Source organism: Crystallibacter permensis (assembly GCF_025960875.1).
In the GTDB taxonomy this organism is placed as follows: Bacteria; Actinomycetota; Actinomycetes; order Actinomycetales; family Micrococcaceae; genus Crystallibacter; species Crystallibacter permensis.
The window spans coordinates 282,129-511,995 of the sequence record NZ_JAODLR010000001.1 but is presented as its reverse complement, the minus strand read 5'-3'; the positions used below and the strand labels follow the sequence as shown (position 1 = coordinate 511,995).

The 229,867-nt window shown below is 63.3% G+C and carries 218 protein-coding genes, 3 tRNA genes and 5 pseudogenes (2 of these 226 only partly in view); 116 read left to right on the top strand and 110 right to left on the bottom strand.

All coding sequences use genetic code 11. The features are described 5' to 3' along the window. Together ggt and B0G38_RS02470 are read left to right on the top strand one after the other, a co-directional pair. On the top strand, positions 1-614 hold the 3' end of the coding sequence (gene ggt, locus B0G38_RS02475; protein ID WP_264667962.1) for a gamma-glutamyltransferase. 1,213 nt of this gene lie to the left of the window's left edge; 614 of the gene's 1,827 nt are visible here — the last part of the coding sequence; the start codon falls outside the window, past its left edge; it ends in the stop codon at positions 612-614. 215 nt (positions 615-829) lie between these two features. After that, complete coding sequence (locus tag B0G38_RS02470; protein ID WP_264667961.1) at positions 830-1,132, top strand: DUF4193 domain-containing protein; 303 nt, start codon at positions 830-832, stop codon at positions 1,130-1,132. Positions 1,133-1,193: 61 nt separating this feature from the next. On the opposite strand, the gene B0G38_RS02465 is transcribed toward B0G38_RS02470, so the two are convergent. Beyond that, positions 1,194-2,318, bottom strand: coding sequence for a YkvI family membrane protein (locus tag B0G38_RS02465; RefSeq protein ID WP_264667960.1), 1,125 nt, complete (start codon positions 2,316-2,318; stop codon positions 1,194-1,196). A gap of 305 nt (positions 2,319-2,623) precedes the next feature. Between B0G38_RS02465 and B0G38_RS02460 the strand changes: the two genes are divergently transcribed. The 3 genes from B0G38_RS02460 to B0G38_RS02450 all read left to right on the top strand — a co-directional run bounded on the left by B0G38_RS02460 (position 2,624) and on the right by B0G38_RS02450 (position 4,254). Then, complete coding sequence (locus B0G38_RS02460; RefSeq protein WP_264667959.1) at positions 2,624-2,926, top strand: DUF4193 domain-containing protein; 303 nt, start codon at positions 2,624-2,626, stop codon at positions 2,924-2,926. Next, a complete protein-coding gene (locus tag B0G38_RS23200) occupies positions 2,848-3,777 on the top strand; it encodes a CGNR zinc finger domain-containing protein (RefSeq protein ID WP_319801217.1) in 930 nt (309 codons plus the stop codon). The genes B0G38_RS02460 and B0G38_RS23200 overlap by 79 nt, the downstream gene beginning before the upstream one ends. Positions 3,778-3,882: 105 nt before the next feature. After that, positions 3,883-4,254, top strand: a complete 372-nt coding sequence (locus tag B0G38_RS02450) for a VOC family protein (protein ID WP_264667957.1) — start codon at positions 3,883-3,885, stop codon at positions 4,252-4,254. Positions 4,255-4,324: 70 nt separating this feature from the next. On the opposite strand, the gene ppsA is transcribed toward B0G38_RS02450, so the two are convergent. From ppsA to B0G38_RS02415, 7 genes are all read right to left on the bottom strand, one after another. Then, on the bottom strand, positions 4,325-6,745 hold the full coding sequence (gene ppsA, locus B0G38_RS02445; RefSeq protein ID WP_264667956.1) for a phosphoenolpyruvate synthase: 2,421 nt from the start codon (positions 6,743-6,745) through the stop codon (positions 4,325-4,327). A gap of 148 nt (positions 6,746-6,893) precedes the next feature. Beyond that, positions 6,894-7,712 carry a pyruvate, water dikinase regulatory protein gene (locus tag B0G38_RS02440; protein ID WP_264667955.1) on the bottom strand — a complete coding sequence of 273 codons (819 nt, stop codon included), beginning with the start codon at positions 7,710-7,712 and terminating at the stop codon, positions 6,894-6,896. Then, positions 7,709-8,047, bottom strand: coding sequence for a hypothetical protein (locus tag B0G38_RS02435; protein WP_264667954.1), 339 nt, complete (start codon positions 8,045-8,047; stop codon positions 7,709-7,711). Before B0G38_RS02435 ends, B0G38_RS02440 begins: the two co-directional genes overlap by 4 nt. Before the next feature lie 75 nt (positions 8,048-8,122). Next, positions 8,123-8,758: a LutC/YkgG family protein gene (locus tag B0G38_RS02430; protein ID WP_264667953.1), complete on the bottom strand. Its 636-nt coding sequence runs from the start codon at positions 8,756-8,758 to the stop codon at positions 8,123-8,125. Then, entirely contained in the window at positions 8,755-10,284 is a 1,530-nt protein-coding gene (locus tag B0G38_RS02425; RefSeq protein WP_264667952.1) for a LutB/LldF family L-lactate oxidation iron-sulfur protein, read from the bottom strand. Before B0G38_RS02425 ends, B0G38_RS02430 begins: the two co-directional genes overlap by 4 nt. Further along, entirely contained in the window at positions 10,281-11,084 is an 804-nt protein-coding gene (locus tag B0G38_RS02420; protein WP_264667951.1) for a (Fe-S)-binding protein, read from the bottom strand. The genes B0G38_RS02425 and B0G38_RS02420 overlap by 4 nt, the downstream gene beginning before the upstream one ends. A gap of 341 nt (positions 11,085-11,425) precedes the next feature. Then, positions 11,426-12,151, bottom strand: a complete 726-nt coding sequence (locus tag B0G38_RS02415; RefSeq protein WP_264667950.1) for a FadR/GntR family transcriptional regulator — start codon at positions 12,149-12,151, stop codon at positions 11,426-11,428. Between the two features lie 176 nt (positions 12,152-12,327). Between B0G38_RS02415 and B0G38_RS02410 the strand changes: the two genes are divergently transcribed. Next, positions 12,328-14,118 (top strand): L-lactate permease, encoded by a 1,791-nt coding sequence (locus B0G38_RS02410; protein WP_264667949.1) that lies wholly within the window; start codon positions 12,328-12,330, stop codon positions 14,116-14,118. A gap of 145 nt (positions 14,119-14,263) precedes the next feature. Here the strand turns inward: B0G38_RS02410 and B0G38_RS02405 are convergent, their stop codons facing one another. Next, positions 14,264-14,920 carry a GntR family transcriptional regulator gene (locus B0G38_RS02405; protein WP_264667948.1) on the bottom strand — a complete coding sequence of 219 codons (657 nt, stop codon included), beginning with the start codon at positions 14,918-14,920 and terminating at the stop codon, positions 14,264-14,266. A 127-nt stretch (positions 14,921-15,047) separates the two neighbouring features. Here B0G38_RS02405 and B0G38_RS02400 point away from each other — a divergent pair, with 127 nt between their 5' ends. From B0G38_RS02400 to B0G38_RS02390, 3 genes are all read left to right on the top strand, one after another. Continuing rightward, entirely contained in the window at positions 15,048-15,701 is a 654-nt protein-coding gene (locus B0G38_RS02400) for a flavin reductase family protein (protein WP_264667947.1), read from the top strand. Between the two features lie 48 nt (positions 15,702-15,749). Next, positions 15,750-17,135 (top strand): MFS transporter, encoded by a 1,386-nt coding sequence (locus tag B0G38_RS02395; protein WP_264667946.1) that lies wholly within the window; start codon positions 15,750-15,752, stop codon positions 17,133-17,135. Between the two features lie 372 nt (positions 17,136-17,507). Next, positions 17,508-17,981 (top strand): hypothetical protein, encoded by a 474-nt coding sequence (locus tag B0G38_RS02390; RefSeq protein ID WP_264667945.1) that lies wholly within the window; start codon positions 17,508-17,510, stop codon positions 17,979-17,981. Positions 17,982-18,027: 46 nt separating this feature from the next. On the opposite strand, the gene B0G38_RS02385 is transcribed toward B0G38_RS02390, so the two are convergent. From B0G38_RS02385 to uraD, 6 genes are all read right to left on the bottom strand, one after another. After that, on the bottom strand, positions 18,028-18,471 hold the full coding sequence (locus B0G38_RS02385) for a QcrA and Rieske domain-containing protein (protein WP_264667944.1): 444 nt from the start codon (positions 18,469-18,471) through the stop codon (positions 18,028-18,030). A 49-nt stretch (positions 18,472-18,520) separates the two neighbouring features. Next, complete coding sequence (locus tag B0G38_RS02380) at positions 18,521-19,873, bottom strand: 8-oxoguanine deaminase (protein ID WP_264667943.1); 1,353 nt, start codon at positions 19,871-19,873, stop codon at positions 18,521-18,523. Between the two features lie 158 nt (positions 19,874-20,031). Further along, positions 20,032-21,603 carry a nucleobase:cation symporter-2 family protein gene (locus tag B0G38_RS02375; RefSeq protein ID WP_264667942.1) on the bottom strand — a complete coding sequence of 524 codons (1,572 nt, stop codon included), beginning with the start codon at positions 21,601-21,603 and terminating at the stop codon, positions 20,032-20,034. 66 nt (positions 21,604-21,669) lie between these two features. Then, the gene (pucL, locus tag B0G38_RS02370; RefSeq protein WP_264667941.1) at positions 21,670-22,578 is read right to left on the bottom strand and encodes a factor-independent urate hydroxylase; all 909 of its coding nucleotides are present in this window, start codon (positions 22,576-22,578) and stop codon (positions 21,670-21,672) included. A 2-nt stretch (positions 22,579-22,580) separates the two neighbouring features. Continuing rightward, positions 22,581-22,922, bottom strand: a complete 342-nt coding sequence (gene uraH, locus B0G38_RS02365; protein WP_074700515.1) for a hydroxyisourate hydrolase — start codon at positions 22,920-22,922, stop codon at positions 22,581-22,583. Beyond that, positions 22,919-23,413 carry a 2-oxo-4-hydroxy-4-carboxy-5-ureidoimidazoline decarboxylase gene (uraD, locus tag B0G38_RS02360; protein ID WP_264667940.1) on the bottom strand — a complete coding sequence of 165 codons (495 nt, stop codon included), beginning with the start codon at positions 23,411-23,413 and terminating at the stop codon, positions 22,919-22,921. The genes uraH and uraD overlap by 4 nt, the downstream gene beginning before the upstream one ends. A 497-nt stretch (positions 23,414-23,910) precedes the next feature. Between uraD and B0G38_RS02355 the strand changes: the two genes are divergently transcribed. After that, positions 23,911-24,090 carry a hypothetical protein gene (locus B0G38_RS02355; protein WP_264667939.1) on the top strand — a complete coding sequence of 60 codons (180 nt, stop codon included), beginning with the start codon at positions 23,911-23,913 and terminating at the stop codon, positions 24,088-24,090. A gap of 90 nt (positions 24,091-24,180) precedes the next feature. On the opposite strand, the gene aceE is transcribed toward B0G38_RS02355, so the two are convergent. Beyond that, a complete protein-coding gene (gene aceE, locus B0G38_RS02350; protein WP_264667938.1) occupies positions 24,181-26,922 on the bottom strand; it encodes a pyruvate dehydrogenase (acetyl-transferring), homodimeric type in 2,742 nt (913 codons plus the stop codon). 152 nt (positions 26,923-27,074) lie between these two features. Between aceE and B0G38_RS02345 the strand changes: the two genes are divergently transcribed. Then, on the top strand, positions 27,075-27,842 hold the full coding sequence (locus B0G38_RS02345; protein WP_264667937.1) for an SDR family oxidoreductase: 768 nt from the start codon (positions 27,075-27,077) through the stop codon (positions 27,840-27,842). 10 nt (positions 27,843-27,852) lie between these two features. Further along, positions 27,853-29,304 (top strand): pyruvate kinase, encoded by a 1,452-nt coding sequence (gene pyk, locus B0G38_RS02340; protein ID WP_264667936.1) that lies wholly within the window; start codon positions 27,853-27,855, stop codon positions 29,302-29,304. Positions 29,305-29,311: 7 nt separating this feature from the next. Here pyk and B0G38_RS02335 read toward each other — a convergent pair whose 3' ends face one another. Further along, on the bottom strand, positions 29,312-30,523 hold the full coding sequence (locus B0G38_RS02335; protein WP_264667935.1) for an MFS transporter: 1,212 nt from the start codon (positions 30,521-30,523) through the stop codon (positions 29,312-29,314). Positions 30,524-30,617: 94 nt separating this feature from the next. Between B0G38_RS02335 and B0G38_RS02330 the strand changes: the two genes are divergently transcribed. The 4 genes from B0G38_RS02330 (at position 30,618) to B0G38_RS02315 (ending at position 33,129) form a co-directional block, all read left to right on the top strand. After that, complete coding sequence (locus B0G38_RS02330; protein ID WP_264667982.1) at positions 30,618-31,733, top strand: WD40/YVTN/BNR-like repeat-containing protein; 1,116 nt, start codon at positions 30,618-30,620, stop codon at positions 31,731-31,733. A 3-nt stretch (positions 31,734-31,736) separates the two neighbouring features. Next, positions 31,737-32,036, top strand: coding sequence for a MoaD/ThiS family protein (locus tag B0G38_RS02325; RefSeq protein WP_264667934.1), 300 nt, complete (start codon positions 31,737-31,739; stop codon positions 32,034-32,036). 66 nt (positions 32,037-32,102) lie between these two features. Further along, a complete protein-coding gene (locus tag B0G38_RS02320) occupies positions 32,103-32,318 on the top strand; it encodes a hypothetical protein (protein WP_169995487.1) in 216 nt (71 codons plus the stop codon). Positions 32,319-32,385: 67 nt separating this feature from the next. Beyond that, positions 32,386-33,129, top strand: coding sequence for a maleylpyruvate isomerase family mycothiol-dependent enzyme (locus B0G38_RS02315; protein WP_264667933.1), 744 nt, complete (start codon positions 32,386-32,388; stop codon positions 33,127-33,129). 27 nt (positions 33,130-33,156) lie between these two features. Here B0G38_RS02315 and B0G38_RS02310 read toward each other — a convergent pair whose 3' ends face one another. The 4 genes from B0G38_RS02310 to B0G38_RS02295 all read right to left on the bottom strand — a co-directional run bounded on the left by B0G38_RS02310 (position 33,157) and on the right by B0G38_RS02295 (position 37,973). Continuing rightward, positions 33,157-34,662, bottom strand: a complete 1,506-nt coding sequence (locus B0G38_RS02310; RefSeq protein WP_264667932.1) for an acyl-CoA synthetase — start codon at positions 34,660-34,662, stop codon at positions 33,157-33,159. Positions 34,663-34,752: 90 nt separating this feature from the next. After that, positions 34,753-36,459 (bottom strand): long-chain-fatty-acid--CoA ligase, encoded by a 1,707-nt coding sequence (locus tag B0G38_RS02305; protein WP_264667931.1) that lies wholly within the window; start codon positions 36,457-36,459, stop codon positions 34,753-34,755. Between the two features lie 10 nt (positions 36,460-36,469). After that, complete coding sequence (locus B0G38_RS02300) at positions 36,470-37,129, bottom strand: pentapeptide repeat-containing protein (protein WP_264667930.1); 660 nt, start codon at positions 37,127-37,129, stop codon at positions 36,470-36,472. A gap of 130 nt (positions 37,130-37,259) precedes the next feature. Then, complete coding sequence (locus tag B0G38_RS02295; RefSeq protein WP_413542013.1) at positions 37,260-37,973, bottom strand: transglycosylase family protein; 714 nt, start codon at positions 37,971-37,973, stop codon at positions 37,260-37,262. A gap of 370 nt (positions 37,974-38,343) precedes the next feature. Between B0G38_RS02295 and B0G38_RS02290 the strand changes: the two genes are divergently transcribed. Together B0G38_RS02290 and epsC are read left to right on the top strand one after the other, a co-directional pair. Continuing rightward, positions 38,344-41,073 (top strand): cation-translocating P-type ATPase, encoded by a 2,730-nt coding sequence (locus B0G38_RS02290; protein ID WP_264667929.1) that lies wholly within the window; start codon positions 38,344-38,346, stop codon positions 41,071-41,073. A gap of 56 nt (positions 41,074-41,129) precedes the next feature. Next, on the top strand, positions 41,130-41,717 hold the full coding sequence (gene epsC, locus B0G38_RS02285) for a serine O-acetyltransferase EpsC (protein WP_264667928.1): 588 nt from the start codon (positions 41,130-41,132) through the stop codon (positions 41,715-41,717). 97 nt (positions 41,718-41,814) lie between these two features. Here epsC and B0G38_RS02280 read toward each other — a convergent pair whose 3' ends face one another. Beyond that, positions 41,815-42,360, bottom strand: a complete 546-nt coding sequence (locus B0G38_RS02280; RefSeq protein WP_264667927.1) for a hypothetical protein — start codon at positions 42,358-42,360, stop codon at positions 41,815-41,817. 269 nt (positions 42,361-42,629) lie between these two features. Between B0G38_RS02280 and B0G38_RS02275 the strand changes: the two genes are divergently transcribed. Then, positions 42,630-43,136 (top strand): GNAT family N-acetyltransferase, encoded by a 507-nt coding sequence (locus B0G38_RS02275; protein WP_264667926.1) that lies wholly within the window; start codon positions 42,630-42,632, stop codon positions 43,134-43,136. Between the two features lie 9 nt (positions 43,137-43,145). Here the strand turns inward: B0G38_RS02275 and B0G38_RS02270 are convergent, their stop codons facing one another. Further along, positions 43,146-44,459 carry a hemolysin family protein gene (locus B0G38_RS02270; protein WP_264667925.1) on the bottom strand — a complete coding sequence of 438 codons (1,314 nt, stop codon included), beginning with the start codon at positions 44,457-44,459 and terminating at the stop codon, positions 43,146-43,148. Positions 44,460-44,643: 184 nt separating this feature from the next. Here B0G38_RS02270 and B0G38_RS02265 point away from each other — a divergent pair, with 184 nt between their 5' ends. After that, on the top strand, positions 44,644-46,137 hold the full coding sequence (locus tag B0G38_RS02265; RefSeq protein ID WP_264667924.1) for a DUF4389 domain-containing protein: 1,494 nt from the start codon (positions 44,644-44,646) through the stop codon (positions 46,135-46,137). Positions 46,138-46,229: 92 nt separating this feature from the next. Next, positions 46,230-46,904: an endonuclease/exonuclease/phosphatase family protein gene (locus B0G38_RS02260; RefSeq protein ID WP_264667923.1), complete on the top strand. Its 675-nt coding sequence runs from the start codon at positions 46,230-46,232 to the stop codon at positions 46,902-46,904. A 64-nt stretch (positions 46,905-46,968) separates the two neighbouring features. On the opposite strand, the gene B0G38_RS02255 is transcribed toward B0G38_RS02260, so the two are convergent. Then, positions 46,969-47,952, bottom strand: a complete 984-nt coding sequence (locus B0G38_RS02255; RefSeq protein ID WP_264667922.1) for a hypothetical protein — start codon at positions 47,950-47,952, stop codon at positions 46,969-46,971. Positions 47,953-48,045: 93 nt separating this feature from the next. Between B0G38_RS02255 and B0G38_RS02250 the strand changes: the two genes are divergently transcribed. From B0G38_RS02250 to B0G38_RS02240, 3 genes are all read left to right on the top strand, one after another. Then, a complete protein-coding gene (locus B0G38_RS02250) occupies positions 48,046-48,531 on the top strand; it encodes a hypothetical protein (RefSeq protein WP_264667921.1) in 486 nt (161 codons plus the stop codon). A 110-nt stretch (positions 48,532-48,641) separates the two neighbouring features. After that, entirely contained in the window at positions 48,642-49,106 is a 465-nt protein-coding gene (locus tag B0G38_RS02245; protein WP_264667980.1) for a transglycosylase SLT domain-containing protein, read from the top strand. Beyond that, on the top strand, positions 49,103-50,113 hold the full coding sequence (locus B0G38_RS02240) for a cation diffusion facilitator family transporter (protein ID WP_264667920.1): 1,011 nt from the start codon (positions 49,103-49,105) through the stop codon (positions 50,111-50,113). The genes B0G38_RS02245 and B0G38_RS02240 overlap by 4 nt, the downstream gene beginning before the upstream one ends. A gap of 33 nt (positions 50,114-50,146) precedes the next feature. Here the strand turns inward: B0G38_RS02240 and B0G38_RS02235 are convergent, their stop codons facing one another. Then, positions 50,147-50,770 carry a GNAT family N-acetyltransferase gene (locus B0G38_RS02235; protein WP_264667919.1) on the bottom strand — a complete coding sequence of 208 codons (624 nt, stop codon included), beginning with the start codon at positions 50,768-50,770 and terminating at the stop codon, positions 50,147-50,149. Between the two features lie 52 nt (positions 50,771-50,822). Continuing rightward, positions 50,823-51,446 carry a LysE/ArgO family amino acid transporter gene (locus B0G38_RS02230; protein WP_264667918.1) on the bottom strand — a complete coding sequence of 208 codons (624 nt, stop codon included), beginning with the start codon at positions 51,444-51,446 and terminating at the stop codon, positions 50,823-50,825. A gap of 123 nt (positions 51,447-51,569) precedes the next feature. On the opposite strand from B0G38_RS02230, the gene B0G38_RS02225 reads away from it, so the two are divergent. Beyond that, positions 51,570-51,764, top strand: coding sequence for a DUF2795 domain-containing protein (locus tag B0G38_RS02225; protein WP_264667917.1), 195 nt, complete (start codon positions 51,570-51,572; stop codon positions 51,762-51,764). Positions 51,765-51,885: 121 nt separating this feature from the next. Then, positions 51,886-52,347, top strand: a complete 462-nt coding sequence (locus B0G38_RS02220) for a DUF3817 domain-containing protein (RefSeq protein ID WP_264667916.1) — start codon at positions 51,886-51,888, stop codon at positions 52,345-52,347. A 925-nt stretch (positions 52,348-53,272) separates the two neighbouring features. On the opposite strand, the gene B0G38_RS02215 is transcribed toward B0G38_RS02220, so the two are convergent. The 4 genes from B0G38_RS02215 to dnaB form a co-directional block, all read right to left on the bottom strand. Continuing rightward, positions 53,273-54,148 (bottom strand): 2-hydroxy-3-oxopropionate reductase, encoded by an 876-nt coding sequence (locus B0G38_RS02215; protein ID WP_264667915.1) that lies wholly within the window; start codon positions 54,146-54,148, stop codon positions 53,273-53,275. 60 nt (positions 54,149-54,208) lie between these two features. After that, positions 54,209-54,730: a metallophosphoesterase family protein gene (locus B0G38_RS02210; protein ID WP_264667914.1), complete on the bottom strand. Its 522-nt coding sequence runs from the start codon at positions 54,728-54,730 to the stop codon at positions 54,209-54,211. Beyond that, entirely contained in the window at positions 54,730-55,206 is a 477-nt protein-coding gene (locus tag B0G38_RS02205) for a TetR family transcriptional regulator (protein ID WP_264667913.1), read from the bottom strand. Before B0G38_RS02205 ends, B0G38_RS02210 begins: the two co-directional genes overlap by 1 nt. Before the next feature lie 111 nt (positions 55,207-55,317). Next, the gene (gene dnaB, locus B0G38_RS02200) at positions 55,318-58,152 is read right to left on the bottom strand and encodes a replicative DNA helicase (protein WP_264667912.1); all 2,835 of its coding nucleotides are present in this window, start codon (positions 58,150-58,152) and stop codon (positions 55,318-55,320) included. 599 nt (positions 58,153-58,751) lie between these two features. Between dnaB and B0G38_RS02195 the strand changes: the two genes are divergently transcribed. Both B0G38_RS02195 and B0G38_RS02190 read left to right on the top strand, forming a co-directional pair. After that, positions 58,752-59,513 carry an RAD23 family protein gene (locus B0G38_RS02195; RefSeq protein WP_264667911.1) on the top strand — a complete coding sequence of 254 codons (762 nt, stop codon included), beginning with the start codon at positions 58,752-58,754 and terminating at the stop codon, positions 59,511-59,513. Between the two features lie 40 nt (positions 59,514-59,553). Beyond that, on the top strand, positions 59,554-59,991 hold the full coding sequence (locus B0G38_RS02190; protein WP_264667910.1) for a DUF1801 domain-containing protein: 438 nt from the start codon (positions 59,554-59,556) through the stop codon (positions 59,989-59,991). Between the two features lie 55 nt (positions 59,992-60,046). On the opposite strand, the gene B0G38_RS02185 is transcribed toward B0G38_RS02190, so the two are convergent. The 14 genes from B0G38_RS02185 to B0G38_RS02120 form a co-directional block, all read right to left on the bottom strand. Continuing rightward, the gene (locus B0G38_RS02185) at positions 60,047-60,355 is read right to left on the bottom strand and encodes a hypothetical protein (RefSeq protein ID WP_264667909.1); all 309 of its coding nucleotides are present in this window, start codon (positions 60,353-60,355) and stop codon (positions 60,047-60,049) included. Positions 60,356-60,418: 63 nt separating this feature from the next. Next, entirely contained in the window at positions 60,419-61,258 is an 840-nt protein-coding gene (locus B0G38_RS02180; RefSeq protein WP_264667908.1) for a PhzF family phenazine biosynthesis protein, read from the bottom strand. A 34-nt stretch (positions 61,259-61,292) separates the two neighbouring features. Continuing rightward, complete coding sequence (locus tag B0G38_RS02175; protein WP_264667907.1) at positions 61,293-62,933, bottom strand: alkaline phosphatase D family protein; 1,641 nt, start codon at positions 62,931-62,933, stop codon at positions 61,293-61,295. A gap of 184 nt (positions 62,934-63,117) precedes the next feature. Beyond that, the gene (gene rplI, locus B0G38_RS02170) at positions 63,118-63,567 is read right to left on the bottom strand and encodes a 50S ribosomal protein L9 (protein ID WP_169995438.1); all 450 of its coding nucleotides are present in this window, start codon (positions 63,565-63,567) and stop codon (positions 63,118-63,120) included. Between the two features lie 25 nt (positions 63,568-63,592). Then, the gene (rpsR, locus tag B0G38_RS02165; RefSeq protein ID WP_026543915.1) at positions 63,593-63,832 is read right to left on the bottom strand and encodes a 30S ribosomal protein S18; all 240 of its coding nucleotides are present in this window, start codon (positions 63,830-63,832) and stop codon (positions 63,593-63,595) included. Between the two features lie 60 nt (positions 63,833-63,892). After that, entirely contained in the window at positions 63,893-64,450 is a 558-nt protein-coding gene (locus B0G38_RS02160; protein ID WP_169995436.1) for a single-stranded DNA-binding protein, read from the bottom strand. Between the two features lie 96 nt (positions 64,451-64,546). After that, entirely contained in the window at positions 64,547-64,852 is a 306-nt protein-coding gene (gene rpsF, locus B0G38_RS02155; protein WP_074700461.1) for a 30S ribosomal protein S6, read from the bottom strand. A 263-nt stretch (positions 64,853-65,115) separates the two neighbouring features. After that, on the bottom strand, positions 65,116-65,532 hold the full coding sequence (locus B0G38_RS02150) for a hypothetical protein (RefSeq protein ID WP_264667906.1): 417 nt from the start codon (positions 65,530-65,532) through the stop codon (positions 65,116-65,118). Between the two features lie 99 nt (positions 65,533-65,631). Beyond that, positions 65,632-66,384: a response regulator gene (locus tag B0G38_RS02145; protein WP_264667905.1), complete on the bottom strand. Its 753-nt coding sequence runs from the start codon at positions 66,382-66,384 to the stop codon at positions 65,632-65,634. Continuing rightward, positions 66,377-67,636, bottom strand: coding sequence for a sensor histidine kinase (locus B0G38_RS02140; protein WP_264667904.1), 1,260 nt, complete (start codon positions 67,634-67,636; stop codon positions 66,377-66,379). The genes B0G38_RS02145 and B0G38_RS02140 overlap by 8 nt, the downstream gene beginning before the upstream one ends. Positions 67,637-67,658: 22 nt before the next feature. Beyond that, a complete protein-coding gene (locus B0G38_RS02135; protein ID WP_264667903.1) occupies positions 67,659-68,504 on the bottom strand; it encodes an ABC transporter permease in 846 nt (281 codons plus the stop codon). A 4-nt stretch (positions 68,505-68,508) separates the two neighbouring features. Continuing rightward, positions 68,509-69,507 carry an ABC transporter ATP-binding protein gene (locus B0G38_RS02130; RefSeq protein WP_264667902.1) on the bottom strand — a complete coding sequence of 333 codons (999 nt, stop codon included), beginning with the start codon at positions 69,505-69,507 and terminating at the stop codon, positions 68,509-68,511. Between the two features lie 179 nt (positions 69,508-69,686). Further along, on the bottom strand, positions 69,687-70,871 hold the full coding sequence (locus B0G38_RS02125; RefSeq protein WP_264667901.1) for an MFS transporter: 1,185 nt from the start codon (positions 70,869-70,871) through the stop codon (positions 69,687-69,689). Further along, a complete protein-coding gene (locus B0G38_RS02120; protein ID WP_264667900.1) occupies positions 70,868-72,550 on the bottom strand; it encodes an ABC-F family ATP-binding cassette domain-containing protein in 1,683 nt (560 codons plus the stop codon). The genes B0G38_RS02125 and B0G38_RS02120 overlap by 4 nt, the downstream gene beginning before the upstream one ends. A 497-nt stretch (positions 72,551-73,047) precedes the next feature. Between B0G38_RS02120 and B0G38_RS02115 the strand changes: the two genes are divergently transcribed. After that, on the top strand, positions 73,048-73,449 hold the full coding sequence (locus B0G38_RS02115; protein ID WP_264667899.1) for a DUF7793 family protein: 402 nt from the start codon (positions 73,048-73,050) through the stop codon (positions 73,447-73,449). Between the two features lie 19 nt (positions 73,450-73,468). Here the strand turns inward: B0G38_RS02115 and B0G38_RS02110 are convergent, their stop codons facing one another. Together B0G38_RS02110 and B0G38_RS02105 are read right to left on the bottom strand one after the other, a co-directional pair. Then, positions 73,469-76,315 (bottom strand): helix-turn-helix transcriptional regulator, encoded by a 2,847-nt coding sequence (locus B0G38_RS02110; protein ID WP_264667898.1) that lies wholly within the window; start codon positions 76,313-76,315, stop codon positions 73,469-73,471. A gap of 66 nt (positions 76,316-76,381) precedes the next feature. After that, positions 76,382-77,209 carry a fumarylacetoacetate hydrolase family protein gene (locus B0G38_RS02105; protein ID WP_264667897.1) on the bottom strand — a complete coding sequence of 276 codons (828 nt, stop codon included), beginning with the start codon at positions 77,207-77,209 and terminating at the stop codon, positions 76,382-76,384. Between the two features lie 212 nt (positions 77,210-77,421). Here B0G38_RS02105 and B0G38_RS02100 point away from each other — a divergent pair, with 212 nt between their 5' ends. Then, entirely contained in the window at positions 77,422-77,673 is a 252-nt protein-coding gene (locus tag B0G38_RS02100) for a hypothetical protein (protein ID WP_264667896.1), read from the top strand. Here B0G38_RS02100 and B0G38_RS02095 read toward each other — a convergent pair. From B0G38_RS02095 to B0G38_RS02085, 3 genes and pseudogenes are all read right to left on the bottom strand, one after another. Next, on the bottom strand, positions 77,670-79,916 hold the full coding sequence (locus B0G38_RS02095; protein WP_264667895.1) for a hypothetical protein: 2,247 nt from the start codon (positions 79,914-79,916) through the stop codon (positions 77,670-77,672). The genes B0G38_RS02100 and B0G38_RS02095 overlap by 4 nt on opposite strands. Before the next feature lie 525 nt (positions 79,917-80,441). Continuing rightward, positions 80,442-80,618 (bottom strand): annotated as a pseudogene (locus B0G38_RS02090) (response regulator); the annotation flags it as partial. Positions 80,619-80,664: 46 nt separating this feature from the next. Beyond that, positions 80,665-80,760 (bottom strand): annotated as a pseudogene (locus B0G38_RS02085) (IS5-like element ISAs34 family transposase); the annotation flags it as partial. Positions 80,761-80,933: 173 nt separating this feature from the next. Here B0G38_RS02085 and B0G38_RS02080 point away from each other — a divergent pair. After that, complete coding sequence (locus tag B0G38_RS02080; RefSeq protein ID WP_264667894.1) at positions 80,934-81,113, top strand: hypothetical protein; 180 nt, start codon at positions 80,934-80,936, stop codon at positions 81,111-81,113. Positions 81,114-81,161: 48 nt separating this feature from the next. Here the strand turns inward: B0G38_RS02080 and B0G38_RS02075 are convergent, their stop codons facing one another. Continuing rightward, positions 81,162-81,821 carry a response regulator gene (locus B0G38_RS02075; protein WP_264667893.1) on the bottom strand — a complete coding sequence of 220 codons (660 nt, stop codon included), beginning with the start codon at positions 81,819-81,821 and terminating at the stop codon, positions 81,162-81,164. Then, on the bottom strand, positions 81,818-83,242 hold the full coding sequence (locus tag B0G38_RS02070) for a sensor histidine kinase (protein ID WP_264667892.1): 1,425 nt from the start codon (positions 83,240-83,242) through the stop codon (positions 81,818-81,820). Before B0G38_RS02070 ends, B0G38_RS02075 begins: the two co-directional genes overlap by 4 nt. Before the next feature lie 187 nt (positions 83,243-83,429). On the opposite strand from B0G38_RS02070, the gene B0G38_RS02065 reads away from it, so the two are divergent. The 3 genes from B0G38_RS02065 (at position 83,430) to nagA (ending at position 86,536) form a co-directional block, all read left to right on the top strand. Then, positions 83,430-84,530 carry an ABC transporter permease gene (locus B0G38_RS02065; protein ID WP_264667891.1) on the top strand — a complete coding sequence of 367 codons (1,101 nt, stop codon included), beginning with the start codon at positions 83,430-83,432 and terminating at the stop codon, positions 84,528-84,530. Between the two features lie 63 nt (positions 84,531-84,593). Then, positions 84,594-85,286: an ABC transporter ATP-binding protein gene (locus tag B0G38_RS02060; RefSeq protein ID WP_264667890.1), complete on the top strand. Its 693-nt coding sequence runs from the start codon at positions 84,594-84,596 to the stop codon at positions 85,284-85,286. A 71-nt stretch (positions 85,287-85,357) separates the two neighbouring features. Further along, entirely contained in the window at positions 85,358-86,536 is a 1,179-nt protein-coding gene (nagA, locus tag B0G38_RS02055) for an N-acetylglucosamine-6-phosphate deacetylase (protein ID WP_264667889.1), read from the top strand. A gap of 65 nt (positions 86,537-86,601) precedes the next feature. Here the strand turns inward: nagA and B0G38_RS02050 are convergent, their stop codons facing one another. Together B0G38_RS02050 and B0G38_RS02045 are read right to left on the bottom strand one after the other, a co-directional pair. After that, positions 86,602-88,047 carry a phytoene desaturase family protein gene (locus B0G38_RS02050; RefSeq protein ID WP_264667888.1) on the bottom strand — a complete coding sequence of 482 codons (1,446 nt, stop codon included), beginning with the start codon at positions 88,045-88,047 and terminating at the stop codon, positions 86,602-86,604. A gap of 23 nt (positions 88,048-88,070) precedes the next feature. Further along, complete coding sequence (locus B0G38_RS02045) at positions 88,071-89,528, bottom strand: glycosyltransferase family 87 protein (RefSeq protein WP_264667887.1); 1,458 nt, start codon at positions 89,526-89,528, stop codon at positions 88,071-88,073. Positions 89,529-89,637: 109 nt separating this feature from the next. Between B0G38_RS02045 and B0G38_RS02040 the strand changes: the two genes are divergently transcribed. Genes B0G38_RS02040 through B0G38_RS02015 form a run of 6 tightly spaced genes read left to right on the top strand, consistent with a single transcriptional unit; the run spans position 89,638 to position 96,545 of the window. Continuing rightward, a complete protein-coding gene (locus tag B0G38_RS02040) occupies positions 89,638-90,861 on the top strand; it encodes an acylneuraminate cytidylyltransferase (RefSeq protein ID WP_264667886.1) in 1,224 nt (407 codons plus the stop codon). After that, positions 90,861-91,775 carry an N-acetylneuraminate synthase family protein gene (locus tag B0G38_RS02035; RefSeq protein ID WP_264667885.1) on the top strand — a complete coding sequence of 305 codons (915 nt, stop codon included), beginning with the start codon at positions 90,861-90,863 and terminating at the stop codon, positions 91,773-91,775. Before B0G38_RS02040 ends, B0G38_RS02035 begins: the two co-directional genes overlap by 1 nt. 6 nt (positions 91,776-91,781) lie before the next feature. Next, a complete protein-coding gene (locus tag B0G38_RS02030; RefSeq protein WP_264667884.1) occupies positions 91,782-92,753 on the top strand; it encodes a glycosyltransferase family 2 protein in 972 nt (323 codons plus the stop codon). Beyond that, positions 92,750-94,201 (top strand): alpha-2,8-polysialyltransferase family protein, encoded by a 1,452-nt coding sequence (locus tag B0G38_RS02025; protein ID WP_264667883.1) that lies wholly within the window; start codon positions 92,750-92,752, stop codon positions 94,199-94,201. Before B0G38_RS02030 ends, B0G38_RS02025 begins: the two co-directional genes overlap by 4 nt. Positions 94,202-94,209: 8 nt before the next feature. Beyond that, entirely contained in the window at positions 94,210-95,229 is a 1,020-nt protein-coding gene (locus B0G38_RS02020) for a hypothetical protein (protein ID WP_264667882.1), read from the top strand. Beyond that, positions 95,226-96,545, top strand: a complete 1,320-nt coding sequence (locus B0G38_RS02015) for a DUF6716 putative glycosyltransferase (RefSeq protein ID WP_264667881.1) — start codon at positions 95,226-95,228, stop codon at positions 96,543-96,545. Before B0G38_RS02020 ends, B0G38_RS02015 begins: the two co-directional genes overlap by 4 nt. A gap of 76 nt (positions 96,546-96,621) precedes the next feature. Here B0G38_RS02015 and B0G38_RS02010 read toward each other — a convergent pair whose 3' ends face one another. Next, a complete protein-coding gene (locus B0G38_RS02010; protein ID WP_264667880.1) occupies positions 96,622-98,856 on the bottom strand; it encodes a catalase in 2,235 nt (744 codons plus the stop codon). 143 nt (positions 98,857-98,999) lie between these two features. On the opposite strand from B0G38_RS02010, the gene B0G38_RS02005 reads away from it, so the two are divergent. From B0G38_RS02005 to B0G38_RS01985, 5 genes are all read left to right on the top strand, one after another. Continuing rightward, positions 99,000-100,004 carry a DNA topoisomerase IB gene (locus B0G38_RS02005; protein WP_264667879.1) on the top strand — a complete coding sequence of 335 codons (1,005 nt, stop codon included), beginning with the start codon at positions 99,000-99,002 and terminating at the stop codon, positions 100,002-100,004. Positions 100,005-100,019: 15 nt separating this feature from the next. After that, on the top strand, positions 100,020-100,412 hold the full coding sequence (locus tag B0G38_RS02000; protein WP_264667878.1) for a DUF1622 domain-containing protein: 393 nt from the start codon (positions 100,020-100,022) through the stop codon (positions 100,410-100,412). Between the two features lie 43 nt (positions 100,413-100,455). Beyond that, positions 100,456-100,881, top strand: coding sequence for a hypothetical protein (locus B0G38_RS01995; protein WP_264667877.1), 426 nt, complete (start codon positions 100,456-100,458; stop codon positions 100,879-100,881). A gap of 81 nt (positions 100,882-100,962) precedes the next feature. Beyond that, a complete protein-coding gene (locus tag B0G38_RS01990) occupies positions 100,963-101,640 on the top strand; it encodes a DUF6766 family protein (protein WP_264667876.1) in 678 nt (225 codons plus the stop codon). A gap of 168 nt (positions 101,641-101,808) precedes the next feature. Then, positions 101,809-102,894 carry an inositol-3-phosphate synthase gene (locus tag B0G38_RS01985; protein WP_074701332.1) on the top strand — a complete coding sequence of 362 codons (1,086 nt, stop codon included), beginning with the start codon at positions 101,809-101,811 and terminating at the stop codon, positions 102,892-102,894. 198 nt (positions 102,895-103,092) lie between these two features. Here B0G38_RS01985 and B0G38_RS01980 read toward each other — a convergent pair whose 3' ends face one another. Next, positions 103,093-103,845, bottom strand: coding sequence for a DUF427 domain-containing protein (locus B0G38_RS01980; protein ID WP_264667875.1), 753 nt, complete (start codon positions 103,843-103,845; stop codon positions 103,093-103,095). A 167-nt stretch (positions 103,846-104,012) separates the two neighbouring features. Continuing rightward, positions 104,013-104,165 (bottom strand): DUF4913 domain-containing protein, encoded by a 153-nt coding sequence (locus B0G38_RS01975; RefSeq protein WP_264667874.1) that lies wholly within the window; start codon positions 104,163-104,165, stop codon positions 104,013-104,015. Between the two features lie 445 nt (positions 104,166-104,610). Here B0G38_RS01975 and B0G38_RS01970 point away from each other — a divergent pair, with 445 nt between their 5' ends. The 3 genes from B0G38_RS01970 to B0G38_RS01960 all read left to right on the top strand — a co-directional run bounded on the left by B0G38_RS01970 (position 104,611) and on the right by B0G38_RS01960 (position 106,902). After that, entirely contained in the window at positions 104,611-104,781 is a 171-nt protein-coding gene (locus tag B0G38_RS01970) for a hypothetical protein (RefSeq protein WP_264667873.1), read from the top strand. Between the two features lie 785 nt (positions 104,782-105,566). Then, positions 105,567-106,028 (top strand): PCC domain-containing protein, encoded by a 462-nt coding sequence (locus B0G38_RS01965; protein WP_264667872.1) that lies wholly within the window; start codon positions 105,567-105,569, stop codon positions 106,026-106,028. Between the two features lie 166 nt (positions 106,029-106,194). After that, positions 106,195-106,902: a FadR/GntR family transcriptional regulator gene (locus tag B0G38_RS01960; RefSeq protein WP_264667871.1), complete on the top strand. Its 708-nt coding sequence runs from the start codon at positions 106,195-106,197 to the stop codon at positions 106,900-106,902. Positions 106,903-107,370: 468 nt separating this feature from the next. On the opposite strand, the gene B0G38_RS01955 is transcribed toward B0G38_RS01960, so the two are convergent. The 5 genes and pseudogenes from B0G38_RS01955 to B0G38_RS01935 all read right to left on the bottom strand — a co-directional run bounded on the left by B0G38_RS01955 (position 107,371) and on the right by B0G38_RS01935 (position 110,940). After that, the gene (locus tag B0G38_RS01955; RefSeq protein ID WP_264667870.1) at positions 107,371-107,574 is read right to left on the bottom strand and encodes a hypothetical protein; all 204 of its coding nucleotides are present in this window, start codon (positions 107,572-107,574) and stop codon (positions 107,371-107,373) included. 329 nt (positions 107,575-107,903) lie between these two features. Beyond that, positions 107,904-108,397 (bottom strand): annotated as a pseudogene (locus B0G38_RS23280) (2-oxo acid dehydrogenase subunit E2). Positions 108,398-108,707: 310 nt separating this feature from the next. Beyond that, a complete protein-coding gene (locus B0G38_RS01945) occupies positions 108,708-109,718 on the bottom strand; it encodes an alpha-ketoacid dehydrogenase subunit beta (RefSeq protein WP_264667868.1) in 1,011 nt (336 codons plus the stop codon). After that, complete coding sequence (locus tag B0G38_RS01940; RefSeq protein WP_264667867.1) at positions 109,715-110,710, bottom strand: thiamine pyrophosphate-dependent dehydrogenase E1 component subunit alpha; 996 nt, start codon at positions 110,708-110,710, stop codon at positions 109,715-109,717. Before B0G38_RS01940 ends, B0G38_RS01945 begins: the two co-directional genes overlap by 4 nt. 2 nt (positions 110,711-110,712) lie before the next feature. Next, entirely contained in the window at positions 110,713-110,940 is a 228-nt protein-coding gene (locus B0G38_RS01935) for a lipoyl domain-containing protein (protein ID WP_264667866.1), read from the bottom strand. A 418-nt stretch (positions 110,941-111,358) separates the two neighbouring features. Here B0G38_RS01935 and B0G38_RS01930 point away from each other — a divergent pair, with 418 nt between their 5' ends. The 6 genes from B0G38_RS01930 (at position 111,359) to B0G38_RS01905 (ending at position 117,412) form a co-directional block, all read left to right on the top strand. Further along, positions 111,359-112,420, top strand: a complete 1,062-nt coding sequence (locus B0G38_RS01930; protein WP_264667865.1) for a DctP family TRAP transporter solute-binding subunit — start codon at positions 111,359-111,361, stop codon at positions 112,418-112,420. Between the two features lie 25 nt (positions 112,421-112,445). Continuing rightward, positions 112,446-112,952 carry a TRAP transporter small permease gene (locus tag B0G38_RS01925; RefSeq protein ID WP_264667864.1) on the top strand — a complete coding sequence of 169 codons (507 nt, stop codon included), beginning with the start codon at positions 112,446-112,448 and terminating at the stop codon, positions 112,950-112,952. Positions 112,953-112,956: 4 nt separating this feature from the next. Further along, a complete protein-coding gene (locus tag B0G38_RS01920; protein ID WP_264667863.1) occupies positions 112,957-114,495 on the top strand; it encodes a TRAP transporter large permease in 1,539 nt (512 codons plus the stop codon). A gap of 135 nt (positions 114,496-114,630) precedes the next feature. Further along, complete coding sequence (locus tag B0G38_RS01915) at positions 114,631-115,452, top strand: SDR family NAD(P)-dependent oxidoreductase (protein WP_264667862.1); 822 nt, start codon at positions 114,631-114,633, stop codon at positions 115,450-115,452. Positions 115,453-115,493: 41 nt separating this feature from the next. After that, the gene (locus tag B0G38_RS01910) at positions 115,494-116,561 is read left to right on the top strand and encodes an NADPH:quinone reductase (protein WP_264667861.1); all 1,068 of its coding nucleotides are present in this window, start codon (positions 115,494-115,496) and stop codon (positions 116,559-116,561) included. Positions 116,562-116,740: 179 nt separating this feature from the next. Beyond that, the gene (locus tag B0G38_RS01905; RefSeq protein WP_264667860.1) at positions 116,741-117,412 is read left to right on the top strand and encodes a FadR/GntR family transcriptional regulator; all 672 of its coding nucleotides are present in this window, start codon (positions 116,741-116,743) and stop codon (positions 117,410-117,412) included. Positions 117,413-117,634: 222 nt separating this feature from the next. On the opposite strand, the gene B0G38_RS01900 is transcribed toward B0G38_RS01905, so the two are convergent. The 9 genes and pseudogenes from B0G38_RS01900 to mmsB (B0G38_RS01860) form a co-directional block, all read right to left on the bottom strand. After that, entirely contained in the window at positions 117,635-118,465 is an 831-nt protein-coding gene (locus B0G38_RS01900) for an alpha/beta fold hydrolase (RefSeq protein ID WP_264667859.1), read from the bottom strand. 28 nt (positions 118,466-118,493) lie between these two features. Then, positions 118,494-118,823: a hypothetical protein gene (locus tag B0G38_RS01895; RefSeq protein ID WP_264667858.1), complete on the bottom strand. Its 330-nt coding sequence runs from the start codon at positions 118,821-118,823 to the stop codon at positions 118,494-118,496. Between the two features lie 287 nt (positions 118,824-119,110). Next, a pseudogene (locus B0G38_RS01890) lies at positions 119,111-119,225 on the bottom strand (ADP-forming succinate--CoA ligase subunit beta); the annotation flags it as partial. A 505-nt stretch (positions 119,226-119,730) separates the two neighbouring features. Beyond that, positions 119,731-120,621: a 3-hydroxyisobutyrate dehydrogenase gene (mmsB, locus tag B0G38_RS01885; protein WP_264667857.1), complete on the bottom strand. Its 891-nt coding sequence runs from the start codon at positions 120,619-120,621 to the stop codon at positions 119,731-119,733. A gap of 366 nt (positions 120,622-120,987) precedes the next feature. Next, entirely contained in the window at positions 120,988-122,337 is a 1,350-nt protein-coding gene (locus B0G38_RS01880) for an MFS transporter (RefSeq protein WP_264667856.1), read from the bottom strand. 217 nt (positions 122,338-122,554) lie between these two features. Next, positions 122,555-123,751: a CaiB/BaiF CoA transferase family protein gene (locus B0G38_RS01875; protein ID WP_264667855.1), complete on the bottom strand. Its 1,197-nt coding sequence runs from the start codon at positions 123,749-123,751 to the stop codon at positions 122,555-122,557. 1 nt (position 123,752) lies between these two features. After that, positions 123,753-124,634, bottom strand: coding sequence for an enoyl-CoA hydratase/isomerase family protein (locus tag B0G38_RS01870; protein ID WP_264667854.1), 882 nt, complete (start codon positions 124,632-124,634; stop codon positions 123,753-123,755). Between the two features lie 279 nt (positions 124,635-124,913). After that, positions 124,914-126,389 carry an aldehyde dehydrogenase family protein gene (locus tag B0G38_RS01865; protein WP_264667853.1) on the bottom strand — a complete coding sequence of 492 codons (1,476 nt, stop codon included), beginning with the start codon at positions 126,387-126,389 and terminating at the stop codon, positions 124,914-124,916. Positions 126,390-126,458: 69 nt separating this feature from the next. Then, the gene (gene mmsB, locus B0G38_RS01860) at positions 126,459-127,370 is read right to left on the bottom strand and encodes a 3-hydroxyisobutyrate dehydrogenase (protein ID WP_264667852.1); all 912 of its coding nucleotides are present in this window, start codon (positions 127,368-127,370) and stop codon (positions 126,459-126,461) included. A gap of 97 nt (positions 127,371-127,467) precedes the next feature. Between mmsB (B0G38_RS01860) and B0G38_RS01855 the strand changes: the two genes are divergently transcribed. Beyond that, positions 127,468-128,379, top strand: coding sequence for a LysR family transcriptional regulator (locus B0G38_RS01855; RefSeq protein ID WP_264667851.1), 912 nt, complete (start codon positions 127,468-127,470; stop codon positions 128,377-128,379). 47 nt (positions 128,380-128,426) lie between these two features. Here B0G38_RS01855 and ilvC read toward each other — a convergent pair whose 3' ends face one another. Together ilvC and B0G38_RS01845 are read right to left on the bottom strand one after the other, a co-directional pair. Next, complete coding sequence (gene ilvC / locus B0G38_RS01850) at positions 128,427-129,440, bottom strand: ketol-acid reductoisomerase (protein WP_264667850.1); 1,014 nt, start codon at positions 129,438-129,440, stop codon at positions 128,427-128,429. A gap of 648 nt (positions 129,441-130,088) precedes the next feature. After that, entirely contained in the window at positions 130,089-130,493 is a 405-nt protein-coding gene (locus tag B0G38_RS01845) for a hypothetical protein (protein WP_264667849.1), read from the bottom strand. A gap of 192 nt (positions 130,494-130,685) precedes the next feature. Between B0G38_RS01845 and B0G38_RS01840 the strand changes: the two genes are divergently transcribed. The 15 genes from B0G38_RS01840 to B0G38_RS23190 all read left to right on the top strand — a co-directional run bounded on the left by B0G38_RS01840 (position 130,686) and on the right by B0G38_RS23190 (position 142,691). Further along, entirely contained in the window at positions 130,686-130,859 is a 174-nt protein-coding gene (locus tag B0G38_RS01840) for a hypothetical protein (protein WP_264667848.1), read from the top strand. A 130-nt stretch (positions 130,860-130,989) separates the two neighbouring features. Beyond that, positions 130,990-131,160 carry a hypothetical protein gene (locus B0G38_RS01835; protein WP_264667847.1) on the top strand — a complete coding sequence of 57 codons (171 nt, stop codon included), beginning with the start codon at positions 130,990-130,992 and terminating at the stop codon, positions 131,158-131,160. A 635-nt stretch (positions 131,161-131,795) separates the two neighbouring features. Continuing rightward, on the top strand, positions 131,796-132,890 hold the full coding sequence (locus B0G38_RS01830) for an amidohydrolase family protein (protein ID WP_264667846.1): 1,095 nt from the start codon (positions 131,796-131,798) through the stop codon (positions 132,888-132,890). Between the two features lie 2 nt (positions 132,891-132,892). After that, positions 132,893-134,029: an amidohydrolase family protein gene (locus tag B0G38_RS01825; RefSeq protein ID WP_264667845.1), complete on the top strand. Its 1,137-nt coding sequence runs from the start codon at positions 132,893-132,895 to the stop codon at positions 134,027-134,029. Then, entirely contained in the window at positions 134,026-134,547 is a 522-nt protein-coding gene (locus B0G38_RS01820) for a Rieske (2Fe-2S) protein (protein WP_264667844.1), read from the top strand. The genes B0G38_RS01825 and B0G38_RS01820 overlap by 4 nt, the downstream gene beginning before the upstream one ends. A gap of 172 nt (positions 134,548-134,719) precedes the next feature. After that, positions 134,720-135,706 (top strand): PDR/VanB family oxidoreductase, encoded by a 987-nt coding sequence (locus B0G38_RS01815; RefSeq protein ID WP_264667843.1) that lies wholly within the window; start codon positions 134,720-134,722, stop codon positions 135,704-135,706. Between the two features lie 143 nt (positions 135,707-135,849). Then, complete coding sequence (locus tag B0G38_RS01810) at positions 135,850-136,272, top strand: LbetaH domain-containing protein (protein WP_264667842.1); 423 nt, start codon at positions 135,850-135,852, stop codon at positions 136,270-136,272. A gap of 15 nt (positions 136,273-136,287) precedes the next feature. Beyond that, a complete protein-coding gene (locus B0G38_RS01805) occupies positions 136,288-137,091 on the top strand; it encodes a (Fe-S)-binding protein (protein WP_264667841.1) in 804 nt (267 codons plus the stop codon). Next, the gene (locus B0G38_RS01800) at positions 137,088-138,614 is read left to right on the top strand and encodes a LutB/LldF family L-lactate oxidation iron-sulfur protein (protein ID WP_264667840.1); all 1,527 of its coding nucleotides are present in this window, start codon (positions 137,088-137,090) and stop codon (positions 138,612-138,614) included. Before B0G38_RS01805 ends, B0G38_RS01800 begins: the two co-directional genes overlap by 4 nt. Continuing rightward, entirely contained in the window at positions 138,611-139,246 is a 636-nt protein-coding gene (locus B0G38_RS01795) for a LutC/YkgG family protein (protein WP_264667839.1), read from the top strand. Before B0G38_RS01800 ends, B0G38_RS01795 begins: the two co-directional genes overlap by 4 nt. 239 nt (positions 139,247-139,485) lie before the next feature. After that, entirely contained in the window at positions 139,486-140,337 is an 852-nt protein-coding gene (locus B0G38_RS01790; protein WP_264667837.1) for an ABC transporter ATP-binding protein, read from the top strand. Positions 140,338-140,588: 251 nt separating this feature from the next. Next, positions 140,589-141,338, top strand: a complete 750-nt coding sequence (locus B0G38_RS01785) for a GntR family transcriptional regulator (RefSeq protein ID WP_264667836.1) — start codon at positions 140,589-140,591, stop codon at positions 141,336-141,338. A 63-nt stretch (positions 141,339-141,401) separates the two neighbouring features. After that, a complete protein-coding gene (locus tag B0G38_RS01780) occupies positions 141,402-141,815 on the top strand; it encodes a hypothetical protein (RefSeq protein WP_264667835.1) in 414 nt (137 codons plus the stop codon). An 83-nt stretch (positions 141,816-141,898) separates the two neighbouring features. Continuing rightward, positions 141,899-142,327: a FadR/GntR family transcriptional regulator gene (locus tag B0G38_RS23195; protein ID WP_319801216.1), complete on the top strand. Its 429-nt coding sequence runs from the start codon at positions 141,899-141,901 to the stop codon at positions 142,325-142,327. Further along, positions 142,251-142,691 carry a FadR/GntR family transcriptional regulator gene (locus tag B0G38_RS23190; RefSeq protein WP_319801215.1) on the top strand — a complete coding sequence of 147 codons (441 nt, stop codon included), beginning with the start codon at positions 142,251-142,253 and terminating at the stop codon, positions 142,689-142,691. Before B0G38_RS23195 ends, B0G38_RS23190 begins: the two co-directional genes overlap by 77 nt. A 235-nt stretch (positions 142,692-142,926) precedes the next feature. On the opposite strand, the gene B0G38_RS01770 is transcribed toward B0G38_RS23190, so the two are convergent. From B0G38_RS01770 to B0G38_RS01765, 3 genes are read right to left on the bottom strand one after another with little or no spacing between them, the layout of a single operon-like run. Beyond that, positions 142,927-143,274, bottom strand: a complete 348-nt coding sequence (locus B0G38_RS01770) for a DUF4913 domain-containing protein (protein WP_319801214.1) — start codon at positions 143,272-143,274, stop codon at positions 142,927-142,929. A 38-nt stretch (positions 143,275-143,312) separates the two neighbouring features. Continuing rightward, a complete protein-coding gene (locus B0G38_RS23275; protein WP_413542015.1) occupies positions 143,313-143,549 on the bottom strand; it encodes a hypothetical protein in 237 nt (78 codons plus the stop codon). After that, on the bottom strand, positions 143,549-143,776 hold the full coding sequence (locus B0G38_RS01765; protein WP_264667834.1) for a type IV secretory system conjugative DNA transfer family protein: 228 nt from the start codon (positions 143,774-143,776) through the stop codon (positions 143,549-143,551). The genes B0G38_RS23275 and B0G38_RS01765 overlap by 1 nt, the downstream gene beginning before the upstream one ends. A 595-nt stretch (positions 143,777-144,371) precedes the next feature. Here B0G38_RS01765 and B0G38_RS01760 point away from each other — a divergent pair. Continuing rightward, the gene (locus B0G38_RS01760; RefSeq protein ID WP_264667833.1) at positions 144,372-145,511 is read left to right on the top strand and encodes an acyltransferase; all 1,140 of its coding nucleotides are present in this window, start codon (positions 144,372-144,374) and stop codon (positions 145,509-145,511) included. A 25-nt stretch (positions 145,512-145,536) separates the two neighbouring features. Here the strand turns inward: B0G38_RS01760 and B0G38_RS01755 are convergent, their stop codons facing one another. Genes B0G38_RS01755 through B0G38_RS01740 form a run of 4 tightly spaced genes read right to left on the bottom strand, consistent with a single transcriptional unit; the run spans position 145,537 to position 150,538 of the window. Continuing rightward, a complete protein-coding gene (locus B0G38_RS01755) occupies positions 145,537-146,211 on the bottom strand; it encodes a GntR family transcriptional regulator (protein ID WP_264667832.1) in 675 nt (224 codons plus the stop codon). Between the two features lie 57 nt (positions 146,212-146,268). Beyond that, the gene (locus B0G38_RS01750; RefSeq protein ID WP_264667831.1) at positions 146,269-148,005 is read right to left on the bottom strand and encodes an acetyl/propionyl/methylcrotonyl-CoA carboxylase subunit alpha; all 1,737 of its coding nucleotides are present in this window, start codon (positions 148,003-148,005) and stop codon (positions 146,269-146,271) included. After that, the gene (locus B0G38_RS01745; protein WP_264667830.1) at positions 148,002-149,783 is read right to left on the bottom strand and encodes a 5-oxoprolinase subunit B/C family protein; all 1,782 of its coding nucleotides are present in this window, start codon (positions 149,781-149,783) and stop codon (positions 148,002-148,004) included. The genes B0G38_RS01750 and B0G38_RS01745 overlap by 4 nt, the downstream gene beginning before the upstream one ends. Continuing rightward, positions 149,780-150,538 carry a LamB/YcsF family protein gene (locus tag B0G38_RS01740; protein WP_264667829.1) on the bottom strand — a complete coding sequence of 253 codons (759 nt, stop codon included), beginning with the start codon at positions 150,536-150,538 and terminating at the stop codon, positions 149,780-149,782. Before B0G38_RS01740 ends, B0G38_RS01745 begins: the two co-directional genes overlap by 4 nt. 171 nt (positions 150,539-150,709) lie before the next feature. Here B0G38_RS01740 and B0G38_RS01735 point away from each other — a divergent pair, with 171 nt between their 5' ends. Both B0G38_RS01735 and B0G38_RS01730 read left to right on the top strand, forming a co-directional pair. Next, positions 150,710-151,924 (top strand): NRAMP family divalent metal transporter, encoded by a 1,215-nt coding sequence (locus tag B0G38_RS01735; protein WP_264667828.1) that lies wholly within the window; start codon positions 150,710-150,712, stop codon positions 151,922-151,924. Between the two features lie 24 nt (positions 151,925-151,948). Further along, positions 151,949-152,770, top strand: a complete 822-nt coding sequence (locus B0G38_RS01730) for a putative hydro-lyase (RefSeq protein WP_264667979.1) — start codon at positions 151,949-151,951, stop codon at positions 152,768-152,770. Here B0G38_RS01730 and B0G38_RS01725 read toward each other — a convergent pair. Continuing rightward, positions 152,767-153,459 carry a MerR family transcriptional regulator gene (locus tag B0G38_RS01725; protein ID WP_264667827.1) on the bottom strand — a complete coding sequence of 231 codons (693 nt, stop codon included), beginning with the start codon at positions 153,457-153,459 and terminating at the stop codon, positions 152,767-152,769. The genes B0G38_RS01730 and B0G38_RS01725 overlap by 4 nt on opposite strands. A gap of 78 nt (positions 153,460-153,537) precedes the next feature. Here B0G38_RS01725 and B0G38_RS01720 point away from each other — a divergent pair, with 78 nt between their 5' ends. Then, positions 153,538-154,023 carry a DUF2306 domain-containing protein gene (locus B0G38_RS01720; RefSeq protein ID WP_264667826.1) on the top strand — a complete coding sequence of 162 codons (486 nt, stop codon included), beginning with the start codon at positions 153,538-153,540 and terminating at the stop codon, positions 154,021-154,023. A 97-nt stretch (positions 154,024-154,120) separates the two neighbouring features. Here the strand turns inward: B0G38_RS01720 and B0G38_RS01715 are convergent, their stop codons facing one another. After that, on the bottom strand, positions 154,121-155,491 hold the full coding sequence (locus B0G38_RS01715; protein WP_264667825.1) for an aspartate aminotransferase family protein: 1,371 nt from the start codon (positions 155,489-155,491) through the stop codon (positions 154,121-154,123). A 27-nt stretch (positions 155,492-155,518) separates the two neighbouring features. After that, positions 155,519-157,012, bottom strand: coding sequence for a CoA-acylating methylmalonate-semialdehyde dehydrogenase (locus B0G38_RS01710; RefSeq protein WP_264667824.1), 1,494 nt, complete (start codon positions 157,010-157,012; stop codon positions 155,519-155,521). 132 nt (positions 157,013-157,144) lie between these two features. Between B0G38_RS01710 and B0G38_RS01705 the strand changes: the two genes are divergently transcribed. The 3 genes from B0G38_RS01705 to B0G38_RS01695 are packed head-to-tail and all read left to right on the top strand — an operon-like array spanning position 157,145 to position 160,519. Further along, positions 157,145-158,752 carry a PucR family transcriptional regulator gene (locus B0G38_RS01705; RefSeq protein ID WP_264667823.1) on the top strand — a complete coding sequence of 536 codons (1,608 nt, stop codon included), beginning with the start codon at positions 157,145-157,147 and terminating at the stop codon, positions 158,750-158,752. Positions 158,753-158,807: 55 nt separating this feature from the next. Then, positions 158,808-159,170 carry a PadR family transcriptional regulator gene (locus B0G38_RS01700; RefSeq protein ID WP_264667822.1) on the top strand — a complete coding sequence of 121 codons (363 nt, stop codon included), beginning with the start codon at positions 158,808-158,810 and terminating at the stop codon, positions 159,168-159,170. Then, positions 159,167-160,519 (top strand): permease prefix domain 1-containing protein, encoded by a 1,353-nt coding sequence (locus B0G38_RS01695; RefSeq protein WP_319801213.1) that lies wholly within the window; start codon positions 159,167-159,169, stop codon positions 160,517-160,519. Before B0G38_RS01700 ends, B0G38_RS01695 begins: the two co-directional genes overlap by 4 nt. 81 nt (positions 160,520-160,600) lie before the next feature. Here the strand turns inward: B0G38_RS01695 and B0G38_RS01690 are convergent, their stop codons facing one another. Further along, positions 160,601-162,289 (bottom strand): formate--tetrahydrofolate ligase, encoded by a 1,689-nt coding sequence (locus B0G38_RS01690; protein ID WP_264667821.1) that lies wholly within the window; start codon positions 162,287-162,289, stop codon positions 160,601-160,603. 63 nt (positions 162,290-162,352) lie between these two features. Here B0G38_RS01690 and B0G38_RS01685 point away from each other — a divergent pair, with 63 nt between their 5' ends. After that, the gene (locus tag B0G38_RS01685; protein WP_264667820.1) at positions 162,353-162,733 is read left to right on the top strand and encodes an MFS transporter; all 381 of its coding nucleotides are present in this window, start codon (positions 162,353-162,355) and stop codon (positions 162,731-162,733) included. A 393-nt stretch (positions 162,734-163,126) separates the two neighbouring features. Here B0G38_RS01685 and B0G38_RS01680 read toward each other — a convergent pair whose 3' ends face one another. Together B0G38_RS01680 and B0G38_RS01675 are read right to left on the bottom strand one after the other, a co-directional pair. Further along, positions 163,127-163,258: a hypothetical protein gene (locus tag B0G38_RS01680; protein WP_264667819.1), complete on the bottom strand. Its 132-nt coding sequence runs from the start codon at positions 163,256-163,258 to the stop codon at positions 163,127-163,129. A gap of 272 nt (positions 163,259-163,530) precedes the next feature. Then, positions 163,531-163,668 carry a hypothetical protein gene (locus B0G38_RS01675; protein ID WP_264667818.1) on the bottom strand — a complete coding sequence of 46 codons (138 nt, stop codon included), beginning with the start codon at positions 163,666-163,668 and terminating at the stop codon, positions 163,531-163,533. Positions 163,669-163,783: 115 nt separating this feature from the next. Between B0G38_RS01675 and B0G38_RS01670 the strand changes: the two genes are divergently transcribed. Continuing rightward, the gene (locus tag B0G38_RS01670) at positions 163,784-163,912 is read left to right on the top strand and encodes a hypothetical protein (RefSeq protein ID WP_264667817.1); all 129 of its coding nucleotides are present in this window, start codon (positions 163,784-163,786) and stop codon (positions 163,910-163,912) included. Positions 163,913-163,952: 40 nt separating this feature from the next. Next, positions 163,953-165,269, top strand: coding sequence for an MFS transporter (locus tag B0G38_RS01665; protein WP_264667816.1), 1,317 nt, complete (start codon positions 163,953-163,955; stop codon positions 165,267-165,269). A gap of 53 nt (positions 165,270-165,322) precedes the next feature. Here B0G38_RS01665 and B0G38_RS01660 read toward each other — a convergent pair whose 3' ends face one another. Both B0G38_RS01660 and B0G38_RS01655 read right to left on the bottom strand, forming a co-directional pair. Continuing rightward, complete coding sequence (locus B0G38_RS01660) at positions 165,323-165,556, bottom strand: hypothetical protein (protein WP_264667815.1); 234 nt, start codon at positions 165,554-165,556, stop codon at positions 165,323-165,325. Positions 165,557-165,599: 43 nt separating this feature from the next. Then, complete coding sequence (locus tag B0G38_RS01655) at positions 165,600-166,028, bottom strand: hypothetical protein (RefSeq protein ID WP_264667814.1); 429 nt, start codon at positions 166,026-166,028, stop codon at positions 165,600-165,602. 665 nt (positions 166,029-166,693) lie between these two features. On the opposite strand from B0G38_RS01655, the gene B0G38_RS01650 reads away from it, so the two are divergent. Beyond that, on the top strand, positions 166,694-167,917 hold the full coding sequence (locus B0G38_RS01650) for a DUF418 domain-containing protein (protein ID WP_264667813.1): 1,224 nt from the start codon (positions 166,694-166,696) through the stop codon (positions 167,915-167,917). Here the strand turns inward: B0G38_RS01650 and B0G38_RS01645 are convergent. Together B0G38_RS01645 and B0G38_RS01640 are read right to left on the bottom strand one after the other, a co-directional pair. After that, entirely contained in the window at positions 167,898-168,536 is a 639-nt protein-coding gene (locus B0G38_RS01645; protein WP_264667812.1) for a histidine phosphatase family protein, read from the bottom strand. The two genes, B0G38_RS01650 and B0G38_RS01645, sit on opposite strands and share 20 nt — an antisense overlap. Continuing rightward, a complete protein-coding gene (locus tag B0G38_RS01640) occupies positions 168,533-170,035 on the bottom strand; it encodes a CCA tRNA nucleotidyltransferase (RefSeq protein ID WP_264667811.1) in 1,503 nt (500 codons plus the stop codon). The genes B0G38_RS01645 and B0G38_RS01640 overlap by 4 nt, the downstream gene beginning before the upstream one ends. A gap of 101 nt (positions 170,036-170,136) precedes the next feature. On the opposite strand from B0G38_RS01640, the gene B0G38_RS01635 reads away from it, so the two are divergent. The 7 genes and pseudogenes from B0G38_RS01635 to B0G38_RS23270 form a co-directional block, all read left to right on the top strand. Then, a complete protein-coding gene (locus B0G38_RS01635) occupies positions 170,137-170,661 on the top strand; it encodes an NUDIX hydrolase (protein WP_264667810.1) in 525 nt (174 codons plus the stop codon). Positions 170,662-170,789: 128 nt separating this feature from the next. Continuing rightward, positions 170,790-172,457 carry a murein biosynthesis integral membrane protein MurJ gene (murJ, locus tag B0G38_RS01630; protein ID WP_264667809.1) on the top strand — a complete coding sequence of 556 codons (1,668 nt, stop codon included), beginning with the start codon at positions 170,790-170,792 and terminating at the stop codon, positions 172,455-172,457. 90 nt (positions 172,458-172,547) lie between these two features. After that, positions 172,548-174,224 carry an ABC transporter substrate-binding protein gene (locus B0G38_RS01625; RefSeq protein ID WP_264667808.1) on the top strand — a complete coding sequence of 559 codons (1,677 nt, stop codon included), beginning with the start codon at positions 172,548-172,550 and terminating at the stop codon, positions 174,222-174,224. 145 nt (positions 174,225-174,369) lie between these two features. After that, the gene (trxB, locus tag B0G38_RS01620; RefSeq protein WP_264667807.1) at positions 174,370-175,353 is read left to right on the top strand and encodes a thioredoxin-disulfide reductase; all 984 of its coding nucleotides are present in this window, start codon (positions 174,370-174,372) and stop codon (positions 175,351-175,353) included. Positions 175,354-175,379: 26 nt separating this feature from the next. Beyond that, positions 175,380-175,706 carry a thioredoxin gene (trxA, locus tag B0G38_RS01615; protein ID WP_264667806.1) on the top strand — a complete coding sequence of 109 codons (327 nt, stop codon included), beginning with the start codon at positions 175,380-175,382 and terminating at the stop codon, positions 175,704-175,706. Between the two features lie 5 nt (positions 175,707-175,711). Then, a complete protein-coding gene (locus tag B0G38_RS01610) occupies positions 175,712-176,899 on the top strand; it encodes an N-acetylmuramoyl-L-alanine amidase (RefSeq protein WP_264667805.1) in 1,188 nt (395 codons plus the stop codon). Between the two features lie 4,589 nt (positions 176,900-181,488). Further along, positions 181,489-181,701: pseudogene (locus B0G38_RS23270) on the top strand (hypothetical protein); the annotation flags it as partial. Between the two features lie 679 nt (positions 181,702-182,380). Here the strand turns inward: B0G38_RS23270 and B0G38_RS01600 are convergent. The 8 genes from B0G38_RS01600 to rpmH all read right to left on the bottom strand — a co-directional run bounded on the left by B0G38_RS01600 (position 182,381) and on the right by rpmH (position 188,219). Then, positions 182,381-183,742, bottom strand: a complete 1,362-nt coding sequence (locus B0G38_RS01600; protein WP_264667803.1) for a ParB/RepB/Spo0J family partition protein — start codon at positions 183,740-183,742, stop codon at positions 182,381-182,383. A 77-nt stretch (positions 183,743-183,819) separates the two neighbouring features. Further along, entirely contained in the window at positions 183,820-184,800 is a 981-nt protein-coding gene (locus B0G38_RS01595) for a ParA family protein (RefSeq protein ID WP_264667802.1), read from the bottom strand. Between the two features lie 218 nt (positions 184,801-185,018). Further along, positions 185,019-185,654, bottom strand: a complete 636-nt coding sequence (rsmG, locus tag B0G38_RS01590) for a 16S rRNA (guanine(527)-N(7))-methyltransferase RsmG (RefSeq protein WP_264667801.1) — start codon at positions 185,652-185,654, stop codon at positions 185,019-185,021. A gap of 42 nt (positions 185,655-185,696) precedes the next feature. Further along, positions 185,697-186,257 carry a Jag family protein gene (locus B0G38_RS01585; protein ID WP_264667800.1) on the bottom strand — a complete coding sequence of 187 codons (561 nt, stop codon included), beginning with the start codon at positions 186,255-186,257 and terminating at the stop codon, positions 185,697-185,699. Continuing rightward, positions 186,254-187,219 (bottom strand): membrane protein insertase YidC, encoded by a 966-nt coding sequence (gene yidC, locus B0G38_RS01580; RefSeq protein ID WP_264667799.1) that lies wholly within the window; start codon positions 187,217-187,219, stop codon positions 186,254-186,256. The genes B0G38_RS01585 and yidC overlap by 4 nt, the downstream gene beginning before the upstream one ends. Positions 187,220-187,225: 6 nt before the next feature. Further along, positions 187,226-187,627, bottom strand: coding sequence for a membrane protein insertion efficiency factor YidD (yidD, locus tag B0G38_RS01575; protein ID WP_264667798.1), 402 nt, complete (start codon positions 187,625-187,627; stop codon positions 187,226-187,228). Beyond that, entirely contained in the window at positions 187,624-188,007 is a 384-nt protein-coding gene (gene rnpA, locus B0G38_RS01570; protein ID WP_264667797.1) for a ribonuclease P protein component, read from the bottom strand. The genes yidD and rnpA overlap by 4 nt, the downstream gene beginning before the upstream one ends. A gap of 74 nt (positions 188,008-188,081) precedes the next feature. Next, positions 188,082-188,219 carry a 50S ribosomal protein L34 gene (rpmH, locus tag B0G38_RS01565; RefSeq protein WP_003800212.1) on the bottom strand — a complete coding sequence of 46 codons (138 nt, stop codon included), beginning with the start codon at positions 188,217-188,219 and terminating at the stop codon, positions 188,082-188,084. A gap of 428 nt (positions 188,220-188,647) precedes the next feature. On the opposite strand from rpmH, the gene dnaA reads away from it, so the two are divergent. The 12 genes from dnaA (at position 188,648) to B0G38_RS01505 (ending at position 201,699) form a co-directional block, all read left to right on the top strand. After that, positions 188,648-190,066, top strand: coding sequence for a chromosomal replication initiator protein DnaA (gene dnaA, locus B0G38_RS01560; RefSeq protein WP_169993009.1), 1,419 nt, complete (start codon positions 188,648-188,650; stop codon positions 190,064-190,066). Between the two features lie 557 nt (positions 190,067-190,623). Continuing rightward, positions 190,624-191,748 (top strand): DNA polymerase III subunit beta, encoded by a 1,125-nt coding sequence (dnaN, locus tag B0G38_RS01555; protein WP_264667796.1) that lies wholly within the window; start codon positions 190,624-190,626, stop codon positions 191,746-191,748. Between the two features lie 64 nt (positions 191,749-191,812). Beyond that, positions 191,813-192,745: a phosphogluconate dehydrogenase (NAD(+)-dependent, decarboxylating) gene (gene gnd / locus B0G38_RS01550; protein WP_413542012.1), complete on the top strand. Its 933-nt coding sequence runs from the start codon at positions 191,813-191,815 to the stop codon at positions 192,743-192,745. Positions 192,746-192,755: 10 nt separating this feature from the next. Continuing rightward, positions 192,756-193,937, top strand: coding sequence for a DNA replication/repair protein RecF (recF, locus tag B0G38_RS01545; protein WP_264667795.1), 1,182 nt, complete (start codon positions 192,756-192,758; stop codon positions 193,935-193,937). Between the two features lie 59 nt (positions 193,938-193,996). Further along, a complete protein-coding gene (locus B0G38_RS01540) occupies positions 193,997-194,542 on the top strand; it encodes a DciA family protein (RefSeq protein WP_413542014.1) in 546 nt (181 codons plus the stop codon). Positions 194,543-194,805: 263 nt separating this feature from the next. Further along, the gene (gene gyrB / locus B0G38_RS01535; RefSeq protein WP_264667977.1) at positions 194,806-196,854 is read left to right on the top strand and encodes a DNA topoisomerase (ATP-hydrolyzing) subunit B; all 2,049 of its coding nucleotides are present in this window, start codon (positions 194,806-194,808) and stop codon (positions 196,852-196,854) included. A 62-nt stretch (positions 196,855-196,916) separates the two neighbouring features. Continuing rightward, positions 196,917-199,598: a DNA gyrase subunit A gene (gene gyrA, locus B0G38_RS01530; RefSeq protein ID WP_264667794.1), complete on the top strand. Its 2,682-nt coding sequence runs from the start codon at positions 196,917-196,919 to the stop codon at positions 199,596-199,598. Further along, positions 199,595-200,188, top strand: a complete 594-nt coding sequence (locus B0G38_RS01525; protein WP_264667793.1) for a DUF3566 domain-containing protein — start codon at positions 199,595-199,597, stop codon at positions 200,186-200,188. Before gyrA ends, B0G38_RS01525 begins: the two co-directional genes overlap by 4 nt. 154 nt (positions 200,189-200,342) lie before the next feature. After that, a tRNA-Ile gene (locus B0G38_RS01520) sits at positions 200,343-200,416 on the top strand. A gap of 31 nt (positions 200,417-200,447) precedes the next feature. Next, complete coding sequence (locus B0G38_RS01515) at positions 200,448-200,564, top strand: DLW-39 family protein (protein WP_211482295.1); 117 nt, start codon at positions 200,448-200,450, stop codon at positions 200,562-200,564. Between the two features lie 39 nt (positions 200,565-200,603). Continuing rightward, positions 200,604-200,676: transfer RNA gene (locus B0G38_RS01510), tRNA-Ala, on the top strand. 105 nt (positions 200,677-200,781) lie between these two features. Continuing rightward, complete coding sequence (locus B0G38_RS01505) at positions 200,782-201,699, top strand: DMT family transporter (protein ID WP_264667792.1); 918 nt, start codon at positions 200,782-200,784, stop codon at positions 201,697-201,699. Here the strand turns inward: B0G38_RS01505 and B0G38_RS01500 are convergent, their stop codons facing one another. Both B0G38_RS01500 and B0G38_RS01495 read right to left on the bottom strand, forming a co-directional pair. After that, complete coding sequence (locus tag B0G38_RS01500) at positions 201,700-202,539, bottom strand: glycosyltransferase family 2 protein (RefSeq protein ID WP_264667791.1); 840 nt, start codon at positions 202,537-202,539, stop codon at positions 201,700-201,702. 97 nt (positions 202,540-202,636) lie between these two features. Next, complete coding sequence (locus B0G38_RS01495; RefSeq protein ID WP_264667790.1) at positions 202,637-203,446, bottom strand: hypothetical protein; 810 nt, start codon at positions 203,444-203,446, stop codon at positions 202,637-202,639. Between the two features lie 360 nt (positions 203,447-203,806). On the opposite strand from B0G38_RS01495, the gene B0G38_RS01490 reads away from it, so the two are divergent. The 3 genes from B0G38_RS01490 to B0G38_RS01480 all read left to right on the top strand — a co-directional run bounded on the left by B0G38_RS01490 (position 203,807) and on the right by B0G38_RS01480 (position 208,536). Then, entirely contained in the window at positions 203,807-204,349 is a 543-nt protein-coding gene (locus tag B0G38_RS01490; protein WP_264667789.1) for a peptidylprolyl isomerase, read from the top strand. Positions 204,350-204,428: 79 nt separating this feature from the next. After that, a complete protein-coding gene (locus tag B0G38_RS01485; protein ID WP_264667788.1) occupies positions 204,429-205,301 on the top strand; it encodes a rhomboid family intramembrane serine protease in 873 nt (290 codons plus the stop codon). Between the two features lie 2,053 nt (positions 205,302-207,354). Beyond that, positions 207,355-208,536 (top strand): NAD(P)-dependent malic enzyme, encoded by a 1,182-nt coding sequence (locus tag B0G38_RS01480; protein WP_264667787.1) that lies wholly within the window; start codon positions 207,355-207,357, stop codon positions 208,534-208,536. 74 nt (positions 208,537-208,610) lie between these two features. On the opposite strand, the gene B0G38_RS01475 is transcribed toward B0G38_RS01480, so the two are convergent. Next, positions 208,611-208,862 (bottom strand): cell division protein CrgA, encoded by a 252-nt coding sequence (locus B0G38_RS01475; protein WP_074703149.1) that lies wholly within the window; start codon positions 208,860-208,862, stop codon positions 208,611-208,613. 207 nt (positions 208,863-209,069) lie between these two features. Here B0G38_RS01475 and B0G38_RS01470 point away from each other — a divergent pair, with 207 nt between their 5' ends. Genes B0G38_RS01470 through B0G38_RS01460 form a run of 3 tightly spaced genes read left to right on the top strand, consistent with a single transcriptional unit; the run spans position 209,070 to position 210,708 of the window. Then, positions 209,070-209,894: a class E sortase gene (locus B0G38_RS01470; RefSeq protein WP_264667786.1), complete on the top strand. Its 825-nt coding sequence runs from the start codon at positions 209,070-209,072 to the stop codon at positions 209,892-209,894. Between the two features lie 2 nt (positions 209,895-209,896). Then, positions 209,897-210,061 carry a hypothetical protein gene (locus B0G38_RS01465; RefSeq protein ID WP_169992143.1) on the top strand — a complete coding sequence of 55 codons (165 nt, stop codon included), beginning with the start codon at positions 209,897-209,899 and terminating at the stop codon, positions 210,059-210,061. A gap of 2 nt (positions 210,062-210,063) precedes the next feature. Then, entirely contained in the window at positions 210,064-210,708 is a 645-nt protein-coding gene (locus B0G38_RS01460) for an aminodeoxychorismate/anthranilate synthase component II (protein ID WP_264667785.1), read from the top strand. Between the two features lie 40 nt (positions 210,709-210,748). On the opposite strand, the gene pknB is transcribed toward B0G38_RS01460, so the two are convergent. From pknB to B0G38_RS01425, 7 genes are read right to left on the bottom strand one after another with little or no spacing between them, the layout of a single operon-like run. After that, complete coding sequence (gene pknB, locus B0G38_RS01455) at positions 210,749-212,797, bottom strand: Stk1 family PASTA domain-containing Ser/Thr kinase (RefSeq protein ID WP_413542011.1); 2,049 nt, start codon at positions 212,795-212,797, stop codon at positions 210,749-210,751. 27 nt (positions 212,798-212,824) lie between these two features. Continuing rightward, entirely contained in the window at positions 212,825-214,618 is a 1,794-nt protein-coding gene (locus B0G38_RS01450) for a protein kinase domain-containing protein (RefSeq protein ID WP_264667784.1), read from the bottom strand. Continuing rightward, a complete protein-coding gene (locus B0G38_RS01445) occupies positions 214,615-216,063 on the bottom strand; it encodes a peptidoglycan D,D-transpeptidase FtsI family protein (RefSeq protein WP_264667783.1) in 1,449 nt (482 codons plus the stop codon). The genes B0G38_RS01450 and B0G38_RS01445 overlap by 4 nt, the downstream gene beginning before the upstream one ends. Continuing rightward, positions 216,060-217,496 carry an FtsW/RodA/SpoVE family cell cycle protein gene (locus B0G38_RS01440; protein ID WP_264667782.1) on the bottom strand — a complete coding sequence of 479 codons (1,437 nt, stop codon included), beginning with the start codon at positions 217,494-217,496 and terminating at the stop codon, positions 216,060-216,062. The genes B0G38_RS01445 and B0G38_RS01440 overlap by 4 nt, the downstream gene beginning before the upstream one ends. Then, positions 217,489-219,123 carry a PP2C family protein-serine/threonine phosphatase gene (locus B0G38_RS01435; RefSeq protein WP_264667781.1) on the bottom strand — a complete coding sequence of 545 codons (1,635 nt, stop codon included), beginning with the start codon at positions 219,121-219,123 and terminating at the stop codon, positions 217,489-217,491. The genes B0G38_RS01440 and B0G38_RS01435 overlap by 8 nt, the downstream gene beginning before the upstream one ends. 2 nt (positions 219,124-219,125) lie before the next feature. Then, a complete protein-coding gene (locus tag B0G38_RS01430) occupies positions 219,126-219,608 on the bottom strand; it encodes an FHA domain-containing protein FhaB/FipA (protein WP_169992157.1) in 483 nt (160 codons plus the stop codon). Further along, entirely contained in the window at positions 219,608-220,348 is a 741-nt protein-coding gene (locus B0G38_RS01425; protein ID WP_264667780.1) for an FhaA domain-containing protein, read from the bottom strand. Before B0G38_RS01425 ends, B0G38_RS01430 begins: the two co-directional genes overlap by 1 nt. 426 nt (positions 220,349-220,774) lie before the next feature. Between B0G38_RS01425 and B0G38_RS01420 the strand changes: the two genes are divergently transcribed. Further along, a tRNA-Leu gene (locus B0G38_RS01420) sits at positions 220,775-220,857 on the top strand. Positions 220,858-220,966: 109 nt separating this feature from the next. After that, complete coding sequence (locus B0G38_RS01415; RefSeq protein WP_264667779.1) at positions 220,967-221,347, top strand: VOC family protein; 381 nt, start codon at positions 220,967-220,969, stop codon at positions 221,345-221,347. A 79-nt stretch (positions 221,348-221,426) separates the two neighbouring features. Here B0G38_RS01415 and B0G38_RS01410 read toward each other — a convergent pair whose 3' ends face one another. Continuing rightward, on the bottom strand, positions 221,427-221,822 hold the full coding sequence (locus tag B0G38_RS01410) for a DUF5997 family protein (RefSeq protein WP_264667778.1): 396 nt from the start codon (positions 221,820-221,822) through the stop codon (positions 221,427-221,429). Between the two features lie 124 nt (positions 221,823-221,946). Here B0G38_RS01410 and B0G38_RS01405 point away from each other — a divergent pair, with 124 nt between their 5' ends. The 6 genes from B0G38_RS01405 to B0G38_RS01380 all read left to right on the top strand — a co-directional run bounded on the left by B0G38_RS01405 (position 221,947) and on the right by B0G38_RS01380 (position 226,336). Further along, complete coding sequence (locus B0G38_RS01405; RefSeq protein ID WP_264667777.1) at positions 221,947-222,747, top strand: LysR family substrate-binding domain-containing protein; 801 nt, start codon at positions 221,947-221,949, stop codon at positions 222,745-222,747. 53 nt (positions 222,748-222,800) lie between these two features. After that, positions 222,801-223,589 carry an inositol monophosphatase family protein gene (locus B0G38_RS01400; protein ID WP_264667776.1) on the top strand — a complete coding sequence of 263 codons (789 nt, stop codon included), beginning with the start codon at positions 222,801-222,803 and terminating at the stop codon, positions 223,587-223,589. A gap of 27 nt (positions 223,590-223,616) precedes the next feature. Next, positions 223,617-224,414 (top strand): enoyl-CoA hydratase/isomerase family protein, encoded by a 798-nt coding sequence (locus tag B0G38_RS01395; protein WP_264667775.1) that lies wholly within the window; start codon positions 223,617-223,619, stop codon positions 224,412-224,414. Between the two features lie 134 nt (positions 224,415-224,548). Next, complete coding sequence (locus B0G38_RS01390; protein WP_264667774.1) at positions 224,549-225,091, top strand: YceI family protein; 543 nt, start codon at positions 224,549-224,551, stop codon at positions 225,089-225,091. Between the two features lie 214 nt (positions 225,092-225,305). Then, positions 225,306-225,671: a hypothetical protein gene (locus tag B0G38_RS01385; protein WP_264667773.1), complete on the top strand. Its 366-nt coding sequence runs from the start codon at positions 225,306-225,308 to the stop codon at positions 225,669-225,671. Between the two features lie 50 nt (positions 225,672-225,721). Then, positions 225,722-226,336, top strand: coding sequence for an SRPBCC family protein (locus B0G38_RS01380; RefSeq protein ID WP_264667772.1), 615 nt, complete (start codon positions 225,722-225,724; stop codon positions 226,334-226,336). On the opposite strand, the gene B0G38_RS01375 is transcribed toward B0G38_RS01380, so the two are convergent. Both B0G38_RS01375 and B0G38_RS01370 read right to left on the bottom strand, forming a co-directional pair. Beyond that, positions 226,323-227,429, bottom strand: a complete 1,107-nt coding sequence (locus B0G38_RS01375; RefSeq protein WP_264667771.1) for a phosphate ABC transporter substrate-binding protein PstS — start codon at positions 227,427-227,429, stop codon at positions 226,323-226,325. The genes B0G38_RS01380 and B0G38_RS01375 overlap by 14 nt on opposite strands. A 79-nt stretch (positions 227,430-227,508) precedes the next feature. Next, positions 227,509-229,032: an FAD-dependent oxidoreductase gene (locus tag B0G38_RS01370; RefSeq protein ID WP_264667770.1), complete on the bottom strand. Its 1,524-nt coding sequence runs from the start codon at positions 229,030-229,032 to the stop codon at positions 227,509-227,511. 117 nt (positions 229,033-229,149) lie between these two features. Between B0G38_RS01370 and B0G38_RS01365 the strand changes: the two genes are divergently transcribed. Together B0G38_RS01365 and B0G38_RS01360 are read left to right on the top strand one after the other, a co-directional pair. Continuing rightward, positions 229,150-229,713 (top strand): cysteine hydrolase family protein, encoded by a 564-nt coding sequence (locus B0G38_RS01365; protein WP_264667769.1) that lies wholly within the window; start codon positions 229,150-229,152, stop codon positions 229,711-229,713. An 80-nt stretch (positions 229,714-229,793) separates the two neighbouring features. After that, positions 229,794-229,867: the start of a DUF2630 family protein gene (locus B0G38_RS01360; protein ID WP_413542010.1), read on the top strand. 169 nt of this gene lie beyond the right edge of the window; only the first 74 of its 243 coding nucleotides appear in the window; the start codon lies at positions 229,794-229,796; its stop codon lies beyond the right edge, outside the window.

Sequence of the window (229,867 nt, the reverse complement as noted above, 5' to 3'; positions counted from 1 at the left end):
TGGCTGACGAGAAGGACACCGAGAACATCTCGACAACCAACCTGACGGTCGCAGACAGGTGGGGAAACGTGGTCGAATACACGCTCACGATCGAGCAGACCGGCGGATCCGGCATCGTGGTGCCCGGCCGCGGGTTCCTGCTCAACAACGAACTGACTGACTTCTCCACCGTGTATGACCCCGCCGACCCAAACCGCATCGAGCCCGGGAAACGGCCCCGCTCCTCAATGTCGCCGACCATCATCCTCGAGGATAGTGAGCCTTTCCTCGCACTCGGATCACCGGGCGGCTCCACCATTATCACGACCGTCCTGCAGACGATCATGAACCGCGTGGATTTGGGCATGGACATACCGGAAGCGATCGCGGCACCTCGGGCGTCGCAACGAAACACCGCCAGCGTCACCGCCGAACCGGAGTTCGTCGACGCCTATGGAAACCAACTGAAACCCTACGGCCATAAGCTCACGCCGGCCGGGGACGCGTTTACCTCCGCGGCAGAGATCGGCGCGGCCACCGCAATCGAGTTCATGCCCGACGGAAGCATGGTCGCCGCCGCTGAGCCAGTAAGGCGCGGGGGCGGCTCTGCATTGGTACTCAAACCGTCACGATAAGCTCTGCCGTTTGTGTGCCCCTCCCGCATGCAAGTCCCGTCGCTGGCCGATTGCGCCCACCACGTCGGTGCGCGCCGAAACCGGCGTCGGATACCTAGGTGAGTTCGGCGTGGTCGGCCCGCCTAAAAATCACGGCCTTTGACTGTGGAATAGAAGCGGGGTGCTGTACGTTGTACGGCCGTCATCCAACTCTGAAAGAAAAGAGAACCAGTTAAGTGGCAACCGATTACGACGAGGTCCGCCCTGACGTCAAGGAGTCCCAGGAGAAGTCACTGGGGGCAGTGCAGTCCGCAAATGCACCTGGCGCCCGGAGCGTCACCATGGAACTCGATGAGGCCGACGGCCTGGACGGTGCCGGTGTTCCCGGCGGCGAGTTCATCACTGAGGAACTCAACGTTCAGGTAATCCCGCAGGCCGACGACGAATTCACCTGCTACTCATGTTTCCTCGTCCGCCACCGCTCCCAAATCGCCCGGCAGCAGGGCACCCATGCCTACTGTGCTGACTGCGAAGGCTGAACCTGCCCACGCCTCGATCGGGCAGACCATCACCCAGCCATAACTCTCACGGTAGCGACGGTTAGATCGACCGGCGACTGATCAACCTCGTACCGGTCTTGACCAGCATCAGGACCAGCAGCAGGATCCCGACGTAGCCGTTGATCACGTACACGATATTGACCATCTGGGAGAACGGCAGGATCAGGCCGATCACTGTCCCGACTGCTGCGAGAGCGATAGTCAGGTACTTGAAGCGGAGCGTCTTGTCGGCGAAGAAGCGCGACGAGACCGTCCACAACAACGGGACCGCCGTCGTATAGATGCCGGCAAGAATCATGGCCGAAATCCCGGAGGCGAGCAGCGGGCCAACATCGCTGGCCAGAACGAGCATCGGAATCTCGGTGCCGCCGACCCGGGTGATGTTCGCGAGCAACCCCAGCCCGACGATGATGCAGGCAACCGAGAAGGCGACCGCCCCGACCAGGCCGCCCGCGGCGGCTTCCCTGCGGCTGCGCGCCGTCTTGCCGAGCGCGGTGAGGAAGGCAGCCAGCCACAGCATGCAGAAGCCGACATAGGACAAGCCGGACATAAACCAGTTCGTCGAGGCTTGGGTCAGCTCCAGTTCGGGCAACAGTGCATTGCCCTCAGCGATCCCGCCCGGATTCTGGACGATTCCCACGATGCCGAGCGCGATCGCGATGACGACAATCAGGGGGCCGATCTTGCCGATGACGTCGACCAGGCTCTTCAGGCCGAACCACACGCTGATGCCAACCGCTAGGGCCAGCCCGATGCCTCCGATGTACTTGGACAGGCCGTAGTGCTCTTCGAAGACGGCGCCGGCGCCGGCGACCATCACCGTGAAGCTCAGGAAAACGAAGAGGATCGAGAAGAAGTCAAAGAACGTTCCAACGTGCTTGCCGCAGTAGTAGTGGAAGATCAACGAGGGCCGCTCGAACTTCTTCGCCTGGCCAACGGAGAAGAACTCGACGGCCACATAGGTCATGAGGACGAGGACTAGCGTTCCGGTGCCGAAGACGCCCCAGTAACCGTATGACGTGAAGTACTGGAGGATCTCCTGTCCGGTAGCGAATCCGGAGCCGATGAGGAACGCGACGATGGCGCCGGCGTACGTGAGGACGCGAAAAACGCTTGTCTTCTCGACGGTGGCCAAGTGGGCTTGGGTGGGGGATGTTTGTGGCATATCTACTTCCTGCGGCGCGGTGATATATCAGTGCAACACCCGAACGCTATTGCACCAGTGTGACATGGTCAACATTCGGCATGTAACGTTTTGCGTTTCACGTCCACTCCCCGTTTTTCAGGCGTTCCAGCGCTGAACGACAGCAGCCGCAACGATGGAAGCGGCACTGGAGCCAAACAGTCGGCTTCCGCGCTTCACCGTGCTGCGGATAGCCCATGCTTTGACTGGCCATCGACTATGGAATACTCGCGGGGTGCTGTACGTTGTACCGCATTCATCCCGGTCGAGAAAAGAGAACTAGCTAAGTGGCAACCGATTACGACGAGGTCCGTGCCGACGTCAAAGAGTCCCAAGAGAAGTCCTTAGAGGCACTGCAGTCCGCAAATGCACCGGGCGCCCGCAGTGTCACCATGGAACTGGACGAGGCCGATGGCCTCGACGGAGCCGGTGTTCCCGGCGGCGAGTTCATCGCCGAAGAGCTCAACGTTCAGGTCATCCCGCAGGCCGACGACGAATTCACGTGCTACTCATGCTTCCTGGTCAGGCACCGCTCCCAGGTCGCCCGGCAGCAGGGCGGCCACGCTTACTGCACCGACTGCGAAGGCTAGGCACCCTCGTTCCCAGCCCTCCTGCAGCGCGGTTCCGATATCGGAGCAGTGACCAGCAAGGCCTGAGAAGAGCTTCACACACTGAAGTCTGGTGGGAACGCACGAAACGGCACGTCAGGGCATCCCGCATCTGGGCTAAGGCGGCGACGCGATTGGCGTGCCGCTGGCCCAGATACGGTTTGCACAACACCGGCGTGGGCATCGTCCAGCACCGAAAAACGACAGAAGCGTCACGGAAAATAACAGCTGATAGCATGAGACTCATGTCGAAGATCCCGCTTCCACCCGCCCCCGGAGCCGGCCACACGAGTCTTGCCTTGGCCAACAGCACAGTCATACTTCCTGGCGGGCACATTGTGGATGAACTAGACAGCCCGGAGAACGCCACCCAATGGCTCGTCAGCCACCATCTCGTTCCAGAGGAAACCGCTTTACTGGCGTACTGCCAGAACCAGCTCGCCACCTTGCGGGGTAACTTGCGTTCAATCTTGGCAGCCCGCGCAGACAGCAGCGTGCCTGAACTGCGGGCTCTGGAGGGGGTCAATCAAGCCCTCACGAAAGTGCCGAGCGCACCGCTGCTACGGTATGAACCGCAGGTGGGACTGCACCGGGCTCCACAGCACCCAGTGACGCAACTCGTCGAACACGCGATGGCCCAAATCGCCGAGGATGCCGCCTCATTGCTGACTGGAGATCAAGCGGGGCTGATCGCCCGCTGCGAAGCAACGCCCTGCAATCGATTCCTCTTGCGCACCCACGCACGCCGGTACTGGTGCTCCACCCGATGCGGCGACCGCGTGCGGGCAGCCCGGGCCTATGCCCGGAAACAGGGCCCGGATCGGGCCGGCTGAATCACGATCATGCAGTGCCGCGCCTCCCAGTCGTGTTGACACTGCACCTGCGCTGGCCGTGACTATCATCGGAAGAATTCCTCATTCCCCAGATCGGAGCAACACATGCAACTTGGCGCCTTCTCGATCAGCCTCACGGTCAAGGACATCGAGGCCTCCGCTGCGTTCTACGAAAAGCTCGGGTTCAGCAAACACGGGGGCGACATCACGCAGAACTGGCTGATTCTGAAGAATGGCGAGGCCGTCGTCGGGCTCTTTCAGGGAATGTTCGAGAAAAATGCACTGACCTTCAACCCGGGCTGGAATCAGGACGCGCAGGCACTCGACTCATACACCGATGTGCGCGTTCTCCAACGGCAGTTGAAAGCCCAGGGCACGCAATTCGTTTCGGAGGCCGATGAGGAGACGACCGGACCGGCGAGCTTCATTGTGCTGGATCCGGACGGCAACCCCATCATCGTGGATCAGCACATCTGATTCTTGTTCGTCTCATTTAGCCGAGACGACCCGGACTCTCGCGACACCCCTGACCTTTCTGCCTTTGCCCTCAGCGCGGCGCGGTCAGTTCGCCGGCGGCGGCACTGATCTCGGCGTCGGCGGCGTCGGCAAGCCGGAGCCAGGTGTCCACTACGGTGTCGGGGTTCAGTGAGACAGAATCGATACCTTGCCTGACCAGCCACTCGGCGAAGTCCGGGTGGTCGCTGGGACCTTGGCCGCAAATGCCAACATATTTGCCGCGCTCCTTGCACGCTTTGATGGCCATGCTTAGGAGCTTCTTCACGGCGGCGTCGCGCTCGTCGAAGCTTCCTGCGACGATGGCCGAATCCCGGTCCAGCCCGAGGGTCAGCTGGGTCATGTCATTGGAGCCGATGGAGAATCCGTCGAAGTAGTCGAGGAATTCGTTGGCGAGCAGCGCGTTTGAGGGTAGCTCGCACATCATGATGATCTCGAGGCCGTTTTCGCCGCGGGTGAGGCCGTTCTCCGCCAGCAGGTCGGTGACGCCGCGGGCCTCGTCGAGGGTCCTCACGAACGGGATCATGAGCTTGACGTTGGCCAGTCCCATCTCGTTGCGGACGAAGGACAGTGCCTCGCACTCGAGGTCGAAGCAATCCCGGAAGGTCGGTTCGAGGTAGCGTGAAGCGCCGCGGAAGCCGATCATGGGGTTCTCTTCGTGCGGCTCGTAGGCTGGTCCGCCAAGCAGGTTGGCGTACTCGTTGGACTTGAAGTCGGACATTCGCACAATCACCGGCTCCGGTGCGAAGGCCGCGGCGATGGTGGACACGCCTTCGGCTAGGCGTTTGATGTAGTAGTCGCGCGGGCTGTCGTACGCGGCGATCCGCTTCCGTATTTCCGCGGCCACGTCCTCCGGCTGGTCATCCAGGTTCAGCAGGGCCTTGGGGTGGATGCCGATCTGGCGGTTGATGATGAACTCCAACCGGGCAAGGCCCACACCGTGGTTCGGCAACTGCGCGAAGGTGAACGCCTGCTCCGGGGTGCCGACATTCATCATGACCTTTACCGGGGCTTCGGGCAGCTTGGTGATCCCGGTTTCTTCGACAATAAAGTCCAGCAGGCCGTCGTATATCACGCCGGTCTCGCCATCGGCGCAGGACACGGTGACTTCGATTCCGTCGGACAAAGCTTCTGTAGCGGTCCCTGTTCCGACGACGGCGGGAATACCCAGTTCGCGGGCGATGATGGCCGCGTGGCAGGTGCGTCCACCACGGTTGGTGACGATGGCGGAGGCGCGCTTCATGATCGGCTCCCAGTCCGGGTCGGTCATGTCGGCAACGAGGACGTCACCGCTCTGGAACGATGCCATCTGGTCGATCGCGGTGAGGATGCGGACACTGCCGGAACCGATCCGCTGGCCGATGGCGCGGCCTTCGACCAGAATCGGGCCGGTCCCATTGAGTCGGAAGCGGCTCTGGCTGCCGGGGGCCCGACGGGACTGCACGGTCTCCGGACGGGCCTGCAGGATGTACAGGCCTCCGTCGATCCCGTCCTTGCCCCATTCGATGTCCATGGGGCGGCCGTAGTGGTTCTCGATGGCGACGGCATGCCGGGCGAGCTGCTCGACGTCGTCGTCACTGAGGCTGAACCGGCTCCGCTGCGACGCCTCCACCGGAACAAAGTCGATGGTGCGGCCGACTTCACGGCTGGTGGTGTAGGTCATCTGCAGGGCCTTCTCGCCCAGTCCGCGTTTGAGGATGGCTGGACGGCCGACCTGCAGTGCGGGCTTGTAGACATAGAACTCGTCCGGGTTCACGGCGCCCTGGACGACGGCTTCGCCCAGTCCGTAGGAGGAGGTGACGAAGACGGCATCGTGGAAGCCCGATTCGGTGTCCATGGTAAACATGACGCCGGAGGCCCCGACGTCGGAGCGCACCATGCGCTGGATACCCGCCGACAGTGCCACCTCGGCGTGCTCAAACTTGTGGTGCACGCGGTAGGCGATGGCTCGGTCGTTGTAGAGGGATGCGAAGACATCCTTGATGGCCTGCAGGATGTTCTCGATGCCGCGGACGTTCAGGAAGGTCTCCTGCTGCCCGGCGAACGAGGCATCGGGAAGATCTTCCGCGGTCGCGCTGGAACGCACGGCCCAGGACAGGTCCTCGGAGCCTCCTTGCTTCTCGACCAGCTGCTGGTAGGAGTTGCGGATCTGCTCTTCGAAGCCCGGCAGGAACGGCGTCTCGCGCATCAGGCGCCGGATCTCCTGGCCGGCGGCGGCCAGGGCCGTGACGTCATCGGTATCCAAGCCGGCCAGCCGGGCGGTGATCTGCTGGTCCAGGCCCGAATCGGCCAGGAAGCGGCGGTAAGCGTCCGCCGTCGTGGCGAAGCCGTCGGGCACCTGGACACCGGCCGAGGTCAGGTTCTGCACCATCTCCCCGAGGGAGGCGTTCTTGCCGCCCACCCGGTCCAGGTCCTTGAGTCCGAGTTCCGAGAACCAGAGGATGTCTGTCGTCATAATTGCTATTCCTTTGCGAGGGTGGCGGGCAGGGGCGCGGCCCGCCCACGGCTGTGGCCGGCGGGTGGACAAGTTCTGTCCAAGGTGACAGGTCTTCGAAGCGCTTTCCACATGATGTACATCACATAGCTTTTGTGAAGCTTTTTTTCTAGTGTTTGAGGTTCATCTTTTGCAGGATGGTGGCTGCCATTTCTTCGATCGAGACGCTGGCCGAATTAAGGTATGGAATCCCATGCGACTCGTACAGCCGCTCCGCGCTGCGCAGCTCGAAGCCGCATTGGCGCAGCGACGCGTAGGGGGAGCCGCGGCGCCGTTCGGTGCGGACCTGGCTGAGGCGCAGGGGATTGGTGGTCAGGCCGAAACACTTCGACACGAAAGGCAGCAGCGGTTTGGGGAAGCCTTCCCGTTCAAAGTCTTCGTCCACCAGCGGGAAGTTCGCGGCGAAGATGCCGTGTTGGAGTGCCAGATACATGGTGGTAGGCGTTTTGCCGCAGCGGGACGGGGACACCAAGATAACTTGGGCCTTTTCGAGGGCGCGCAGGCTCTGGCCGTCGTCGTGTTCCATGGCGTATTCGACTGCGGCCATGCGCGATTGGTAGCGCGCGGCGTTTCCGAGGCCGTGCGCCCGGCCGGGTTCCCCGCTGACGCGGGTGCCGAGGGCGTGCTCCAGTTGTCCGACATGGGCCCCGATGAGGTCCACGATGATTCCCTTGCACGTCGCCAGGATCTGCCGGATATCGTTACTGACTGCGGTGGAAAAGACGATCGGCTGCAGGCCCGTGGCAGCGTGGCGGTCGATGATCCTGACAGCGGACCGCGCCTGTTCGTCCGTGGTGATGAAGGGGATTGTGATGCGGTCAAAATTGTTCGCAGGGAACTGCGTCAGCAAGGTATTGCCAAGCGTTTCCGCGGTGATGCCGGTGCTGTCAGAGAGGAAGTACACAGGCCGAAGATTGTCATTGGTCATGACGCATTCTCCACCGGAACGGTCCCGGTCCGGTATCGGTGCGGCGGTCGGTTATCGTCCTGGCTCCACGGGCGTCCATCCCCGGGGTGCAGAGCGGACGATGTCAGGCGGTAAGCATGCTTGCCCTCCAGCTGCCTGGGTTCCACCCACACCTCGTATTCTCCTGAAGCTTCGATAAGTATCCGGCTCGAGAACCCGTCGGCGGCGATCCTGAGTGCCGACGAATCAGGCATGACGTCGTCGACGAGCCCTTCGCGGACGGTCCTGCCGTTATTCCGGACCTGCACGGGGGCGCCGACGAGGTTCTGCCAGGCGTTATGGCGGTAGGCGGTCATGAGCGTTCCTTTCGTTCAGCGGCGGTGAGGAGTGGGAGACGGGATGAGCGCAGGCGTTCCGGTGGCCGCCCGGGTCTAACGTGCGATGATGACGTCGAGCTTCCGAGGGCCGTGTACTCCCTCGACGCGTTCGAGTTCGATGTCGCTGGTCGCGCTCGGGCCACTGATCATGGTCAGCGGCCGGGTGCCGTCGATCCGACGCAGCGCCTCCGGCAGGATTCCGGCGATGTCGGTGGCTTTCACAACACAGATGTGATGGTCAGGGACGAGGCTGATGGCGCGGCGGCCCTGGCTGGGGCTGCCGTCCAGGATGATGGTCCCGGTTTCGGCGACGGCGACCGCGCTGCCGGTCACGACGGCGTCAATTCCGTCGAGTTCCGCAACGGTCAGCGGCGTGTCGGCAGAATCCAGGTGGCGCCGGCCGTCGGCGGGCTCGTATTCAACTCCGGCGAGCCAGCCTGTGTCGAGCCCGGCGGGCACCACGTAGCTCTGCGCGCCGGCAAGGAGTGCTGCAATCCGTGTCGGCACCTCGGCCGTGTCCACCACGGTCACCTGTGCCTTGTAGTCGACCAGGCGGTCCACCAGCAGTTCGATCAGTGCCTCTTCGTCCAGCGCGGAAGTTGCACGGTATCCGCGGGGAACCTGCGGCACCTGCGGGCTGTCTTTCAGGGCGGCCCGGACCCGGCCGAGGATTTCGTCACGTGCACTCACTGCTGGTCTCCCTTATTGTGTGATGGCATGGGGCCGCCCTCGGGGTCCGGTCCCCGGTGTTCGTTCGCCCACCAGGTGCGGAAAGACTGCGGCGGGGGCGCCGGGATGTCCCGGCTTTGGGTCCAGCCGGCAGCGATGCCAGGCAGCTTGGTGATTTTCTTATCGGGGCCGGCGGCCAGGCGTCCCAGAGGCAGACCCTTTTCGAGCAGGCCCAGCCGTTTACCCGAGGACAGCGCCCAGGAGGCGGCCTTCATGCCCGCGTCCATTTGAGTGGGTATTTTCTTCTTCCCGCGCTTGCTGTCCACGTCCACGCCGCGCAGGTGCACCAGGATGTCCGGGATGTTGATCTTCACTGGGCACGCGTCATAGCAGGCCCCGCACAACGACGACGCGTAGGGCAGTGAGCTGTTCTCTTCGGCCTGGATGCCGGTCATCAGCGGTGAGAGGATCGCACCGATCGGCCCGGGATAGGTGGAGCCGTATGCATGTCCACCGGTTCGCTCGTAGACGGGGCAGACGTTCATGCAGGCGCTGCAGCGGATGCAGTGCAGCGCCGACCGTCCCATTTCGTCGGCCAGGGCTGCGCTGCGGCCGTTGTCCAGCAGCACCAGGTGCATGTTCTGCGGCCCGTCGCCTTCGGTGACGCCGGTCCAGAGCGAGGTATAGGGGTTCATCCGTTCCCCGGTGGAAGAGCGCGGCAACAGCTGCATGAACACCTCCAGGTCCTGCCAGGTGGGTAGGAGTTTTTCGATACCCATGACGGTGATCAAGGTTTCGGGCAAGGTCAGACACATACGCCCGTTGCCTTCGGATTCGACGACGGCGAGGGTGCCGGAGTCGGCCAGCGCGAAGTTGGCGCCTGAGACGGCGACCTTGGCGGTGAGGAATTTGCGCCGCAGATGTGTGCGGGCCGCCGCGGCCAGCTTGGCCGGGTCATCGGTCAGGGCGGGGTCGGCCCCGGGCATTTCACGCAGGAAGATGTCGCGGACCTGGCTGCGGTTCTTGTGGATCGCCGGGACAAGGATGTGGCTCGGCTTGTCGTGGTCCAGTTGGACGATGAGCTCGGCGAGGTCGGTTTCGAGGGCCGTTATTCCCTGTTCTTCAAGGTACTCGTTGAGTCCGATTTCCTGCGTCGCCATGGACTTGACCTTGACGGCTTCGGTTTCGCCGGTCTCCCGGATCAGCCCGGCGACGATTTCATTTGCCTCGTCTGCATCGCGGGCCCAGTGGATGACACCACCGCGAGCAGTGAAGTTTTTCTCGAACTGTTCGAGGAGTTCGGGCAGCCGTGCCATCACGGATTCCTTGATGGCGGATCCTGCGTCGCGCAGCTGCTCCCAGTCCGGCAGTTCGGAGACCACCTGGAGCCGCTTGTCGCGGATGGTGTGTGTGGCATGGCCAAGGTTGGCACGTAGCTGGGCGTTGCCGAGCTCGCGGTGCGCCGCCTTCGGGAAGGACTCGGAGGCATGCAGGTTGCCCGTGCCGAAGACGGGCAGGGAGGGCATGCCGAGGAAGGTTTGGCTCATTGTGCGGCCTTTCCGCTTAGCAGCTGCACCTCGCCGGCAATCTGTGCCGGGTGCTGTTCGGTGCTGGCGAGGATCTCGGCAAAATGCAGGGTTCGGATGCTGCTGCCCTGCCGGGACAGGCCTCCGCCGATGTGCATCAGGCAGGAAGCGTCCCCGCCTGAGCACAGTGATGCGCCGGTGGCGGTAATGTTCGCCGCCTTGTCCTCAAGCATCGCCGAGGAGACGTCGGCATTCTTCATCGAGAAGGTGCCACCGAAGCCGCAGCACTGGTCAGGCTCCGGCAACGGGGTCAGATCGATACCACGCACGGTGTCGAGCAGCCGCTGCTGCCGGTCCCCCAGACGAAGTAGGCGCATGCCATGGCAGCTGGGGTGGTAGGTGACCCGGTGCGGGAACCAGGAGCCGAGCTGAGAGCCGGCGTCGGTGACCCCGAGGACGTCCACAAGCAGTTCAGACAGTTCATAGGTCTTCGCCCCGACCGCGGCCGCACGCTCTTCCAGCGCCCGGTCTCCGCAGGAGCGGGCAATCATCGGATGCTGGTGCTTGACCGAGGCGACACAGGAACCTGACGGAGCGACGGCGACGTCGTAATCGTCGGATTCAAATGCGGCCACGTGATTGGCGATCACGGGGACCGCTTCCTTGAAGTACCCGCTGTTGACGTGCATCTGCCCGCAGCAGGCCTGCCCGCCGGGGAAAACAACCTCGTGGCCCAGCCGTTCCAGGATCGCAACGGTGGCCTTGGCCGTGGCCGGGTACATCGCATCGACGATGCAGGTGGCGAATAACGCAATTTTCATAGCAGCCTCTCGTCGGGGACACCCCGGCAATCGTGTGGTCTAACCACAGTAAACCATGTGATCGGCCCCACCTCAACTCTCTGCGCCCACCCGCTGCGCCGTCGCCGGTTGTTAGGCATAAGCCGTCCACCATTGTTGGGCAACTCCCGCTCGCACAGGCCGGGGCCCCCATGGGCGCACGAAAATACCGCGATCCCACCGCCAGGAAGGCCACCGGAGCGACCGTCATGCCGTGCTTCGCTTCCACGCAGCAGGGCCGGCCCTGCGCGCACTTTTGTCCGACCCTGGGCGACGGAGGCAGCCAGCGATCACATGGCTGCAAGCCTTGGGTGCCCGTTTGATTACGACCGAGGACGGGCCAACTCCGCAGCATTCTTCTCATGGGAGGGGAACCCCGCCTCCCGGTAGTAGCCCTCGATGTGTGCGGCAACCAGTGCGGACGCCTGCACGGGGTCGCCCGCCAGGACAGCGTCGTAGATTTGACGGTGCTCGGCACGGAGCCGCATAGCCATCGCGGACCAGTCTGGCAGATTGCCGATCATGTCCAGGGTGTAGTGCTCGATGGAATCGCGCAGTGCGCCCATCATGGTGCTAATCAGCACATTACCCGCCGCCTGCGACAGCGCGACGTGAAATTCCGCATCGAGCTGAAGAAAGCGTTCGGTTTCGAGGCCAGGTTCGTCCATAGCGTCCAGCAGCAGAGCGGCCGATCTCAGGAACGGCGACGACGAGTCGGCGTGTTCGACAGCCCAGGATTCCAGCAGCATCCGGGTTTGGGCAATATCGCCCGCAGGCAAATGCGAGGTTGCGAAGTGCAGCCGCATCGCCGCAGTGAACGGGGCCGATGGATCCGCGATGAGCAGCGTTCCGGCCTCGGGCCCTGACCCGACTCCGGAGCGGACCATCCCCATGGCCTCCAGCACCCGGATGGCCTCCCGAACGGACGTGCGGGACACCTTCAGCTGGTCCGCAATGGTCCGCTCCGCCGGCAGGCGCTGCCCAATTCGGATCCGCCCCTCCGCGATTTCCTGTTCCACCCAGCCGAGGACCATCTCATGTGCTCTCACATTCCAACACTACTTGATGTGGTCCGACCAATACCGTATTGTGTCATGCATCACGCTTGTGGTCGAACCACACATCCCCCAGAAGAGGATCCTCATGATCAGCCATACTCCAGCCGGGCGGCAACCCCGCTTCCTTCAGACCCGCACCGCGAGAATCGGCCAGAAAGGATCGAATTGTGGATAATCTCGCAGTTCTCAGTCTCCTGGCACTGGCACCCATCCTTGTAGTGGGCGTCCTGCTGGCTGGATTTCGATGGCCCGCCAAGTTCGCCATGCCGGTGGGTTATGTCGCCGCTGTGCTGGTGGCAATGCTGGCGTGGAAAATGGACTTCACCGGAATCCTGGCAGCCTCGCTGGAAGGCCTGATCATAGCGGCAACCCTGCTGTACGTCGTGTTCGGCGCATTGCTGCTGCTCGCCACGCTGACCGTGGGTGGGGCGATGGCCACCATCCGCGCCGGCTTCAACAACATCTCCGCGGACAGGCGTGTTCAGGCGATCATTATCGGCTGGCTCTTCGGCAGTTTCATTGAAGGCGCCTCCGGCTTCGGGACCCCTGCCGCCGTCGTCGCACCCCTGCTCCTCGCTCTTGGCTTTCCCGCTATGGCCGCTGTGATGGTGGGCCTGATCATCCAGAGTACGCCGGTAAGTTTTGGCGCCGTCGGAACGCCGATCATCATCGGCGTCGGCGGAGGACTCGGAGGCGATCCCGCCGTCGAGAGCCGTATGGCTGTACTCGGCGTCACCTTTCCTGATTTCGTCGCTTCCATCGGATTCGAAGTTGCCCTACTCCACGCCATCATTGGCCTGCTCATACCCTTGTTCCTCGTGTGCATGCTCACCGGCTTCTTCGGTCCGGAACGACGGTTCCGCGATGGTCTGGCGATCTGGCCGTTTGCCCTGTACGCGTCGCTGGCCATGACCGTCCCCTACGTGCTGGTGGCCCGCTTCCTCGGCCCCGAGTTTCCGTCACTTATCGGTGGAGTAATCGGACTGACGCTGGTCATGTTTACCTCCAGCCGCGGATTTCTCATGCCGAAGGAAACATTCGACTTCGGTCCGCGATCCGGCTGGTCTGAGCGGTGGATGGGCACCATTGAGCCGGCCGAGGCGACAGATACTTCCGCTCGGATGAGCGTAGTCCGCGCATGGTCTCCCTATGTTCTGATGGCCGCCCTGCTGGTATGCAGCCGGACTATTGAACCATTGAAGAACTTCCTGACCAACATGGCCATTCCATTCGAGAACATCCTGGGAACGGAGATTTCGACTTCCGTGCAGCCTTTTTACCTGCCGGGGTTCATCTTGATCCTTGCCTCGATCGCCGGTTATGCGCTGCATCGATTCAAGGGACGACAGATCATCGAAACCTGGAAGGTATCCGGCGGACAGTTGGCAGGAACAGCGGTAGCCCTGTTGTTCGCCGTGCCGCTGGTACGCATTCTGATCCAGTCCGGCCCCGGCCTCAACGACTCGGGCCTGCCCAGCATGCCGGTAACCCTTGCAGAAGGTGCAGCGGCACTGACCGGCAACTCATGGCCGGTAATAGCACCTTGGATCGGTGCGCTGGGAGCCTTCATCGCCGGCTCCAACACCATTTCCAATCTGACCTTCTCGCAGTTCCAGTTCTCCAGCGGCAGCACCATCGGTGTACCCCCGGAGACTGTGGTGGCAGCCCAAGCCGTCGGAGGTGCCGGCGGCAATCCGATCGCTATTCACAATATCGTCGCCGCCTCCGCCACAGTGGGCCTCCTCGGTCGGGAGGGAGATCTACTACGCAAGACAATCATCATCACTACGTACTACTGTTTGGCGGCCGGCGCCCTGGCGTATGTCTTTATCCATGGGTTGGGCCTGAACCTCGGCACGATCATGCTCGTACTGCTGCTTGCAGGATTGGCCGTACTCATCGGGTGGATGAAACGGCAGCCCGCCGCCACCAGATCGTTGAAGACCAGCCGAACATAAACTGCGGGTCGCCACCCCCTGCCGGCTCCGTTCGTGTTCGCCCTGATCCGAGCCACCCAAACAGCAAACACCTGCTGCGGCAGAGGCCTCATCGAGGCCTCTGCCGCAGCAGTTCTGCCCTCGAGGACTTCCTCAGGAAGTGGCTTTAGATAGTGCGCGCGGCTTGGCGAGGTGCACGGCTGTTGATCACGGACAAGGCGAACTCAACAAGGTAGTCATTAAGGGCAATCGAGGACTCTCTCGCCTTTGATATGTCCCGCGCAGAGATTGCCTCAAGTATGTGCCGATGATGGACGCTGCCCACAGCAATTTCATGCTGCTCATCGAGGACGTGGGTGAGCCAGAACCGACGGGACAACCCCTGCAGGGGAGCCATGGCTTCGGCCAGATAGTCGTTGCGGGCACTGGCAGTAATCAGTTCGTGCGTCCGGCGCACCGTTTCCGAGTATTCGTCCAGAGCATGGTGTCCGTCCAAGGTAGCAGCCAGTGCGGACATCACCTCCGCTTCCTTGCTGGTGCTCCGTTCACAGGCCAGCGTGACAGCCAGAACTTCCATTACTCGCCGGACCTCCAAGCGCTTCAACTGGTCCTCCACCGAAATGGCCGGAATCTCAATTCCTTTGCTCGGATGGATACGGACCATGTGGTCCCGTGCGAGCCGCTGTACCGCTTCCCGGACAGGGGTTCTTCCAAATCCTGTCCGTTCCATCAGCCCGGACTCGGAAACGAGGCCGCCCGCTTCGAGTTCGCCCTTCTCGATCATGCGCACCAAAGACGCATAAACCTCTTCTGACTTACCCATTGTTCTCCGCGCACCTTCCTGTCTACTGCTTGATCATAAGACGAAAGCGACGACCTATTGATATTCCACCGATATATTGGTTGAATATAGCGATACGTGATCCAGTTCACACAAGGAGCGACCCGCAATGAAATACTCGCCACAAACAGACCCGAACCCCTTGCCCTACTCGCCATTCAAGAGCTGCACGGTTCCCCGGCCCATTGGCTGGCTCTCCAGCGTCAGCAAGGACGGTGTGGAAAACATCGCCCCCTACAGCCAGTGGCAGAACCTCACGTTCGATCCGCCGATGGTCATGTTCTCGGCCAACCAGTACCCGGACGGCCGGCGCAAGGACACCGTGCTCAACGCCGAGCAGACCGGGTGGTTCGTCTGGAACATGGCCACATACGACCTCCGCGAAGCCGTCAACATCAGCGCGATGGCGCTGCCGCCCGAGGAGAACGAATTCGACCTGATGGGCGTCACACGCGAATACGCCGACAACTACAAGATCCCGATGGTGGCCGAAAGCCCGGTCAAATTCGAGTGCCGGTACATGAGCACCCACCGCCTGACCGGGAACTCCGATGTCGGAACAATCGACATCGTCTTCGCGCAGGTCGAGAAAATCCATATCCAGGACTCCGTGATCACCCCGGAAGGCAAACTCGACATCCCTTCCATCCGGCCGATCGCCCGCATGGGCTACTTCGATTACACCGTAGTCACCGACACGTTCGAGATGCGGGTCCCCGGTTCCGATGAGTACGCCCAGTCCGGGCTTGAAGGCCGGGCATAGCGGCAGGACCGGCCGAGCCCAACAAGAAGCTCCCAGAAAGGCCCCACAATGAACAGCTCCCGTTCAGAAATCCCGGCGGTGAATCCTCCCGCCACAGACGTGGCAAAGCGGTTCCGCGACCTGGTCGCCGTCAACTTCGGCAACACCTTGGAATGGTACGACTGGACGATCTACACGATCTTTGCCTCGTACTTCTCCACCCAGTTCTTCCAGTCGCAGGATCGGGTCTCCGCGCTCCTGGCCACTCTCGCGGTCTTCGCCGTCGGCTTCATCACCCGGCCCCTGGGCGGGTTCCTCTTCGGCGCCTACGCGGACCGGGTCGGCCGGAAGAAAAGCCTGACCCTGGCCATGATGATCACCGCCGCGGGCAGCCTCGTCATCGCCGTCGCGCCCACCTTTGACACCGTCGGCATCGCCGCCTCTTTGATCCTGCTGGCAGCACGACTGATCCAGGGCCTGGCGCACGGCGGAGAGATGGGCACATCGGTCACGTACCTGGTCGAACGCGCCCCGAAGAACCGGCGCGCCCTGTACGGCAGTTCGTCCTGGGTCAGTGTTGTCCTGGGCACGATCCTTGCCACCTTCACCGGACTCATCATCAACTCCGTCCTCGATGAATCCCAGATCGCAGCATGGGGATGGCGCGTAGCCTTCGGCATCGGCGGCATCCTGGGCCTCTACGCCCTGTACCTGCGGCGCAAAATCTCGGAGTCCGACGTGTTCGTCGCCGCAACCGGCACAGACACAGATACCAGCCTGAGCACACCGCGTTCCGAAAAGACGGCCGGCGGCAAGAAGCGGACGGAGCCGACGCTCCGTGCCCTGGTCCGGAACTGGAGAGGAGTGGCCGTTGTCTTCGGCCTGTCCGCAGGCGGATCGATCATGTTTTACACCTGGCTGATCTTCACACCGACCTTCGCCCAGCTCAACCGCGGCCAGGACCCCACGAGCGCGTTGACGGCAAGCCTGATCGCCCAGGTCATCTTCCTCATCGCCATTCCCTTCGTCGGATGGCTGTCGGACCGGTTCGGCAGGCGCCTATTCGTTGTGCTGTTCGGCGTCGGGTTCATCCTCCTGACGTTTCCGTTGGACGGCCTCATCGACGGAAGCTTCAGCCGGCTGCTGGCAGCCATGATCATCGCGCTGGCCGTACTTGCCTGCCTCTTCGGCGTCAACGGTGCGATCTGGGCTGAGGTGTTTCCCACTAATGTCCGTGCAGCAGGTGTCGCCGGCCCGCTGTCCCTAGCGACGGCTATTTTTGGCGGTACCGCACCATATATCAATACGTTCCTGGCTCAGAGCGGACAACATAACCTGTTCCTGGTCTACCTCATGGTCGTTTCCGGAATAACTCTCCTGACAGCATTCCTCATGCCCGAAACCAAGGATGTGGACCTGACCCGTCGCGACGATGTAGCAGTCTCAAAGCACTGACTCCCTAAAGAGTGTCTGTATGGTGGGCCGGCCGCAATCCCTGCGGCCGGCCCGACGCATCCTGTCGTGTTGCCACTCCATCCAAAGCTGAAGCCTGACATTTATCGGTCAAGGACCTCGAGGCTTCTGCTGCTGCATTCTAAGAAAAGCTCGGATCGATGAATCGATCTGCCGCACTACCGGCACCAGTGAAGTGTGCCCGGGCGTCCTCCCTGATCTTTCAATCTCCGCATGTGTGCCGGAAGATCACCCTCTGGAAGCATCCGGCTACGGACGGTCTTCGCTAGGCTCGTAATCGGCCCTGAGCGCCCGCGACGAGGGCGACGTAGATGCGTCCCTCCCCCGTTCGCACCACCATAAGAGGAATCATTCATGATCGACGCACTGCAAGACTTCACGGCCTCGCTTCCCACCGTGCTTCAGTGGGTGGGCGTGATATTCGCGGCTGCGATTCCGTTTATTGAGTCCTACTTCGGGTCGGTAATCGGCGTACTCGCCGGCATTAACCCGGTGGTCGCGATCGCAGCCGCTATCGTCGGCAACGTGATCTCCATGCTGCTCTTCGTGCTCAGCGCCCACAGCGTGCGCTCGAGGGTAGTCAGCGGTAAGGCACGCAAGGAGCTCTCTGCCCGCCGACAGAAGCTTCGCGCACAATTCGACAAGTACGGCGTCGCAGGCGTGAGCCTGCTGGGCCAGACCATTCTGCCAAGCCAGATCACCTCGGCCGCGATGGTCTCGTTCGGAGCGTCGAAGAATGCCGTTATTTTGTGGCAAATCGTCTCGATCATCCTCTGGGGCGTCGCATTCGGCGTCTTAGCCAGCCTCGGCGTCTCGCTTATCGGCTAAGCGACGGGGGCACCCCCCCGCTTCAGCTTGCGACCAAGGGTTCTCTCTAGACGACGACGGTGATCCACTCGCCGTCGATCGCTGCAGCAAAACGAGGCAGCGGTGCGGGAGCGGGCCCTCCCGTCACTGCCCCGTCCGTCAGGGCGAACGTCGAGTTGTGGCATGGGCACGCGATCTCGCTTTCCGTCGCGGCCACCTTGCAGCCCTGGTGGGTGCACTCGGCGCTGTAGGCAAGGACGGTCTCCTCGTCCGGGCGGTGAATCAGGATCGGCTTTCCTTCAACCTCCAGGTTGGCGGACCCGCCGACCTGGACCTCGCTGAGCTTGCCCACCCGCACGGGCGTGCCTTCTACGCTGACGGCCGCCGGTTCGCCGCTGGTATCTCCAACGAGATTCTGGAAGGGCGAGCAGCCGGCAAGGACGCCCGCCGTTCCTGCGGCGGCGCTAACGGTCAGGAGCGAACGGCGTGAAGGCATACGGGAAGATTCCATAAGTGCCATTCTTGCCGTACGAACTTGGAAATTTCCAGCGGCGCGAGCTTCAGCCGGCGACCAGCTGTCGGGCGGCTGCGGAATGCTCCGCGATCAGTTCCTGGAGATCCAGCCCCTCGATCTGCCCGTCCACCACGCGCCATTGGCCGCCGACCATAACCCGATCGGCCCGGTCTGCGCCGCACAGCAGCAGCGCGGACAGCGGGTCATGGCTGCCCGAAAAGCGCAGCTCATCCAGTTTAAAGAACGCCAGATCGGCCTGCTTCCCCACGGCGAGCTCGCCGATATCCGTCCGGCCCAGCGCCTGCGCCGAGCCTTTGGTGGCCCAGCCGAGTGCGCGCTCCGGTGTCGCGAGCTCGGCGCCGTAGCGCAGCCGCTGCAGATACAGGGCCTGCTTCGCCTCGAGAATCATGTTGGAGCCATCGTTCGACGCCGATCCGTCCACGCCCAGCCCGACGTTCACGCCGGCGTCCTCCAGTTCGATGGCACGGCAGATGCCGGAGGCCAGCCGCATGTTGGAGCTGGGGCAGTGCGCCACGCCGACCCCGGCGGCGCCGAGCTGCGCCACTTCCGCATCGCTGAAGTGGATGCCGTGGCCCAGCCACGTTCGGGGTGCCAGCCAGTCCACGCTTTCCAGGTAGTCCAGCGGCCGCAGGCCGAACCGTTCGAGGCAAAAGTCCTCTTCGTCGATGGTTTCCGCCAGATGCGTGTGCAGCCGGACGTCATGCTGTGCGGCGAGGGCGGCACTGTCTTTCATGATCTCCGGAGTGACGGAGAACGGTGAACAAGGTGCCAGCGCGATCTGGATCTGCGCACCGGGCCCGCGCTCGTGGTAGCGCCCGATCAGCCGCTCGCTGTCGGCGAGGATCACCTCGGGAGCCTGGACTGTGCTCTGGGGCGGCAGGCCGCCGTCGTCCTCCCCGAGGGTCATGGAACCGCGGGTGAGCATGGCGCGCATCCCCAGTTCGCGCACCACCTGCACCTGGACATCGATGGAGTCCTCCATGCCCGCCGGAAAGAGGTAGTGGTGGTCCGCCGCCGTGGTGCAGCCGGAGAGCAGCAGTTCGGCCAGCGCCGCCTTGGTGGCGAGCTCCAGGTAGCGGGGAGTCAGTCGCGCCCAGACCGGATACAGGTTGATCAGCCACGGGAACAGCGGCACGTTGACCACCGGTGCCCAGGCCCGGGTGAGCGTTTGGTAGAAGTGGTGGTGGGTGTTGATCAGGCCCGGCAGCACCACGTGCTCCCTGGCGTCGAACACGGTTGTCCAGGGTTCGCGCGGTGTCTGGCCGGCGGCCACGAGTTCGACGATTTCGCCGCCTTCGACCACCAGCCCGCCCGCGGCGTCGTCGTTATTGGCGGTGAAAATGGCCAGCGGGTTCTTCACCCAGGTACGTGCAGTCATGATGCTCCTTGTCAGGTACAGGTCTTGGCGCCGAGCGTTGACAAATAACGACGGCGATGCCGCCAGCTCAGTGTTGTCCTGTCTGCTGATCCAGGAGATCGCTTCGGGCCGGTCCCGATCCGCTGGATGCGGAGCGGGACCGGCCCCAAGGCACGTTGCTAGTGTTCGTTGGCGGACTCGCCGTCGCAAATCCTGCGGATGTCCTCGTGGCAGTTGATCTCGCCCTTGTCCAGCTTTTCCTTGACAATCTGGTACTGCTGGGCAGTGACCACCGGGATCTCGGTGCCGTCCTCGGCCATCAGTTTGCCGCCCTGGTAGTAGTCGCCGTCCTGCAGCGCCTGCAGCTCGTCCTCGCGTACCATGCGCGGCGGGCTGGCCACCAGCGAGGACTGCTGATCAGAGTTTCCGGCCTTCAGGTGGTTGAAGAGCAGGTTCAGCAGCACGGCCATGATGGCGGCGGAGCTGATGCCGGAGTGGAAGATGATGCCGAACCAGGTGGGGAACTCATCGTAGAAGGTCGGGGACACCACGGGGATCATGCCGAAGGCCAGCGACACGGCCACGATGATCATGTTCATGTTGTCTTTGTAATCGACCTTGGACAGCGTGCGGATGCCGCTGGCGGCCACTGTGCCGAAGAGAACGATGCCGGCACCGCCGAGGACGGGCGTCGGCACGGCTGCGACAACGCGGCCCAGGATCGGCAGCAGCCCCAGGACCAGCATGATGACGCCACCTGCGGTCACCACGAAACGGCTCTTCACTCCCGTGATCGCTACCAGCCCGACATTCTGGGCGAAAGCAGTCTGCGTGAAGGAGTTGAACACCGGCGCCAGGGCGCTGGAGAGCATGTCTGCCCGCAGCCCGTCCGCAATGCGCCGCGAGTTGACCTTGGTCTTGGCAATTTCGCCGACCGCCAGGATGTCCGCCGTTGTTTCCGTCATCGTGACGAGGATGACGATGGTCATCGAGATGATGGCTGCGAGGTCGAACACCGGCCAGCCGAAGGCGAAGGGCTGCGGGAAGGCGAAGATGGCGCCGCTGCCCACGTTGGAGAAGTCGGCGATGCCCAGGAGTGCCGCGACGACGGTGCCGGCGACAATCGCCAGCAGGATGGACAGGCGGGAGATGGCCGCGTTGCCGAGCTTGCTCAGCAGCAGCACCGCAGCAAGCGTTCCGGCGGCGAGCCCGATGTTGGCCAGGCTGCCATAGTCCTCCGCCTTGGAGTTGCCGCCCATGGCCCAGTTGGCTGCGACCGGCATGAGCGTGAGGCCGATAGTGGTGATGATGACGCCGGTGACTACCGGCGGGAAGAACTTGATGACCTTGGCGAAGAACGGAGCGATCGCCAGACCAATCACTGACGCGACCAGCACGGATCCGAACACCATCTCGATGCCGCCGCCGCCGCTGAGAATGGCCGTCATGGTCGCAACCCCGGCGAAGGAAACACCCTGCACCAGCGGTAACTGCGATCCGAAGAACTTGACGCCGTAGCTTTGCAGGATGGTTGCCGCACCGCCAACAAAGAGGCAGGAGGCGATGAGCAGGGCGATTTCGTCCTGGCTCATGCCGGCCGCAGTGCCGACAATCAGAGGCACCGCGATGATACCGCCGTACATGGTCAAAACGTGCTGGAGACCGTAGGCAAAGGACTTGCCGATGGGCAGCCTTTCGTCCTCGGGCCGCTGTCCGGTTATAGTCTTACGTGTAGTTTTTGCTGCATTCACAGCTGACCTCCTTGTCGGCTGCAGAGGCCGGGACGCGCGCGTGCGTCCCGGCCTCTGGCATGTGGACTAACAGAATCCGGGGATATTGGCCCAGACTTCATGCGTGGCGGGGGAACCCTCACGCTGGATGGTGGCTTCGATCAATCCGTACGGCCGGTCCGCGGCGAAGAACACTTCGTTGGGGTTGTCCTGGCCAAACGGGCTCAGGTCCACCAGGAAGTGGTGCTTGTTCGGCAGGGACATCTTGATCTCGTCGATCTCCGGGTGCGCCTCGAGGACAAGGCGGCCCATTTCGTACATGCTCTGCTGCAGTGCCAGCGAGTGCGTCTCCGCAAATCCTTTGAGCAGGAGAGCGCGGACGCTGGCGTAGACGGCGTCGAAATCGACGTCGAGGGTGTTGTAGCGCCAGCGCGCGGTCACATCGGTGGCGAGGATCCGGTCATTGGTTTCCTGCAGCGTGGTGTACTGATCCCGCGGGAAACCGTGGAATTCCGACCCCGTGGACTTCAGGACGGTCAGCTCCTCGATGCCTGCCACGACGGTCTTCTTGTTGCCGGAAATCTCGAGCACGGCGGTGCGGACTTCGCTCTTGTTACGGGAGAAGGCGTGGTCGTGGTCGTTGATGCGGTCCCAGAAGTACTGCTCTGCGGACCAGCGCCCGCCGGTGACCCAGTCGAAGCTCTCCGTGAAGTGCGTGCCAAGGCGGAGCAGGAACTCCTCTGTGGTGGCGACGCCGTCGCGGGCCAGTGCGTACACGGTGTTCTTCTGGGTATCGGTGGCGACTACGTGGGCGTTGTCGCCGGCGGTGTGCGCCGCTTCGAAGTCGCCGCGCAGCTGCGAGGTGACGTTGAGGTCCTGGATCTGGTGGCGGTCGGTGTCCCGGGTGATTTTGACCAGTCGGACTTCGGCCTTGCCGTACTGGTTCTGGCCCAGGACGATGCGGGTGCCGGTGGCGGATTCCACGGTGGCGGTCATGATTAGCTCCCTCGGTATGTTGAGTATGCAAACGGGCTGATGAGAAGTGGTACGTGGTAGTGCTCTGCTGTGTCCTTCACTTCGAAGGTCAGCTCCACGAACGGGAAGAAGGTTTCCGTACCCTTCTGCCCAAAGTAGGGGCCGGTTTCAAACGTGATCCGGTAGATCCCTGCTTCGATCGCCTCGGGGCCAAGATTCTTGATACGGCCGTCATTGTCCGTATGCTCCGTGGCGATTTCTTGCCAGCCGGTTGCCGTTTTGGCTTCCAGTGTGGCCTTGACACCGGAGGCAGGCCTCCCGGTCCCGGTGTCGAGAATGTGGGTGGTGACATGGCTGACGCTCATGCTTCGATGACTCCTTCAAGTCGGAGGATGGCGATTTCGCGCAGCTGGCCGGCGACGACGGCGATTTCCTCGTCGGGCGAATTGCGCAGCCGCTTTTCAAGCTGGCTAAGAATTTCCTCGGCACTCCGGCCGGCGGCACGGATCAGGAAGACCCTGTCGAACTTTTCCTCGTACGCCTGGTTGCCCGAGCGGAGCTTGTCCTGGACTTCGGCGGACTGTGCGACGCCGGATTGTTCCTTTCGGGACATATCGGCCTCGGTGCTGCTGCCGGCGGCCTTTTCGCCAATGCGTGGATGATGCGCCAGGGCGCCGTCGATCTCTTCTTCCCTCCAGGGCTGGGCGGCCTGCTTGGCGAACGACAGAAGTTCTTCGCGGCTGTTGAAAGGACGGGCACGGATTATTTCGGCGGCCCACCGCGTTATGTCGACGCAGGGGCGCAGCACGTCGAGGGCTGCGCTATCCGAGGCAGAATTAAAAGAGGCGAGATTCATTGCGGGTGTCAGCTTTCTAGAGATCTAATCCACCTCAGACGCTGAACACCCTTGACCATCGATAGAAATCGACTTGATTCGATGTTTCTGTATGGTGGAATCTTTATTTCATAAATAGTGTAAGCCCTGTCACACGGTACGTGTCAAGGGTACCGGAAACTTATTTTTCCCGGCCAGCAAGAATTACGACGGCGCCAGGCAGCCCAGCATCGCCTGATTTACTCAAGAAGCCGCAGTGAAAACCGTTGACCATAGGATTCCGACGGCCGATCTGGCATCCTTGTCAGAATCAGGAACGGCCGGAGTGACCCCGAAGCCTTCCTGGACGCAGCGGCTAAGACGGGCGCCAAAGCGCCCGCATGCGGACTCTTGCCTCAAACTTCTGCGCCTAACCTCTTGACCACCTCCCATGCTCCCCTTAGCATTTTCATATAGCAATATTATTTTTCCGCTATTCGGAATAGACGCTAGGAAAGCTAAGGAATTGGAGAACCAGCATGAATACACCCAGCCCCGAAACTCAGACCGGACAGTCGGCCACGGCCCATATCTACGAAGCCGGCGGCTCGGACCCGGATTTCTACATCCCGCCGACGCGGATCCGGCAGGGACAAGGCGGTCTGCTCAATACGCTCCGAAGCCTGCCGGGCCGGTTGGCTCGCGCCACGCGCGGCTAGCAACGCGTACAGCAAAGGCTCGCGCAGCCAAAAGAGTGAGGGCGGATCCCGTGGGATCCGCCCTCACTCTTTTAACCGCCCTTCACAGGCTTAGGCGTCGCCTCCGGCGCTGCCCGAGGTCCCCGCGTTGACGTCGTCCAGACGGTACCGGCGGAAGGCTGCAGCCGGAGCGTCGGCGGGCACCTTGCCCTGCGCAGCGAGCAGCTGCAAAGCGCGGACCACCACGGAGTGGGCGTCGATGCTGAAGAAGCGGCGTGCCGCGGCCCGCGTATCCGAGAACCCGAAGCCGTCAGCACCAAGGGTGGCGAAGTCATTCGGCACGTACTGGCGGATCTGGTCAGGCACCTGCGACATGTAGTCGGAAACCGCAACGACCGGCCCTTCGGCGCCTTCGAGCTGTTGCGCGACAAACGGCTTGCGCGCTTCCGAGCCCGGGTTCAGGAACATCTCCCTCTCCGCAGCCAGTCCGTCCCGGCGCAGTTCGTTCCAGCTGGTCACGGACCAAACATCGGCACTGACACCCCAGTCCTCGGCCAGGATGGTCTGGGCCTCCAGAGCCCACGGAACCGCGACGCCGGATGCCAGCAGCTGGGCCTTCGGCCCCTGGGCCTCCGCGGCCTTCAGCTTGTAGATGCCGCCGAGGACGCCACCAATGTCCAGACCTTCCGGCTCGGCCGGCTGGACGATCGGCTCGTTGTACACGGTGAGGTAGTACATGACGTTCGGATCGGGGTGGTTGCCGCCGTACATGCGCTCCAGCCCGGCCCTCATGATGTGGCCGATCTCGTAGCCGAAGGCCGGGTCGTAGGTAACGACGGCGGGATTGGTCGCCGCGAGCACCGGCGAATGGCCGTCCGCGTGCTGCAGCCCCTCCCCCGTCAGCGTGGTCCGTCCTGCCGTGGCACCGATAATGAAGCCGCGGGTCATCTGGTCGGCGGCGGCCCAGAAGGCATCGCCCGTCCGCTGGAAACCGAACATCGAGTAGAAGACGTAGATCGGCACCAGCGGTTCGCCGTGGGTGGCATAGGCGGTACCGGCGGCGGTGAAGGCCGCGACCGCGCCGGCCTCATTGATACCCGGGTGGATCAGCTGCCCGGCCGGGGATTCCTTGTAGGCCAGGACAAGATCGCGGTCCACGGAGAGGTAGTTCTGGCCGCCGGGGTTGTAGATCTTCGCCGTCGGGAAGAACGCGTCCATACCGAAGGTCCGTGACTCATCCGGGACAACCGGAACCACGCGGTTGCCGAATTCCTTGTCCCGCATCAGGTCCTTGAGCAGCCGGACAAACGCCATGGTGGTGGCCGCCTGCTGCTTGCCGGAGCCGCGCTTGGCGACCTCGTAGGCCTTCGCCTCGGGGAGCTTGATCTCCGCGTGCTTGCTGCGCCGCTCCGGCACGGAACCGCCCAGGACAGCCCGCCGGTCCATCAGGTACTGGATCTCGGGTGCGTCCGCGCCCGGGTGGTAGTACGGCGGGCGGTAGGGATCCGCCTCGAGCTGCTCGTCGCTGATCGGGATCCGCAGGTAATCGCGGAAGTCCTTCAGGTTCTGCAGGGTCAGCTTCTTCATCTGGTGGGTCGCATTGCGGCCCTCGAAGTGCGAGCCGAGTCCGTAGCCCTTGACCGTCTTGACCAAGACCACCGTGGGTTTGCCCTTGAACTCGGTGGCAGCCTTATAGGCGGCGTAAACCTTGTGGTAATCGTGGCCGCCGCGCTTGAGGTTCCAGATCTCCTCATCGGAAAGGTGGGAGACCATTTCCTTGGTTTGCGGGGTCTTGCCGAAGAAATGCTCGCGGACGAAGCCGCCCGATTCCGCCTTGTAGGTCTGGTAGTCGCCATCGGGGGTCTCGTTCATGATGTCCACGAGCGCGCCGTCGGTGTCCTTGGCCAGCAGGTCGTCCCATTCGCGGCCCCAAACCACCTTGACCACATTCCAGCCCGCACCGCGGAAGAAGGCCTCTAGTTCCTGCATGATCTTGCCGTTGCCGCGCACCGGCCCGTCCAGGCGCTGCAGGTTGCAGTTGACCACGAACGTGAGGTTGTCCAGCTTTTCGTTGGCGGCGAGCTGGAGCAGGCCGCGGCTTTCCGGCTCGTCCATTTCGCCGTCGCCTAGGAAGGCCCAGACGTGCTGGTCCGAGGTGTCCTTGATGCCGCGGTTCTGCAGGTAGCGGTTCGACTGCGCCTGATAGATGGCGTTCATCGGCCCGATGCCCATCGACACGGTAGGGAATTCCCAGAAGTGCGGCATCAGCCGCGGATGCGGATAAGAGGAGAGCGCGTGGCCGGCCCTGGACTTTTCCTGCCGGAAACCGTCCAGATCCTCCTCGGTGAGCCGGCCTTCCATGAAGCCACGCGCATACATGCCTGGCGAGGCATGCCCTTGGTAGAAGACCTGGTCGCCGCCGCCGGGGTGGTCCTTGCCGCGGAAGAAGTGGTTGAAGCCAACCTCGTAGAGCGTGGCCGCGCCGGCATAGGTGGAGATATGCCCGCCGACGCCTATTTGTGGACGCTGTGCTCGGTGGACCATGACGGCGGCATTCCAGCGCATCCACGCCCGGTACTTCCGCTCGATTTCCTCATTGCCCGGGTAGTGCGGCTCCTGGTCTGCGGGGATGGTGTTGACGTAGTCCGTGGTGGTCACCATAGGAACGCCGACACTCTGGGCTCCGGCCCGCTGCAGGAGCGAGCGCATGATGAACTGTGCGCGCTCGGTTCCCTGCGTGCTGATCAACTGGTCCAGCGACTCGGACCATTCCGCGGTCTCTTCCGGATCGCGGTCCGGGAACTGGTCGGCGAGCGCGCTCAGGATAGCCGGCGTCTCATCAATAACAGTCATGTGCTACCTCTCCATTGAGGACAGAGTTCTCCTGCCGTCTCATTTTTTATTTCCACAAGACGGAATGTTTATTCCGTTATGTAAGATACAGTGAACGATGTTGGTGCGTTCCCTGTCAACGTTATGACGAACACGCCCTGTAAGGAGAGCAGATGACATCCCAAGCTTCGGCGCCCCAGGTGAGCACCGCCGTCGTTACCGGCGCCGGATCCGGCATTGGCCGCGCTGTGGCGCGCCAACTGCTCGCGGCCGGCTTTTCCGTTGCACTGGCCGGCCGGCGTCCGGAACTGCTCGCGGAGACCGCCGAGGACAACCCGGCGGCACTGGTGGTTCCGACGGACATCGCGGATCCGGAAGCGGTTGACCGGCTCTTCAATACGGTGCGTGAGCGCTGGGGCCGCCTCGACCTGCTCTTCAACAATGCCGGCACCTTTGGCCCATCGGCCGCTATAGACGAGATCAGCCTGGCGGACTGGAACGACACGGTGGCGGTAAACCTTACCGGCGCCATGCTGTGTGCCGCGGCCGCGTTCCGGCAGATGAAGGCCCAGCGGCCGCAGGGTGGCAGAATCATCAACAATGGTTCCATTTCCGCACACACGCCGCGGCCACGTTCGGTGGCGTACGCGGCGACCAAGCACGCCTTGACCGGGTTGACGAAGTCCATTGAACTAGACGGCAGGCCGTACGGCATCAGCTGCGGGCAGATCGATATCGGAAACACCTCCACCGGCCTCCTGCATGGAGCCGGCATCAGCGACGGGGCCCTGCAGCCGGACGGGAGCCGACGCATCGAGCCGACATTCGACGTCGAAGAAGCCGCACGCGCGGTGGTCCTCATGGCCACGCTGCCGGCCCAGGCGAACATCAACCAGCTCACCATTACCGCTTCCGGAATGCCGTACATCGGCCGGGGCTAGAGGAGACATCATGAGACAGGCAAAAATCATTGCCACGTTCGGCCCTGCCGTTGCCACCTACGAAAGTACTGTGCAGCTCCTGAGGGCGGGAGTCGACGTCGCACGTTTGAACATGAGCCACGGCGAACACGCGGTGCACGAGGAGACGTACAACAACATCCGCAAGGCCGCGGCGGAGCTGGATCAACCGATCGCGATCTTCGCCGACCTGCAGGGGCCGAAGATCCGGCTGGGCAGGTTCGCCGCCGGTCCGCACGAACTCCGCGTCGGAGGCACGTTCACGATCACCACCGAGGACGTGGCCGGCACCGCGGAGATCTGCTCGACGACGCACAAGGGCCTGCCGCAGGATGTCACCGTGGGCGATACGCTGCTGATCGACGACGGCAAGGTTGCCCTGCGCGCCGTCGCGGTGGAAGACACCCGCGTGGTCACGGAGGTCACGGTGCCCGGCGCCGTCTCCAACAACAAGGGCATCAACCTCCCGGGCGTCGCCGTGAACGTCCCGGCCCTCAGCGACAAGGACGAGGCCGACCTGCGCTGGGCGCTGCGCACCGGCGTCGACATGGTAGCCCTATCCTTTGTGCGCAATGCCGCGGACATCCGGCGCGTGCACGAGATCATGGCCGAAGAGGGACGCCGCACCCCCGTGATCGCCAAGATCGAGAAGCCGCAGGCCGTGGCGGCGCTGGCCGAAATCGTCGCCGCCTTCGACGCGATCATGGTGGCCCGCGGGGACCTGGGCGTCGAGCTGCCGCTCGAAGATGTGCCCGTGGTGCAGAAGAACGCCATCGAGATGGCCCGCCGTTCGGCGAAACCGGTGATTGTGGCGACGCAAGTGCTGGAATCCATGATCGACAATCCCCGGCCTACCCGCGCGGAGGCGTCCGACTGCGCGAATGCCGTGCTCGACGGCGCGGACGCGGTAATGCTCTCCGGCGAGACCAGCGTGGGAAAGTACCCGGTGGAGACCGTGGAGACGATGGCGCGCATCATCGAATCCACGGAACAGCACGGGCTGGAGCGCGTTCCGCCGCTGGGCAGCAAACCGAAAACCCGCGGCGGCGCCATTACCCGTGCGGCCGTGGAGATCGCGGACCAGCTCGACGCCAGGTGCATCTGCGTTTTCACCCAGTCCGGCGATTCGGCCCGCCGCCTCTCCCGGCTCCGTCCGAATAAACCCCTGTTTGCCTTCACCCCGGTGCAGTCGACCTTGAACGTGATGGCCCTGATGTGGGGCATCCAGCCGCGGCTGGTTGACTTCGCCGAACATACCGACCACATGACGGCGCAGGTGGACCGGGTGCTCTACGAGCAGAACCTGGCTGACATCGATGACCTGGTAGTGATTGCCGCCGGCTCGCCCCCGGGCCAGGCCGGATCCACCAACTCCCTGCGAGTCCACCGGGTAGGCGACATTGCCGACGCCGGAGAACAGCTGGCGGCACGGCGCCAGGCGTAGAGCCGGTTCAGCCCTTGCTCGTCGATTTGGCGACGGCCGCCAGCCCCAGCAGCCCGCAGACCAGCCAGATGGCAGCTGCGGGTCCCAGCGGGGCGGCGACCAGGCCGCCGGCCAGCGGGATGACCACTTGGCCGATACGGTTCCCGAGCAGCCTGATGGCGAGCGCAGCGCCGCGGGACTGCGAGGAAACCGCCTGGGTAATCAGGCTCATGGTCAGCGGCTGGCCGAGCCCCAGCAGGAAACCGCCGACAAACAGGGCCGTTCCCGCTACCCAGAGGGCGTCGAGGAAGAACGGCGCGACGGCGATGGCCGCGCCGGAGCCCAGCAGGCTGGCGATCAGCAACTGGTAGCGGGTCCACTTCTGGATGAGCTGGGCCAGGATGACGCGGGAAATGATCGAGGCGCCGGCCCGTACGGCCAGCAGGATGCCCACCCAGACCGGGGCTACGCCGTGCTCCTCCGCCACCAGCGGCAGGAAGGCCACCAGAATGTCGATGGCGGAGAGCAGTGCCAGCGAAGCGGCCATGTTCCAGGCGACGCCGGGGGTGCGCAGGATGACCAGCGCGCCTTCCTTCGGGAGCGCCTTTGGCCGCGCTGGTTGTCCCGCCCGGCCACTGCTGCGCGATCTGACCAGCATCGCCGGCGCACCTGCCAACGCGCTCCCGGCCGCCAGCAGCAGTGCCGTGTTTACCGACGCCATCCGGGCTTCCCCGGTAGTTTCCAGGCCGCTGCCCAGCAGCAGGCCCGCCAGCAGCGGCCCGATCAGCTGGCCCAGGGAAAAGGCCGCGGTGAACCAGCCGAACCCGCTGTCAAGCTGGCTCAGCGGGGCATACCGCGCAATGGCCGATTGGCCCGCGATGGTGAAGACCAGGTGGCCCATGCCCAGCAGCGCGCTGGCCACGCCGATCCAGAGGAAGTCTCCTGCCGCCGCCAGCAGCAACGCCGCCACGGAAAGCAGGACGGCTCCGAGCACCACCATGCCGCGCAGCGACTGCACCCGGTCGCTCACCCGGCCCAGCCAGAGCGCGGCGACCACGGGCAGGATGGCGTAGACGGCGGTAATCACACCGATCACCGCGGCATCCCCGCCGAGCGCCAGCAGCTTATAGGAGATCACCGGCCGGGCCAGGTTCAGCGCCGTCTGCGTCAGCACCGCCGCGCCGATCAGGACCCACAACCACAGCCGCGAGCTGTGCTGTTCTGCTGCTGGTTCGCTCATTTCTCCTGGTTCCCTCGAGTGCCCGCCCCTATTCTGCCCTGCCGGCCAACCGTTCACCGCAAAACCATTGCGGCGTTACGCCTGCGGTGGTCGAATAGTGTCCATGGCTACAGCCGGTACAACAGTTCTCGCGATCGGTACGAAAAAGGGCCTGTGGCTGGCTACCAGCACAGACCGGGTCAACTGGTCGCTGTCCGAACCGCACTTCTTGATGAATGAGATCCCGAGCATCGGGATCGACCAGCGCGGCGGCCGCACCCGGCTGCTCGTGGGAGCCCGTTCCGAGCACTGGGGACCCACCGTCTTCCACTCGGACGATCTGGGTGGGACCTGGACTGAACCTGAGAACGGCGCCATCCGCTTCGCCGAAGAGGACGGTGCCGCACTGGAGCGGATCTGGCAGCTTTATCCGGACGCCGAGGACCGCCCCGGCGTGGTCTGGGCCGGCTGCGAGCCGATCTCGGTCTGGAAATCCACCGACGGCGGCGAGCACTTCGAGCTCAACCGCAGCCTTTGGGCTCATCCGGACAAGGACCAGTGGGGCGCCGGCTACGGCGGGGCCGCCGCGCACTCCGTCCTGCCCAGCCCGGCGGATGAAAACACGGTCCATGTCGCCATGAGCACCGGCGGCGTTTACCGGAGCACGGACGGAGGGACCAACTGGACCGCGCGCAACCACGGCATCAGCGCCTACTTCATGCCCGATCCCAATCCCGAAGTCGGCCAGTGCGTGCACAAAATCGCACGGGATCCCGAGGTCCCCACCACGCTGTTCGCGCAGAACCACCACGGCGTCTACCGCTCGGACGACAACGCGGACACCTGGGTTTCCATCGCGGACGGCCTGCCCACGGACTTCGGCTTCGCCATGCTCACGCACCCGCGGAAGTCCGGCACCGCCTGGGTCATTCCCATCAAGGCCGACGGCGAACGCATTCCGCCGGACGGCCAGCTCGCCGTCCATCGGACCAGCGACGGCGGTAACTCCTGGACCCGGCTGCACACCGGCTTGCCGGACAACGAGTTCAACGTGGTGCTGCGCGATGCCGCGGCGGTGGACGCCTCTGATCCGGCCGGCGTCTACTTCGGTACCCGCGGCGGCTCCGTCTACGCGAGCGCCGATGAGGGCGAGGTCTTCGTCGAAGTGGCCTCGCACCTGCCGGACGTGCTCTGCGTCCGCGCCGCCACAACCAACGACGGCGGCCGGTAGCCAATGAAGGAGACCACCCTGGCGGTCACCGTCGTCGTTCCCAGTCTCCTGGCCAAGGTGACCGGCGACCAGCGCGAACTGCGCGTGCCGGTGGAGGACGTGGCCACCGTGGCCCAGGTGCTGGACCGGCTCGCCGCAGAGTACCCGGTGTTCGACCGGCGGGTGCGGAACGAGCTGGGCGCCGTCCGCCGGTATGTAAACCTCTACGTGGACGGAGAAGACATCCGCGGGCTGAACGGACCCGCTACCCGCATCGAGCCAGGGCAGGAGCTGCTGATCATCCAGTCAGTCGCTGGCGGATAGCATGGAAGCAGCCCGTCCCCGATCAGCTGAAGCCGAGCCGTACGCAACTCAACCAGGAGGTTCAAGATGACTACCGACAATGGCGGTTTGCACGACCCGAAGGAAGCCGACGCAGCCGACGTGCAGTGGCAGAACGAGCCCCTGCAGGACGACTCGGATACCGATGACACCCCTCTGGAACGCCCGGCGTCCTGGGAAGCCAATGAAGCCGACGTGCAGGAACAGGCCCTGTCCATCAACCCGGACGAAGACGACGACTACCCCCACGGCGAGGCGCCCTAGCAACGTGCCAATGGCTTCGCCGTCAACTTCGAAGGAACCGAGGAACGCCTGTCGGCAAGGAGCATCAATGGCAGCGAGTCGTGACTTGGCCACGGACCCCACCCTGCAGGAGGCACTGCTGACCGCCCGCCGCGGGACGGAGTTCTTCGACCGCAAACTCAACGAGCTCCCCGACGATGCATTCCAGGCGCCCTCGCTGCTTCCGGACTGGACCCGTGCCCATGTCATCGCACACGTAGGCTACAACGCCCGCGCGATCGCCCGCCTGATGAAGTGGGCCAACACCGGCATCGAAACTCCCATGTATTCCTCCTGGGACGCGCGCAATGCGGAAATCGAGCACGGCGCCACCCTGGCTCCCGAGGAACTGCGGGACCTTTATACGGACTCCGCCGCGCAGCTCGACGCCGCATGGCGAGACACTCCCCCGGACGCCTGGAAACACCAGGTCAAAACCGCACAGGGCCGATTAGTCCCCGCTTCGGAAACCGTGTGGATGCGCACTCGCGAAACCTGGATCCACGCCGTCGACCTGAACAATGGTGCTACCTTCGACCAGATCCCCACCGACGTCCTCAAACGTTTGCTCCAAGAGATCACCGGAGCCTGGAAAAGCCGCGACGAAGACAAAGACCTGCTCCTCAAAGCCTCGGATGCCTCAACCGTGACCGAACTCGGCGATCTCGACTCCGACAATCCCGAAATCATCACCGGCACCCTTGCCGACATCGCAGCCTTCGCCGCCGGCCGCTCCACAAACGGCATCACCTCCAGCAAGCAACAAAGCCCGACGGCGCCCCGCTGGCTCTAATGTCCAGCAGGCATCAGGCGTCAGACATCAGGCATTGGCGCGAAGCGCGTGCTTCTGGATCTTCCCGGTGGCGTTGCGGGGCAGTTCGTCGACGAGCACGATGTCCCGGGGCACCTTGTAGGTGGCCAGGCGCTGCTTGAGCTCTTCGCGCATCGCTTCGCTGGTCAAGTGGGTAGCGGGCGTAAGGACAACAAAAGCCCGCCCCGTTTCGCCCCACTTATCGTCCGGCACTCCAATGACGGCCGCCTCCTGCACGCCGGGGACGCTGAGCAGGGCGTTCTCCACCTCGGCGGGATAGACATTCTCGCCGCCGGAGATGTACATGTCCTTGATCCGGTCCTTGATGTACATGTAGCCGTCCTCGTCGACCACGGCGATGTCGCCGGAGTGGTACCAGCCGCCGTCGAGAGCCCTGGCGGCCTCCTCCGGCTTGTTCCAGTAGCCGGCCATGACGTTGGGACCCTGAACGATGACCTCGCCGGGAACCCCGGGAGGGACCGGCTTGCCGTCGAGGTCCACCACCTGGTTTTCCGTAAAGAAGTGGGCCCGGCCCGCCGAGCCGGCCTTGGCCAGTCCGTCGCGGGGTTCGAGCATACAGACGCCGGGGCCGGTCTCCGTCATCCCGAAGCCCTGCATAATGGCGACCTTCTTGTCCTGCCAAGTCCGGATGGTCCGCTCCGGCAGCGGGGAACCGCCCACCATGAACCCGCGCACCGTGGACAGGTCCGCCGCCGGGAAGGCCGGATCGCTGCTCAGGGCGTCGAGCATGGCCGGCACCAGGAACGCCGAGGTGACCCGGGACTGTTCCATCTCAGCGAGCACGGCCGGGGCTTTGAAGGTCCGGTGGATGATGATGCGCCCGCCCAGGGTGAACGTGGGCAGGGTCATCATGTTCAGCCCGGCGATGTGGAACAGCGGGGCGGCGGCAAGATGGACCTCGTCCTGCCGGAGGTCCTGGCCGATCAGCGCGTTCACGTACTGGTAGAACAGATTGCTGTGGGTCAGCATCGCCCCCTTGGGACGGCCGGTGGTGCCGGAGGTGTACATGATCAGGGCGAGGGCCTCAAGATCGACGTCGTCCTGGACCGTTTCCCCGCTCCCAGCGGCAAGGAAGTCCTCAAACAAGGCTCCCGGACCGCCGCCGTCGACGCTGAGCCACTGCTGCATATCGAGCTCTGCGGCGAGTTCCTCGGCATTACCCCGCTGGTCCTCGCCGAAGACCACAACAGTAGCGCCGCAGTCACGCAGGATGTAGTCGACCTCGGGCTTCCGGAGCCGGGGGTTGATCAGTACACACACAGCGCCGATAAGACCGGCGGCGAAGAACGTTTCCAGCAAAGCAGGATGGTTGAACCCCAGGTAGGCCACTCGGTCACCCTTGGATACGCCGGCGCTGGCGAGGGCATTGGCCAACCGGGTAACGCGCTGGTCGACCTCACGATAGGTCCACTCCCGCCCTTCGAAGACAATGGCGACATCGTCCGGGCGGACCTTGGCGCGGCGGGCAGGCCATGAACCAATGCCGAGATTCACTGCAACTCCTTCGTAGCGGGATCACGTCTCAAATCATTGAAACAGCCTTTTATTGACATTGTCAACGATTAACGCGCTGGAGGCGCTTGGCTAGGCGCCGGTCACGGGCCGCGCTAGCTGCTCCTTGACCTGTTTGCGCAGCACCTTGCCCAGCATGGACTTGGGCAGTTCCGCCACGGCCACAATCCGTCGGGGAACCTTGTACGCGGCCAGCCTGCCGCGGCAGTAATCCCGCATGTCCTTTTCGGCGGCCTCGTCGAGCGTGGCCCCGCGCCGCAGCACGACGGCGGCGGTGACGTCCTCGCCGCCCTCGGCCCGCGGAAGACCAACGACGGCGGCGTCCGCCACCTCCGGATGCGAGCGCAGCGCGTCTTCAACCTCTGTCGGAGAAACGTTGAAGCCGCCGGTGATGATCAGGTCCTTTACCCGGTCCACGATCCGGGCGTTGTGCTGCTCGTCCACGGTGACGATGTCGCCGGTGCGCAGCCAGCCGCCGTCCAGCAGGGTTGCGGCAGTTTCCTCCGGCTTGCCCCAGTAACCCTGGAAGACCTGCGGGCCTCGGATCAGCAGCTCCCCCGGCTGGCCGGGGTCGACGTCGTGCGTTGGATTTTCCGGATCCACGACCCGCATCTCGGTGTTGGGGAACGGGACGCCGATGGTCCCGTTCCGGCGGTTGGGGCCGAAGGGATTGCCCATCGCCACCGGGGAGGACTCGGTCATCCCGTAGCCCTCCACCAGCAGGCCGCCGGCGGTGCCTTCCCAGAGATCCACGGTGGACTGCGGCAGGTTCATCGCCCCGGAAATGGCGAACCGCACGCGGCCCAGGTCCACGCCGCGCTTCTTCGCCTCGGTGGCGGTCCGCTCGTAGATGGGCGGCACGGCGCAGAAGATGGTGGGCGGATGCTTCTTCGCGGCAGCAAGCACCAGGTCGACGTCGAACTTTGGAAAGATCACCACGCGCGATCCGGTGAGGACGCCGAACGTCAGGTGCAGGGTCATGCCGAACGCATGGAACATCGGCAGCACCGCATACATGACCTCCTTGCCCTCGTCCACGCCGTGCATCCAGGCGCGGCCCTGCTCAGCGTTGGCGCGCAGGTTAAGGTGCGTGAGCATGGCGCCTTTGGGATGGCCGGTGGTGCCGGAGGTGTACTGGATGGCGGCCAGGTCCGTGACCCGCGGCATGGGACGGGACTTGCGCAGCGGCCTGGCCTTCAGCAGCTTCTCCCAGGGAACCGTGTTCCGGACCTTGGTGGTCAGCGCCTTGTGTGCCGTGCGGGCCGCGGGCACCGGAAGTTTCAGCGCCAGCCGCTTGGAGCGCGGCATGGCACGGGTGAGGTCCACCGACACAATGGTCCTGACGGCAATGTCCGCGGGGAAGTCCTGGACCTTGGCCACCACGTTGTTCCAGACGATGGCCACCGTGGCCCCGTGGTCCTCGAACTGATGGCGGAGCTCGCGCTCCGTATATAAGGGATTGTGTTCAACAACGACGGCGCCAAGCCGCAGCACCGCATAGAACACCACCACATGCTGGGGGCAGTTGGGCAGGATCAGGGCAACCCGGTGGCCCGGCCCCACTCCCAGCCGGCGCAGCCCCTCCGCCGCGCGGTCAATCTGCTCGCCCAGCTCGCGGTAGCTGGTAGTCGCGCCGAAGAAGTCCAGGGCGGTTTTCTTCCGGAACCTGCGGACCGAGTCCGCCGCCATGTGGCTCAGGGACTCGGTGGGAAGCTCAATCTCGGCGGGCACCCCGGGCTGGTAGTTCTGCAGCCAGGGCCGGTTCTCTACGGTTGACAATGCGGTTCCCCTAACCTTCCACGCGGATGCCGAGTTGCTCGGCAAGAATCGGAGCCAGCAAATTCAGCTGGTAGTCATCCACTGTTGCTCCCTTAAGACCGCCCACGCCGCGGATCATGCTGAATTCGCTGCTGCGCAGGTCGAAGTCTTTCAGGACCGCATGTGTCACATCCAGCGTCCCGATGCGGCAGTTCTGCAAAGCCACGCGCAGACCGCAGGCGCCGGAGAGGTCCAGCTCGTCGATGATGCAGTCGGAGATCAGCACGTCCGTGAGCTTGGAACTGCGCAGATTCATGTAGCCGAGCTTGCCGCCGTCGAAATGGACGGACTGCAGGGCCGAGTCGAAGAGTTCCGCGGAACCGAGCCTGGTCCGGGTGAGTTCAATGTCCCGCCAGCTCGAGCGGGCGGCGCGGAAGACGGGTGCGTACAACTCCTCGAACCGGCAGTCGGTAAACCGGGCGCCGCGAAGCTGGGTTTCGTTCAGGGCCACGGAGAGCAGCTCGCACTCCAGGAACGTGATGCCGGTCAGATCCAGCCCGTCCAGCTGCACGGTAGTGTAGCGCTGGCCCTCGCAGTTGTCCCCGCTGAGCAGGTCCGCAGAATCGAGGTCTTCGAGATTCGCCAGCCGGACCGGATCCAGTCTGGGGGCCGCCGTCGCACTTTTCGCCATGCTGCCATCCCATCACATCCGGAAAGGACCATTGGCCGGGCAGCAGAAAGCCCCGCGCAGTTGGGGGGAAACGCGGGGCTTTCTTGGGTAACTGCGTGGCAAAACGCAGTTGGTTTAGGTCAGCTGGGCCTTAGTTGGCCGGCAGCTGCAGAACCTGGTCAACGAAGATCAGGTTCGGGTTGCCGACGGTGTCGGCGTTGGCTGCGTGCAGAGCCTGCCAGCCACCCTCGATGCCAAGCTCGGTGGCAATGGTGTTGAGGGTATCGCCAGCCTGGACGGAGTAGGTCTCGCCGCTGACGGCAACCTGGGCCTGGGCCGGAGCGGCCGGTGCCTGGGCAACGGGCGCCTCGGCAACCGGAGCCTGCTGGACAGGTGCCTGCTCGACGGGGGCTTCCTGGACCGGAGCCTCCTGCACGGGTGCCTGTGCCACGTTGTACTCGGCAGGCGCCGGGGCCGGTGCCTCGGCAGGTGCCGGAGCAGGTGCTCCGCCGCCGCCATTCAGGCCCAGCTTGGCCGAGCATGCGGGCCAGGCGCCCCAGCCCTGGGTGGCCTGGACGTTCTCGGCTACGGCAATCTGCTCAGCCTTGCTGGCATTCTGCGGGCTACCGCTGCCGCCGAATGCTGCCCAAGTGCTGGGGGTGAACTGCAGTCCGCCCGAGAAGCCGTTGCCGGTGTTGGTGCTCCAGTTGCCGCCGCTTTCGCATTCGGCCAGGGCGTCCCAGGTGGCGGTGTCGGCAGCGTTGGCCGGCGTTCCGACCATGGCTACACCGGCACCGGTGAGGGCTACTGCCGCAAGGCCTCCGCGCAGGGCACGGCTGAAGTTCTTGTTCTTATTTGAGTTCACGATGCTCCGCAGGGCCACCTTCGCTCCATCCGTCCCCGGACTTCATTGCGCCGCCGTCAACCACTCGTAGTATCGAGGTCATTTCCGACGTCTGCCATGTTGACGGCATTTGGTGTTGGGCAGCGCCGAGCAATTCGATTTTCAGTAAGTCTGCCGGTTAGGATCCGGCTCCCCTGAGCGGGGTTTCATCCCCGCACAAGCCGCCACGTTACCGGACCGTTACCAACGATGCAAAATCGTGATGAATCGTTCGGCGTGTCGCACCATGCGTCCTAGGGTGTTTTGCGCTGTGTATCGCGTCGCGGTTTGCCCGCTACGCTGGGGCCAGCAGGACGGCCGTTCCGGCGGGCCCGCGGAGAGGGGATTTGCCATGGTTTCCGGTGGCGCTGAAAACGCCTGGCACACCGTCTCACCTGCGGAAACGGCTGCTGCATTCGACGTCGAGCCCGCCGCCGGATTATCGACGGCGGCGGTGCGCGCGGGGCAGCAAAAACACGGCAGGAATCTGCTCGCCGAGGGTGCCAGGATTCCCGTCTGGAAAAAAGTCCTGCGACTGCTGGCGGACAAGATGATCCTGGTCCTGGTGGCGGCCGCCGCCGTCAGTGCCGTCGTGTCCCGCGAGTGGGAAACGCCTGTGGTCATTTTCGCTGTCATTGTGCTCAATACGGTGCTGAACTACGTCCAGGAAAGCCGGGCCGAGAGCTCGCTGGCCGCGCTGCGGACGATGTCAGTGGATACCTCGCGGGTGCGCCGCGATGGCCGCGAGGAGGAAGTTCCCAACGAAGAACTGGTGCCCGGGGACATCGTCCTGCTCGACGCCGGCGAAACCGTCCCCGCGGACGGCCGCGTGCTGGACGCCACGCGCCTGCAGGTAGCCGAGGCGGCGCTGACTGGTGAATCCCAGCCGGTGGAGAAGTCTTCCCGCACGCTGGAGAGTTCTGACCTGCCGCTCGGCGACCGCGCGAACATGCTGTTCATGAACACGGACATCAGCCGCGGCCGCGCGGTCATGGTAGTCACCGGTACCGGCATGAACACTCAGATCGGGGCGGTCGCCACCCTGCTGGAAAGCGCCGGCCCGGCCAAAACCCCGCTGCAGCGCCGGATCGACCAGCTGGCACGGCTGCTGACCATCGTGGCCCTGGTGGTGGTGGCCTTCGTCTTCCTCCTGGGCCTGCTCCGCGGCCAGTCCTGGTCCGAACTCCTCATCACCGCGGTCTCGCTGGCCGTAGCCACCATTCCGGAGGGCCTTACCGCCGTCGTCGCCTTCACGCTGGCCATGGGCGCCTCCCGGCTGGCCAAACGCGGAGCCATCATCAAGCAGCTTTCCGCGGTGGAAACCCTGGGCAGCACCACCCATATCGCCACGGACAAGACCGGCACGCTGACGCTGAATGAGATGACGGCGCGCCGCCTGAACACCGCAGGCCGGTCCTTCCGCATCACGGGCGAGGGCTACGCCACGGACGGCAAAATCCTCAGCGGCGACGGCGAACCGCTCCCGGCCATGCCGGATGCCCTGCTGGCTATGGCCTTGTGCAACGATGCCTGGATCCGGGACGGCAAGCTCGTAGGCGATCCCACTGAAGGCGCGCTTGCGGTGCTGGCGGAGAAGGGCGGAATGGACGTCGAAGAAGTCCGGCGGCGCCACCCGCGCGTGGCCGAGGTGCCGTTCGATTCGGATTACAAGTTCATGATGACGTTCCATGAACACGACTTCACCCGCGGCGACTCTGTTCCGGCCAGGTTCCGCTGCTTCGCCAAGGGCGCTCCGGGCCCGTTGCTCGAGCGCACGGATTCGATTCTGACCGACCGCGGGATCGAACTGCTGACCGACGATGACCGTGAGCGCATCCGGAGCGATACCGAGGCGATGGCGGCCGAGGGCCTGCGCACGATGATGATCGCCGGCCGCAGGCTGGATGCGGACCTGCCCGAGGATCCGGACGAGCTGCGCGGACTGGCAGGGTCGCTGACGCTGTACGCCGTCGTCGGTATTGTCGATCCGCCCCGCACCGAAGCCGCCGAAGCTATCTCCACAGCCCGCGAGGCCGGGATTGTTGTCCACATGATCACCGGCGACCACCTGGCCACGGCCTCCGCCATCGCCGGCCAACTGGGTATCGAAGGCGAGGCTGCCACCGGAGCGCAGCTGGACGGGATTGACGACGGCGAACTGACCGGCCGTGCCGCCGGCTTCGGCGTCCTCGCGCGCGTGGCTCCGGAGCACAAGATCCGCGTGGTCAAGGCGCTGCAGAGCGAAGGCAACATCGTGGCGATGACCGGCGACGGCGTCAACGATGCCCCCGCCCTGAAGCAGGCGGACATCGGCATCGCCATGGGCATCACCGGCACGGATGTCTCCAAGGGCGCAGCGAACATGATCCTCACGGACGACAATTTCGCCACGATTGTCGCGGCCGTGCAGGAGGGCCGCGGCATCTACGCGAACATCATCAAGTTCGTGAAATTCCAACTCACGACGGCGTGGGGTTTCGTCCTGATCTTCCTCACCGCCGGGGTCCTCGGCCTCGCCGGCGGGGCGCCGTTCACGGCGCTGCAGATCCTCTGGGTGAACATCATTATGGACGGTCCGCCCGCGCTGGCGCTCGGGGTGGATCCGGCGGAACCCGGGATCATGCGGCAGAAACCGCGGCCCGCCACCGAACCGCTGCTGACGCGGAACCGGCTGCTGCGGATCCTCGGACTCGGGGTGGTGATGGCTGCCGGCACCATCGCCGTCCTGGTGCTGGCGCCCGTGCTGTTCCCGGACAGCGCCGGGGATCCCCTGCTGGCCAGCACCCTGGCCTTCACCACGTTCGTGTTCTTCCAGGTCTTCAACCTGCTCAACGTGCGCTCCGACGCCGGTTCGGTCTTCTCGCTGCAGACCTTCACCAACCGCAGCATCTGGGTGGCGCTGTTCGCCGTCGTCGTGCTGCAGGTCCTCGTGGTGCATCTGGAACTGCTGCAGGGCTTCTTCGACACCACGGCACTGACGTCGGCCCAGTGGGGTCTGGCCCTGCTGGCCGGCTCCTTGGTGCTGTGGGTGGAAGAAATCCGCAAGGCCGTCGTCCGGAGAAGACTGCGGGGAATACACTGATCCGGCCCCGGGTTGCCTCGAAGGGAACCAGAACCGCTACAAGGAGTTGATTGACCGTGGCCAGGAACAGCCTGCCGGCACTGCTGCGCGAGGACCTCAAGGCCGCGCGTGCCCAGGATCCGGCCGCGAACTCGGATCTGGAAGTGGGCTTCGCCTACTCCGGCGTGCACGCGGTCTGGGCGCACCGGATTGCCCATGCCATGTGGAACCGGCCGCACCTGCGCACCGGCGCACGGCTGCTCTCCCAGTTCGCACGCTTCCTCACCGGGATTGAAATCCATCCCGCCGCGACGCTGGGCCGCCGGGTGTTCATCGACCACGGCACGAAGATTGTCATTGGCGAAACCGCGATCATCGGCGACGACGTGATGATGTACCAGGGCGTCACGCTCGGTGGCCGGGCGTTGGATAAGACCAAGCGGCATCCCACCATCGGCAACCGCGTGATGCTCGGATCTGGTTGCCGCATCCTGGGCCCCGTGACCGTTGGCGACGATTCAGCGATCGGTGCCAACGCCGTCGTCGTGACGGATATCCCCGCCAACTCCGTAGCCATCGGCGTGCCTGCGCAGTGGCGGCATAAGGACGGCAACTACCCGCTGGATCCGCGCCTGGACCTGATCGACCCCGCGTTCCTGCTCTGATAAAAGACCGGCAGCGAAATACCGGCAGCCGGGCAGTAGCGTCACTTGGGACGCTGCCACCCGGCTGCGGTAAGGCCTTTGCGGTTAGCTCAGAGGGTTAGCTCTGGCGGCGCTTGACCATGAAGGCACCTGCTGCGCCAGCCGTGACCAGCAGGCCAAGACCTGCTGCGCCCCATGCCGCCGGGGATACCGACGTGGTGGCGGCGGAACGGTCTGCCTTCAGTTCCTTGGGTTCCTTCTCGTCCTTGGGTCCGGTGTGCCCCTCGGCCGGCGGGCCTGTTACGACAACGGAAGCGGTGCCGATTTCTTCGCTTTCGTAGCCCTCCACGGAGATCCAGTGACGGCCCGGCTTTTCGATCGAAATCTCTTCCGAGAACTCGCCCGAGGCGTTGGCCGAGGTGGTCTTCGTGAAGCCGCGGAAGTTCTTGGTGGACTGGTTCTGTGCCACGGTGATGGTGGCGTCTTCATTGGCCTCGAGGCCGGCGCCCGAAACGGTGAACTCTTCGCCGGCCTGGACGCTGCCGGCTGAGACGACTACGGAAAGTTCCGGGGCGGGGTACTGGGCCTCGGCGGCGTAGGCCGCGGTACCCGCTGACAGGGTGAGCGCAGCGGTCAGGGCCACTGCAGAGACTATCTTCTTCATACTTGATGCTCGATTCGTGATGGGGAGAGTGCGAATCACTGACAGAACTGCGGACAGGCCAAAGGGCGCTGCTAACTGCGGCGCCCCCGATGTGACTTTAGCGTTTCACCCACCTAAAGCAACCCTGTGTGGCCTCAAAAGAGGACATATCATCAAAAGTTAACCTCGGCCTGCTGCTCCAAAAGAGGCGCCGTTTCGGCGTCGGCCGCCGGAACTTGCCCGACTACGCTAAGGGAGACGTTCGCTGATCGACTGCTGCTGAAAGGGCGGTGAGCAAAGCAATGCTGCTGAGAGCAGCTACTCCGGATGATCTGAGCGCCTTCCTGCGCGGCGGCCCTGACTCCCTGGCTGCTGCGTTAGGCGTCAGCATTCCGGCAGGTTGGCCCGAGTACCCATGGGTAATCGAGGTCACGCTCGAAGTATTCCAGTCACAGCCCGGCCAGGCCGAGTGGTGGATGTACTACTTTCTGAGTCCGGAGCTGGGCGTCCTGGTTGGATCCGGCGGCTACAAGGGTCCGCCCAAGGACGGGACAGTCGAGATCGGCTACGAGATCGCGCCAGGCTTCCGCGGGCAGGGATATGCCACCGCTGCTGTCGGCCAGCTCGTCGGCCGCGCCTTCGCCACTGCGGAGGTGGCGGTGGTCGAAGCCCGAACGCTTCCGCGCACCAACGCTTCCGGGACTGTCCTCAAGAAAGCCGGCTTCGAATGCCAAGGCGTTGTTCCGGACGATCAGATAGGGCAGGCATGGCTCTGGCGGAAAACCCGCGCGGATTGAGCATGATGCCTAGCCGCTGCCGCCGTCGTTGTTTTCCTGCGGCGCTTCAGTGACGCGGACGCGCCCGATCCGCAGCCCCTCCATGGACAGTACGGTCAGCAGATGTCCGGCCACCTCGACCTGGTCACCGGTGCGGGGCATGCGGCCCAGCCGGTCGATGATGAAGCCGGCCACCGTTTCATACCGCCCGTCCGGGAGCTCGATGCCGGCCAGCGACTTGAACTCCTGCAGGATCAGGCCGCCATCCACATCAACGGCGCCGCCAGCCTGCCGCACGCGGTCCTCCGGATCCACCCCGGCGTCGTACTCGTCGTAGATCTCGCCGACCAGTTCTTCCACCAGGTCCTCCAGAGTCACGATCCCGTCCGTGCCGCCGTATTCGTCCACCACGAGGGCGATGTGGTGGCCCTCCTTGCGCATCCGCGAGAGTGTGGGCAGCACCCGGTTGGTGCCCGGCAGCGGCAGGATCTCCCGCACAATATCGGCCACCGTGGTGCCGGCCGCTTCGCCCGGTTCCGGGATGAGGTCGCGGATGTGGATGAAGCCAAGAACATCGTCCGAGGTCCTGCCGATCACGGGGTAGCGCGAGTACGGCAGGTTCCGGGTGTACCGGCGCGCCTCGTCCAGGCTCAGCCGGCCCTCGATGAAGCGGACCTCCGGACGCGGGCGCATGACCTCCTGCAGCAGCCGCTCCCCCGCGCCGAAAACGTCATTCAGGATGCTGCGGCTGTCCTCGCCCAGCGCCTCGTTCTGCGCCACCATGTCCCAGAGTTCCTCGGCGGTAATGGTGTCCGACTTCGCGGACGGATTCCCGCCCAGCAGCCGCACCAGCGCATTGGTAGACACGGACAGCAGCCAGATCACCGGGCGCATGACCTTGCTGAACAGATTCAGCGGCGGCGCCAGGACCTTGGTGAACCCCACCGGGCGCTGCATCGCAAGGCGTTTGGGCACCAGCTCGCCGAGCACCAGGGACAGGTAGGCCACCACCAGGGTCATGCCGATAAACGCAACCGGCTGGGCGGCACCGACCGCCAGGCCCAGCCCTTCGAGCAGCGGCGCGATGTCGGGCGCGATAGTGGACGCACCGTAGGCCGCCGAGAAGAAGCCCGAGAGCGTCACGCCGATCTGAACGGCGGCGAGGAACCGGTTGGGGTTGCGGGCGAGCTCGGCCGTTTTGGCACCGGACTTGCCGGAGCGCTCGATCTGCCGCACCTGGCTCTCCCGGAGTGACACGAGCGCCATCTCCGTGCCGGCGAACACCCCTCCGAGCAGCACAAAGAAGAGGACCAATGCGAAATTCATCAGTGTGCCGCCATCCATAACCAGACCCTATCGAAGGGTCGGCGGTGAGTCAGGCGTCGTCGACCTGCCGCGCTCAGGGAGAACAGGTACTGACAGCCCTTGTGTCCGCGGCGGTACAGGGCCACACTGCTCGCAAAGAGTTTTCCGGACGGAGCGACGGAAACGACGCATCGGCCACAGAATTCAGAAGGAGGTGGCCGCCATGAAGCCCGGTCACGTGGTTTTACTGGTCCTCGGCATCCTGCTGTCCCTGGCCGGCCTGGCGCTGGTCTCTACTGCGGCCTTCACCGGCCTGATCCAGGCTGCACAGGACGACGACGGCTACCTCACCTCCCAGCCGGTCCGGCTGAATACGGACTCCTATGCCCTGACCAGCCAGCCGCTGGACGTGGTCATAGAAGAGGAACTGCCGCCCGGCGTGCAGCTGGGCGACGCGTTCGGTTTCCGGATCGAGGCGCGGGCCGCCCAACCCGGACAGGACGTTTTCATCGGGATCGCCCCGGTGGACGCCGTCGATAATTATCTGGCCGGCGTGCCGCACTCGCAGCTGGTGGACGTCGATTTCCGCCCCTTCGATCCGGACTACCGGGAACTGCCGGGGACCTCCGCGCCGCAGCCTCCCGCCGAGCAGGACTTCTGGGCGGTCTCGGCATCCGGCCCGGGCGAGCAGCGGATCAGCTGGGACCTGCAGTCCGGCAGCTGGAGCGTAGTGGTCATGAACGCGGATGCCAGCCTGCCTGTCTCGGTGGACTTGCAGGCGGGAATCAGGCCGGGCTTCCTGGGCCCGCTCACCATGGGCCTGCTCATCACCGGACTGGTCCTGCTGATCATCGGCTTGCCCCTGCTGGTCCTTGGCGCGGCGGGAATCGGGCGGACCCTGGCGTCGCGGCCCTCTGCATTGTCCGGTGACAACCCGGCGGACCGGCGCACGGCAGGCGACCACACGCCGTCGTACTCAGGTTCTCCCGCGGCTGGACGCCCGGTTTATCCCGCCGCGCTGAACGGCGCGCTGGATCCGGGGCTCTCGCGCTGGCTGTGGCTGGTGAAGTGGCTGCTGGCCATTCCGCACTATTTCCTGCTCTTTTTCCTATGGTTCGCGTTTGTGGTCACCACCATCGCCGCCGGTTTCGCCATCCTTTTCACCGGCCGTTATCCGCGGTCCCTGTTCCACTTCAATGTGGGCGTGGCGCGCTGGAACTGGCGGGTGGCCTTCTACGCGTACTCCGCGCTGGGCACCGACCGCTACCCACCGTTCACCCTGGCCCCGGCCAGCTACCCGGCGGATTTCGACGTCGCCTATCCGGAACACCTGACCAACGGCCTGGTGCTGGTCAAATGGTGGCTGCTGGCCATTCCGCACCTGCTGATCGTGTCCGCGTTCTCGAATGCGGTGATCTGGTGGGGCGCTGGCGGTGACTGGGACGGCAATTACGCCGGCGCCGCAGGCCCTTCCCTGCTGGGCCTGCTGGTCCTGATTGCCGCCGTCATCCTGCTCTTCACCGGCAGGTACCGCCGCACCCTTTTTGACCTGATCATGGGGATCAACCGGTGGATTTACCGTGTCCTCGCCTACACCGCGTTGATGCGCGACGAGTATCCGCCGTTCCGGCTTGACCAAGGCCCGGCCGAGCCGCCGCTGGAGAGCGGTGACGTGACCCCGCCGGCAGGTCCCGACAAGCGCAAGTCTCTTAGCTGAGGGCAAAATCCTTCAATTGCGCCGTTCCGCCTCGATGCTGTGGGTACTATTAGGGCAGCTTTCCTCGAACGGCCAATGGAAGAGGTGATCCCGTGCTCAAAGTCATCAGCTACAACCTCCGAAAGCACCGTGCGAGCAGTGAACTCTTGAACCTTGCCCAGGATTTCGATATCAATGTCCTCTGCCTGCAGGAGTGCGACACCACCGACCTGCCGGCCACGCTGGGGCCGCTGCATCTGGCCGACTCCACCAAGGGCAACCGGCTGGGACTGGCGATGTACTACCACAAGGACCGCTTCACGGCCCTGGACACGAATACCTTCGCACTGAAGAAGTCCCTGCATGACTACGTCCTCTCCCCTGCCCACGAGCGGCTGCTCGGCGTGAAGCTGGTCGACAACGAGACGCAGCATGAGTTGGTGGTCGGCTCCTTCCATGCCGCGCCGCTGACCGCGACGAATTCGCTGCGGCGTCACCAGATTAAGGCCGGCCACGCAGAACTGCTCACCATGGGCGGCGAAGGCATGACGCTGATGGTGGGCGACTTCAACTACCCCTTCTTCACCAAGAACCTCATCTCCCACCTCAAGGAAACCGGCTACGAGCTCTCGCTCAGCAACCGCCGGACCTACACCCGCTACAAGGTCTTCCAAGGCCACTTCGACTTCGCCACTTCGCTCGGCCTGAACATCGAGAGCGTGGAAACGCTCCCCCGAGGCGAATCGGACCACCTGCCCATCCTCGTCTCGGCCGAATACCTGAACTAAGCTAAGCGTCCGGCACTGTCCGTCTCTCGCAGCAAACCACTAACAACGACGACGGCGGGGCCGGCTAGTCGCTTAGGGCGTACGGCGGAACATGGCGCGCATTGTTGAACGGCTCGAACCAGTTCTCGAACTTCATCGAAGCCACGCCGGTCCCGAGGCTCTCGAGATAGTCTTCGAAACCATCTAGGGCCTCGTTGTAGAGCAGTTCCGCATCCGTGTCCTCGAGCAGGAATTCTTCCACGGTTGCCCGCCAGTCTTCGTCCAGCTCCAGGCCGGCTTCCTCGGCCAGCAGCTGCGCCTCGTTGAGCAGGCAGCGCAGCGCAAGCTCCTGGGCAACGCACGACGGCGGCTGCCAGCGGCCGGCGATCCTGGTAGTCAGGTCGACGGCAACCGTGAGGAACCGCTGGGCGAACAGGGCCGTGTAGCGGTGCGCGAAGCGCGGCGGCAGGCCCGAAATGACGAACGTTTCGTCCACGTCTGCCGCAGTCGGCGTTCCCCGGCTGCGCAGCAACTCGATGTCCGAGAACAGTTCGTCCATCAGGACAACGGAGGCGTGCCACAGCAGTCCGGCCACCAGTTTCGCCTGCCGGAGCGAGCGCCGTCGCTCCCCCTGATCCTCAAGTTCGTCGTCGTAGCCGAGCATGTCCGGGCTCAGCCCCTCCACCTGGGCGGAGAGGTCGATGAAATCCTGTTCGGTGACCGGAGCATCGGGAACGTCGGCAGGCCGGCGGTCTTCGAACGCTCCGTCGATCACGATCGCGGTGTCGGCGGCGTGGATATCGTCGTCGTCGGCGGGATTGCCCGTTTCCGCGGAGACCCGGAATGCACGCGGCTCCACGCCCTCCACTCCCGCCAGAACATCCGCCGCCTGGATCGGATCCGAGGCGATGATGAGCGCGTTCATCGCGTCGCTGATCGCATACTCGACTTCCTGGGTGTCGGAGGCACGCGAGATCGCGCTGTCCCGGAGGGCGTCGGCGTCGATAATGTTCACCTCGATCGTCACCCGCAGGGACACCGTCTGGCCCTGCCTGCTCTCCTCATTCATGGAGAAAGCATATAACTGCTGGTCCCGCACCGCGTCCTATGCTGAGGGACCTGACCGGGTAGGTGCCTGGCGGCTAGCCATATAGTGAATAAGGTGAGTTCAGAAGCATTGTCCCGCCCCGCCGTCGTACGCCGTCCCAATCCTTTCCAGACACTGATGGCGCTGATCTGCATCCCGATGGCCATCCTGGTTCCCCTGTGGGTTGTCGCAGGGCGGGTGCTGTTCGGGATCTCCGGGCCGATGGTGTCGATCCTGGCGTTCACGCTCGGGCCGGTGCTGCTGCTTCTGCTGCTGTTCGCGGGGATCAAGACCGTGGCGAACGCCGTCACGGTGCGGCCCTTCGGCGCGCCGCTGAAGACGTCCGCGCTGCTGCTGGCCACGTATCTGGTGGCCTTTGGGTTCGGCTTCACCGTGCCCGACTTCGGCGGAAACGGCGGCTCGGTCCTGACGGCTCTGGCCGGCGAATCCGCCCTGGGCATGTCGATCGCGCTGTGCAATCCGCTGGGCATCATCACCATTGCCCTGTCCATCACCGTGACCGTGGTCTGTTACCGGGACGCCAAATACGCCCGGCATTAGCTGTTTGCCCCCCTGCGCGTGCTTTGGCTTGCTAGAGTCCGAAGCAGAAGCACAACGCCACGAGCCTGGAGGTGACTGCCTTGCCAACGCCAAGGATCCGATGGGTGGTGATGCTCGCCGTCGCCCCCCTGCTGGCTGGCTGCGGGGCGTCCATGCCGGCCGATCCGAACGGTACCCTGCAGGAAATTACCGGCGGGACGCTCCAGGTGGGAGTCACCGCCGCTGCCGGGGAGGAAGGCGACTGGGTTCAGCTGCAGCCGGGCGCGGAGCCGGCCGGGATCGAGCCGGATCTGGTGCGCGGTTTCGCCGCCAGCCGTGAGGCCACCGTCGAATGGACCGGGGGCACTGAGCACGAGCTCGTGGATGACCTTGAACACGGCGAGCTGGACCTGGTGATCGGCGGTTTCGGCGCCGATACGCCCTGGACCAAGCACGCGGGCATGACACTTCCGTACATGGAGACCAAAGACGAACGCGGCAAAACCGTCAAACACGTGATGCTGACGCCGCTGGGCGAGAATGCTTTCCTGCTCGCCTTGGATAAGTATCTGCAGGCCCAGGAGCTGCAATCATGAGCCCCGGGAGCAGCACGCAGGCCGTACACTTCGGCAACACGCGGCTGCCGGAGGAACAGCGCGAGACTCTGCGCAAGGCCAAGAAACTCGAGTGGATCACTATCGCGTTCCTGGCTGTCACTGTGGCGCTGGTGTACCTGGTGCTCGGCAATTCGCAGGCCATGAAGGCGGCCTGGATCGAGGACATGCTCTCCTTCCTGCCGCCCATCGCGTTCCTCGTGGCCGCCCGCGTCATCCGCAAACCGCCCACGGAGCAGCATCCCTACGGCTACCACCGCGCCATCGGAATAGCACACTTAGTGGCTGCCGTGGCCCTGTTGGTCATGGGTACATATCTGCTGGTGGACTCGGCGCTGGGACTGATCACCGCGGAGCACCCGACCATCGGTGGCGTGGAACTGTTCGGCCGGACCATCTGGCTGGGCTGGCTCATGATCGGCGTCATGCTCCTGATCGCGGCGCCGCCGGTCTTTATCGGCCGCGCCAAGATGAAGCTGGCCGAAAAGCTGCACGACAAGGTGCTCTACGCGGACGCGGACATGAACAAGGCCGACTGGATGACCGCCGTCGCTGCCGCCGTAGGCGTGGCGGGGATCGGCATCGGCTGGTGGTGGGCCGACTCCGTGGCCGCGCTGGTCATTTCAGCCAGCATTGCCAACGACGGCGTCAAGAACCTGCGCGGTGCAGTCAGCGACCTCATGGACGCCCGGGCCCGCACCTACGACAACGCCCGCCCGCATCCGCTGCTCGGCCGGATCGACGACTTCCTGAACGCCACCGGGTGGGTGGGCGAGGCCAAAAGCCGGATCCGCGACGAAGGCCACGTGTTCCATGTGGAGTCCTTTGTGGTCCCCCGCGAAGGCAGCACGCCGACGGCGGAAGACCTGGAGCACCTGCGCGAGGACTGTGTGGATCTGGACTGGAAGATCCAGGACCTGGTGATCGTCCTGGTCCCGGAGCTGCCCGAGGAATTCCTGCCGGGCGTCGAGACCGGCGGCGAGGACTAGCTTCCGCCGGGGTTTAGTCCGCGGCGGCCATGCTCAGTCCGCGAGCGCTTTGCGGACCCGCGCACGCCGTTGGCCGCGGCGCTCCACCAGCTCGAACCCCGCTGCCAGAAACACCTCCAGCGTGCCGTAGTACAGGTCCTGCGGCGGTACCTTTCCGCCGGCGGTATCCACCGGGTACCCCTCGACTGCTCTGGCTCCGCGGCTTGCCGCATGCTCGACGGCGGCGTCCAGCAGCCGGTGGGACAGGCCGATTCCACGCGCATCCCGTTTGATATAGAAGCAGGCCACCGTCCACAAGCTTGCCGGATCCTCGTCCTCGGCCAGCCGGGCGACCGAGGAACGTTCCAGCCTGGTGTGGCACTGCCGCGGCGCCACGGACACCCAGCCCAGCGGTTCGCCGTCGAGCCTTGCTACCAGGCCGAACGGCTCGCCGGCCTCCACACGCGCATGCACAAAGTCCCGCCGCTCCGCGCTGCTGGACGAGGCATAGTCGCGCGAGGACAGCCGGAACCAGGAACACCAGCACCCTCCTTGCACCCCGCCGGGGCCGAAGAGTTCCTCGAAAACGGGCCAGGTCGCCGTCGTTATTTCCACCAGTTCGAGCCCGGAAAGGTCCCTCTGGGCCGTGCCGTGCTGTGTCCCGTCCAGCTGCGCCATGCCTCCAGCTTGCCAGCGCCACGGCAGCTTGCGAAGACCTGCCGGCGGTTTTCTATGCGCCGATTGCCATCCGGATTCCGAGCGCGAACATGACCACGGCGATCGCCCCGTCCAGGATCCGCCAGGAGGACGGCTTGGCGAAGAACCGCCGCAGCAGCCGGGCCCCGAAACCCAGAGCGCTGAACCAAATGATGCTGCCCAGCATCGCGCCGCTGCCGAACCACCAACGCGCATCCGGCGCCTGGCTGTTGGCCACCGAGCCCAGCAGCAGCACGGTGTCCAGGTACACGTGCGGGTTCAGCCAGGTCAGGGCCAGCACCGTGGCCACGGCGGCCTTGGTGCTGAGCGGGCCCTGCTGCTCGTTCGCGGTGAGCGAGCCGGGCCGGATGGCGCGCTTCGCCGCGATCAGTCCATAGCCAATCAGGAACGCGGCACCGGCATACCGGATGACATCGACCACCATCGGCGCGGCCTCGATGAGCGCGCCGATGCCCAGGATGCCGGCCGCGATGAGCACCGCGTCGGACAGAGCGCAGATGACAACGACGACGGCGACATGCTCGCCGCGGATGCCCTGCCGCAGCACAAACGCGTTCTGCGCCCCGATGGCGATAATCAGTGCCAGCCCGGTCCCCAGCCCGAGGACCGCCGCCTGGAGCAAATCAAGTGCATTCACAAGATTCGAAGGTACTACGCTTCGGAACTGCAGCACGGATGTCCGCCGGGCTATTCCCCTGCACCGGCGGTGAACGTAGGTTGGATTGGTAACCCGTCCGCATTCCCTTCAGGAGGAAACAGCATGGCAGACAACCCCAGCCCCATCGACATCCAGAAGGCCCTGGGCGGCGTCGACTATCCCGCCTCGGCCGCCGACCTGGTCAAGCACGCCGAGAACTCCGGCGCTGACAACAACGTCCTCGAGGCAATACGCCGCCTCCCGGAGAAGGACTACGAGACCCCGGCCGAGGTCAACAAGGCCATCTCCAACAGTTAGCAACAGCTAACGACGGCGCCCGCCCGCTCTGGGTGCCCGGGTTCCGGCTGAGGGAACGTGCGCCGGGACCCGCCGGGGCGGTATTTTGGAAGGGATCCGTTTTCCCCAGTAGAGGACCCTTATGTCACCGCGCGCCCTGTTCCGCTCTGTCGCCTTCGCCGAGGCGGTGACGTGGACGCTGCTGCTGATCGGCCTGTTCCTCAAGTACGTCACCGAAACCACCGAGGTGGGCGTCCGCATCGGCGGCGGCATCCACGGGTTCGTGTTCCTCTGCTACGCGGCGGTCACGTGCTTCATGTGGGTCAACCAGAAGTGGCCGGCCAAGACCGGTCTCCTGGCGCTGGTTTCCGCCGTCATCCCTTATGCCACCATCCCGGTGGAAAAGTCGCTGGACAAGAGGGGTCTGCTCAACGGCGGCTGGCGCCTGGCCGCCGGCGGCGAGGAACCGCGCGGCCTGCTTGAGAAGCTACAGGCGTGGGTGCTGCGCAAACCCATCACGGCCATCGTCGTCGCACTCATTGCTGTGGCCGTCGTCTTCAGTTTCCTACTGTTCCTCGGCCCGCCCGACACCTGGTTCGCGTAATACTCGTTCGTCCGACGTCCGTCCCGCGAAATCTCTACTCTTCCAAATCGCGGACAAAGGCAGCGAACCCCGAAATCGTGAACTCAAGCTTGCCCCTCGATTCCGCTTGAATGAACCCTTTGTCGATGCTCGCCCAGCGCGCGCGAAAAAGGGCCTTCGAGATAGGCCCGCATCGATTCGCGCCCGGTCATTATGTGCTCAAGGACGATCCTGCCGCCGTGGTCCGGGCCACCGGCAGCAGCCCATGCTGCGTCGCCGATCAGCTGTACGGAGTATGGATAGCCGGCAGCGAGTTCGAGTGCTTCGTTCAGCGCGTCGTCCTCCCACCGCGCGCCGAGTTCTCGGGCAGGTGCAGACAGCGCTATCTCCTCTGCCTCGCGGGCCAGCGGCGGGAGCGGCCGGTAGGCAAACCGCTCGCTGAATGTGACCGCGGAGGATATCAGCGGCCCTTTCCGGTTTGAGGGTCGCGTCGACGCTGATCACGTCGGGAACGCCACCCGGACGGTGAGGGATTCGAGATGCGCACCCAGCGCTGCGGGCGTCGGTGCGCCAGGTGGCGCTCTCACGTTCGACCTCTGCAGCTATTTGAGAAATCAGCCCGGCACTCTCACCGGCGGTCACCCAGATCGTCAGCGCCCCACGCTCCTTGGCGCGCCGCTGGTACTGCCGCAGCAACGAGGTCTTTCCCAGACCACGCGGAGCATGATCGATGCGGATGCGTCCCACCAGCCGGCCAAGGTCGATCAAGCAGGATAGGCGCTCATCGAACTCGGCAAGCTGAACGGAGCGGCCCGGGACGGTACGGGCCACTTCTCCGGGGGTATAGGGGCTTGGCTGCATTAGCTGGCCTCTCGTTGTCGTCTGTTATGGATCGCTGCTTCTATAACAGACGATAACAACGGTCCGTCCCAGGACTCCCGAGGGTTTACCGGCCGGAGAGTTCTTCGACCAGCTTCAGCAGCGCGGTGTTGTCCAGTTTTCCATCGCCTTGTGCCACCAGCGCCGACATGAGCTGAGCGGCCGCGGTGCCCAGGGGAATGGTGACTCCAGCGTCCCGTGCAGCCGCGGTGAGAATGCCCAGGTCCTTATGGTGCAGCTCGGCGCGGAAGCCTGGCTCGAAGTTGCGTTCCACCATGCTGGGCGCGCGCCGCTCCAGCACGGCGCTGCCGGCAAGACCGCCGGAAAGCGCGTTGATGGCGGTAGTCGGGTCCACCGAGTTGGCCTCAAGGAAAACGATGGCCTCGGCCACGGCCTGGATGTTGACCGCGCAGATCAGCTGGTTGGCGGCCTTGACCGTCTGCCCGGCCCCGGCCGGACCGACATGCACGATCGTCTTGCCCATGGCCTCGAACACCGGCTGTGCGGTCTCCACGTCAGCTGCTTCCCCGCCCACCATGATAGACAGCGTGGCTTCAATAGCGCCGCGTTCGCCGCCGCTGATCGGCGCGTCCAGCACGCCGAAGCCCCGTGCTCGACCGGCCTCAGCGATCTTGCGTGCCGTGGCCGGCTGGATAGTGCTCATGTCGATAAAGAGGGCGCCTTCGCGGGCGTGCGCAAAAACGCCGTCGTCGCCCAGGGCCATCTCCTCGACGTCGGGTGAATCCGGCAGGCAGGTAATGATGACGTCGCGGTCCCGGACGGCTTCGGCCACGGTGGCGGCACCCGTACCGCCGGCTTCGACGAAACGCTCCACCTTGGCCTGCGAGCGGTTATACCCGGCCACATCGAACCCTGCCTTGACCAGGTTCGCTGCCATGGGGCCGCCCATGATGCCCAGTCCGATGAAACCTATCTTCGTCATGAAAAACCTGCCTTCGTCGCCGAGATCGAGAGTGTCACCTGCCGGCCACTGTAGTGGCCATCATCCGGGTCCCGGTAATCGATTGCGGACGGTGACCAGCTCGACGTCGAGCATTTGGCCCGCGTCCACCAGGGCCGTCATGTAGGTGCAGACCGGCTGGCGCCGCCGGTCTGTGGGCGAGCCAGGGTTGAGCAGCCGCAGGCCGCCGGGCGCGGTGGTGTCCCACGGGATATGGCTGTGCCCGAAGACCAGCACATCCGTGTCCGGGAAGTTGGCATCGGCCCGCTTTTCGCGCCCGGTGGCGGCCCCGGTCTCGTGGATCATGGCGAAGCGGACGCCCTCGATCGTCACTCTGGCGACTTCCGGCAGCCGCGCCCGCAGCTCTTCGCCGTCGTTGTTTCCGTAGACTGCCACCAGCTGCCGGCTGCGCTGTTCAAATTCGTCCAGCAGCTCCGGAACAACCCAATCGCCGGCGTGGAAGACCACGTCGACCAGCTCGACGGCGTCCCAGACCTGGGCGGGCAGCTGCCGCGCGCGCTTGGGGACATGGGTGTCCGCGACGAGCAGCAGCCGACTGGCCACTAGGCGCCCTGCGCCTTCCGCTCCGGTGCCGTTTCGGCAAGAAGGGTTTCCAGACGGTTGTCCGTCAGGTAGGTCATGCCTTCCAGGATGCCCGTCAGCTTGCGGCGCTCCGCGGCGGTGAAGCGGGTTTCATCCAGGATGTCGCTGACCCACAGCCCGTCCATGGCGAGGCGGACGATGATACCGATGACGCCTGCGGGGTCCCGCGGGTCGAGGTCGCGGCTGTCCAGTCTCCGGTTCAGGTAGATCAGCGCCTCGGCCAGATTCGGCCTGGCTACTGCGGTGGCGAGCAATGCCGCCTGATTCCGGTCTGCATTCGCCCGGGCGTCGGCGAAAGCACGGATGTAGGCACGTTCTTCTGCGCCTGTGGGAACCGGGTCCCGTTCGGCCAGCCGACCCAGCTGATGGACCAGCTCGGTAATGATTTCTTCGACGTCCTGTTCGATTTCCTCGATGGGCGCCCCGGGCCTGAACATATCTCCTCCAGCTACTTGTCTGCGGGTTCTCCGCTTCCTTCAAGTCTAGCCACGACCTGCTACATACCACCCATCGGTGCGTGCTGGGCTGTGCGGGAACGCGCTTTGCGCTTAGCCGTGCTCGACCGCCATGTTGGAGAATCGTGAATAGTGGCCCTGGAAGCCGACCACGATGGTCTTCGTCGGGCCGTTACGGTGCTTGGCCACAATGACGTCTGCTTCACCCGCGCGCGGTGATTCTTTGTCATAGATGTCCTCGCGGTGCAGCAGGATGACCATATCCGCATCCTGCTCGATCGAGTTATGGACAGCGATTCCGTTCGCGATGAAGTTATGGTTGCCCAGGACCGTGGCATCAAAGACCTCTTCTTCGCCGTCGGGAATGATGCTTACGACTGAGTCCCAAAACAGGTCGTTGACGGCTTCAACATCCAGATCGGCCTTTTCAAGGACCGCTGTCATCCGACCGAGAGCTGGTTCGGAAGAATCCTCCATAATGTTCCGAACCTCTGACCAAACAGCGTCCGGCACGGGCTTCGGCGCGGGCTCTGCAGCGGCATCTCTCACCAGTTCAAGGAGGCGCTCGGCTGCCGGAGTCGCATCGCCGTAAACATTGATTTCCTGCAGGAATCTGCGCTGGTCATCCATACCTGAGATCGCCAACCGGAACCCCTCGGACACCATGGCAATCTCGACGCTGATGCCAAACCGCAGGAGCAGCGTGGCGAGACCGTCCAGAACCGCGCGGGAGCCAGAGGCAAAACTGATATCGCTGTGAGTACCCGACACGGTTACGCCGACTGTGCCGCCGGCAGTCCAGAGCTGGCCCAAGAACAAACCGATCTGCCTCTTCGGCAAGGCAAACACTGCACTGGGAACAAAGGCCATCGCGTCGCTAACGTGACCGTCTTCGACGTCGTAAATCTCAGGGGAAGTACGCGTTGCGTTGGCTCCCAGTACCTTGGCCGCCGCCACTACTTGCTCATCGCTCCACACAACGCGCTCGGATGGGCCGTTTACGTGTCGCGGGACTCCAAGCCGGTCGCCAACCGCAAGCTCGCCGAGTGGCTTCCAGCCCTCATAGGTGAAGAATGGGTGGTTTGCCGTTGCGCGGACAGTCTTTCCCGAAGAGAGAGTCAGCCGGTAGACCGGCTTCACACCGGTGGAGAAAACATGCGTCAGGTGTCGCTCGACATAGCGCAGGCTGTCGTCGAGCGACCAAACTGGCACATCCTTGGCGCCGGAAGCGAACAATTCGCCCATGGTTGTCTCTACACCAGTATCGGAACGCAGTACGCGGGTATCGGCGGTAAGGCAACCTGATTCACGAAGGTCGGAAACCATCGGCTTCTTGTCTGTACGCTGCTCGGAACCACGGTTCAGCTGCGACAGCGCAATCACGGGAACGTCGAGCTCCTTGGCCAGCAGCTTGAGCGCGCGCGAGAACTCGGAAACTTCCTGCTGACGCGATTCCACGCGCTTGCCGGACGACATCAGCTGGAGGTAGTCCAGGACCACCAGCTTGAGGTCATGGCGCTGCTTAAGACGGCGGCACTTCGCGCGGATTTCCATCAGCGACATGTTGGGGCTGTCGTCGATGAACAGCGGCGCATCGTTCATCCGGCCCATGGTGGTGGCGATCTTGCCCCACTGCTCGTCCTTGATGGTTCCCTTGCGCAGGTCCTGCAGTCCGATGGTTGCCTCTGCGGAGAGCAGACGCATGGCGATCTCGTTCCGGCCCATTTCGAGGGAGAAGAAGACCGTGGTCATGTTGTTCTTGATTGCCGCCGACCGGGCAAAATCCAAAGCGAACGTCGAGTTATGGGTAGGCACAAACGCGTGGCCAGCCAAGTACAGGTGCGACTCGTGGGCGACCTGAATGCACCGGACGGGGACGGATGGAACAGGACGGATGCCGACGATCTTCCAGCCCTCGCGGCCGGCAAGCTGCTCGTTCAGCGAACCTGCCTGGTTCCGGATGAATGCGCGTCCTCCATCGTCGAGCGAGGCAACGATCTCCGCCGTCGTTGCCACTGCGGCGTCGTCTTCGTTGATCTCGGCCAGCCACTGGTGCTCGGCGTCAGCAACCAGGACGCTGCCGTCGTCAAAGGTCACTTCGTAGCAGGGACGGTCCACCATCACGTCGGTCACTGCGACCACTTCAGTGGGAGTTCCGTCGGCCGCAAGAACCTGGTCCCCCGCTTCGATTTCACCCATGGTGGTCCAGCCCGTTGGAGTGGGCAGCGCAGTGTCGAGCGCCAGCGCTTTGCCGACGGCCGGCCTGGCCGCGATCACGATCATCTGCCCACCGTGCAAACCCTGGGTCAGTTCGTCGAGTTCGTAGAAGCCGGTGGGAACACCCGTCATGCCTTCGCCACGGTGGCCGGCCGACTCGATCTCGTCGACCGTACCTTCAATGATGTCCTTCAGCGCGACATAGTCTTCAGCCGTGCGGCGCTCTGCCACGGTGTAAATTTCAGCCTGCGCCTGGTTGACGATGTCGTCGACTTCGCCGTCCTGCGAGTATCCGAGCTGGACGATCTTGGTTCCAGCATCCACCAACCGGCGGAGCACAGCACGTTCACGCACGATCTCCGCGTAGAAGCCGGCATTGGCAGCAGTGGGGACGGACTGAATGAGGGTGTGCAGGTATGCGGGTCCGCCGATGCGCGAGATTTCGCCGCGCTTGGTCAGCAGGTCGGAAACGGTGACGGCGTCGGCAGGTTCGCCGCGGCCGTAGAGGTCGATGATGGCCTCATAGATCGCTTCATGCGAGGGCCGGTAGAAGTCGACGCCGCGCAGCACCTCGACGCAGTCAGCGATGGCATCCTTGGACAGCATCATGCCGCCGAGTACCGACTGTTCGGCTACCAAATCCTGAGGCGGGGTACGTGCGAAGTCCGGTTCCCGGCCAGCCTGGGCGGAGTCGGCATGTACTAATGTCACCGCTGCCTGCTTTCTCTACTAAAACGACAAACCGGGCAATCGCATCCCGCCTCGCCCGTTGAAACGGGTATATCAGCCGCCTCCGACGCTTTCCGCTGCTCCCGGTTGAGGGCACGAAAAACTAGAGACCGGATCGCGGTCTGTTGAGGGATACTCCGCAACGTTAGCCCTCTATCCATACAGAACCAAGCGAGTTATCCACCGGCCCTGTGGATTAATTGTGGATTAGGCGGCGTGTCTTGTGCACAGCCTGTGTGCATAGCTGTGGATAACAAAGTTAACTAGCCAGTAACAAGGCCCTGACCTGCGGAAACTTTTATTCCTCACTGTGGATTAAAGAAAATTCTGTGGAACATTCATCCCCACCTCCCGTGTTGACAGATGCCTCACATAGCCCTATACGCTGCTAATCCACGCGGTTATCCACAGCTTTTTCCACGCGAAAGCCCCGCCGATAACCCAACCTGTGCCACTGACCTGCGTCGTTGCCCGTTCGGGGTGAAAACGGAAAATCCCGCGCTTCAGGTGCCACTTTCAGTTGAGGGCAGTCTCGACCGGAGGGCTGCTGCCCATCTGGTTGTGCCCGTAGGATTGATCACATGGAGCTTTTCCTGATCCCCCTGCTGATTCTGGTTGTCGTCGTTGCGCTCGGCCTGCTCCTGTTGAAAACGGCCAAACGCAGATCCACACCCACTGACGACAGCGGCGGAACCGGCCGCCGACCTGGCCTGGCTGCGGCCCCCGCTACCTCCAAGGAGCATTCCGAAGTGGCCAGCAGCCGGCTGGACCAGCAACAGCACACGGCTGTCTACTCCGCTATCGCGAGAGGTGATGCACTGCGGGCGATCAAGGACTACCGGGCTGCAACCGGAGCCGGCCTGCGCGAAGCCGCTGCCGCCGTCGCAAATATGTCCGCACATCCCCAGCCGTACACTCCCCCTGCCGTGCCCAAGCCGGAGGATGGTCCCGCCGCCGCCCAGCCGGACACCGCCGCGTCTCCGGACTCCGCCGGCACTCCGGAAAGGAGCACCGCTTCGAAACCGGATACCCCTCCTGACCGCCTCGCCACTCCGGAATCAAGCACCACTTCCGACGCCTCTGCTGCCCGCGCGAGCGTCACTCCGGCCACGGGCTACCGGTACCGGGCCATCGTCTCCAAGGGAGAAGAGATCAGGGAGATCGCGAGTACCCGGCTCAATGACGAGGTCTTTGCCAGGATCAGGGCAACGGCGCTCGACGGCGACAAGGAAGCCGCGGTACAGCTGCTCATGGAACACTCGGACGCGTCCAAGCAGGAAGCATCCGGTTTTGTGGAGCTCATCCACGACGAGCCTCCCGCCGGAGCCCCGGAAGCCCCCTGAACCCTTCTCGCGGAAGCCATGCATCTGCAAGACTGCCCTCATGGCTGAAAACAAAACCGCCCCCACCGACGAGTCCGCCCAGGCCTTTATTGACGCTGTGGAGCATCCCGTCCGGCGGGCGGACGGACAGGTACTGCTGGAACTCTTCGAGGACCTGACGGGCCAGCCGCCGGTTATGTGGGGGCCGTCCATCATCGGCTTCGGCAGTTACCACTACAAATACGCCAGCGGTCGCGAAGGCGATGCTGCCGCCGTCGGTTTCTCTCCGCGCAAAGGCAACCTCGCGCTTTATGGACTGACCTACGCGCCAGAGTCAGCGCCGCTGCTGGAGAGACTGGGCAAGCACAAGACCGGGGCGGCCTGCCTCTATGTCAACAAACTGGCTGACGTGGACCTCGCGGTCCTCAGGGAGCTGATCACGCTCGGCTACAAACACATGACGACGGCGGCACACGAGTCGCTGCAGAGCCAGTCCTAACCGGGCCGCAGGGCGATCAAGGGCAAGGGACTAGGGGCAAAGGGCGGCACAGGGGCTAACCGGCCAGCAGCCAGACCCACAGCCACACCGGCGGCACGGCGCAGACAATCCCGAGGATCAGGCCTGTTGTGGCCAGTCGTCGCGCATGGGTGCGCCGGGCCAGCGCGGAAATCCCCAGGGCCACGCCGCCCAGCGCGAACATGAGCACGGGCAGTGCCACGAGCGGAGCCAGGATCAGTCCGGCCCCTCCGGACGCCGCGGCGTAGATCAGGATCAGGGCGAGCAGGATCGCGGCGAGCCCCGACGAGACGAGCGCCCAGAGTGCGGTGCGGGAACGGTTCCGGGAAGTTTGCGCAGTAGCCACCAGCCTATTGTCCTGTGCCGGACCGCAGCAGGGCCAATCGCCCCCGGCGCCGCAAGTCTTGCCCTACAGATCCACGGTGCCGCGGATGACGGTGCGCACGTCGCCACCGACCCACACGTCTCCGCCTTCGGCCCGGACGTGCAGCCGCGCATCCCGGCCCAGCCTCGACCCTTGCCTGACGGCATAACTCGCCGGAGCGGCGCCCTCGCCGATCAGCCACTGCGCCAGCGCAGCATTCAGGCTCCCCGTTGCCGGGTCTTCGGCAGGAACCGCCTCGAAGCCCATCAGGCCGCGGACCTCGAAATCGACCTCGCTGCCCTCCGGATAGGCACCAATAAGCCCGACGCCGAAGGGAGCAAGAGCGGCGTAGTCCGGCTCCACCGCGAGCACCGCCTGGGCATCCGTGAGCTGGAGCGCCTGCCAGCGGGGGCCGTTGTCCGCCCACTGATGCCGGACGACGGCGGAGCGCTCCAGCCCCAGCGCGGCACAGATCCGCTCAACATTTTCCTCCGGCAGCTCACCCGTACGGACCCGTGGCGGGGCAGCGAAGGCCAGCCGGCCGCCGTCGTTCTTGAGGTTGATCAGGCCGGCTTCGCATTCCTGGACGAGGCTGGCAGCACTCTGCGGACTGCCGCCGTCCTGCAGCCAGACGGCAGCGCTGCCCAGGGTCGGATGTCCGGCGAAGGGCAGCTCCTCGCTCGGCGTGAAGATCCGCACCCGGTAATCGGCCCCGGGCTGCGTCGGCACCAGCAGGAAGGTGGTCTCGGAAAGGTTGGTCCAGTTCGCGAAGCGCTGCATCTGCTCGGTGGAGAGATCTTCGGCCCCGCCGACCACCGCCAGCGGGTTGCCGGTTCCTGGACCGGTGGTGAAGACATCAACCTGGGAAAACGCGTGGGTACTCACGTCGGTAGCCTACTAGGGTCGGCGTTCGGGCCGCTCAGCGTTCCGGGTGGAGGGTTTTGCTCCACAGGGCAGTGCCCCGGGCATTGCGCAGGCTCACCGTGAAGGCGTCCTCGCCGTCGAGCTCCACGTGGCCGAAAAACTGGGACTCTCCCGTCCGCGGCGACTGGTTGGTGTAGCCCGCCTGTGAAAACACGACCTCGGGGCCGAAGGTCAGGTCCATCTCGTTGGGCCCGAAGCCGCCGGCGTTGATGGGTCCTGCGACGAATTCCCAGAACGGGTCGAAGTCCTTGAACGCTGCCCGCTCCGGCGCGTAGTGGTGCGCGGCGCAGTAGTGGACATCCGCGGTCACCCAGACGACGTTCTTGATGCGGTTGTCCTTGAAGGCCTTGAGCAGCCTGGCCAGTTCCAGTTCGCGGCCCAGCGGAGCGTCGTCGTTGTTGTTGGCAATGCTCTCCTGTGCCTTGCCGTCCGGAACGATGATGCCCAGCGGCAGGTCGGCCGAGATGACTTTCCACGTGGCCTTGGACTTCTTCACCTCGTGGATCAGCCACTGGAGCTGCTCTTCGCCGAGGATGCTGGTGGCTTTTTGTTCCAGCCCGGCGGTGTTTTCGCCTTTGTAGGTGCGCATGTCCAGCGCGAAAATGTCCAGCTGCGGCCCGCGCTCGATCTTGCGGTAGATCCGCGCTGGTTCGAAGCCTGTGGTGCCCTTCCTCGTGGCGCGGCTGTCTGTGATCGGCATGTACTCCTGCCAGGCCTGCCGGCCGCGGGCGGCAAGCGTATCGATGTCGCGGACGGTGTAGCGCGGGTCGTCGATGACCTCGCCGTGCCACCAGTTGTTGTGCGTCTCGTGGTCATCCCACTGCGCGATCACCGGCACCTCCGCGTACATGGCACGCAGGTTCGCATCCATCATGTTGTAGCGGTGGCGCCCGCGGTATTCGTTCAGGGTTTCGGCGACCTTGGAGACTTCCTCGGTCACGAGGTTCTTCCAGATCCGGCCGTCCGGCTCCGTGACTTCGGCCGAGATAGGGCCGTCGGCGTAAATGGTATCGCCGCAGTGGATAAAGAAGTCGGGGCGGGTCTCGTGCATGGCCCGGTAGCCGAGCATGCCGCCGATCTCTTCGTTGATGCCCCAGCCCTGGCCGGCCGTGTCACCCGTCCAGACGAAGCTCTGGCCGCGTTGGTGCCGGGGGCCCCGGCTCTGCCCGCGGCCGAACGCACCCGGTCCGTCCGCCGTCGTAAAGGAACCGTGAACGGCTTCGCCGGGCACACCGCGTTCATCCTCGAACCGCAGGGACAACCGGAACCGGCTGCCGGAGGGCAGGTTGCGCGCGTCGATCTTCGCCGTGAAGTCCGATTCCTCGGTGGCCCAGCCGCCGTGCAGCACCCGCTCGAAGGCACCCTTGCCGCGCAAGACGCGGCCGTCGTCGTCGGTTGTCCGCAGGGTGGCGACCAGGCGGCCGGGGCCGGAGGCACGGGACCAGAGGACTGCGGACCTGCTGGTGACATCGCCGGTAGAGATGCCGCTGGGCAGCGTCAGCCGTTTGCGCACCAGCGGAACGCCTCCGGCCGAAGGACGGGAAACGGCCGACGCCGGCGCGGCACCTGAGGCGGCGACGGTTCCGGCTGCGGCGAAGGCACCAAGGACAAGGGAACGACGGGAAATCTCGGGCATGGCCCTACTGTGGCCGAACGGTCTGACGCGTCGGTAGCCGGGGCGTGAACGCAGGGTAAGCGCCAGGCGACGGGAGCGTGAGCTAGTGCGCCCGGGCAAGGCAAAGGACCCCTACCCGTGAGGGCAGAGGTCCTTCAGCAAATGTCCGGCATCACCGCAAGCGGATCAACCAATCATCGGGCTATTAGCCTGCAACGACCTGAAGGTCGATGACAGCGGCTACGTCCTCGTGCAGACGGACGTTGGCCTGGTATTTGCCAACCGACTTGATGTGCTCAGGCAGTTCAACCTTGCGCTTGTCGATGGCGCCCAGACCTGCAGCCTCAACAGCTGCTGCAACGTCGGCGGGCTTGACGGTACCGAACAGGCGTCCGGACTCGCCGGCCTTGACGGTCAGCTTGACCGGCTTGGCGGACAGAGACTGGGCCTGAGCCTGAGCATCTTCCAGGGAAGCGTGCTCGCGGGCTGCACGGGCAGCCTTGATGGACTCAACCTGCTTCTCGCCGCCCTTGGACCAGGCCAGAGCGAAGCCGCGGGGCAGAAGGTAGTTACGGGCGTAACCGTTCTTTACCTCGACGACGTCACCTGCGGCACCAAGACCGGTTACTTCGTGGGTCAAAATGAGCTTTGCCATGTTTGTACTCTCCTCTTCGCTTCGCTTAGCCGCGGCCAGCGCCGGAGTAAGGCAGCAGAGCAACTTCGCGGGCGTTCTTGATTGCCAGTGCGATCTTGCGCTGCTCCTGCACGGTTACACCAGTAACGCGGCGGGCGCGGATCTTTCCGCGGTCGGAGATGAACTTGCGCAGCAATGCTACGTCCTTGTAGTCGATGACGGTGACGTCAGCGGCCTTCAAGGGGTTGGACTTTGGTTTGGGCTTACGGAGTTCAGCCTTAGCCATCGTGGAGCTCCTTTATCTAGTGGAGCCCGCAGAACGTTTCTGCGGGATGGGGTGTTTTATTTAGAAGGGCGGTTCGTTTGAGTCAGGACCGTTGCCCCAGCTGCCGGCGTTACCGCCGCCTGCCGGTGCGCCCCAGGGATCTTCCTGGGGTGCGGACTGCGGAGCGGATTGCGGTGCTCCCCAGCCCTGGTTCTGGTTTCCGCCGAAGCCACCGCTGTTGCCGCCGCCGAAGCCGCCCTGGCCACCGCCGGAGCGCTGGGTGCGGGTGACCTTTGCGGATGCATAACGCAGCGAGGGGCCGATTTCGTCGACCTCAAGCTCCATCACGGTGCGCTTTTCGCCCTCTTTGGTCTCATAGGAACGCGACTTCAGTCGACCCTGAACGAGCACTCGGGTGCCCTTGGTCAGGGTCTCGGCGACGTTCTCTGCAGCCTCACGCCATACCGACGCGCGGAGGAACAGGGTTTCCCCGTCCTTCCATTCGTTGGACTGGCGGTCAAAGGTCCGCGGCGTGGAAGCAACGGTGAAGTTTGCTACTGCCGAGCCTGACGGAGTGAACCGGAGTTCCGGATCGTTGGTGAGGTTACCAACGACGGTGATTACGGTTTCGCCTGCCATACTGCCTCCTGATGTCCTGATCCGCGGAATGTTAATGTCCGCGGTTCTGCGTTCTGAAGAGTGGAGCCGGTAAGGCTCCGAAGATCAATACTGAAATTACTCAGCGGAGATCTTCTGCTCCTCCGGGCGGATGATCTTGGTGCGCAGGATGGTCTCGTTCAGACCAAGCTGACGGTCAAGCTCAGCTGCGGTTGCGGGGGTAGCGGTGAAGTTAACCACTGCGTAGATGCCTTCGGACTTCTTCTTGATGTCGTAGGCAAGACGGCGGCGTCCCCAGATATCGACCTTGTCGACGGTGCCACCGTCGGTGCGGATGACGTTGAGGAACTTGTCGAGCTGAGGCTCTACGGTACGCTCTTCGACCTCGGGGTCGATGATTACCATCAGTTCATAAGCACGCATTGTGAACCCACCTCCTTTGGGCTAGACGGTCACGGTATTTCCGTAACAGGAGGTTCTATTGCGTTGTCCGGCCGCAGAACCACCGCAGACTCTTTCGGGTGTTTTGGTTATTCTCACAGAAAAAAGCCGGTGGCAGTGCCAGCACGGACTCATCAAGCTTACCGGACAGGTGGTCCCGGGAGTTAATCCGCGGATTGGCGCGGTTCCAAGGCCGGCGCAGGCACGGTCGACTTGTCCTCCACAGCCGGGCGGTCAGCGGCCGATCAGCGGCCGGGCAAGCCGGAAACGTCGACCACTTCGCAACGCTGGACCCACCACTTCTCGCAGCCAACCGTGACGACGGCGGTGCCGGCGTCGCCATAGCCCGTATCGAAGTCCGTGGTGACCTCCACGACAGACAACTGGTCCAGCTTCTCGATCCGGGCGGCCTGCGTGATCTCGTAACTGCTCAGCAGCTGGCTGTCCAGATAGGCAGTGGCACTGATTTTGGACTGTTCGGTGGCCGAGTTCAGGTAGGCAAGGTGGTTCATCACCACCACGGCGAGCACCGCGACGACGGCGAGGGCCACGAAAGTGAAACCCAGGGCGGCCGCGAGGTTCCGTCCAACCGAGCGGGTCTTACCCGCGGCGGATTCACCGTCTTCCTCGTGGACCCGCTCATCCAGCTCTTCCAGATTCATGTCCCCCAACACCTCTTTTAGTAGAAGGCCACCTTATCCCGGGACCGGCGCGAAACGGATGGGAAAAGGTTGGGGCAGCAGCGCAAGGCCCGTTCAGGATCAGTAATCCAGCCCCTGGCTCGGGACCACCAGGCCTGTCTCATACGCGTAGACCACGGCCTGCACCCGGTCACGCAGGTGCAGCTTGCTCAGGATCCGCCGGACATGCGTCTTGACCGTGGCCTCGGAGAGGAAGAACTTGTGCGCGATCTCCGCGTTGGACAGCCCCTCGGCGATCGCGGACAGCACTTCGAGCTCCCGCGGCGTGAGGTCATCGAGCAGCGGGTCCCGCTGCGGCGCCACGGCGGGGCCGGCATCCGGCGGCAGTGCCCGGACGTACGTTTCCAGCAACCGCTGCGTTACCCGCGGTGCCACCACAGCGTCCCCGCTGGCCACCAGCCGAACGGCATGGACCAGTTCGTCCGGCGCCACGTCCTTGAGCAGGAAGGCGCTGGCCCCGGCCCGCAGCCCGGCGAAGGCATATTCGTCCAGGTCGAACGTGGTCAGGATGATGATCCGGGCACACAGTCCGGCCTCGGTGATCTGCCGGGTTGCCTCGATCCCGTCCAGCACTGGCATGCGCACGTCCATCAGCACCACGTCCGGCTCCAGTGTCCGGACCAGCTCCAACGCTTCCGCGCCGTTGGACGCCTCGCCGGCAATCTCGACGTCGTCCTCGCCTTCGAGGATCAGGCGGAATCCCATGCGCAGCAGAGGCTGGTCATCGACCAGCAGCACCCGGATGGGACCGTTCGGTGCCGCCGGCTCCGTTGCTTCAGTTGGTGCAGTTGATTCAGTGCTTTCCTCAGCCATGTGCAGGCTCCTCCCCCGGCCAGTCCAACGTTGCTTCAACCATCCAACCACCATTGGGTCGCGGACCGCAGTCAACCGTGCCGTGGTAAATCGCCGCGCGTTCTCGCATGCCGGTAATGCCCTGCCCGGCCCCCAGGGACTTCACGGACGCCGGGGCGTGCCCGTCGTCCGTCACGCGGATATTTACCACCGAGCCGGCGCGGGTGATGTCCACCTTCACCTCACTCAGGCCGCGGGCATAGCGCAGCACGTTGGTCAGCGATTCCTGCACAATCCGGTACACGGTCAGCTTGAAGTTCCGGTCTTCGGGCAGCACCGGCCCGCTGGTGACCACGCGCAGCGGCAGGCCGGCGGCGCGGAAGCCTTCGATCAGCTCCATCAGCTCGCTCCCGGCCGGCTCCAGCGGTGCGGCCGGCTGGGCGTCGTCGCGCAGGACGCCCAGCACCCGGCGCATGTCGGCGAGCGCGGTGCGGCCGGTGACGGAGAGCTGGTCGAGCACGTCCGCGGCCCGGCCCGGATCCTTTTTAACGACGACGGCGGCGCCGTCCGAGAGCGCGATCATCACCGACAAGGAATGGGCCACCACGTCGTGCATTTCCCGCGCGATCCGGGTGCGTTCATTGGCCGAGGCCAGCAGGGCATTGTCGGCGGCCCAGCGGCGCAGCTCCTCCTCGTGGTGCCGGTCGCGCCGGACGGTGATTCCGATGCCGGCGGCAATAACGTTGAACAACAGAATGACGACGCCGGAGATCAGCCCGATGTAGGGCGGCAGCTCTCCGGAGGCGATGCTTTCGGCGATTTCCGCCGGCATTTTGAAGGCCATGGCGACCAGCAGCGGGGCCCCGGCGAGGACGGCCGCCACCAGCGCGTGCAGCGCCCGCACGGTGGTGGCAACGGTATAAATGGCCAGCCACATGCCGATCGAACTGCTGCCGGTACTGGTGAACAGCACGGTCAGCACGTCCCCGACGACAATGGCCGCCAGTACCAGCCAGGGGAAATGCCGGCGGAAGACCAGCGCGGTAGAGGCTCCCACAAGCAGGACCAGCGGCAGCCATTCGCCGATGCCGATGCTGTAGATCGCGTTGCCCAGGCCGAACAGGAAGTTGGCCACGACCAGCAGCCAGTCCATCGCCACCGGGTGGGCATGGAAATAGCGGCGGAAAGGTCCCCGCCGCTTGGAAGATATCTCAGCGAAGGAGACGGCGGCCGTTCGCTCCGCCGCCTCCCTCGCTGAAGTCTGTGTGCTCATGCTGGTGAGCTTATCCCCGGGCCTAGACGTCCCGGGACTTGGTGGTCACCGCGGCGGCGGCGAGCAGCACTGCGGTCCAGGCTGCCATCACCAGGCCGCCCTGCAGTTGGGTCAGGTCGCCGTCGGCAATCTCCAGCGCCAGCATTTGGCGGCCGGCGTTGGAGGGCAGGTACGGAACCACGCCGTCCTGGATCCAGTCGAACTGGAGGATACTCGCCACAATCGGCAGCACCAGCAGCAGGGCCACCAGCGTGACGATCCCGCCGGCGCTGTTGCGCAGCAGCGACCCCACGGCCAGGCCCATCAGGGCCACCAGGGCCAGGTAGACACCGGAGAGCAGCAGCGACTGCACGAAGTTCTCCACGTCCAGCCCGTAGTCCAGTCCGTAGCTGGCCAGGATGGGCTGGCTGAGGAAGTACGTGGCGAAGCTGGAGACAATACCGACGACGGCGGCTACCGCGGCAACGACGACGGCCTTGGCTGCCAGCGGGGACAGGCGGCCCGGTACGGCGGTCATGGTGGAGCGGATCATGCCGGTGGAGTATTCGGAGGCGATCAGCAGCACGCCCAGGGCGCCGATGATCAGCTGACCGAAGTCGATGCCGCCGGTGGCCATCATGTACAGCATGGACTCGTCCATCCCCATGGCGGCCGGGTCCTGCCCGCTCTCGCGGATGGACTCCATGCCGGAGCCCATGCCCCAGGCACCGAGCAGTCCGATGCCGATCATCACCACGATCGTGGTGGCCAGCAGGATCCAGGTGGAGCGCAGGGTGGTGAACTTGATCCACTCGGAGTGCAGGGACCGGGCGAAGTTTACGCCGCTGCCAGTAGCGTGGGCCGGCTTGTTCATGGTTGCAGTGCTCATGGCCTTACTTTCCTTCCCGGCCGGTGGTGCCCGCGGGAGCCAGTTCGGCCGGCAGCGCCGGCTGTCCTGACTGTTCTAGAAGCGCGGGCTGGGTGTCGATGTTCTGCGAGTGGTATTCCACTTCGTCCTTGGTCAGGTCCATGTAGACCTCTTCCAGCGAAGCCTGCAGCGGGGTCAGTTCGTAAACCAGGACCTGCTGTTCCAAGGCGGCCCGGGCGATGTCGCGGGGGTCGACGCCGGTGATCTCCAGCAGCGCCGCGTCGCGGGTGTCCACACTGACGCCGTGAGCGGCGAGCGCGCGGATCAGGGCCTCCGGGTTGTCCGTCCGGACGCGCGAGCGCACCAGGTTCTGGCCGTTCAGGAAGTCCTGCATACTGGCATCGGCAATGATCTTGCCGCGGCCGATCACCAGCAGATGGTCCGCGGTCTGCGCCATTTCGCTCATCAAGTGCGAGGAGAGGAACACGGTGCGGCCTTCGGCGGCGAGCGAGCGGACCAGGTTGCGGACCCAGAGCACGCCTTCGGGATCGAGTCCGTTGACGGGCTCGTCCAGGATGATGGTCTGCGGATCTCCCAGCAGCGCGGCGGCGATGCCGAGCCGCTGGCCCATGCCGAGCGAGAAGCCGCCCACGCGCTTCTTCGCGACGGCGCCGAGGCCGGTCAGGTCGATGACCTCCTGCACGCGCTTCGTGGGGATCCCGTGCGTGGCGGCCATCGCGCGCAGATGGTTGTAGGCACTGCGGGAGCTGTGGACCGCCTTGGCGTCCAGCAGCGCGCCGACTTCGCGCAGCGGCGCCTTGTGCGCGGCGTAGTGCTTGCCGTTCACCTTGACGTCGCCGCTGGTGGGCCGGTCCAGCCCCATGATCATCCGCATGGTGGTGGACTTGCCCGCGCCGTTCGGGCCCAGGAAGCCGGTGACTTTGCCCGGCTGCACGGTGAAGGAGATGCCCTGTACGGCGGGTTTCTTGCCGTACACCTTGACCAGGCCGTGTGCCTCGATCATGTCTGCCGTCCTTAAAGTTCGGGGTTGCGGGCCGAGAAGATTCCCGCACCAACTACGCTACGGGCCGGCGGCCGCGGCGTAACCGCACTGCAGGATGATCTTGGCTGGCGCCGGCGTAGTCCTTGAGGACTACAGGGGCGTCCGTGGGAGGCCGGCCAACGGACAGGACCGTACCCGCCTTACCGCCGGACGGGCTCCTGTTCGCGGGCGGCGGGGGCGGTCAGCAGCGAGGCGACCATGAGCACGGCCACCGCAAGCAGGGCGTTGCGGATGCCCACATGCTCGCCCAGGAAGCCGAGGAACGGCGGCCCGGCCAGGAACGCGACATAGCCCAGGGTGGAGACCACCGAAACGCGCTCGGCAGCGAAGGCCCGGTCATCGGCCGCCGCGGACATACCCATCGGGAAGCCCAGTGCGGCGCCCGCGCCCCAGAGGACCGCGCCGAAGACGGCAAGCGGCACGTCGGGAGCGAGGACGAACACCAGCAGGCCCACCAGCGCCGTCGTCATGCTCACCCGCAGCACCAGGACCCGGCCCCAGCGGTCGATGAACCGTCCCCCGACCAGCCGCAGGAGTGTCATCGAGGCCACGAAAATGCCGAACAGCACGGCGCCGATGGCCTCTGATGCGCCGAGCCCCACCACGGTGGCCTGGGCGATCCAGTCGTTGGCCGCGCCCTCGGTCAGTGCCGCACCGAGGACCAGCACACCGATCAGGACGGTGCGCGGTTCGCGCCAAGCGGCGAACTTGCCGCGGCGGGAAGCGCCGTCGTCGTCGTTAGGTTGTTCCGGCGCATGCGGCAGGAAGTATTTGGGCACGGTGAGGACGGCGACGGCCACCAGCACGGCCATGAACAGCAGGTGCACCGCGAGCTGGATCTGGAGGACCGAGAGCGCCGCCCCGATCATCGCGCCGATGAAGGCGCCCAGGCTGAAGGCGGCATGGAACTGCGGCATGATGGTGCGCAGCAGTCGGCGCTCGACGTCGGCGCCCTCGATATTCTGCGCCACATCCCACCAGGCCACGCCAACACCGTAGACAAACAAGGCCGCCGCGGCACCGGGGACGGAGCCGGCGAAAAGCGCCATGGCCAGGCCGACGGCGGCGACAGCGGCCACGCTGCCGCCCGCGCGCACGGTGTTGGCCGTGCCGATGCGCGCCGAAATCGGGCCGGCCAGAGGCAGCGAGAGCACCGAGCCCAGCCCGAGCGCCAGCAGCAGGGCTCCGATCTGCCCGGCGGAAATCTGCAGCGCGGAGGCGGCTGCGGGAATCCTGGCCGCCCAGCTGGCGAAAACCAGTCCGTTGAGCCCAAAGATGATGAAGGTGGCGTACTTGGCGCCGGCAACGGAACCGGGCTGCCTCATCGCTGGCGGACCACGCGCTCTTCGTCCCAGACCGGCGCATCGCTCTCGTAGACCTTGCCGTCGGAACCGAAGACCAGGAAGCGGTCGAAACTGCGGGCGAACCAGCGGTCGTGGGTGACCGCGAGGACCGTGCCCTCGAAGGCGTCGATGGCGCGCTCCAGCGCCTCGGCCGAGTGCAGGTCCAGGTTGTCCGTGGGCTCGTCGAGCAGGAGCAGGGTGGCGCCCGAGAGTTCCAGCAGCAGGATCTGCAGCCGGGCCTGCTGGCCGCCGGAGAGCGAGTCATACTTTTGCTCGGCCTGCTGCGCCAGCCCGTAACGGTCCAGCACCGCGGCCGCGGCTTCCCGGCCCAGGCCGGAGCGGTGTTCGTCGCCGCGGTGCAGGATGTCCACCAGGGTGCGGCCGAGCAGGTCGGGGCGGACGTGGGTCTGCGCGAAGAACCCCGGCCGGATGCGCGCGCCGAGCTTCACCGTCCCGTTGTGCGGAACCTCGGCGATCTCGACCTCGGAGACCGGCACGTGCTCCTTCTCCGGATCCGTGCCGCCCCCGGCCAGCAGCCGCAGGAAGTGTGACTTGCCCGAGCCGTTAGCGCCGAGCACGCCGACGCGGTCGCCGAACCAGATCTCGGTGCTGAACGGTTTCATCAGGCCGGTGAGCTCCAGCTTGCTGGCGACGACGGCGCGCTTCGCGGTGCGGCCGCCCTTGAGCCGCATGTGCACGTTCTGCTCGATCGGCACGGCCTCTGGCGGGCCGGCCTCGAGGAACTTCGCCAGCCGGGTCTGCGCCGCGTGGTAGCGGTTGGCCATGTCGGAGCGGAAGGCCGCCTTGTTTTTGTACATGTTGACGAGTTCCTTGAGCTTCACGTGCTCCTCGTCCCAGCGCTTGCGCAGCTCCTCGAAGCGGGCATTGCGGTCGGCCCGCGCCTGCAGGTAGCTTTCGAACCCGCCGCCGTGCACCCAGGCGGTGGCGCCGATGGCACCCGGTTCCAGCGTGACAATCCGGTTGGCGGCGTTGGCCAGCAGCTCCCGGTCGTGGCTGACGAAGAGCACGGACTTTTTGGATTCGTTCAGTTTCCCTTCCAGCCAGCGCTTGCCGGGGACATCCAAGTAGTTGTCCGGCTCGTCGAGCAGCAGCAGTTCGTCCGGGCCGGAGAACAGTGCCTCGAGGACCAGGCGCTTCTGTTCGCCGCCGGAGAGGGTCGACGCCGCGCGGTGCTGGGCGCGGTCAAAGGGAATCCCGAGCGCGGCCATGGTGACTTCGTCCCAGACGGTTTCCAGCTCGTAGCCGCCGGCGTCGCCCCAGTCCGCGATCGCTTGGGCGTAGCGCATCTGGGTCGGCTCGTCGTCGTGCTCCATCATGGCCAGTTCGGCCGAATCCACCGCGTTGGCGGCGGCCGCGAGGGCGGGAGGCGCGGCACTGACCAGCAGGTCCCGCACGGTGGTGTCGTCCCGGACCTGGCCGACGAACTGGCGCATGATGCCCATGTTGCCGGAGCGGCTGACGGTGCCCTCGTCCGAGGTCAGGTCGCCGGCGATGATGCGCAGCAGGGTGGTTTTGCCGGTGCCGTTCGGCCCGATGAGAGCGGTTTTGGCGCCGTCGCCGACCTTGAAGCCGACGCCGTTGAGCAGCTGGCGTCCGTCGGAGAGGAAGAAGTCAATATTGGTCACGTCAAGATGGGCCACCGTTACAGTGTGTCACTTCCGGCGGGCGACTCAGGCATTGCCAGGGATCGGACGAAGAGACCCGCGCCCCGCGGCGGATACGGCCCCGGACAGACGAAATGGCTCAAAGTCAGGCCTCCCCAAGAGCCAACTCACTTCGAGCCATTTCGTATCTGCAGCCGCGAATATCCGGTGCTATGCACCACAACCGGGTCTCCCCAGCCGCCCCCAACGGACTAAGCTGCTGCCGGATCCGGTCCGGTTTCCCGTTCCGCTTCCAACACAATCAATTCTGCTAGGCCATAGAGCGTTTGACCAGCGTTAACCACCCCAGTTAGGAAAAGCTAGGGTGGCTGTGGTCCGGCACGGTCCTGCGATCTGCCGGAAACGCCGTGGCCGGAAACGCCACGGCTGCCGGTAACAGCGGGTGTGCCGTACCTTGCCCGGCAGTTTATCGTTACATTTAGGACAGCCGCTTCGCTCCAGCCCAGCGAGCGTCACCCATCCCAGGAGGAGCCATGGAACCGATCGCCATCGAAGGAGACAAAGCCACCCTGGAGCTCACCGGGGACGGGATCCTGAACCTGCGGTGGACGGAAGGGGTGCGGATCGAAGCCGAGGACGCCCATGCCGCGATGCGGGAGGTCAACAACCTCTCCGGCACCGATGAGCATCCGATGCTGGTTGACATGGCGACGACGCAGTCCGTGAGCCGAGGCGCCCGTGCGGTCTTCTCGATTCCCTGCGCCGCGAACCGGATAGCGCTGCTGGGCAAATCCGCCGTGGACCGGGTCATCGCGAACTTTTTCCTCGGCGTGCACACCCCGCCGTGCCCCACGCGGTTCTTCAATTCGCGGTCCGAAGCCATGGCGTGGCTCAAGCAGGGACAGGACACGAATTACGACGGCGCCGCCAGCTGAATGCGTGCCCCGTCTGCGCTTAATCGCGGGCGTCGACGAGGCCGGCGAGCCCCTTGCGCGAGGAGATGCCCAGCTTCGAGAAGGACCGGGACAGATGCCACTCCACGGCCTTGATGGTGATGAACAGTTCTGCGGCGATCTGCCGGTTGGTCATGCCCTTGGCAGCCAGCGAGCAGACCCGGGTCTCCGCGGCCGTCAGCCGGTCCGCCTTATTCTCCGCGATCAGCGGCAGCCGTGCATCATGGGCGGCCAGCAGCTCGGTCATGCGCCGCGCCACGGCGGCCGCGCCGATGCGGTTGCCCAGCACCAAGGCCTTGCGGCCTGCCGCCAGCGCCTCCTGCCGGTGCGTTGACAGCTTGTCCGTGTCCTCCCCCGCGAGGCAGATTTCGGCCAGATCCGCCAAGGCGAGGGCCTGGTCGTAGCGCCCCTCGTTCGCCTCCAGCAGGCCGATGGCCTCGCGGAGCATCAGCACCGCGGTTTCCGGTGGCTGGGCGAGCGCCGCCACCCGCAGGGTCATGCCCGTCAGCCGGGATGCGCCGAAGGCACGGACCTTGTCCAGCGCTTCTTCTGCCACCGCCGCTGCGTACTCCTTCTGGCCCAGGCGCACCGCGCTTTCCACCGCGCTCCGGGTCCAAGCGCTCAAGGTCGGTCCCAGCCCCACGGCCAGATCCATCGCGGCCGTAAAGTGTTCCAGCGCGGACTTGTGGTCGCCGTGCGCGGCCAGCACCGTTCCGTGCAGCTGCAGCGCCATCGCCTGGACCAGCGGAACACGTTTTTCCTCCAGCGGGACCTTGGCCAGCAGGGCATCCGCCGCCTCCAGGTCGTCGCGGGCGACGTAGACACTGGCGAGCACGAACGCGGCCACTTCAATGTAGGTTCGCCAGCCGGCATCCGCGGCGCGCATGCTGGCCTCCAGGTCCACCTGTGCCAACCGCAGCCGGCCCCGGTTCAGGTGGATGGCCCCGCGGCAGTAGGCCAGGGTGGCGTGCGCCATCAGCGAGGACTTGGCCCGTGCTTCGGCAATGGCCGCGTCCAGCAGCTCCAGTGCGTCCGCGTCCCGCTCCGCACCGTTGAGGGCGCCGGTCAGAAAATTGATGATGCTGGACTCGGCCCCGTTTTCGGCCAGGATGAGACCGCCCGCGTAGGCGCGGACCGCCAGCTCCCCGCTCAGCGCCGCGTCCGTGCCGCTAATGGTCAGGCGCAGCGCCTCCTGCACCAGCAGCAGCCGGTCCCCCGGCCCGTCCTCGGACGGGTCCCGGTTCAGGATCCCGGCGAGCTCGGACGAATACTGCGCGGCGATCTGCAGTTGCTGGAAGCCCGCGCCGGCCGCCAACGCAATCACCCGCCGTCGTAAATCGCCATGGTCGCCCGGGTCGTTTTCCAGTTCCTTCAGCGCCTTGCCGAAGCACTCCGAGGCACGTTCCACCTCGTTCATGCCGTAGAGCACCTCAGCGTGGCCGACCAGCAGCTCCACCCGGCAGACCGTTCCTTCGGTCAGTTCCAACGCGTCCTCGGCGAGCCTCGCAGCGGTCTGTGAATCGCCCGCGCCCTGATGCGCGTAGGTGGCCTCGACCAGCAGCTCCTGCCGCAGGCGGTCCGGCAGGGCGGACTCCTGCAGCGCCCGGTCTGCCAGCTGGACGGCGAGCGCGTAGGCGCCCTGGCGGCGTGCCTGCGCGGCAGCGGCGAGCAGGATCCGCGCACCGTCCTCGTCGCCGTCCGGCAACGTCTCCAGCAGGTAGCCGGCGATCAGGGCCGGCTGCGCGCCTTCGGCCATCAGGACGCCTGCCGCGCTCCGGTGCAGGGCCGAAACCTCTTCATCGCCCAGGTCCGCCAGCAACGCCTCCGCCACGAGCGCGTGCTGGATGGCCGGCCGCGGCTTCACCGAGGCCAGGAACCGTTCTTCCTCCAGCCTGGCCAGCGACTCGTTCAGTTCCGCGGTGCGCAGCTCCAGCATGGCCTTCAGCCGTGCCGCGCTGGCGTCTTCGCCGAGAACGACGACGCCGCCGAGCACGTTTCGGTCCAGCGCGTCCAGCCGGTGCAGCCGGCCGCGCAGCACGGCTGCCTCATTGGGCGAGGCTTCGGCTGGCCTGGCCAGCGGCTGGTCCCGCTCCAGCAACTCGTGGATGAAGAACGGCACTCCGCCGCTGGCGGCCTGGACCCGGGCCGCGTTGACCTGAACGTTGCTTTCCTGCCGCTCCAGAATCCAGTTCTCAATGGCGTTCTGGCTCAGCGGCTCCAGCTGCCAGTGCAGGGGAACACTGGAGGGAACGTGAGGTTCGCGGTCCGAAATCCGGTCCCCTTCCAGCAGCGCGCTTGTGTCGATGCCTTCGGGATGTTCGGCGCCGGGTCCGGTCCGGACGCCGCGCAGCAGGAGCACGGGGACGTCGATCAGCAGGCTGCCGATATCCAGAAGGGCGCCGAGGGAGAGTTCGTCGAGCCACTGGGCGTCATCCACCACGGCGACCACTGGCCGGTCCTGGCTCCGCGAGCGCAACACCCACGAGGCCGAATAGCTCAGGGCGTCGCTCTGGGCCGGAATGCCAGTGGTGGTCAGGAACTTGTGCAGCAGTGCGCCCTGGCCGTCAAAGGGCGGCGCATCCGCGGGCAGCCGCTGGGCCAACGGAGCGAACCACTGCCACAGCATGGCACCGGGCAGCTGCCGCCGGGCATCCCCGCGGGCACGCAGGATCTTCCAGTCACGGGCCTGCGCATCGCGGCAGATTTCGTCCAGCAGCGAGGTCTTGCCTATACCCGCAGGTCCGCTGACCGTCAGCTCCGTGTTGCGTCCGGACGCGACGGTATCCGCGAGCGTTCGCCAATGAGCAAGCTCGCGGTCCCGACCGAATAACCGTGTCTGCCCCATCATTCGATCCTACGGCCGCACTAGGACATTTACGACGGAGTGACCCGAAAGTGACATGCGGACGCGGGATTACCCCGCCGCCGGCTCCGCAACGCACTTGTTGCGCAACTCGCCGATTCCCTCGATCCGGGTCACCAATTCGGCGCCCACCGGAATCCACTCACGGGGCTTGCGGGCCAGGCCGACTCCCGCCGGAGTGCCGGTGGCGATGATGTCGCCCGGTTCCAAGGTCATGAACTCGCTGATGTAGGAGACCAACTTGGCGCAGGAGAAGATCAGATCCGACGTGGTGCCGGACTGCTTGACGACGCCGTCCAGCTCGCACTCCACGGCCAGGCCGTCCTCCGGGTCGATTTCGTCCGCCGTGACGACGACGGGGCCCACCGGCGTCATCCGGTCCCAGTTCTTGCCCTGGAACCACTCGGACGTCCGGCCCTGCCAGTCGCGCACGGAGACATCGTTCATCACCGTGTAGCCAAGGATGGCATCCTTGGCTGCGGCCTCGTCCACTTTGCGGATGGTCTTGCCGATCACGATGGTCAGCTCGGCCTCCCAGTCGATCTTGCGGCTGGCTTCGGGCATCTGCACGTCATCGCTGGGACCGGCCAGCGCGTTGTGCATCTTGGTGAAGATCGTGGGGTGCTTCGGAACGTCCTGGCCGACTTCTTCGGCGTGGGCGTAGTAGTTCAGTCCGGCGCAAAGGATCTTGCCGGGGCGCAGGATGGGCGTGTCCAGGTCGGCGGCAGCCGGTTCCTGCCCTTCTTCGCCGGCAAGGGTGCGCCAGTCCTCGTGCAGCAGAAGCTCGCCGACATCCTTGGCCGGAAGGAAGGTGGTGGCACCGTTCTCCTGCCGGAACGCCTGCGTTGTCCCGTTCCGCCGTACTGTACCCAGTCGCATCCAAACCTCCTGCGGGCAGCTGCACACCGCCGTCGTTCATTATTTGTGCGGTGATGCCCGCTCCACCGCACAATATATCGCTTTCGCACGGAAGCCCTGCAGCGAAGCGGCCGGGCCCGAACGATAACGGGTCGGCACAATTTTGCGCCGGCCGGGTCCAAACAGGGCCGGGAGGGTTCATAATGGTCCAACTCGGTGACAGGAGGGCCGTTATGTTATTCCTTTCGACCTCGGAAGCCCTGCTCTGGCCGCAACTGCGCAAACTGGAACCGGGCCAACGGATGCGTCTTCGCCGTGGCGTCGTGATCGGGCGGGCCAGGGACGGCAGGGCCTACCTCGACGGCGCCTTCCGGATGCTGGTTACCGGCCCGTCTGCCGAACCTTGCGGTCCCTGGTGCCGGCTCGGCGCGGTGGCCGAAGCCGGCACACAGGAAGATGATGCGCAGGACGCGCGGGCGTCCTAATCGAAGGTCACGGTCAGCTTGTCGCCGTCGATGGACACCGCGCCCGTAAATAGGAGTCCCCGGGTTGTCTCCTGCTGCTTCCATTCCTCCCGGTCATCGGTGAAGGAGACGTTCTCCTCGTAATTGAGCGAGACTTCGCCGTTCCGGGCGGTCAGCATGAATCCGTCGTCCAGCCAACTCCGCGAGACGTCGTACTCCGGCTCGGTCTCCAGTTTCCAGCTAATCGCGCGGTAGTTTTCCTCATCCCGCCAGGCGAAGGCAGCATTGGGGCAACTCTGGGGCTGCAGTTCCTTTGCCTCGATGCATTTGGCGAGATAGGCGTTCGCCTGTGCCGCAGCATCTGCTGCCACCGCATCCGTCATCGCCTGTTCGAAGACCGCTGTCTCGGGCTGCGCACTGCTGTCGACCGGCACCCGGACGGTCTGCTCGGAACCGTAGCTGATGTACTTGGTTCCTTCCGGCGCCGAGACCACATAGTCGCCCGGCAGGACCGGAACGAGGGCACGGACGCCACCCTGGAAGTCCTCCTGGCCGCCGGCGATTTCCACCGCGACGCCGTTGACCTTGATGTCCTGCCGGCCTGCCGGCAGCTCCAGCGGCAAGCTCCAGCTCCCGCCGGACGCGATGCGCCAGTCCTTGAAGACGACGGCCGTTCGGCCCTCCTGCTCTAGCTCGAAAGTCAGCGGTGTTGTCTTCGCGTCCTGGACGACGTCGGCGACGACCATGGCTGTATCTTCTGTTGTCACCACGTCCCGGATGCTGAAGCCCGTAATCCGGTTCTCCGCCGCCGCGAAGATCTCATCGTTAAAGAGGACGCGCTCCGCCGTGGCAACGTTCGGGTCCAGCAGGGCGGTTGCGGTAGAGGCTTCGCCGTTCTGCAACGCCGTGAGGTACTGCTCCACCTTTGCCTGAGGTCCATAAGCGCCGGTTGCCAAGATGTTGTAGGCAATACCGGCCCCGATTCCGACCACGGCAACGGCTCCAACAGACCAAGCGGCGATCTTGAGGCGCTTCTTTGCCGAGGCCGACAGCGGCGTCGGCTGGTTTTCAGCCTGGCCTGGCCTTCCCGCAGCGGCAGAGTCCGCGGCCGGATATAGCGCGGCCGAGGTGCCGGGATCAACGCTCATGGCTGCGCCGGAAGGAGCTCCCGCGGTCAGAAAACCGCGCATCTTTGCAGGGGCATAGGGGGCGAGCGCGGGCGCAAGATACCTGGCGGATACCTCGATGATTCCACCCCAAATACCCATAACCAGAAAGGTCCAGCCTGCCAATCCCATGGTGCCGGAGAAGGAGATGAAACTGCCGGCAGCCGTGGCCACGATCGTGGTAACCAAGGCCACCGCTGCTCCGCCACAGGCGAAAACAATCGGCAGGGTCAGCCACGAATGCCATCCAGCAAGCGCATCACGGCCGGTTCCCCGGCGCTGCGACCACAGCAAGGACGCTGCAAGCGCGGCGAGCACCGTCAGCAGCAGCAACAATGCCGCTTGCCACCACCCGGCTTCGAAAACATACATGGTTCCAGGCTGGCCGAACACGTTCAAGCCGGAGAGGTGTCCTGTTCCATACGCCCATGCGGCAGCGGTAGGGAGCCACAAGGGGGCGGTGAAGGCGGCTGCCGCGCCGCCTTCCACTGCTGCTGCCACAAATAGCACGAGGCCCGCCACCGTCAGGTACGCCAGAACGTGCCACCCGAATACCCGCACCGCTTGGGCCGTACGAACAACAGCCTGCCCAGCAGCGGAGGCTGCCGGTAGCGTCTTGGCTCTGCCCGCATGGCGTCCGGCCACACTACAAACTGTGCCGATAGCAAACGCCCCCAGGAACAACCAGGCCGAGGCACTGTCAACGTTGAGCGTGACAGCTTCCATTTCGCTGCGCACCGCTGTCAGCATTGCGAGCCCCACGGCAATCACGGCAAGCGCCAGTCCTGTGGAAGCGGCGAGAACCCAGCGCTGGCTTGTCCGGACCACGCCGGCCTTCCGTTCAAAATGCCTGCCGAGCCACCACAGGCTGAGGGCTGCAAGGACCGTCAGCAGCACTGGCACGGCCCAAACCTCGCCGCGCATGCTCAGGAACATTCCCAGGACGCCAGCCTCCCCGGAAGCACTTACCGGGCCAAGGAAAGCCATCCCGACCAACAGGAACGGCAGGGTGAAGATCATTCCGACACCGCTCTCCATCGGGTCCACGCCGATGGCTTCCTGCGCGGACTGGCCCAGATCGCTCCCCGCTCCAGACATCAGAGAACCCGCCACTGCCAGCAGGAGCACGAAGACAGATCCGCCCAGAACAATTCCATAAGTGATTGCTGCCGAGGCCGCTGCCTTGAGCCAATGCTGTTTACCGAGACCGTCAAACGGACCGCGTTCTGCAGCGGAGCTCGGCACTGAAGGTCCAGCCGGTTCGGAGACGGTTGCTGGAGCCTGCTCTGGCCGCGGTGGAGGTGAGTCATGCAGTTCCGCGCCGTGCGCGGGCATACCGGAAGGGCCGGTGTTCATAAAGGTTCCCCTGAAAGAGACGAAGTGAAGAGACTGGACTAAGTGGAGCGATTTGGTGAATCGTTTCTACCGTAACCAGCAGGTATGACGTTTATGCACTGCGTTACCCCCACTGTGGATAAACGTTGCCGGGACGATCGGGAACGGTTGTGCACATTCGCGGAGCTGTCGCCGGCACCTACAGCTTTTTCAGCCTGCAGTCAGGCCGGGCGGATGATCCGGCGCTTGCTGGCCTCGGCGGTCAGGACGGCCTCGCGGATCTGCTCCGGCGGCGAGGATGTCCGCGTCCGTGTCGTACGTGGTCAGGATGAGCACCGGCGGGGCGGGCCTCCCGGCATCGCCGTTGGCCCTGATCCGCGCCGTCGCGGTCACCCCGTCCATGCCCGCGCCCATCTGCAGGTCCATCAGCACCATGTCCGCGGGGTACTTAGATCCTTGAGCCAGATGGTGATGGCTCTGAGAACGGCTGCGGCGCGGTGTTTGCGGTTTACTCCTGGTCGCTGCGTTCGGGGATCACTGCGTGAATAAAGGGTCGGCGCAGCAGCTCCCGGATCGCCATGGACGAGTAGACTTTGTCGGCCAACGCGCGGTCCGGGCCTGGTCTTTGCCCGGCCAGGTACGCGATCTGCTAGGAATAGCAGCGGCTGATGGCGGTTCATAAACGCGAAATCTAGTCGAGGGAAGATCATCATTCCGGCTAGAGTTGTTGCCGCTGCCTCAGCGACGAGGTGGGAATTCAATCAAAGAAAGCAACGACGCATGAACTTTGAATCGCACTCCGTGACGCTCAAGATCTGGGACCGCTCGACCACGAACGAATCGCTGGATGCCGCAGTCGCCGACGTTGCCCTGAGGGCAAACGTCTCGAAGGATCTGGTCAGAGTCACACGGAGCGGGCCCAAAATCTTCACCATCGGTGTCGCCAGCGACCTGTCATAGGACGCCTTAACCGACATTCCTGGGCGCACCCGACTGACCCTGCGAGAATCAGGCCGGGCGGATGATGCGGCGCTTGGTGGCCTCGGCTATGGCAGCCGTGCGGTTGTCCACACCAAGCTTGGCGTAAATGTGCACCAAGTGGGTCTTGACAGTGGCCTCGGAAATGAAGAGCTTGCGGGCAATTTCCTTGTTCGGCATGCCGGTGGCCAGCAGTTCCACCAACTGGACCTCGCGGGCGCTGAGCGCGGGCTCGGGATTGCGGATCCGGCCCATCAGGCGGGCCGCGACTTCCGGCGCAAGTGCGGTGCGGCCGGCTGCGGCGGCCAGGACTGCTTCGCGGATCTGCTCCGGCGGAGCGTCCTTAAGCATGTAGCCGGCGGCACCGGCCTCCACTGCGGCGAGGATGTCCGCGTCCGTGTCGTATGTGGTCAGGATGAGCACCGGCGGCGCGGCCTTCCCGGCATCGCCGTTGGCCTTGATCCGCGCCGTGGCCGTTACCCCGTCCATGCCGGCGCCCATTTGCAGGTCCATCAGCACCACATCCGCGGGCTCGCCCAGGGCGGCCAGACGGTCCAGCTCCTTTAGCGCGGCAGCCCCGTCCGCGGCTTCGGCCGCCACGGTCATGCCTTCGAAGTCGGAGAGCATGGCCCGGAGTCCGGCGCGCACCACGGGATGGTCATCGACCAGCAGAATCCTGATCCCGCTCACTCCCGCTCCTCCCCCACGCCAGTCAGGAGCGGCAGCCGGATGGCCACCACGGTTCCCTCACCCGGCGCGGATTCCAGGTCGAGCCGGCCGTTCAGCGCGGCAACCCGTTCCTGCAGCGACAGCAGGCCGAAGCCGCCGCCCTCTCGGTCTCCGTCTCCGTCCCCGTCCCCGCGCCCAGCCGCCGCCGAAGAACCAAGGCCCGTGCCGCCGTCGTACTTTGAAGGATCAAACCCTACGCCGTCGTCGTAAATATCCAGTGTCACGTCCTCGTCCAAAAACCCTAGAGTAACGACGGCGGTGCGTGCCTTCGCATGCGCCAGCACGTTCGCCAGGCTCGCCTGCGCCGCCCGGAGCAGCGTGACCTCGTACGGGGCGGGCAGCCGGACGCTGTCGCCGTCGAGGTTGAAACGGCAGCGTAGCTGGTCCCCGCGCGCCGCGGCCTGCCGCTCGGTGGCCGAACACAGCCGGGCCAGGCTGTCGGCCAGGACGCTGGCGCCGTCCTCGCGCGGTTCCAGCTGCGGGGAGGACAAGCCACGGATGAACCGACGCGCCTCGGCCAGGTTCTCCGAGGCCGTGGACTGGGCCAGCCGGATGCGCTCGGCCGCCGTCGCGGTGTCGCCGGCGTCCAGCGCCGTGGCGGCACCGCGCGAGACCAGCACGATGCTGGACAGGCCCTGGGCGAGTGTGTCGTGGATTTCCCGTGCGAGCCGGCCGCGTTCGGCGAGCACCCCGGCGTCGTGCTGGGATTGGGCCAGCTCGGCGCGGGTCCGGCGGAGCTCGGCGAGCGCACGCCGCTGGTTCTCGCCGTCGAGATACAGTGCCCGGTACGCCATCGCCATGAACACGGCGAACACCGCCCCCACCATCGGACCGATCAGCATCGGCGGTTCCAGCCGCCCGTTGTGCCACCACTGGGACAGAATCACCACGCCGGTCAGCATGGCGACGGCGAACACGGCATGGGCGGTTTGGAGCACGTGCAGGTGGAGGAAGAACAGGGGGAAGGCCAGCCAGACGAAGTTGCCGCTGACCGCCACGAGCGCCACCCAGAGCACGGTCACCAGCGCCAGCCAGGCCGCCCCGTAGCGGCGTGGATCCGGGCCGGTCCCGGTGGTGCTGTGCCGCTTCTCGACGATCGTGCCGGCTAGGTAGACGCCGGCCAGCAGAAGCCCCAGCAGCAAGGCGAGCCAACTCAGCTGCGCATGCGGGGCGTTGATGAGTGTCAGGACGACGGCGAAGGCAAGCAAGCCAGCGAAGCCGGTGTGCAGCCCGATCCGCAGCACGCGGAGCACCAAGGCACCCGCCGACGGCTGAACGGGCCCGGATTCTGCAGGTGCCCGGCCGGATCGGCTCGCTTCGGCGAAGCCCGGCCCGGACTCGGGCCAGGCCTCGGTCTCGGTGGGCTCGGTCGGGACAGACATGCTCCCAGCGTAGCCACCACACGGGCAACGGGCATCAACCATTCGGTTGACGGTGGAATCAACCCTCTGTCCGCGGCGGATCAACCGGTTCCGCGATGTGCCCGCGAGGCTTCCGCGAAAGGCTGGATACAGCGGCCGAACGGCGGCCGAACGGCGGCCGAGCACTCCACCGAAAGAAGGAAAAATCGTGTTTTTGGCACTGCGGGACATCCGGTTCGCGAAGGGCCGTTTCGCCCTGATGGGAACCGTGGTGGCCCTGATTACCCTGCTGCTGGTCATGCTCTCCGGCCTCACGGCGGGGCTGGGCAACCAGTCCATTTCCGCCATCGCCGGGCTGGCCCCGGCGGCCAACACCGTGGCATTCGGCGCGCCGGAAGGAAACGAGGCGAAGGCTTCCTACACAGAGTCGCAGATTACCCGGGACCAGCTGGACACCTGGCAGCAGGCGGACGGGGTGGAGCATGCCGAGGCCTTCGGCGTCGCGCAGACCCGTTTCTCCGCCGGCGGCACCACTAACGTGGCAGTCTTCGGAGTCGAGCCCGGCGGCAGGCTCGCCCCCGCCCCCGTTGCGGACGGGACGGTGATCCTCAGCCAGACCATTGCGGACGAGCTGGGCGTTGCCGCCGGTGATCCCGCAGAAGTTGCCGGTCGGCAGCTGCTGGTCTCCGCCGTCGTCGACGACCAGTGGTATTCCCACACGCCGGTGGTCTGGACCTCGCTGGAGCAGTGGCAGAAGATAGCCCATATTAACGACGGCGGGGCCGCCAACGGTCCGATCGCCACCGCCGTTGCGGTGCAACTGGCCGACGGGGATGCTGCCGGAGCCGCCGCTGCCGCGGCCAATCAAGCCGCCGGTACCGTGACCACATCCGTGACCGGTTCGTTCCAGGCACTGGGTTCGTACAAGAGCGAGAACGGCTCGCTGCTGATGATGCAGGCCTTCCTCTACGGGATCTCGGCGCTGGTGATTGTCGCCTTCCTGACCGTCTGGACCATCCAGCGCACGCGGGACATCGCGGTGCTCAAGGCCATGGGCGGCTCGGACGGCTACCTGCTCCGCGATGCCCTGACCCAAGCCGCGATCGTCCTGGTTGCCGGGGCCGCCGTCGGTGGTGGCGTGGGGGTTCTGGGCGGCTACTTCGCTGCCCAGGCCGCGCCGTTCCTGCTCACCGCGGCCAGCACCGTGCTGCCGATCGTCGGGATCGTGCTCCTGGGCATGGCCGGGGCCGTCGTCGCGGTCCGCCGCGTGACCAAGGTGGATCCCCTGACCGCCCTCGGCGGCAACTGAGCCTCCGGCGCAACCGAGCCCCAGCTTCCCGAAATCCGCACTCTCCAGCTAAGGACAACACCCATGACTGCAGTACTGAACCTCGTCAACACCACGCTCGAGTACCCGGACGGCGATTCCACGGTCACCGCCCTGGACAGCGTTAACCTGTCCGCCCGGGCCGGCACCATCACCTCGCTGGCAGGCCCTTCGGGCTCCGGCAAGTCCTCGTTGCTCGCCGTTGCCGCCACGCTGATCCGGCCGACGTCGGGACTCGTCCTCCTCGACGGCGTCGACGCCACGGCCCTCTCAGCGCGGGAAACGGCCGTCCTGAGGCGTGAATCCATCGGCATCATCTTCCAGCAGCCCAACCTGCTCGCCTCGCTCACCGCCGTCGAGCAGCTGCAGATCGCAGAGCACCTGCGCGGCGGGTCGCCGAAGAAGTCGAAGGACCGGGCCCTGGAACTGCTGGACGTAGTGGGCCTCGCCGATTCCGCGCGACGCCGCCCGCACCAGCTCTCCGGCGGGCAGCGCCAGCGGGTCAACATTGCCCGCGCCCTGATGGGTGAGCCGAAGCTGCTGCTGGTGGACGAGCCGACAGCGGCGCTGGACCACGAACGCTCCGAAGCGATTGTCCGGCTGCTGGTCCGCGTGACCCGCGAGTTCAAGGTAGCCACGGTGATGGTCACCCACGACACGGAGTACATCCCGTTGACCGACGCCGTCGCCACCATGCGCGACGGCAGGCTGACGGCCCTGGAACAGGTCGCCGTTTAGGACCTAACGCTCTACTGTCGAGGTGAGTCAGTCCATTTCCGATGTGCCGATCCCGGGGAACAGTGAGGCCCATGCGCACCGTCATCCATTCCGCCCGTCGCATCGTCGGCGGGGAGATCGACGCCGACGCTTGGGTGCTCCTTGAGGACGGCCGAATTACCGACGCGGGCAACGGCAGCTGGTCCGGAACAGTTGACGGTCAGGAGGCTGCGGCCATTCGGGAGGTCGATGCCAGCGGCGCCTATCTGGTGCCGGGTTTCGTGGATATGCATTGTCATGGCGGCGGCGGTGGTTCGTTTGACGACGGCGACACCTCCCGCGGCCCGCTCACTCACCTGGCCCACGGAACCACCAGCCTCCTCGGCTCGCTCGTCGCCAATCCGCTCGAAGTCCTGGAGGCCACGCTGCGGCGGCTGGCCCTGGACGCTCCGGCCAGCGCGACGGCGAAGGGTTTCCACCTCGAGGGACCGTTCCTCGCGGCCAGCCACTGCGGCGCCCACAACCCTGACTTTCTCACGGCGCCCACGGTTGAAGCCGTGGACCGGCTCGTCGAAGCCGGCGGGGGCCTTTTGCGCCAGGTGACCATCGCCCCGGAACTGGACCCCGGTTTTGCGGCCATCCGCCGACTGGTCGACCACAAGGTAGCGATCGCCGTCGGACATACGGACGCGGACTATGACACTGCCCGCGCTGCTTTCGACGCCGGCGCCAGCATCCTCACCCATGCCTTCAACGCCATGAACGGCCTGCACCACCGCGCGCCCGGCCCGGTCGCCGCGGCGTTCGACTCACCCCACGTCACCCTGGAACTGATCGCAGACGGGCACCACGTCCATGACGCGATGCTCCGGTTGGCGTTTCAAGCCGCCCCGGGCCGGGTTGCCCTGATTACCGACGCCATGGCCGCGGCAGGCTGCAGGGACGGCAGCTACCACCTTGGTTCGCTCCCGGTTGAAGTGAACGACGGCGTTGGCCGGCTGCCCCCCGGAGGTCCAATCGCCGGCAGCACGCTCACCATGGATGCAGCGGTGCGCCGTGCCCTTGCTGCCGGGATCCCGCTGCCGGAGGCAGTCGCCGCAGCCACCTCGGTACCGGCCGGTGCCGCCGGTCTGGACAGCGGTGGTGCAGGAAACCTAGCCGTAGGGTCGCCGGCAGATCTGATTCTGCTGGACCAGAACCTGCGGCCGCACCGGATCTGGCAGGCCGGACAAGAGCTACCAGCAACAAAGGGGCAGGTCCAGCAGGACTAACCATCCGGGCTCTGATGGACCCCGCCAAACCAACCGGCCGGGATCCCGGTCTACGCAGCCGGCACTTACGGCCCCAGCGCGGGCATCGGCAGCCCGAAGTCCTCCTTCAACGCCAGCCGCGCGGCGTGGTAGCCGGCCATTCCGTGTACTCCAGGTCCAGGCGGCGTGGCCGCCGAACACAGGTACACCCCGTCCAGCGGCGTCTTCCACGGCTTGGTGCCGAGTACGGGCCGGGCCAGCAGCTGCGCGACATCCACCGCGCCGGTGCCGAAGTCCCCGCCGACGTAGTTCGGGTTGTACTGCTCGTATTCCGCGGCGGACATACTGTGCGAGGCAACAACGACGTCGGAAAAGCCCGGCGCGGCCGCCTCCAGCTGCGCGGTGATCACGTCCGTCATGTCGCGGGTGGAGCCCTGCGGCACGTGGCAGTAAGTCCACAGGATATGGCGACCCGCCGGGGCCCTCGTGGCATCAAAAACGCTCGGCTGGGAGACCAGGACAAAGGGCTTATCGGAGTGCCGTCCGCGGGCAATCTCCTTCTCCGATGCCGCAACCTGTTCGCGGGTTCCGCCCAGGTGGACGGTTCCTGCCCGGGCTAGTTCTGCGTTGGCCCATGGAACGGGTTCGGACAGAATGAAGTCCACCTTGCCAGCGCCCGGGCCGTACCGGTAGGAGATCAAGGACTTGGCATAGCCGCGCGGCAGCCGTCCGCCGGCCAGCCGGACCAGCTCCTGCGGCGAGGTATCCAGCAGCACCGTCCGGGCATCGGTCAGTTCGGCCAGGGAATTCACCTTGTGGCCGGTGACCAGCTTGCCGCCGTGGTTCTTCAGGTCGCGGACCAGTTCGTCGATGATGGCCTGCGAACCGCCCACGGGCAGCGGGTACCCCACGGCGTGCGCCAACGAGCCGAGCATCAGTCCAGCTCCGGCAGCCACCGGCCGCTGCAGGCCGCCAGGCGTATGGGCCATCACGCCGGACAGCAGTGCCGGAGCAAGGTATTCCTTAAAGCGCATATTCCAGGCCGGGCTCCCCTGCTCCAGCGAACGCAGTCCGTACTGCAGCGCCGAGACCGGATGGCGGGGCAGCCGCAGCAACTGGTTCATGGTCAGGTCCAGCACGTCGCGGAAATGCGTGACCAGGGGTTCCATCAGCGACCGGAAAGCCTGTCCGTCGGTGCCCAGCGAAGCGGCGGTGCGGTCCAGGTCCCGGTAGGCAAGGGCGGCTTTCGCGCCGTCGATAACGTGCGAATAGGAGATGTCCGGCGTGATGAGTTCGATCCGCTCTGCCAAGCCGAAGTCCCGGAAGAACGGCGCTGCCACCGCCATCGGATGGACTGCCGAGCAAACATCATGCCAGTGCCCCGGTTCCATCAGTTCGGTCGTGCGGGCGCCGCCGCCGGGCGTTGCACCGCCCTCGAAGACCGTGACCTTAAGACCGGCCCGCGCGAGGATGACCGCCGCCGCCAGGCCGTTCGGCCCGGATCCCACCACGGCCGCATCGGGAAGTGACATGTACGTTCCGCCTTCCTGCCGGTTTACCGGCTGCCGATCCGTGAACGCCATTTGTGAACAGCGTAGCTGTCCAGCACCAGCACGTCGCCGGAACGGTCGAAGGGACCGCCCTGCGGATCGTCGGTCTCCAGCCGGCGGACCGGATCCTGCTCGGGGTGCAGGATGGAGCGGACAACCTTGTAGGCGATGTATGCCGTCGCTGCTATATGCGCGAGCACGGCCAGCACATAGTAGGCGCCGTCGATGTTGTGCTCCGGCGCGCCGCCGCTGGTGAACTGCCCCAGGTACATCCAGACGGCCCACCAGTGCAGCAGCTCGACGAACTGCCAGATCAGAAAGTCCCGCCAGCGCGGGTAGGCCAGCGCCGCCAGCGGAACCAGCCACACCACGAACTGCGGGGAGTACACCTTGTTGGTCAGCACCAGGGCCGCCACAATCAGGAACACGATGGACGCCAGCCGCGGGCGCCGCGGGGCTGACAGCACCAGCAGCGCGATCGCGATACAGGCCAGCAGGAACAGCACCAGCGACGCCCGGTTGATGAACTCCGGGCCCAGCTGCGGCAGCCCTTGCCCCTGCACAGTGGTGTTGTAGGCGTACCAGATCGAGGAGTAGCCGGCCTCGCGGTCGCGGCTGAACCCCAGGAAGAAGGCCCAGCCGGCAAAGTCGGCCAGCATGAAGGGCAGGTTAACGGCCAGCCAGGTTCCCGCCGCGGTGGTCGCCGTGACCATCAGCGGCCGGTACTTCCCGGTCCGGATGGCCAGCAGCAGCACGGCGCCCAGGATCAGCAGCGGATAGATTTTCATGGCGGTGCCCAGCCCGATGAACACCCCGGCCAGCACCAGCCGTCCGCGCGCGAAGGACAGCATGGCCAGCGCCGCCAGCATGGCCGCCCAGAGATCCCAGTTAATGGTCCCGGCCACCACGATCCCGGGCGCCAGCGCCACCATCGCGGCATCCCATGGCCTGCGGTGGCTCATTCTCGCCGTCGTAATCACGGTGATGATCCAGACCACGGCGACCAGCGTCGCATTCACGTCGAAGTAGGCCAGCGAGCGTTCCGCCGACACCCCGGAGCCGGGAACTAGCAGCGCCGTGAATCCGGCCAGCAGTCCCATCAGCACCGGGTACTCGAAAACACCGCCTGGCGTGAGGAAGGGGAACATGCCCTCGGCAAGCCCGCGGGTTTCGAACAGGACGGGCCAGTCCGAGTAGCAGCCCATGTAGAAGTAGTCCGGCAGGACCCAGCCGGCCACGCGGCAAGGCGTCTTGACCAGCACGGAGAGCAGCGCCGCCAGCGTGGTGAGCACAATCAGCACGCGTTCCACCGTGAAGAAGCCCGGCTCCACAATCCCGGGGGCGGTCCGGTGCCCCAGCGGCCCGCCGATCAGCTCGGTAAACCGGCGCAGCAGCGGATCGTTGCGGCTGGGCACCACAATGCGCAGCGGCAATCTGCGGCGCGATGGGCGGAACCGGGGCATGGCACCAACAGTACTGGCCGGTCCTGGTTAACAAAACGTTGGCTATCGATAACCTCCCCTTAACCTTAGGCACCCCGTCCGGCCACTCGGGCTCCCTACGGTGGCTTCAATGAGCACCACCGATCCCCAAGAAGTTCTGGTTGTGATCCCTGCCCGCGGCGGTTCAAAAGGGATTCCGTTCAAGAACCTTAAGCCAGTTTCCGGCCGTTCCCTCGTGGCCCGCGCCGTGGAAGCCGCCCGCAACACACCCCTGGTGACCGACGTCGTCGTCAGCACGGATTCCGCCGACATCCGGTTCGAGGCCGAGCGTTTCGGCGCCCGCGTTGTTGAACGTCCGGCCGATCTCTCCGGCGACACAGCCACCAGCGAATCCGCCGTCCTGCACGCTCTGGACGCCCTCGACCAGGAGTTCGGCACCCAACCGGTCGTCACCGTACTGCTGCAGTGCACCTCCCCCTTCATCGATCCCGCCGACCTCAACGAGGCGGTCCGCAAGGTTCTCGACGGCGAGGCGGACGTGGCGTTTTCGGTCGCCGAAAACCACAACTTCCTCTGGACCAAGAACGACGACGGCGCCGTCACCGCCGTGGGGCACAGCGCGGACTTCCGTCCCCGCCGCCAGGACCGCGAACCGCAGTACCGCGAGACCGGCGCGTTCTACGCCATGCTCACCGAGGGCTTCACCGAGCGCAAGCACCGCTTCTTCGGCCGGCTGGACCTGCAGGTGGTCCCCGCCGAGCACGCCATCGAGATCGACTCGCTCGAAGATCTGGCCCTGGTCCAGGCGATGGCTGTCCCCACCGAGGCCACCGCCGTCGACGTCGATGCCCTGGTGATGGATTTCGACGGCGTCCACACCGACGACCATGCCTTCGTCAACTCCGAAGGCGAAGAGTTCGTCCGCGTCAGCCGCGGCGACGGCATGGGCATTGCCCGCCTGCGCAGGGCCGGAGTGCCCCAACTGATCCTCTCCACCGAGACAAACCAGGTGGTGACCGCCCGGGCCAACAAGCTCGGCGTCGACGTCGTCCAGGACGTCAGGGACAAGGCCGAAGCAGTCTCCGAATGGATGGCTGTGCGCGGACTTGATCCCGAACGCGTTGCCTTTGTCGGCAACGACGTCAACGACCTGCCCGCCATGGGCAAGGTCGGTTGGCCCGTGGCCGTGGCGGACGCCCGGTCAGAGGTCAAGGCGGCAGCGCGCATCGTGCTGTCGCACAACGGGGGTGAAGGGGCGGTCCGCGAAATCTGCGAACTCGTCCTCGCCGCCCACACGGCCGCCGCCACCGGCAGCCGGAACGCAATTGCAGAAATGACAGAAAGAGCCTCCTGATGACTACCGAAGCAACCCAGAACTACCTTCCCACCGGCGCTCCGGCACCCGTCGCTATCGGTGACGTTCAGGTCGGCGCAGGCCAGCCCGTTTACGTGATCGGCGAAATCGGCATCAACCACAACGGCGACATCGAGATCGCCAAGCAGCTGATCGACGTCGCTGCCGCCGCCGGTGCCAACGCCGTGAAGTTCCAGAAGCGCACCCCGGAAATCTCCACCCCCGCCGACATGCGCGACAAGATGCGTTCCACCCCGTGGGGCGAAATGACCTATCTGGACTACCGCTACCGCGTCGAGTTCGACATGCCCATCTACGAGAAGCTGATCCAGCACGCTGCTGACAAGGGCCTGCACTGCTTCGCTTCGCCGTGGGATGTTCCCTCCGTGGCGTTCATGGAAGAGGCCGGCGCGCTGACGCACAAGGTTGCCTCCGCTTCGGTCACCGACATCGAATTGCTCACCGCCCTGCGCGAAACCGGCAAGCCGATCATCCTCTCCACCGGCATGTCCACCATCGAGCAGATCGACAAGGCCGTGGAAACCCTCGGTACCGATAACCTGATCCTGATGCACGCCACCTCCACCTACCCGCTGCCCCCCGAAGAGGCCAACCTGCGCATGATCACCACGCTGCAGGAGCGCTACCAGGTGCCGGTGGGCTACTCGGGCCACGAGCGCGGCCTGCAGATCTCCCTGGCCGCCGTTGCCCTCGGCGCGGTGACCGTGGAACGCCACATCACCCTGGACCGCACCATGTGGGGCTCGGACCAGGCGTCCTCGCTCGAGCCGAAGGGCCTCGAAGCGCTGGTCCGCGACATCCGCATCCTCGAAGATGCCATGGGCGACGGCGTCAAGCAGGTCTTCCCGGGCGAGCTGGCCCCGCTGTCCCGCCTGCGCCGAGTGGATGCATAAGTACCTATGAACAAGCCATTACTGAGTGTCATCGTTCCTGCGAAAGATCAGGCCCCTTTCATCCGCGATTCGATGACCAGCCTGATGCGCCAGTTCGATGACCCCTCGGTAATGGAGATCATCGTCATCGATGATGGTTCCACCGACGGGACCGGGGAGCTGGCAGCGGCCTTCACCAGCCAGCTCTCCGGCCTGAAGATCCTCCGGAACGAGACCGCCCACGGGGTGGCCACCGCCCGGAACCACGGTCTGGACGAGGCCACCGGCCGCTACATCACCTTCCTGGATCCGGATGACTGGTACGCTCCCGGCCACCTGCCCAAGATCACCGCGGAGATCGAACAGCTGGGCGTGGACTTCCTCCGCGTGGACCATATCCGCCACACCAACGGGATCCGCACCATCCACAAGGCTCCGCAGGCCCGCCGCGGGGTCCGGCTGAACCCGCGCGACGATATTGCGCCGTACAACCTCTCCACGATGGTGGACTACCCCTTCCCGCCCTTCGGGATTTTCGACGGCGGACTCAAGGACGCGGGGATGCTCCACTTCCTCGACGGCCGGCAAACCGCTGAAGACCGGCCCTGGGTCTGGCGCCTGCACCTGAAGGCCGAGTCCTATGCCGTGAGCACCCAGCTGGGCGCCTTCTACCGCCGCGGCGTTTCCAGTTCGCTGACCCAGGTCTTCGACCGCCGCCAACTGGACTTCCTGCCGTGCTTCCAGGAGGTCTTCCGACTGGTCGCCGAAGACCCGGAGCCGGAGCGCTTCTGGCCCAAGGCGGCCCGCCAGTTCCTGGCCATCGCCTGCCACCAGCTCAAACGCGCCGAACAGATGGACAAGCACTATCTGGGCGAGCTGAACACCGGCATCCGGGCTACGCTGGACACCCTGCCGGAACATGTGTCCGCGGAGAGCCTGGCGCTGCTCGACCACAAGCGCCGCCAGCTGATCAAACCTGCACTTCGGAGCGCCGCATGAAAGAGCTTTTTGTCGTCTCAACGCTGTACCAGTGCATTTCGCTGGCAGCGGCCGTCGATAGCGGCCGCATCCCGGAGCGCGGCGCCGAACGTATCCTCGTCCTGACCAACAGTGCCCTGATACCGGAAGTTTCCGTTCCGTTCCACGAGTCCGCCGGCTTTACTGAAGCGGCCTCCCGCTTCGACCGGACGGTGGATCTGAGCGAGCTGCTCTGGCCCCGCCGGCCCGGCCAGTTCAACCCGCGCGGCGAGGAACTCGATATCTGGGAGCGGCTGCTCCGCGGGAAGTGGGAGCTCGGCGACGGCCCGCTGCACCTCTATGTGGAGTCGATCCAGGTCAATCCCGCCGTCGCGCTTTGCCGTGTTTTTGCCAGTGCCACGATCTCCGTCCACTCCGACGGCCTGATGAGCTACGGCCCCACCCGGAACCGGCTGCCGCGCGATCTGGCCCAGCGCCTGGACTCGCTGCTGTACGTGGACTTGGTGCCCGGCCTGGTCCCCCAGCTGCTGCGCGAGCACAACCCGCAGCTGGTTCCGATCGACGCCGCCGCCCTGCGCCGCCGCATGGAAGAACTCGCCGCCGCCCTGCCCGAGGAAACCGAGGGGCCGGCCGCACTGGCAGGAACGCCGGCGGCGAGCACGAACGACGGCGAACCGGCTGCCGGCGGCACGGCGCTGATCCTGGGCCAGTATCTCTCCGAGCTGGGCATCCTCTCCACCGAGGAGGAAATCGAGCTGCACCGGGACATGCTGCAGAAGGCAACCGACCGCGGCATCCGGCACTGCATTTTCAAACCCCACCCGAGCGCCGGCCCGGGCGCGGTGACCTCCATCCAGGCCGCCGCCGTCGAACTCGGTTTGGACCTGAAGGTCATGACCTCCACCAGCCCGGCAGAAGTGGTCATGCAGCGGCTGCGGCCCGAGCTCGTGGTCAGCTGCTTCTCCACCGCGCTGATGACTGCCAAATACCTGTTCAAGATCGACGCCGCAGCCGTGGGAACCGAGATCCTGCTGGAACGGCTCACCCCGTACCAGAACAGCAACCGCATCCCGGTGACCATCATCGACGCACTCCTCGAGCGGGACTACACCGCCCCGGCCGAACAGGTTGAGACCGCACAGGCGGCGGACGAGACCACCACGCCCACCGCCGTTGAGGCTGCGCAGAATACGACGGCGGCGGTTCCGGCCGCGCCGCTGCAGCAGCTGGTGGAAGCCGTGTCCTACTGCATGCAGGCCGAGACCCTGGAAGTCGCCCGCGACAGCGCCGTTGCCTTCCTGCACCAGGCCCAGCACACGTCCGACATGCGTTACTTTAAGCGCCGCCGGCTGACCAAGCTGGACCTGCCCGGTGCCCTGCCGGGGCGCCAGGTCCTCCTGCCGCTGGGCCGGGTCCGCCGTGTGGGACGGCGGGCCGCCAAGCGTGTCCTGACCGTACTGGGCAAATGACGCAGGCAGTGCTTCCCTCGCAACAAGTAGCCCGGCCGCGCTTCGGCCGGGCAGCGGTCTGGGCGGAGTCCCCGCTGCAACTGCTCAGTGCCGTCGAAGCCCACGGTGCCGGGCTGCTGGGCCGCGAAACGACCATCCATCCGCGCGGCGACGCCATCGGCATGAACGCCACCCTGGCCTCACTGATGGAACAGGTTCCGGCCGGCGTGCATTTCGCCGCGCCGACCTCGACCATCCCGCCGCTGCGGGAGCCGGGGCTGGACCGCTGGGTGATCGGCGACGCCTACTCGGGTAAGGTCCAGACCGAATTGCTGCGCGGCGCCGGCGGCAAAGAAGTGGTCATTCTCGACGACGGCCTCGCCACCCTGAAGCTGTTGGCCACCCTGGCCCGGGACCGGCCGGCTCCGTTGATCCGGCCGCGTGCCGCAGCCCGTGCCTCACGGAAGGCCCTGGGCCTGGCCAGTTGGTGGGCGCTGCGGCGGCTCGCCGGTCAGGGCAGGCTCCTGGTATTCACGGCGCTGCCCGTCCCCGCGGCACTGGAAACCAAGTTCCGGGCACTAGGTGGCCACTTGGAGCGGCACAAATTTGAGTGGCTCGGCACCCAGCCGGTCACCGAGACGATCTACGAACCCACGGTGGTGGTCGGCTCCGCAATGCCGGCGGACGGACTGATCCGGGCCGAGCCCTACATGGATTGGGTCCGGTCCCTGACCGAAGACGGCCCCGTGGGCTACTTCCCGCACCGCCGGGAAACTCCCGAGGTGCTGGACGCCCTCGCCGAACACCCGCTGATCACCGTGAACGAGCACACGATCCCGGTGGAAATGCGGCTGCGCGGACTGCGCTCCAACCAGACCGTGCGTGCCCTGCCATCCACGGTGCTCGCTTCGCTGCGGCTCATCCTGGCTCCCAACTCGGTCCCGCTCAAGGGTCAACCGGTGCCGGCCGACTGGTGGACGCCGGGCACCACGCAGGAACTGCGCCGACACCTCAGCAGCTCCCTCGACGACGGTTTGGGGGCGGCATGAGCAGCAACCAGCCCGGTGGCACGAACGGCTTCCAGTCCGCGGGCATCGCCTACACCGCGGCCGCCGCGGTGCCCGGGCAGCCGCGCCGAGCCCGGCACAAGATCGTGGCCGTGGCCGACAGCGATTCCTACCTCAAGTTCGCCTGCGCCACCCTCGATGCCCTCGGCCCGGAATGGGACCGCGAGGTCCTGCTGGTCCGCTCCCCCATCGCCCCGACGCGGGAGCAGACCACCGCGGCGGTGGCCGGCACCTTCTGCGCCGGAATGACGACGCCGGTGATTCCCGTTTCAGGCTTGCGCACCGCCTTGGCGGGTGCCGACGTCATACTTGCTGCTGCCACCGGCCCCGTGGCCGAAGAGGTCTACCTGCACGCCAGCCGGCTCACCCCGCGACCGGCACTGGTGTCGGGCCTGCCCGGCGTGGCCTTCCCCGCCACCGAGAAGGCGCTGCAGTTCCGCTCGCTGGGCGACGCGTTCATCACGCACAGCCATGCCGAATGCCGCGCGTTCAGTGACCTGGCCGATCAGCTGGGTCTCCAACAGCGCGTCCTGGTGTCCCGGCTCCCCTTCCTGAAATCGCCCGCACGGCCGGAGCCTGTGGAGGAACCGCTGACCCAGGTGGTCTTCGCCCCGCAGGCAAAAGTCCCCGTCCTGAAGGACGAGCGCGTCGCCATCCTGCAGGCGCTGGCGGCGCTCTCGCGGCGCAGCGGCTACCGCGTCCGCGTGAAACTGCGCGCCTGGGCCGGCGAACCGCAAACGCATCTGGAGCAGCACCCGTTCGATACGTTGTGGGGAGAACTGGTCGCCTCCCGTGCCGTGGCCGGCCACGAACTGGAATTCTGCACCGGGTCCATGGCCGAGCAGCTGGTGCCCGGCACCGCCATGGTCACGGTCAGCTCCACGGCCGCCCTGGAAGCGATCGACGCCGGCCTGCCGGTTCTGATCCTGTCCGATTTCGGCGTCAACGAAGAGATGCTGAACCGGGTGTTCGTCGGTTCCGGGCTGCTGGGCACGCTGGCCGATCTGAAGGCCGGGCACTTCTTCCACCCGGAGGCCACCTGGCTGCGGGACAACTACTTCCATTCCCAGACCGTTCCGCTGGCGGATCTGCTGGCTACTTACGCGGGCCGGGCTCGCGCGGGGAAACTGACCGTGGACGCGGACCGGCTCGCCGCCGCCAAAAAACGCCGCTGGCGGCTGCGGATCCGCACGGCGCTCCCGATGCCGGCGCTCAAGCTGATCCGCAAACTGCGCAACGTCCAGGCGGAACAGGCCGCGGGAAACTCCACCCAGACCTCGGGCCAACAGCCCGCCTGACGCCTGACTTCCTATCCGCGGCCCGCAGCCTCCCGCCGGCCAGCCGAAGCCGCCCCGGCGGGAGTTGCCTGCGGAGTTAAGCGGAGACCGGGAAGCGCTCCCAGACCCGGTGCTTCGCGAGCAGTTCGGCAATGCCTTCCAGCACCGCCGGACCGTCCCCAATAACGACGCCGGGTGCCTCCTCGGGGATGCCGGCTGCGGCAAGCGCGTGGGCAACGTGGTCCCAGCCGCCGATCGCCTTCGCATGGCGGTAGGCCTCGGCCAGCATCAGGCTGACCCGTGGGTCCACTGCGGGATGGCCGGTCGGGTCGCCCGCCTTCGCATCCCGTCCGGCGGTTGCGTCCGCTCCGGGTGCCGCAGAACCGGCCACCAGGATGGCGTCGAACTCCACCGACCGTGCCGTCAGGTAGGTCCGCTGCACGGTCAGTCCCCCGGGCAGCTTGCCGCCCTTGGGCGCGATGATCAGCGGGACCATGCCGCCGGCGTGGATGGCTTCGCGCGCCGTTGCCAGGGCGTCCTGGTCGCTGCTGTCGTCGGCAATGATGCCCACCACCCGTCCGGCCAGCGGCCAGGACTTGCCCAGCTGGGACAGCGCGGGGCTCGGCTGCACGTCGTCCTCCAGCGTGCGGGTAGGCGCGGGCGCCGGCAGTCCCAGGCCCTCGGCCACCTTGGCGCAGAGTTCGCCGTCGATATTTGCCAATGCCTGCAGCTGGCGGACCCGGATGTTCTCCTCATAGCACTTGCCGAGCTCAAAGGTGTACGCCTGGGCCACGTGCTCCTGCTCCACGGGAGTGAGCGACTTGAAGAACAGCCGCGCCTGGCTGAAGTGGTCATCGAACGACGCCGGTGCTTCGCGGACTTTCGCCGCGGCCGGCAGCTCCTGCGGCACCTCGATGTAGGCGCTCATGTCCTCGCCGGCCAGGAACGGGCAGCCGCCGTCGAGCGAATTCGGCCGGTACGGGGCCACGCCACCATGCACCGCAGTCTGATGCATGCCGTCGCGGAACATGTCATTGACCGGAGCATGCGGACGGTTGATCGGGATCTGCGCGAAGTTCGGCCCGCCGAGCCGGCTGAGCTGGGTGTCCAGGTAGGAGAACAGCCTCGCCTGCAGCAGCGGGTCGTTGGTGACGTCGATGCCGGGAACCAAATGTCCCGGGTGGAAGGCGACCTGCTCGGTTTCGGCGAAGAAGTTCGTGGGATTGGCGTTCAGCGTCAGCGTGCCGATGATCTGCACCGGGGCCAGCTCTTCGGGCACAATCTTGGTGGGATCCAGCAGGTCGATACCCTCGAACATCTCGTCCGGGGTGTCGGGGAAGGTCTGGATGCCCAGCTCCCACTCCGGGAAGGCGCCGGCTTCGATCGCATCGGCGAGGTCGCGGCGGTGGAAGTCCGGATCCGCACCGTTGATCATCAGGGCTTCTTCCCAGACCAGCGAATGGATACCCTGCTTCGGCTTCCAGTGGAACTTGACCAGCGTCGTCTCGCCTGCAGCGTTCTGCAGCCGGAACGTGTGCACGCCGAAACCCTCCATGGTGCGGAAGGAGCGTGGAATTCCCCGGTCGGCCATGAACCAGATGGTGTGTGCCTGTGCTTCGGTGTGCAGCGAGACGAAGTCCCAGAACGTGTCATGCGCGCTCTGGGCCTGCGGGATTTCCCGGTCCGGATGGGGCTTTGCCGCGTGGACCACGTCCGGGAACTTGAGGCCGTCCTGAATAAAGAAGACCGGAATGTTGTTGCCCACCAAGTCGAATGTGCCCTCGTCCGTATAGAACTTGGTGGCAAAACCGCGGGTATCGCGCACGGTGTCCGCCGATCCGCGCGAGCCGACAACGGTGGAGAACCGGGTGAAAACCGGGGTTTCCACGCCGGCGGCCAGGAAGCCGGCCTTGGTCACGCCGGCGGCCGCGCCGTTGGCCACGAAGACACCATGCGCGCCGGCACCCCGGGCGTGGACCACGCGCTCCGGGATCCGCTCATGGTCAAAGTGCATGATCTTTTCGCGCAGGTGGTGGTCCTGCAGCAGGCTGGGACCGCGCGGCCCGGCCTTCAGCGAGTGGTCCGTGTCGTACAGCCGGGCACCCTGCGCGGTGGTCAGATAGGCACCGCTCTGGCTGTTGGCGCTCTTCTGCGCTCCCGTGGGCGTCCCGGTCGGGGAGACCATTTCCGGCGCGTCCTGGTCCGGCTTCGGCGGCAACGGGCTTTGCGGTTCGGTCCGTTCTTCCACTGCCGGCGGCTCCACTGAGGGAGCTCCGGGGATGGGTACGTCGTTGGCGGGCGTGCTGCTCTCGGGCGTGCTCTTCTCAGCCATGCTGATACTCCAATTCGTTGAAGTTGCAGCCCTGCCGTTTCAGGGCTCTTTGGCCCACCCTACTAAAATTAGTAAGCAAGCTGAATACTATGGTGGAGAAGCGGTTTCAGGCCGCCAGCAGTGCCGACCAGAAAGGAGCCGCAGTGACGCTTCAGCAGCAGAAACCTGCCCGCAAGCCCCGGCTGAGGCGCATCAACTGCAACGGCCCGGGGATCGGCCGCCGCCGGTATGGCAAAGGCTTCAGTTACCGGACGGCGGACGGCACCAAGATCACGGATGTGGAAACAGTGGAGCGAATCAACCAGCTCGCCATCCCGCCCGCTTGGCGCGACGTCTGGATCAGCCCTGTCGCCAACGGCCACATCCAGGCAACGGGTATTGACGACGCCGGCCGGCGCCAATACATCTACCATCCCCGCTGGCGGGAGCTGAAGGACCGCGAGAAGTTCGACCGCGCACTGGACTTCGGCGAAGCGCTGCCCAAGACGCGCCCCGGCATCACCCGAATCCTGCGCTCGGAAGGTCCCACGGAACAGCGTGCCTACGCTGCCGCCTTCCGCCTGATCGAGGCTGCGGGGCTGCGGATCGGCAACGAGGAGTATGCGCAGACCAACGGCTCCTTCGGCGTGACAACCATCCAGATCCGGCATCTGCGGGTCCGCGGATCCGTTGTCGAACTGGACTTTCCCGCGAAGAGCGGCCAGCAGTGGACCGGCAGCATCGAGGATCCGGACCTGGCCGAGGCTCTGAAACCCCTGCTCAAAAACCGCGGACCGGACGAGCAGGTCCTGGGCTACCTCAACGACGACGGCGAATTCACGCCCATCAGCAGCGCGGGCCTGAACGATTTCATCCGCGAACAATGCGGGGAGGACTTCACCGCCAAGGACTTCCGGACCTGGCAGGGCACCGTGGCAGCCGCCATCGCGCTGGCCGCCCACCCTCCGGAGCGCAGCAGCCCCACCGCCCGGAAGAAAGCCGTGGCCGCAGCCATGCGCGAGGTCGCCGAGCACCTGGGCAACACCGCCACCATTGCCCGCAAGTCCTACGTGGACCCGCGCGTCATTGACAGGTTTATGAACGGCGAAACGATCGACGCCAACACCTACCGCGCCGCCGAACGCTCTCTGCGCGACCTGGTGAGCTGACGCGAAGGAGCGAGCATGGAATTCCAGCAGGTTATGGAGACCGCCGGAAAGGCGGTGGACGCCGCGGGTGTGGTCGCCATCGTTCTGGGAGCGGCGGTTTCCACGGGGCTGGCAGCGGCGGACTGGTTCCGTGGCGCGCGGCACACAGTTTATGAAACCTACCGGCGCCGACTGGGACGCTCCATTCTGCTGGGTCTCGAACTGCTGGTAGCTGCAGACATCATCCGCACCGTAGCCGTCAGCCCTACCTTTCAATCCGTAGGAGTGCTCGCCATCATTGTCCTGATCCGGACTTTCCTCAGTTTCTCGCTGGAACTGGAAATCACGGGGCGTTGGCCATGGCAGAAACGGTCCTCCGAAGACATTAACCGTCCGGAGGGGTGGACCGCTTTGCCTCATCAGTCCTAAGTCTTGGTACGGTGAGCTCAGAAACCGTAAGGAGGCTTAGGAGATGGTCCCCCGCAGATCCTGCACTCGCGCACCCGTGGTGGGTGCCGCCGTCGTTCTTGGAGTTTTGGCCCTGACCGGCTGCACGAGCCTGAACCCGGGCACTGAAGAGGCAACGACGACGGCGCAGGAGTTCCACTCGGCCGTTGCCGCCGGTGATGGCGCAACGGCCTGCAACCTCCTCGCCCCGTCGGCCGTGGAGGAGCTGGAAGACGGCGCCCCGGGCGCCTGCGCGGATGAACTGCTGCAGCTGGTCATTCCCGGCGCGTCCGAGGTCACCGAGAGCAAGGCCTACGGCACCAATGCCCAGGTACTGATGGACCAGGACACGGTTTTCCTGACCCGCTCCGGCGACACCTGGAAAGTCACCGCGGCCGGCTGCACGCGGCAAGGCGAACGGCCGTACGACTGCGAAGTGGAGGGGAACTGATATGCGCTGGGCATTCTGGCTCTGCCTCGGCGTCATCGCCGCGGGCCTGCTGTACATGTTTGTGATCGGCGTGATGGCTCGATGAAGCACAATCCCTTCATCACCAACGGACTGAGCATCGGCTTCGGCCTGCTGTTCCTGTTTTCGCTGGTCGGGCAGGCGTTCTCGGGGCTGGCCTACTACAACGAGCAGCAGGTGTCCTCGAAGCTGGACGAGATCGGGCTCCTGCAGTACGTCACGTCCTCCAGTTTTGTGGTGGATGTGGCGGAGAACTGGCAGTCCGAGTACCTGCAGTTCACGCTGCTCATTGTGCTGGCAGTCTGGCTGGTACAGAAGGGCTCGCCGGAATCCAAGGAGATTGAAAAGCGCGGGCAGCAGTCGGATAAGGAGCAGCTGGTGGGCCAGTTCGCCAAGCCCGACTCGCCAAAGTGGGCCAAGACCGGCGGCTGGCGGACCGCGGTGTTCTCCAATTCGCTGGGTTTGGTGATGGGCTCGATCTTTGTGGCTTCCTGGCTGGTCCAATCGGTTGCCGGCTTCAGCGCCTTCGCGGAGAGCCAACTGGCCAATCTCCAGGATCCCGGCACCTGGACCGAATATTTGGGCTCGCCCGAGTTCTGGAACCGCACCCTGCAGAACTGGCAATCCGAGTTCCTGGCAGTATGGTCCATGGTGATCCTCGCGGTCTACCTGCGCCAGCGCGCTTCGCCGGAGTCCAAGGCCGTGGGCATGCCGCATGATAAAACCGGAGCGAGCAACTGACCCAGCGTTGGCTGATCCCGAATCGGGCCGATCAGCGACCGGCCTAAAACTCGCGGCCCATCACAGGAATGTTACGTCGCGGCTAATGGTTGAGTAACAAAGTAGAATAGGCAAGTTGCCCGCCCTCGGCGTGGCGGCTAACAGATTTGTATTTTTTGAAGGAGAACCGTGGCAGAGAACCCCATCAGGGTCGCGATCGTTGGCGTTGGTAACTGTGCGGCCTCGCTGGTGCAGGGCGTCCAGTACTACCGGGACGCGGATCCGGATTCGACCATTCCCGGCCTGATGCATGTGCAGTTCGGCAAGTACCACGTGAACGACGTCGAGTTCGTTGCCGCGTTTGATGTGGACAGCAAGAAGGTCGGGCTGGATCTGGCGGACGCCATCGGTGCCAGCGAGAACAACACGATCAAGATCGCCGATGTCCCGGCCACTGGCGTGACGGTGCAGCGCGGCCACACCCTGGACGGTCTGGGCAAGTACTACCGCGAGACCATCGTCGAGGCGCCGGACGAGCCCGTGGACATCGTGGCGGAGCTGCGCGCGGCCAAGGTCGATGTCATGGTCTGCTACCTGCCGGTCGGTTCCGAGGCCGCGGCGAAGTTCTACGCTCAGTGCGCGATCGACGCCGGCGTGGGCTTCGTCAACGCCCTGCCCGTGTTCATCGCAGGCACCAAGGAGTGGGCGGATAAGTTCACCGCCGCCGGTGTCCCGATTGTCGGCGATGACATCAAGAGCCAGATCGGCGCGACCATCACGCACCGGGTGATGGCGAAGCTGTTCGAAGACCGCGGCGTGACCCTGGATAGGACGTACCAGCTGAACGTCGGCGGGAACATGGACTTCAAGAACATGCTCGAGCGGGACCGGCTGGAGTCGAAGAAGATCTCCAAGACCCAGGCCGTGACGTCCAACGTCGAGGCCGAACTCCACGCGGACGATGTGCACATCGGCCCGTCCGACTACGTGGCCTGGCTTGATGACCGCAAGTGGGCGTTCGTCCGGCTCGAGGGCCGCAACTTCGGCGACGCCCCGGTGTCGCTGGAATACAAGCTCGAGGTCTGGGATTCCCCGAACTCCGCCGGCGTGATCATCGACGCCGTGCGCGCGGCGAAGATCGCCCTGGACCGCGGCGTGGGCGGTCCGATCCTGTCGGCGTCGAGCTACTTCATGAAGTCCCCGCCCGAGCAGTACAACGACGATATCGCCCGCGACAAGGTCGAAGCCTTCATCCGCGGCGACATCGAACGCTAAACCCTCTGGTATCAGAGGGCTTCCAGTCCCTCGCTGCCAGCCCTTAGCCATTTCGAAGGTCCGGACCGTTACGGCGGTCCGGACCTTCGCCGTTTCCTGCCTGCGCCAACCGGATTACCCGCTTGCCTGCCTGTCCGCGCCCACCTGCTTGCAGCCTCCCTGCCTACCTCCGCGCCTACTTGCCTGCCTACCTCGAGGTCACGAAAACGGCGTGATTGGGCGCTCGAGCCGTTCGCCGTCGACCACCAGATCCACGCGCTCGTTATAGAAACAGAGCAACCCGCGGATCTTCGGATTCTCGCGGATCGGCTCGGCGTAGCTCCACACAATGTCCTGCTCAAGCTGGCCGCCCGCACGGACCGACCAGTACCTGGCGCGGCCTTTGTAGGGGCAGGTGGTGGTTTTGGCGCTCGGCTCAAGCAATTCGGTGCGCACATCCTCGAACGGCAGGTAGTAGCGGATCGGCAGATGCGTCTCGAAGAGCAGGAGCGGCCGGATACTGGTGGCAATCTCTTCGCCACCGATGAGCACCTGCACGCGCCGTGAACTGTGCAAGGTATCAACGCGCTTGTAGGGATCGCGGGCGTGCACGAACACTTGTTCGTCTTCCTCGTACCATTCCAACTGCCGCCAGGAAAAGGTGACATGGCCAGCGAGTGCAACGAAGTCCCCGGTCGGTTCCTCGTATGACCAGGCGGCTCCCTCGGCCCGCTTCCTCCCGGCCTGAACGGTCCACCGGCTCCCTGCGCCGCTACCAGCCCCGGCCGCCGGCACTTCGTCGGTCAGCGCATCGAGAACAACGTCTTCCCGCGGTAAGTAGTAGGTAGGCAGGCTGCCCGGACCGTACTGCACCAGCAACTGCGCGCGGCTGCTGTCGGCCACCAATTCATCGCCCAGCCGGACCCGGATCCGGCGCTGCGTCGGTTCAACAAAAGGCTCTGGAATCTCCATGCTGCATCTTACTGCTAACCGCACCCAACCGGTCTCGAAACCCCTGCGCCTCGACGGCGCCACAGCGCCAATGCTTGGCGCTAAATCAGCGCCCTCGAACTTAGCTGTAACGTCTGTGTCAGGCCCAGACTCTCATGTGGTGGTCTGCATGGTCCCGCCATAGACGCTCATGAGACGCTCATGCCGGTGGCGGCATCGAGGCGCAGGTGCTCCCAGGAACGCCACATGGCCGCAACACGTGAGACTGCCTCGGGGTGGAAATACCACTCGATGCACCACTTGGCCGTTTTCCCGGTGACGCTGCGGATGTTGTTCGGCAACGTCTGCTCGTGTGGGAATTCTTCGGCCGAGCCGTAGAAGAGCTCCGGTGCCTTCCCGGGTTTCGTGCCCGCTCTCGCTCGGACTGGACGCGGGAGCGTCGGTATCGAAAGATTCGAAGTCAGCTTCCATGAGTGGCTGCTTGTTTACTTCCTGATCCAGGGATTAGCGGTCCGCTCGGCCGAGACCGGGACTGGCTCTTCGTCCGGCTGTGGGCTGTGCTTCTTGATGACGTTTTCAGGCCCGCCCGAAGGCCAGGCAGCTGCTCGCAGCCGCTGGTGCCGAAGAACTCCGCGCCCAGGCAGAGAAACTGGCCCCAGAAATGGAACGTCACCAGATACCTGTTGAGTACCTAGCCAACCCCGAACTGGCCCAGGCCCTGCAACGGGCCCACAACGCCAAAACCCCACAGCCGTTCCATCTGCCGACACCGAGATAAAGGAACGCATGTTCCCCATCGGCAAGGACGGCATCCATGGCCCCGACATTGGCCAGCTGCGCAAAGTCGCCAACGTCAACGGTGGCGACGACGCACACTTCAAGGAACCCGCGTTCGTGAAAGTGGCGAAGGAGATGCACGAAGCCAAGCTCCTGGCAGAGGATGGATTCAAAGATTGAAACCGGGTCACCGGCTACGACAGCAGCCGGCTCGAAGACCAGGGCCTGAAAACTGAAAGCGCATCGGCCGCCGACCATGGCTCAGCAGTGCGCCAGGAAGCTTTTCGCCGCATCCTTGGCAACTACTAGTGCCAAACGAAACCCAGGTCCGTGGACGCGCCGCTGCGGAACGCAGCGAGGGAACGTATCCAGCGCCGACGTCACCTTGGGAAAAGGTGCAGCCAAGGCCAAAAGGACCCGTGTGGGGGCCGCAGTGGGCGCTGAGCGGGTTAAGAGCGGTCCCGCCCCACAGCCTGCGCGCATACGAAAGGGAAGCAGTTCAGTGGCGGTCTCCCTTTGAACCGCAGCGGTGTTTGGAATTGCCGACCACCAGCACACACTCTCGCGGTCGATTGGCTGTCGCCTTCGCGATCCCCTCCGTGCGACACTAGTCAAGCCAAATACTTATGCCACTGCAGGTGTATTTCCTATCAGCATCTCATCGACAGGATCCTGCGAAGACGAGTGACGTGAAGCGTCTTCAGTCAACGCTCATCCGCCTGCTGGACTGCTGTTGTCCAGTGGTTGCACGAAATGCCACAACTGCGCAAATGACAAAAGATTCCGGCAATCACGCACATGCGGACATTGTGATCAAGAGCATAAACGCAACTACCGGACCTTGACGAACATCCCAAGCAGCCGCCATTATTCATATTGGTACTACCTCTTGTACTAATGCGCATACCGTTGCTCGGTTGGTTCACTTATCAGGAGCCGGCGACAACATGAACTGGAGACACGCAATGATCGTCAGCAAAGATGCGACCATGGTGAGTCTTCGCTTGGGACCCGGCGAAGACCTCCTCAAAACGCTTTCCAGCGTGCTGGACGCCAATAATTCCGACGGCGGCGCGCTGGTGTCCGCTGTCGGCAGCCTTGAGTTCCTTCGCTATTCCGTAGTTAAGCCGGACGCCGACGGTGTGCCGAGGTACACCGAGATCGTCGAGGAAACCGGTGCCATTGAGATCACCAGCCTTCAAGGGCACCTAGGCAGGGAACCCCACGGCGAGGCCGTGTGTCATTTCCATGGGACATTCGCGCAGGATGATGGGAGTCTGCGTGCCGGTCATGTCTTTGACGCGCGGGTACTGGTGACGGTTGAAATGACCGTCCTGCTGTCCAGCGAAGTGGCATGGAACCGCTCCAGTATGAAATACGGCAACGGCCACGAAATGCCGGTTCTTCTCCCAGTGCAGCGCGTTTAGGCAAAGGGCGCAGGCAGCATCCGCCGCTGAGCTAGCGCATACTTCACGGGCCGGGCGCATTCTCACGCAACTGAATCATTCCAGAGCATGCGGCCCGGAACACTACGCAGAATGGGCACCGATCAGATTGTCGCCAATCTGCATACTTGGTAGTACCGTTGACATCATGAGTGACGACACCATAGGCTTGGATTTCTTTGAGGACCAGCTAATGAGCGTCCTTGCGCGACAGGTTCTCGCCATGAATCCTGGCGAGAAGCTCCCCAGCGAGCGTGAGCAGGCCCAGGAGCTGGGAGTGAGTCGTACTGCGTTGCGCGATCGGCTCGGACGTTTGGAATCCATGGGAGTACTCGAGCGGCGAACCGGCGCGGGAACATTTGTGCGCGGCCTTCGCCCGGAAACCGTAAGTGAATCGATCCTGCTGGGCCTTGTGGCGTCCAAGATGAGCTTGGCGTCCCTTCGATCCGTACGCTGTGCCTTGGAACGTCAGGCCGCTTACGAGGCCGCTCAAAAGGTTGACCATATTGCGGTGGCCCATATGGCTGTTGCTCTGGACCGCATGGACGCGAGCGACGACTCCGACGAGCTGCATGAAGCTGACGTTGCATTCCACCGGGCACTCTTTGCCGCGTCAGGTTCACGTGCCTTGATCTTCTTCGCCGACGTGCTCCACGGCGTTCTTGCTCCACATCAAAAGCTCTCCTTGGCCGACGACAGGGAACGCCTGCGTGTAGTCCACAGGGACATCGCCGAGGCTGTTTCAGCCCATGACCCGGCGATGGCCATGAAGGCTATTGATGAGCACTTCCTGTGGCTCGACCAGTTGATCCTGAGAAGTGAAGCACCAGAACGTACGGTCGAAGTCCCGGCCTAGCCGCACTCGCGTTCACGATGGAGCGGGCGACCCCTCTGCCAGGAAGCAATCCAAGTGCGGACTGCCGACAGGCCTCAGACGCGCACGCCGTATTCTTCTTCCCCGTTGGGTCCGCCGGCCGCCAGGAAGGCCGCGACTCCGGTGGTACTTCTCGAGCGCTACCTCCAAACTTCCCAACACCGCCCGCTTAGCGGTCGACGGTCAAGCCACGCGCACTTATCCCGGGGGCGGCATGCCCGATGGCCGTGCTTTACCGCAAGTTGTAGCTGCAGGAATCTGCACTGAAGACTTGGGCTACGAGCGGCAAGGTGAGAATGGCTGAGGCGTTGATCAAGACGAGGATGCTGCGGCCCTCTTGCCGTCGCTATTATCCGCTTGCGCCAGGGCGAAGGCCGGTCGCTGACGTCGGCATACGCGCCATCAGGACTATGAAAAGAGCCGTTGTGGCGGGCAACAAGGCGAGGTTCGTTATGGCCGCGATCCCATGGGGGCACCTATATGCAGGTTCCGCTGACGCAGGCGATGGACAGCATTTTGCAGGCTCAGAACAATCGCGAACAGGGCGCCCGAGGCTGCTGCGGCGGGAATGTCGTGGTAGACCTTGGCATGGTCCAGTTTGCGGCGCTGACTGACGACCAGGACCAGAGCGACTCCGTAGATGACCGGATTCATGAATAGTACCCTGCAAATGCTCCTGTTCATCTCGGAGCAGCGGCCAGCGTTTGGTGTATCGCTGGGGAGTCGAGGCCGATAACGATGGGGGCAGCCGGCCATAAAGATCAGGTTGTGGAAAAGTTGCCCATGCATTTCGTTGCTTCAGCCACGCTTCGCCGCCTTGGCCTGGTCACCACGGACAAGGGCCGGAGTTGATTTTTCCGTACAGCGGGGACCAACTGATAACGGGTAATTGTGAGTTTAGGCGGCGGAAAGTGAAAGTACGCCTTCAATCGCCGAAGCAATCACGGAGAACTGCTGCTGCTGCCCTGTCGAGGGCCTGATGGTCAAAGGTCAGCGACATGGGAGTCTGCGGAAGGCTGCCGGGGAAGGCAGTATGATGGTGCCGACGCTGAGATTTCGACCTCGGGGGCGTTCAGCACTGGGTAAACCAATGGATGCAGACCTCCGAGGTATGAGACGGTGAAGGTTCCGCCAACCATATGTTTAGCAGTGATTTTACCGGTCTTCGCCAAGTCGATGAGCTGCTTGCTCCGTTGGGCAAGTTCCTCCAGGTCAAAGCGGTTGGCATCATGGATGACAGGGACAAGGAGAAATTTACCTGAATCGACTGCGAATCCGAGGTTACAGCGGCGTGTCTTTCTATGCCCTCCGGTGTGAACAGAGCGTTGATCTCCGGATGGTCCTCTCGAACGCGCGCGGTACAAAACATGATGATGTCATTGACGGAGGGGCAAACATGATCAGCGCTGCCCCGGACCCGGCCTTTCAGTTCTCTCCGAAGGGCGACCAGGTTGGTAGCGTCGGCGTATCGGGTCAGGGCGACCTGAGCTGTTTCCTGAAGTGAAGCGCGTATGCGCTATGCAGTAATCTTGCGGGCGCCCCGGACTCTGACGATCTACGTAGCTGTGTTCTTTGTGCTCTGCATTTTCCAGCTCTCCTGATGCTGCCTGTCCATGGTCCGGCGTCTGTTGATGCGACTGTCATGTTGGAAGCCGCGGGAGGGTTCCCGCAGCGCGAGGAAGCACGAGGGGCGCCGGGTGCTCTCGCGGGACATGCAGGGTCGAGACTGTGCGTCGGCGGATGGTCAACGGCGCACAGTCTCGGCCCTGGTCGCACTGATTAGTCCGTCATACCAGCAGCCGTTTGCGGTGTCCAACGGCGGCCAGTGACTCTGCAATGATCTCTTGGGCCGAGGGCACTACGGCACTTTCCAACTCTTCGGAGTAAGGGATGGGGGCTCGTGCTGCCCCGAGCCGCCTCGGGGCAGCGTCGAGTTCCCCCCAGCATTCCTGCACGGTGTTGCTGATGAACTCCGCGCCCCATCCGAAGTCTCGGACTGCTTCATGAACGACCAACATGTGCCGAGTTTTGCGGACAGATGCAAAGACTGTTTCCATGTCAAAGGGATAAAGAGTCCGCGGATCAATAATTTCTACGTCCACGCCCTGTTCTGCCAGCATGTCCGCCGCTTCGAGGGCCCTCTTCGTCATCAACTGGGTAGCCACGATGGTGAGGTCTTTCCCCTCCCGCGCCACTCGCGCCTGGCCCAACGGAATCAGTTCCTTGGTCACGGCACCTTTGTCGTAGTAAAGGGCCTTGTGCTCTAGGAAAATTGTAGGGTTGTTGCTCTTGATGGCACTGCGCAGCAGGCCATACGCGTCATTGGCGGTGCCCGGGACGACGACCTCAAGTCCCGGGATATGGGCGTAGAGAGTTTCCAACGACTGCGAGTGCTGTGCTGCTTTGCCAATGCCGGAGCCGCCGTTGCTACGCACCACCAACGGTGTGGCAAATTGCCCGCCGAACATGTAGCGGGATTTGGCTGCCTGATTGATCAGTCCATCCGCTCCCAGAAGCATGAAATCGGAGTACATGATTTCCACGACGGTCCTGGTGCCGGCCATAGCCGCACCCGCTCCGGCAGAGATCAACACTTCTTCGCTGATCGGGGTGTCACGGACGCGTTCTTTGCCAAAGGTATCCGCCATTTTACGCGTCACCCCGTATATGCCTCCGCCCGTACCCCAAGTGGTGAGATCCTCACCCATGATGATCGTCGATGGGTCCTCGGTGAATTCATCATGCAGTGCAGCGTTCAGTGCCCGCCAGATTGTCAACTGCTGAGCTGGCTTGTTCATCGGATGTCCTCGCTGACTTGAGTGAAAGCTGACGATACGTCGGGGTAAGGTGAGGATTTGGCAAATGACTCGGCCCCGTCCACTGCTGAAACCGCGGTCGCAGCAATCGCGTCGAGTTGAGCCTGGTCCAGAACGTTTGATGTGAGAAGTTTTTCGGCCAGCCGGTTGATCGGGTCACGGCCCTTCCACTGCTCCACCTGGTCGACTGTCCTGTAGATTTCTGTGTCGCCGGCCATGTGGCCCAGATACCGGTAGGTGTCCGCGACGATAAACGTCGGCCCCAACCCCGACCTGGCCCTATGGACAGCTTCGGCAGCAGCGTTGCTGACAGCTTCCACGTCCATTCCGTCCACATCGACAGAGGGCAGCCCGTACGCTTCGCCACGTCGATGGAGATCAGGCTGTGCCACCATTTCCTCCAACGTGGCGGACTGCGCGAAATGGTTGTTTTCGCACACGAACACCACCGGAAGATTCCAGATTGCCGCAAGATTGAAGGCCTCGCTCAACACGCCCTGATTGGTGGCGCCGTCCCCGAAGTACGCGACGGCCACGTTGTCTGCGCCTTGTGCTTGGGCTGCCAGCGCAGCACCGGTCGCGAGGCCGATCCCGGCGCCGACGATGCCGTTGGTTCCCAGTATTCCGAGCTCTTTGACACCAATATGCATGGAGCCGCCCTTGCCGCCGCAGTATCCGTCGCGACGTCCGAGGATCTCGGCCAGCGTTCTTCCCGGATCAGCGCCCTTAGCCAGGCAGTGCGCATGGCCCCGGTGGTTGCTGGCAACACTATCGGAGTCTCGTAGGGCTCTGGATACACCCACGGCGACGGCTTCCATGCCGACCGATGGATGAGTGGAACCGCGTATCAGCCCCGCCTCCGAATACCCCGGAAGGCGGGATTCGAACTCGCGGATGGTACTCATCAGCTCCAGAGCTGAAGGTCCGTCGGTGCCCAGATCGAATTTGTTGAATACATCCGTTTCAATAGTCACGATCAGTTCACCCTCGCGATAATCGTTTCTGGTTCCACGACGTCACCCTCAGCTGCAATATATGTAAGGGTTCCGCTGGCGGGTGACACTACTTCAACCTGGACCTTGGATGTTTCAAGTTCGGCGATGGCCTGGCCTTCAGCAACCTCGCTGCCTTCTTCGACGAGCCATTCGCTGAGATCAGCTTCACTTTCAGCTCCCAGAAGTTCCTGGCCCACAATGATATCCACAATATGATCCTTTCTTGGTACGTCCTATATCAAGGATGGTAGTACCAAATGGAAAATGTCAATGGCTCCGCCGCCTTGAAGTTACCCAGAACTTGCCATGTGCTCCTAGCCAAACCACCACGCCCGCTCTATCGCAACGACTTTTCCGGTTGCGGGACGTCACGCCATCCGGGCAGATGGAGCTTCATCGGTGGCCACCGAAGTCGGGAAGACGGCTAGGGCAGGAGCCATCCCCTCATCCCGCCATTTGGGCGGAGCGGCGGCGTCTACTGGACGAGCCTGGCAGGAGGCCGAAAGCCGCCGGCCCTTGGCGCATATCAGATATGGATGAGCAAAGCCAAATATAAAAAATGTGACTCGTAACACTGAAAATTGCTTTACATTCCTTTGGTAATACCACATCCTGTTTTGGTGATACTTGACACGTTTGATGGCGGATCCCGTCGAACATCGCCTCGCACCTCAAGGAGAAGACATGAAGTTCCTTAAGACCTCTACTGCTGCCGTAGTACTGACTTTGGGATTGGCCGGGTGTTCTGCGAACGCCAGCGATAGCGGCGGTGCCGAATCCTATAACTGGGACTTCACCGTCACGGTTGGCGACGGCACGACTTGGTACCTGGGCGCCGAGAAGTTCGCGGAAGTCCTCGACGAAGAATCGGACGGGCGCATTCAAGTTAATATTTTCGCTAATGAACAGCTTTCCGGCGGAGACGCCGCTGCCGGCATCGAACAGCTGATGAACGGCGACAAGGCCTTCTCTTACAACTCCACGATCACGTGGTCCGGCATCGACCCGAGGTACGGAGCCATCAACGCCCCGTTCCTTTACAAGGACTACGCCGAGGCAGAAGCGGCGATCAACGGCGGGGCACTCGACGCTTACAAAGAATTGGCTCATGAGTCGAACGTCGAGTTGCTGGGCTTTGGAGAGTCGGGCTTCCGGCAGGTAACTAATAATGTCCACCCGATCACCAAGCCGTCCGATCTGGCGAACATGAAGCTTCGAGTCCCCGGGTCCAGCCTATTCCTCGACCTCTACACTGCCCTCGGCGCCGATCCGATCACCATGGATTTCAGTGAGGTCTTTACTTCATTGCAGAACGGAACGATTGATGGCCAGGAGAACCCTTACGACGTCATCTACTCGAACGGTCTCGCTGAGGTTCAAGAACACCTGACGGTCTGGAACTACGTCTACGACCCTCTGATGCTCGGAATGAACAAGGACCTCTATGACTCCCTGAGTGACGAGGACAAAGCCCTTGTGGAGAAGGCGGCCGCTGAAGCCAACAAGGTGCAGATCGCAGAGAACCGCAAGCGTGAAACCGAGCAGTTGGAGGCGATGAAGGGTTCCATGAACGTCGCCGAACTCGACGAATCGCAAATAAAGGCGTTCCGCGAAGCCGTAAGTCCCGTGCATGACAAATTCGAACCGATTCGGACGGAAGCGCTCGTTTCCGCGGTCCAGCCCAAGTAACCCGAAGCCTAGCGGGAGCAGAACAATGGTTTTTGACAAGGCACTTTCGATCGTTGAGGACGTGAGCATCGCCTCAGCATTCTTCCTTTTGACGATGCTTGCGTTCATCAACGTGGTAAGCAGGTATGCCCTTCATGCCTCGTTGTCATGGAGTACGGAGATCGTCATCGGTCTAGCCGTTTACCTCATCATGATCGGCACTTCTGCAGCCATTAGAGCTAACGCGCATCCCAATTTCTCGCTCCTGAGCGATGCAGCCAGTGGTCACCTCCGAATCGTAGTGACTGTCGTGATCGGCATCGCCCTGACCGGGTTCATGGTCCTTCTGCTCTGGTTGGGCATGGACATGGTCACCAGTCAGTTGGAAAGCGGCCGCGCAACAGCTGGGCTCCGCATTCCCCAATGGGTCCTGTCCGCGGCCTTGCCACTTGGTGCAGCCTTCGGGATTCTTCGTTCAGTTCAGCTGACCGTCAACCGTATCCGACACCCGAAGCCGTTGGCCGAGGCCACCGAGCTCCTCCCGGGAGGTTAGTACCATGCTTGAACTCGTATTGTTCGGCTCTTTCCTGCTCCTGTTGTTCATCGGAGTGCCAGTCGCCTTCTCCATGGGGATCTCCGCCGCAGCAACCATCATCTACATGCAGGGCGCCACTGCCTTATTCCCGACCACTGGCATCATGTATGCATCCATGTCGTCCGAGACGCTGCTGGCCATCCCGTTCTTCATCCTGGCTGGCGTAATCATGGAACTAACAGGAATCTCAGCACGACTGATAGAACTAGCCGATGCGTGCGTGGGCCACCGTAAGAGCGGCATCGCACTTACGACGATCCTTGCCGCCCTGGTTTTCTCGTCCATCTCCGGATCGGGTCCAGCTACCGTCGCCGCCCTTGGCGGAATCCTCATTCCCGCCCTTGCAAAGCACGGCTACAGGAAACGACACGCTGCCGCACTCGTTGCCAGTGCCGGCGAGATGGGCATCGTCCTTCCGCCCAGCATCGCATTTATCGTTTTCGCGGTAGTGGCAAGCGACTACGAACGCATCTCCATCGGCCGCCTTTTCATGGCCGGCATCATTCCCGGCATCCTGCTTGCCATCGCATTTTATCTCGTCGCCCGGTTCCTACCCCGTGAAATGGCGCAGGCCAAGAAGAGTGCCAAGGCGCACGTCGATAAGGCCATGGGCCGGGTTCCGCACGTGGGCGGCCGAGGGTTTGTTGCTCCGGCAACCTCCGGAGGGTCGGCAGACGCCATGCCCGGTTCCGGTCCATCCATCCATGGAAGTTACGGCAACCGCGGCAAGGGAAACGATGCCGCCAGAGAGGAAACCCGGGGTTCTTCCACCGTCCTGACACTGGAGGACCTTCCTCACGAGGCAATGATTGAAATCCGTACTACGAGAGCTCCATGGCCGGTCATCCGCACCGCCCTGTTCCGTGCGATTCCCGGCCTCTTGATGCCGATCATCATCCTGGGCGGCATCTACGGAGGCATATTCACACCTACCGAATCGGCCGCCGTCGCGGCTGTCTACGCACTCTTTGTCGGGCTGTTCGTGTCGCGGGAGCTGAAGCTCAAGGACATGTACAAGATATTCACGACGGCCGGTATCCAGTCCTCCCGCATAATGTTCATCATCGCCACCGCCACACTCTTCGCCTACGTAATCACCAAGTTCCGGATCGCCCAAAACGTCGCGGATGGGCTGCTCTCGATCACCGACAACGCCATCATCCTCATTCTGCTCATCAACGTCGTCCTGCTGATCGCCGGCATGTTCCTAGACGCGATAAGCGCGTTCTACTTGTTCGTCCCGCTATTCGTCCCAGTGCTCGTGGAACTGGGCATGGACATGACGACAATCGGCGTCTTCATGACCGTCAACCTCGCTCTCGGCCTGGTCACGCCGCCGGTTGGCATCGACCTGTTTGTCGCCGCTGGCATCGCGAAGATTCCATTCGGAGAGGCTGTCAAAGGCATCTGGCCGTTCTTCGGCGCCGGTATTGCTGTCCTCATGCTCATCACCTTTGTGCCCGCCCTGAGCAACTTCTTGCCCGACCTGATGGGGATGTAGGCCGGCGGCGGAAAGCACCCAACAATGTCCGTATAGAGGGCGCTGATCCCTGCACGCCGACACAATTATTGACCAGCAACGTGGACGGGCGGAAAGACCGCTTGCCACATATTCACTTCGAGAAAGGAACTTGCCATGACCAGGATCCAGGACAAATCGACCATCGTTTTCGGCGGCGGATCAATCGACGGGAGCATCAACAACGGGCTCGCTGCCAGCATCGTTTATGCTCGCGCCGGGGCACGACTAGCCATCGTGGATCTCCATCCGGACGCTGTCTCGGCAGCTGTCGAACGTGTGGAGAAAGAATGCGCAGAACTTGGCATCCCCGCACGTGTCCTCGGAATCGTCGGCGACGTTTCCGACGAAGCTTCGGTGGCCGCCGCGGTGAAGGAAACGGTTGCCGCCTACGGTGGGATCGATGTGCTCCACAACAACGTCGGTGTGGCCCGCATGGGCGGGCCCGTCGAGATGTCCTTGGAGGAATGGGACAAGGTCATCCGGATCAACCTCACCAGCGCGTTCCTCACCTGCAAGCATGTGCTTCCCCACATGCTGGCCCAAGGACAGGGTTCAATTGTAAATATCGCCTCAGTGGGCGGCATGCGCTACATCGGCTACAACTTCCCCAGCTACTCCGCCACTAAGGGCGGACTCGTGCAATTCACAACCAACCTCGCCCTGGAGTATGCCGCGCGGGGTATCCGGGCCAACTCCGTGGCTCCCGGATTCATTAAAACTCCCATGATGTACAAGCAGATCAGCGGCGCATACGACTCAGTCGAAGAGATGGTCGCGGCTCGAAATGCGCTGTCTCCGACCGGCAAGATGGGCGACTCATTCGATGTCGCCCACGCCGCGCTGTTCCTGGCCTCAGACGAAGCGAAGTACGTCAACGCCGTGTGTCTACCTGTCGACGGTGGATTGGTTCAGCAATCGTCTAGCCCCGCAACCTAAAAGGACTTGGACGTGCATTGCCTGATGATGGGTCTGGACATATGAAATCTATCGCTTACTCAAGAACGGGGCCGGCGTCGGTTCTTCGGCTGATGGAGAAGGAGATGCCGGCCCCTGGCCCGGGTGAAGTATGCGTACGGTTAGTCGTTTCCGGTGTCAATCCCACGGACTGGAAGACAAGAAACGGAGCAAAACGTGCCAGTAGCCGTGCAAGCGTACAAGTCCCGGGGCACGACGGCGCCGGATACGTTGCTTGCTTGGGCGATGGCGTCGAGGGGGTGGAAATCGGAACGAGAGTGTGGGTTTGGGAAGCCGCCTGGCAACGCGCCGAGGGAACTGCACAGGAGTATGTGGTTCTTCCCGCCGCCAACATTGTTACTCTTCCGGGCACAGCTTCTTTCGACGAAGGCGCGTCCCTGGGTATTCCTGCGCTCACTGCGCACCGAGCGCTTACCGCACATGAGCGCGCTCCTGCCAGTCTCGCACCAGGAACGTTGGAAGGCATGACCGTTCTCGTTGCAGGTGGGGCGGGCGCTGTCGGCCACGCGGCAATTCAACTCGCCTCATGGGCAGGTGCCAAAGTCATCACGACAGTCAGTACCGAGCGTAAGGCGGTGATGGCCCGCCGGGCGGGTGCCCACGCGGTCATTAACTACCGCAGCGAGGATGTTGTGGCTTTGGTTCGACAGATTAGCCCATCTGGAGCCGACATCATCGTCGAGGTTAACGCCCGGGCGAACATGGATGTTGATCTAGCGGTGGTCACGGGAGGCGGAACCATTGCCGTCTTCACATCAGATGACATCGATAGCCTCATATTTCCCGCCCGAGAATGTATGTCCAAGAACGTGCGGGTCCAGTTCGTCATGACTTACACAACGACGACAGAGCAGAAACGACACGCGGTGAGGGCTGTTCAGCACGCCCTGCGGGAGGGACGAATGGGGGTAGGTGAGAAGCATGGCATGCCGTTGCATCGTTTTCGGCTCGAGCAGGCAGCCCAAGCTCACGACACGTCAGAACAAGGCGTCATGGGCAAGGTCCTGATCGACATCACCGAGGATTCTCCGAATTCTGATAAGGAGAAGCGCTATCAAAGTCTCAGGTAAAGGCAGGAACCGACCACATTCGCATGCCCCATCAGAGATCGATCAACAGTGGGGCTCAAGCAGTGAAGAGACCCGATTACAGCTGCAAACGGCCCAGTGTCACGTAACGAAGTAGCCAGATCTCCTTCGGTCGGCCAACGGGGCACCATTCCTCACGACAACTCCGAGAGGGGAGCATTGTGGAAGATGATCTTCTGGCCAAGCTGCTGGACTTGATGGAGAAGGTTGGTCCTGACCAGCGCATTCCCTCTGAACGGGAACTCGTTGCCCAATGGGGCAGCTCGCGTACGGCGCTGCGACACCGACTCAGAAAACTGGAAGCCACGGGAGCCCTGGAAAGGAGAGGTTCTGCCGGGACCTACACGCGCACCGTAAGGCCGCAGGATCTGGCAGCTGCCTTGAAAATAGGGTTGCATTCCTCCGTGCTGTCTTCCGCGTCTGCTTTCCAACCGGTTCGGGTCGCTCTAGAACGACAAGCAGTCAAAATGGCGGCAGAGGTTTTTAGGCCGATCCCCGTCGCTCACGCGGAAGAGGCCGTGATGAGAATGGAAAAGCTGACTCAGGCGGACGACCTTTACGCAGCTGATCTCGATTTCCACCACGCCATCTTTCAAGCTTCAGGTGATCCTGCCTTGATGTTCTTTTCGGCCGCGGTCGGTGATCTGATCGCCGATTCCGTCAGCGTCCGCCGTTCCAGAATGTTGCGGCTGACAAGCGACGTCGATGAGATGCGTCTGCTCCATCGCTCCATTCTTGAAGCAATCAAAGCCAGGGATCCATCGAGCGCGGTCGAGGCCATGGACCAGCATTTCGACAGAATCGATTCGCTCGCCGTGGATTTTGAAGACTAGGACGTTACAGCCGGATCTCCATCTCGCGCCACAGATCCGAGGTGCACGTTCAAGGGTATTCGGAATCCACCGGCCGGTTAAGACACAAGCGCCGCGCCGAAGCCGTGGGTCCCTTGCCGACCAGCATCGATGTCTGGCCCGGCGAAGGCACTACGTCCAGGGAAGCCTCTGGCCAAGACCGGACTGTCGTGGCTACACGCCGGCTCTCCCACATCCCCAGGTTCAGCTTTGGAGGTACTGCAAGAGTTTCTCGCTAAGCACCTCTGATTGCTCTTCGGGAATGAAATGCCCGCAGTTGTCCACTCGCTCCCCAAAGGCATCCGGAGCGAAAGGTTTCCACGTCTGGAGCACGTCCAGGCCGGCGAGCAGTCCATGTTCGCCCCACAAAATCTGCACCGGAATACTTATTGTTTTGCCCTCATCGAAGTCGTCTGCATCGTGCGCGAGGTCGATATCTGTGGCGCGGTAGTCATCGAACCCAGCCCGCAAGGCACCTGGCCGGGAGAAGGCGGCCACGTAGTCGGGAATTGCGGGTTCGAGGGCGGCTCGCTGCACAGCCCATCGCTCGAAGAAAAACCTCAAGTATCCGTCGATTTGTGGCGCTACCAGCAACTCGGGCAGATCCTCCTTCATATGGAACAGCCAATGCCAGTAGCCCCGCGCCGTGGCAGTTCTGCCTTCTCGGAAAGTGTGAAGGGTAGGGGCGATGTCCAGCAAGGTCAGGTGACTGAGCCTCTTGGCATAGTCCAGAGCGAACCGATGAGCTACCCGCGCACCGCGATCGTGACCGACGATTCGGGCGGTGTCATAGCCAAGGTGGTCGATGAGATCGCGAATGTCCCGAGCCATGGTCCTCTTGTCGTAACCGCCCAGTGGCTTATCGCTCAGGCCATACCCCCGCAGGTCAGGCGCGACGACCCGAAAGTTCGTTGCCAGTGCCGGAGTGACTTTCTGCCAGCACTGTGATGTTTGGGGCCAGCCATGAAGCAGCACCAGCAAGGGCCGGTTGCCTCCTGTATCGCTGTAGTTCATTTTCAGGTTTGGTAGTTGCACGCAGAGTTCCATACGCATAGCTAACCACTCAGCTGTCGGCGAGGCTGATGGTGAATGCGTCCGAAGTATGTACAAGGGTCCTTTTGAGCTCATTCGGGATGAAGAGCCACGCAGCGGACCCGTCCGGCCTAACTTCGTCTACGATGCCCCAAGCAACGAAGCTCTTTTGCCGCCACAGGGAAACCTTCTGATCGATTTCAAGTGTGCACCAGTCCTCAACCTTCGCGTCAGGCACAGCCTTGCGTCGTCCATGGGGCGGTTCGGTGGATAATATCTGCACATTGGCGATCTCCGCTGCGGGGACCCTCAGTACGTTTCCCATGAAATCGATGTAAGTCTGGGTCGAAGTGGTTGTCACGGAAATCTTCTCCTTGTTTGCTCATCGCAACGCTTGCCATCTCGGGAGCATGACACTCAATTGTTGCAGAAGTCCTAGAACGGCCCCTAGCACTACAGGATCTCCCTGGGGAAGCGTTGCATTTGGGCATCCCATCGCTACATTCCCCAAGTAGCTGACGTATCCGAGGGAGTTTGGTCAGGCGATGCCGAATTGCATGGGCACCTGGCTCTTGTCGTGGAGGCGCGTCGGGTAAATCGAACAGAGGAGATGGGCGGTCTCGGACGGCGTCTTGCCGACCTTGACGCGCCAATCTTTTCGGCTGCTGCTTTGGCTTCTTCTGGAGTGTAGGCAACGATTCCTGCAAGCACGGGTTCAGCATGTGCCTCAAAGAGATCGCGCCTGGTATTCAAACAGATCCATGGTTCAGGTCCTCTACGTTGAGGGAAATCGAAGTGTGGGCGCAATGGCCGACTCCGACAAGGATTGCATCTTGGACTCTGGATCCACGATGTGGTGACACTAACAATGCTTGGGACGGAAGTCAACGGAATCGATCGAAGCGGGCATCTTGACATGATTCCCCGGGCGGAACCGTAAACACGGTGGCAGTGCTGGATGACTTCCACATCGTCAACTCGGCATTGGTCGTCGAGGAGGTCCTTTCCCCCATCCAACAACAGCCCCTAGGACGGCGTGAAGGCGAGAAAATCCTGACGGCTTTCCACAAATTGCCCAATGGGCAAAGTAGCGCCCCTTGGTCGGACTCTACGTCGCTCGCGGATCGCAACTACCCGCCTCCGTATGCTCCTGGCTGCCGGCAGACCTCACCCTCTGATCCACACCGGATGTCGAAGAGTAAGTTTTCCATGACCGCTAACGGCCCATGGTGGCGCTGGTCTTATTGGTACGGGCTGAAGTTATTTTATTACCTAGAAGTCGTGGGGACGACTTTGATGATTGCCGAGCAGTCGAGCGCATCGAATTGTGCGACCAGGTCGCAATAGGCGTCGGCGGCAGATTCTGCCAGGGGCAGTTTCTGGCCGGTTGCTGCTGCGGCCATCAGTGAGAGGTTTAGGTCCTTCAGCATGAGCGATGCCGAAAAGCCTGGTTTGTAGTCATTGTCGGCTGCCGAACCGGGAACAACGTCCGGTGCAGGACAAAAATGTCTGAGGGCCCGGCAGTCACCTGTCGAATTTGTGACTATGTTCCAAAGGGCTTTGTGGTCGAGCCCCAGCGATGTTGCGAGGACGAACATTTCGCTGACCGCCGTAAGCGTCGTACCGAACAGCATCTGGTTGCAGGTCTTAGCCGCCTGCCCTGTGCCGCCCTCTCCCACATGGACGATTGTGGTTCCCATACTGTCCAGTACGGGGCGAGCCATCTCCAAGACTTCGACACTGCCGCCAACCATGAAGGTCAGTGTGCCCGCGACTGCTCCAGCGATTCCTCCGGAGACCGGAGCGTCGAGGCAGTGCACGCCTGCCGTCTCCGCACTCGCGTGCACAGCCTTCGACGTCGAGACATCGATCGATGATGAATCAATCAGCAATGTCCCTGGCTTGACGAGTGCAATGAGTCCCGCGTCACCCAGCAAGACCTTATGCACCGATGATCCGCTGGGCAGCATTGTAATGACTAAATCAGCATTCCAGACTGTTTCTTCTGCGCGGTCAAAGATTCGGACGCCGTTGACGGCTGCTGTCGAGCAAGCTTCCTCTGACGGGTCAAAACCGTTCACCGTATGACCGCCCCGGACGAGATTGGTTGCCATGGGCCCTCCCATGGCGCCGAGCCCTACGAACGCAATTACGCTCATATCATTTGCTCCTTAAGTTTTTGTTACCACCTCGATGTCATGCCAGTGGCGAACATCCTGCCGTGCACTTGGACGGGCGAAAAGTGCCTACTTCGAGCTAGTGCTGTTCAAAAAGTTGCATGCCGGGGGCTCGGCTGACACGTCGATGACGTTGATTTGATCTCAACTGGTCGCTTTCGCCATCACCCATTTAATCTGCTGCCCCTGCGCGCAGGCTGGCCAGTTTTCCGGCGTTCGCAATACATAAAGGGGGGCTGGCTCTGCTTTGGGGGACATGGCCGGCGCATCGCCCAATCTTATGGGCCTCGCGCCGACCCTCAAAAGCACAAAGCTTTCACTGTCGTCCTCTTGCGCTCATTGATGCGGCTAGCCAACTGTATGCGAGTGTGGCTGCTCGGCGGCTTTCACCGGAGTTGTCCAGCGCTTGGTTCGCAAGGCCACAACGGCGGCAAGGACGAAGAATCCAGCGATGACGTACATCCCGGCGCTGGTAGTACCTGTCAGGTCACGGAGCCATCCAAAGATGAACGGACCACCGAAGCCGCCGGCATTGCCGATCATGTTGATGAGGGCCAAGCCTGCCGCGGCACCGACTCCGCTGAGGAACTTTGTAGGAAGCCCGAAGTAGAGCGGGATTCCGGAGCACAGTCCCATGGCAGCAATGCTGATCCCAATCAGCGTGACCAGCGGCGACGAAGCCCAGACAGCAACGAGAACGCCGGTTGCACCCAGCATGGCTGATATGGCGGCGTGTCCGGCGATCTCGTTCGTGCGGCGGGAATGCATCGACCAAAGAATGGTGAAGACAGCGCCGAAGCCGTAGGGAATGGCCGTAAGCATCCCGATTTCAAAGACAGAATATGTGGTGCCGAACGTCTGCTCGAAGCCCTTAATGATGGTGGGAAGAAAGAACGAGATGGAATACATGCCAAAAAGCAGGCCGAGGTAGCCGAGACCAAGCAACCACACCTTTCTGTTGAGCAGAACCGCACGCAGCTTGTGGTGGACGTATGTGCCTTCCTCCGCGGCGAGGTCGTGAATAAGAAGATTGCGCTCCTCGTCCGTCAGCCACTTTGCCTGGGAGGGCCTGTCAGTGAGATAGAAGAAACACATAATGCCCAGTACGACAGCCGGAAGGCCAGTCATGAGGATCATGAACCTCCAGCCCTCAAGGTCAAAGAACACATTGTGACCCCATTGAATCAGCGCTGTGGCCAACGGGGCGCCGATGACCGAGGAGAGCGGAATGCCGATGAGAAATAGTGCAAAGGCCTGTGCCCTGTCCTTCTGAACGAACCAGTAGGTCAGGTACAAAAGTATTCCAGGGGTGAAGCCGGCCTCTGCCACGCCGAGCAGAAAACGAAGTACATAGAGCTGGGTGGGATCCTGCACGAACGCGGTGAGCGAGGCGATGAGGCCCCAGGAGATGAGGATGCGAGCTATCCACTTGCGCGCGCCGAACCGGTGAAGAGCCAGGTTGCTCGGAATTTCCAAGAGAATGTACCCGATGAAGAAAATGCCCGAGGCTAATCCGAAAGTCGTCGCAGTCAGCCCAAGTGATTGGTTCATGCCGTTAGGTCCGGCGAAGCTGATGTTGCTTCGGTCTACGTAGCTGATGAAGTAGCACACCATGAGAAAAGGCAGGACACGCCACAGTACTTTACGGCGCGTTCGGGCGCGCAAGACGCCTTGGTCGGACAAGTGTTGTGTTGCCATTGAATCGCTCCTCGTCGAGCTTCGGATGAACTATGGGTGAAGTGCGTTGGGGTAACAGGGACTCGTGGTCATGCGGCATGGGCTTATGCTGAACATGACTACCCGATACTGGGCTAAAGCCGTTCGACTCCATCATCTATGGGATTACGTCCCTAATTTGGAAATGCTTTTTTGTGTAGTCTGGTCCCCGGACCGTGCTGAGCGGCCGTCATTGTGCCTAATTCCACTGCAGAGCTTGCCTTTCGGCGATCATCTCATCGATGCGCTGGTCGTTGAAACCGGCCTCGGAGAGGACCTCGCGGGTGTGTTCGCCCAGGAGCGGCGGTGGGCGGCGTAACCAGTTCTTATCGCTCCCGATGATGTTAACCGCCTGCCCGAGGACCTTCATCGTGCCGAGGGTCGTATGTTCGATCTCCTGAACCATGTCCAGGCCTGCGGTGACCGGGTGGTCGAGGGCCTGATCGACGGTCAAGACGGGCCCGCACGGTACGCCAGAAGCCGCCAGGACATCGAGCCATTCATCGGTCGTTTTCGCCGCCAGGACATCCTCGATGATCCGGCGCAACTGGGCACGGTTCTTCATCCTGGCGGCGTTGTTGGCGTATCGCTGGTCGCTCTCGTAGGACTGAAGGTCGAGCCCCTCGCATAGCCGGTGCCACATCTTCTCATTGCCACAGGCCAAGGTCATCGCGCCGTCGGCGGTAGCGAAGGTGCCTTGCGGGAACATGATGGGATGGTCGTTGCCGTCCTGACCGGGCACGACTCCGAGACTGAGGTACTTTTGCGCCTGATACGAGAGCATCGTGAGCATTGACTGCATTAATGAGCCCTCGACGACGGACCCGACACCGGTGCGTTCGCGCTCGTAGAGTGCGGCTAGCACACCGACCGCCCCGAATACTCCGGTGACCGAGTCAGCGACCGCGATACCCGCACGCAGGGGGCCGGTCTCGGTGGTGCCGGTGATGCTCATCAGCCCGGACATCGCCTGGGCCGTCTGGTCGAATCCGGGCAGTTCCGAGCCCGGGGCGCGTTGTCCGAATCCGCTGAGCGAGACGTAGACGAGCCGGTGGTTGAGTTCGTGGAGTTCTTCGACACTCAGTCCCATGCTGTCGGTGGTGCCCGGTTTGAAGTTCTGGACGAACACGTCGGCGGTCCGGATCAGTTCTTTGCACGCCTCCATGCCCTCCGGGGTGCGCAGGTCAAGGGCAATCGACCGCTTGTTCCGGTTGGAGGCCATGTAATAGACGCTCTCATCATCCTGGAACGGGCCGGACTGGCGCGAGGGGTCACCGACGGGCAGGGTTTCGATCTTGATGACGTCGGCTCCGAGGTCAGCGAGTTGCATGGTCAGCGTGGGCCCGGACAAATAGCGGGTGAGGTCAATAACGCGGATTCCGTCGAGTGCAGCCATGTTAATTCTCTTCCTGCTGGTTGAATACGGGGCGGCGGCCCTCTGAGAAGGCAGCCACTCCTTCCTTGAGGTCCTCGCCTTCGTAGGCTTCGACACTGAGGCGCGACAGCAGTTCGGTGTCCGCCGCGGTGAGGGCGCGTCCGTGCATGTCTGCGACAAGTTTCGACGCGCGCATGGTGACGGCTGACTGGCTGCAGATCTGTGCAACGAGGTTCGCAGTGACAGTGGCGAGTTCACGGGGTGGGACGATTTTCTGCACTAGTCCCAGCCGTTGGGCATCCTCGGCATTGATCAGCTCACCACTGAAGAGGAGGTACTTCAGGCCTGCCGGGCCGATCAGCCGGGCGGCGGCGTCGGCCTCGGTGTAGCCGAGGATGACACCGAGTTTGCCGATCGGGATACCGAATCGGGCCTCCGCGGTGGCAATGCGTACATCGCATGCGGTAGACAACTCGCAGCCGCCTCCCACAACCAAACCATGCACTGCGGCAATGACGGGCACGGGGACAGCGGCCACGGCGCGGAGGGTCTGGGCGACAAATTCGTTATAGCGGGTGGCGTCAGCGGCCGTCATCCGGGTCCGGGGGAACTCCTTGATATCGGCGCCGGCGGCGAATGCTTTGGAACCGGCGCCGCGGATCACGACGGCACGCAGTGTCGGATCGTGTGCCAGGCCGTCGAATACCGACTTGAGCTGTTGCCAGCTCGCCATGGCCAGCGCGTTGTGGGCCTGCGGATGGCTCAAGGTGACCACTGCGACACTCCCTTGCCGTTGAAGGGCCACGCGGTCGGTTACGGCATCTGCTGGCGGATCGCTCTCGAGCAACTGCCGCAGGGTGAGTTTCGGATCGGTCGCCCTGGTCGGCTCCTGGGTAATGGTCATGTTCCTGTTCTTCCTTGCGGTTGCAGTGATCCACCCCGTTCGTTGATCTCAAACGGGCGGGGCGAGAAGGGTTCGCCCGTGTGCCTCGGCCTATGCGGTCAGCGGTACGGGCCGGGAGTCTGTGACGGTCAAGCGGTGAGGGGACAGACGGAGGCAGGGAGGTTAAGCCCGCACGCCCATCGGCAGCCGGGCGTGCGGGCTTGGTGGGCTAAGTCGGTTCAGTGCTGCCGCAGACTCCAAATCGTCGCTGCGGCAGCACCCACCCATCGCCGGTGCGGGTCAGCGGGTGGTCTCGATGGAGACGTGCTTACGCTGAGTGAAGCCTTCGATCATGCCCTCGAGGGAGAATTCCCGCCCGATGCCGCTACGTTTGTATCCACCGTAGGACTGGCCGAGTACCTGCCCGCCACCCTGGTTGACCTGGACCCAGCCGGCCTCGATCGAATGGGCGGCACGCAGAGCACGTCCGATGTCGTGGGTCCAGATGAACGCGGACAGGCCGTAATGTGTGTCGTTGGCCATGCGGATGACGTCGTCCTCGTCCTCCCAGGGAATCACGCACATCACCGGGCCGAAGATCTCTTCCTGCGCGATACGCCACTCGTTTTCCACCCCGACGATGACGGTGGGCTCCACATAGTAGCCCTCCGAGAGCGATCCGGCGGTCGGCGGTAGCCCGCCGATCGCGGCGGTAGTGGTGGTGCGGTTCAGGCCGTCTTCGATGTAACCGCACACCTGGTCGAACTGCTTCTTATTGACGATCGCGCCGATATCGGAGTCCTCGTCGAGCGGGTCGCCGACCTTCAGCTGTGCCAGATTCGTCGTGACCTTCCCGACGAAGGAGTCGAGGATGCTCTTGTGCACGAACAGGCGTGACCCGGCGGTGCAGGACTGGCCCTGGCGGGCGAAGCGCATGCCGGTGATGGTGCCCTGTGCTACCCACTCCTCGTTGGCGTCCGGGTATACGATCTGCGGGTTCTTCCCGCCTAATTCGAGGGAGACCGGTATAATCCTGTCGGATGCGGCGGTCATCACCCGGGAACCGACTGCAGTGGATCCAGTGAACGACAGCTTCCGTACGTCCGGGTGCGAGATCAGGGCCTCGCCCGCTTCGGTTCCGTATCCGACGATCACGTTCAACACGCCCCGCGGCAGGAATTCGTCGGCGATCTTGGCTATCTCGAGGACGGCGAGCGGTGCGTCTTGGGCGGCCTTGAGCACCAACGTGTTTCCAGCGGCAAGCGCAGAAGCGATCTTCATTACAGCCAGCTGCACCGGTGCGTTCCACGGAGTGATCGCGCCGACTACACCGAGCGGCTCCCGTCGTGAGTAGTCGAGCACCGAGGGGTTGAGCGGGATCGTCTCGCCCTTGATCTCGCCGGCGACCGATCCGAAGTAACGGAAGACGTCGATGGCAAAGTTCACTTCCCCACGCGACTGGGTGCGCAGCGCGTTGCCGTTCTCCAGCGAGATGATCCGCGCGATCCGTTCGGCATGCGGCTCGAGGGCGTCAGCGATCTGCTGCAGCAGGCGTCCTCGAGCGCGTGGCGCGGTGTCCCGCCAGCCCGGGAAAGCGCGACTGGCGGCGTTGACCGCGTCGGCGATGTCTTTCTCCCCGCCGCGGGGCACGCGGGCGATCGTCTGCCGGTCTCGGGGACTTTCGACAGGGATCCATTCGTCGTTACGGGCGCCGACCCACTGGCCATCGACCAGGTTCAGATACTCGTCAGCGAGCTGGGCAGTTACTGTAGCCATTCTTGATCTCTTCCGTTTGTACTGGATAAGTCGTGTGAGGGCCCGTTAGGCGCCTGGTGCGACAAGCCCTCAGATAGGGCCGCTTGCGGCGGCCGCCAACTTGAGGCCAACCTTCGTGATTACCGCGGACGCGTCCAGGTGACCGTCGTTGATGGACAATTCGTCGAGTTTGTCCTTCGCGCCGCGTCCGACGACCAGCTCGACGCCGGCGCTGTCGGCCGCAGTGGCGGCGAGGCCAAGGTCCTTTGATAGCAGGGCTGCGGCGAACTTCGGGGCGTAATTGTTGTCGGCGGCCGAGCCCTCGACCAGTCCCGGCAGCGGGCAGAAGTTGTGCAGCGCCCAGCAATCTCCAGAGGAGGTGCTCAGGACGTCGAACAGGTTCTGCGGGGACACCCCGAGCCGTTCGGCGATGACGAATGCTTCGGAGAGAGCGACGAGGCTGCTGCCGAACACCATCTGGTTCACTGCCTTTGCGACCTGTCCGGAGCCGGGTCCGCCGGTGAGGACAGTGCGCGATCCCATGGCTTGGAACAACGGTCGGACCTTTTCCACGATCTCGGACGCACCTCCAATCATGAAGGTCAATGTTCCGGCCTGGGCGCCGGCGAGGCCACCGGAGACCGGGGCATCGAGGACGTCGATCCCCAGTTCCACGCCGCGCTCGTGCAGATCACGTGAAGTCGGCACGTCTATCGATGACGAGTCAATAACTACCGCCCCCGGAGCCAGAACCGAGAGTGGGCCGTTATCGACCAATAGGGCCTGACGGACGTGGTCGCCCTTGGGTAGCATCGTGATCAGGACATCGACGCCGTCTGCGGCCTCGACCGCTGATGAGGTGACTTTGATCCCGTCCTCAACTGCGCGGTAACAGGCGGCCGGGACGAGGTCGAATCCCTTCACTTCGTATCCTGCCTTGACGAGGTTTGCGGCCATGGGCCCGCCCATCGTGCCTAGTCCGATGAATCCGATTACGGTCATCTCATCCTGCTTTCGTTTGTAGTGATGTGTCTCAATTCACTATCAAGGAGGCATGCGTGCACGGCAAGAGGGACCTGTGCATGTCAAGTGTGCAAAAATGAACAGCATGGACCTTGAAGATCTGCGGTACTTCCTCGCTCTGATGCGCTATGGGAAGCTCGCCGTCGCTGCCCAACGGCTCGGCGTAGAGCACACAACAATCCGGCGGCGGGTCAGTGCTCTTGAAAAGGATCTTGGCGTCCGGCTGTTCGACAAGACGCCGGGGGGCTGGATCCTCACCAGCGCCGGGCAGCGTCTGCTGCCCTACGCCCAGCGAATCGAATCAGAGTCCGATTCCGCTCGCGCAGCCATCAGTGACCGCAAACATAGCCCTCAGGGCACGGTGCGTATCGTCGCCACTGATGGCTTCGGCGGCACGGTAATCGCACCGGGGCTGGCCCGGCTCCGAACCGAACATCCGGCGATCGAGATCGAACTGGTCACTACCAGTGACCTCCTCAGCTACGGAGTCGGGGAGTTCGACATCGCGGTCACCCTTCATCGGCCGGAGAGACCGGGATTCAAGATGATGCATCTGTGCGACTATGACTTGCGGCTCTACGCAAGCCCGCGCTATCTCGCCGACCATCCCCCGATCACCGAACCAGAGGATCTGGCCTCGCATGACATCGTATGGTTCGTCGAATCGCTGCTTGAGCTACCTGAACTGCAGAGCGCCCAAGACATCGCGACCAAGGCGAACATCGTCTTTCGAACCACAAACCTCTTCGCTCAACTCGAAGCGGCGGCCAGCGGTGTCGGGATGGCTCTTATTCCCTGCTTCCTCGCTCACAACGACCCGCGATTGCGCCCGGTCTTACACGCCCATGTCCGCGCCCAACGCAGCTTCTGGATGATCGTTCCGACCCGCCTGCTGAATACCGAGCGCGTGACGACGGTATGCGATCACCTTGTCGAGACCGCGCGCGGAGAAGTCGCCCGCTTGGTCCCGAACATCCCGCCCGGCTGATGAGCAGGATACGAACGCGCGAGAGCGGATCCGTATCCCGCTTGACCTCAAACGGTCTCGGTGATTGGACGGTCAACCCACGACATCAGACCACGCAACTTGTGGCCGACCTCCTCGATGCCGTGCGCCTTCCCGTCGGCCCGCAGGCGCAGGAAGTTGGGGCGCCCGTTGTCGTCTTCGGCGATCCAATCCGTCGCAAAGGTGCCGTCCTGAATCTCGGCAAGAATTTTCTTCATCTCCGCCCGCGTGGCGTCGTTGACGATGCGGGGACCGCGAGTCAGGTCTCCGTACTCACAGGTATCGCTGCAGGAATAACGCTGCCGCGCGATACCCCCCTCGTACATCAAGTCCACGATTAGCTTGAGCTCGTGCAGCACCTCGAAATAGGCGATCTCCGGCTGGTATCCGGCATCGACCAGCGTGTCGTAGCCGGCTTGGATCAGGGCTGAGGCGCCGCCGCACAGCACGGCCTGCTCACCGAACAGGTCGGTCTCGGTTTCCTCCGCGAAGGTCGTCTCGATCACCCCGGCCCGGGTCCCGCCGATTGCTTTGGCGTAGGACAGGCCTAGTTCGAGGGCCTTGCCCGAGGCATTACTTTCGACCGCCACCAGACACGGCACGCCGTGGCCGTCCGCGAACTGGCGGCGGACCAAGTGGCCGGGCCCCTTCGGAGCGACCAGTGCCACGTCGATTCCCTCCAACGGGGTAATGTAACCGAATCGCACGTTGAAACCGTGACTAAAGAGCAGCGCGTCACCGGGCTGGAGATTAGGGGCGATATCCTGCGTATACAGCGACCGCTGGACTGTGTCAGGTGCCTGGATCGAGATGACATTCGCCTCGGCAGCCGCTGCAGCTGGGGTGAGCACCCGCAACCCTTCTTTCTCCGCCTTGGCCCGGGACTCCGACCCTTCCAGGAGACCGACACGTACGTCGACGCCCGAATCGCGGAGGCTCAACGCGTGCGCATGCCCCTGACTGCCATATCCGATGACGGCAACTTTCCGTCCCTGGATAACGCCCAGATCGGCGTCATCGTCGTAAAAGATCTTCGCTGCCAAAGTACTTCCTTCTTCCTGATAAATGCGGCGCGAACGGAGCCCCGCAATCGGCTTGCCGCCGCCTCTGCCACCAGCGCTGATCGCGCCATAATCTCTTCACACCGGGCGTGTCCGGGAGCGTTCTGAGCAGGACTTGTGGTCCGCCGCGGGCGTTCTAAGAGGTTCGTGGTCCGCCGAGCAGCGCCTAAACGTGGATCCAGGATACATTACGCGGTGAACGGTGCCAATGGCGCGACGAGACTCTCTAAAGTGCTCGCGAAATGGGGTGTGTGCCTCATTTGGGAAATGCTCGCGTAAATCCATGGCGCAGTGTCGGGCTGCGGGGACCATGGCGGATGGGTCAACGATTGTCGATGGAGACGAAAAAAGAGATCACGAAGAAGGACGCGCGTGAGTACCGGCGCGCGTCCAAGACAGACAAAGGCCGGATCCTGGACGAGCTGACGATCAGCGCAAGGGCCGGGCCGGCGCAACCAAACGCGCTCCACGGCCGCGTACGTACGGCTATGACACGCTCAAGGTGCTGCAGCTGATCTGGACGAAGATGGGAGAGCCCTGCGGTACGTAGCTGGCGCCGATTAAGTCCGATTCGCTGGCCAGCCTGGAACGCTTCGGAGAGCTGGAACCGGTCGCATCCCGGCTCACCGATCACGTGCGCGGACAGCTGGTGGCGATGAGCCCGGCGACCATCGACCGGCGGCTCAAACCCGCCAAGGACGCCCGGTATCCGCAGGCCGTGTCCGCAACCGCACCCGGATCGACGCTGCGCTCGTCGCTGCAGGTACGCCAGGCCATGGATGAGATGGAGCAGGAGTCCAGCTTCTTCGAGATCGATCTGGTCGCCCATTGCGGCCACAGGCTCAAAGGAGAGCACGCCTGGACACTGACGGCCACTGACATTTTCACCGGCTGGACAGAGAACATCGCCATCAGGAACCGTGCGCATAAATGGGTCGTCGCAGCGCTGAGCACAACTGCTCCAAGGCCAAACGCGGCCGACAGCCTCCCGTCACCGATCAGGTCCTGGAGATCCTGGCTGCTAACGATCAACACTGGAACGAGCCTTGGGCGACAAACGCACCACGTTCTTCGCCTCCCCGCGGGGAACCCGGTAACGGCATCCATAGTTGGGATCATGTTCAGTAGGATTTGGGCCCAGGTCGGGCTTCCCCGGCCCTTGAAGGCAAGCAACCGACGCCCTATGCATTTCGCCATCACTTCGCCTATGCGAACATCGAACGGTGGATGGCCGAAGGCACTGACGTCAACGCCATGCTGCCCTACCTGACCCGTTACATGGGCCACGCATCGCTGAACAGCACCTACTACTACATCCATACGTCTCCGGATTTCATGGACGGCTACGCCGAGCTGACCCGTGAAGGCCAGGGAATACTGCCCAAGGTCGGATTCGAATGAAACACGACGCCCGCAGCGATACCCCGAATTTCTTGGGATACGCGCGCAACTACCTACACGAATACATGCCCAAGGTCAGAGCGTTGTCCCCAAGAACGATCGAAAGTTACCGCATCTCCTTGGATGCTTCGTGGACTACCCTGTCGGCGAGCAGCACATCGAACGCAGGGACATCTACTTCGATCACTTCGAACGACGGTTCATCAAGGAATGGCGGGTCTGGATGCAGAACTACCAGCCAAAGACCGTGATCCTGCGCCTGACCGCGGTCAAAGCCTTCCTGCAATACGCGTCCAGCTAAGACCTCCGACTGGTGGCGCTGCACGAGACGGCCAAGGCGCTCAAGGCCCCCGCCCTGTCGAGAAAACGCATCGAATACCTGCAAGAGCACGAAACCACCGGTACTAACGCGCGTCCTTCTTCGTGATCTTCGTCGCCACAATCGTTGACCCATCCGCCATGGTCCCAGCAGCCAGTGCACCACGGATTTAAACGAGCATTTCCCAAATGAGGTACACACCCCATTTCGCGAGCACTTTAGATGAATCTCGTCGCCCCCTTGGCGAAAGCTGACAATTTTTGTATCCTGGACTCTGGATCCACGTTGTGATGAGTCTAACAATTTTACGAGAACGTCAATGACGCTGAACCACCGGTGGGGAGGAACTGAAGGTTGGAGAGGAACCATAGTCGCTCGATTGAACCTGAAGAATTTCCCCGTATCCGAAAGCGCCGAACGCAATTAACGCTTTCGAAGCCGACCCAACCCGGTCGTGGATGGAATTTCGCTTCCACGGCCTATGCTCTGCAGCTCCCGGCACAAAGTCAGCCTTGTAGCCGGCCATGTTCAACCTCGCGTGCTTTCGCGAGCCATCGGAAAGGTTAGGTGCGTTAAAAACCATGGCTACAAACGTTTTAGCCGAGAATGCCCCCGCCGTGACACAGTCCGTTCGCCCAGCAGTAGTGGACTGCGACGTGCACCCCATTCTTGCCTCGTCGACTGCGCTCCTCCCGTACTTGGATGAGTACTGGGCCGACCAGCTCACCGCGGCACTGTCGCCGACATACGAACCGAACTATCATCCACGTGGTTCGGCCATTGCGCAGCGCCTCGACGCTACCCTGGACGAGGAAGGTCGGGCTGCTACAACCGTCGAGGCCCTGGTCAAAGATGTATTCGCCGATGGGTTCACGGACTTCGCGATCCTGAATTGCCTGTATGCCGTCCAGCAGATCCATCAGCCACGCCGCGAAGCGGCCCATGCGCGGGCATTGAACACCTGGATAGCGAGGGAATGGCTCGACCACGATCCTCGTTTGCGGGCCTCGATCGTCGTTCCGATGGGCACGCCCCGAGCCGCCGCTGAGGAGATCGCGTACTGGGCGGCCCAGGACGACCGGTTCGTCCAAGTCCTGGTCCTCGGGCAGTCGGAGCTCCTTCTCGGCCGCGAGATCAACTGGCCGATCTGGGAAGCCGCCGAGAAGGCCGGCCTGCCCGTCGCTATCCATATCGGTGGGGTCTTCCGCCAAGCGCCGACGTCAGTCGGTTGGCCGACGACGTACCTCGAGTGGTACGTGGGCCAGCAGGCGAACCTCGAAGCCCAGCTTTGCTCGATCGTCTCCGAGGGCATCCTGCAGAAATTCCCGGCCACCAAGATCGTCGTGACCGAGGTGGGCTTCAACTGGCTCCCGCCGTTCCTGTGGAAATTCGACAAGTTGTGGAAAAGCTACCGTCCCGACCTGCCTTGGGTTGACCGTCTGCCGTCGGAGTTGATCCGTGAGCACGTTCGCTTCACCACCGCCCCCTCAGATGGCGCCGAGGAGCCCGGCCGGCTCGACAACATCGTCAGTCGGATGGGCTCGGACCAGATGCTCGTGTACTCGAGCGACTATCCGCACAACCATCACTCCGGGTCGCGTGACATCGAGGCCGGAACAACCGACGTTGGACTGCTAGACCGCATCTACCGGCACAACGCCTCAGATCTCTACAACCTCGTAGTCCCCACCTCCTCAGGAAAGGCAGAATAGGCATGACCATCATCGAAAGCGTCTCTGCTCCTGGCACTTTGGGTGCTCCCATCGTCGACACCGGAGTGATCGATGTCGACATCCACCCGACACCGAAGGAAGGGCTGATCAACACCTACCTGCCCAAGAAGTGGCAGGATCATGTCCGCGAGTACGGTGTGCGCACCACCAACGGCTTGCAGTCCATCGGCGAGTACCCGCAGATGTACGGCGGCGCAATGCGTGCCGACGCATGGCCGGAGTCGGGCTATCCAGGATCGGACCTCGGACTCATCCAGGAGCAGTTACTGGATCTGCACAATGTCCAGCTCGGTGTCCTGCAGTGCCTGGCACCCGGCGGGCAGACCCTCAACCCGGCGTCCCAGGCGCTGAACCCGGAGCTCGGTGCGGCGCTGTGCACCGCGATCAACGACTGGCAGCTCGAGCACCTGGTGTACCCGGAACCGCGATTGCGCGCGGCCATCCCGGTGACCCTTGATTGCCCCGAGTTCGCGATCAAGGAGATCAAACGGGTCGGCTCCGACCCCGGTGTGGTCTCGATCCTGGGCCTGAGCAAAACCCTCGAACCGCTCGGTAGCCGCCGCTACTGGCCGCTGTACGAGGCAGCCATCGAGGCCGGACTGCCGTTCCAGTTCCACCTGTCCACCGGTGGCGGACACGCCAACACTGGTACCGGCTGGACGTCGTACCACACGGAGTATCACGTCGGGCACGTGCAGAGTTTCCAATCCCAGATCCTGAGTCTGATCCTGACGGGCACCTTCGACCGGTTCCCGGAACTGAAGATCATGTTCGTCGAGGGCAATGTGGTCCATTTCGCGTCGCTGCTCCAGCGGCTCGAGTACCACTGGAAGACACTGCGCAGCGAGGTCAACCTGCAGCGCAGGCCGCTCGAATATATCCAGGATCACATCTGGGCCTCGACCCAGCCGATCGACGAGCCGGACGATCCTGCGCACCTGGTCGAGATGATCGAAGAGTTCTGCGCGGACAATGTCCTCTACGCGTCCGACTACCCACACTTCGACTTCGACTCCCCGGAAACGGTCTTCCCCCCGAGCTTTCCGAAGGAGCTGCGGGACAAGATTCTTCGTAAGAACGGCCAGCAATTCTTCGGACTCGAGGTGACCGAATCATGACTAAATATGTAGTGGCCAGCGCAAACGAAATCGAGCCAGGCCAGCGAAAGATCATCGAACTGGAAGGCCGCTCGATCGGGGTGTTCAACCTCGACGGCGAGTACTTCGCGCTGCTGAACCAGTGCCCGCACGCTGGCGCCGAGCTCGCGGCCTACGGCACCATCTTCGGTGTATCGGCGTCCGAAGGCCCTGATCAGAGCATCGAATACGAGCGGGGACGGTCTCTGCGGTGCCCATGGCACCAATGGGAGTTCAACGTCCGCACGGGAGAGTCCTGGTACGATCCCCGCAACACCAAGGTGCGCAAATACGAGGTGGAGGTCATCCCCGGCTCGCCTGAAGAAGTGGTCGATCCCGATGGGGGGATGCAGAAGGGGCCGCACGTGATGGAGGGGTACGCCATCTCCGTCGAGGGTGACGTCGTTGTCGTCGACACCAGCCGACGACGCGCCGGCACCCAAGGCAAGAAGGTGCCGACAGCCCCGTGCGCCGTCACTCAGTCCGCTTCGACGGCATAGCCGCAAACATTCGCCCTGTCGCCGGGTCGGTGACACCGATTCCCAATCATCTCACCGACCCGGCACGGCGCCAAGGAGAAGTCGCCCCCGACTTCGCTGCGGTCGCCACAACGCCGATCGCCCACGCGGTCAGCCAGATCCCTAAGTCGATTCTCTTCTACGGATGGCATCAGTGAACACACATACCTCGGTAAAAACACATTCTCATGACAGTGACGTCACCGAATTCGAGACGATCATCGTCAACATCACCAACGAAGCCCATGGAGTCCGGTCTATCGATCTCGCGCCCGCCGATGGGGACAAAATGCCGCAGTGGGAACCCGGATCACACATCGACCTGCTCCTCTCCCCCGAGCTCGAACGCCAGTACTCACTGTGTGGTGACCCCGACGACAACAGCATCTGGCGCGTCGCAGTACTGCGCGAACCCGAGAGCCGGGGCGGCTCGGAATGGGTACACGAGCAGCTCGCGGTCGGAAACCGGCTCCGAGTCCGCGGGCCCCGGAACAACTTCCACTTGGTCGAGGAGAAGGAGTACCTCTTCATCGCTGGCGGTATCGGCATCACGCCGATCCTGCCGATGATCGCGCGATGCGAGGCGAACGCGGTACCTTGGCGGCTCGTGTACGGCGGACGGGCTGAGTCCTCCATGGCCTTCACCCGCGTACTCGCCGAACACGGGAACAAGGTGACTTTTTGGCCACAGGACAACTGCGGAATCATCGATCTCGAGGCGCTTCTCGGAACCCCTCGGGAAAATGTGGCGGTGTACTGCTGCGGTCCCGGTGTGCTCCTCGACGCAGTCGAGGAACGCTGCCAGAGCTGGCCTACAGGATCGCTGCATCTGGAGCGGTTCCGGCCGAAAGCCGGTGCCTTGAACGGGGAGAACACCGCGTTCGAGGTCGAGCTGGATGAGGCGGGCATCGTCGTTGCCGTCAATGCCAAGGAATCCATTGTCGATGCGCTCAAAGCGGCAGGGATCCACGTCCCCACCTCGTGCCGTGAGGGAATCTGCGGCACTTGTGAAACCGGGGTCCTCGACGGCACTCCCGACCACCGGGACTCCTACCTCACGGACCAGGAGAAACAGTCCAACGAGGTCATGATGCTGTGCTGCTCACGCTCGAAGAGCGGCAGGCTCGTCCTCGACCTGTGACGCCAGGCCAAATGGCATTTGCCGTCCCGTAAACTCCGGGATAGCGGTCAACCATTCGCAACCCCGGAGTTTACGGACCTGCTCCGCTCGCCCGATGGCGCAGATGCAAGGCGGAGACAACCACGCCGGAGAAGGCAGTGCAGTTGACCATCATCGGCGACGAACACGGCTCAACGAGCCTGACCGCTGCGTTCTCGGCGTTCAGATTACGCTCTGTGCTCTCTATCTCGATGGCATGGTCACCGGCGACCACAGCGTCGGCCCGGCTCAAGAAGCAGTGGCTTGCCTCCGAAATTGAACAGCACATCCGCGGTGGTGATCGGTGCGGTCATCCCGGATCCGAGGTCAGCATCTGGTACAAATTCGTGATCCACGCTGACACCACGTCGATCACTATTGGTGACCGCACCAGCATCCAGGACGGGTACGTGGTGCGCGCCGATCCTGGCAGCCCTGCCGCAGGCGACGATCATGAACAACGCCGAGGTCGGCCGCGACAGTCTGGTCGCATCTGTGGTGCATTGATTTACCGAGAAGATGGTATATGGTCAGGCCACAAACCCTAAGTCCGAAAGGTTCCCATGCGAATCGCTTTGTTCGCTACGTGCATCGTGGATGCGATGTACCCCGCCACAGCGCGGGCTACCGTGAAGATCCTGGAACGGCTGGGGCACGAAGTTGTGTTCCCGTCAGGCCAGGCCTGCTGCGGGCAGATGCATGTCAACAGCGGCTACCTTAAGGAGGCAGTCCCTGTCATCGCAAACCACGTCGCTGCATTCGACGCCGAGGATTACGATGTCGCCGTCGCCCCGTCAGGTTCATGCGTTGCCTCAGTGAAGCACCAGCACCCCATGGTCGCCCGATCGTGCGGAGACACCGCCTTGGAAGAACGCGCCACCGCAGTCGGTGCGAAGGTCTATGAACTCTCCGAACTACTCGTGGACGTTCTCGGTATCACCGACGCCGGCGGCCAGCTCGGCTCCTACTTCCCGCACCGCGTTACGTACCACCCCAGCTGCCACGGTATGCGCCTGCTCCGGCTCGGGGACCGTCAGGCTCAGCTGCTGGGCAGCGTCGTGGGGATCGAATTAGCGGAACTGCCGGAAGCTGACCAGTGCTGCGGCTTCGGTGGGACGTTCTCGATGAAGAACGCCGATGTCTCCTCCGCCATGCTAAAGGACAAAACAGCCAAAATCATCGCCACTGGCGCCACTCTATGCGCCGGCGGCGACGCCTCCTGCCTGATGCACATCGGCGGCGGCCTCTCCCGCCAAGGCAGTGATGTCACCACCCTGCATCTTGCAGAAATCCTTGCCAGCACTGTGGAGGAACCGGCGTCCGTCACCGGCGATATACGTGTCTCAACCCGAAAGGCAACACGATGAGCACCTTCCTGGGCATGCCCTCCCTCCCGGTCTATGGCACCGGCAACCTGCACGCCTCCGAGTCCTTCCCGAAGGCCGCTCACCGCGAGCTCGGCAACGCCCAGCTCCGGGTCAACCTCGGCCACGCCACCCACACCATCCGCGACAAGCGGATACAGGTGATCTCCGAACTGCCCGACTGGGAGCACCTGCGCGACACCGGGTCCGCCATTAAGGAAGCTGTGATGGCACGACTGCCAGAACTCCTCGAACAGTTCGAGGAAAACTTCACGTCCCGAGGCGGCGTCATCCACTGGGCCCGAGATGCGGGCGAAGCAAACGCCATCGTGGCCGGACTGATCCGGGAGACCGGCGAAACCGAAGTGGTCAAGATCAAGTCCATGGCCACGCAGGAAATAGGCCTCAACGAGTACCTTGAGGGGCAGGGGATAAGTGCCTTCGAAACCGACCTGGCCGAGCTCATTGTCCAGCTTGACCACGACAAACCCAGCCACATCCTCGTCCCAGCGATCCACAAGAACCGCACCGAAATCCGCGATATCTTCCTGCGGGAAATGCCCAGCGTGGATCCGAAGCTTACCGACGACCCGGCCGTGCTGGCCGCGGCCGCTCGGGCACATCTCCGCCGCAAGTTCCTCACTGCCAGGGTGGCGGTGTCCGGCGCCAACTTTGCGCTTGCCGATTCCGGCACCCTCGCCGTCGTTGAGTCAGAGGGCAACGGCCGCATGTGCCTGACTTTGCCCGAGACGCTGATCACCGTCATGGGCGTGGAGAAGCTGCTGCCCACCTGGCAGGACCTTGAAGTCTTCATGCAGTTACTCCCGCCCTCCTCCACCGGGGAACGGATGAACCCGTACACGTCGCTCTGGACCGGCGTCACCGAAGGCGATGGGCCCCAGACCGTGCACCTGGTGCTCCTCGATAACGGCCGCAGCGCCGCCCTCGCCGATGAGATGGGACGCTCTGCCTTGCACTGCATCCGCTGCAGCGCCTGTATGAACGTCTGCCCTGTGTACGAGCGAACCGGCGGACACGCCTACGGCTCCACCTACCCCGGCCCCATCGGGGCGATCCTCTCACCGCTGATGACAGGCATCCAGGCCGAAGAGAACAATTCTCTGCCCTATGCTTCCTCACTATGTGGAGCCTGCTACGACGCCTGCCCGGTAAAAATCAACATCCCCGACATCCTCGTGCACTTGCGCAGCCTGGATGTGGACAGCAAGCGCGGGAAAAAGAAAATACCCACTCAGATGGACGCGGGGATGAAGGCCGCCTCCTGGGCACTGTCCTCGGGTAAGCGGCTGGGCCTGCTCGAAAAGGGCCTGCCTCTGGGGCGTCTGGCAACCGGCCCCGCTAAGAAAATCACCAAGCTGCCTGGCATCGCCGCCGGCTGGACTCAAAGCCGGGACATCCCGGCGCCCCCGCCGCAGTCTTTCCGCACCTGGTGGGCGAAGGAACACCGGAGACCAAAGATCGACGCCGCCCCCGCCCCCTCACCCGAAAAGGAGGACCAGCGATGAGCGCACGCGAAGAAATCCTAGGCCGAATCCGCGCCGCACTTAAAGACAACCCGGAGGCCCCCCAGATTCCACGCGGATACCGGAAAAGTTCCGGGCTGGACGAAGAGGCACTGATCGAGCTGTTGGTGGACCGCCTGATCGACTACAAGGCACAGGTCTGCGTGGTCGAGGCCGCCCAGGTGTCGGCACGGATTGCAGAACTCCTCGCCTCCGCGCACAGCTACGTTGTGCCCACCGGGCTCGACGGCGGCTGGCTCGCAAAACTTGACGACGTACGCGGCGCTGGCCGCGGCCGGTTCGATTCCGACTCCGCACCGTTGACCGTTGCGGAACTCGACGGCATTGACGCCGTCGTGACCGGCAGCGCTGTCGCCGTCGCCGTAACCGGGACCATTATCTTGGATGGCAGCCCGAACCAGGGCCGCCGCGCCATCAGCCTAGTCCCAGACCACCATATCTGCGTCGTGAAGGCCACCGACATTGTCGGCATCCTGCCAGAGGCGCTACGCCGGATCGACGGAACCCGGCCCCTCACGATGATCAGCGGACCGAGCGCTACGAGCGACATCGAACTCGAACGCGTCGAAGGCGTTCACGGCCCACGGAGGCTCGACGTTATCATCGCACGATAACGCCATTAAGCCGGCGAGGAGCTACCGTCACGGCCATGACTCGGGCCCAAGGTCGGGCCGGGTCAGTGGGTCGAAGAACGCACCGCCGGAACCTGGGCGCTAAAACCGCCCGGGTAAGCTGAGGACGCCAGAGCTGCTTCACCGCGGAGGGGGCGTTGACTATGTAATGCCCGATTTATCGGCACCGAGGTTGAGAGCACCAGACCGGGTGCCAGCGACAAAGCCTAGGAGGCGTACGTATGAACAATCAGCCGAACAGTGAACGTGTACTTGAGCTGGAGGATGTAACCTTCCGCCGTGAAAGTCAGGAAATCATCAGCGGGGTTTCATTGTCTGTCGGAGTGGGAGAGCACTGGGCATTGCTTGGTGCGAACGGGGCGGGAAAAAGCACCTTGATGGGACTCTGTGGAGCCGTGAACCACCCAAGTTCAGGAACAGTCCGGGTACTGGGTGAACGCCTGGGCAGGGTGGAACTGCAGGCCCTGCGCCGTTTCATCGGTCACGTTAACCCGCGACACAACATCCTTTCGCCTCTGACGATCCGACAGGTCGTCCTCACTGGCCTAACTGGTAGCAACCATTTGTCGGCACGATGGAAGCCCACCCCCGAAGAATCTAACAGCGCCGATGCCCTGCTCGACGAAATGGGCCTTATCCACAAGGCAGCAGCATGCTGGCCGACCCTGTCCCAAGGGGAGCGCGGACGGACCTTGATCGCCCGGGCTCTTATCACCGCTCCAAAGCTGCTACTGCTTGATGAACCCTGCACCGGACTGGACATCGCCGCCCGGGAACAACTGCTGGAAACCATCGACATCCTGACTCGAACCCACCCAAACATGGCATCCGTCCTGGTCACCCACCACCTGGAAGAACTGCCAGCAACTACCAGCCATGCCCTGGTAATCGCCGACGGTCAGACGGTTGCCGCAGGGCCGGCAGCGAAGACAATTAGCAGCGAGAACATCACGGCGGCTTTCAAGCATCCCATCGAAGTTGAATACCGTCATGGGCGGTGGGCCGCCCGCGTCGACCGCTCATTCCGGTCGGTTCTCTATAAGGATTCTGAAATGGTAGCGGTCCCTGCTTAATCCAAACAACGTAGTAAAGCTTCGTCTGAACAGGACCTCCTCGTAGTCCTTTGGTGCTCTGTTCCACAGCTCGTCCATCGGTAAATCCCGTTCCTGCAGTCTGATCCCCAAAAAACGCATGGATCTTGGATCCAGAATCACGCACTGGCAGTATACTGTTGTGTTAGGGTCGCCAGCGGCCTGCACGACCGTCGCTGTGTGGGATTATCCATCGCCGCCCAGCGTCCACTGACACAGCGGGAGGTTAACCAATGTCTGAGCAAATAGTCGAGGGCGCTGATCTGCTAGGCTTCGGCCCCGGAGATTCGGTACTCGGCGAGTTGCCCCCACGCGACACCACGGCTTTGGTCCGTGGTGTGCGCGACCGGCTTCGATTGGCGATCGCACTGGGCGAGATACCGTCAGGTTCCCGGCTCAATCAAGTGCAACTGGCCCGGCAGCTCGGTGTGAGCCGCATGCCGATCCGCACCGCGACCGCGGAACTGGTGGCCGAAGGGCTGCTTGAAGTAGTGCCGGGCGGCGGCGTCGCGGTGCGCCAGTTCACGGAACGCGATCTGCGCGACGTGTTCGAGGTGCGCGGAGCGCTCGAATCCCGCGCGGTCCGACACGTCGCCGAGCATCAGCCCGGCTGGGGACTGGCCAGGATCGACAAAGTGGTGGAGGCGCATAAGTCGCTGGTCCTGGCGTACGGGCCAGCGCAGCTTCTGGCCGCGGACCGCGATTTCCACATGTCGATTCTCGATGCCACGGGGAATTCGTTCTTCCGGCGTTCGATCATGCCGGTATGGTCGACCGTCGAGCGAGCCATGGTCCAGGTCCTCCATCTCAAAGAGGTCTCCACCAGAGCCTGGGACGAGCACGAGCAGATCGTACAGGCGATGCGCGCCGGCGACCCCGAATTGGCCGAGGCTAGATTACGCCAGCACCTCGAACACGCCGCCTCAGAATTAGTCAAGGTTATGCCCACCGAGGACACCGTCGCTTCTACTGTCGAGAGCTAATCGCGGTCCCAACTGAGCGGTCAGCACCTCCATAAGAGGGCGGTCGAGCGCAGGCAGGCGGCAATGGAGCACCATTCCGCACCCACAGGGCTGCTGCGCCGTTCCTACCGGGACGGCGGCAAAGTCAAACACGACGCTGGCGAACCCTCGATGCGCTGTCGGCCGGCCACGTCGAGGGCCGTGGCGCGGATGGCCCGCAGCCTGGGATTCGAGGAGATGCTCGGCCCGGGCTGCCGGGAACGCGACATCGCGTTGGGCCTGATCACCGCCCGGGTCTGCGCACCGGCCTCGAAACTGGCGTCGCTGCGCTGGTTCGAGGACACCACCCTAGCCGCGGACCTGGGCCCGGCGACCACGGGCGAGGCGTACGCGGCGATGGACTGGCTGCTCGCCCGCCAGCCGCGGATCGAGAAGCAGCTCGACGCCCGCTACCTCGGCCCGGAAGCGAACCCGCAGAAGCTGGCGCACTGCTGCTGATACTCTGCATCCTCTCCTAGTTACAGTCCACTCCTATTCTGGGCTTCATGCTGCCTTAGCGTTCTGCCTATTCATAACCTAGTGTGCGGCCCCGTGGCCCGCACCCCGCCCATAAGGAACCACCCGTGATAACCGCCGAAGCAGGATCAACACCCCGCCGTCGCACCCATGACGCTCTCCTGAAGGACATCGAAACGGACTTACGCTCGGACAAAATCAAAGTCGGGGACCGTCTCCCGGGCGAACGAACCCTCGCCCAAACCTACGGCATCTCTCGGGCGTCAGTACGGGAAGCCATCCGGGTACTTGACGCCATGGGAATACTGCGCAGCTCTGTCGGATCCGGACCCACTTCCGGTGCAATCGTCGTTTCTAACCCCTCCGCGGGTCTGTCGTCCGCACTGCGGCTGCACGTCGCCAGGCCGCCGGCTGCCGGTGGAGGACATTGTCGAGACACGCATCCTACTCGAGACGTGGACCGCACGGGTCGGGGCGAACCGAGGCGGCGGTGAGGAAGATCTGGAGCAGGCAGTCCAACTGCTGCACGCCATGGACAACCATGGCATCAACCGGGCGACGTTTCATGAACTGGACGCCAGGTTCCATGTGGCACTAAGCTCGCTCGCCGGAAACGCAGTGGTCGCCACCATGATGGAATCTCTCAGCGTCGCCACCGTCGGCTACGTCAAAGATGCAATGGACGCCATGGAAGACTGGCCCGACGTCATATCCACGCTTCAGTCCCAGCACCACAGCATCTTCGGTGCCGGCCAGGCACACGAGGGAGAGATCGCGGCACGACTCCTGCAAGAGCATATCGAGTGGTTCCATAAGAAGGCACAAGAAGCGACCGCCACCGGCCACCCGCTTTACTAACCCGATCCAAGCCCACTCAAGCGTGGCAGGCAGTGCCTGTTGACTCAAGGGTCAGGCCCGTAAACCAGCTAATTGCATCATCACTGTTGTCTCATCAAAAATGCCCGCGTAGCTGCCTGTCGGTGGTCCCCCCCCTTTCGTGAGCATCGTGTTCTAGGCAGCTTTTATCCGTGCGCCGTGAAACCAGCCGTCAGGTGCTTTCTTGGTTTCAGGTGTTCGGGGTCGCGGTGCTCTTTCATATCGCAGTTGTAGAACTGTCCTTCGGGTCCGGTAGGACTCTCATGTGGTGGTCGGCGTGGTCGCGCCACCAGACGCTCATGACGGTGGCCGGGTCGAGGCGCAGATGTTCCCAGGAGCGCCACACGGCCGCGACACGCGAGACTGCCTCGGGGTGGAAGTACCACTCGGTGCACCACTTGGCCGTTTTCCCGGTGACGCTGCGGACGTAGGTCGGCAACGTCTGCTCGTGTGGGAATTCTTCGGCCGAGCCGTAGAAGAGCTTCGGTGCCTTCCCGGGTTTCGTGCCCGCCCATTCCGCGAGTGGGTGCGGGAGTGTCGGTATCGAACAATCCGAAATCATCATCTACGAGGGAGGTGCTTCCTTACTTCGTGACCCGAGGATTAGCTGTCGGCGCGGCCGCGGTCGAGTTCCGTGAGGTTGGAGACGTCGAAGATGCGTTCCTTGCCTTCCTGCCATGAGCAGCTGGACCCGGTCCGAGAGTGCGCGGAGGAATCCTTCTTCAGCCACTCCCCGGCCGAAGACCTTGACGTTCGCGGCGGACCAGATTTTGCGCATGTTCGCCTCCCCCGCCACAGCTCCACGCCCTGGGACCAGGACTGCAGGATGCCCATGACGATCAGGCCCTTGGAGCCATAGTGGCTGAACCGGTCCGACAGCCCGCCCGGCGGACGACGTTGGCCAACTCGTCCAGGGCGGACAGTGCAGGCTTGGGCAGGCGGCCGCCGCTGCGTTCGGCGCGTTCTTCCATGGCTTCAGCGATGGCAAAAGTCAGTGCCGTGGCGAGCGGTGCGGCGGAGCCAGCGAAGGCATTCGGATTGAACCGGGGCCGGGTGTCCGTGACCACGGTTGCGCCACCGGAAGGGGCAACCCAGCGCAGCGTGTTCCGGCTTTTGAGGCACTGGATCATTTTGTCCGCGGTGCCGAAGATACGGTCGCGAGCTGCTTATCGCCCAGTTCCAGCGTGGATTCCAGGCCTTTGTACTGCAGCTCGTAGTCATATGTCTTGAGGATGTTGATTGGTTCGCGGTTAACCTGCTCCGTCCCCCACAGGTAGACCTGCGCGATGGGCAGCCCGCCAAGGCGGCGGCGAGGAAGTACGAGGAGAGGATGTCTTCGGCTTTGGGCGCGAAGTAGGCATCCGGTTTGAAACCCGGCACGCGTGGACCGACAGAGAAGTGCTGCTTGAGCTTATAGGCCTTCTCTTCGTCGGTGACGGAGCGCGGGTTCCACCACCTGCGCGGTACCTCTTGGCGATCTTCTGCGGATCGAACACACACCACCGAGGCCGTGGCCTCCCGCGGACGCCACAGGTACCGGCCACGACGTCGCGCTTGTTCGAGATCGAAACCACCGCCCCTGGTGCGTCCAGGATCGCGGGCATCCCTCGGGAAGTGGACTTACCTGTTCGTGGTCCCAGATATCGAGATGGATGAAATGTCATGCTTGATAGATTGGGGCCTATGGCCGAACCTGTCCAGCCTGTCGGCCAGCCGGAATCCACCGAGCCGGCCCCGGCAGCGACGCCTGCCAGGGCGCGCAATTACGCGTTGGATCTGCTGCGCATCGTCAGCATTGTCGGCGTCGTAGCCATCCATTCCTTCGGCGAACTGGCCGGGGACGACAGCGCCCGCAACCAGCGGGACTGGCTCCCGGCGGCGGTCATCGACATCGCGTTCATCTGGGTGGTCCCGGTCTTCGTGATAATCTCCGGCACGCTCACCCTGGCCCCGCGCGCCCACACGACCGGCGCCGGCGACTTCTACCGCAAGCGCGCGCTCCGGCTCGTGCCCGCGCTGATCTTCTGGCACCTGGTCTATATCTTCGTGGGCAACTGGCTGATCCTCGGCCGCGAACTGCACCCGGCCGAAACCCTCGCCGACGTCTTCAACACCTCGGTCTACCCGCACCTGTATTTCCTCTGGCTCATCCTCGGCCTGTACCTCGCGGCCCCTCCCCTAGCCCGCTACCTTCACAGCGTCAGCCTTCGCAAAGCCACAAGAACGACGGCGGTTGTGCTGGCTTTGATTCTGCTTCTCTTCATGGCCCAGGCCGCCAGCATCCAGGCCGAGCTCGGGTGGCAATACCCCTGGAACATGCTGACCCAGTGGTTCCCCTACCTGGGCTACTTCATGGCCGGCTGGGTCCTCGCCCAGATGACCATCAGCATACGCACCGCGGCCACGCTAGGAGGCGCCGCCGTCGTACTTTCGATCTTCAACATCTGGCACTGGATCAACCAGGACTCGACGCCGGTGCTGAACGTCATCACGCCGTCCAGCTATGTCGGGCTCGGCGTGACGCTGGCGGCGCTGTGCATCTTCACATCCGTGTTCCACCTGCTCAAGGACTGGCGGCCCGTGCCGCGGCTGGCGCAGTTCATTCTGGCGATGTCTAATGCGGCGTTCGGTGTCTTCCTGAACCACTACCTGATCCTGACTTGGCTGACCTTCAAGGTCCTCGGCGAAGACCTGCAGCCTACGCTGGCCACCATGACGTTCAAGTTCACGGCGGCCACCGTCGGCGCCTTCATCCTCTCGTACACAGCCCTGAGAATCCCCTGGCTGCGCAGGGTGTTCTAGACAGCTGCGCTGGGTTTTCTGAATATCAAGCTTCGAGGTGCTCAAGCAGTTCGGCTTCGGCCTGGTCGAGGTAGCCGCGCAGCGCCTCGGCGGCTTCCTCGCGGCGCCCTTCGGCCAGCAGGTCCACCAGTCCGGCGTTGAGCTCTACGTAGTGGCTGTGGAAGTCGGGCGCATGGCGCATCGAGTGAAAGACCAGGCGCATCCGGGCGAGCACCCGGGTCATCAACTCCTGCAGGTCCGTGCTGCCGGTGCCCCGGACCAGTTCGGCGTGGAAGCGCTGGTTGGCATCGGCCATCTCTGGCACCGATCCCCGGGCCAGCGCCGCACGGGCATCGGCAACGATCGCCTTCAGGGCGGCGACGTCGAGTTCAGGTCCCCAGAGCACGGCGGCAGGCTCCAGCATCCGGCGCACGCGATAGATCTCGCGGACTCCCTCGGCTCCCGGCGAGGCGACCAGGACGCCGCGGTTGGGGATGCGGGTGACGACCTGTTCGCCGGCCAGGACGGTGAAGGCTTCGCGCAGCGTGTTACGGGAGACCCCGAAGGCGTCGGCCAGAGCCTGTTCGGACAGCTTCGAGCCAGGCAGCAGGTGTCCCTCGGCGATCCTCTCGCGCAGCAGCCCGGCCAGCCAGGCCCCGGTATGGGCGTGGGCGGCGCGGTCTCGTGCGGACTCTTCCGCCAGCGATGCGTTCAACGACATGCCACCAATCTACCGACCTATCAGGGAGGGAATGTACACGGTCCGGCCTTGCGGGACCTAGCCAATACGGCCCAGGTCCTCGCCCTGCGCGATGGGTGTGCCCGGCTGCTGGCCGCCCCGCGTCAAGGTGCCGTTCCGGTGGGCGAAGATGGTGGTTTCCATTTTCATGGCCTCGACCACGGCGACGGGGTCACCGGCGGCCAGTTCGGCGCCGTCGTCGGCCAACCACTTGACCAGGTTGCCGGCCATCGGGGCGACGAGAACCTCGGCGCCCACGGCGTCGTCGTTGTCCTGTTGCACTTGAGCGGCGGAGCCGCCGCCGTGCAGCAGCGAGTGCAGCAGTTGGGCGGGCAAGCCGATGCGCATGGCCTTGCCGTCGACGTCGATGGTCAGCTCTTCCCGCTCGCCACCCTGCTCCGCAGCCGCGATTTCGAGTGAGGCCGCCAGTACGGCCGCGAACTCGGTTTCGATCCAGGTGGTGTAGACGCCGAACTTCTCGTTGTTGGTGAAGTCGCCGTCGCGGACCACCGCGCGGTGGAAGGGCAAGACCGTGGGCACGCCGGAAATCACCATTTCGTCCAGCGCAACCTTGGCACGGCGGAGGGCCTGGGCGCGGTCCGCCCCGCGCACGATCAGCTTGGCCATCAGCGAGTCGTAGTCGCCTGGAACGGTCGAGCCGGAACGCACGCCCGAGTCCACGCGCACGCCGGATCCGGTGGGCGGCTCGAACGCGGTGACGGTGCCGGGCCCGGGCAGGAAACCGCGGGCGGGATCTTCGGCGTTGAGGCGGAATTCGAAGGCGTGGCCGGTGGGCTGCGGGTCCTCGGTGAGGCTCAGCGGCTCCCCCGCGGCGATGCGGAACTGCTCGCGCACCAGGTCGACGCCGGTGGTCTCCTCGGTGACCGGGTGCTCCACCTGCAGGCGGGTGTTGACCTCGAGGAAGGACACGATGCCGTCCTGGCCGACCAGGTATTCGACTGTGCCGGCGCCGTGGTAGCCGGCCTCGCGGCAGATCGCTTTGGCCGACTCGTGGATCTGCCGGCGCTGTTCGTCGGTCAGGAACGGTGCGGGGGCCTCCTCCACTAGTTTCTGGTTGCGCCGCTGCAGCGAGCAGTCGCGCGTACCCACCACCACAACATTCCCGTGCGTGTCGGCCAGCACCTGGGCCTCGACGTGGCGGGGCCGGTCCAGGAACCGTTCCACGAAGCATTCGCCGCGCCCGAAGGCTACGGTGGCCTCGCGGACGGCGGACTCGAACGCATCCTCGATGTCCTCCATCCGGCGGGCGATCTTCAGCCCACGGCCGCCGCCCCCGAAGGCAGCTTTGATGGCCACCGGCAGGCCGTATTGCTCCGCGAACTCCAGCACTTCGGCGGCGCTGGCCACCGGCCCGTCGCTTCCGGGCACCAGCGGGGCGCCGACCCGCACGGCAATCTCGCGGGCGGTGACCTTGTTGCCGAGCACGCGGATGGCTTCCGGAGTCGGGCCGATCCAGGCTAGGCCCGCATCGCCGACGGCCTGGGCGAACTCGGCATTTTCGGAGAGGAAACCATAGCCGGGGTGCACTGCGTCGGCACCGGAGCGGCGTGCGACGTCGATGAGCTTCGGAATGTTCAGGTAGGTCTCGGCCCCGGTGCGGCCGCCGAGCGAGTACGCCTCGTCCGCCCGGCGCACATGCAGCGCGTCCGCATCCGGATCCGAGTACACCGCCACGGACTCCAGCCCGGCATCAGTGCACGCGCGGGCAACCCGTACGGCGATCTCGCCGCGATTGGCAATCAAAACCTTTTTCATGGACGGGGTCCTTCCTCGGAAGTCGTGGTGCCGGGGGTGCCGGGCGGCTGCAGGGTGTCCGGGTCGACCAGGACAAAGCGGATGGTGGTTCCGGGCGGCAGCTGCGCCGCCACCGGCAGATCCTCAGGTACGACGGCGGCAATCACCGGATACCCGCCCGTCACCGGATGATCGGCGAGGAAGAGTACCGGCATCCCGGAGGGCGGAACCTGCAGGGAGCCGGCGACAACGCCTTCGCTCTTGAGCTCGCCGTCGCGGATTCGTGCCAGGGGCGCGGGTGCTGCGGAGCCGTCGGGTCCGGTGGCCGAGTTGGCCCCGCCGCGATCGCCGTCACCCTCGCTGTCGTTTTCACCACCGGACAGATCGAGGCGGAGGCCGATCCGGTCCGAGGCGGAACTGGCCATCCACTGCTGGCCGGTGAGCCGCTCGAGCCCGGCCGGACCGAACCAATCGTCGCGGGGGCCTGCCGTAATACGTAGCGTGGCTGCTTCGCCTGCAGCGACTCGGAGCGCGGAGGGCTCCGGGGTACCGACGACGTGCCGGTTTGTTGTTATGCCGACCGGGAGCACAGAACCTGCCGCCAGCGGCGCGGGGCCGAGGCCGGACATCGTGTCCGTGGAGCGGCTGCCGAGCACCGGCTCTACCTCGATACCGCCACGCACGGCGACATAAGCCTGCAGGCCCGTACTGGCAGGGCCGAGGGCCAGCGTTTCGCCGTCGAGCAGTGCGAAGGGCACGTCCTGTGCTGGCCGGCGGGTGGACGGGCTGATGGCTAATTCCACACGGGCGCCGGTGACTGCCAGCACCTGGTCGCCACGGGCACGCAGCACCAGGGAGCCAAACAAATTCTCGATCACGCCATCCCCGCTGCCATTGCCCACCAGCCGGTTGGCCTGGCGTGCGGCCGACTGGTCCACGGCGCCGGACGCGCTCACGCCGAGGTCGCCCAGACCGGGTCGGCCAAGGTCCTGCAGCAGCGACCGCAGGCCCGGGGAAACCACTTCGAGGGCTGACCCGGTGTTGCCGGATTGCTGGGGGGCTTGAGGCTCGGCTGCGGTCTGGGCGGCTGATTGCGACACGAACTGTTGCTGCGTAACGCCCTGCTCTTGCTGCAAGTCCTCGGTGTGGGGCGCGGCGGATTCGGATGCTGCGGCGATGGATTCGCGGGCGGGCACAAACCGGACACGGTCCTGCGGCCGGATCAGGGCGGGGTTGCCGCGGTCAAGATCCCACATCACGGTGCTGGTGTGCCCGATCAGCTGCCAGCCGCCGGGAGACTTGCGCGGATACACCGCCGAATAGCCGCCGGCCAACGCGACGGCCCCGGCCGGCACGGCGGTGCGCGGAGTGTCCCGGCGCGGCACGTCGAGCACGTGGTCTTCGCCCACAAGGTACGCAAAGCCGGGGGCGAATCCGCCAAAGGCCGCGGTCCAGAGCTGCCCGGTGTGCGCGTTCACCACGCCCTCGGGGCTGAGACCGGTGAGCCGCGCGACCTCGGCGAGGTCCTCGCCGTCGTAATTTACCGGGATTTCCACAATCTCCCCCGACGCTTCGGGGGCCGCACCAAGTTCCAGACGTTCGACGGCGGCGCGCGCCTTGAGCGCGTGGGCGCGGGTATCGCATTTGATCAGCACGGTGCTCGCCGCGGCGAGCACATCGATCTGGCCGGGCAGCGGAGAGCCGAGCAGGTGCGCGTGCAGGGCCAGCACGGAGTCGAGACTCGAGAGCTCAACGAGCAAGGCGCGCGTGCCAGCGAAACGGAGCCCGGTGACGCTCACGCGAAACTCCGGACGCTGACGTCCGCGGCTTCCAGGCCGGTGCGCACGGCTGCTGCCATGGCCACGGAGCCGGGGGTGTCTCCGTGCACGCAAATGCTCTCGGCCTGTACCTTAACAACGGAACCGTCGACGGCGACGATCTCGCCGTCCTGCGCCAGCCGGACCATGTTCGCGACGACGACCTCCGGATCGTGCAGCACGGCGCCGGGTTCGCGGCGGGAGACCAGCGTGCCGTCGGGATTGTACGCGCGGTCCGCGAAGGCCTCGGCGACGCCGCGAAGCCCCGCGGCCTCGGCCTTGGCCAGCGCCAGCGAGCCCGGCAGCAGCAGCAACGGCAGGTCGGTCCCGAAGGCCCTGACCGCGTCGACCACGGCCTGGGCGTGCCCCTCATGGTGGACGATGGTGTTGTACAGCGCGCCGTGCGGCTTCACGTAGCGGATGTCCGCTCCGGCCGCGCGGGCCAGTGCCTGCAGTGCTCCCAGCTGGTAGAGCACGTCGTCGGCCAGTTCCGCCGGGGTGCAGTCCAGGAACCGGCGTCCGAAACCGGCTAGATCCCGGTAGCCGACGTGGGCGCCGATGGTCACTCCGGCGGCCACGGCATCACGGCAGGTCTGGGCGATGGTGCTCGGATCGCCGGCGTGGAAGCCGCAGGCAACGTTGGCGCTGGATACGGAACGGAAGATGGCGGCGTCGTCGCCCATCTGCCAGTTGCCGAAGGATTCTCCGACGTCGCTGTTCAAGTCAATAAAAGCCATGATGTGACACCCGTCTCGTTGGTTCCTCCATCAAGAATGCCCCATAAATCAAGATTGTTCAACAATTCTCCGAAAGTTTGTTGAACAATCTCTTGCGCGGATTGTTGAACAACCTGTAGTGTCTTTTCCATCGTTCTGTGACAGCGGTCACCAATCCAGATGGGAATGACAATGGAAAAAACGAAACCGGTCAAGGTGCGGCCGAATCTCCAGCGCACCGCGCTGCTGGGGGCCATGTTCCTGATGGCCACCAGTGCCATCGGCCCGGGCTTCATTACCCAGACCACTGTCTTCACGGTGCAGCTAGGTGCAGCGTTCGCGTTCGCCATCCTGCTCTCGATCCTGGTGGACATAGCCGTCCAGCTGAACGTGTGGCGCGTGGTCGGCATTTCCGGCATGCGCGCGCAGGAACTCGGCAACAAGGTGCTTCCCGGGGTGGGCTGGTTCCTCGCCGGCCTGGTGTTCCTCGGCGGACTGGTCTTCAACATCGGCAACATCGCGGGCACCGGCCTCGGCGTCAACGCCATGATGGGCCTGGACCCGAAGATCGGCGGCGCCATCTCCGCCGCCATCGCGATCCTGATCTTCCTCTCCAAATGGGCGGGCTACGCTCTGGACCGGATTGTGGTGCTGCTCGGCGCAGTGATGATCCTGCTGATGCTGTACGTGGCTATTGTCGCCGCCCCACCGCTGGGCGAGGCACTGAAGAATACGTTCCTGCCGGAAAAGGTCGACTTCCTGATCATCACGACGCTCATCGGCGGCACAGTGGGCGGCTACATCACCTACGCCGGCGCCCACCGCATGCTGGACTCCGGGGCCACTGGCGTGGAGCATGTCAGGGAAATTACGCGCAGCTCGGTCCTGGGAATCCTGGTCACCGGCGTGATGCGCGTACTGCTCTTCCTGGCAATCCTCGGCGTAGTGGCCGGCGGCGTAACCCTGACCAGCAACAACATGGCGGCCGAGGCTTTCGGCGCGGCTGCCGGCGAAATCGGCATGCGCATGTTCGGCATCGTGCTCTGGGCCGCCGCCTTGACCTCCGTGATCGGCGCCGCCTACACCTCCGTTTCCTTCGTGACGCACACGGGAACGTCGGACCGCAAGCGCAATCTCATCACCGTCGCCTTTATCGCGTTCTGCGCCGTGGTCTACATGTTCCTGGGCCAGGCACCGCAGCAGCTGCTCATCTTTGCCGGCGCATTCAACGGCCTGATTCTGCCGGTCGGCTTCGGCGTTCTGCTCTGGGTAGCCTGGCGCCGGCGGGACCTGATGCACGGCTATGTGTACCCGAAGTGGCTGCTGATCGTGGGCGTGACGGCCTGGCTCTTGACCCTGTTCCTGGGCTGGAATTCCTTAACCGGCCTCGTAGAAATCATGAGCTAGAGGAAGATGGAGAACATGCAGAAAATGGAGAACGCGCAGGTAGCGAATCCGGTCTCCGTGTCCGAGGACCGAGGCGCCCTCACCCCGGCGGAGGCACGCGCGATGTTCCGCTCGGGCCTGGCCGTATCAACTGCCGGTTGGTCACGCGGGTTTGCCCAGGCGAACCTGATGATCGTGCCGCGCGAGCTTGCCTTCGACGTGCTGCTCTTCGCCCAGCGGAACCCCAAGTCGTGTCCGATCCTGGGAGTGCTCGACGCCGGCGAGGTCACCGGTCCGCTGCTGGCGGGCGGAGACATCCGCACCGACGTGCCGCGCTACACGGTCTACCTTGACGGACAGAAGGTGGCAGAACCGACCGACATCAGCGAGTACTGGCGCGATGACCTTGTCACTTTCATCGTGGGCTGCTCATTCACGTTCGAATCGGCGCTGCGCGAGGGCGGCATCTCGGTGGCGCACATCGACCAGAATGTGAACGTGCCGATGTACAAGACCAACGTGCGCTGCGAACCGGCCGGATCCATCGCGGGCCCGCTGGTGGTTTCGATGCGGCCCATCCCCGCCTCCAGGGTGGCCGACGCCGTGCGCATCACGTCCCGCTACCCCGCCGTCCACGGCGCACCCGTCCACGTAGGCAACCCCGCCGAGCTGGGCATCGACGACCTCGACAGGCCCGACTTCGGCGACCCGGTGCAGATTCCGCAGGGCCACATTCCGGTGTTCTGGGCCTGCGGTGTCACGCCGCAGGCTGCGGTGATGGAGTCACGTCCTGCCCTGGCGATCGGCCACGCGCCCGGGCACATGCTCATCACCGATGCGCGTGACAGCGACTACTTGGTTCCCTAGCTCTCGGGCCGGCCGGCGCCCCCGCCGTCGTCGTTAGTTGTTCGATCGCTGGCATCCGCCGCGGCGGACCCGGCAGGTCCCCCTTCCGGGAACCGCCGCATCGCCCGCGAGGTCTGGGCCAGGGCGAGCATCCGCAGCAGCAGCTTGCTGTAGAGAAAGGTCCCCACCGCAACCGTCCGGACCATCTTGTCCCGCGTGGACTGCTCCTCCACATGGCCGATGTCCAGGGCCGCCACCTGATCCACCGCGGCCGCATAGGCGGAGAGCACCGCGGCGTCAGGGGCCATGCCGAACTCCTCCATCTGGCCGAACAGCTCGTTCAACGAGCTCCGCGCGGGAGAGGGCGCATCCAGCCAGCGCCCGCCGGACATCAGCTCCGTGGTCCAGCGGTGGTCCGGAACCGCCTCGCCCGGCAGGCCCAGCACCGTCGCCTGCGCCAGGCCAAGCAGGTTGATCACGTCCACTTCGGGATTATCGACGGCGGAGGTCAGCGTTTTGATCTTGTCGAGCCCCAGGCCAACCACCTGCCGGAGCAGCCGGATGAGTTCCAGCCGGTCAAGGTGCTCCTGCGTGTACTCGGCGCGGTTGGCAGTGCCGGGGTTCCCGGGCTTGAGCAGGTCTTCGCGCAGGTAGAACTTGATGCTGGCCACCGACACCCCGCTGGCCCGGCTCAACTCTTTCAGCTGCATGAGGGGCTCCCTCCGGATAGCGAATCGGCCGGCAACTATCCTGTATACACCAGTGGATAGTAGTACTATCTTATAACCATGGAAACCTGGAACTGGCTCATCGCCACCCACGCCATCGCGGCCGGCTACGTTCTGGTGCTCGGCCCGATGAACATCTTCCGCCGTGCCAAGGACCGGGTGCACAAGGCCATCGGCTTCACCTGGATAGGCGCTATGTACTACCTGTGCATCAGCAGCTTCTGGATCCAGACCGACGGCGGCTTCACCTGGCTGCACGGCCTCTCCGCCTTCACTCTCCTGACCGTAACTCTCGGTCTGGTCAGCGCGATCCGCGGGAACATCCAGGCGCACCGGGGCAACATGATCGGCAGCTACCTCGGGACGGTGATTGCCTTCGTGTTCGCCATCCTTGCGCCGGGACGGCGGATCCCCCTGCTGTTCTCCGAGCAGCCGGCAACCCTGGCCTTCGCTTCCCTGCTGGTCCTGGCGACTTCGGCAGCGCTGTTCTTCACGTTCAGGAGCCTGTTCCGGAAGGCGCCGGTGGAGGAAGCGGCAGTCGCCTGACACCTCGGCGGGGGCTGCCAGAACCCGGAACGGACACCAAAACAACGACGCCGGCACCCGCCCAGGTGCCGACGTCGCTGTTGTGTTTGAAGGGGTTTCAGCCCTGCACGTGGGCGTCCGCGAGGTCGAACACCTCGTCCAGGATGGTCAGGCCAGCCTGGAGGTCCTCGGCGGTGATGTTCAGCGGCGGGACCACATGGATCCGGTTGAAGTTGGCGAACGGCAGCAGCCCGCGGGACTTGCACGCGCCGATCAGTTCGTTTATCTCGGGACTGGAGGCACCGTACGGGGCCAGCGGCTCACGGGTGGCGCGGTTCTTGACCAGTTCGATCGCCCAGAACATTCCGGTGCCGCGGACTTCGCCGATGCTCGGGTGCCGTTCGGCCATGCGGGCCAGCGCCGGCGCCACCACGTTCTCGCCGAGCGAGGCCGCGTTCTCCACCATCGACTCGTCGCGCATGGCGTTGATCGTGGCGACGGCCGCCGCGGAAGCCAGCGGGTGGCCGGAGTAGGTCAAGCCGCCCGGGTAGGGCCGCTGCGCGAAGGTGGAGTAGATTTCCTCGGAGATGGCCACGCCGCCCAGCGGAACGTACCCGGAGGTCACGCCCTTGGCGAAGGTGAGCAGGTCCGGCGCCACGTCGAAGTGGTCGATGGCGAACCACTTTCCGGCGCGCCCAAAGCCGGACATGACCTCGTCCGCGATGAAGATGATCCCGTACTTGGTGGCCAGCTCGCGCACGCCCTGCAGGTAGCCCGGCGGCGGCACCATGATGCCGGCGGTGCCCGGGATGGACTCCAGGATGATCGCGGCGATGTTCGACGCGCCCTCCAGCTGGATGATGGTCTCCAGATGCTCCAGCGCGCGCTGGGATTCCTCCGCCTCGGTTGCCGCGTGGAACTGGCTGCGGTAGAGGAACGGTGCGTGGAAGTGCACCGTGCCGGCGTTGCCGTAGTCGTTGGGGATCCGCCGAGGGTCACCGGTGACGTTCACGGCCAGCGCGGTGCCGCCGTGGTAGGAGCGGTATGCGGAGAGCACCTTGTACTTGCCGGTGTGCAGCCGCGCCATGCGGATGGCGTGTTCCACCGCGTCGGCCCCGCCGTTGGTGAAGAAGATCCGGTTCAGGTCCCCCGGCGTGAGCTCGGCGACGAGCCGTGCGGCCTCGGAGCGCGCGTCATTGGCGTGCTGCGGGGCGACGGTGCACAGCTTGCCGGCCTGCTCCTGGATGGCCGCCACCACCTTGGGGTGCTGGTGGCCGATGTTGGTGTTGACCAGCTGCGAGGAAAAGTCCAGCAGCTTGTTGCCCTCGCCGTCCCAGACGTAACTGCCGTCCGCCCGCGTGATGACCATGGGCTTGAGCTGCTCCTGGGCGGACCAGGAGTGGAACACGTGCTTGCGGTCCAGTTCATACGCCCGCTTGGCCGCGGCCAGCTCCGCCTCGGTGAGCGGGGAATCGGTGGTGATGCTCATACTGCGCTCCTTAACAACGACGGCGGGTCAAGAGTTCTGGGGGAAGCCAAGGTTGATACCGCCGTGGCTGGGATCCAGCCAGCGGGACGTGACCACCTTGCCGCGGGTGAAGAAGTGCACGCCTTCGGCGCCGTGGGCGTGGCTGTCGCCGAAGAGGGAGTTCTTCCAGCCGCCGAAGGAGTAGTACGCCATGGGCACCGGGATGGGCACGTTGATGCCGACCATGCCGACCTCGATCTCGTTTTCGAAGCGGCGGGCGGCCCCGCCGTCGTTCGTGAAAATCGCGGTGCCGTTGCCGTACGGGTTGGCGTTGATGAGCTGCAGTCCCTCGTCGTAGCTGGGCACGCGGACCACGGAGAGGACCGGGCCGAAGATCTCGTCTGTGTAGATGGACATGTCCGGCGTGACGTTATCGAACAGGGTGGGGGCGAGGAAGAATCCGTCACCCTCCGCATCCGGGGTCACGGTGCGGCCGTCGAGGACCATGGTGGCGCCGGCGGCCTCGCCGGCGTCGATGTAGCCGGCGACCTTCTCGCGATGTGCGGCGGTGACCAGCGGGCCCATGTCCGTGCCGCGGGTGCCGTCGCCGATCCGCAAAGTGCGGGTGCGTTCGGCGATCTTGGCGACGAGTTCGTCCGCGATGGATTCGACGGCGACGATGGCGGAGATGGCCATGCAGCGCTCACCGGCGGCACCGTATCCGGCGTTGACCGCGGCATCGGCGGCCAGGTCCAGATCCGCATCGGGCAGGACCAGCATGTGGTTCTTCGCCCCGCCCAGGGCCTGCACTCGTTTCCCGGTGGCGGTGCCCTGCTGGTAGACATACTGCGCGATGGGCGTGGAGCCGACGAAGGAAACGGACTTGATGTCCTCGTGCTGCAGCAGCGTGTCCACGGCTTCCTTGTCACCATGGACCACGTTGAACACGCCGTCGGGCAGGCCGGCTTCCTTCCACAGTTCGGCCATCCAGTTCGCCGCCGTCGGGTCCTTCTCGCTGGGCTTGAGGATCACGGTGTTGCCGGCGGCGATAGCGACGGGGAAGAACCACATCGGCACCATGGCCGGGAAGTTGAACGGCGAGATGATCGCGGCCGGGCCCACGGGCTGGCGGACGGAGTGGACGTCCACCTTGGTGGAGGCGTTCTCGGTGTAGCCGCCCTTGAGCAGGTGCGGGATGCCGCAGGCGAACTCCACCACCTCCTGGCCCCGGGAGATCTCGCCGAGCGCGTCGTCGAGGACCTTGCCGTGCTCGGCGGTGATGATCGCGGCGAGCTCGGGCTTGCGGGCGTTCAACAGCTCGCGGAAGCGGAAGAGGATCTGCACGCGCTTGGCCAGCGAGGTGTCGCGCCAGAGCGGGAACGCCGCCGTCGCCGCGGCAACCGCGTCGTTTACGGTGCTGGCGCTGGCCAGAGCCACCTGCGAGGTCACCTTGCCGGTAGCGGGGTTGGTCACGTCGGACACGCGCGAGCCGGTGGCCGGCGCGGTCTCGGCTCCGTTGATCCAGTGCTGAATGGTCTTCATGGGACTCCTTGAGTACGTGTTGTGGGCTCGCCCGGGCAAGCGCCGGCGTCGTGGTTTCATCCTGCCCCCGTGGACCGCTCCCGGGAAGGAGCACTGTGTAATCCGTTCTCCTTCGAGCTATACACTGTGTAAATGGTGCTTACCGTTGCCGACGTCCTGCAGTTGCCCGTGGTCAAAGCCGGAGAACCGGAAATCCTTGCCGGCGCGGAGAGGCTCGGCGAAGCAGTCCGCTGGGTCCACGTCGCCGAGCTGAAGGAGCTGTCCGGCCTGCTCGAGGGCGGGGAGCTCGTGCTGACCACCGGCCTGGCCTTCGAGGACTCCGCCACCGAGGCGGCGGAATTCCTCCGCGGGCTCGAGGCCGCGGAAGCCGCCGGCGTCGTCGTCGAAATCACCGCCGCACGGCAGCAGGCGGCGCAGGCTCTGCGCGAAGCCGCCCGCGATGTCGGCCTCCCCGTGGTCCTGCTGAGCCGAAAGGTGCGGTTTGTTGAGGTGACCGAGGTGGTGCACCGCAAGCTGGTCGCCACGCAGTTGGAGCAGGTGGAAAAGGCCCGCCGCGTGCACGAGGTCTTCACTCAGCTCAGCCTCGAAAGCGCCGGGCCGGAGGAGATTGTCGCCCGCACCGCGGAGCTGCTCGGCGCGCCCGTGGTGCTCGAGGACGCGTCCCACCTGGTCCTGGCCTTCGACGCCGCCGGCCTGCCCACCATGGAGGTGCTGCGCGATTGGGAAGCCCGCTCGCGGCTGGTGCACTACCGGGAGGAGACGGTCCGCTCCGGCGACGAAGGCTGGCTGCAGACGCCGGTGGGGATCCGGGGGCACCGATGGGGCCGCCTGGTGGTTCCCGTGCTGCAGGAAAATAACGACGACGACGCCGAGTCCGCCATGGTGCTCGAACGCGCGGGTCAGGCGCTGTCCATCAACCGGATGGCGGAGCGCGACCAGCTGGAGCTCGCGCACCAGGCGCGGGCCGGCCTGGTGCACGAACTCCGCCGGCCCGGCTCCCTGACCGAGTCCGAGGCACTCGCCCGCAGCGCGGCGATGGGCCTGCAGCCGGCGCCGCTCTACGTGCCGGTGGTCTTCCGGCTGGACCGCCTTCCCGGCGAGGAACCCATCGGCACGCAACGGCGCGAACGGGCCCTGCTGGACCTGCTGCACCGGGTGATGGCAACCTCGCGCACCACCGCCCTGGCCGCCAGCCTGCAGGCCGGATCCATCGCGCTCCTGCTGCCGGTGCCCGCGAAGCAGTTGGCCGATCCCATGCTGGAGCGAATCTCCGGCGAGGCCGCCGAGTCCTCCGGCGAGCTGGGCTGGACCGTCGGCGTGGGCCGCGGCCGCGCCGAACTGCTGGCCGCTGCCGCCGCCGGGCTGGACGAAGCCGCGCAGGTCGCCGAGGCCGCCAGCACGCTCACCAAGGGCGCCAAACGCTTCTACCGCTCCGGCGACGTCCGGCTCCGCGGCCTGCTCTGGCTGCTGCACGAGGACCAGCGCGTGCAGACGTTCGTGGACTCGGAGCTCGGTGAACTTCTGGCGAACGACGACGGCGCCGGGCTCGACCTGCTGGAGCGGTACCTGGAAAGCGGCGGCAACAAGGCGCAGCTCGCGCGGACCGGCTACCTCAGCAGGCCCACCCTCTACGCCCGCCTGGCCAAACTCGAAACCCAGCTCGGCGTCAGGCTGGACGACGCGGAGTCACGCACCTCCCTCCATGTGGCCGTGCTGCTGCACAAGCTGCTCAACCGCTGACTATACCTAGCACTGCTATGGTTAATGCATTGCAGATCTAGGTATAGGAGGCGCCGTGCGCATCGATAAGGACCTGGTCGCCGCTTCGGCCACCCCGCTCGTGCTGGGGATTCTGATGGAGGGCGACCTGTACGGCTACGCGATCATCAAGCGCGTGAGCGAGCTGTCCGGCGGCGGCATGCAGTGGACCGACGGGATGCTCTACCCGCTGCTGCACCGGCTCGAACGGCTCGGCTACGTGTCGTCGTCCTGGGGCACCTCCGAAGCCGGACGACGGCGCAAGCACTACGCAATCACCCCGACGGGCCGGGACGCCCTCGCCGACCGGCAGGAGCAGTGGAGCGTCGTGGCGGACGCACTGCGGCAGGTGTGGCAGAGCGCGCAGCAACCGCCCGCTGCGATCGAAGGGTGGGCATGATGGAGCAGCACGCGGAACTTGAAGCCCAGATCGGCCGTTGGCGCGGCTATGTCCAACGACGCCAGGCCATCTCCCGCGCCGACATCGACGAACTTGAGGACCACCTCCGCGAGCAGATCGCCGACCGACAGGCCACGGGGCTCGACGACGAAGAGGCGTTCCTCGTCGCGATCAAGCGCCTGGGCAACCTCGACGCCGTCTCCCGCGAGTTCGCCCGCGAGCACTCCGACCGGCTGTGGAAGCAGCTGGTGCTGGTGCCGGAAGATTCCGGCGGCGCAGGCACTCCCCCGTGGCGCGAACTCGCCGTCGTGCTTGCGCTTGCCGTAGGAGCAGGCCTGGCGGTCAAGGTCGGAACGATGTGGCTGGACGACGAAGCCGTGCTGGCGCGCAACCTCGGCCTGCTCGTGTTCCCGTTCCTCGGCGCCTACTTCGCGTGGAAGCGCCGGCTCACCGCCTCCGTGGCGGTGATGCTGCTGATCCCCTTCGCCGCGCTGGCGGTGGTGCTCAACGTGTACCCGTTTGTCTCCGGCGGTTCCACCGAGGTGCTCGCCATCCTGCACGCCCCGGTGGTCCTGTGGCTGCTGGCCGGCGTGGCATATGTCGGAGGCAGGTGGCGCTCCGACAACCGGCGCATGGACTTCGTCCGGTTCACCGGTGAGCTCGCCATCTACTTCACGCTCCTGGCCCTCGGCGGGGCAGTCCTCGTCGGGCTCACCTTCGGAGCCCTCAGTGTTGTCGGCATAGACCTCGAACCGGTGATGGAGGACTGGATCCTGCCGTTCGCCGTCCCCGGTGCGCTTGTCGTCGCAGCGTGGCTCGTCGAAGCCAAGCAGAACGTCGTCGAGAACATCGCGCCCGTCCTCACCCGCGTCTTCACGCCCCTGACCATCGTCATGCTGCTGACCCTCCTGGCCGTCTTCACTGCCGCCGGCGGCCTTGTCGACGTCGACCGAGAGCTGCTCATCCTCATGGACGCGATCCTCGTGCTGGTCCTGTGCCTGCTGCTCTACGCGATTTCCGCCCGTGACACGCTTGCGCAACCGGGCCTGTTCGACGCCCTGCAGCTGGTCCTCGTCATCGCGGCCCTCGCGGTCGACGCCGCGATGCTGACCGCGATGCTGACCCGCATCGCCGAGTTCGGCTTCAGCCCCAACAAGATCGCCGCGCTCGGCCTCAACCTCCTGCTGCTGGTGCACCTGCTCCGGGCGGCCTGGCTCACCGTCGGGTTCCTGCGCGGGCAACGGCCGTTCGGCGCGCTCGAGCGCTGGCAGACTCGCTACCTGCCCGTCTACGGCGCCTGGGCCGCCGTCGTCATCCTGGCCTTCCCGCCCGTCTTCGGCTTCGCCTAATTAGCCCGCGCGAATCCGCAGGGCGCCTGACCTGCCGCCGCCCCATCTGCGGCCACCCGACGCCGAGACGTCCTCGCTGACCTAGAAGAGGCCGGTGATTTCGCCGTCGTCGTTCACATCCATCCGCATCGCGGCCGGCTGCGGGGGCAGGCCGGGCATGGTCATGACCGCGCCCGTCAGGGCGACGATAAAGCCGGCGCCGGTCTTCGGAATGAGGTCCCGGACGGTGATGGTGAAGCCGGACGGGGCCCCAAGCCGGGACGGATCGTCGGTGAAGGAGTACTGGGTCTTGGCCATGCAGACCGGCAGCCGGCCCCAGCCGTTGGCCTCGATCTCCGCGAGCCGCCGCTTGGCCGGAATCGCGAATTCCACGTGGTCGGCGCCGTAGATCTGCTGGGCGATGGTCTCGATCTTTTTCTCGACGGCGAGGTCCAGGTCGTAGAGTTGCGAGAAATTCTGCGGCGTCTCAACCGCACGCGCAACCTTGGCTGCCAGTTCGTCGCCGCCGGTCCCGCCGCCGCCTTCGCCCCACACATCGGCAACGGCCGCCTCGACGCCCTTCCGCCGGCACCACTCGAGAATCGCGTCCAGTTCCGCCTGTGAGTCGCTCGTGAACTTGTTGATCGCGACGACCGGCGTCACCCCGAACTTCGCCGCATTATCCACATGGCGCTCCAGGTTCACCAGCCCCTCCTGCAGGGCCGCGGTATCCGGCGTCGAGAGGTTCTCCTTGGCTACGCCGCCATGCATTTTGAGCGCGCGGACAGTAGCAACGACAACAATGGCCGACGGCGCAAAACCCGCAGCCCGCGCCTTGATGTCCATGAACTTTTCGGCACCGAGGTCCGAGCCGAAACCCGCCTCGGTGACCACGATGTCGGCCAGCCGCCGGGCGGTCTGCGTGGCGATAACGGAGTTGCAGCCGTGCGCGATGTTGGCGAACGGCCCCCCATGGACCAGCGCGGGCGTGCCGGCGATGGTTTGCACGAGGTTCGGCTTGACGGCGTCCTTGAGTAGCATCGTCATGGCACCTTCGGCACCCAGATCCCCTGCGGTCACGGGCTTTTTGTCGTAGGTGTAGCCGAAGGTGATGCGGGCCAGCCGCCGTTTCAGGTCCTTCAGATCCGTGGATAGGCAGAACACCGCCATCACCTCGGAAGCCACCGTAATGTCGAAACCGTCCTCGCGCGGCACACCCTGGCTCGGGCCGCCAAGCCCGACGACGATCTGCCGCAGCGTTCGGTCATTCATGTCGACAACGCGCTTGAAGGGGATGCGCCGGGGGTCGATCCCGAGGGCATTGCCTTGGAATATGTGGTTGTCCACCAGGGCCATCAGGGCGTTGTTGGCTGAGGTGATGGCGTGGAAGTCGCCGGTGAAATGGAGATTGATGTCGTCCATCGGCAGCACCTGGGAGTAGCCGCCGCCGGTCGCGCCGCCTTTCATCCCGAGGATCGGCCCCAAGGACGGCTCGCGCAACGCGATCATCGTCTTGTGCCCGGCCTTGGCCAGTGCATCCCCCAAGCCGACGGTCACCGTTGACTTGCCCTCGCCAGCCGGCGTGGGCGACATGGCGCTGACCAGCACCACCTGCCCGCCCGGCTCCGCCTGGTCCTCGGCTAGCTTGGCCGGATCGATCTTGGCTTTGTAATTGCCGTACAGCTCCACGGCCTCGCGCCGGATTCCGGCTGCCAGAGCTATGTCCATGATGGGCCTCAGCGTGGCCCGGCGGGCAATTTCAAGATCGGTCAAGGGGGAGGCTGCAGACATCTTTGTCCTCTTCCATCAGCTTGCGGCATCTATGGAGCCAACGTACCAGTCGAACCCCGTTTTGTGATCGCTGATTCAGGCGAAAGAGTATCCGGGCCAGTCCTGCTCCAAGCACCGAACGGGAACTTCCCGCTCATCATCGCGCTGTATAGTGCCGGGCTGTTCTTCCTCATCGGCCCCTTCTCCGCCCTGCTCTTCTTCACCGGGCTCTTCTTCACCGGCGAGAGCTTCCCCGTCCACACCCGGGCAACGGGCAACTCGATCATCAACGCCTCCGGCCAAGTCGGGGCGATCATCGGCGGCGTGCTGATCACCGCCACCCTCGCCGCCGGAGCTGGCTGGATCAACGCCAGTCTATGGTGGGGCGTCCTCCCCATCCTGGCCTCCGGCCTGCTGATCTTCGCCGCCCGGAACGTCGACCCCAGCAAGGTCCGCAGAGACTGAAAGGTCCGAACCACCTGCACCAAAAACACCATCCGCCCGGCGACAACTCCTGGACCCCAGAGAGTTCTCGCCGGGAGGATGACATTAAGTCCCTATAAGCACTGGATCCTCAGATTCCCAGATACCCCGCCCTCGAAAAGGCTGCCCGGGTGCCAGCGCGCAGACCCGGGCGGTGATCAGGGCCATCGCGACGTCGCGTTCCCGCCAGACCGGGCCGAGCATCTTCTCGAATCCCAGGCCGCCGCCCATCCGGCCGTGACGCCGACGTACCCGGCCGGCAGCGACCGGGCGATCTCCATGCCGGCGGTGGCCTCGATGAAGGTCTTGCCGGCCAGTGAGGCACGCAGGTCCTCGACCGCCTGCTCCGACAGCGCCGCGAGGTTGACCAGCGTCTCATGCTTGACCTTGCCCCGTCGCGTAGGAACGGCGCAGCAACACCGATTCGTCCTCGACGGTGTCCACGGTCTTGTTCACCCGCCGTGCATTCGTCCGGGCTACATGCACTGCATGCTGCGTCTTCGCCATGCCATGCTCCCGGACCAGGCGCAACGACGGTACGACACACCGTAATTTAGTGACTACAAACAGTGGCACAAAAGAGGGCTGATCGCCTGGAACCAAAGGGAACCAGAGCAATCAGCCCTACGTAACTTCGACTAAAACGGGCGCGATGCCCAGAAGCCAGGGCAGGGTGGCTGGCAACGGCAAGACCTCGCGATCCTTAGCGACTGGATGAACCGCGTGGGAAGGTGCACATCATATAGGTCAGCCCGGATTCGTGAAGCTGAAGGAGCACGTCAGGCGGCAGTTTCCTCCCGCTGAGCGATCATCTCGGGGCTTGTTGCCAGCCGAACCATCGGCGACAGAAGTTCCAGCAGATTCAAGGTCGCCTCATGCGCCTGGTCATTCTGCCCGGCGTAGCCGTCGGTGACCACGGTTCCTGCCGCACGGGCTGCCCGGGAGCGCCTTGCCGGTGCACGGTGGTCGGCTTACAGTTTGAGCATGGACAAGTCAATGGAAGGCGACCAGGACAAAGCCCGGAAGATTGACATGGATGAAGTACCAGACAAGCAGCTGCACCGGTGGAAGGGCGAGGGCGGCGCGTTGCCTCCCGAACCAGAGACGGACTCCGATCCGGAAGCCGCGTCCGAATCACGCCCGGAGACGGACGGCGCGTGATGCGAACCAGCAGCTGAGCGGTGCGGACGGCTGATCCCGGATGGGACAGGCAGCAACGAAGATTTACGGCCGGATGGTCAAACCGGACTTGGACGCGCTGGCGCGCCTGCCCGAAGATGTCCGTCGGAACGTGCCGGGAAACGGCCTCCGCCTCATTGTCGCCCACGCCTTGCAAAATGCCGGCGATCAGGTCGTCAACGCCTCGACGGTACTGGCCTGGCTGGTCGCCTCCATCGGCGCTCCGTCATGGATCATCGGGCTCCTCGTCCCCGTCCGCGAGTCGGGCTCGATGCTGCCGCAGGCAGCCCTGGCTCCTTGGGTGCGCAGCCACCGGCAGCGCAAGCGGATCTGGATCATGGGGGCGGCCGGACAAGCCGCCGCCGTGGCTGCGATGGCGTTCACTGCGGCAGTAGGAACCGGAACCGCCGCAGGTGTCGCCATTCTCTTTGAAGTGGCCTGCTTCGCGCTTGCCCGCGCGTTGTCTTCCATCGCCTCCAAGGACGTTCAGGGCCGTACCATTCCACCGGGCCAGCGCGGCCAGATCAACGGGATCGCGGCCTTCGCATCCGGAGTCGTAGCCGTGACGGTGGGGCTCGGCATCCGGCTCATCGGCGGCGGCGATGTGGACCCGGCCGCGCTGGCCGCCCTTCTTGCTTCCGCCGCCCTCGCCTGGGTGGCAGCGCTAATGGTCTTCGCCCGGGTCAAGGAACCCGACGGATTCCCCGCAGAGAATAACGACGACGGCGGATGGCTCGCGCGCTCCTGGAGCCTGCTGCGGGAAGATAAGCCGTTCCGCAGGTTCGTCGGGGTGCGCGGACTGCTGCTGGTGTCCGCCCTGAGCCCGCCGTTCATTGTCGCCATGGCGGAAGAACGCGGTAGCGGCGGTTTAAGCGGGCTGGGACCGTTCGTCATTGCCTCCGGGCTGGCAGGAATCCTCGGCGGCCGGCTGGCAGGGCGGCTGGCCGACCGTTCCAGCAAGAATCTGATGATGTGGGGCTGCGCCGCATCTTCCCTGGTGGTTTTTGCCCTCGTCGCCGCCACCGCAATCCCCGCGGCCGCCGCTTCCAGCTGGCTGTATCCCGCAGCTTTCTTCCTCCTGGCGCTGAACCATGTCGGCGTCCGGGTCGCACGAAAGACCTACGTCGTGGACATGGCGACGGGAGACCAGCGCACGGAATACGTCGCCGTCTCGAATACCGCCATGGGCGTCCTGCTCCTGGTAACAGGCGGAATCAGCAGTGCCCTCGCGCAACTCGGCACGGGCGCGGCACTGCTGTTCCTGGCCGCACTGGGGTCGGTCGGCGTTGTGGCGGCACGCTTCCTCCCCGAAGTCAGCCCCGGAAAGCACACAGGGTAGGCGCCGACGGAAGCAACGGAAGCCGTGTTTCAGTCATCGGTCGTATTGGCGTGTTAACGGTAATCGGCGCGGCCATAGTGGTAGCGGTGGATTTCGTCCGAGATGAGGTAGCTGTAAACCTCATCCGCGAGGTCGATGCCTTCCCGGAGGTATTCCTCGTGGATCCGCTTCCGGTCTTCGCCGGGATAAAGTACGCGGTCAGTTACCGGGGCCGGTTTGCTCTGGCTAACGTCTTTTATGACGGTGGAGATATTCTGCCTGTGCGGCATCGCGGTGTTTTCGGGCACGTCTCGTACCCGAAAGCATAAATGAGCTTTAATGGAACGCTTCCTACCGAATCAATTGCTGATTGCTCATCATCTGATCGCGGACCTGTTCCAGCCGCTGTTCGTCTATACGCACACTCTGTATTCGCTTCCACAGCGAGGCGCCTTGGCGTAGCTTTCGGATCATCGCGTTCACCTCCTTTTGAGCCAGGTAGTTTGGCATGGTGTATTCAGTGATGGCAGACTCGCTGACGGCGACATCGTCGTCGACGAAGGATTCGGACGCGTTCGTTCCGTCCAAGTCGCGCAGGTTGCCGGCAGTAATCAACTCACCTTGGCCCTCGCTCTGTTCGTCCTGCCGTGATTCCGTCCGGGGCAGGGCCGGGGAGTCTGTGGACAAGGCAGCCTGTGGTTCTGCCGATTCCTTCTTTTGTTCAGGCGGCCGGAGTGACCTTTCCGGAGCCGGTAAAACAGCTGAATCCAGCGGTTTCATGGGTGCTTCCTCTTTCGGTGGGTTATCAACGGGACCTGACCGCGTGAAGGGACTCGTGATCCTGTCACGTGTCCTGGCGGCCAGAACGTTTTGGCGATGCAAGGTTTTTGGGGATGCAGAAAGCAGCGGGCTGGACCCGTGGACACTTACTGCGGAAGGTGCTCATGGCGAAGGTCCTCAACGATTGACGTGAGGCCTCCGCGCATGGGAGCGGTAGAAATACGATGGTTCTTAGGGAAAGCGGTTTAAGACAGAAACCGGCCCAAGAAGCTGAAATCTAGTGCGCAGAAATGGCGGAGGCGGGGCGGACTTTGGCAGCAAATACGCCGCCGAGCGTCTTGAAAATATTCACGGAACCCACCTCCCTTTCATCTAGTGCGCCAATAGAGACAATGTCCGACATGAACTCGTGATTGAGAAAGATCAATCGGACTCATTTAACATACCCATGAAGTGTCTGATTTGACCAGCTTCTTTGGGAACTTTCTTCAGGAACTTCTTTTTCAGCGGCGTGTTTCCTTCAACACGCCGACCAATTACGACGTCGGCGTTCAACTCAGGCGCTATGGCTAGAAAATACATCGCAAGATGGACTATCACCGGTTGATCCATTAATAGACTGGCCGCAGAGACAAGCCACGTCGCACCGATGGAGCAGAATCAGGATGAACAACGCAGTCCCCCACAGCACCGCTCCGGATGCCAGGCTCACGGCATCACGCGTCATTGAATTGGATGCCCTGAGAGCCTTCGCGCTGCTGGGCATTCTCTGCGTCAATATCTGGTTCTTCGCGGATCCCTTTGTCATGACGGGCAATCCCAATCCGGATTTCCAGTCTGCGCAGGATGTGGCAGTCAAATTTGCCGTCAGCGTTTTCTTCGAAGCCAAGTTCTATATCCTGTTCTCGTTCCTCTTCGGCTACAGCTTTGTCCTCCAGTGGGCCTCCGCGGCATCCGCCGGACAGTCCGAGGTGCCCCGCACGCTGCGCCGTGCTGCCAGCCTGATCATCATCGGCCTCTTCCACGGGCTGTTCCTGTTCCACGGCGACATCCTGCTGACCTACGGATTAGTCGGCCTTGTCCTGCTGGGCACCCGCATGATCTCCGCCCGGGCTGCCGTCGTTGCCGCAGGCATCCTCATCGGCGCCATGGGCCTGCTCATTCTGCTGATGGGCCTGCTGACGGCAGCCGTAGAGCCGACGATCGGACAGGCCGACCTTCAAACTGTGCCTCCTGCCTTCGACCTTGCCGGAACCCCGGCAGCCATCCTGGCGCAGAACATCTCGCTGTATCCAATGACGCTGGTCAACGCCCTGTTCCTGCAGGGCCCCATCGCGCTCGGTGCGTTCTACGCCGGGCTGGCATGTGCCAAGAACAGGCTCATTGAGCGGGGCCTCTCCCGCCGCACCCTGATGATGCTGGTCGGCATCGCCCTCCCGATCGGACTGGCCGCAGCTCTGCTGCAGGGGTACTTCGTCAATTACGTCGGCGGCATGGGTCTTCAAGTCGTCGGCTTCGGCATCTCGACCCTGACCGGGCCGCTGCTGACGGCGGGCTACATTGGGCTGCTGCTTCTGCTGTTCCGCACCCGGCCAGGCCGGTCGGTGCGCAATGCGCTGGCGCCGGCGGGCCAGCTGGCGCTGTCCAACTACCTCGGGCAGTCGGTCCTGATGGTTCTGCTGTTCACCGGCTTCGGCCTCGGACTGACCAATCAGGTGCCGCCGCTCGGCGTGCTCGGCATTGCCGCACTGATCTTCCTGGCACAGTTGCTGCTCAGCTACTGGTGGGTCAGGAAGTTCCGCTACGGCCCGATGGAAGCTCTGCTGCGCAGCGCGACCTACTGGCGCCAACCGACTTTGGGTTCGGCACCTAAATATTCCAGCCGGTAACAGCCGGCGTCTTCTTGTCCCACCCTAGATTGCAGACTGCCGCAGTCTCCAGGACAAAACGGCGGCCCTCGATCGGCTCCAGTTGGAGCCAGCGTGCGGCGAGAACGCGCAGGAAATGCCCGTGTGCCACCAGCAGCACGTTCCTTTGCTGCAATGACGACGGCGAATCCGGCTTGCTCCCGGAAAACGGAGCAGCATCAGGAGTGTCAAGTACTTTGGCTATGACGTGGTCGGCCCGGTCCGACACCTGCTGCAGCGTCTCCCCTCGCACCACGCCATGGGTCCAGATCAGGTAGGAAGGATCCTTCTTGCGGATGTCGACGCTGCGCTGGCCCTCGTAGTCCCCATAGTCCCACTCGTGGGCATACGGAACGACCTCAGCATCGGGGAAGCCGGCCAGTTCAGCGGTCCTCCGCGCCCGCTCCAAAGGGGAGGTCAGGACTGAAGCAAAGTTTATACCTGTCAGCTTGCGTCCCGCTGCGACGGCCTGCGCCACGCCCTCGTCAGTCAGTTCCAGGTCGGTCAGTCCTGTGTACTGATGGTTTTTCGACCATTTGGTTTCGCCATGCCGCACCAGCCATAGTTTGGGGAAGTCATGCGCATCAGTTTCTTCGGTCATGACAGACCCTTTGTTGAAGCGGTATCAGTAGCATCAGCGATTTTGGTACTGTCGCTGGATGCCTCGGGCTGCTCCGCCCACCAGGCCCGTAGTGTCCGTTCCGCGACCTCAGCATCCTGCGGCCCGTTCTCCAGCCGCTCTTCCAACAAGAACTTGTAGGCGCGGCCCACCACAGGCCCGGGTTTGATGCCCAGCAAGGCCATGATCTGCTGTCCATCCAGATCCGGACGGACGGCATTCATCTGTTCCTGTTCCTGCAGGTCGGCGATGCGCTGTTCCAGATCGTCGTAGGCGAACGCGAGCCGCTCCGCCTTACGCCGGTTCCGGGTAGTGACGTCCGAGCGGGTCAACCGGTGCAGCCGTTCCAGCAAGGGGCCTGCGTCGTTGACATAGCGGCGCACGGCGGAATCGGTCCAGCCGGCCTCGCCGTAACCATAGAAGCGCATGTGCAGTTCCACCAGGCGCGCCACGGCTTTGATGGTGTCGTTGTCGAAGCGCAGCTTCTTCATCCGCTTGGCAACCAGCTTGGCACCGACCACTTCATGGTGGCGGAAACTGACCGCGCCGGAAGGTTCGAACCGGCGCGTAGCCGGTTTGCCGACGTCGTGCATGAGGGCAGCAAACCGCAGGACGAAGTCCGGAGCCGGCACGGGGCCGTCGTCGTCGGTTTCCAGTTCGCAAGCCTGCGCCAACACGGTCAGCGAGTGCTGGTAGACGTCCTTGTGCCGGTGGTGTTCATCGATTTCCAGCTTCAGCGCCGAGACCTCGGGCAGTACGTATTCGGCCAGACCGGTTTCAACCAGCAGATCCACGCCGGTCCGCGGGTCCTTGCCGTTGATCAGTTTGGTCAGCTCGTCACGCACCCGCTCGGCCGAAATGATCTCGATCCGCTCGGCCATATCCGTCATCGCCGCGCGTACCTCGTCCGCCACCGTGACGTTGAGTTGGGAAGCGAAGCGGGCGGCGCGCATCATGCGCAGCGGATCATCGGAGAACGACGCCGAGGGCTCACCGGGGGTGCGCACCACGCCTGCGTGCAGGTCCTTGACGCCGCCGTAGGGATCGACCAGTTCCAGCGACGGCAGTCGCAGCGCCATGGCGTTCATGGTGAAGTCGCGGCGGAATAGATCGTCCTCAAGCGACTTGCCGAAGGCGACCACGGGCTTGCGGGAATCCGGATCGTAGGCCTCGGCACGGTACGTGGTGATCTCGATGGTGTGCTCGCCCTTGCGCAGGCCGATGGTGCCGAAGGCCCGGCCGATTTCCCAGAAGTTGTCGCACCACTTGCGGATGACGGCGATGGTGGCGTCCGGATCCGCATCCGTGGTGAAATCCAGGTCCGGCGACACGCGGCCCAAAAAGAGATCTCGCACCGGCCCGCCGACCAGGGAGAGCTCGTGCCCAGCGTCAACAAAAAGCCGACCCAGTTCGACAACAACTTCGGGCAACGGCAGGGCGGACGTCTCGGGATTACTTGCCGAGCCAAAAAGGTGAACCATAGTGATTTAAGGGTGCCAGAAACACGCGGACGATGTTTAACAATCTCCGTGCCATGTCCGACGGGCACAGCACTCGATTAAAAATCGTTAGAGTGGACTGCATGGCACATCCGGTCCCGAGCGCTCCGAAGCGCACTCCACTGACAGCGTCAGTGGGCAGTGCCGCGCCCGGACACCATTCCCTGCCAACCGTGGAGGAGGTTTCGGCCGGCGGCGTCGTGGTGGACACCTCCACCAAGGAATTCCGCGTTGCCATCATTGCCCGCTTCAACCGCGGCGGCCGGCTCGAATGGTGCCTGCCCAAGGGCCACCCGGAGGGCGAGGAGACTAACGCAGAGGCCGCCATCCGCGAGATCGAGGAAGAAACCGGCATCCAGGGCGACGTACTGGCCACGCTCGGCAGCATCGATTACTGGTTCACGGTCAGCGGCCACCGCGTGCACAAGACGGTCCACCACTTCCTGCTCAAGGCCACCGGCGGCGAACTGACCATCGAGAACGATCCGGACCACGAGGCAGCGGACGTGGCGTGGATCCCGCTGGCGGAGCTGGGCCGGAAGCTTTCCTTCCCGAACGAGCGCCGGATTGTGGACCTGGCCCGCGAAGTCCTGCCCGAGTACCTCTAAGCGATAAGCACGACGACGCGGTAACTGCTCGGTGACACTCCGATGACCGCCCGCCAGCGCCGCCTTGCTGGACGTTCGCTGAACAGATCCTGCCCCGCCAAGTGAGACGATAGACAGCGATGTCTGACATGGAAACACAAAGCACAGCGCGCGCCAGCGCCGTCATGGCCGCCGGGACCCTGGTCTCGCGCGTCCTCGGGTTCGTGCGCACGTCGCTGCTCGCCGTCGCCATCGGCGCCAACACCACCATGGGCGACATCTTCGAAAAAGCGAACACCATCCCGAACATCATCTACCTGCTGCTGGCCGGCGGGGTGTTCAACGTGGTACTGGTGCCCCAGATCATCAAGGCAAGCAAGAACAACGACGACGGCGGGGCCGACTACATCTCGCGCCTGCTGTCCCTGACGCTGCTGGTGCTCGCCGCCATCACGCTGGTCGTGACGGCGCTTGCCGGGCCGATCATCCGGCTGCTGACGCGGGACTGGACCCAGGGCATGCTCGAACTGGGCACCATCTTCGCGCTCTGGTGCCTGCCGCAGATCTTCTTCTACGGGCTCTACGCCGTTGTCGGCCAGGTCCTCAACGCCAAGAGCCGCTTCGGCTGGTACATGTGGGCGCCCGTGGTGAACAACGTGGTGGCCATCGGCGTCCTGGTCCTCTACATCGTGCTTTTCGGGTCCTTCTCGCGCGCCACGGACAGCCCCGACGCCTGGACCTCCGAGCAGACGCTGCTGCTGGCAGGCGGCACCACGCTGGGCATTATCCTGCAGGGCCTGGTGCTGCTCTGGCCGCTCGGCCGGCTGGGACTCGGACTGAAGCTGAAGTTCGGCTGGCGCGGCATCGGCCTCGGCCGGGCCGGCAAGGTGGCCGGCTGGACGCTGGGCACCATGGTGGTGGGCAACTCCGCGTACCTGCTGTACGGCACCATCGCCTCCAGCGCCACCGCCGGGCGCCGGGAAGTCGAGGGCTCGGGGGCCGGGGTTGCCGGCGAGTACGCCCTTAATACTGCGACCCTGATCGCGATGCTGCCGCACTCCGTCGTCGTACTGTCAATCGCCACGGTGCTGTTCAACCAGCTCTCGCGCTCCCAGGCCCACGGGCAGCTCGAAGAAGTCCGACAGACCGTGAACTCGGGCCTGCGGACCATCGGCGTTGCCACCATGTTCGGCGCCGCCGTGATGGTGGTGCTGGCCGGACCGCTGGCGCGGTTGTTCGCCGGCTCCGGCCCAACCGCCCCCGCTTCGGCCGCCGCCATGGGCCAGCTGCTTGCCGTCCTCGGGGCGGCGATGCCGTTCATGAGCATCTACTTCTTCCTTGGCCGGGTGTTCTACGCGGAAGAGGACGCCAAGACCCCGCTGATTATGCAGTCCATCCTGTCCGGCACCTGCGTGGTCATCGCCCTGGTCATGGCACAGCTCATGCCCGCCACCGAGATCGTCTTCGGCCTGGCCGTGCTTTTCGCCGTCTTCCATGTCCTCTCGGCGCTGCTGGCGCACTTCTTCACGGTCCTGCGGGTGGGCGATTACGGCGCCGGGCAGGTCGCGGAGAGCTATATCCGCATCGGTTACGCGGCCCTCGGCGCCAGTCTCGCCGGCGCAGCCGCGCTGTGGCTGTTCGGCGGGTACCAAGCCGGCGGGTTCGCCATGGTTTCGATCTTCAGCGCCATGGTGACCATCGCCGTCTGCGGCATCGTCATGGCGCTGGCCTACCTGCTCCTGCTCAAGGCCCTGCGCGTGGCCGAACTCCACGATTTCCTGCAACCAATCCTCAGCCGGCTACCGGGGCGCGGTTAACAGAACCGCAAGCCACCCGGTGCCAACCGGTAGCATGTAACCAAACGTCCAGGGCGCCCTAACGCCCAACTATTCCGCCTGGAGGAACACGTGCCGCAACCAGTAGATGTGGGGACCTTGCTCGGTGGCCGCTACAAGGTCACCGCGCAGATCCTCGCGTCCGCCGAACAGGACCTGGTCCTCAACGGCGTGGACCAGGTGCTCAACCGGCCGGTCAGCATCCTCGTCGCCGCGCCGGAGAACGCCAGCCAGGCGGCCATGAGTGCCCGCGAGATCGCCACGGGCGAGCGTGCCGGCAGCGTGCAGGTCCTGGACCTGGGCATCACGGACGGCTACACGTACCTCATCACCAACCAGGCCGAGGCGGCGGACCTCCTGGATCTGGTCATCCAGCAGGATGCCGCTCCCTATGTCGAGCCGTTCTTCACGGACACCCTCGGCTCGGAGATTTTCGGCCAGGCCCGCTCGCGCGAGCCGGAGACCTATGACGAGGATGACTACTACGAGGAAGAGTACGACGACGAGCCGCGCACCAGCCTCCGCGACCGCCTGAACAAGCTGGACCTGCCCAAACTCGGCCGTTCAAACAACGACGGCGGCGCCAGGCCTTTGTTCAGCCGTCGCCCGGGAGCCGGTACAGCGGCCGGTGCTGGAGCCGCAGGCGCGGCAGCCGGCGCCGCTGCAGCAGGTCACTCGGGAGCTGGTACGGCCGATGACCGCACAACCCACTTCGAGCGTCCCCAGGCAGACAGTTCCGCGCGCGCTGGCAGCGTCCCCCCTCAGCCCCTGTCGCCGCCGCAGTTCTTCGACGACAACAACCATCCGGCTACCGCACCGGTGGACCAGCGAACGGAACACCGGGAAAACAGTGGAGCCCCGAAGGTCAGCCTCTGGTCGGACAACGATTACTACGAAGACCGGCCGCAAACCTCTTATCAGCCCGCCGCTGAACCTGCCGCGCCGGCCCCGCCAACGCGCGATGCCCGTTCGGAGGAAGACGAGTACGTCCGGGCGGCTTCGATGTTCCCCGCTGGGGCCCGCGGCAATACGAAGTCGCGCGAAGAAGACTACGAGTACGACGAGTATGACGACGACGAGAACAACAGCCCGAAAACCTCGCGGCTGCTGATCGGCGGCTTGCTTGCCGTTCTGCTGATTATCGCCGTCGTCATCGCGGTCAACCAGCTGAACCTGTTCCGCGGCGGCCCCGTTGCAGGCGAAAACACCGAAGAGAACAATTCCGCGCCGGCTACTCCGGGTGAAACGGGCGCCGCAGAGAGTGCTCCCGCCGAAGATGCCGTAGTGGAGCCCGTAATTGCCGGCCTGGAACGGCTGGTGCCCGATATGCCGAGTCTCGACGCGGAAAACGACGGCAGTCTGCCGGAGGCCATCGACGGAAACCCTGCGACGTACTGGACCAGTTTCCAGTACCAGTCGGACCAGTTCGGCGGTTACGCGTCCAACATGGCCCTGATCGTCGAACTCGAGGAGGCCTCGAGCATTAGCACCATCGAGCTGACGCAGCTCAGCGGCAGCGGCGGCAACTTCTCTGTAATGCTCAACGATTCCCCGTCTCTGGAGGGCGCCCGCCAGGTTGCCCAGGGCAGCTTCACTGCCCAGAACACCACTATCCCGGTTCCGGAAGATGAAGGTGCCGCGCCGAAGGCAGAGTACGTCATCATCAACTTCACCCAATTGCCCAGGCTCTCCAATCCCCAGGGCGGCCCGCCCTTTGGAATTCGTATGGCCGAGATCGAAGTTTCTTGATCTGTTCCAGCCGTGCCGGGGATCCAGCGGTGCCCGGCACGGAATAAGCTTGGCACTCCGCTCGTTGTGACAATTGGCTAGACCCGGTCAGGACCGGCCTCTATCGGGGCATGACACCGTAAAAACAGGAAGAGGTTCACAAGCAGTGAGCACAGATACCACCACGTCCGTGCGGGACGTCATCATCGTCGGCTCCGGCCCTGCCGGTTACACGGCAGCTGTCTACACGGCGCGTGCCAACCTGAAGCCGCTGCTGATCGCCAGTTCTGTGCAAGCCGGCGGTGAACTCATGAATACCACCGACGTCGAAAACTACCCGGGTTTCCCCGAAGGCATTATGGGACCGGATCTCATGGACACCTTCCAAAAGCAGGCCGAGCGCTTCGGCACGGAAATCCTGTTTGAAGACGTCACCGAACTCGAACTCGATGGCCCCATCAAGAAGGTCACGATCGGCACAGGCGAGACGTTCACCGCGAAGTCCGTCATCATTTCCACCGGTTCCGCCTATCGCGAGCTGGGCTTGGAAGATGAGAAGCGTCTGGCAGGCCGCGGGATCAGCTGGTGCGCAACCTGCGACGGCTTCTTCTTCAAGGACCAGGACATCGCCGTCATTGGCGGTGGCGACTCCGCTATGGAGGAAGCTCTCTTCCTCACCAAATTCGCAAAGTCTGTCACCGTCGTCCACCGTCGGGACAGCCTACGCGCCTCGAAGATCATGCAGGACCGGGCGCTGAACCACGAGAAGATCAAGTTCCAGTGGAACTCCTCGGTCACCGGTATCGATGGGACCGGCAAAGTCACGGCTCTGCGCCTTACTGACACCGTCGACGGGACCGAGAGCGTGTTGCCCGTGACCGGTGTATTCGTGGCCATCGGCAATGATCCCCGTGTAGATCTCGTCAAGGGCAAACTGGACCTGACGGCCGAAGGCACCATCGCCGTTGACGGTCGGTCTTCCCGGACGTCTGTCGCAGGCGTCTTCGCGGCCGGCGACGTCATTGACCCGACCTACCGTCAAGCCATCACCGCTTCCGGCTCCGGCTGCGTCGCAGCCATCGACGTCGAGCACTACCTCGCTTCCCTCGAGGATGCCGAGATTCCGGTAGCCGAGCCGGTAACCGTCTAGTCCAACTGTTCAGAAGGAGAATTACTATGAGCAACGCTAAAGATGTCACGGATGCCAGTTTCGACGCTGACGTCCTGAAGTCCGACAAGCCCGTCATCGTCGATTTCTGGGCCGAATGGTGCGGCCCCTGCCGTATGCTGACGCCCATTCTGGACGATATTGCCGCAGAGCACGCCGGCAAGGTCGAGGTCGTCAAGCTGAATGTGGATGACAACCCTGCTACCGCTGCCAAGTACGGCATTACGTCCATCCCCGCTGTCTACGTCTTCAAGGACGGTAAGGTGGCCGCTACCTCCATCGGTGCGAAGCCGAAGCAGGTTATCGAAAAGGAATTCGCTGAGTTCCTCGGCTAACCATTATGGATAACGACGCTGCAGACCAGAGTCTGCGCCGTTCGGATACCAGCCGGCGCGTGGTGGCCCTGAGAGAAAGGCTGCTGCGCGCCGGCATTTCCATGGCGTATCTGGCACCGGATCAAGTCAACGACCCGACTGTTTTCGACGACCACGTTGATGCTGCCGTTCGAACGTTCCAGCAAAACCGTGGGCTCATGGTAGATGGCGTCGCAGGTCCTGAAACACTGAGGGCGCTGGGCGAAGCACAATACCACCTCGGAGACAGGCCCATGTTCTGGCAACAGGGCATCGACCACACGCGCGGAGACGACGTAGCGGAGCTCCAACGCCAACTGTCCTATCTCGGGTTCTATTACGGCCACATAGACGGCGAGTTCGCTGTACGCACCCATCACGCCGTCCGGGAACTGCAACTGAATCTCGGACTTGAACCCACCGGCGTAGCGGATGCCGCTCTCATCGGTGCAATGGCACGGGTGAACCGGAGCATTAGCCCAAGTCAGGCTTTCTCGCTCAGGGACTATGAGCGACTCAACCAGGCGTCCGCCGCGCTCAAAGGGCGCGTCGTTTGCCTGACCGCCGGTAGCGGAACTTCCTTTCGATCCTCCGTGACCGACAAGGCAAGCGGAAAGCCGTTGACTGAGAGACTAGTCGCCTCCGATGTGATGCGTCGCGTTGAAAGCACCCTGGCCAGCCTCGGCGCGGAGGTATCCGTTGTCGATATCGACCAAGAGAAGGCAATGGACAACCGAGTCCAGTTGATTCGCCAGTCTTCTCCCAGTTTGAGCATTTCAATCAACTGCGATTGGCTTGATCAACCGCTGGCAAATGGCGTCTCTGCCTTTTACTGGGGCAAACCTGAAACCGGTGAAATTCGTTCGCCCATCGGGCATCGGGCCGCGGAGCTGATCCTTAAGGAAGTTCTTGCCCGGACAACGGCGACAGACCTAGGCATTCATGGACGCAGTTGGGACATCTTGCGCCTGACCAGCATCCCGTCAATCCAACTAGACATCGGTTATCTCAGCAATCCTGATGAGGCAGGGAGACTGGCCGACCCTGTATTCCGCCAGGTAGTTGCCGACGCCATTGTTATAGCTATCCAGCGGCTCTACCTGCTGGAAGAGGATGACGAACCGACAGGTACCCTGGCACTGGATGACGTGCTGCGCTTCAACCCAGAGCTCTGAACTCGCGTTTCACGTGAAACGCTGCCTTGGCAGTAGCTCTGATGAGCTCTTCCCTAAGGAGCTTGATTGAGGTTACCAGCGTCATGCCGTCGATACCATGGCGGGATTCACCCACGCCGTTGGAGTTCGCCACCGCCATTCTAGGCCCCGCGAGCAGAGGAGGGGACACATCTTTGTTGCGCTCCCGCGGGCCGCGATCTCAAAGATGGCCCCCGTGGCACGTGCGCTGCTGCTTCCTTCACTGTATGGAGCCCCTGAGATAACCAAGCCTGTGAGCTGCAGTTAAACTGTAAGAGCTCGGGAAGGTCCTGCTGATTGTGTTGAGATCGCGCGTGGGAATAAGGCCCATGCAGACGCAACCCAGACGAATATAGATGACCGCAACCCTCAGTTCTTCCGGGCAGTGGGACGTAGCTGCCCAAACTGGCAAATCATTCATTTGCAAGACTGTTAGTCACCTAGTTACCGGTTGTCCACATATTTGGTACTGCTATTCCGTCGGCCGGTGCCGGTCAGGTCATACAGCTAGGCGCTCAAGATCGGAAACGCTTTGCTGCCCTGTGGGGCTGATCACGGCTATCCAGGTTGCGTCGGCCTATTTCAGCAGCTGCTGGAGGCTTTAGGCTCCGGACTGCCCGCCGGAGCACGTCAACGTCTCAGTTCTGTCGTGCCGCCGGTGGGCCAGTCGATTCAGGATGATATCCGTGGCGACTGATCTGGAAGGGTTCAGTTCACTAGTCAGCTCTAAGTAAATCAAGCTGACTGCTGCGGGTTGGTGATCACCGGTCACCAGGACTGCGAAGAGGTCGCTGACGGCATTTGGGTCGACACTGTAGGTGAGTATGACGTCGACAATGCGCAAGCCGGCATCGCTGAAGCGTCGAGCCTGTTTGATGTCTGTTCCCGCCTGATGTGTTGCTCAATGGGAGAATCACCATGCCGAGAATGGCCGCAGTATCAACTCCGGAGAATATCGGTACCACCTACGTGGGGTTCCGACACCAACAATCCCTACCGGTCCTCAGGCTCAAACTCAGGAAACGACTTCATGCCGCCAAACGACGCCATTATGTGTCGCCAGTAGCCGTTCCTGCCGACAGCTGCTGCATTGGGTCTGGATAGACCTTGGATCATGGAAGTAGCGTACGCCTCTGACTCTTCGAAGTTCCACGTGAAACAGCAGTGATCCGCAAGGATACCGATGTCATTTATAGGAACAGATCTGAACTGCCGAACTCTCTTCGTAATGGCTAGTAGAGCTCAAGTGGGAGAACCGCACCACAATAAGCTCCACGGGAAAACATCACCGTAGCTTCAACCGTCATCGACAGCCAATGCCACTGAGCCCCAAGTAGGAGATCATTTCGGACCACTAGTGCCCAGATTCAATCGTCTTGGACTCCCAGAGTAGAGACCTCGCTTGCTGCAACGTGCGTTTCCACATTCAGGAACCGTCGGGCAGCCATCGCTTAAGGGTGTCGTAGCGACCGTCGTTAGATGGAGAGGAAGGTACCACCCCCGAATCGAACGGTGACTTGTTGTCACCGTTTCACGTGGAACAGCCACCCAACACGAGACAACAATCTGATGTGCTGGAGACTCCGCCGCACCCATGAGCCGACGGGGAAATGGCTGGATTTGAGACTAGTATTGTTCCCCTTCAGCGCGGCCTTACCGCCGCACGCCGATGTACGTGCCACGGGACGCCTAAGAAGCGAGGGTGCCCCCTAACCGTCCTAACAATTGCGGGGAGTAGGGCTCCAAGTGATGGGGCACTATCCAATTCTTTACACCAGACAACGAGTGAAAGCATCCTTTTCCCGTCTTGATTTGACGCGCGCCACTTTCACAATTGGTTTAGCGCTCATCATCGAGAGAGCTTCGCGTACGGGAGAACGTTGACGACAACGTTAGTGGAATGCTTCTCTGCAGGTATTGGTGCCAGCGCAGGAGAACACGTGGTCCGCCAGGGCATCTGCAAACCGCACTCTATAGAGCTAGGTCGGCTGCGGATCGTGTTGGCAATTTTTCAGTCCTACTAACGTTAAGCGGCGGGACAGCCTGCAGCTACACCGACTGACCTGTAGTTTTGACTGTCCCTTCGGCGCCTCCCATCAAGCCGCTGCCCAGGTACTGCGCTCGTTCCACGTGAAACTGTGTCGAGAGCGACACTTGTGTTCCCTAGCCATCCAACTGCATAGCCAATCGCCACGCGCATCAGCGCAACAGCCCCAGGTAACAGCGACGGAGCGCTACTGTGCGGCATATTCATCGAAAGGTCTTGCTCGCTTTCTCGAGTCAGAATCAGACAGCGACGTCTGGACGATGCGGCTTCATAGATGTCCCACGACCTACCCGGCGATGTTCCACGTGAAACTAACCGAACACTAGTCTCCCTGGAACAGGTGGGCACACATTCTCAGGAAACAGCCCTGGACCTATGCCTATAGCCCGAAAGACTCGTTCTGAGGAGGGCCCTTTTTTCGAAGGCTCGACACTGCAAAGTAAACGCCCGCATTCACATAATAGGGGGTCGGTACGATCGGTAATGTTCCAAATGGCACCAGCGCCCGTGTTGCCAGAACCCGCCCTAAAGAAGCTAGCTGGATCTGTGCTGTACGCGTCAAACATGTTATGCCCAGAAGGCAATTGAATTTCTGGAAAACCGCTTCGCTACGCACATAGACCGGGATACCAGAGAGTCGGGATTCGGCCACAGACTCTGATCCTAGAACAGGCGGACAGTGCCCACGCGAAATCGAGGCACACTAGCTGTGGCACCTATCAATTGTGCTCAATTAACCGCGGTCTTTTGGCATAAATCCAACCTATCTGTCCTAGCTGAGAACTCGAATGCGGAATACGTACCGTACAGTTCTATGGACGTTCAGCCGCTTTACCCGCTCCGCAGACCAGTCGTTCCACGTGAAACCTCTCTTGCAGGTCAGGGATATGTTTCGGCGCGCCCTCGAATGCCACATCTGAAAGCTCAGTGCGACAAGCAACAACATGAATGCTGCAATCTGGTACCTGCGAAACAACTAGGCAGCCTGGGAGTAGCACTTCCATCTGGATGAAGAAGAGTATCAATGGTCAGGTCCTGGCTGCAGACGACTGTTCCACGTGAAACATGGCATCCTATACTTGCAGGCACGCCATCCTAAGAACAAGCGAAGCCGAATTCCATGACTCAGAGTATTTCGCTGCAGTCCGGTTGCGCTTGGCTGCCTACTTCGGGGTCCAATTTCGACGGTGTGGGGGAATTCGGGCTACTTGTCATCGCCTCACCCAGTATCCTGATGATTGGTTCGTCAAGCAGGTTCGACGGTTGCATGACGTAGTGCACGGAACGGGCAGCCGATATTGCACCACGAGCTGATCGGAACTGGGACGGTACGGAAGCGTCCAAATGGATCCCAGGACTAGTAGCCAGGGATCCCGATACATCCGATATACCACCGCGTTCCACGTGAAACCAGCACCGCCTCATGAACCGGGTTGAAACAGAGGAATCACAGGTCAAGGAACGACCAATAAGGACCAAAGCGTCGAGGCCAATCAGTCTGCGGCGATTTGCATACTGCTCCTGCCACAACGCGGGCAGATCCACCTAACACTGGTGCTGCCAGCCCCTACTAAACAATGAGGTGCGCTATCGCTCGCCGCGTTTCAAGCGGCTCGGCCCCGATCGGCTGCAGCTCCACTTCCATAACGTATGACTACCCTCGGCTGGCTCCTTACGCTACGGCGTCTGAGGATCATCCGCAACGGGGAGTGCTAACGTGCAGTCGATCAGTCACGACGAGATTGTATGCGCCTCCGTCCTCGGGTCGTAGCGCGTTCGACCGCTCCAGGACTTCACCCAGATTGACGTCCCAAATGTGTTTCCCAGAGAATGCGCGGCCGAAAGGTACTCTTCGAGTGTCCCCAGGATTACGACTTTTGGGTTTCACGTGAAACGCAGGATTGGAACAATGGATACCGTCCGCGGAACGTGAGTTATCTGTTACAGGTAGGATGGATGACAAATTGCTGTCCCGGGGGGTCAGAACATCGCGCACCCAAATCAACCAGCACCGTCCAGCGCCGGCAGTTGGCCCACACAGATGCCGAGGACATAGGCATGCTTTTGGATCAAGCTTTTCAATTCTATTCCAGTCCCATCAGCGCGTTCCACTACGCGATACGAACGGGTTACTCTAAACCGAAACCTCACCACTCCGGGTGAACCCCTCGCCTGTGCCGCTTGCCAAGCTGAGTGCACATGCTGAGGGAACCCTGCCTACACCGAGCCCCACATCGCGTTCCACGTGAAACCACACGCAAAGTGAGACCGATTCGGTGGCCACTTCAAGCTACATGTCCGGTTTCACACGGAACACCCCGCACAAAGGCAAGAAGGGTAGGAGCCGCGCGCTTTCGGAACATTAACCTCGGTCCGCTATTCATGCTGTACTCAGATTCCTTTGGGGGCCTGGAGTAGGAAGTCACCCGTTCCTCACCATGTCCTACTTCTACCTGTCGCGCTCATTTGATGAGCGCAGCGTCTGGTCGAACCCGGCCGCAGGGTACGATTTGGTTGAGTACGTATGCATCCTCTACCGACAGAGGTCGTAAAACCCAAAGACCACGTTGCCAGCGACATTACCGTTCTGGAAGGTATCGAATCGGCCCGCAAACGCCGCGATATGTACATGGGCTCCACACGTTCCCGCCGCCTGCACCTCCTCGTCTATGAGGTGGTCGACAACCCCATCGATGAGGCCCTGGCCGGCTACTGCAATACGATCGACATCGAACTCGCTGATAGCAGTAGTCGGTACCGTTAGTCCATAATGTTGGTACCGTTTGTCCTCGTAGTTGGAACTGTCTTCATTTCCGGGTGTTGCTCTGACGGCGTTGCCACCTGCCACACCGAGCACACCGTCCATTTCATGCGTATCAGCCACCTCCCACGCAAACACGTCATCGCCCGCAGCAACAGAATCGGTCACCAAACAGGCGCAACAATTTCAGCTACGTCGACTTGTTCATCATCGACGGCTTCCTAACCGTGGGCATCGACCCGATCTCCGGCGGCGAAGTCAGGAGCCCAGGCATCCAGCGACTTCTGGGAGTAAACACCTCGGCCACAGAGCAGACTGGCAACCCCAGTGAAAAGCGGTACCACCTGTACGGAACACCCGTACCATTTCGGGCTATTCTCCAATCACACGGCAGATGGGTGACCGGCATTTCAGTAGTTAACGCACTTTCCTCGCGTATAGGTAAGTCGTTCTACTGGTCCGCTTGCCGAGATGAACCGTACCTTACTAATCCGGGTCCGACACAGCGTTCCACGTGAAACCAGACGTAACCCGAAAATATCCGGGCGACTTCGACCGTACTTCTCGGTTTCACGTGGAACAGTATGCCCAGACGCGAGAAGGGCAGGAACCGCTTGACTGCGGGACCTACCCTTCGAGGCAGCTTAGTACTGAATTATCCGTCGCTATTTGGACTCAAGACGGTCATGATCCTGTTCAAGTCGTCGACACTCGCGAACTCTATACTGACCCGGCCCTTCTTTGCGCCCAGGGTAATCTTGACGCTTGTATCAAGCCGATCAGAAAGCGAAGTGGCTAGATAGTCCAATCGCTCATGGCGTGCACCAGCTCGAGGCTTTGACTCCCTCTTTGGCCTACGAAGTCCATCACTTAGTGAGACAATCTCCTCAGTTGCTCTGACGGACAATCCTTCAGCAACAATCCGTTGAGCGAGCTTCTCCATTTCTGCGGGATCTGCGAGCCCAAGCAGGGCACGCGCGTGCCCTGCAGATAAGACACCCGCTGCTACACGACGTTGTACCAACGGCGGTAACTTCATGAGTCGGATCATGTTGCTTACCTGGGGTCGCGAGCGACCGATACGATCAGCCAGCTCATCATGCGTACATCCGAAGTCTTCCAGCAATTGTTGATAAGCCGCTGCCTCTTCAAGCGGATTCAGTTGACTCCGATGGAGGTTTTCCAGAAGCGCATCACGGAGTAGATCGTCGTCAGTTGTCGAACGGATAATAGCTGGAATGGTCTCCATTCCAGCTTCTTGAGAAGCACGCCAACGCCTCTCGCCCATGACCAGTTCATACTTATATTCGCCGCTCTCACCCGATGGTCGGACAACAATGGGCTGCAGAATGCCGATCTCTCGGACCGAGTGCACCAATTCCGCCATGTCTTCTTCGTCGAAGACTGTCCGCGGCTGCTTCCGGTTAGGGTGAATGGACAGGATCGGAACTTCAGCGAACGTCGTCCCTGGCACCTCTACAAGCGTTTCACGGGAAACATCCTCATCGACTTCCGGGGCAGCCGGCAGCTCGATAGATTCCACCAACTCCTGCTCGGCTGCTTGCGACTCATCAGCTGCCGCTGCAGTTTCGGAAGACCCAGCCGGAGTTACCGCCTTTGCATCAGGTTCCACGGGAGCAACCACTAGCTCTTCATTCCCATTAGCTGTGGAGTCTGGAGCAGTCTCGGTCTCGGCGTCCGCGCTATCGGTGTCCAGAGACGGCTGGGCCGAAGCCTTCTTCACAGGTTTACGTGCTGATGGCGAGCTTTTCCGGGGTCCTCGAAGGACCTCAGCGACCTGCGCTGCTGAAGAGGCACCGCCTCTTTCCGAATGGGTATTCAGGAACGGCGAGTTGTCTTCGTCGCGACGGGAAGCTGCCGGGAAAAAAACGTCGACCGGGCGACCACGGCGGGCAGCTGCCGGACTTGGCTCGATATTCTTTTCTTCTGTGGCTACAGGTGAATTCGGAATCAACGCACCCAGGCCCCTACCCAAACCGCGGCGTTTCTCACTCATCAAGGGATCCTTCCTGAATGCACGCGAATGCGAGCATTTTTATGACTAGGAGCTAAGTCTACCGTTGAGAGTTGGAGTTACTTGGATTGCCGCCCGCGCTCGGCAATTTCTGCTGCTGCTTCCTGGTAAGACAGAGCACCGCTGGAGGATGCATCATAAGTGATGACTGTCTGCTGATAACTCGGCGCCTCGGAAATACGCACGGATCGAGGTATCACAGCGCCAAGAACCTGATCCGGAAAGTGCTGGCGTACCTCCGCGGCAACCTGCGCAGCCAAGTTTGTTCGACCGTCGTACATGGTCAGAAGAATCGTTGAAACAACCAGGTCGCCATTGAGGTGCTTCTGAATCATCTCGATATTGCTGAGGAGTTGGCTGAGCCCCTCCAATGCGTAGTATTCACATTGAATAGGAATCAAAACTTCTTGCGCAGCTACAAAAGCGTTGACGGTGAGCAGCCCCAGACTCGGCGGGCAGTCAACGAAGACGTAGTCCAACCGCTCCTGTCCCGCGGCTTCCCGTTCCTTCGCGTACACGTCTATGGCGCGACGCAGCCGCTGTTCCCTGGCGACCAGTGAAACGAGTTCAATCTCCGCACCGGCCAAATGGATCGTAGCCGGAGCTACGATGAGGTTTTTGATGTCCGGGCAGGGAGCCAGTACGTCAGCCAACGGCAGGTCATTAATGAGGACATCGTAAATACTGTCCACGTCCGCGTGATGCTCGACGCCGAGAGCAGTCGAGGCGTTACCCTGGGGATCAATATCCACGACAAGAACATTCAGCCCAGCGGCGGCCAGGGCAGCGGCAATGTTGACCGTCGTCGTTGTCTTACCGACGCCACCTTTCTGGTTGCTTACTGTAAGAATCCGCGTTTCGCTGGGCCTCGGCAGGTCGCGTCCCTGCAACCTTTCGCGTCGCCGGTTCTCGCTGGCAAGCTCACGTGCTAGCGGTGTGCTTTCATCGATCGAATCCATAACGCTGGGAACCGTCGACTCGACCTGCATTTCCGTGGCGCCGGTAGCCGATGTTTCACGTGAAACCTCGATGTTAGTCATTAATTATCGACCTTTATGAGTTGAGTGAACGAAGAAAACCAGCCTCGGAGCCGGTCTCGTGATGAAGTGAAGCTGCGTCCCGCAGAGCGCTCGTCTCCCAAACCCACCAGAACTCGCTCACTTCCCTTATCTCCGGCTTTAGTGACTCTAGACTATCTGCTGGCACTCCAGAATGACGACGACCCCACGCAGGTGTGGGTTATTCGTCAGCGGAGGAATCAGCGACCAACCACAATACGGACAACGGTGGTGGGTTCCTCCAGGAGATCTTCCCCAACCGTCACGACAGAAGTGTCCGTGCCGCCCAGCTTGCGGATCACCTTCGCGGCCTTCTCGATCTCTTCTACCGCGCTTCGCCCCTTGATGGCTAGAACTTGCCCATGGCCTTCCAAGAGCGGAATCGTCAGGGGTGCCAGCTTGTTCAGGGCGGATACGGCCCGTGCCGTTACAACATCTGCTTTGACCTGTCCTACGGCCAGTTCTGCACGGCTGCGCAGGACCTCCACGTTGTCTAGGCCTAGGTCGTCGATAACTTCATTCAGCCAAATTACCCTGCGCTCCAAGGGCTCGATTAGTGTGAGCCGCAGGTCAGGTCTCGCCAGGGCGAATGTAAGTCCGGGCAGGCCAGCGCCGCTTCCGACATCGGCGACATAAGCGTCGGCGGGAATGAGTTCGGCTACGACCGCACAATTCAGCACGTGCCGGCTCCAAAGACGCGGCACTTCACGGGGACCCAGCAAGCCCCGTTCCATGCCTGATGTTGCAAGATGCTGCACGTAACGTTCTGCCAGCGCTGTTCGGTCTCCAAATACCGACGACGCCGCTGCCTTCTCTTTCGGCGTTATTTCAACCACGTATATACCTCGATAAGTAGGTCAGGCCAACGGCCGGCAGGACTAGGAAGCGAGCGAGACGACAATGTGGCGATTGGCTCCTTCGCCTTCTGACTCGCTGGCCAACCCGAGGTCAGCTACCGCATCGTGAACGATCTTCCGCTCATACGCACTCATCGGTGCCAAAGCGACCTCTTCGCCGGTCTCTTTTGCCTTGGCGACGGCATCCTGTGCGATCTTGTGCAGTTCGACGCTACGTTCTTCCCGGTAGCCGGTGATATCAAGAACAAGTCGTGATCGGCTCTCCGTAGATGTCAGAACGGCCAGCCTTGCGAGTTCCTGCAGTGCCTCCAGGACTTCGCCATCACGGCCGACCAACGCTTGAAGAGCATCGTTGTCGTCCTCTTCAGAAACGATCGAGATATACGTACGTCCGTTGCGGACTTCGATGTCTATGTCGCCGTCGATATCGGCGATGTCGAGCAACTCCTCCAAGTAGTCCGCAGCTACGTCGCCTTCTTCTTCCAAACGGCTCGCGTTGTTGGACTGTGTGGCCGACTCTTCGGATTCGGCTTCCAGGGCTGACTGATCGGCAGATGTATCGGAAACGCTCTCGGTGCTCATTTTCTCTTCCTGTTCTTACGCTGGGGCTGCGGGCGCTGCACCTTGGTGGCAGCCGGGGCCTCGACGGCCGACTCCTCGGACTTCTTCTCTCCCAGAAGGGGGACCATAGGCAGTCCCTTCTTTGCACGACGCTCAGCCAAGGCCTTGGCAGCAGGCGAACCGGGCGTAGGCATCCGCCTGATCACAAGGAACTGCTGGCCCATTGTCCAAAGGTTGGTAGTGGTCCAGTAGATGAGAACACCAATGGGGAAGTTGATTCCACCGATGCCGAAGACCAAGGGGAGGATGTACAGCATCATCTGCTGCTGGCGCATGAACGGGCTGGCCAATGCTTCCTCGGACATGTTCTTGGACATGATCTGCTTCTGGGTAATGAACTGCGATGCAGTCATCGCCAGAATCATGATGATCGACAGCACGATAACGGCAACCTGGTTGTCGCCACCGCCGCCGTGAAGAAGAGAGGCTGATAGGGGTGCACCGAAGATGGTGGAGGCATCGAACTGCTGAATGTCTTGGGCGGACAAAGCACCGATACCGCGGCCTTCGTCGCTAGCTCCGGATGCCTGGCTCAGTACCTGGAACAAGGCAAAGAAGAACGGCATCTGGATCAGCATCGGCAAGCAGGCCGAGAATGGGTTGGTGCCGTGCTTTTTGTACAGGGCCATTTGTTCCTGCGTCATCGCCTGACGCGAGAGCTGATCCGTCTTACCCTTGTACTTCTGCTGGAGCTTACGGAGATCCGGTTGCAGCGCCTGCATTCCGCGCTGGGCCTTGATCTGCTTGACGAACACCGGGATGAGAGCAGCCCGGATGACCAGCACCAAAGCAACGATGGACAGCGTCCAGGTCCAGCCGTTCGCCGCATCCATTCCCAAGGTGGTGAACAGGTCATGGAACGCCCGCATGATCCATGAGACCACCCACATAAAAGGGAAAAGTATGGTGTTCAGGAAGTCCATTACTCGTTAGCTCCTCGGGCCGCTTGGACGGCCTTCATCGTCGGCCGGAATCTCCGGGTGATTCAGCACAATAATCCGTGGCGTTCCAGCGGGATTCTCCCGAAGCAGACGCTCATAATATGGGGACAACGGCACGTGATCGACGCCGCCGTCGTTCCAGGGGTGGCAACGCGAAAGCCGACGCACCGCAAGCCATGTTCCCTTAGCGGCTCCATGGACGGTCACCGCTTCCAGCGCGTAGGCCGAACAAGAGGGAAAAAACCGGCACACTTGTCCATACACAGGAGAGACGACTTTTCGGTATGCCTTCAGCAACCCGATCAGCGAGTTCTGCGGCAAAGTCCAGAAAAAAAGCGCGGCGGACGCAGCGGCAGGAGGCTGCGCCGGCGAATGGCTTGTTGTGCTCATTCGGCGGGTCCTCCCTGCTCGGCCGCGGGCAGTGCCGCGCGGAACTTTGACGTCGCTGCTGCAAATGTCTTGCGGTAGTCGTTGCTCAGAGCGCCGAAGTTTGCGTTCGCTGCCGGAGGCAATGCCCTGACGACAACAGAAAGCCCCTGTGGATAAGCCCTGAGACTCTGCACCGCGATCTCCCGCAGTCTCCGTTTAACGAGATTGCGGGTTACAGCGTTCCCCACGGCCTTGGACACGATAAAGCCGAAAGTGCTCGGCTGGTCCAGGGCAGTGGGAACCGCGTATAACACTAAGTTCCGACGCCCAGAGCGGGCGCCGGAACGTACAGTTGTTGAGAAGTCTGCCGAAAGGCGCATCCGGTTTTTACTGGACAGCATGATAATGAAAGCTGCCTACTCCGGTGTGCGGCTGCTGAAAGACAAAGCAGCCGGATTCGACAAACGGCAGTTGGTTAGGCCGACAGTTCGGTACGGCCCTTGCCGCGGCGCGCTGCCAGGATGGCACGGCCGGCGCGGGTACGCATGCGAAGGCGGAAGCCGTGCTTCTTGGCACGACGGCGGTTATTCGGCTGAAAAGTCCGCTTGCTCACGGTGGTTACTCCAAGACGATCGACAGATGCGCCTCAGCCCGTTGCAACAAGGGGAAGTAACAGGCGGACGCTCTATTGGGCATCTGCTCTGGCAACCTCACAAAAGGCATGGGGGTATGCACAAAGCAGACACGAAGGACTACATAACGGTAGGGGTTCGAACGGCGTTCCGTCAAACCAGCACCGCGCCGTTGATATCCACCGGTGTGGATAAACACCTGTGGACAACCTCCTGCCGACCGCTTTCGCCGTCGCCGAACGCATTAGTTCACTCAGGCCACTTTCCAGCTATCTTCTACCAGAATCATCATCTACTCTTGGCAAGAGCACTTTATCCACGTCTGTGTATAACTCTGTGGATGAAGGTCCTGGATCCGGTAAAACGGGAAGTGGAGGAATTTGCATTACTGCTATTTGAGGGGTTTTCGGTGGATACGGACCAAATAAACGACGTCGGAAGCTCCTGGCGTAAGGTGGTTCGCACCTTGGAACGGGACGACAGAGTCAGTCCCAGGCAGCGAGGTTTCGTAGTCCTCGCCCAGGCCAAGGGCTTGATTGGAACCACGCTGTTGGTAGCTGTTCCCAATGAGCTCACCAGGGAAGTCTTCCAATCCCAGCAGCTCAAGGAGCCGTTGCAGGATGCCCTCCGCGATGTCTTCCAGGACGAGATTCTCTGTGCATTCTCTGTGGATACCGACATGGTCACCGAGTCGGAACCCGAACCCGAACCGGAAGCTGCCCCGTCGCCGGTCAGCACCGCCGGTGACGAAGTTCGTGCGCAGCCCACTCCGCCGAGTACCTCGCATGAATTCGGCCGGCTCAATCCGAAGTACATTTTCGACACCTTTGTCATCGGTTCATCGAATCGTTTTGCACATGCAGCTGCCGTGGCCGTAGCCGAAGCTCCCGCCAAGGCCTACAACCCGCTCTTCATCTACGGTGATTCAGGGCTGGGCAAAACCCACCTGCTCCACGCGATCGGCCATTATGCCCGGCACCTCTACAATGGGATCCGCGTTCGCTATGTAAATTCCGAAGAGTTCACGAACGACTTCATCAACTCCATTCGGGACGATGAAGGCGCAAGCTTCAAACAGTTGTACCGGAACGTGGACATTCTCCTCATCGACGACATCCAGTTCCTTGCCAACAAGGATGCAACTCAGGAAGAGTTCTTCCACACTTTCAACGCGCTGCACAACCACAACAAACAGGTGGTCATCACCTCGGATCTTCCGCCGAAGCAGCTTTCCGGGTTCGAGGAACGGATGCGCTCACGTTTCGAGTGGGGCCTGCTGACCGACATCCAGCCTCCCGAGTTGGAAACCCGGATCGCAATTCTGCGCAAGAAGGCCATCAGCGAGGGCCTTTCCGTCCCGGATGAGGTGCTTGAGTACATCGCGTCCAAAATCTCTACCAACATCCGCGAACTCGAAGGCGCGCTGATCCGTGTCACTGCCTTCGCAAGTCTGAACCGCCAGGCCGTGGACATGGCCCTGGCGGAGATCGTCCTCAAGGATCTGATTACCGACGACGGGGCACAAGAGATCACATCGACCACGATCCTGGGTCAGACGGCGGCCTACTTCAAACTCAGTCTTGAGGAGTTGTGCAGTAAGTCGAGGACCCGCACACTCGTGACCGCCAGACAGATCGCCATGTACTTGTGCCGGGAGCTGACGGATATGTCACTGCCGAAGATCGGTCAGGAACTGGGTGGCCGAGATCACACAACCGTCATCCATGCGGATCGAAAGATCCGGGAACTGATGGCTGAACGGCGCGCCATCTACAACCAGGTAACCGAGCTGACCAACCTCATCAAGCAGCAGCAGCGCGAGAACTAACACCATAAAGTCCACTCCCCGGGTACCTTTCGCACTCTTGGCAATTTTCTGAAGCTTTTCTTTCAGGCTCTCCGGACCGTCCGAGATTAACAGGTGTGGATAAAGCTGTGGATGGTTAAGTGGAGAACCACGCTTCACCAGAGGATAACTACCCTGTCCCCTGTGGATCCCAATAATCACAAGGATTCTTGTCCACACGACCTCACAGGCACCAACGGAAGAACTGCACATCTTGTGAACAGGACAATTTGGCCAGCACCCGGGGCCAGACCGAGTTATCCACAGTATCCACAGACGTTATTAACACTACGAATCCCATTTATTCAGGCTTTTCCAAATAACATTTGACCCTTCCGATCCCAGCTCACGGATGCCTGATCCCCTAATCCACCGAAATCACCCTCCGGTGTGAGAATGCCTGTCTGGCGGCTAAGCTTGCACAGAGAATTGTTGTCATTGGTCAACAGCAGCCGCCGGTTCTTTCTGCCGGGAAGAGCGGCAGAGTTGTAACCACTGGCATTCCCCGGCATGTACGTTGTGAAAGGCGGCACACTTCAGTGAAGTTCAGAGTTGATCGGGATGTCCTGGCCGAGGCCGTTACCTGGACAGCCCGCTCGCTGTCACCGAGACCTCCTGTTCCCGTACTGTCCGGCCTGCTTATCAAAGCCGAAGCCGGCATGGTCAGCATCGCCAGCTTCGACTACGAGATATCCGCCCGTCTTCAGATTCCGGCGGAGGTAACCGAAGAAGGTACCATCCTCGTTTCCGGCCGCCTCCTCGCGGACATTTCCCGGAGCCTCCCCTCGGCCCCGGTTGATGTCTCCACCGATGGCACGAAGGTGACCCTGACCTGCCGCAGTAGCCGGTTCAACCTGGCAACCATGCCGGTCGGCGACTACCCCGAACTGCCTGCCCTGCCGGATATCAGCGGTGTTGTTGATGGAGAGGCTTTCGCGGAAGCGGTCAGCCAGGTGATCATCGCGGCGAGTCGGGACGACACTCTGCCGATCTTGACCGGTGTCCGCATGGAGATTGAAGACGATCTCATCACATTGCTCTCCACCGACCGGTACCGTTTGGCGCTGCGCGAGGTTGCCTGGCGTCCAACCACACCCGGTATCTCCACCAGCGCACTGGTCAAGGCAAAGACTTTGAACGAAGTTGCCAAAACACTCGGTGGTTCCGGCGATCTGAGCATCGCGCTTTCGGACAACAGCGAGCTCATTGGCTTTGAAAGCGGCGGTCGCCGCACCACTTCGCTGCTGGTCGACGGCGATTACCCCAAGATCCGTTCATTGTTCCCCGAGAACACACCCATCCACGCAACGGTCGAAACCTCGGTGCTCGTTGAGGCGGTACGCCGCGTGTCCTTGGTTGCCGAGCGCAATACTCCCGTACGCCTGGCCTTCACCGACGGGCAGCTTTCGCTGGATGCAGGCACGGGCGAAGATGCCCAGGCATCGGAGGCAATCGAAGCAGGCTTGTCCGGTGACGAAATTACGGTTGCTTTCAACCCGCACTACCTGTCGGAAGGCCTTAATGCCTTCAGCAGCAAGTTCGTCCGTTTCTCCTTCACAACTCCGCCAAAGCCGGCGGTCATGTCTGCCCAGGACGACCTCGAAGGCGATGACAAGGAAGACTACCGCTACCTGCTGATGCCGGTGCGGTTGCCGAACCAATAGGCCGAAAGCAGCAAGAACCTCAGTTCAGACCCGCGCCACCAGTCTCAATCACAACCGGGAAAGAGTGATCGTTATGCATATCGGCCTCATTGGACTTGGGAAAATGGGCTTCAATATGCGCCAACGCTTGCGTGACGCGGATATTGAGGTAACCGGCTACGATCGCAATCCCGAACGGACGGACGTCGAATCGGTCGATGCGCTGGTGGCAGCCCTTCCGGCACCACGGATCATCTGGGTTATGGTTCCGGCGGGGGAAATCACAGACTCGGTGATCACCGATCTGGCCGGAAAGCTTGAAGCCGGAGACCTTGTGATCGACGGCGGGAACTCCAAGTTCACCGAGGACCAGAAACATGAAACGCTGCTGGCCGAGAAGAACGTCGGGTTTGTCGACGTCGGCGTCTCCGGCGGTGTCTGGGGACTGGCCAACGGTTATGGGTTGATGGCCGGCGGAGATCCGGACCGTGTGCAGGCAGCCATGCCGCTGTTCGATGCACTGCGCCCCGAGGGACCGCGGGAAGAAAGCTTTGTTCACGTGGGCGATGTCGGTGCCGGCCACTACGCAAAAATGGTGCACAACGGCGTCGAATACGGACTCATGCAGGCCTACGCCGAAGGCTACGAACTGCTCGAAGCCAAGGACATCATCAAGGATGTCCATGGAACGTTCCGCGCCTGGCAAAAAGGCACCGTGGTCCGTTCGTGGCTGCTGGATCTCATGGTCAAGGCGCTTGAAGAGGATCCCGGCCTCAGTAAGATCGCCGGCTATGTCGAAGACTCGGGCGAGGGCCGCTGGACGGTGGAAGAAGCCATAGCCCACGCCGTTCCCGCACCCGCCATTACCGCCGCGCTCTTCGCCCGGTTCGCTTCCCGGCAGGACGACGCCCCGGCCATGAAAATGGTGGCGGCCCTCCGCAATCAGTTCGGCGGACATGCCGTCCGCGCACCCGGCGTCCGCGACGCCGGAGAACAGCATGATGACAACCAGAAGTAGCCGTTGCTAGGTGTTTGTAGAGTATTTATCCCTGACTGATTTCCGGACTTATCCCCAGCTGGATATTCCTTTTACGCCCGGAACCACTGTATTTGTGGGCCCAAACGGCGTCGGCAAAACCAATATTGTCGAAGCGATCGGTTATCTGGCGTCCCTGTCCTCGCACCGCGTCAGCACGGATGCCCCGCTTATCCGCTTCGGCGCGGATCGGGCCCTCGTACGTGCCAGGATTGCCCGCGGCGGCCAGTCCACCTCCCTGGAACTGGAAATCAACCCCGGCAAGGCCAACCGGGTCCGAATCAACCGCGCGAACCCCGTCCGTGCCCGCGACGTATTGGGCATCCTTCGGACAGTTCTTTTCGCACCGGAAGACTTATCGCTGGTCAAGGGCGATCCATCCAACCGGCGTCGTTTTCTCGACGAACTCCTGGCGAGCCTGGTTCCCCACCATGCAGCCACCCGCAGCGACTACGACCGCGTATTAAAGCAGCGCAACGCGTTGTTGAAATCGGCGCGTGCGAGTGGCCGGTTCACCGCAACGCACGAATCAACCCTCGAGGTCTGGGACCAACATATGGCCCAGGCCGGTGCGGCACTGCTCAAGGCGCGGCTCGAACTGGTCGAACTGCTGCAGCCGCATGTCGCTGCCGCTTACGCATCCTTGACGGACGGTTCGAAAAAGGCCGCGGCCATTTATCGTTCCACAATCGACCTGCAGCTATCGGACGAGGGAGAAATAGAGAACGACGGCGCCGCGCCGGATCTCCCTTTGGGCTCCTTGAGCGTTCAGGAACTGGCTGCCAAATATCTGGAAGCATTCAGGGCTCAGCGCAAAAAGGAAGTGGAGCGCGGTATTTCCCTGGTCGGTCCGCATCGCGACGAGCTGGAGCTCGTGCTCGGCCCGACGCCGGCCAAGGGCTACGCATCCCACGGGGAAACCTGGTCCCTTGCTTTGTCCCTGCGGCTGGCTTCCTACTATGTGCTCCGCGAAGATGACCAGACTCCCGGGGCTGCCCCGGTACTGATCCTCGATGATGTTTTCGCCGAACTCGATACCCAGCGCCGGGATAAACTGGCCAGGATTGTGGCAGGTGCAGAGCAAGTCATCGTTACTGCAGCAGTAGTGGAAGACATCCCTGCTGCTCTCAGCGGCGAGAAGCTGACAGTCATTCCGGGAGGGGTGGATCAGTGATGGCAACCGGAAAACGCCCCGCTTCCTTACCCAGGGAGAATCAGGGGGACCAAGCGGATTTGCCGGCGCCACGGACCGGTCCCGCCCAGCCCGAGACAACGCATCACGACGAAATTGATGCCGCCAAAGCGATGCTTAACCGGGTCCGTGAAGCGGCCGCAGGCCGTGGTGAGATTCGCACCCGGTCAGCCACACGCCGTCGTACGCCGCCGTCTCATCCTGTCAGCGCAACGTCGAAACAGGATTCCGGCCGGGATCCGAGGGGCGTCGGATCGGTCTTCGGCCGTTTGATTCAGGACCGCGGATGGTCCTCGCCGGTGGCGGTTGGATCCGTGATTTCCCGCTGGGACGAGTTGGTCGGGGCGGAGATTGCGGCACATTGCCGGCCGGAGAGCTTCCAGGACACAACGGTCCAGGTGCGCTGCGATTCCACCGCATGGGCGACACAGCTGCGGTTAATGAGCCATGCGCTGATCAAACGCTTCGATGAAGCGCTCGGTCCCGGCGTCGTCACCAAAATCCAGGTCCTCGCTCCGTCCGCGCCGAATTGGCGCAAGGGCTATCGGACCGTCAGCGGGCGCGGTCCGCGCGATACTTACGGATAAACTCCACAGCATCGAAGCGGGCTCTTGCGAAATGCGCAGGAGCCGAGTAGAGCACTCAGAGGGCCGCCGCCTATACACCGACCCATAACAGGGCCCCTCAATGCGGGAAAAGGCAGTTTCTTGCCCGTCCAGGGCCTGTTCATGCATAATTCGGCGCCGCGACACGCTAGAATTAGGTGGCGGCGCCTTTCCCTGCTGGGAGGGCGCCCAAACATGAGACGGAACTTGAGGAGTCGACGGCAACTGTGGCGCAGGAGAATGAGCTGGAAAATACCGGCGCAGAACCCCAGGAGACAGAGGGCGTAAAACCCAAAGACTACGGTGCCAGCGACATCACCGTTCTGGAAGGTCTCGAAGCGGTCCGCAAACGCCCCGGTATGTACATCGGCTCCACCGGTCCCCGCGGTCTGCACCACCTGGTCTATGAGGTAGTCGACAACTCCGTCGATGAGGCCCTGGCCGGCTACTGCGACACGATCGACATCACGCTGCTGGCCGACGGCGGCGTCCGCGTGATCGATAACGGGCGCGGCATCCCGGTGGATATGCACCCGACCGAGGGCCGGCCCACGGTCCAGGTTGTGATGACCATTCTGCACGCCGGCGGCAAGTTCGGCGGCGGCGGATACGCGGTTTCCGGCGGTCTGCACGGCGTCGGTATTTCCGTGGTTAACGCACTTTCCTCCCGCGTGGAGACAGAGGTCCGCCGGCAGGGATTCGTCTGGCACCAGTCCTTCGCGGACGGCGGCAAGCCGGTGGGTGACCTGCGCAAGGGTGAAGCCACGGAAGAGACCGGCACCCAGCAGACGTTCTGGCCGGACGCGGGGATCTTCGAATCCACCGAGTTCGACTTCGAGACGCTGCGGGCCCGGTTTCAGCAGATGGCGTTCCTGAACAAGGGCCTGAAGATCACGCTCACGGATGAGCGGCACCCCGAAGACAACATCTCCAACAGCGAAGACGTGGATCTGGACCACCCGGCCACCGAGGTCGAAACCACTCCGGAGCACCGCAAGGTTGTCTACAAATACGACAACGGGCTGCTGGACTACGTCACCCACCTGAACTCTTCGAAGAAGGTGGACATCATCCACCCGGAGGTCATCGCCTTCGAAACCGAAGACACGGATCGCAAGATGTCCGCCGAGGTGGCCATGCAGTGGACCACCTCGTACTCCGAGAGCGTCCACACATACGCCAACACGATCAACACCCATGAAGGCGGCACCCACGAAGAGGGTTTCCGTGCCGCCATGACCTCGCTGATCAACCGGTATGCGCGGGAAAAGAACATCATCAAGGAGAAGGATGACAACCTTACCGGTGATGACATCCGCGAGGGCCTGACCGCCGTCATTTCCGTCAAGCTTGCGGAGCCTCAGTTTGAGGGCCAGACGAAGACCAAGCTCGGCAACTCCGAGGCCAAGGGCTTTGTCCAGCGCGTTGTCACCGATGAACTCGGCGACTGGCTGGAGCGCAACCCCGGTCCCGCCCGCGACGTTATCCGCAAGTCAATCCAGGCATCGCAGGCCCGCCTGGCCGCGCGCAAGGCGCGCGAGTCCACCCGGCGCAAGGGGTTGCTGGAGTCCGGCGGCATGCCTGGCAAGCTGAAAGACTGCCAGTCGAAAGATCCGTCGAAGTCGGAAATCTACATTGTGGAGGGTGACTCGGCAGGCGGTTCGGCCGTGCGCGGCCGCAACCCGGAAACCCAGGCCATCCTGCCGCTGCGCGGAAAGATCCTCAACGTGGAACGGGCACGTCTGGACCGCGCATTGGGCAATGCCGAAGTCCAGGCCATGATCACCGCCTTCGGCGCCGGCATCGGCGAGGATTTCGACGTGGAGAAGGCCCGCTACCACAAGATCGTACTGATGGCGGATGCCGACGTCGACGGCCAGCACATCACCACTTTGCTGCTGACCTTGTTGTTCCGCTACATGCGCCCGCTGATTGAAAACGGTTATGTCTACCTGGCGCAGCCGCCGTTGTACCGCATCAAGTGGTCCAACCATGCGCACGACTACGTCTTCAGCGACCGGGAACGCGACGAGGTAATCCGCAAGGGGCTGGCCAGCAACCAGCGCCTGCCGAAGGAGAACGGCATCCAGCGTTACAAGGGTCTGGGCGAGATGGACTACACGGAACTGTGGGATACCACCATGGATCCGGATAACCGTACGCTGCTGCAGGTGACCATGGATGACGCCGCGGCCGCGGACCAGATCTTCTCCGTGCTGATGGGTGAGGATGTCGAGTCCCGCCGCACGTTTATTCAGCAGAACGCCAAGGACGTGAGGTTCCTGGACATCTAGCGATGTCCGGCCGAAAACCCTTTCCCTGGTAACACGATGACTTTGACAGAAGGAACGCAACGATGAGCGACGAAGAGACTCCGGACCTCCCCGAGGGTGTTGCCGGGGACATCCCGTTGGAAGGCGATATTCTGACGGACCGGGTCGAGCAGGTCGACCTGCAGACCGAAATGCAGCGATCGTACCTGGACTACGCCATGGCGGTCATCGTCGGGCGTGCTCTGCCGGATGTCCGGGACGGGCTCAAGCCGGTCCACCGGCGAGTGCTGTACGCGATGTTCGACGGCGGCTACCGCCCGGACCGTTCGTTCAACAAGTGCGCGCGCGTGGTCGGCGAGGTCATGGGCCAGTACCACCCGCACGGCGACTCTGCCATCTACGATGCGTTGGTGCGCCTGATCCAGGATTGGACCATGCGTTATCCGCTCGCGCTGGGGCAGGGCAACTTCGGATCCCCGGGTAACGACGGCGCTGCGGCCCCACGGTACACCGAGACCAAAATGGCCCCGCTCGCCATGGAGATGGTGCGCGACATCGACGAGGAAACCGTCGACTTCCAGGACAACTACGACGGCAAGAACCAGGAACCGACCATCCTGCCGTCGCGCTTCCCCAACCTGCTGATTAACGGCTCGTCCGGCATCGCCGTCGGTATGGCCACCAACATCCCGCCGCACAACCTGCGTGAAGTCGCCGACGGCGTGCAGTGGTACCTGCAGAACCCCACAGCTTCCCGCGAGGAATTGCTGGAAGCACTCATACTGCGCATCAAGGGCCCGGATTTCCCGACCGGCGCACAGATCCTGGGCCACAAGGGCATTGAAGATGCCTACCGGACCGGCCGCGGATCTATTCCGATGCGCGCCGTGGTCAACGTGGAAGAAATCCAGGGCCGCACCTGCCTGGTAGTGACGGAACTTCCCTACCAAGCCAATCCGGATAACCTTGCGATCAAAATCGCTGATCTGGTCAAGGACGGCAAGATCAGCGGCATCGCGGACCTGCGCGATGAGACCTCCGGCCGCACCGGCCAGCGCCTGGTGATTGTGCTCAAGCGCGATGCCGTGGCCAAGGTGGTGCTGAACAACCTGTACAAGCACACGCAGCTGCAGGAGAATTTCGCGGCAAACATGCTGGCGATCGTCGACGGCGTACCGCGCACCCTGACCCTCGATGCCTTCATTCGGCACTGGGTCACCCACCAGCTGGAAGTAATCGTACGGCGGACACGCTACCGGCTGCGGAAGGCGGAGGAAGAGGCGCATATCCTGCGGGGCCTGCTCAAGGCCTTGGACGCGCTGGACGAAGTAATCGCGCTCATCCGCGCCTCGGCCACCACTGAGGAAGCGCGCGACGGCCTCATGGGGCTGCTGGATATTGACGAGCTCCAGGCCCGGGCAATCCTCGATATGCAGCTGCGCCGGCTTGCCGCTTTGGAACGCCAGAAAATCCAGGACCGCCATGCCGAACTCGAGCGCATGATCACCGAGTTCAACCGGATTCTCGCCTCGGAGGAAGTCCAGCGCGGCATCGTTAGTGAAGAGCTGCAGGAACTCACCGACAAGTACGGCGATGACCGCCGCACCCAGATCGCAATGGGTTACGACGGCGATATGAGCATGGAAGACCTCATTCCGGAAGAGGAAATGGTCGTCACCATCACCCGCGGCGGCTACGTCAAGCGGACCCGCATCGACAACTACCGTTCGCAGCAGCGCGGCGGCAAGGGCATCAAGGGCGCACAGCTGCGCGGGGACGACGTGGTGGAACACTTCTTTGTCACCACGACGCACCACTGGCTGTTGTTCTTCACCAACCTTGGCCGGGTCTACCGGGCGAAGACCTACGAACTCGCAGAAGCCGGACGGGATGCGAAGGGCCAGCATGTGGCCAACCTGATGGCCTTCCAGCCGGACGAGCACATTGCCCAGGTGCTGGAGCTGCGCGACTATGAGCAGTCTCCCTATCTGGTGCTGGCAACTAAGCGCGGCCTGATCAAGAAAACCCGGCTTGAGGACTATGACACGAACCGGTCGGCCGGTGTCATCGCCATCAACCTGCGGGACGAAGACGAACTGGTTTCTGCACAGCTTGTTTCCGAGACCGATGACCTGATGCTTGTGTCCCGCAAGGGCCAGTCCCTGCGCTTCACCGCCACGGACGAGGCCCTGCGCCCGATGGGCCGCGCAACGTCCGGTGTGACTGGAATGAAGTTCCGCGAAGAAGATGAGCTGCTGACGGCCGACGTCGTTACAGATAACTCATTTGTCTTCATCGTCACCGAGGGCGGTTACGCCAAACGGACGAGCGTTGGGGAATATCGGGTTCAGGGACGCGGTGGCCTGGGTATTAAGGTCGGCAAGTATGCCGAGGACCGCGGAAACCTGGTTGGCGCGTTTGTCGTCCAGGAAGAGGACGAGGTCCTGGTGGTCATGGCCAGTGGAAAGGTAGTCCGTTCCTCGGTCACCGGCGTGCCTGCCAAGGGCCGGGACACCATGGGCGTTATCTTTGCCAAACCGGATAAGAAGGACCGAATCATCGCCGTCGCCAAGAACTCCGAACGGGGTTTGGGCGCCGATTCGGAGGAAGATGCCGGTAGTGATGAGGCTGATGTTCCAGGTGAGGCTGTCGAAACAGCAGAATCTGCGCAGCGGCCTGCTGATGAAGTACCGTTGAATGCAGACCAAATGCCATCAGTTGCCGACGAGGCAGCAGAGGCGCCGGAAAACGGAGGTAACGAGTGAGCACACCCAATACGCCCCGGCCGGGTACCCGGCCGGCTAATGCACCGCGCGTAGGGGCTCCTCGCAACCCTCCGGCGAAGCCATCGCAACGTCCGTCGGGCGGGACAGGGCAAAAGCCGGCGGCGGGAGCACGCTCTGGCGGAAGTTCCGGCGCGCGTCCCGCTGGCACGCGTCCGGCGGGCCAGGCATCACGTCCAGGACTGGTCCGTCCGGCACCGAAGGCCAAGGCCCGTCGCGCGCGCCTGCTAGTCAGCAAGGTGGACCCCTGGTCGGTACTGAAGATGGCATTCCTGCTCTCCGTGGCGCTGGGCATCGTGACAGTTGTTGCGTCCATCGTTTTGTGGACCACGCTGGATATCACCGGCATCTTCGACCGCGTCAATGACCTGCTGACGGAAATCGCTGGCAGCGAGGGCGGAGCTTTCGACCTGCGGGCCTATGCTTCGCTGGGCCAGGTGGCGTCATTCGCGACCATCATCGCGGTAGTCAACGTCGTACTCCTGACGGCGCTGGCGATGCTTTCGGCCGTGCTCTACAACATCTCTGCCACCTTGGTCGGCGGCATCGGCGTTACCCTCACCGACGACTGAGACCAGTACCGAACAACCCTCCTTCACCACGGATATCCGTCGGTGGAGGAGGGTTTTCTGCATCAGCAGACGCGTCCCGCAGGCACGCTGCGGGCCGATTTGGAGTTGCGTCGGGATGTGCTGTAAAGTCATATTTCGGCCCGACGGGGCAAGGGGGCGTATAGCTCAGGCGGTTAGAGCGCTTCGCTGATAACGAAGAGGTCCCAGGTTCAAGTCCTGGTACGCCCACGGAAAACTGTTCCGACTTATGGAGGACGCTGTGAAGAAGTTGCTGGTTCTGGCAGCTGCAGTCGCAGGTGCGGTCGTCTACAAGAAGTGGCAGGAATCCGAAGCGGAGAAGTCCGCGTGGAGCAAGTCGACCGATAAGGTTGATTAGCTCCAAAGCCAGCTAGGTTATACTGGTGAGGTTCCTTTCGGGGGCATGGCGCAATTGGTAGCGCACCTGCTTTGCAAGCAGGGGGTTAGGGGTTCGAGTCCCCTTGCCTCCACCGAATAAAAAGATCCCGGTCCGTTAGGACCGGGATCTTTTGCATGTATGCCCTTGCCCGACGAACAACTGGGAGTATGCCGCCTGCACACCTTACGGTGAGGATGTGACTTTCTTCCTCGCTGCTCTGGGTGTCCTCGGCGTCGCCGCTTCTGGTCCCATCATGGCCGCGACGGCCGCACCCGCGCTTGCCATCGCCTTTTGGCGCAACTTCCTCGGCGGCGTAGTCATGGGCGTGCCCGCTGGCCTCACGCGACGGCAGGAATTTCGCCGACTCACGACGTCGGACGTGAAGTGGAGTGCCATCGCAGGACTTGCGCTGGCCCTCCATTTCGCCTGTTTCATCACGGCACTGCAGCTGACATCCGTTGCTGCTGCTACTGCCTTAGTATGCCTCCAGTCGGCCTGGATCGCGGTTTTCAACCTGTTCCGGGGCATCCGCAGCGCTCCGCAGGTACTCGTGGGCCTGGGGCTGGCCCTTGGCGGCGTCGTCGTGATTTCGGGATTCGATCTGCAGCTTTCATCCGAGGCCATTACAGGGGACGTGCTTGCGGTCGTTGGCGGGGCCATGGCAGGCATTTACACAATCGCCGGTGGCAAAGTGCGCCGGACACTCTCGACCGGAACCTACACCACCCTGTGCTACGGGATCTGTTCGGGCATTCTGCTGGTGATGTGCCTCGTGTCGGGGCAGTCCCTTGTGGCATTCCCACCGGAAGCGTGGATTGGCATTCTGGCCGTGACGGCTGTCGCGCAGCTGATGGGCCACACGGTCTTTAATTACCTGCTCGCCACCTTGAGTCCTCTGGTGGTCTCCATGATTATCCTGCTGGAGATTCCTGGCGCTGCCATACTGGCTGCCGTGTTCCTGCATGAGGCGCTGCCCTGGGGTACTTACCTCGGCCTCGCCCTCATCATGGCGGGACTTGCCGTCGTCGTTCTGTTTCAGAACCGTTCCGTTCACCGCCGTATGAGAAAGGGCTCGGCCTCCTCCGTCCGGCCCTCGGCACGGCCGCCGGAGTGATCAGATTCCGCCGCGCGGGACGATCTGTTTCGTGCGGGCCTGATGGACCCTGCGCAGGATTTTCGCCGGATAGTAGACGCTCATAAAGATCAGCGTGGGAACCCTCAGCACCCGGCGCTTAATCTTGTGGTTCTTGTAGGTCCGGTCGAACCGCGTCACGTAATACCGATAGTCCTTGGGCGAGTCCTCCAGCCGGCGGGCGGACATCCCGCTGATCATTTCGGGAACGTACAGGATGCGAAGTGCATGCTCGGCAAGGTGGACGGAGATATCGATGTCCTCATGCATCTCGTCTTCTTCGTCGAGGCACACTTCATTGCGGATGATCTCCCAAGCTCCCCTGCGGATGGCCATGTTGGAGCCGAAAAGAAAGTGATACTGCTTCTTCGCCAGCTTCAGCACGAACCTGCGCATCCGGTCGTCGGCTTGGAGTCCGAAGCGGCGCAGGGGCATGTCGTAGTACAGCACCGGGCCGGTGGCGGCCATGACCTCGGGATCCAGAAAGGCATTCTGAAGGTGTTCCACCCAGTCTGGTTCCAGGATGGAATCGGCATCGATCCGCCCCAGCACTTCACCGGTAGCGTGGTCCAGGCCGAAGTTTCGGGTCGGGATAAGGCCTTGTTTCTGGTCCTGGGAGAGCAGGACGAGGGGCGCGTCCGGATATTCGTCCTGCATCTGCCGTACGAGTTCGACTGTCCGATCGGTCGATTTGTTGTCCACAACGATGATTTCGGCAGGAGGTTTCGACTGGGATATGGCCGCGAAAAGACACTGTCGAATCACCGACTCTTCGTTGAAGGCGGGAATTACAATCGAAACGCTCGGCTTCGGAGTCTGCATGGGACTGAATCTATCAGCATCCCGTGGGGATTCATCCGGAGTTAAAATGAGGTCCCCACCGAAGCAGGGACCTCATTTACCATCTGTGGAAGATGCGTTACTTGTTGCTGTCCTTCGCCGCATCCGAGGCCGTTCCAGCCTTGTCTGCTGCGTCCTTGGCCGCTGAATTGGCGACTCGTGCTGCGCCCTCCGCGGCGGAGGTCGTCGTGGCTGCCGAGGCATCGGCCGCGTTCTTGGCGGCCTCGGCGGACCGATCTACTGAATCCTTGGCAGCTTCGGCGGCTTTGTCCGCGTCTGCCTTTGCCTCGGTGGCAGCGTGCTTGGCGGTACCGGAAACGCTCGCTGCTGCGTCGGTAGTTTTGTCAGCCAGCGTTGCCGAAGCGGCTGCGGCAGCTTGCTTTCCCGTGTCTGCGACGTCTGCTGTCGATGCGGTCGGAGCGGCCGAAGTGTTGGGAACCGGAGTAGGGGTTGGCGTGACCGGGGTCTTCCAAGGATCTTCAACCGGCCGGGAGGCACGCCATGCTGCGACACCGGCAGCCGCAGCCGCACCAATAACGCCGGCAATAAGCCAGCCCTTGCCCTTGCCGGACTTCTGCTGCTTCTTCAGTTCCTTGGCTGCTTCCTTGGCGGATGCAGCGGCCGCCTTCTGGGCCTTGCGGATCATCTTCTTCGACCCCACGACCTTTACCGCAGCCGACTTGTCGAGGGAACGTGAAAGATTCTCCCCCGCACTGCCGACCCGCTCGGACAGAGTCGGTATGTACTCGCCGACGACCTTGTCCCGGGCGTGGGTGATGGCCGGAGATGCCTTGTCCAATGTGCCCTGGATGCGCGGAGTTGCGTCATCGACAATCTGGGCAATCTTCGGGGCAATCTTGTCCAGCTCAGCCTGAATCTTGGGGGTCACTGTTGAGACGCCTTGTGACAGGTCATGAGCAGCCCGCTGAATGCCCTCCTGGATTCTGGGAGAAGCTGTTCCGATGCCCTTTTCGATACGCGGCACCGCCCAGTTCAACGCAGCCTCTACCCGAGGAGTGGCCCAATCACGGGCATTTTCCACACCGACAGTGACAGTGCCCTCTAGATCACGGGCTAAACGTTCGGTTTTCTTCACTACTACCTCCCGGAGATGGTGACGGTCCACACTCAGACTACTTCGTGCGTGCGACAAGGTGCTATGCCGGTCCTTGAATAACAGGTATTTTCACTGAACGCGGAACCAGGCGCCGCTGGCAATTTCCTTGCAGCCGCGTGGAAGAATGGCTCTATGACTGCTATTCCTACAGCTAAAGCAACCATTCACACCAACCATGGCGACATCGTGCTTAACCTCTTCGGCAACCATGCCCCGAAGACGGTCAAAAACTTCGTCGGCCTCGCGACGGGCGAAATCACCTGGAAGCACCCGGCGACCGGCGAAGAAACCAATGCCCCCCTTTACGATGGCGTCATCTTCCACCGCATCATCAAGGACTTCATGCTGCAGGGCGGAGATCCGCTCGGACAGGGCGTAGGCGGCCCGGGCTACCAGTTCGACGACGAGATCAACCCCGATCTGGACTTCACCGAGCCCTACAAGCTCGCGATGGCCAATGCCGGTCTCCAGGGTGGCCGCGGAACGAACGGTTCGCAGTTCTTCATCACGACGACCCCGACTACTTGGCTGCAGGGAAAGCACACCATCTTCGGTGACGTGACCGACGAGTCCTCGCGCGCGATTGTGGACAAGCTGAACAATGTGGCTACGGACATGCGGGATAAGCCGCTGGAAGACGTTGTTATCAACAACATCACAGTCGAGCAGCTCTAAGACCCCAACCATCCCCGTCCGGCCGAGTCCGGGCGGGGACATTTTTCTTAACCAGCTTTCCTCCAGGAGACGCCCCCTCATGTCCTACGGGATGCCAGCGGAACAGCCGCAATCCGAAGTTCCTGTCTGTCCACGCCATCCGGACCGCATTTCCTACGTCCGGTGCCAGCGCTGCGGGCGACCGACTTGCCCCGAGTGCCAGCGGACGGCCGCCGTAGGCATCCAGTGTGTGGAATGCGTCAAGGAACAGGCGCGCAATCTCCCCGCCTATCGCACGGCCTACGGAGGAGCGGTGACCACCGGCAGGCCGGTGGTGACGCTCACCATCATCGCGCTTTGCGTTGCGATTTATATTCTGCAGTGGGTGTTGCCCGGCGTTATTCAAGCGAATCTTGTCTATGCTCCCCTTTACACCGCCCAGATTCCGGGGCTGCCCTTCGAACCGTGGCGGATGATCACTGCAGGCTTCCTGCATTCAACCGGCCTTCTCCTGCACATCGCTTTTAACATGTATGCGCTCTGGATCTTCGGGCAACACCTTGAACCGTTGTTGGGGCGTCTGAAATTCGTGGCGCTTTACCTCCTATCGATCTGGGGCGGGTCGGTTGCAGTGCTCCTGCTCGGTGAAATAAACCAAGGCGTCGTGGGTGCGTCCGGCGGCGTTTTCGGGCTTTTTACCACCCTGTTGATTGTCCAGTTGCAGCGGAAACAGGATGTCCGCGGCATCCTGGTGCTGATCGGCATCAATATCGTCATCAGCTTCTTCCCGGGCATCTCGTGGCAGGCACACATTGGTGGCATGGTCACCGGTGCGTTGGCTGCTGCCGCCATTGCTTTTGTTCCCCGCGGGGACAAGCAGCAGCGGTTGCAATGGGCCGGCCTGGCGGGCATTGCGGTGTTGCTGGTGGTCCTGACCTGGATCGGGTCATTGATGGTGACGTTGCCCCAATAGGTCCAAGGGCCATACGGCCGGTACTGCTGCAACCGCAGCGGTGCCGGCCGTTTCCGTTTAACGCATTCTTAGCCTTCGGAAGCTCTGGGCGCACCTGTGGAAACCTCCGGTCTGGTTGCTCGGCGGAAGGCAGCAGATCTCTCCTGAACACAGCCCGCAAGTTGTTCACAGTTGTGCACAGAGTTTTCCACAGGAGTGCATAACTCTTTGTCGTAGCCGAGGTTAAATTCTGTGATCACTGTCAGGGCAGTATCCACAGCTGTGGAATTACATGTGTGTAACTTATCCCCGTTGTGTATAACCCCTGTGGATAAGTTCAAGGCAGCGTGAAATGAACAGTAGAACATACGATCGAAGATGTATCCCCACTGAAAACTGGGGGCTGTGGATAACTATCCATCAGCGGCCACCTGCCGTGGTCCTTAACTCCGAGGAGTCCTGCCAAGTGCCTTCGAACTGCGTAGTTGCTAGGTGTCAGCGGGAATGTCGCAGTTCCGCCCCTGCAACCCCGCTGATTCTGGTCTCAACGCTTAGACCGCTTCGCTCCCCATGGGCACGGCCGAATGCGGAGGCAGAACGGGCAAGCGAAGAAGTTGTACCCAGGAGAAGGGTATTCAGCGACTCACGCCGGCGACGCGATCCCTGTTTTCACATCTTTTCGGCGGTTATCCACAGGAGTTATGCACAGCGTGGATAACTTACACTCCTGTGACTAACACAAATGTCTACCTCTGAAGCGGCTCAACGGCGGCAACAATCCACGGGCATGACAAAGTTTCCCCCAAAGTTATACACGCCTGTGGATAACTCCGTGCACAACTTGTGCAAACTACATTTTTTGGTACTTTGCCGACGGCGATCTAAAACAAGCGCGCTCCTGACAACAAGGCTCATCCAATGGCAGACAGCGCTTTTACCGATTCGACGGCGCTCACGCTCGCGGGGGCCCGGTGCAGCTCTACGATGCCGACCAGCTCGATCCGCCGCCGGTATTGCTGCTGCGCTGCGCGATGCTGGACAGTGCCGAGTTGTCCCGGGACACCAGGCTTATGCGATTGATCTGCCGAAGCACGGTGCTAGCCGTCCATGGCAGCATCTGATTACCAAGGAGTTGTGTGCACAAGTTATTTCCGAGTTGCTCAGCTACCTGGGGCTGCCAGGGATCGCCATATTGGGGACTTCCATAAGAGCGGGGCTCTCGATCGGCTACACCAGAATAATCCAGGCATTGTAATCCGCTTGGTTCTGGTAGCCCCGGGCGGCATTGACACCAGACGGCCGCCAGGTTTGCGATGTGGCTGGTCGTTCATCTGCGGCCGTTCGAAGGTCGCTTGCTGCTTCCCTCACGGCAGGTACACTCACCTCTGGCCTTGGCTCTATCCTCCCTCTGGCGAGCTGGGGGGGCTATCGCTAGTGAGCCACAGGAGACGATCCTCGACGAGTGGCAGATCAGCGCCTACGGACCATTGACGATGCGCCTGTATTTTGTGCCCCGCCTGGGCCAGCCGGACGTTCCCACGGTTGGATTTAGGGCCAGGACGATGATCTGGTGGGCTACAAAGAAATGCAGGCTGTCGCTACAGCAACCGGAGGAAGACTGGAATCCATTCCTGATGCCAGCCGGATGGCCGCCCTGGACGAACCGGAATACTTTGCGCTTGGCCACCGAATTCCTTAGTCAGCAGTGAGCGCGTGGATGCGCAGAAGTGGAGGTTGCCCCTGGCCCGGCCACGAGACGAGGTGTCGCGGCACGCTAGCTGGCTTGCCGCAAATTGCGAAATATAGGGAAATTTTTGGGAAACATCCCCGCTGCCGTGGTGCGCTGTCCGGTAACGTATTGAAACGAGTGTCGGCTCGACCAGCCGAAACCGAGACGGTCGCCGACAGGCCAGGCGACGTTGAGCAAGATTTGCCGTGTAATACCGCCACCGGCGTCGCCGCGCACAGCCCGACGGCCCGCCGGTAGAGGATCCGCCTCCTGTATGCATGTGCTGTGATGCCCGACCACCATGCGTTCTTCCGGATCGCCGGATGCTCAGAAAAGGACATACAAGTGACTGCTGAAACCGTGAACTCGACGCCGATCGAGCTGACAACCGAAGAGATTTTCGCTGCCCATGAGGGTGGCAAGCTCACGGTCGGACTGACCGCGCCGCTCAATGACAAGCGCGATCTCTCCATCGCCTACACCCCGGGTGTGGCACAGGTCAGCCGTGCCATCCACGCCGAGCCGGAACTGGCCCAAAAGTACACCTGGGCTTCCCGTCTCGTCGCGGTGGTCAGCGACGGTACGGCCGTCCTGGGACTCGGCAACATCGGGGCCAGCGCGTCCCTGCCGGTGATGGAAGGGAAGGCAGCACTGTTCCAGAAATTCGCCGGCCTGGATTCCATTCCGCTGGTCATAGAATCCACCGATGTTGACGAGATCGTTGAAACCGTTGTGCGGCTGCGTTCGAGCTTCGGCGCCGTCAACCTCGAGGACATTTCCGCGCCCCGGTGCTTCGAGATCGAAGAGCGCCTCATCGAAGCCCTGGACATGCCGGTGATGCACGATGACCAGCACGGCACCGCCGTCGTTGTTCTGGCGGCCCTCACCAACGCCGCCAAGTTCGTACAGCGCGAGCTCTCGTCCCTGAAGGTTGTCGTTTCAGGGGCCGGCGCGGCAGGCATCGCCGTGTCCGAGATCCTCATGACCGCCGGTATCTCCGACGTGACGATCCTGGATTCCAAGGGCATCATCCATTCGGGCCGCCAGGACCTGTCCGGGATCAAGGCCACCTACGCCGAGCGCACTAATCCGCGCGGAACCACCGGCGGCAGCGCTGAAGCTCTTAACGGTGCCGACGTGTTCGTGGGAGTTTCGGCCGGAACGATTCCGGAAGAGCAGCTCGCCGGGATGTCCGAGGACGCTATTGTCTTCGCATTGTCGAACCCGGACCCGGAGGTGCATCCCGAGATCGCCCGCCGGTACGCCAAGGTAGTGGCCACCGGGCGCAGTGATTTCCCGAACCAGATCAATAACGTTCTGGCCTTCCCCGGCATCTTCCGCGGGGCTCTGGATTCCGGTGCGAAGAAGATCACCTCGGAGATGAAGGTAGCCGCCGCCCAGGCCATCGCCGACATTGCTGCCAGCGATCTCAGCGCCGACTACATCGTCCCCAGCCCGCTGGATCCACGGGTAGCACCCGCCGTCACCGCTGCGGTGAGCGCTGTCGCCGAGGCGGGCAAAGCGTAACAAAAATAAAAAAGCAGCGGCCGCCGGAGATAGTTTCCGACGGCCGTTGCTTTATCCCGCGGTCTGGAACGCTTCTATGAACGCCACTTGGTGGTCATCAGGAAGCCCGCGATCGCAATGCCGAATCCGATCATGATATTCCAGGAGCCGGCAGCGGCGATCGGCCACTGTGCCTCGGTGATGTAGAAAACGATGATCCACAGCAGGCCGATGATCATCAAACCGAACATCACCGGCTTGAACCACACCGGGTTCGGCTTGTACTCGGGCGCCGCCGTCGTCTGCGGCCTGCGTTCGCTTCTTTTGCGGGGCTTAGACTCTGGCATGGGTCCTCCTTCACCGGCCTGAAGCATCAGCGAAAACCGGCGGTTGTCATCAGTAGCGGACATTCTCTGCCGACTATAGAAGGTATTCTGCTTCAGAGACCTTTAATCAGCATGTTCTAGCTGTTTAGTCTACTAATACTGTTCTGCGGTTGTGACCACGCCGCTCCTACCGGAAGTGCGCGGTCGCAACACCAACCTGGAGGTGCCGTGGCGGACGCTGTGAATTCTGCTGTCCCGGGCCGCCGGCGACGGCGAAAGTCCAGCGGGCGCAGGTCGCCGGTGCAGGTTGTCGTTCAAGTGATCGGTGAGCTGCTGATCACCTTGGGCCTGGTGGCGCTGCTGTTTGTGGGCTGGGAATTGTGGTGGACCAATATCGAGTCCAACCAGAAGCAGGAAGAGGCCCTCACCTCGCTCTTCGAGGAATTCGAGCTGCCCGCTGCTGCACCGTCCGCCAGCCCGGAAGCGAATAGCGGGGAAGAAAATAACGACGACGCCGAGCCGCCGGTTCTGGACAAGCCCGAATACGGCGAGACGTTCGCCGTCGTCTATGTGCCGCGCTTCGGGAAGGACCACGCCCGGCCGGTAACCAGCGGCGTCGGGGTTGATGTGCTGGACTCGCTGGGCCTTGGCCATTACCCGGGCACCCAGATGCCGGGCGAGGTAGGAAACTTCGCGGTTGCCGGACACCGGCAGACCCACGGGCAGGTACTGGACCTGATCCACACCCTGGTCCCCGGCGACAAAATCTATGTGCAAACCAAGGACGGCTACTACACGTACACCTTCCGCAACAACCATATTGTGATGCCGGACCGCGTGGATGTCATTGCTCCGGTGCCGACCAAGCCCGAGGCCGAACCGACGGAACGGTATCTGACCATGACCGCGTGCAACCCACGGTACGGTGCCACGGAACGCATCATTGCCTACGCCGTGATGGAGAGCTGGCAGCCCATGTCCGAGGGGCCGCCGGCCGAGATCGCCGAGCGCGTGGCCGAGTATGCCGCCGCTCCGGCAGGAAGCGGGAGCTGATTATGTACGGCTGGATTTTCCGCCATTTGCCCGGGCCGCTCTGGGTGCGGATCATTGTATCCATCCTGTTGATTGCGGGGGCGGTCCTGCTGCTTTTGCAGTTTGTCTTCCCCTGGCTTTCGCAATTCAACCCGCTCACCGATTCCACGATTGGCACGATCGAATAATCATGACCACCACTCCCCGCATCCTGGTTGTCGATAACTACGACAGCTTTGTCTACACCCTCGTGGGCTACCTGCAGCAGCTTGGAGCCGAGACGACCGTTGTCAGGAACGACGACGTGACACTTGCCGAAGCAATCGAGCTGGCCGGAGCACGGGACGGCGTGCTGGTCTCCCCCGGGCCCGGCAACCCCGCCGAGGCGGGTGTGTGCGTGGATCTGATCCGCTGGTGCGGCGAGAACAGCAAGCCGATGCTCGGCGTCTGCCTGGGCCATCAGGCGCTGGCCGAGGCCTACGGCGGCGTAGTGACCCATGCAGCGGAGCTGATGCACGGCAAGACGTCCCAGGTGCTGCACAGCGGCCAGAATGTCTTTGCGGGCGTCCCCAGCCCCTTCACCGCCACGCGCTACCACTCCCTGGCGGCAGTCCGGGAGACGATTCCCGCGCAGCTTGAGATCACCGCCGAAACCGAGGGCGGGGTCATCATGGGCCTGGCGCACCGCGAAGCCCCGCTGTGGGGCGTACAGTTCCACCCCGAGTCCGTGCTGACCGAGGGCGGCTACCTCATGCTGGGCAACTGGCTGGAATCGCTGGGCATGGAAGGCGCAGCGGAGCGCGCGGCGACCCTGAGCCCGCTGATCACCAAGTAGCCGCAGCCCGGGTGGCCTCCTGGACCTACGTAACTTCGGCCTAGAGGAACGGGATGTCTGAGTCGTCGTAGGCGCGGCTGTTGCTGTCGTCGCGACCGTCGTTGCCGCTGTCGTCCCGGCCGCCGTCGTTATTTCCCCGGTCGCGGTCATCGCCGTTATTGTTGCCGTTGTTCTCATCCGGATCCGTCGGCGGATCCGTGGGCTCCGGATCCGTCGGTTCCGGGGACGGCTCCGGCGGCGCGACGGCAACAGTAATGACGATTTCAGTGCCCTGCGCGACGTTGCTCCCGGCGTTGTGGCTCTGAGCGGTCACGGTGCCGGGTTCGACAACCTCGTTTTCCACCCGCTCCACCCGATAGGGCAGCGCGACGGCGGGGTCGTCCTGGAGCAGGCTGATGGCCTCCTCCTCCGTCTTGTCGAGGAGCGCCGGGACGGTCACCAGGCCATTGGAAATAACCAGGTCCACGGTGGAGTCAGTGCGGACCTTTTCGCCGGCCTTGGGATCCGTAGCGATGACATTACCGCTCGGAATTACAGCACTGTTGGCCGAGACGTTCTCCCCCGGGACCAGACCGAGCTGGCGAAGCTTGTCCCGGACTTCGCCTTCTGTCCGGCCGCTGAAGTCCTCCGGGATGGTGACGAACTCCTTGCCCTCCGACACATAGATGATGACTTCGCTGTCAGGCAGGGCTGCTGTGCCGCCCTCGGGATCGGTGCTGATGACTTCGCCTTCGGCTACTTCATCGCTGAACCTGGACTCGATCTGCGGCACCAGGCCGTGGTTGAAGATGGTGTTGGAGGCCTCCGTCTGCTCCATGCCGGCCACCTGAGGTACGGCGATCATGTCGGGCTGGGCATTGCGCAGGTAGTTGAAGAGGTAAAAACCACCGCCGGCCAGCAGGAGTATTAGCGCGATCACCAGTACCGTGGTCCACGCTCGTCGTCGGGTGCGGCGGCCCGTGTCTACTTCGTCGGATTCGTTGCCGACCTGCAGCGCCATCGGGATGGCGGCCGTGTTGGGCGACGAGTTGATGGGGCCGGTCTGGTCCAGCCCATCGGTGTCGTACTGCTCGTCGGGAGATTCACCGGCTTTGGGCGTGCTGGGGCCGTTACTGCCCGGTGTTCCTATCGGAACAGGGAAAGGAGCGGCTGTGAAGGCAGCAGTCGGAGCGTTCTGTGCGGGCATCGCTTCGGTCCGGGCCTCGTCGGCACCGACCACGATGCCTTCTTGGGCGCCTTGAAGCGCCGCGCTAAAGGAGGCTGCGTCCTGGAAACGGTCTGTTTTGTCTTTCTGCAGTGCGCGCGCCAACACGGAATCCAAGGCGGGAGTGACGTTCCGGTTGAAACTGCTGGGCGGTTCCGGCAGTTCCCTGACATGTTGGTACGCCACGGAAACCGGGCTGTCGCCGATGAACGGGGGGCGGCTGGCCAGCATTTCATACAACAGGCAGGCCGCAGAGTACAGGTCGCTCCGGGCGTCCACCGTTTCACCACGTGCCTGCTCCGGAGAGAGGTACTGCGCGGTACCGAGGACGGCCTGGGTCTGGGTCATCGTCGCGGCGGAATCCGCCAGGGCGCGCGCGATGCCGAAGTCCATGACCTTCACGTGGTCGTCCGGGGTCACCATGACGTTGGCGGGTTTGATATCCCGGTGCACTATGCCGGAGCGGTGGCTGTACTGCAGAGCTGCCAGCACGCCCAGGGCGTACTCGACCGACTTTTCGATGGTCAGTTCGCCCGACCGGATCAGGTCGCGGAGGGTGCGGCCACGCACGTACTCCATGACGATAAAGGGGGCTTTGACATCATGGGCGGCCGAACCGGGGAGCTCCTGCTCGCCGGTGTCGTACACCGCGACGATGGCCGGGTGGTTGAGCCCGGCGACTGCCTGGGCTTCCCGACGGAACCGGGACTGGAAGGAGGGGTCACGGGCAAGATCGGCACGCAACTGCTTGATCGCCACGGTGCGTCCCAGACGGACGTCACGACCGAGGTGCACATCGGCCATGCCTCCACGGCCAATGAGTTCACCTACCTCGTAACGTCCGTTCAGGACCTGGGGCGCTTCCACTGAGTACTTACCTTCCATGTTCCAGTCCGCAACTGTTCACAACGCTTATCCCTCCGCGTCCGGGACGGTTGTGGGCAGGGTGAGCGTTTCTTCCGGCTCCTGGGTCTCTTCGGGACCGGAAGAGACAATGTAGGTGACGGTGGAGCCTTCGGGGACGGCAGTGCCCGGCGCCGGATCCATGCTGATCACAGTGCCGGCGGGGGCGTCGTTCGGTTCCTCGCCCCCGTTCTGCGGATTCAAGCCGAGCTGCAGCAGGGACTCGCGCACCTGCTGCTCCGACTGGCCGGAGAGCCCGCCCGGGATATCGACGGTGCCGGGGCCCTCGGAATAACTCACCGTGATGGTCGCGCCCGGTTCCACCGAGCCGGACGGACTGATGTCGGTCACCAGGCCCTCCTCGACGTCGCTTTGCACCGGGTCGCCGACGACGCCGAATCCGTCGTTCTCGAGCTGCGTACGGACTTCTTCGAAGGGGCGGCCTTGGAAACTCGATGCTACGAGCTGGACGGTATCCGGCGTCGAGGGTTCATCCGCCGTGTTTGTTGGAGCGTCTTGGGTCTGGGCGGGTGTGGTCTCGGTGGCTTCCGTAGTGGTGGCCGTAGCCGACCTGCTGGTTGTCGACGACGTCGCAGCCGGAGGCGGTGTGGACTCATCATCCGTTGCGGTGAGCAGGGGGACCAGCCAGGCGCCGAGCACAGCGAAGAGGATCAGCGCGATCAATCCGATCAGCGGCCAGGTCCACGGACTGCGCCTCTTGCGAGCGTCCTGCGGCGGCACTCCGCCGTCGTCGTCGTCAATATCGGTTTCGGTCCAGGCGCGCTCGGCGCCCACACCGCCGGCCGCGGCAGCACCTGCAGCAGCGCCAGCACCGCCGACGGCAGGAAGCTGCGAGGTGCCGGCGTCAACGGCCCGCGTGGGAGCCGTCCCTGCGGACGGGACCGGGGCGGTAACCGCGCTGGTAGCCGCGTCGCCGCCATCGAAAAGGAGCATGCCGGGAACGGCGGCCTCGGCCGCGCGGATGTTACCGGCGCGGATGGCCTCGGCAGCCTCGGCCAGCTTCTCGGCCGTGGCGGGACGGTCGGCGGGATCCTTGGCAAGCATGGACATCAGCAGTGCGCGGATCGGGCGCGGCAGGTTTTCCTGCAGCGGCGGCGGCGTGTCATTGACCTGGGCCAGGGCAATGGCGATCTGCGACTCCCCGGAGAACGGGCGCGCGCCGGAGAGGCATTCGTAACCGATCACGCCGAGCGAATAGATGTCGCTCTGGCCGGTAGCGGTCTGGCCGGTCGCCTGTTCCGGAGCAAGATACTGGGCCGTACCCATGACCTGGCCGGTAGCGGTCAGCGGAACCTGGTCGGCGAGGCGGGCGATGCCGAAGTCCGTGATCTTGACCCGGCGGTCCGGCGTGATCAGCAGGTTTCCGGGCTTGATGTCGCGGTGCACCAGTCCCTGGGCATGTGCGACGGCGAGGGCCCGCGCGGTCTGCGCGATCAGCGACAGGGTACGGTCCGGCGAGAGCACGCGTTCGCGCTCGATAATCGTGGACAGCGGCTGGCCGGGAACCAGCTCCATGACCAGATACGCGGAGCCTTCCTCTTCGCCGTAATCGAAGACATTGGCGATGCCCACGTGGTTCAGCAGTGCTGTGTGACGTGCTTCGGCCCGGAAGCGGTTCAGGAAGCCCGGGTCACCGGTGTACTCCTCTTTGAGGATTTTGACGGCAACAATGCGGCCAAGGACCTTGTCCTGTGCCTTCCAGACTTCACCCATGCCGCCAATGGCGATACGTTCGGTGAGCTGGTATCTGCCGCCTAAGGTGATACCCGATGTAGGCCTCACTTATTTAACACCGCCTCTAGGAGTTTCTGAGCGTTCGGACTAGTCAGTTGGGAGCCGGTGGCCAGGTTCACATCTTCAATGACGATGCTGACCACTGCTTCCGGGTCATCGGCGGGAGCGAAACCGGTGAACCAGGAGTTATTGCCCTCGCTGCCGGCCATCAGCTCGGCGGTTCCGGTTTTACCTGCAACCTCGACGCCGGGAATGGCAGCTCCGTTGGCAATGCCGCGGTCCACGGCGTTGACCATCCACTGCTGGATGAGCTCCGCATTCTCTGCGGACAGGGAACGCTGCAGTTCTTCGGGTTCCGGGCTGTCAAGCACCCGCAGATCGGGGGCGCGGACCGTGCGTACAAGATTCGGCTTCATCAGGACGCCGTCATTGGCAATGGCGGCGCTCACCATAGCTACCTGGAGCGGAGTCACGCGGACGTCGTACTGGCCGATCGCGGCCTGGGCCAGCAGGTCGTCGCTCATGCCGGTGGGGAACTGGCTGGCGGTAACGGGAATCGGAATCTTGTAGGCCTCGCCGAAGCCGAACTTCCGAGCCTGCTCGGCAATGGCGTCCTCGCCGAGGTCCATCGCGATCTGTGCAAAGGGCGTGTTGCAGGACTGCTCCAGAGCGAAGGAGAAATCAACGGTGGTACGAGCCGCGCAACCGCCGTTGACAAAGTTCGGCAGGGAGATGTTGGTTCCGGGCAGGGGCAGCTCGGCCGGGTTGTCCAGCTCGCTGTCCGCGTCGTATTCGCCGGACTCGAGGGCGGCTGCGGTGTCGACCAGCTTGAAGACCGAACCCGGTGCCAGGAGGCTCTGCGTGGCCGGATTGGTGAACGGCGAGAGACCGGCCACTTCCTCCAACTCGGCCATGTTCGAGGTGACTTCCTCGGTGTTATGTCCCGCCAGTAGGTTCGGGTCGAAGCTGGGCTTGGAGGCCATGGCCAGGATGTTTCCCGTATCCGGTTCCATCACCACGATGGACCCCTTCATCCCGTCGGGGATCATGTCGAAGGCCATCTGCTGAAGCTCCGGATCCAGCGTCAGCTCCACCGAAGCACCTTCGACCTGGGACCCCGAGAACAGCTGAAGGATCCGGTCATAGAAGAAGTCGTTGCTGTTGCCTGACAGCTCCTCGTTCATGGCTGCTTCCATTTGCGTGGCGCTGTAGACCAGCGAATAGAACCCGGTGATGGGTGCATAGAGTTCGGGCTCGTTGTAGACGCGCTGGTACTCGAACTCGTCGTCGGACGGGACCGACTCCACAATGGGATCTCCGCCGACCAGAATGGCGCCGCGGTTCTTATCGAAGTTCTTGTACAGGGTGCGGCTGTTCCAGTCATTGGCATTGAGGTCGTCGGCCTCAAAGAACTGCACCACTGTCAGGGAACCGAAGAGCAACGCGAACATGGCTATCGCGACTACCCACGTATTTCTGATGGCCTGGTTCATGGCTTCTTCACCTCCACTGTGCGGTGCGGATCCTGGTTCTTGGCGGGCTTGCTGCCCAGGGCTTTGATGCGTGCCAGGCCCCGTTGCCGTGGCTGGCCGCTGCTGATCGGACCGGTCATGGCGGGCCGCCGGGCGGCGTCGGAAATCAGCAGCAGCAGCGCGATGATCAGCCAGTTGGCGAGCAGGGAGGAACCGCCGGCCGCCATAAAGGGTGTGGTCAAGCCGGTCAGCGGAATCAAGCGGGTGACGCCGCCGATGACTACAAAGCACTGCAGTGCCAGTGTGAAAGACAGGCCTGTGGCGAGCAGTTTGCCGAAGGAATCGCGGGTGCCGAGGGCGGCGCGGATGCCGCGGCTGACCAGCAACACGTAAAGCATGACAATGGCCGACAAACCGATGAGGCCGAGTTCTTCGCCCATCGCGGCGATAATCATGTCGCTGTTGGCGAAGGTAACGAGGTCCGGCCGTCCCTGGCCCAGTCCGGTGCCGGTCAAGCCGCCGCTGGCCAGACCGAACAGGCCCTGGACAATTTGGTGGCTGCCGCCGATGCGGTTGTAGACCTCCGGGTCAAAAGCGTTCAGCCAGCCGTCGATCCGGGCGGTCACATGCGGGAAGAGCTTGAAGGCGACAAACCCGCCGAACGCGATCATGACCAGGCCGATCAGGATCCAGCTGACCCGGCTGGTGGCAATGTAGATCATCGCCATGAACAGTCCGAAGAAAAGGATGGAGGAACCGAGATCCCGCTGGAAAATCAGGACGCCGATGCTGACGAGCCAGGCGACCACCATGGGGCCCATGTCTTTCCAGCGCGGCAGCTGCAGGGGGCCCAGCTTCTTGCCGGCTAGCAGGATCAGGTCCCGGTTTGTCGATAGATAACCGGCGAAGAATATAGCGAGGGTGATCTTCGCAATTTCACCTGGCTGGAAGGTGGCGAACCCGAGGTTGATCCAGATCCGCGCCCCGTTGAGCTCCATGCCGATGCCGGGCAGGAGGGGAAGCATCAGCAGGACGGCGCTGACAATCAGGGAAATGTACGTGAAGCGGCGCAGGACACGGTGGTCCCGGAGTAGCCAGATCACAGCGATGAGGACAGCGATGGCCATGCCGGTCCAGAGCAACTGACGGTTCGCGGCTTGGTCTCCGGTTGCGATGTCAATCCGGTGGATCATGGCCAGACCGAGACCGTTCATGGCGGTCACGACGGGAAGTATTATCGGGTCGGCATATTTTGCACGGATGCGCAGCACTATATGCACGGCGAAGACTAGGAAGATGAGTGTAGACCCCTGAACGAAGAAATCCGAGTCAAGGGCCTGGTCCTGGTCCAGTCCGACCAGGAAATTCGCGCCTACGCCGACAGCAAGGGCAAGAATAAGCAGCAGCAACTCAACGTTGCGGCGGGGCTTGGGGATAGTCGTGATGTTACTCAACGGGACCACCTAGGCATTCGGGCGGAATGGTCGGCGTCGGCTGCGGTGTTGGGGTCCCGCCGGCGGCGGAAGCGGTTGGCCTTGCCGTCGACTCTGCTGCCTCCGGCGACGGGGATGCCGTCGGGGACGCCGACTCAGAGGGCGAGGAGGTAGACCTCTCACCGCCCGGCGTTGGCGTGGGCACGGGATCAGGACAGTTCCGGCGGCTGGTGACCCGCAGGCTTTCCACGATTTCTTCGGCATGTTCCAGATCCCGTGCCGGAATGCTGGAGTTCAGCCGCTGCTGCTGGTACACGGGCAGACTCTCCAGCCGGATGTTGTAAGCGGTGTCCAGATGGGACAACTCGATGGGACCGATGTTCTGCGAGACCCCATTATAGATCGCGACCCGGCCCTCAAACTGGCTAACGAAATACTGGGTCTGGGTCCAGAGATAGCCGAACCACAGGACGGCCACCAGGAGGATGGACATCACGGCGAGAAAAGCAGGCACAATCCAGCCGCGCCGTACGGGCTCCTCCGGTTCATCGTCAGCCGGGCTTTCGGCGGAAGGGGCCTTGTGGGTGAGCAGAGCGGCAGCGCGGCGTTGCGTGGAGTGCTGGGTAACGATCGGGATCTGGCCGGTCTCCGTGGCAAGGGCAGCGGCACCTACCAGCACGTGCGGCCGGGTGGAGAGTTCGCGACGGATCAAGTCGGCCCGTACCGCGCCGATGGGATTGCCGGACAGGTCCACGGCGTCCGCCGCGCCGTCCGCGACGGACGCAGCTGCGGCGGTGCCGTCGTCGTTATTTTGCCGGCCGGTGGAAGCAGTGGCAGCGGGGACGGCAGCAGCATCGTCGATCAAGGCGTCGTCGGGCTCCGGCTGCGTATTCAAACGGACGGCTGCGGCGGCCAGATCCGCTTCGGTAGCCTCCACTACTTCGACCATGACAACGGTGACATTGTCCGGCGCCCCGCCCTCAAGCGTGAGCTCCACGAGTTTGTCCACCGTGTCCTGGAGCGAATCCGAATAGCGGACCGCGTCTTCGATCACGTGGTCCGGCACGACGGCGTCGAGCCCGTCCGAGGACAGCAACCACTTCTCGCCGGCCTCGGCGGGGTGTGAAGCCAGATCCAGTTCCGGGCTGGCATCCACATCGCCCAAGACCCGCATCAGCACATTGCGGTGCGGATGCACCTCCGCCTCTTCGGGACGCAGCCGGCCCTCATCGATCAGCCGCTGGACGAAGGTGTGGTCGATGCTGACCTGTTCGAAGGTGCCGTTCTTGAGCCGGTAAGCGCGGGAGTCCCCGATATGCGCGAACTCGAGCCGGTCATCGTGGAGCAGCAGGGCCGTCACCGTGGTGCCCATGCCGGCGAGCTTGGGGCTGGTCTGCACAAGCTCGGAAAGGATGGAGTTGGCGGTCTGGATTTCGTCGGCCAGGACGTTGGCGGGGTCCTCGTGGTCGCTGCGGTCCAGATGGACCAGGTCCAGCACAGTGGAAGCGGAGGCGACATCGCCGCCCGCGTGGCCGCCCATGCCATCTGCCACAACAGCCAGATGGTGCCCGGCGTAGGCGGAATCATCATTCTTGGAACGGGACTTGCCTACATCCGACCGCGCCGCGTAGCGCAGGATCAATGCCATGGCTATGGCCTCAATTCAATGACCGTCTTACCGATCCGGATGGGAGCGCCGGGTTCAACCGGCAGGGCGCGTGTCAGTTGCGTATCCCCTAAGTAGGTTCCGTTGGTGGAACCCAAATCCTCGATGAACCAGCGGCTGCCCTGAGGGAACAACCTGGCGTGGCGGCCGGACGCATAATCGTCCTCGAGCACGAGTGTTGCTTCCTGCGCCCTGCCCAGCAGGATCGGGCTGGCGGCGAGGTCAAGCGTCTTGCCTGCCAGGGGGCCTTCGACGACGATCAGTCTGTGCGCCTGAACGCGCGGCGGTGCGGCATGCTGCTCGGCCAGATCCGGATTCTTGCGAGCCTGTCGTGCCGTCGGGGCACCGGTCTTGTCCTTTTTGCCGATCATCAGGTCCCGGCGCAGTGCGGAGATGATGCTGATGATCAGGAGCCAGAGCAAGATCAGGAATCCGAAGCGCAGGGCGGTTACTACCAGATCGTCCATCAGGCCCCGCCGCCCCGTGCCGGCAGCAGACGGAAAGTAATGCGGGTACGGCCCATCGTGATCACGGTCCCGTCAGACAGGTCCTCCTGGCCATGGATGCGCTGGCCATTGACGAAGCTACCGTTGGTGGAGCCGAGATCCACGGCAGTGGCGGATCCACCTTCCGTACGGATTTCAAGATGCTTGCGGGAGACCCCCGTGTCGTCGATGAGGATATCCGCTTCGGATGACCGGCCGAGAATAATGGATGGTGCGTTCAAAGAATAGCGCTGGCCTTCGATCTCCAGGACGGGCTGAAGTCTGGTGGGTTGGCGGGCAGGCGCCGCCGGCGTGGCCGGTCTGCGTGGCTGGGACGCCGGCGCAGCACCGGACTTTTCCGCCGAGGAATCGATTTCAAAATCCCCGGGCTTGAGTTCGTCGTCCTGATTAAAGGAAACGCGTACCGCACCCTGCAGCGTGTACTTCTGGCTGTTCACGTGGTTGATCACCACATCGCACAGTTCTTCCGCCAGGGTAGAGCCCCACTGCTGGGCCATGGCGTAATCAGCACCGCTGAGCCGGACCTCGAATACATTGGGGGCAAGCGTGCGTCCCTGGGCCAGAGTGATGGAGCGGTTGTCGAGCTCGCGGCGCAGACGGCTCGCGATTTCCACCGGCTGGACCTGGCCTTTTCCGCCCACCGAGAAGGCACCGCGGACCATCTTTTCGATGCCGCGTTCAACGTTATCCAGTAAGCCCACTGGCTGCCTCCTCTCCTTGGTATAGCGGTCCGCGCATGCCACGAGGGCACGCCCGTAGGACGATTATCCACTTCGATACTACTTGTGACTGGTCCAAAAGGCTTTAACGGTAACGTTTCCCCGCCACCGAAAGTTGCGGTGCAGTGGCGAAGGTCACCTTGGGTGCTCATGCTCCATTTTCCGTCTCCGGCAGTGTTCCAGAGCGAGCGGCGGCGTTCAACTCGGCGTGCACGTTCCGGTGGCTTGCCCGCGAGAAGCCGTGTGTTTCAGGGGATGCAAGGGCCCGCATCCTGTCCCAATGGACTTGGGCGCGCTTCTCAACGCCCTCGGTTTTGGTGCGTGAATCGGTCGATTGGGAATTTCGGCAGGTTTCAGGCTAGTATTGATCTCGCTGTTCTTGCAGGAAACGATCTGCAAGGAAGTTGCGCGCGAGTGGCGGAACGGCAGACGCGCTGGCTTCAGGTGCCAGTGTCCGAAAGGGCGTGGGGGTTCAAATCCCCCCTCGCGCACGCAGAACTTCAGCCCCGGTCTTCGGACCGGGGCTGAAGTGTTTAAGGCGTGCCCCGAGACGCTCCCGCGCCTTCCCCGCAGCGCGACGGCCGAGGTAGTCTTCACGGCATGCGTATCAAAATGTGTAGCATCCATGTCCAGAACCCCGCCGAAGCGTTCAAGTTCTACACCGAAACGCTGGGCTTCGAGGAACTCATGGCGATGCCGGAACACCAGTTATTCATCGTTAAGTCGCCGGACGAGGGGCAAGGCGCCGGCCTGCTCTTGGAACCGAGCGACAACCCTATTGGCGAGGCCTATATGAAGGGCGTGTACGACGCCGGTATGGCCGCCATTGTTTTCGGCGTTCCCGATGTGCAGGCGGAATATGAGCGGCTCACAGCAAAGGGTGTGAAGTTCACCGGGGAACCGGAGGTGGATCCCAGCGGTGCGATGTCAGCGGTCTTCGATGACAGCTGCGGAAACCTGATCCAGCTCCACCAGGACTGACGGCCGACGCCGCACTCTTCGTCCGCCGCGGCGCCGAGAGCCGGACGGCTGGACGGCCGGACGGAGAGTGCGGTACCGGCTACTTGGCTTTCTTGTCTTCGTCCTTCTTGGCTTCGTCCCTGAGACGCAGCTCCTCGGCACGGACCGCGGCGAACGAAGCACGTTCGGCGACCAGCCACTGCGGCGGGTTCTGCAGCAGCGCGGTAATTTCCGCCGTCGTCAGGGGTTCGGTGACCCCGCCGCGGGCGAGACCGCTGATGGACACGTTGAGTTTCCGGGCCACCTCGGGGCGGGGATGCGGACCGCTGCGGCGCAGCTCTTCAAGCCACTGCGGCGGATTGGACTGGAGTTCGCTGAACTCTTCGCGCGACACCGGGTTGTCCTGGAATTCCTGCGGGGCGGCCGGGAGATAAATGCCCAGCTTCTTGGCTGCCGTGGCAGGTTTCATGGACTGGGAGGATTTCGCGCTTGTCATGGCTCAAGCGTAACTGTCTTGGGCTAAGGTGTTGAAGAGCTTGGTGCGGCCCCTCGCTGGGACTGCCTGCGCGGCCGGCGCCGGAACAGACGAAACGTCGGCCAGGCCGGCCGGAAGGAGCGGCATGGATGCACAAGTACCGCCGCTGCCGGCCTTGAAGATAGCGATCGTGCCCGGCGTGACGCCGGGGAAGTGGGTCCGGCGCTGGGAAGAACGCGTTTCGGACGTCCCGCTCACCGTTTTCGCTTGCGAAGAAGCCGAACAGGCCGCTGTGCTGTGGGATGGCCGGGCGGATCTTAGCTTTGTGCGCTTGCCGGTGGACCGTGAGGGCCTGAGCATCATCCCCTTATATACAGAGGTGCCGGTGGTGGTCGCGCCCAAAGACCACGACGTAGAGCTTTACGACGACGACGTGCCGCTGGCCGAGCTGGACGGCCAGAACTTCCTGGATCCGGTGGAAATGGGCGGAGCCAAGACCGGCGTGGAAGTGGTGGCCTCCGGTGCCGGACTGATGATCCTGCCGATGTCCGTGGCGAGGCTGCACAACCGCAAAGACGTGGTCTACAGGCCCCTGTCGGGCGCTCCCGAAACGCAAATCGGGGTGGCCTGGATAACCGACAGGACCAACGAAACCATCGAAGAGTTCATCGGGATTGTCCGCGGCCGCACCGCCAACAGCTCCCGGCAACCGTCCGCCCAACAGGAGGCCGGACAGAAGGACTCTAAAGCCGGACGCAAGCCGGCCGGAGGAAGCGGCGGCAAAGCAGGCCAGGCGAAGGGGAGCCAGCCAAAAGGAGGCCAAACGGCGGGCAAGGCCAAGAGCGGCTCCGGCAAAAGCGGCTTTGCAAAAGGCAGGCAGCCAAAGGGTGGGCCGGCAAAGGGCGGCAAGCCGCGGGGCAAAGGCCCGCGCAAGGGCGGCCGCTGACCCGCCGGCGCCCGGCGGCAGAGGCTGACCGGCTTCGCCATTAGGGTGGAGCTATGACTTCACCCGAGATCCCCGAACACCTTGACGACGCCGAGCTCGCCGCCTGGCTGGTGCGCTCCGCGGGCACACTGGCGGCAGGAATGCGTGCCGCCGTGGTGACGTTCGAGGAAAAGACGAGCATTTCCGACGTCGTCACCGCAGCAGATCATGCGGCCGAGCAGCTGGTGGTGGAGACCCTGCGCCGGGTCCGTCCCGACGACAGCATCCTCGGTGAGGAAGGCTCCAGCCACACGGGCACTTCCGGGCGCACCTGGGTCATCGACCCGGTGGACGGGACCTACAACTTCTTTACCGGCGGCACCTACTGGTGTGCTGCCATCGCCCTCAAGAGTGACGACGGCGGCCTGCTCGGTGCCATCTACCACCCCGCCGAGGATGCGCTGTGGATCGGCGGGGACGGTCTGCCGACCACCCGCAACGGCGTTCGGACCGATGAGGCCATGAGCGCCCCATTGGACCAAAGCTGCGCTTCCGCGTACCTCCACCACACGTACCTGCGGGATCCTGCCGCGGCCGAGCCTTACATGGCAGCCGTGCTGGGAGCGGCCACGTACCGTACCTGGGGGTCGGCGTCCTGTGAGCTGGCGGCGACTTCGGCCGGTATCTTCGGTGTGTGGTTCCAGCAGGGCCTGCCGGAATGGGATTGGCTCCCGGGCAAAGCCCTGGTGGAAGCGGCAGGCGGGGACACCGCCGTCGTGCATTTAAATGGTTACCGCTGGTATGTAGCCGGTGGAAAAGCGCAGGTGGCGGACGCCGTCGCGCTGTTGCAGAGCCGGGCTTAGCCCGAAAGGATCCGGAAGGGAATGCCCATGGAGAAGACGTACGAAACCATCCAGCTGGAGTGCCTCGGCGAGCTGGCCACCGTGGTGATCAACCGGCCGGAGGCGCTCAATGCGCTGAGCACGCAGGTGGTGGCCGACCTGACCCAATTCGTGGCGGACGTCCAGTCGCCCGAAGGCGCGGAAGTGCGCAGCATCCTGATCACCGGATCGGGGGAGAAGGCGTTCGCGGCGGGAGCAGACATCCGGCAGATGGCCGACATGACCCCGGCCCAGGCCCGGGACTACAGCGCCGGCATGCAGGACCTGACCCGGTCGCTCGAACAACTGGCTATTCCCGTGATGGCGTGTGTGAACGGATTCGCGCTCGGCGGTGGACTGGAGCTGGCCATGGGCTGCGACTTCATTTATGCCACGGCAAACGCCAAGTTCGGCCAACCCGAAGTGAACCTTGGCCTCATCCCCGGCTTCGGCGCTACCGTGCGCCTGCCGCACTTGGTGGGGCTGGCCCGTGCCAAGGAGTTGATCTACACCGGGCGGACCATCGGGGCCGAGGAGGCTTACCGGATCGGATTGGTCAACGCGGTGTTCGACAGCAAGGACGATATGCTCGACGCCGCTGCGGCCACGTGCCGCGAGATCGCCGGAAAGTCTCCGGCCGCCGTCGCCAACGCCAAGCGCACTGTGGATGCTGCCGCGGGTCTGCCGACCGCTGAGGGGCTGATGGTGGAGCGGAAGGCGTTCGGAGCGGCCTTTGCTACCGAGGACGCACGGATCGGAACCAAGGCCTTCCTGGCGAAGGAGAAGCCCGAATTCACCGGGAAGTAGGCGGATCAAGTTCTGGAGGACGGGCGGTTCCTCCGAGGTCGGTTGACACATCAACTAAATAGAGGACATACTAGATGCATATGCATGATTATTGCAGGGAGGCATCCCGGCATCTACGCCTAGGAGGCACCGTTATGGCTTTTGAACTCACTCCCGGAACCTGGAATCTGGACACTTCGCACACCGAGATCGGCTTCGTGGTCCGCCACGCCGGCATCAGCAAGGTCCGCGGCCAGTTCACCGAGGCCGACGCCACGCTGGTGGTCGGCGATTCCCTGGCTGCGTCCTCGGTGGAGGCCACGGTCAAGACCGCGTCCTTCGACTCGAACGACGACAACCGCGACGGCCACGTCAAGAGCGCCGACTTCTTCGACGTGGAGCAGTTCCCGCACATGACCTTCAAGGCCAACGAGGTCCAGGGCAGCCCGGAGGAGTTCAAGCTGGGCGGCGAGTTGACCATCAAGGACACCACCAAGCCGGTGACGTTCGACGTCGAGTTCGGCGGAATGGCCGTGGACCCGTTCGGCTCCACCCGCGCCGGCTTCTCCGCCAGCACGCAGATTTCCCGCAAGGAATTCGGCATCACCTGGAACGCGGCCCTCGAAGCCGGCGGCGTGCTGGTGGGCGACAAGGTCACCATCACGGTCGACGCCGCGTTCGTGCTGCCGGCCAACTGATCCGAAAGCACCCGCCGGCCGTGCCGGCCCGCTGAGGCGAACGCCCGCTCCCATTCCGGGGCGGGCGTTCGTTTTTGCCGTATGCCGGAGCGGATCCTCAGCAGTCTTACTACTTCGTTGCCGGTACTGGTCATGTTATGTACCGTTGGAAATAGGCGGCCACTCTCTGAAGCACGACGGTTTCAAGTCAGTATCCAACTGGAAGAGGATGATCATGGCAAGTGTCAATGAAACGACCGATCCTGATGATGCTTCGACCGGAACCTCCGGGACTGCCGGGGCCGATGCGGCAACGGGTGCATCCACGGGCGGGACCGGGGAGAAAGACAATAGCTTGGGCAGCCGGGATTACTACGGCGGCACCGGGGCCGGCGGGTTTCCGCCGGGAGGCACCAACGAGGACGACCTGCCTATCGAAGACCCCGCCGCGCGGTCGGACAAGCCGCTCCTGGATGATCCGGCACTCGGCGAGACCTCCAAGGTTCCGCTCCAGGATGTCCCCGGCGGAACTCTGAATGACCCGGACAATGAGCCCGATCCGGACACCGATGAGACGGGCCGGAACGCAGCAGGGCGCTGACCCACCCCGTCGGCCGCCAAATCGGACCGCTGGAAGAAGAAGGTTGAATCATGGCCAAGATCGAGCAGACAGTCGAGATCGCCGCCCCGGCAGCCGAAGCCTACCGCGAGTGGGCCAGGTTCGAGGCATTCGGGCTCTTCATGCATGGCGTGGTGCGGGTCATCCGGGAAGATGACGTGACCCACCATTGGACCACCAAGGTCGGTGGAGTCCGGCGGGAGTTCGAGACGAAGATTACCGAGGAGCTACCGGGCCAGCGCATGGCCTGGGAAACCGTGGAAGGGGTGCCGCACCAGGGCTCGGTGGAGTTCCTTGAACTCGATCCCGGCCGCACACGGATGGTCGTGCGGATCGACTGGCATCCCGGGTCGATGCTGGAAAAGGCCGGGGCCACCCTGGGTTCGGACCACCGCGAAGTGCGCAACGAGCTGTGGCGGTTCAAGCAGTATGTGGAGACCGGCGGCGCGGAAACCCACCATCCTGCCTCCGAGCACGGCCTGGGCAGTCGGGACTACTATGGCGGCACCGCCGGCGGCGGGTTCCCGCCGGGGTTCACCGAGCAGCACGATATACCGGTTCAGGACCCTGCCGCAGGCAAGGACCAGCCGGCCGGCGGCAGTCCGGAGACCGGAGAGTCGACGGAGGCAGGATCTAGCGGGCGCTGATTCTTTCCACCGACTCGATGGCCCGCTCCGAGAGCCGCTCCGAGATCGGGGCGCTCTTGGCCGAATCGGCCGCAACAGCCTGGCCTTCCGGGCTGAGGACATACTTGGCGAAGGTCTTGATCAGTTCGATCTTTTCCGGATCATCGTAGGCTGTGCACCAGACGTGGTAGGACACCAGCAGCAGCGGGTAGGCGCCTTCGGCCGTGGTGGTCCGGTCAAGTTCCAGTGCGAGGTCGTACTCCGGGCGCCCCTCTGCCGGTTCGGCCTCGTCGAGGGCGATGGCCGCGCCCTCGGAGCTGACCGGCACGTAATCGTCGCCGACTTTGAGGTTTACTTTGCCCAGTGGGGGTCCGACCGCAGAATCATCTGCGTAGGTCACAGCGCCTTCGGTACGGGCGACCATGCTGACCACGCCGGTATTGCCCTGGGCGTTCTCCGCAACAAATTCCGACGGGAAGGCGTCACTGGGTTCGGCCGTCCAGACATCCGGAGCCACGGCATGCAGGTACTCCGTGAAGTTTTCGGTGGTTCCCGAATCATCGCCGCGGCTCACCCGCGTGATGCGCAGGTCAGGCAGCTTCACGCCGGGGTTCTGCTCGGCGATGGCAGGGTCGCTCCAGTTCGTGATCTCGCCCTTGAAGATCCCCGCTATCGTGGCCGCGTCCATGTTCAGTTCTGTGATGCCGGGTAGGTTGAAGCCGACGGCGATGGGGGAGACGTAGGCGGGGACGTTGAACGCGCCTTCGGGGCCACAAACCTCCTTGGCGCGTTCCATCTCCTCGGCGTCAAGGTAGGCGTCCGATCCGGCAAATTCCACGGCACCGGCCAGGAATGCGGTCCGGCCGGCACCGGAACCATCCGGGGAGTACTGGACCTGCGCCTTAGGATGAAGCAGGTTAAAGCCCGCGCGCCAAGCATCCATCGCCGCGTTCTGGGCGGACGAACCGGAGCCCGAAAGGGTTCCGGTCAGATCGGAACCGTGCTGGGCAGCGGCTTCCTGCTCCGGTCCCAGCGGATAGTCGGAGCCGCAGGCCGTCAAGGCCAGCAGGGCAGCAGAGGTCAGGGCCAAGGTGGGGAAAAGTCGGGGAGCCATCCTCTTTAGGGTAACCGGGAACGAATCGTGCACAAAGATGGCTCCCTCCGACGTCGGATAGGGCAAATGGGTTTCCTGCTTACTTCTTATCCAGATCCCGCGTGGCTGGGCCTTCCAGCACAGTGCCGTCGGCGCTGAAACGCGAGCCGTGCAGCGGGCAGTCCCAGGTGCATTCGGCGTCGTTCCAGGACAGCACCCCGCCCAGATGTGTGCAGACCGCACTCACCCGCCGGGTATTGCCATCCACGGTACTCACGCCCACCGGCCGGGCATTGTCCCGAACCACCGTGCCCTGGCCTTCCGGCGGTGCGGTTTCCGAGGTGCGGACCAGTCCGCCGAGCCAGCCGCTGACCAGTTCCACGCCCACGGCTGCATTGGTCTGGACCGTGGAGAAGGCATCCTGCGGGGCCACCCGCGTCTTGTACAGTGCCCTGGCCCAGGGCTTGGCCCCTTCGAGGATTAGCGAGGTCAGCGACAGCGCGGCCGCCACCGAATTGGTCATGCCCCATTTGTTGTAGCCTGTGGCCACGTAGATACGGTCCTCCGCAAAGGACAGCTTGCCCACGTAGGGCACGGCCCCGTCCGGTTTGTAGTCCTGCGCGGACCAGCTGTGCGTCAGATCGGCGCCAGGGAATGTGTTCTGCGCCCAGCGGACCAGATCCTCCAGCTGTCCTTTGGTGTGCTGCTGCCGGCCCACGCTGTGCCCGTTGCCGCCCACGATCAGGACCTGCCGGCCGGCGTTCTCGGCGGTGCGTAGGGATCTGGCGGGGGAATCGATCGAGAGGTACATGCCCTCGGGAATGGGGCCGGGCACATTGAAAGCGGTGGCGTAGGACCGCTGGGGCTTGAGTAAGCCGAAATGGCCGCCGCGGTTCAGGATGGGCGTGCCGGTGGCCAGGACAACATGGTCCGCGGTCACCTGGCCGGCCTCCGCGTGGACGGTGAGTTTGCGGCCCGCGCTGCCGCCGGCCGCCTGCTTGGATCCGGACGTAGCCCGGGTGCCGGTGACGTTGGTGACGCGTACCCGTTCAACCAGGACGCCGCCGCGTTCACGTAGTTCCGCGGCCAACCCGGCGAGCACTTGAAGCGGGTGGATCTGGGCCTGGCCAGATAGCCGGATGGCTCCGGCAATCGGAAAGGGTAGCTCCGCGGACGTGTCCACGTACTCCACCCCGAGGCCGGCTTCGGCGCTGGCCTCCAACTCCTTCTTGAGGTCATCGACCCCTTTGCCCGTGTTGGCATAGGTATAAGCGTCACGGCGCTGGTAATCGATTCCGTGTTCCTCGGCGAAGCGCAGAAGCCAGGACTGCCCTTCGCGCTGGGCATCCACGTAGGCACGCGCAGTCTCGGCGCCGTGGTGGGAGCTGATGCTGGACATCTGCCGGCCCTGCAACAGGGAGACCTTCGCGGTGGTGTTGCCGGTGGTGACGGCCCCGGTGCTGCGGGCCTCAAGTACGGCTACCCGGTGCCCGGCCCGCGCCAGCAGGACGGCGGTGGTCAGGCCGGTTATGCCGGCACCGACAATCACGCTGTCATATTCGGTACCGGGCTCGTAGAAATCCGAGGCGATGTCCGGCGCCGTGTCTAGCCAAAGGGATTTCATGGTGATCCTTTCCGCTGCTAACTCCACCCCACCTTGTTGCGTGGCTTCCGTCAAGAGATCAGTAAGCTTACTTTCAATACAGACCGCAAAAGAGGTTTCGGGAGGCCGGGCTACGTTATGAATACCGCTGTACTGATCATCGACATGCAGAACGCCTATTTCGAGGATCCCGCCCTGGGAGAACGGCAGGGACAGTTGGTCGATGCCTGCAACCACCTCATCGGGCAGGCGCAAAAAGCCTCGGTTCCCGTGTTGATGGTGTGCACCGAACACGAGCGGGATAAATCCACCTGGACCCTGAGCATGCTCGAGGATGACCAGGGCTTCATCTTCTCCGGCAGTGAGCAGGCCGCGTTCCTCCCGGGGCTGCGGTATGAGAATCTGCCGCGGATGGTCAAGACGCGGGACAGTGCTTTCCAGGGCACCGACTTGCTGCTGCGGCTACGCAATTTCGGAGCGGCGCAGTTGGTGCTGGCCGGGGTTTCCATCCACAATTGTGTGGCCCAGACCGCGGCCGATGCCTTCGCCAATAACTTCAAGGTGGCCTATGCCGCGGATGCCATGGCCTCGAACAGGGACGACTACGGACATATGGTGCGCAAGGTGCTCAGCGAGGAATACCGCCAGCCCATCCTTGATGCGGCAGGAGTGGACCGCCTGCTGGCCGGCGGAGATGTGTAGGTCAGCTCCCGGCTATGGTCTGCGGTGCAAATGCTCAGTAGCCTGAGAGTCGACGCCAACTACTGCAGGAGGTAATGGACATGGACCAGGAAATCCACCGCCGGATCGAAGAGCTCATTGAAGAGGAGCAGCAACTCCGCGAGGGCGGCATCGT

Bases quoted from the DNA above. Each gene is read 5' to 3' on its own strand.
- B0G38_RS01640 (WP_264667811.1), bottom strand. From the start codon at position 170,035: ATGGTTCACCTTTTTGGCTCGGCAAGTAATCCCGAGACGTCCGCCCTG.
- B0G38_RS01415 (WP_264667779.1), top strand. From the start codon at position 220,967: ATGCGTATCAAAATGTGTAGCATCCATGTCCAGAACCCCGCCGAAGCG.
- B0G38_RS01715 (WP_264667825.1), bottom strand. From the start codon at position 155,491: ATGAGCATCACCACCGATTCCCCGCTCACCGAGGCGGAGCTGGCCGCG.
- B0G38_RS02145 (WP_264667905.1), bottom strand. From the start codon at position 66,384: ATGGCTGAGGAAAGCACTGAATCAACTGCACCAACTGAAGCAACGGAG.
- B0G38_RS01980 (WP_264667875.1), bottom strand. From the start codon at position 103,845: ATGGAGATTCCAGAGCCTTTTGTTGAACCGACGCAGCGCCGGATCCGG.
- B0G38_RS02215 (WP_264667915.1), bottom strand. From the start codon at position 54,148: ATGACGAAGATAGGTTTCATCGGACTGGGCATCATGGGCGGCCCCATG.
- B0G38_RS01960 (WP_264667871.1), top strand. From the start codon at position 106,195: ATGAGTGACGACACCATAGGCTTGGATTTCTTTGAGGACCAGCTAATG.
- B0G38_RS01920 (WP_264667863.1), top strand. From the start codon at position 112,957: ATGCTTGAACTCGTATTGTTCGGCTCTTTCCTGCTCCTGTTGTTCATC.
- B0G38_RS01855 (WP_264667851.1), top strand. From the start codon at position 127,468: ATGAACAGCATGGACCTTGAAGATCTGCGGTACTTCCTCGCTCTGATG.
- B0G38_RS01740 (WP_264667829.1), bottom strand. From the start codon at position 150,538: ATGGCTTTTATTGACTTGAACAGCGACGTCGGAGAATCCTTCGGCAAC.
- B0G38_RS01670 (WP_264667817.1), top strand. From the start codon at position 163,784: ATGGATGAAGTACCAGACAAGCAGCTGCACCGGTGGAAGGGCGAGGGC.
- B0G38_RS02015 (WP_264667881.1), top strand. From the start codon at position 95,226: ATGAGCAGCAACCAGCCCGGTGGCACGAACGGCTTCCAGTCCGCGGGC.
- B0G38_RS02095 (WP_264667895.1), bottom strand. From the start codon at position 79,916: ATGTCTGGAGCGGGGAGCGATCTGGGCCAGTCCGCGCAGGAAGCCATC.
- B0G38_RS01595 (WP_264667802.1), bottom strand. From the start codon at position 184,800: ATGACTAACATCGAGGTTTCACGTGAAACATCGGCTACCGGCGCCACG.
- B0G38_RS01720 (WP_264667826.1), top strand. From the start codon at position 153,538: ATGGAAACCTGGAACTGGCTCATCGCCACCCACGCCATCGCGGCCGGC.
- B0G38_RS01585 (WP_264667800.1), bottom strand. From the start codon at position 186,257: ATGAGCACCGAGAGCGTTTCCGATACATCTGCCGATCAGTCAGCCCTG.
- B0G38_RS02000 (WP_264667878.1), top strand. From the start codon at position 100,020: ATGGAATTCCAGCAGGTTATGGAGACCGCCGGAAAGGCGGTGGACGCC.
- rpsF (WP_074700461.1), bottom strand. From the start codon at position 64,852: ATGCGTGCTTATGAACTGATGGTAATCATCGACCCCGAGGTCGAAGAG.
- B0G38_RS01760 (WP_264667833.1), top strand. From the start codon at position 144,372: ATGCTTGATAGATTGGGGCCTATGGCCGAACCTGTCCAGCCTGTCGGC.
- B0G38_RS23200 (WP_319801217.1), top strand. From the start codon at position 2,848: ATGCTTCCTGGTCAGGCACCGCTCCCAGGTCGCCCGGCAGCAGGGCGG.
- B0G38_RS01995 (WP_264667877.1), top strand. From the start codon at position 100,456: ATGGTCCCCCGCAGATCCTGCACTCGCGCACCCGTGGTGGGTGCCGCC.
- B0G38_RS01790 (WP_264667837.1), top strand. From the start codon at position 139,486: ATGAACAATCAGCCGAACAGTGAACGTGTACTTGAGCTGGAGGATGTA.
- B0G38_RS02050 (WP_264667888.1), bottom strand. From the start codon at position 88,047: ATGTCACTTCCCGATGCGGCCGTGGTGGGATCCGGGCCGAACGGCCTG.
- pyk (WP_264667936.1), top strand. From the start codon at position 27,853: ATGAGACAGGCAAAAATCATTGCCACGTTCGGCCCTGCCGTTGCCACC.
- B0G38_RS01410 (WP_264667778.1), bottom strand. From the start codon at position 221,822: ATGACAAGCGCGAAATCCTCCCAGTCCATGAAACCTGCCACGGCAGCC.
- B0G38_RS02160 (WP_169995436.1), bottom strand. From the start codon at position 64,450: ATGGCAGGCGAAACCGTAATCACCGTCGTTGGTAACCTCACCAACGAT.
- B0G38_RS02335 (WP_264667935.1), bottom strand. From the start codon at position 30,523: ATGAGCGAACCAGCAGCAGAACAGCACAGCTCGCGGCTGTGGTTGTGG.
- B0G38_RS02320 (WP_169995487.1), top strand. From the start codon at position 32,103: ATGACTACCGACAATGGCGGTTTGCACGACCCGAAGGAAGCCGACGCA.
- B0G38_RS01870 (WP_264667854.1), bottom strand. From the start codon at position 124,634: ATGACCATTACCCAGGAGCCGACCAGGGCGACCGATCCGAAACTCACC.
- B0G38_RS01665 (WP_264667816.1), top strand. From the start codon at position 163,953: ATGGGACAGGCAGCAACGAAGATTTACGGCCGGATGGTCAAACCGGAC.
- pucL (WP_264667941.1), bottom strand. From the start codon at position 22,578: ATGACCGCCACCGTGGAATCCGCCACCGGCACCCGCATCGTCCTGGGC.
- B0G38_RS02175 (WP_264667907.1), bottom strand. From the start codon at position 62,933: ATGCCCGAGATTTCCCGTCGTTCCCTTGTCCTTGGTGCCTTCGCCGCA.
- B0G38_RS02420 (WP_264667951.1), bottom strand. From the start codon at position 11,084: ATGAAAATTGCGTTATTCGCCACCTGCATCGTCGATGCGATGTACCCG.
- B0G38_RS01380 (WP_264667772.1), top strand. From the start codon at position 225,722: ATGGCCAAGATCGAGCAGACAGTCGAGATCGCCGCCCCGGCAGCCGAA.
- ppsA (WP_264667956.1), bottom strand. From the start codon at position 6,745: ATGACGACAGACATCCTCTGGTTCTCGGAACTCGGACTCAAGGACCTG.
- aceE (WP_264667938.1), bottom strand. From the start codon at position 26,922: ATGACTGTTATTGATGAGACGCCGGCTATCCTGAGCGCGCTCGCCGAC.
- B0G38_RS01795 (WP_264667839.1), top strand. From the start codon at position 138,611: ATGAGCGCACGCGAAGAAATCCTAGGCCGAATCCGCGCCGCACTTAAA.
- B0G38_RS02140 (WP_264667904.1), bottom strand. From the start codon at position 67,636: ATGAGCACACAGACTTCAGCGAGGGAGGCGGCGGAGCGAACGGCCGCC.
- B0G38_RS02425 (WP_264667952.1), bottom strand. From the start codon at position 10,284: ATGAGCCAAACCTTCCTCGGCATGCCCTCCCTGCCCGTCTTCGGCACG.
- B0G38_RS01490 (WP_264667789.1), top strand. From the start codon at position 203,807: ATGACTGCTATTCCTACAGCTAAAGCAACCATTCACACCAACCATGGC.
- pknB (WP_413542011.1), bottom strand. From the start codon at position 212,797: ATGGAAGGTAAGTACTCAGTGGAAGCGCCCCAGGTCCTGAACGGACGT.
- B0G38_RS01445 (WP_264667783.1), bottom strand. From the start codon at position 216,063: ATGAACCAGGCCATCAGAAATACGTGGGTAGTCGCGATAGCCATGTTC.
- B0G38_RS02150 (WP_264667906.1), bottom strand. From the start codon at position 65,532: ATGAATCTGGAAGAGCTGGATGAGCGGGTCCACGAGGAAGACGGTGAA.
- B0G38_RS02290 (WP_264667929.1), top strand. From the start codon at position 38,344: ATGGTTTCCGGTGGCGCTGAAAACGCCTGGCACACCGTCTCACCTGCG.
- B0G38_RS02040 (WP_264667886.1), top strand. From the start codon at position 89,638: ATGAGCACCACCGATCCCCAAGAAGTTCTGGTTGTGATCCCTGCCCGC.
- B0G38_RS02265 (WP_264667924.1), top strand. From the start codon at position 44,644: ATGAAGCCCGGTCACGTGGTTTTACTGGTCCTCGGCATCCTGCTGTCC.
- B0G38_RS01465 (WP_169992143.1), top strand. From the start codon at position 209,897: ATGTACGGCTGGATTTTCCGCCATTTGCCCGGGCCGCTCTGGGTGCGG.
- B0G38_RS01820 (WP_264667844.1), top strand. From the start codon at position 134,026: ATGACTAAATATGTAGTGGCCAGCGCAAACGAAATCGAGCCAGGCCAG.
- B0G38_RS01910 (WP_264667861.1), top strand. From the start codon at position 115,494: ATGAAATCTATCGCTTACTCAAGAACGGGGCCGGCGTCGGTTCTTCGG.
- B0G38_RS02315 (WP_264667933.1), top strand. From the start codon at position 32,386: ATGGCAGCGAGTCGTGACTTGGCCACGGACCCCACCCTGCAGGAGGCA.
- uraD (WP_264667940.1), bottom strand. From the start codon at position 23,413: ATGAATCTCGCCTCTTTTAATTCTGCCTCGGATAGCGCAGCCCTCGAC.
- B0G38_RS01485 (WP_264667788.1), top strand. From the start codon at position 204,429: ATGTCCTACGGGATGCCAGCGGAACAGCCGCAATCCGAAGTTCCTGTC.
- B0G38_RS02390 (WP_264667945.1), top strand. From the start codon at position 17,508: ATGATCGACGCACTGCAAGACTTCACGGCCTCGCTTCCCACCGTGCTT.
- mmsB (WP_264667852.1), bottom strand. From the start codon at position 127,370: ATGACCGTAATCGGATTCATCGGACTAGGCACGATGGGCGGGCCCATG.
- trxA (WP_264667806.1), top strand. From the start codon at position 175,380: ATGAGCAACGCTAAAGATGTCACGGATGCCAGTTTCGACGCTGACGTC.
- B0G38_RS01840 (WP_264667848.1), top strand. From the start codon at position 130,686: ATGGCCGAAGGCACTGACGTCAACGCCATGCTGCCCTACCTGACCCGT.
- yidD (WP_264667798.1), bottom strand. From the start codon at position 187,627: ATGAGCACAACAAGCCATTCGCCGGCGCAGCCTCCTGCCGCTGCGTCC.
- B0G38_RS02385 (WP_264667944.1), bottom strand. From the start codon at position 18,471: ATGGAATCTTCCCGTATGCCTTCACGCCGTTCGCTCCTGACCGTTAGC.
- B0G38_RS02045 (WP_264667887.1), bottom strand. From the start codon at position 89,528: ATGCCCCGGTTCCGCCCATCGCGCCGCAGATTGCCGCTGCGCATTGTG.
- B0G38_RS01755 (WP_264667832.1), bottom strand. From the start codon at position 146,211: ATGTCGTTGAACGCATCGCTGGCGGAAGAGTCCGCACGAGACCGCGCC.
- murJ (WP_264667809.1), top strand. From the start codon at position 170,790: ATGGAAACACAAAGCACAGCGCGCGCCAGCGCCGTCATGGCCGCCGGG.
- B0G38_RS01990 (WP_264667876.1), top strand. From the start codon at position 100,963: ATGAAGCACAATCCCTTCATCACCAACGGACTGAGCATCGGCTTCGGC.
- B0G38_RS02110 (WP_264667898.1), bottom strand. From the start codon at position 76,315: ATGATGGGGCAGACACGGTTATTCGGTCGGGACCGCGAGCTTGCTCAT.
- B0G38_RS02060 (WP_264667890.1), top strand. From the start codon at position 84,594: ATGACTGCAGTACTGAACCTCGTCAACACCACGCTCGAGTACCCGGAC.
- B0G38_RS02270 (WP_264667925.1), bottom strand. From the start codon at position 44,459: ATGGATGGCGGCACACTGATGAATTTCGCATTGGTCCTCTTCTTTGTG.
- B0G38_RS01400 (WP_264667776.1), top strand. From the start codon at position 222,801: ATGACTTCACCCGAGATCCCCGAACACCTTGACGACGCCGAGCTCGCC.
- B0G38_RS01800 (WP_264667840.1), top strand. From the start codon at position 137,088: ATGAGCACCTTCCTGGGCATGCCCTCCCTCCCGGTCTATGGCACCGGC.
- B0G38_RS01370 (WP_264667770.1), bottom strand. From the start codon at position 229,032: ATGAAATCCCTTTGGCTAGACACGGCGCCGGACATCGCCTCGGATTTC.
- B0G38_RS01770 (WP_319801214.1), bottom strand. From the start codon at position 143,274: ATGATGATTTCGGATTGTTCGATACCGACACTCCCGCACCCACTCGCG.
- nagA (WP_264667889.1), top strand. From the start codon at position 85,358: ATGCGCACCGTCATCCATTCCGCCCGTCGCATCGTCGGCGGGGAGATC.
- mmsB (WP_264667857.1), bottom strand. From the start codon at position 120,621: ATGAGCGTAATTGCGTTCGTAGGGCTCGGCGCCATGGGAGGGCCCATG.
- B0G38_RS02130 (WP_264667902.1), bottom strand. From the start codon at position 69,507: ATGATCGAGGCACACGGCCTGGTCAAGGTGTACGGCAAGAAACCCGCC.
- B0G38_RS02280 (WP_264667927.1), bottom strand. From the start codon at position 42,360: ATGAAGAAGATAGTCTCTGCAGTGGCCCTGACCGCTGCGCTCACCCTG.
- B0G38_RS02435 (WP_264667954.1), bottom strand. From the start codon at position 8,047: ATGACCGCCTACCGCCATAACGCCTGGCAGAACCTCGTCGGCGCCCCC.
- B0G38_RS02190 (WP_264667910.1), top strand. From the start codon at position 59,554: ATGGCTGAAAACAAAACCGCCCCCACCGACGAGTCCGCCCAGGCCTTT.
- B0G38_RS02115 (WP_264667899.1), top strand. From the start codon at position 73,048: ATGGAACCGATCGCCATCGAAGGAGACAAAGCCACCCTGGAGCTCACC.
- B0G38_RS01600 (WP_264667803.1), bottom strand. From the start codon at position 183,742: ATGAGTGAGAAACGCCGCGGTTTGGGTAGGGGCCTGGGTGCGTTGATT.
- B0G38_RS01390 (WP_264667774.1), top strand. From the start codon at position 224,549: ATGGCTTTTGAACTCACTCCCGGAACCTGGAATCTGGACACTTCGCAC.
- B0G38_RS02345 (WP_264667937.1), top strand. From the start codon at position 27,075: ATGACATCCCAAGCTTCGGCGCCCCAGGTGAGCACCGCCGTCGTTACC.
- B0G38_RS01865 (WP_264667853.1), bottom strand. From the start codon at position 126,389: ATGGCTACAGTAACTGCCCAGCTCGCTGACGAGTATCTGAACCTGGTC.
- B0G38_RS02080 (WP_264667894.1), top strand. From the start codon at position 80,934: ATGAACTTTGAATCGCACTCCGTGACGCTCAAGATCTGGGACCGCTCG.
- B0G38_RS01705 (WP_264667823.1), top strand. From the start codon at position 157,145: ATGGTGCTTACCGTTGCCGACGTCCTGCAGTTGCCCGTGGTCAAAGCC.
- B0G38_RS01690 (WP_264667821.1), bottom strand. From the start codon at position 162,289: ATGTCTGCAGCCTCCCCCTTGACCGATCTTGAAATTGCCCGCCGGGCC.
- B0G38_RS01635 (WP_264667810.1), top strand. From the start codon at position 170,137: ATGGCACATCCGGTCCCGAGCGCTCCGAAGCGCACTCCACTGACAGCG.
- B0G38_RS01780 (WP_264667835.1), top strand. From the start codon at position 141,402: ATGGAGCACCATTCCGCACCCACAGGGCTGCTGCGCCGTTCCTACCGG.
- B0G38_RS01645 (WP_264667812.1), bottom strand. From the start codon at position 168,536: ATGACCGAAGAAACTGATGCGCATGACTTCCCCAAACTATGGCTGGTG.
- B0G38_RS02245 (WP_264667980.1), top strand. From the start codon at position 48,642: ATGCTCGCCGTCGCCCCCCTGCTGGCTGGCTGCGGGGCGTCCATGCCG.
- B0G38_RS01725 (WP_264667827.1), bottom strand. From the start codon at position 153,459: ATGCAGCTGAAAGAGTTGAGCCGGGCCAGCGGGGTGTCGGTGGCCAGC.
- B0G38_RS01785 (WP_264667836.1), top strand. From the start codon at position 140,589: ATGTCTGAGCAAATAGTCGAGGGCGCTGATCTGCTAGGCTTCGGCCCC.
- B0G38_RS01650 (WP_264667813.1), top strand. From the start codon at position 166,694: ATGAACAACGCAGTCCCCCACAGCACCGCTCCGGATGCCAGGCTCACG.
- B0G38_RS02405 (WP_264667948.1), bottom strand. From the start codon at position 14,920: ATGGGTAAGTCAGAAGAGGTTTATGCGTCTTTGGTGCGCATGATCGAG.
- B0G38_RS01500 (WP_264667791.1), bottom strand. From the start codon at position 202,539: ATGCAGACTCCGAAGCCGAGCGTTTCGATTGTAATTCCCGCCTTCAAC.
- B0G38_RS02030 (WP_264667884.1), top strand. From the start codon at position 91,782: ATGAACAAGCCATTACTGAGTGTCATCGTTCCTGCGAAAGATCAGGCC.
- B0G38_RS02440 (WP_264667955.1), bottom strand. From the start codon at position 7,712: ATGACCAATGACAATCTTCGGCCTGTGTACTTCCTCTCTGACAGCACC.
- B0G38_RS02380 (WP_264667943.1), bottom strand. From the start codon at position 19,873: ATGACTGCACGTACCTGGGTGAAGAACCCGCTGGCCATTTTCACCGCC.
- B0G38_RS02395 (WP_264667946.1), top strand. From the start codon at position 15,750: ATGAACAGCTCCCGTTCAGAAATCCCGGCGGTGAATCCTCCCGCCACA.
- B0G38_RS02400 (WP_264667947.1), top strand. From the start codon at position 15,048: ATGAAATACTCGCCACAAACAGACCCGAACCCCTTGCCCTACTCGCCA.
- B0G38_RS01730 (WP_264667979.1), top strand. From the start codon at position 151,949: ATGGAGAACGCGCAGGTAGCGAATCCGGTCTCCGTGTCCGAGGACCGA.
- B0G38_RS02100 (WP_264667896.1), top strand. From the start codon at position 77,422: ATGTTATTCCTTTCGACCTCGGAAGCCCTGCTCTGGCCGCAACTGCGC.
- uraH (WP_074700515.1), bottom strand. From the start codon at position 22,922: ATGAGCGTCAGCCATGTCACCACCCACATTCTCGACACCGGGACCGGG.
- B0G38_RS01915 (WP_264667862.1), top strand. From the start codon at position 114,631: ATGACCAGGATCCAGGACAAATCGACCATCGTTTTCGGCGGCGGATCA.
- B0G38_RS01680 (WP_264667819.1), bottom strand. From the start codon at position 163,258: ATGGCGAAGACGCAGCATGCAGTGCATGTAGCCCGGACGAATGCACGG.
- gyrA (WP_264667794.1), top strand. From the start codon at position 196,917: ATGAGCGACGAAGAGACTCCGGACCTCCCCGAGGGTGTTGCCGGGGAC.
- B0G38_RS02010 (WP_264667880.1), bottom strand. From the start codon at position 98,856: ATGGCTGAGAAGAGCACGCCCGAGAGCAGCACGCCCGCCAACGACGTA.
- B0G38_RS02325 (WP_264667934.1), top strand. From the start codon at position 31,737: ATGAAGGAGACCACCCTGGCGGTCACCGTCGTCGTTCCCAGTCTCCTG.
- B0G38_RS02205 (WP_264667913.1), bottom strand. From the start codon at position 55,206: ATGTTCAGGCCCGGGGCGCCCATCGAGGAAATCGAACAGGACGTCGAA.
- B0G38_RS02125 (WP_264667901.1), bottom strand. From the start codon at position 70,871: ATGAGGCAGCCCGGTTCCGTTGCCGGCGCCAAGTACGCCACCTTCATC.
- B0G38_RS01970 (WP_264667873.1), top strand. From the start codon at position 104,611: ATGTTCCCCATCGGCAAGGACGGCATCCATGGCCCCGACATTGGCCAG.
- B0G38_RS01965 (WP_264667872.1), top strand. From the start codon at position 105,567: ATGATCGTCAGCAAAGATGCGACCATGGTGAGTCTTCGCTTGGGACCC.
- B0G38_RS02355 (WP_264667939.1), top strand. From the start codon at position 23,911: ATGAATACACCCAGCCCCGAAACTCAGACCGGACAGTCGGCCACGGCC.
- B0G38_RS01430 (WP_169992157.1), bottom strand. From the start codon at position 219,608: ATGGACGATCTGGTAGTAACCGCCCTGCGCTTCGGATTCCTGATCTTG.
- B0G38_RS02070 (WP_264667892.1), bottom strand. From the start codon at position 83,242: ATGTCTGTCCCGACCGAGCCCACCGAGACCGAGGCCTGGCCCGAGTCC.
- B0G38_RS01880 (WP_264667856.1), bottom strand. From the start codon at position 122,337: ATGGCAACACAACACTTGTCCGACCAAGGCGTCTTGCGCGCCCGAACG.
- B0G38_RS01375 (WP_264667771.1), bottom strand. From the start codon at position 227,429: ATGGCTCCCCGACTTTTCCCCACCTTGGCCCTGACCTCTGCTGCCCTG.
- rplI (WP_169995438.1), bottom strand. From the start codon at position 63,567: ATGGCAAAGCTCATTTTGACCCACGAAGTAACCGGTCTTGGTGCCGCA.
- B0G38_RS01610 (WP_264667805.1), top strand. From the start codon at position 175,712: ATGGATAACGACGCTGCAGACCAGAGTCTGCGCCGTTCGGATACCAGC.
- rpsR (WP_026543915.1), bottom strand. From the start codon at position 63,832: ATGGCTAAGGCTGAACTCCGTAAGCCCAAACCAAAGTCCAACCCCTTG.
- B0G38_RS01735 (WP_264667828.1), top strand. From the start codon at position 150,710: ATGGAAAAAACGAAACCGGTCAAGGTGCGGCCGAATCTCCAGCGCACC.
- B0G38_RS01825 (WP_264667845.1), top strand. From the start codon at position 132,893: ATGACCATCATCGAAAGCGTCTCTGCTCCTGGCACTTTGGGTGCTCCC.
- B0G38_RS02195 (WP_264667911.1), top strand. From the start codon at position 58,752: ATGGAGCTTTTCCTGATCCCCCTGCTGATTCTGGTTGTCGTCGTTGCG.
- rnpA (WP_264667797.1), bottom strand. From the start codon at position 188,007: ATGCTGTCCAGTAAAAACCGGATGCGCCTTTCGGCAGACTTCTCAACA.
- B0G38_RS01750 (WP_264667831.1), bottom strand. From the start codon at position 148,005: ATGAAAAAGGTTTTGATTGCCAATCGCGGCGAGATCGCCGTACGGGTT.
- B0G38_RS01925 (WP_264667864.1), top strand. From the start codon at position 112,446: ATGGTTTTTGACAAGGCACTTTCGATCGTTGAGGACGTGAGCATCGCC.
- B0G38_RS01395 (WP_264667775.1), top strand. From the start codon at position 223,617: ATGGAGAAGACGTACGAAACCATCCAGCTGGAGTGCCTCGGCGAGCTG.
- B0G38_RS02135 (WP_264667903.1), bottom strand. From the start codon at position 68,504: ATGAGCACTGCAACCATGAACAAGCCGGCCCACGCTACTGGCAGCGGC.
- B0G38_RS02105 (WP_264667897.1), bottom strand. From the start codon at position 77,209: ATGCGACTGGGTACAGTACGGCGGAACGGGACAACGCAGGCGTTCCGG.
- B0G38_RS02025 (WP_264667883.1), top strand. From the start codon at position 92,750: ATGAAAGAGCTTTTTGTCGTCTCAACGCTGTACCAGTGCATTTCGCTG.
- B0G38_RS01435 (WP_264667781.1), bottom strand. From the start codon at position 219,123: ATGGCATTGATCCTGCGCTACGCGGCGCGGTCGGATGTAGGCAAGTCC.
- B0G38_RS02220 (WP_264667916.1), top strand. From the start codon at position 51,886: ATGTCACCGCGCGCCCTGTTCCGCTCTGTCGCCTTCGCCGAGGCGGTG.
- B0G38_RS01405 (WP_264667777.1), top strand. From the start codon at position 221,947: ATGGATGCACAAGTACCGCCGCTGCCGGCCTTGAAGATAGCGATCGTG.
- B0G38_RS01945 (WP_264667868.1), bottom strand. From the start codon at position 109,718: ATGAACAAGCCAGCTCAGCAGTTGACAATCTGGCGGGCACTGAACGCT.
- B0G38_RS01710 (WP_264667824.1), bottom strand. From the start codon at position 157,012: ATGAAGACCATTCAGCACTGGATCAACGGAGCCGAGACCGCGCCGGCC.
- B0G38_RS01875 (WP_264667855.1), bottom strand. From the start codon at position 123,751: ATGGCTGCACTCGACGGAATCCGCGTTATTGACCTCACCCGCTATTTG.
- B0G38_RS02300 (WP_264667930.1), bottom strand. From the start codon at position 37,129: ATGGCGAAAAGTGCGACGGCGGCCCCCAGACTGGATCCGGTCCGGCTG.
- yidC (WP_264667799.1), bottom strand. From the start codon at position 187,219: ATGGACTTCCTGAACACCATACTTTTCCCTTTTATGTGGGTGGTCTCA.
- B0G38_RS02235 (WP_264667919.1), bottom strand. From the start codon at position 50,770: ATGGCGCAGCTGGACGGGACACAGCACGGCACGGCCCAGAGGGACCTT.
- B0G38_RS02035 (WP_264667885.1), top strand. From the start codon at position 90,861: ATGACTACCGAAGCAACCCAGAACTACCTTCCCACCGGCGCTCCGGCA.
- B0G38_RS02255 (WP_264667922.1), bottom strand. From the start codon at position 47,952: ATGAATGAGGAGAGCAGGCAGGGCCAGACGGTGTCCCTGCGGGTGACG.
- B0G38_RS01955 (WP_264667870.1), bottom strand. From the start codon at position 107,574: ATGAATCCGGTCATCTACGGAGTCGCTCTGGTCCTGGTCGTCAGTCAG.
- B0G38_RS02240 (WP_264667920.1), top strand. From the start codon at position 49,103: ATGAGCCCCGGGAGCAGCACGCAGGCCGTACACTTCGGCAACACGCGG.
- B0G38_RS02465 (WP_264667960.1), bottom strand. From the start codon at position 2,318: ATGCCACAAACATCCCCCACCCAAGCCCACTTGGCCACCGTCGAGAAG.
- B0G38_RS02450 (WP_264667957.1), top strand. From the start codon at position 3,883: ATGCAACTTGGCGCCTTCTCGATCAGCCTCACGGTCAAGGACATCGAG.
- B0G38_RS01655 (WP_264667814.1), bottom strand. From the start codon at position 166,028: ATGAAACCGCTGGATTCAGCTGTTTTACCGGCTCCGGAAAGGTCACTC.
- B0G38_RS01460 (WP_264667785.1), top strand. From the start codon at position 210,064: ATGACCACCACTCCCCGCATCCTGGTTGTCGATAACTACGACAGCTTT.
- B0G38_RS01475 (WP_074703149.1), bottom strand. From the start codon at position 208,862: ATGCCAGAGTCTAAGCCCCGCAAAAGAAGCGAACGCAGGCCGCAGACG.
- B0G38_RS01365 (WP_264667769.1), top strand. From the start codon at position 229,150: ATGAATACCGCTGTACTGATCATCGACATGCAGAACGCCTATTTCGAG.
- B0G38_RS01695 (WP_319801213.1), top strand. From the start codon at position 159,167: ATGATGGAGCAGCACGCGGAACTTGAAGCCCAGATCGGCCGTTGGCGC.
- B0G38_RS01805 (WP_264667841.1), top strand. From the start codon at position 136,288: ATGCGAATCGCTTTGTTCGCTACGTGCATCGTGGATGCGATGTACCCC.
- B0G38_RS02225 (WP_264667917.1), top strand. From the start codon at position 51,570: ATGGCAGACAACCCCAGCCCCATCGACATCCAGAAGGCCCTGGGCGGC.
- B0G38_RS01385 (WP_264667773.1), top strand. From the start codon at position 225,306: ATGGCAAGTGTCAATGAAACGACCGATCCTGATGATGCTTCGACCGGA.